Consider the following 224227-nt stretch of genomic DNA (forward strand, 5'->3'; position numbering starts at 1 on the left):
TCAATCCGGATTGCACCGTGCACGCGGTGGCGGATTTCGTCACCCGCGACACCATGGCCGAATACATCACGCCGAACATCGATTGCGTGATCGACTGCATCGACGCGGTCAACGCCAAGGCTGCACTGATCGCCTGGTGCAAGCGCCGCAAGATCCAGATCATTACCACCGGCGGTGCGGGTGGGCAGATCGATCCGACGCTGATTCAGGTCTGCGACCTCAACCGCACGTTCAACGATCCATTGGCCTCGAAAGTGCGTTCGACGTTGCGCCGCGACTATGGCTTCTCGCGTACCGTGACTCGCCATTACAGCGTGCCGTGTGTGTTCTCCACCGAACAACTGCGCTATCCGAAACCGGACGGCAGCATCTGTTTGCAGAAGAGTTTTGTCGGCGACGGGGTGAAGCTCGACTGCGCCGGCGGGTTTGGCGCGGTGATGATGGTCACGGCGACGTTCGGCATGGTCGCGGCGACCAAGGCTGTGGATAAGATTGTGGCGGGTGTGCGGCGGCCAGCGGATCGGGTGAAGCCTCAGGTTTGATTCTGGGGCTGAGGGCCTCATCGCGAGCAGGCTCACTCCTACAGGGGGACGCATTCCAATTGTAGGAGTGAGCCTGCTCGCGATGGCTGCGAAGCAGCCGCTTTATTTAGCCAACTCATTCATCCGCTGGAGCACGGCATTCAAGCCATTACTGCGCGAAGGCGACAACTGCCGCGAAAGTCCCAGCTGATTGAACCAATCGGGCAGATCCACCTGCTGCAACTCGGCAGCGCTCAAGCCGTTGACCCGCAACAGCAGCAACGCCACCAACCCACGAATCATCCGCGCATCGCTGGCAGCGCTGAACTGCCAGTGACCGTCCTGCAACTCCCCTACCAGCCACACCTGACTCTCGCAGCCATGCACGCGGTTGGTTTCGCATTTGTCCGCGTCATCCAGCGGCGGCAGACGATCGCCAAACTGCATCAGCAACCGCGCCCGTTGTTCCCAACCGGCGGCGTTCTGAAAAGTCTGCAAAGCTTCGGCGGCGGCGAGCGGCAGGCTCATCGCAGCAACTCCAGGGCCTGATCCAGCGCCTCGAAGAAACGCTCCAGATCCTCGGAGTCGTTGTACAGCGCCAGTGACACGCGAATAGCCCCGGCCAGTTCGAAGCTTTTCAGCAACGGCATGGCGCAGTGATGCCCGGCGCGCACGGCGATGCCTTGCTCGGTCAGCAGATGCGCCAGATCGGCGTTGTGCACACCCTCGACGACAAAACTCGCCAGCGCCAATTGCGGCTTGCCGAGTAGGCGTATGCCGTTGCGCGCGGCCAGGCCTTGCAGCAGGTAGGCGTGCAGCGCCGCTTCGTGGGCCGACACCGCGTCCTGATCCAGCCCTGCCAGATAATCGAGAGTTGCGCCGAGGCCGATTACGCTGGCAATCGGCGGCGTACCGGCCTCGAAACCCAACGGGGCAGGGCGGAAGCGCGCATCGTGATAATTGGCTTCCAGCACCATTTCGCCGCCGAACTGCCACGGCCGCAGTTGCTCAAGCGCCTTGTTGCGCCCGAACAGCACGCCGAGACCATCGGGGCCGTAAAGCTTGTGGCTGGAAAACACATAGAAGTCGCAACCCAGCGCCTGCACGTCGTGGCGACCATGCACCACACCTTGTGCGCCATCGACCACGGTCAGAGCGTTGTGCGCCTTGGCCATCGCCAGCAGCGCTGGCAGCGGTTGCCAGGCACCGAGCACGTTGGACAGCTGACTGACCGCCAGCAAGCGAGTGCGGGGGGTGATCAGACGCACGGCGGCGCCGAGGTCGATCACGCCGTCGGCGTCCAGCGGCAGGATCACCAGTTTTAGCTCGCGACGCTGTGCCAGTTGCTGCCACGGCAGCAGGTTGGCGTGATGCTCCAGGGCGCTGATGACAATTTCATCGCCCGGGTGGAAAAGATGTTCCAGGCCGTAGGCCAGGAGATTCAGCGCACTGGTGGCGCCATGGGTGAAGATGATCTGCCCGCTGTCACCGGCATTCAGCCACTGGGCAACCTTGAGCCGACTGTCTTCGAACGCCTGCGTCGCGTGCGCGCCGGGCAGATGCTGCGCACGGTGCACATTGGCTGCGCCGTTGGCGTAGTAGTGCGCTAGCGCGTCGAGCAGGGCCTGGGGTTTTTGCGTGGTGGCGGCGTTGTCCAGATAGGTCTGGTCTTGCCGTTGCAGGGCGGCGATGGCCGGAAAATCGGCGCGCCAGGGGGAGGGAATCATCACAGTTTTCAGCCCTGGTGAAGAGGGGCGGGATGTACGCCGAACCTTGTGGGAGCGGGCTTGCTCGCGAATGCGTCCTGTCAGTCAATAAGTTGCTGAATGACACTACGCCTTCGCGAGCAAGCCCGCTCCCACAGGGGGGATCATGTGGCTGCTTAGTTGTGAGCGTGCAGCGCTTCGTTCAGCTCGATAGCCGATTTGTGGGTCTTGCACTCCACGGCACCGGTTTCCGAGTTGCGACGGAACAGCAGGTCGGTCTGACCGGCCAGCTCGCGCGCCTTCACAACCTTGACCAGGTTGTTGTGCTCGTCCAGCAGCGCCACCTTGGTGCCGGCGGTCACGTACAGGCCCGACTCGACGGTGTTGCGGTCACCCAACGGAATACCGATACCGGCGTTGGCGCCGATCAGGCAGCCTTCGCCGACCTTGATCACGATGTTGCCGCCGCCCGACAGGGTGCCCATGGTCGAGCAGCCGCCGCCCAGGTCCGAGCCCTTGCCGACGAACACGCCAGCGGACACGCGGCCTTCGATCATGCCCGGGCCTTCGGTGCCGGCGTTGAAGTTGATGAAGCCTTCGTGCATCACGGTGGTGCCTTCGCCCACGTAAGCGCCCAGACGCAGACGTGCCGCGTCAGCGATACGCACGCCGGCCGGAACCACGTAGTCGGTCATTTTCGGGAACTTGTCCACCGAGAACACTTCCAGCAGCTCGCCGCGCAGACGGGCTTCGAGTTGCAGTTCGGCCAGTTCGCTCAGGTCGATTGCGCCCTGGCTGGTCCAGGCCACGTTCGGCAGCAGCGGGAAGATCCCGGCCAGGCTTACGCCGTGTGGTTTGACCAGACGATGCGACAGCAGGTGCAGCTTGAGGTACGCCTCAGGCGTCGAGGTCAGTTGTGTGTCTTCGGCCAGCAGGGTGGCGACCAGTGGCTTGTGGCTCTCGGCCAGACGGGTCAGCAGCTTGCCTTGAACGGCGTCGATGCCTTTGACCGCTTCAGCCAGTTGCGCAGCCTGTGCAGTGGTGAAGGTGATGGCCTGGTTGCCTTCGGTGTAACCGAGGATCGGCGCAACAGCGGCGACCAGTTCGGCCGACGGGTTGAGCAGTGGCTGAGCGTAGAACACTTCCAGCCAGGCGCCTTGACGGTTTTGCGTGCCGACACCAAAGGCGATGCTGAACAGAGAGTTGGACATGTGAATACCTCTAGCAATAAGTGACGGGCTGCTTACTTGAGTGCGGCCGCGTAGATGTCTGGCTTGAAGCCAATCAGGGTTCGGTCACCGAGATCGAGCACCGGGCGCTTGATCATCGAGGGTTGAGCGAGCATCAGTTCGATGGCTTTCGACTGGTCGAGATCGGCTTTACGTTCGTCGTCGAGTTTGCGAAAGGTCGTGCCTGCACGGTTCAACACCGTTTGCCAGCCGTGCTCGTCACACCATTGGGTCAGGTGCTCACGGTCGATACCGGCGGTTTTGTAGTCGTGGAAGTCGTAGCTGACAGCGTGTTCATCGAGCCAGGTGCGCGCCTTCTTCATGGTGTCGCAGGCTTTGATGCCGAAAAGGTGCAACGTTTTACTTGAAACGGTCAAGGAATCGCCCCCTTTACAGGTGCTGGAAAAAAATGGTGTCGGATTATGCCATGACCAAACGGTTTCGCGGCGCCCGGCTTCATTTGGCAATGCAAAACCCTGTGGGAGCGAGCTTGCTCGCGAAGGGGCCGTGTCAGTCAAAATCTCTGTTAATGACACACCGTATTCGCGAGCAAGCTCGCTCCCACATTGGAATGGCGTTGCGGGCGTGCGACATAGGTGCAACGGTCAGACGCATCCTAAGCGGCTAATATGGCAGTTCAACGCTGTCGATTGTCTGAGATTTCCGCTTTATGCAAACCGCTTATACCGTCCTGATCCTGCTGATGCTGGTCAGCGTCTCCCGGCTGGTCGGACGGGTCATCCCGCTGCCGCTGCCCCTCGTGCAAATCGCCGCCGGTGCCTTGCTGGCCTGGCCGACACTGGGCCTGCACGTCGCGCTGGACCCCGAATTGTTCCTGTTTCTGTTCCTGCCGCCGCTGCTGTTTTCCGACGGTTGGCGCATGCCCAAACGCGAGTTCTGGCATCTGCGCGGGCCGATCCTGACGCTGGCGGTCGGCCTGGTGCTGTTCACCGTGGTCGGCGCCGGGTACTTCATTCACTGGCTGTTGCCGAGCATTCCGCTGCCGGTGGCCTTCGCGCTGGCCGCCGTGCTCTCGCCGACCGACGCCGTGGCGGTCTCGGCGATCTCGCAGAACCGCTTGCCGACACCGCTGATGCACATCCTGCAAGGCGAGGCGCTGATGAATGATGCCTCGGGTCTGGTGACGTTCAAGTTTGCCTTGGTGGCGGCGGTGACCGGGGTGTTCTCGCTGGCCAATGCCAGCCTGACGTTCGTACTGGTGGCGGTCGGGGGCTTGGCCGTCGGCGTCGCGCTGAGCTGGCTGGTCGGGCGCTTGCGCGCGTGGATGATTGCCCGGGGCTGGGACGATCCGGCCACCCACGTGGTGTTCATGTTGCTGCTGCCGTTCGCCGCCTATGTATTGGCCGAGCGACTGGGCGCTTCGGGGATTCTTTCGGCTGTCGCGGCGGGGATGATGCAGAGCTGGCTTGATCTGTTGCCACGGCAGACCAGCACCCGGCTGCTCAATCGCAGCGTCTGGTCGCTGCTTGAATTTGCCTTCAACGGCCTGATCTTTCTGCTGCTGGGTCTGCAATTGCCGGACATCATCAAGGCCGTGGTCAGCCACGAACCGACGTTGTGGCCGACGCTGCTGTACCGTGGCCTCGACGTGGTGGCGATTTTTCTCGCGCTGGTGCTGTTGCGCTTTATCTGGGTACAGAGCATCTGGCGCCTGTCGGTACTGCTGCGACGGCTGCGCGGCAAGGGCGACCTGACGCAAGTGCCGACCGCGCGATCCTGCTGGTTGCTGACTGTCGGCGGAGTGCGCGGGGCGGTGACGCTGGCCGGTGTGATGTCAGTGCCGATGTTGATGGGGGCCGAGGCGTTCCCCGAGCGTGATCTGCTGATTTTCATCGCCGCCGGGGTGATTCTGTTGTCGCTGATTTGCGCCTGCATCGCCCTGCCGTTGCTGCTGCGTGGCATCGAGAAAAGCCCGGACGACAAACGTCGTCAGGAAGTGCGCGATGCCTGGCGCAAGACCGCCGAGGCGGCGATCCATGCGCTGGAAACCGAAGAGGTCGGCCCGCAGGATGCGGCGCAGGCCGCACTCTCGGCGGAACTCAAGGCGCGGATCATGTCCGAGTATCGTCATCAGCTCGACGTGTTCAATGATTCGGCCGAAGCCCAGGCGCTGGCGTTCCAGATGGATCTGCTGGAACGCCGCTTGCGCTTGAAGGCGTTGCGGGCGCAACGCCTGGAGCTGTATAGCCTCAGCCGTCAGCACCAGATCGGTGATGACGTGTTGCGCGAGGTATTGGGTGAGCTGGATTTGAGTGAGGCGAATCTGGGGCAGGTCAAATAGCCCGACACGGACCTGATGCGCTCATTCACTCGCGGGGCAGGGATAAGCGTTTGCCATGAAGATTTTGTCCTTTTCGCTGAGATCCAGATTAATGAAGAGCTGGAAGTCTCCGATGGTCCAGGACTGGCTGATCCGATAGTGCATGATCGACTTTGGATCGTATTCCGAATAAATGCTTTCGTCGGGATTGCCGCGGTCAAAGTACCAGTCGTGCAGGCGTTTGCGCGTCACGCTGGCCTGGGAGTCGTCTTCTTCCGGGTCGGCGGTGATTCCAAATTGTGCATAGATGGCTGGCTTGTCCCAGGGAATGTCTGCTGTGGGATTGGTCTGTTCATGCTCCGCGCCCAGCATATGACCGAACTCATGCATGACATTGGCTGCGAAGTAACGTGGCAGACCCGGATGCGGCCAGAGTGTCATGGTCGGCTCATCGGGATGTAGCAGAGCATCCGTACCTATCCGGGAGGAAAACGTTCCTTCCTGACTGAGTATGCGGATGTCGCCCACTTCACCTTCAACGAAATCGAATTTCAAGTTGATGTGCGGCAACCAGTTGCTGGCAGCGGCAATGGTCGCGTCCTTGAATTCCTGCGTGCCGTTGAGGAAGGCGATGCGAAGAGTGCTGCCGGGAGTCCAGAATTTTGCCGGATTGTTTTTAGCCCACATTTTACTGAACCTCCGAAGTGCATTTGATGTTGCGGGAGGTGCGTGTGGTTTCGGTTTTTTTGTTTGGCTGAAGCCGGGTTGAGTGCATAACTGAACATCCATGTTTTCGTTCGTCATATGTAACTTCTCGGGTTGCTTGTTGTTCCCGGAAAGTCGCTTTGAATGAAGGATGCTAGTTGCTGCGCCTGAGCAGGTAAATTGGATATGTGTACGATTTTATGACGGATTACCGTGCCAACAGAACTGGCACGGTAAAGATGTGATTCAACGTGGGTAAATCAACTGCATGAGCTGTTTGTCTTTATCACTGATTTCGCGATTGATCGGATTCGCCCAATTGCCAAGCGTCAAATTGTTGGGAACAGGATGGTGCATGATGGATTTTCGATCGTATGGCAAGTAAAGCGCGTCGGCATCGTCAAAAGGCGTAAATATATTGTCGTCAACTTCGCCTCGCGACAGTGGATTCATCGGTCTGTTCTGGTAGTAGTTGTAAACATTTTCTTTATTCCAGGGGATTTGCGCCTTGGGGTGCTGGTGTTCGTGCATTGCGCCGAGTGCGTGGCCAAACTCGTGGATGACGACCGTCTCGAAGTCTTCGTGTTCGGGGTCGATGCCAAGGTTCATGGTTGGCGTATCAGGAAACATATCCAGTGCATCGGTACCCAGAAATGAACTGTTCACCACACCCTCGGTGGCGATTCGGATCTCACCCTCTACGCCTTCAACGAACTCAAACTTCAAACTGATATAAGGAAGCCATTTTTCGGCGGCGGCAATGATTTTATCTTTGTGTTCCGGAGTTGGGTTATCCATGAAAGCTATTTTCAGAGTGTGTCGGCTTGGCCAAAGTTTGTCGTAGTGTACCAACGAGCGTTTTTTTCGGCTGTTGTTAAGGGCGCTGGATTTGAGTTCTTTAGCCGGTTTTTGCAGCGTGCAATATTGAAAGTTGTCCATGCTTTGTCTTGCTCCTTGATTTGTCTTTTTGGTTGTTTCGCGCATGCAAAAAACCACTGCGCGAGATTAAGCTTCGGGCAGTGTCTGGAGTAGTCGTAAAGTGGTTTTAAATGTAACTTGAGGGGTATGTCCGTGCCAGATGACTGGCACGGATATTAAAAACTCAGTGTTGGCGGGTGATGAAGTCGCGGATCCGTTCTGCAGCTTCAACACATTCAGCCAAAGGCGCAACCAGTGCCATGCGCACGCGCCCGGCGCCCGGATTCACGCCGTCGACCTCGCGCGACAGATACGAGCCTGGCACGACAGTCACATGTTCCTGCTCGAACAGGTCGCGGCAGAATGCGGCATCGTCACCGGCCACGTTCGGCCAGAGGTAGAAGCTGCCGTCCGGACGCTGTACGTCCATCACCGGGCTGAGAATTGCCAGCACTGCGTCGAACTTCTCGCGGTACAGCGCACGGTTGGCGCGTACATGCACTTCGTCATTCCACGCGGCAACGCTGGCCAGTTGGGTTTGCACCGGCATCGCGCAACCGTGGTAGGTGCGGTACAGCAGGAAACCCTTGAGGATATCCGCGTCACCGGCGACGAACCCGGAGCGCAGGCCCGGCAGGTTGGAGCGCTTGGACAGGCTGTGGAACACCACGCAACGCTTGAAGTCCTTGCGGCCCAGTTCGACGCAGGCGCTGAGCAGGCCCGGCGGCGGGGTCTGTTCGTCGAAGTACAGTTCGCTGTAGCACTCGTCGGCGGCGATCACGAAGTCGTATTCGTCGGCCAGGGCGATGAGTTTTTTCAGTACATCAACCGGGATCAGTGCGCCGGTCGGGTTGCCTGGCGAGCACAGAAACAGGATCTGGCAGCGTTTCCAGATGTCCGGTGACACGGCGTCGAAATCCGGGTTGAAGCGGTTTTCGTCCAGGCAAGGCAGGTAGTGCGGCTTGGCCCCGGCGAGGAACGCTGCGCCCTCGTAGATCTGATAGAACGGGTTCGGGCTGACCACCAGTGCATCGTCGCCACGGTTGACCACGGTCTGGGTGAAAGCGAACAGCGCTTCGCGGGTACCGTTGACCGGCAGCACATTGCGCGCCGGATCGATCCAGCCGCTCGGTACGCCAAAACGACGTTCGCACCAGCCGGCGATGGATTCGCGCAGGGCCGGGATGCCGAGGGTGGTCGGATACACCGCCATCTGATCCAGATTGTTCGCCAGCGCTTCGGCGACAAAGCTTGGCGAGCGATGTTTCGGCTCGCCGATCGACAGGGCGATCGGGCGTTTGTCCGGGTTCGGCGTGACCGTGCCAAGCAGCGTGCGGAGTTTTTCGAACGGGTAGGGCTGGAGCTGGTTCAGAGCGTTGTTCATGGGGGCCTCGTTCAATGTGGGAGCGGGCTTGCTCGCGAAAGCGGTGTGTCAGTGAATGATGTGTTGCCTGACACACCGCTATCGCGAGCAAGCCCGCTCCCACAGGGGGGAAGTTGCTGGATCAAATACTGATGCGCGAAAAGTTGATATCCGGTTCCTGATTGACGCTCAGTTGCTCGACGATTGCGTCCTGCAGGCGACTGCACAGCAGCGGGTCGGAGAGCGGCTGGTTGTGGGCGTCGGTGATGAAGAACACGTCTTCTACGCGTTCGCCCAGGGTCGCAATCTTGGCGTTCTGCAGCGACAGGTCGAACTCGAGGAAGATCCCGCCGATCCGTGCCAGCAGGCCCGGGCGATCCGGTGCCGTCAGTTCCAGCACTGTCACCGGACGCTGGGCGTCGTTGTGGATCGTCACCTGCGGCGCGAAGGCGAAGTGCTTGAGCTGGCGCGGCACCCGGCGCTGGATGATCGTCGGGTAGTCGTCGGGGTTACGCAGGGCTTCGGTCAGGCCGTCGCGTATCTGTTTGACCCGGGCCGGGTTGTCGCCGATCGAGTCACCGTCGGTATCGAGCACGATGTAGGTGTCGAGGGTGAACTGGCTGCTCGAAGTGATGACCCGGGCGTCGTGAATGTTCAGGTTGAGCTGGTCCATCGCGGCCACGGTCACGGCGAAGAAATCGTGCTGGTCGGGGGCGTAGATGAAGATCTGCGTGCCACCTTCGAACTCGCGCTGGGTGGTTTCCTTGATCAGCACCAGCGGACCGCCATCGGCCGGCTGCTGCAGGATCGCGTCACTGTGCCAGGCCACGTCGCCGGCGGTGTGACGCAGGAAATAGTCATCGCCCAACTGCGCCCACAACTGCTCGACGTCGTCCGGATCGGTGCCGCCGCGCACGAGGATGTCCAGCGCCGCACTCTGGGTCTGGCGGATCTGCTCTTCACGATCCACCGGATTTTCCAGGCCACGGCGCAGAGCGCGTTTGGTCTCGGTGTAGAGCTGGCGCAGCAGGCTGGCGCGCCACGAATTCCACAGGGTAGGGTTGGTCGCGTTGATGTCGGCCACGGTCAGCACGTACAGGTAATCCAGACGGGTTTCGTCGCCGACGATCTGGGCGAAATCGTGGATCACCTGCGGATCGGACAGATCCTTGCGCTGTGCGGTGGTCGACATCACCAGGTGGTTCTGCACCAGCCAGACGATCAGGCGGCTGTCCCACAGCGGCAACTGATGGCGCTGGCAGAACGCTTCGGCATCGACCGCGCCGATGTCCGAGTGATCGCCATGCCGGCCCTTGCCGATGTCGTGGTACAGACCGGCCATGTAGATCAGTTCAGGCTTGGGCAGTTTGGCCATGAGCTTGGCGGCCAACGGGAATTTTTCCGACACCTGGGTGTACTGCAGCTTACGCAGGTGTTTGATCAGGTTCAGGGTATGCGCATCGACCGTATAGATGTGGAACAGGTCGTGCTGCATCTGCCCGACGATGAAACCGAACTCCGGCAGGTAACGTCCGAGGATGCCGTAGCGGTTCATCCGGCGCAGGTTGCGGTGTACACCGATCTTGCACTTGAACAGCTCGATGAACAGGCTGGTGTTGCGGATATCGTTGCGGAAGTTGTCGTCGATCAGGTGCCGGTTCTCGCGCAGCAGACGAATGGTGTCAGCGCGTACGCCTTTGATTTCCGGCTGCTGGGCCATCAGCACGAAGATCTCGAGCATGGCGAACGGTGTGCGGCGGAACACGTTGTCGTTCCGTGCCTCGATGTAGCCGTCGTGCAACTGGAAGCGCGAGTTGATCGGCTGCGGCGGTGCTTCGTCTTCCGGGGCGAGGATGACTTCCTCGAAGTGCTGGATGATCAGGTCGCTGAGTTGGGCGATGCTCATGACCACGCGGAAGTACTGCTGCATGAAGTTTTCGACGGCCTGTTTGGCGTCGTCGCCTTCAAAGCCGAGCAGGCCGGCGATGGTCCGTTGATGATCGAACAACAGGCGGTCTTCCGAGCGCCCGGCGAGCATGTGCAGGGCGTAACGCACTTTCCAGAGGAATTCCTGGGACGACGCCAACAGGGCGTTTTCGCTCTCGACCAGGAAACCTTCACCGGCGAGGGCGCGCAGGTTCAGGGTGCCGTACTGACGCCGGGCCACCCACAGAATCGTCTGGATATCCCGCAGGCCACCGGGCGAGCCTTTGACGTTGGGTTCCAGGTTGTATTCGGTGTCGTTGTACTTGTGGTGACGGGCCTTTTGCTCGGCGCGTTTGGCCAGGAAAAACTCCTTGGCCGGCCACATGTGCGCGGTGCTGGTGACATCGAGCATGCGCTGGCGCAGGCGTTCGGGGCCGCAGATGGTGCGGCTTTCCATCAGGTTGGTGACCACCGTCAGGTCGGCGCGGGCCTCTTCGGCGCATTCGTCGACCGAGCGTACGCTCTGACCGACTTCCAGGCCGATGTCCCACAGCAGCGTCAGAAAACGCTCGATGGAATCGCGGAAGACTTCGTGATCGGCGCTGTCCAGCAGGATCAGCAGGTCGATGTCGGAATAGGGGTGCAACTCCCCCCGGCCGTAGCCGCCGACCGCGACCAGCGCGATATCGGCGTCTTCGCTCCAGTTGAACTGCTCCCAGGCTTTTTGCAGGATGTTGTCGACGAACCACGCACGGTCTTCGATCAATCGGCGGATGTCGCGGCCGCTACGAAAACGCGTGTCGAGGACCTCGCGCGCCTGGCGGATCGCCTTCTTGAACGCCGCGATGGGACTCGCTTTCAGGGCCAGTTCAGCCTGGAACTGGCCGCGGTCGAAGAGTTCGGGATCCACCTGCGGCATCGATTGGCTTTCCTTCTATAAGGCTGGGAGCGTTCTTGGGATCAGGCCGAGACGCGCGGGATGGTGTCATCGGCGCGCAGGGTGAAAATCTCGTAGCCAGTGTCGGTCACCAGCAGGGTGTGTTCCCACTGCGCCGAGAGTTTGCGGTCCTTGGTGATCGCGGTCCAGCCGTCGCCCAGTACCTTGGTGTCGGCCTTGCCCTGGTTGATCATCGGTTCGATGGTGAAGGTCATGCCGGCCTTCAGTTCCATGCCGGTGCCGGCGCGACCGTAATGCAGGATCTGCGGCTCTTCGTGGAACACCTTGCCGATGCCGTGGCCGCAGAACTCGCGAACCACCGAGAAACCGTTCTTTTCCGCGTGCTTCTGGATGATCTCACCGATGTCGCCGAGGCGGCAGCCAGGTTTGACGATTTCGATCGCCTTGTACATGCATTCCTGAGTGACCTGCGACAGGCGTTCGGCCCAGACCGGCACTTCGCCAACGTGGAACATGCGGCTGGTGTCGCCGTGGTAGCCGTCCTTGATCACGGTGACGTCGATGTTCAGGGTGTCGCCATTCTTCAGCGGCTTGTCATTCGGAATGCCGTGGCAGACCACGTGATTGATCGAGGTGCAGATCGACTTCGGGTAGCCTTTGTAGTTGAGCGGCGCAGGGATGGCCTGCTGCACGTTGACGATGTAGTCGTGGCAGATCTGGTTCAGTTGATCGGTGGTCACGCCCGGTTTGACGTGTTCGGCAATCATTTCCAGCACATCGGCGGCCAGTTTGCCGGCGACACGCATGCCAGCGATGTCCTCGGGGGTTTTGAGGTTGACGGTCATACAGGCTCTCTCTGCGCTCGGCGGCGCTTGCTGATACGGATAGGGTGGCAGGTGTGGGATTTGCGACCCTGAAAAACGCGATTCTACCAGACGAAAGGAGCAAATCCGCGCCTGCGTGCATCGCGTCTGTCTATACAATGGTGCGCTTGAAGGCGATTCCAAGGGGGCTGCGCCCATGTCCCTGGTGCGATTGCAGATTCCGGGTTCCGTTTCTGTGCACCCTGTGGTATAAAATGCGCCGCTTTCCGGGGATACCCCGAAAAGCTTAAATCCACACACGTGTCGACACGATGACCTGGGTGCTTTTGGCTTTATGCCACTGGTTGGTCATTGGGATACGTGGAGGCCAAACCCGACTTATTAAGGAACTATCATGTCCCAAGTCAACATGCGCGATATGCTGAAGGCCGGTGTGCACTTCGGTCACCAAACCCGTTACTGGAATCCGAAAATGGGCAAGTACATTTTCGGCGCGCGTAACAAGATTCACATCATCAACCTTGAAAAAACCCTGCCAATGTTCAACGAAGCTCTGACTTTCGTAGAGCGTCTGGCCCAGGGAAAAAACAAGATTCTGTTCGTCGGCACCAAGCGTTCCGCTGGCAAGATCGTTGCTGAAGAAGCAGCACGTTGCGGTTCGCCGTACGTCGATCACCGCTGGTTGGGCGGCATGCTGACCAACTTCAAAACCATTCGTGCTTCCATCAAGCGTCTGCGTGACCTTGAAGTTCAAGCCGAAGACGGTACTTTCGCCAAGCTGACCAAGAAAGAAGCGCTGATGCGCTCCCGTGACCTGGAAAAGCTGGATCGTTCGCTGGGCGGCATCAAGGACATGGGCGGTCTGCCAGACGCACTGTTCGTGATCGACGTTGACCACGAGCGCATCGCGATCACCGAAGCCAACAAGCTGGGCATCCCGGTCATCGGCGTTGTCGATACCAACAGCAGCCCGGAAGGCGTTGACTACATCATCCCAGGCAACGATGACGCAATCCGCGCTATCCAGCTGTACATGGGTTCGATGGCTGACGCAGTGATCCGTGGTCGCAACAATGTTGCTGGCGGCACTGTTGAATTCGCAGCTGAAGAAACTCAGGCTGCAGCTGAGTAATCGACGCCCTGGCGTTGACTCAGTAAGCAAAAAGGGGGCTTGGCCCCCTTTTTGCCACCTCGAAAACCGTTTGTTGGCGCCCACTTGTGGCAGCGCACCTCCTGCATTTGTAACGTGCAGCAGCTACAAGGTGTTTCGGGAAGAATTGAACGCCCGTTCGATCGGGTGGAATGGTTGAAAACCTATCCAAGAGGAATTTGAAAATGGCAGCAATTACTGCAGCGTTGGTTAAAGAACTGCGCGAGCGTACCGGCGAAGGCATGATGGACTGCAAGAAAGCCCTGGAAAAGGCTGACGGCGACATCGAAAAAGCCATTGATGACATGCGTGCTTCGGGCGCGATCAAGGCTGCGAAAAAGGCTGGCAACGTTGCCGCTGAAGGCGCAATCGCAATCAAGGACGACGGTAAAGCTGCCGTTATCCTGGAAGTGAACTCGCAGACCGACTTCCTGGCTCTGCAAGACGACTTCAAAAACTTCGTCGCTGCCAGCGTTGAAAAAGCTTTCGCTGACAAGCTGACCGACGCTGCTCCGCTGATCGCTTCGCAAGAAGCTGCTCGCGAAGCACTGGTTGCCAAAGTAGGCGAGAACGTCAACATCCGTCGTCTGGCCCGTATCGAAGGTGACGTTGTCGGTTCGTACCTGCACGGCAACAAGATCGGTGTCGTTGTAGCTCTGAAAGGCGGTGACGTCGAGCTGGCCAAAGACATCGCGATGCACGTAGCTGCCAGCAACCCTGAGTTCCTGCTGCCTTCGCAAGTTTCGGCTGAAGCGATCGAGCGTGAAAAAGCTGTGTTCCTGCAGCTGAACGAAGAGAAGATCAAAGGCAAGCCAGAAAACATTGTTGAGAACATGGTCAAAGGCCGTATCAGCAAGTTCCTGGCAGAAGCAAGCCTGGTTGAGCAGGCGTTCGTCAAGAACCCTGAAATCAAGGTTGGCGAGCTGGCCAAGAAAGGCGGCGCAGAAATCGTTTCCTTCACCTACTTCAAAGTAGGCGAAGGCATCGAGAAGCCGGTCGACAACTTCGCTGAAGAAGTTGCTGCCCAGCTGGCTGCCGCCAAGCAATAAGACGGTTTTTCAACTGTCGCCCGAAAGAGGCTGCCCGCTCACGCGCGCAGCCTCTTTTCAGATGGGGTTACCATTTTTTAATTGGTTTCCACTGGGAACTGACTTACAAAGCCAGGTTCCGATGGCGCTGAAGCAGCGCCAAGCTAGAGTGAACGGCAGCTGTAAAACAGCTTGCACAGAATTTTTTAAATACGCCGCAGGAGAGATTGGCAATGGCTCAGCAGGGCAGTGGTTATCAGGCTCGCTATAAACGCATTCTACTCAAGCTTAGCGGCGAGGCCCTGATGGGCTCGGAAGAGTTCGGGATCGATCCAAAAGTGCTGGATCGGATGGCGCTGGAAGTCGGCCAACTGGTCGGCATCGGCGTACAGGTCGGTCTGGTGATCGGCGGTGGCAACCTGTTCCGTGGCGAGGCCTTGAGCAAGGCTGGCATGGATCGGGTGACAGGCGACCACATGGGCATGCTGGCCACTGTGATGAACGCTCTGGCCATGCGCGATGCGCTGGAACGTGCCAATATCTCAGCCATCGTGATGTCGGCCATTTCCATGGTTGGCGTGACCGATCACTATGATCGCCGCAAAGCCATGCGCCACCTGAACTCCAAGGACGTGGTGATCTTCGCCGCCGGTACCGGTAATCCGTTCTTTACCACGGATTCGGCAGCCTGCCTGCGTGCCATCGAAATCGATGCCGACGTCGTGCTGAAAGCGACCAAGGTTGATGGCGTTTACACCGCTGACCCGTTCAAAGACCCGCATGCCGAGAAGTTCGATCATCTGACTTATGATGAAGTGCTGGATCGCAAGCTGGGCGTGATGGATCTGACTGCTATCTGCCTGTGCCGCGATCACAAGATGCCGCTGCGCGTATTCAACATGAACAAGCCCGGCGCCCTGCTGAACATTGTGCACGGCGGCGCTGAAGGGACTTTGATCGAGGAAGGCCAACAATGATCAACGAAATCAAGAAAGACGCCCAAGCGCGTATGCAGAAATCCCTGGAATCTCTGAACCACGCGTTCGGCCAGATTCGTACCGGCAAGGCTCACCCGAGCATCCTCGGCAGCGTCATGGTGCCTTACTACGGCACTGACACCCCGCTGAGCAGCGTGGCCAACGTCACCGTGAAAGATTCGCGTACCCTGCAAGTCGTGGCCTTCGAGCGCAACATGCTCGCTGCCGTCGACAAGGCGATCCAGAGCGCCGGTCTGAACCTCAATCCGACCAACCTGGGTGAGTTGCTTTTGATCCCGATGCCTGCCCTCACCGAGGAAACGCGCAAGGGCTTCACCAAGCAGGCTCGTAGCGCAGCGGAAGATGCGCGCGTTGCCGTGCGCAACATTCGTCGTGACGCATTGGGTGAGCTTAAAAAGCTGGTCAAGGACAAGGAAATCAGTGAAGACGAAGAGCGTCGTGCCATCGCTGATATCGATAAGCTGACCAAGGAATCCGAGGCCCAGATCACCAAGGCCACGGACGAGAAAGAAAAAGACCTGATGGCCGTATAAGGGTCGAGCTTTTAATGGACAAGACCAAGCAGTCTGCGCCGTCCGCGGTGCCGCGCCATGTCGCGATCATCATGGATGGCAATAATCGCTGGGCGAAAAAACGCTTTATGCCGGGTGTCGCCGGGCATAAGGCCGGCGTGGATGCTGTGCGGGCAGTGATCGAGGTGTGCGCTGAGGCCAAGGTCGAAGTGCTCACCCTGTTCGCCTTCTCCAGTGAAAACTGGCAGCGCCCGGCCGATGAAGTCAGCGCCTTGATGGATCTGTTCTTCAAGGCGCTGCGTCGTGAGGCCAAGCGTCTGAACGACAACAACATCAGCTTGCGCATCATTGGCGATCGCTCGCGTTTCCATCCTGAGCTTCAGGCAGCGATGCGCGAAGCGGAAGCCATGACCGCCGGTGCCAACCGCTTCATCCTGCAGATCGCCGCCAACTACGGCGGTCAGTGGGATATTGCCCAGGCGGCGCAGCGTCTGGCGCGTGAAGTTCAGGCCGGGCATCTGCGTCCGGAAGACATCACACCGGATCTGCTGCAAACCTGTCTGGCCACCGGCGACCTGCCGTTGCCGGACCTGTGCATCCGCACCGGTGGCGAGCACCGCATCAGCAACTTCCTGCTGTGGCAACTGGCGTATGCCGAGTTGTACTTCTCCGACCTGTTCTGGCCGGACTTCAAACACGAAGCCATGCGCACCGCGCTGGCCGATTTCGCTTCGCGCCAGCGTCGCTTCGGTAAAACGAGCGAACAGGTCGAAGCTGGAGCCCGGGTTTAATGCTTAAACAACGAATCATCACTGCGCTGATCCTGCTGCCGATCGCTTTGTGCGGGTTTTTCCTGCTCGAAGGCTCCGGTTTTGCGCTGTTCATCGGTCTGGTCGTGAGCCTGGGCGCCTGGGAATGGGCACGCCTGGCGGGCTTTACCGCGCAGTCGTTCCGTGTCGGCTTTGCCGCTGTCGTCGCGCTGATGCTGTTCGTGATGTACGTCCTGCCGGGCCTGGCCCCTTGGGTGTTGGGCGCTTCGGTGTTGTGGTGGGCTGTAGCGACGTACCTGGTGCTGACGTACCCGCGCTCGAGCGAGCACTGGTCCACGGCGGCCACCAAACTGGTGATCGGCTTGCTGATCCTGTTGCCGGCCTGGCAAGGGCTGGTGCAGATCAAACAGTACCCGCTGGGTAACTGGCTGATCATGGCGGTGATGGTGCTGGTCTGGGGGGCCGACATCGGTGCCTATTTCTCCGGCCGTGCTTTCGGCAAGCGCAAGCTGGCGCCGCAAGTCAGCCCAGGTAAGAGCTGGGAAGGCGTTTACGGTGGTCTGGCGCTGAGCCTGGTGATCACCGCGATCGTCGGCCTGGTGCGTGACTGGACCGTTGGCGAGCTGCTCAAGGGCCTGATCGGCGCTGCATTGATCGTATTCATTTCGGTGGTGGGCGACCTCACCGAAAGCATGTTCAAGCGCCAGTCCGGCATCAAGGACAGCAGCAACCTGCTGCCCGGTCATGGCGGTGTGCTTGATCGCATCGACAGCCTGACCGCTGCGATCCCGATTTTTGCCGTACTGCTGTGGATGGCTGCACCGTGAGCCGCCCGCAACAGATCACTGTTCTGGGGGCGACCGGTTCGATTGGCCTGAGCACCCTGGACGTCATCGCTCGGCATCCCGAGCGTTATCAGGTTTTCGCCCTGAGCGGCTTTACCCGCCTGAGCGAGTTGCTGGCCTTGTGCGTTCGGCATGTGCCGCAGTTTGCGGTGGTGCCTGAAGTGGCTGCGGCGCGCGGTTTGCAGGACGACTTGCGAGCTGCCGGTCTGTCCACTCGCGTATTGGTCGGGGAGGAGGGGCTGTGCCAGGTCGCCTCCGCCCCTGAAGTTGATGCTGTGATGGCGGCCATTGTCGGCGCCGCGGGCCTACGCCCGACGCTGGCGGCGGTGCAGGCAGGGAAGAAAATTCTCCTGGCCAACAAAGAGGCGCTGGTGATGTCCGGCGCGCTGTTCATGCAGGCCGTGCACAAGAGCGGTTCGGTGTTGCTGCCGATCGACAGCGAGCACAACGCGATCTTCCAGTGCATGCCGCAGGATTTTGCCCGTGGACTGGGTGCGGTCGGCGTGCGGCGGATTTTGCTGACGGCTTCGGGCGGTCCTTTCCGTCAGACGCCGATGAGCGAGCTGGCGCATGTTTCGCCTGATCAGGCGTGTGCGCACCCGAACTGGTCGATGGGTCGCAAGATCTCGGTGGACTCGGCCAGCATGATGAACAAGGGCCTGGAGTTGATCGAGGCCTGCTGGCTGTTCGACGCCAAGCCGTCGCAGGTGGAGGTGGTGATTCATCCGCAGAGTGTGATTCACTCGCTGGTCGACTATGTGGATGGCTCGGTATTGGCGCAGTTGGGCAACCCTGACATGCGCACGCCGATTGCCAACGCATTGGCCTGGCCTGAGCGAATCGACTCGGGTGTGGCGCCGCTGGATCTGTTTGCCGTTGCGCGCCTGGATTTCGAGGCGCCGGACGAACAGCGCTTCCCTTGTCTGCGCCTGGCGCGGCAGGCGGCGGAGGCCGGCAACAGTGCGCCGGCCATGCTCAATGCGGCCAACGAAGTGGCAGTCGCGGCGTTTCTCGACGGACGCGTTGGTTATCTGGAAATCGCGAGTATCATCGAGGACGTGCTGAACCTCGAGCCAGTGGTTGCGCTTGAGGATCTGGATGCGGTGTTTACCGCAGACGCGAAAGCGCGGATTCTGGCTGAACAATGGCTTGATCGTCACGGCCGATAGCCGTTGCAGAACCATGGCTTCACGCGGCACTGAACAGGATTGCGGAGAAAGTAGATGAGCGCGCTCTATATGATTGCCGGCACCCTGATCGCTTTGGGTGTACTGGTCACCTTTCACGAATTCGGCCACTTCTGGGTCGCGCGTCGCTGTGGCGTCAAGGTTCTGCGTTTTTCCGTTGGCTTCGGCATGCCGTTGTTGCGCTGGCACGACAAGCAGGGCACTGAATTTGTTGTCGCCGCGATTCCGCTGGGTGGCTACGTCAAAATGCTCGATGAGCGTGAAGGCGAGGTGCCAGCCGATCAGCTTCATCAATCCTTCAATCGCAAATCGGTTCGCCAGCGCATCGCCATTGTCGCGGCGGGACCGATCGCCAACTTCCTGCTGGCCCTGGTATTTTTCTGGGTGCTGGCGATGCTCGGCAGTGAGCAGATCCGTCCGGTCATCGGTGCCGTCGAGTCCGGCAGCATCGCGGCCAAGGCCGGTTTGAGTGCCGGTCAGGAGATCGTTGCCATCGATGGCGAGCCGACTTCCGGCTGGGCGGCCGTCAATTTGCAGTTGGTCCGTCGTCTTGGGGAAAGCGGTTCCCTGCAATTGCTCGTGCGCGAGCAGGGCTCTACCGCTGACACGCCGCGCGAACTGGCGCTGGATCACTGGCTCAAAGGCGCCGATGAGCCCGATCCGATTCGCTCGCTGGGCATTCGCCCATGGCGCCCGGCCTTGCCGCCGGTGCTGGCCGAGCTCGATCCAAAAGGTCCGGCGCAGGCCGCCGGTCTGAAAACCGGCGACCGCCTGTTGTCGCTCGATGGCCAGGCGCTGGGTGACTGGCAGCAAGTGGTCGATACCGTTCGTACGCGTCCTGATACCAAAATCTTGCTGCGCGTCGAGCGCGACGGTGCTCAAATCGACGTCCCGGTGACCTTGGCTGCGCGTGGCGAAAGCAAGGCACCGAGCGGTTATCTGGGTGCTGGCGTGAAAGCAGTGGACTGGCCGCCGGAAATGATCCGCGAGGTCAGTTATGGCCCGTTGGCCGCAATTGGCGAGGGTGCCCGGCGTACCTGGACCATGAGCATCCTGACGCTGGACTCACTGAAGAAAATGCTGTTTGGCGAGCTCTCGGTAAAAAACTTGAGTGGGCCGATAACCATTGCTAAAGTGGCGGGCGCTTCTGCCCAGTCGGGCGTTGCTGATTTCCTGAATTTCCTTGCTTATCTGAGTATTAGCCTGGGGGTTCTGAATTTGCTGCCCATTCCTGTACTGGATGGGGGGCATTTGTTGTTTTATCTGATTGAGTGGGTGCGTGGTCGCCCCTTGTCGGATCGGGTGCAAGGTTGGGGGGTGCAGATCGGTATCAGTTTGGTGGTCGGAGTGATGTTGCTTGCTCTGGTCAATGATCTGGGTCGACTGTAAAGCTTCGCTGAATTGCGAATCTGCCGCATTTTGCGGCAGTTTGTTTATTGCCAGTTGGAATAAGAAAGGACTTCATGAAACGTCTGCTGCTAACTGCGGTTCTCACCGTATTGATGATCGCCGAAGTTCACGCCGAGTCCTTCACTATCTCTGATATTCGCGTCAATGGCCTCCAGCGGGTCTCCGCGGGTAGCGTCTTTGGTGCCTTGCCGTTGAACGTCGGCGAGCAGGCGGATGATCGTCGCCTGGTGGAATCCACTCGTGCGTTGTTCAAAACCGGTTTCTTTCAAGATATCCAGCTGGGCCGCGAAGGCAACGTTCTGGTGATCACGGTCGTCGAACGTCCGTCGGTCGCGAGTATCGAGATCGAAGGCAACAAGGCGATCTCCACCGAAGACCTGATGAAAGGCCTCAAGCAGTCCGGTCTGTCCGAAGGTGAAATCTTCCAGCGCGCCACCCTCGAAGGTGTCCGTAACGAGCTGCAGCGTCAGTACGTTGCCCAGGGCCGTTACTCGGCGACCGTCGATACCGAAGTGGTTTCGCAGCCGCGTAACCGTGTGGCGCTGAAAGTGAAGATCAACGAAGGCACCGTGGCTGCCATCCAGCACATCAACGTGGTGGGTAACACGGTCTTCCCTGATGACGATCTGATCGACCTGTTCGAGCTGAAAACCACCAACTGGCTGTCGTTCTTCAAGAACGACGACAAGTACGCCCGTGAAAAACTCTCCGGTGACCTGGAGCGCCTGCGTTCCTACTACCTGGACCGTGGCTACATCAACATGGATATCGCTTCGACCCAGGTGTCCATCACCCCGGACAAGAAGCACGTCTACATCACCGTCAACATCACCGAAGGCGAAAAGTACACCGTTCGTGACGTCAAGCTCAGCGGTGACCTGAAAGTGCCTGAAGACCAGGTCAAGTCGCTGTTGCTGGTGCAAAAAGGCCAGGTTTTCTCGCGCAAGCTGATGACCACCACTTCCGAACTGATCACTCGCCGTCTGGGTAACGAGGGTTACACCTTCGCCAACGTCAACGGCGTACCTCAGCCGCATGACGACGATCACACTGTGGACATCCTGTTCGCCGTCGATCCGGGCAAGCGTGCCTACGTCAATCGCATCAACTTCCGCGGCAACACCAAGTCCGAGGACGAAGTGCTGCGTCGTGAAATGCGTCAGATGGAAGGTGGCTGGGCTTCGACCTACCTGATCGACCAGTCCAAGACCCGTCTTGAGCGTCTGGGCTTCTTCAAGGAAGTGAACGTCGAGACGCCGGCCGTTCCGGGTGTCGACGACCAGGTTGACGTGAACTACGCCGTTGAAGAGCAAGCTTCCGGTTCGATCACCGCCAGCGTCGGTTTCGCCCAGAGCGCCGGTCTGATCCTCGGTGGTTCGATCACCCAGAACAACTTCCTCGGTACCGGTAACCGTGTGAGCGTGGGCCTGACCCGCAGTGAATACCAGAGCCGTTACAACTTCGGCTACGTTGACCCCTACTGGACCGCCGATGGCGTGAGTCTGGGTTACAACGCGTTCTATCGCACCACCGACTACAAAGATCTCAACATCGACGTAGCCAGCTATGCGGTAGACAGCCTGGGTGCCGGCGTCAACGTTGGCTATCCGATCAGCGAGACTTCGCGTCTGACCTTCGGTCTGTCCGCACAGCAGGACAAGATCAAGACCGGTCAGTACACCGTTGACGAGATCTTCGACTTCGTTAACAAGGAAGGCGACCAGTACCTGAACTTCAAGGCATCGGCCGGTTGGTCCGAGTCGACCCTGAACAAGGGCGTACTGCCGACCCGTGGTCGTTCGCAGAGCCTGACGCTGGAAACCACGATTCCGGGCAGCGACCTGTCGTTCTACAAACTCGACTACCGTGGTCAGTTGTTCCAGCCGATCACCGAAAACTACACCCTGCGTCTGCACACCGAGCTGGGTTATGGCGACGGTTATGGTTCGACCGACGGCTTGCCGTTCTATGAAAACTACTATGCTGGTGGTTTCAACTCGGTACGTGGCTTCAAGGACAGTACTCTGGGGCCGCGCAGTACTCCGAGTCGTGGTACCAACCCGGGTACTTCGGTTGACCCGGATCAGGATCCGCTGCCGTTCGGTGGTAACGTCCTGATCCAGGGCGGTGCCGAGGTTCTGTTCCCGCTGCCGTTCGTCAAGGATCAACGCTCCTTGCGTACCTCGGTATTCTGGGACGTGGGTAACGTTTTCGATTCGCAGTGCAAGGACACCACCAACGCAAATGGCTCGACGTCCAACACCAAGTGTAACGACATCAGCCTGAGCAACATGGCCAGTTCCGTTGGTGTGGGTGTGACCTGGGTCACCGCACTGGGTCCTCTGAGTTTTGCTCTGGCGATGCCGGTCAAAAAACCGGATAACGCTGAAACTCAAGTGTTCCAATTCTCCCTCGGCCAGACGTTCTAAGCGTCTGACCCAAGATAACGACAATGGATTTTGTAGGAGTGCATCGTGCGTAAGTTGACTCAATTGGTTCTCCTGGCCTCCGTACTGGTGGCAGGCCCGGCGTTCGCCGACATGAAAATCGCCGTTCTGAACTATCAGATGGCATTGCTGGAATCCGACGCGGCCAAGAAATACGCCGTGGATGCCGAGAAGAAGTTCGGTCCGCAACTGACCAAACTCAAGACGCTGGAAAGCAGCGCCAAGGGCATTCAGGACCGTCTGATGGCCGGTGGCGACAAGATGCAGCAGGGCGAGCGTGAGCGTCTGGAGCTGGAATTCAAGCAAAAGGCCCGTGACTTCCAGTTCCAGTCCAAGGAGCTGAACGAAGCCAAGGCAGTTGCCGACCGCGAAATGCTCAAGCAACTGAAGCCGAAACTGGATAGCGCAGTGGAAGAAGTCATCAAAAAAGGTGGCTTTGACCTGGTGTTCGAGCGTGGCGCAGTGATCGATGTCAAACCACAGTACGACATCACGCGCCAGGTTATCGAGCGCATGAATCAGCTGAAGTAACCCATGACCGTGACTATCAAGCTCGGCCAGTTGGCCGAGTTCCTCGGCGCCACCCTGCGTGGCGACCCCGAGACGCAAATTACTGGGCTAGCCACCTTGCAGGAGGCTGGCCCAGCTCAGTTGAGCTTTCTGGCAAATCCTCAATATCGCAAATACCTGGCAAGTTCCCAGGCGGCTGCGCTGTTGCTCAAGGAAGCCGATGCCGAAGGTTTTGTCGGTAACGCGCTGGTGGTGCCGGATCCTTATCTGGCTTACGCCCGTATCTCCCATCTGTTCGATCCCAAACCGAAAGCCACTGCGGGTGTTCATCCCACGGCGGTGATTGCACCGGATGCGGTGGTTGATCCAAGCGCCAGCATCGGTCCGTTTGTGGTGATTGAGGCCGGTGCGCGCATCGGTGCGCAGGTCACCCTGGGCGCCCATTGCGTCATCGGTGCCCGCAGTGAAATCGGCGAGGGCGGCTGGCTCGCTCCGAGGGTGACGCTGTACCACGACGTGCGCATCGGCAAGCGTGTAGTGATCCAGTCCGGTGCCGTTCTCGGTGGTGAAGGCTTCGGTTTTGCCAACGAGAAAGGTATCTGGCAAAAGATCGCCCAGATCGGCGGCGTGACCATCGGCGACGATGTCGAGATCGGCGTGAACACTGCAATCGACCGTGGCGCGCTGGCGGATACCGTGATCGGCAACGGCGTGAAACTCGACAACCAGATCCAGATCGCGCACAACGTCCAGGTCGGTGATCACACCGCCATGGCGGCCTGTGTCGGTATCTCCGGCAGCACCAAAATCGGCAAGCACTGCATGCTCGCCGGTGGTGTCGGCCTGGTGGGGCACATCGATATTTGCGACAACGTTTTCCTGACCGGGATGACCATGGTGACCCACTCGATTACCGAGCCAGGCGCCTATTCTTCCGGCACAGCCATGCAACCGGCGGCCGAATGGCGCAAAAGCGCGGCCCGCATCCGTCAGCTCGATGACCTCGCGCGACGTTTGAAGCAGCTGGAAAAGCGCGTCGGGGAAGTGACCCCCGGCAGCAATGCTTCATCTGATGGCTGATACCATTTCCATATCAAGTGTGCACAGCCTCTAGACTGCCTCCTTGATTTGCTAGAGGAGTGCGCGTCAGTCGCGCTCCCAATCTTTACATAGGCTTCCCCCCGAAATGATGGACATCAACGAGATTCGCGAATACCTGCCTCACCGTTACCCGTTCCTGCTGGTGGACCGGGTGGTGGAACTGGACACTGAAGGCAAGCGCATTCGCGCCTACAAGAATGTCAGCATCAATGAGCCATTCTTCAACGGCCACTTCCCGGCGCACCCGATCATGCCGGGCGTACTGATCATCGAAGCGATGGCCCAGGCTGCCGGGATTCTCGGTTTCAAAATGCTCGACGTGAAACCGGCCGATGGCACCCTTTACTACTTCGTCGGTTCCGACAAGCTGCGTTTCCGTCAGCCGGTACTGCCGGGTGACCAGTTGATCCTGGAAGCCAAGTTCATCAGCTGCAAGCGCCAGATCTGGAAATTCGAATGCCAGGCTTCGGTCGACGGCAAGCCAGTCTGCTCGGCTGAAATCATCTGTGCGGAACGCAAGCTATGAGTTTGATTGACCCTCGCGCAATCATCGATCCGTCGGCCGTTCTGGCTGACGGCGTCGAGGTCGGCCCGTGGTCGATCGTCGGCGCAGGTGTGGAAATCGGCGAGGGTACCGTGATCGGGCCGCATGTGGTCCTCAAAGGCCCGACCCGCATCGGTAAGCACAACCGCATCTACCAGTTTTCCTCGGTAGGCGAAGACACGCCGGATCTGAAGTACAAAGGCGAAGAAACCCGTCTGGTGATCGGTGATCACAACGTCATTCGCGAAGGCGTGACGATTCACCGTGGCACCGTGCAGGACCGTTCGGAAACCACGCTGGGCGATCACAACCTGATCATGGCCTATGCCCACATCGGGCATGACAGCGTCATCGGCAACCACTGCATCCTGGTCAACAACACCGCGTTGGCCGGGCATGTCCATGTTGACGATTGGGCGATCCTTTCCGGTTTCACCCTGGTGCATCAGTACTGCCACATCGGCGCCCACAGTTTTTCCGGCATGGGCACTGCCATCGGCAAGGACGTTCCGGCGTTCGTCACCGTGTTCGGCAACCCGGCCGAAGCGCGCAGCATGAACTTCGAAGGCATGCGCCGTCGTGGTTTCAGCGAAGACGCGATTCACGCGCTGCGCCGCGCTTATAAGACCGTGTATCGTCAGGGCCTGACCGTGGAGCAAGCGTTGGCCGAATTGGCCGAACCTGCTGCGCAGTTCCCGGAAGTTGCGCTGTTTCGTGACTCGATCCAGTCGTCGACTCGCGGCATCACCCGCTGATCATGGCCAGTCTGCGTATTGCGCTGGTGGCGGGCGAAGCTTCCGGCGACATTCTGGGCGCCGGCCTCATGCGCGCCCTCAAGGCTCAACATCCGGCAGTCGAGTTCATCGGTGTCGGCGGTCCGTTGATGCAGGCCGAGGGCCTGACGTCTTATTTCCCCATGGAACGTCTGTCGGTCATGGGGTTGGTGGAAGTCCTCGGACGGCTGCGCGAGCTGCTCAAGCGCCGCAAGGACCTGATCGCCACGTTGATTGCCGAGAAGCCGGACGTGTTCATCGGCATCGACGCTCCCGATTTCAACCTCAACATCGAACTCAAGCTGCGTCAGGCCGGGATCAAGACCGTGCATTACGTCAGCCCTTCGGTGTGGGCGTGGCGCCAGAAGCGTGTGCTGAAGATTCGCGAAGGCTGCGATCTGATGCTCACCCTGTTGCCGTTCGAAGCAAAATTTTACGAAGAGCAGGGCGTGCCGGTGCGGTTCGTCGGTCATACGCTGGCCGATACCATTCCGTTGCAGGCCGATCGCGCCGCAGCGCGTGCCGAACTCGGTTTGCCCGACGGGCCGCTGGTCGCGTTGATGCCCGGCAGTCGCGGTGGCGAAGTCGGCCGTCTCGGTGCGCTGTTCCTGGATACTGCCGAACGTCTGCGGGCTATGCGCCCCGGGCTGCGCTTCGTCATCCCGTGCGCCAATGCCGAGCGTCGCGCTCAACTCGAAGAGTTGCTGGTTGGTCGCGACTTGCCGGTCACCCTGCTCGATGGCAAATCGCACCTGGCCCTGGCGGCGTGCAACGCGGTGCTGATCGCTTCGGGCACGGCGACGCTGGAAGCGTTGCTGTACAAGCGGCCAATGGTCGTCGCGTATCGCCTGGCACCGCTGACCTTCTGGATTCTCAAGCGCATGGTCAAGAGCCCGTACGTGTCGCTGCCGAACCTGCTGGCCCAACGGCTCTTGGTGCCGGAATTGTTGCAGGATGATGCGACAGTCGAGGCCCTGGCCCAGACGCTGTTGCCATTGATCGAAGGCGGCGAAGAGCAGACCCGAGGCTTCGACGAAATCCACCGCACCCTGCGGCTGGATGCTTCCAATCAGGCGGCGGATGCCGTCCTCAACCTGATCGGTCAGAAACAATGAGCAAGACGATGCAGATGGGCCTGGATTTCACCCTGGTCGCCGAAGTCGAAGAACTGGTGGCCGGTGTCGACGAAGTCGGTCGTGGCCCGTTGTGCGGCGCGGTGGTGACGGCGGCGGTGATCCTCGATCCGAACCGGCCGATCCTCGGCCTCAACGACTCGAAGAAACTCACCGAAGCCAAGCGCGAGAAACTCTACGACGAGATCATCGAGAAATCCCTGAGCTGGTGCATCGCTCGCGCCGAAGTCGAGGAAATCGACGAGCTGAACATTTTGCACGCGACCATGCTCGCCATGCAGCGCGCAGTGGCCGGGCTGCATATTCAGCCGAAACTGGCGATGATCGACGGCAACCGCTGCCCGAAACTGCCGATGCGCGCTGAAGCGGTGGTGCAGGGCGACGGCAAGGTGCCGGCCATCGCTGCCGCGTCGATTCTGGCCAAGGTCAGTCGCGACCGTGAAATGGCTGCATTCGAATTGATCTACCCGGGGTACGGCATCGGCGGCCATAAAGGCTATCCGACGCCCGTTCATCTGGAAGCGTTGGTGCGCCTTGGCCCGACCCCGATTCACCGGCGCTCCTTCGCCCCGGTGCGTCAGGCTTACGAGGCGCTGGAAGGTCTGACGCAGGTTTAGGCGCAAGGCTGATGTTTTGTTCGAGGCCCGGTACAATCCGGGCCTTGTTGTCTCTATGTAACTGGACAGGATCACTATGCCGGCTTCATTCGTTCATCTACGCCTGCACACTGAATACTCCCTGGTCGACGGGCTGGTGCGGATCAAGCCACTGGTCAAGGCGCTGACCGGCATGAACATGCCGGCCGTGGCGGTCACCGATCAGAACAACATGTGTTCCCTGGTCAAATTCTATAAAAACGCCATGGGCGCCGGCATCAAGCCGATCTGCGGTGCCGACCTGTGGCTGTCGAACAAGGATCCGGACGGGCCATTGAGCCGGATCAGCCTGTTGGTGATGAACGCCAAGGGTTATCGCAATCTCACCGAGCTGATCTCGCGCGGCTTCATCGACGGCCAGCGCAACGGCATGATCATCATCGAGCGTGAATGGGTCGCCGAGGCCAACGAAGGCTTGATCATGCTGTCCGCCGCCAAAGAAGGCGAGATCGGCATGGCCATGATCAGTGGCAACCCGGACGAAGCCGAAACGCTGGCGCGCGAATGGATGGCGGTGTTCCCGGATCGTTTCTATCTGGAGATCCAGCGCACCAATCGTCCCAACGACGAAGAGCAACTGCACGGTGCCGTGGCCCTGGCCGACAAGCTCGGCGCGCCGCTGGTGGCGACCAACGATGTGCGTTTCATCAAGCAGGAAGACTTCGCCGCTCACGAAACCCGCGTGTGCATCGGTGAGGGCCGTGCCCTCGACGATCCGCGGCGTTCGAAGAATTACAGCGACCAGCAATACCTCAAAAGCGCCCAGGAAATGGCCGAGCTGTTCAGCGACATTCCCGACGCGATCGAAAACACCGTCGAGATCGCCAAGCGCTGCAACATCGACGTGAAGCTGGGCAAGCACTTCCTGCCCGACTACCCGATTCCCGATGGCATGACCATCGACGAATATTTCCGCAAGGTGTCGTTCGACGGTCTGGAAGACCGCCTCAGCGTACTGCTGCCCAAGGACACTACCGAAGATTACGACGCCAAGCGTCAGGTCTATGTCGACCGGCTGAATTTCGAGCTGGATATCATCATCCAGATGGGCTTCCCCGGTTATTTCCTGATCGTGATGGACTTTATCCAGTGGGCCAAGAACAACGGTGTGCCGGTGGGCCCGGGCCGTGGGTCGGGTGCCGGCTCGCTGGTGGCCTATGTGCAGAAGATCACTGACCTCGATCCGCTGGAATACGACCTGCTGTTCGAACGGTTCCTCAACCCGGAACGGGTCTCGATGCCCGACTTCGACGTCGACTTCTGCATGGACGGTCGTGACCGGGTGATCGACTACGTGGCCGAGAAATACGGTCGCAACGCGGTAAGCCAGATCATCACCTTCGGTTCCATGGCCGCCAAGGCAGTGGTGCGCGACGTGGCGCGGGCCCAGGGCAAGTCATTCGGCCTGGCGGATCGTCTGTCGAAGATGATTCCGTTCGAAGTCGGCATGACCCTGGAAAAAGCCTACGAGCAGGAGGAGATCCTGCGCGACTTCATCAAGGTCGATGAGGAAGCGGCGGAAATCTGGGAGATGGCGCGCAAGCTCGAGGGTGTGGTGCGTAACGTCGGCAAGCACGCCGGTGGTGTGGTAATCGCCCCGACCAAGCTGACCGACTTCTCGCCGATCTATTGCGACGAGGCTGGCGATGGTCTGGTGACCCAATTCGACAAGGACGACGTCGAGGCGGCCGGTCTGGTGAAGTTCGACTTCCTCGGCCTGCGGACCCTGACGATCATCGACTGGGCGCTTAAAACCATCAACCGTGACCGCGCCAAGGTCAACGAGCCGCCGCTGGATATCGCGTTTATCCCGCTGGATGACAAACCGACTTATCAGCTGCTGCAAAAAGCTGAAACCACTGCGGTATTCCAGCTCGAATCCCGGGGCATGAAAGAGCTGATCAAAAAGCTCAAGCCTGACTGTCTCGAAGACTTGATCGCACTGGTGGCCCTGTTCCGTCCGGGCCCGCTGCAATCGGGCATGGTGGATGACTTCATCAACCGTAAGCACGGCCGCGCCGAATTGGCTTATCCGCATCCGGATTACCAGTATGAAGGCCTGCAGCCGGTACTGGCGCCGACTTACGGCATCATTCTGTATCAGGAACAGGTGATGCAGATCGCCCAGGTCATGGCCGGTTACACCCTCGGTGGTGCGGACATGCTGCGTCGGGCGATGGGTAAGAAAAAACCCGAGGAAATGGCCAAACAGCGCGGCGGCTTCATTGAGGGTTGTGCGTCGAACAATATCGACGCGGATCTTGCCGGTAACATTTTCGACCTGGTGGAAAAATTCGCCGGTTACGGCTTCAACAAGTCCCACTCCGCCGCTTACGGCCTGGTGTCTTACCAGACTGCCTGGCTGAAAGCCCACTACCCGGCGCCATTCATGGCGGCGGTGCTTTCGGCGGATATGCACAACACCGACAAGGTCGTGACCTTGATCGAGGAAGTGCGCACGATGAAGCTGCGCCTCGACGCGCCAGACGTGAACACTTCGGAGTTCAAGTTCACGGTGAACGACGAAGGCCGCATCGTGTACGGCCTGGGCGCGATCAAAGGTGTCGGTGAAGGTCCGGTGGAAGCGATTACCGAGGCTCGTCAGGCCGGTCCATTCAAGGATCTGTTCGACTTCTGCGCCAGGGTCGACCTCAAGCGCATCAACAAGCGCACGCTGGACGGTTTGATCCGCAGCGGCGCGCTGGATCGCCTCGGGCCGTACTTCCATGACGAGCAGAAGGCTTATCAGGCCAACATCGACCGCAACCGCGCGGTGCTGTTGGCGGCGATGGAGGAGGCGATCAAGTCGGCCGAACAGACCGCGCGCACCCGCGACAGCGGCCATGCCGACCTGTTCGGCGGGCTGTTTGTCGAGGAAGATGCGGACGTCTACGCGACGCACCGCAAGGCCAAGGAGCTGACCCTCAAGGAGCGGCTCAAGGGTGAGAAAGACACTCTGGGCCTGTACCTGACCGGTCACCCGATCGACGAGTACGAAGGCGAGATTCGCCGTTTCGCCCGGCAGCGCATCATCGACCTGAAACCGGCCCGCGACACGCAAACCGTGGCCGGGATGATCATTGCTCTGCGGGTGATGAAGAACAAGAAGGGCGACAAGATGGGCTTTATCACCCTCGACGACCGCTCAGGGCGGATCGAGGCGTCGCTGTTCGCCGATGCGTTCCACTCCGCGCAGTCACTGCTGCAGACCGACGCGATGGTGGTGGTTGAAGGCGAGGTCAGCAACGACGACTTCTCCGGCGGCCTGCGCCTGCGGGTCAAACGGGTGATGAGCATGGAAGATGCGCGGACCAATCTGGCCGAGAGCCTGCGCCTGAAGCTGCACACTCAGGACTTGAAAGGCGATCAGCTACGCTGGTTGGGTGAGCTGCTCAAGCGTCACCGCGGGGCGTGCCCGATCACCATGGAGTACACCAGCCCGGATGCGAAGACCTTGCTGCAGTTCGGCGAGACCTGGCGAATCGACCCGGCGGATGCGTTGATTCAAGCCCTGCGTGACCAGTTCGGGCGAGACAACGTCTTCCTCCAATACCGTTGACCGGCAAGTGCCATCATTGCGCTTGCCCACAACCTGAATTTTTAATCTCGACCTCAGCGCGCCTCTCCCTTAAGGTAGGGCGCGAATAGACAACCGGCCGGCCCAAGCTCATTTGGGACACGACCCAAGACGGACGCCTATGAACCCGAATTTTCTAGATTTCGAACAGCCGATCGCCGACCTGCAAGCCAAGATCGAAGAGTTGCGCTTGGTCGGTAATGACAATTCGCTGAATATCGGCGATGAGATCTCCCGCCTGCAGGACAAGAGCCGCACGCTGACCGAAGACATCTTCGGCAAGCTGACCAGCTGGCAGATCGCACGCCTGGCGCGTCACCCGAAACGCCCGTACACCCTCGACTACATCGAGCACATCTTCACCGAGTTCGACGAACTGCACGGTGACCGTCACTTCTCCGACGACGCCGCCATTGTGGGTGGCGTGGCACGTCTGGAAGACCAGCCGGTGATGATCATCGGTCACCAGAAGGGCCGTGAAGTGCGCGAGAAGGTACGCCGCAACTTCGGCATGCCGCGTCCGGAAGGCTACCGCAAGGCCTGCCGTCTGATGGAAATGGCCGAGCGTTTCAAGATGCCGATCCTGACCTTCATCGACACCCCGGGTGCTTACCCCGGGATTGACGCTGAAGAGCGCAACCAGAGCGAAGCGATTGCCTGGAACCTGCGCGTGATGTCGCGCCTGAAGACCCCGATCATCGCCACCGTTATCGGTGAAGGTGGTTCCGGCGGTGCACTGGCGATCGGTGTCTGCGATCAGCTGAACATGCTGCAATATTCGACCTACGCGGTGATCTCGCCGGAAGGTTGCGCTTCGATTCTGTGGAAAACCGCCGAAAAGGCACCGGACGCCGCAGAGGCGATGGGCATCACTGCCGAGCGCCTGAAAGGCCTGGGCATCGTCGACAAGGTGATCGGCGAGCCACTGGGCGGCGCCCACCGTGATCCGGCCGCTGCCGCTGCGTCGATCCGTGCCGAGCTGAGCTCGCAACTGGCGATGCTGAAAAAGTTCGACAACGAAGCGCTGCTCAAGCGTCGTTACGATCGTCTGATGAGCTACGGTCTCTGACAGATCTCGCAATACCCAATGTGGGAGCGGGCTTGCTCGCGAAAGCGGTATAACATTCGACAGATGTGTTGAATGTTGAAACGCCTTCGCGAGCAAGCCCGCTCCCACATTTGATTTGGGCCAAGAGAAAGATATGGGTCAGTCCGTGAGTGATCTGCCTTCCCGGCTTCTGCGCAATCTTACAGCTTGGCGCAACGCCAAGGCTTGGCGCGTGGCTTTCTCCGGCGGTCTGGATTCCACCGTCCTGCTGCATCTGCTTGCGCATCTCGCAAAACACCATTCCCTGCCGGCGCTCAGCGCCATCCATATCCACCATGGCCTCCAGGCTGCGGCTGATGCGTGGCCGGCGCATTGTCAGTCGGTCTGCGATGCGCTGGGTGTGCCGCTGCACGTGATGCGGGTGACGGTGCAACCCGGCGCCAGTCTTGAAAGAGCGGCGCGGGAGGCGCGGTATGCGGCGTTCGCATCGCTGACCGAGGCTGGGGATTTGTTTCTGACGGGTCAGCACCGTGACGATCAGGCCGAAACCCTGTTGTTTCGTTTAATGCGCGGTGCCGGTGTTCGCGGACTTTCGGCGATGCCGGCGCAGCGACCGTTGGGGCAGGGCACGCTGCTGCGGCCATTGCTCGATATCACGCGCGCCGAGCTTGAGGCTTACGCCCGCGCGCATCAGTTGAACTGGATCGAAGACCCGTCAAACCAGGATCGGCAGTTCTCGCGCAACTACCTGCGCCATCAGGTGCTGCCGTTGCTCACCGCGCGCTGGCCGCAGGCGCAGGCGAGCATGGCCCGCAGTGCGGCGCACCTGCGTGAGGCGCAAGGCCTGCTCGATGAGCTGGCGCAGCTCGATCTCGCGCAAGCCGCCACGCCGAGCGAGCTTTCATGGCTGGGCCTACCGTCGCTGGAGCTGGCGCCGCTGAAGAGTCTGTCCGCCGCTCGTCAGCGCAATGCACTCAGCCACTGGCTCGAACCGCTGACCCGGTTGCCCGACACTGACCATTGGTCGGGTTGGAACGACCTATGCGGTGCTGCCAGCGATGCATCCCCGGTCTGGCGTCTGGCCGACGGTGAGCTGCATCGCAGCGCCGGCCGGGTTTGGTGGTTGAGCGGAGGCTGGCTGCGGGCGCCAGCGGTCAGCGTCGAGTGGCCTGACCCGTCGACGCCGCTACGCTTGGCGAATAACGGGCGTGTCATGTTCAGCGGGCAGACTCCCGTCGGGCCGCTGCGCATTGGCTATCGGCAGGGCGGCGAGCTGATGCATCTGGCGGGGCGCGGCCACCGCGATCTCAAGCGCCTGCTCAATGAGCGCGCGGTGCCGGGCTTCGTCCGTGGCAGATTGCCGCTGCTGTTTCGCGGCGCAGAATTGCTCGCCGTGGCGAACCTGCCGGGGCTTGACGGGCAGGGGCCGGACGGCTGGAAATTGCATTGGCAGCCAACAGACGAAGATCAAGGTTTGAGATGAAAGGGGCATTCCGGTAGACTACGCTCCCTTCTTGATACAACTTCTGTGGATTCGCCTGAATTGCAGGAGTTGCCGATTACCAAGCAGTCTTTGCTGGGCGATTCCAAAAAATGTGTAGCGAGCAACGTACCGGTGTTTCATCTGCCGGTCTGTCCCAACGCGGCGGTTTTTTTGAAAGGTGCACTGTGATTAATGCAGGTGATCGGGGGCTTCGGCCTTCCTTCGCTTTCCCCGGCGGCTCGTACCGCTTTAACGCAGACTTCTAGGGTTTTTCATGACGCGCTACATATTCGTCACGGGCGGTGTTGTTTCTTCATTGGGGAAAGGCATTGCCTCGGCTTCATTGGCGGCCATCCTGGAGGCGCGGGGGCTTAAGGTCACCATGCTTAAGCTGGATCCGTACATCAACGTCGACCCGGGCACCATGAGCCCGTTCCAGCACGGTGAAGTGTTCGTCACCCACGACGGCGCCGAGACCGACCTGGACCTGGGCCACTATGAGCGGTTCATCCGCACGACCATGACCCAGAACAACAACTTCACCACCGGCCGTGTCTACGAGCACGTGCTGCGCAAAGAGCGCCGTGGTGACTACCTGGGTGCAACCATCCAGGTGATTCCGCACATCACCGACGAAATCAAGCGTCGCATCATCAAGGGTGCCGGCGATGCCGACGTGGCCCTGGTGGAAATCGGCGGTACCGTTGGCGACATCGAATCGCAACCGTTCCTCGAAGCCATCCGTCAACTGCGGGTGGAAGTCGGCTCCAAGCGCGCGATGCTGATGCACCTGACGCTGGTTCCGTACATCGCCACTGCCGGCGAAACCAAGACCAAGCCAACCCAGCACTCGGTCAAAGAGCTGCGTTCGATCGGCCTGCAGCCAGACGTGCTGATCTGCCGCTCCGACCATCCGGTGGATGTGTCGTCGCGTCGCAAGATCGCGCTGTTCACCAACGTTGAAGAGCGTGCGGTGATCTCCCTGGAAGACGTCGACACCATCTACAAGATTCCGGCCGTGCTGCACGCTCAGGGTCTGGACGATTTCGTCGTCGAGCGTTTCGGCCTGCAATGCAATGGCGCCGACCTGTCCGAGTGGGAAAAGGTCGTCGATGCCAAGCTCAATCCAGAGCACGAAGTGACCATCGCGATGGTCGGCAAGTACATGGAACTGCTGGACGCCTACAAGTCGCTGATCGAAGCGATGAGTCACGCCGGCATCACCAACCGTACCAAGGTCAACCTGCGTTACATCGATTCCGAAGACATCGAGAACCAGGGCACTGCGCTGCTCGAAGGTGTCGACGCGATCCTCGTTCCGGGCGGCTTCGGTCTGCGTGGCGTGGAAGGCAAGATCACTGCCGTTCAGTACGCTCGTGAAAACAAGGTGCCGTACCTGGGCATCTGCCTGGGCATGCAAGTGGCGGTTATCGAGTTCGCCCGTAACGTGCTGGGCTGGAAAGACGCCAACTCCACCGAATTCGATCGCGCCAGCGGCCATCCGGTCGTGGGTCTGATCACCGAGTGGGAAGACGCCACCGGCGCGGTTGAAGTGCGTACCGAAGCGTCCGATCTGGGCGGCACCATGCGCCTCGGCGCTCAGGAATGCCTGCTCGAAGCCGGCTCCAAGGTGCACGATTGCTACGGCAAGGACGTGATCGTTGAACGTCACCGTCACCGCTACGAAGTGAACAACAACCTGCTGCCACAAATCATCGAAGCCGGCCTGAAAATCTCCGGTCGCTCCGCTGATGCCGCGCTGGTTGAAGTGGTCGAAGCACCGGATCATCCATGGTTCGTCGCTTGCCAGTTCCACCCGGAGTTCACCTCGACGCCACGTGACGGTCACCCGCTGTTCAGCGGTTTCGTAAAAGCAGCGTTGGCTCAACACCAGAAGAAGGCGTAACCCGATGGCACAGAAGATCATTCGCGTTGGCAACATCGAAATCGCCAACGACAAACCCATGGTGCTGTTCGGCGGCATGAACGTGCTGGAAAGCCGTGACATGGCCATGCAGGTTTGCGAAGAGTACGTGAAGGTCACCGAGAAACTCGGTATCCCTTACGTGTTCAAGGCCAGCTTCGACAAGGCCAACCGGTCTTCTGTGACTTCATATCGTGGTCCTGGCCTGGAAGAAGGCATGCGCATCTTCCAGGACATCAAACAAGCCTTCGGCGTGCCGATCATCACCGACGTCCACGAGCCTGATCAGGCCGCGGTCGTCGCTGAAGTCTGCGACATCATTCAGCTGCCGGCCTTCCTGTCGCGCCAGACCGATCTGGTCGTGGCGATGGCCAAGACCAACGCTGTGATCAACATCAAGAAAGCCCAGTTCCTCGCGCCTCAGGAAATGAAACACATCCTGAACAAGTGCGTGGAAGCGGGTAACGATCAATTGATCCTCTGCGAGCGTGGTTCGAGCTTCGGCTACAACAACCTCGTGGTCGACATGCTCGGCTTCGGCATCATGAAGCAGTTCGAGTACCCGGTATTCTTCGACGTGACTCACTCGCTGCAAATGCCTGGCGGTCGTTCCGACTCCGCCGGCGGTCGCCGCGCCCAGGTCACCGATCTGGCCAAGGCCGGCATGAGCCAGTCGCTGGCCGGTCTGTTCCTCGAAGCGCATCCGGATCCGGACAACGCCAAATGCGACGGCCCTTGCGCCTTGCGTCTGGACAAACTGGAGCCATTTCTGGCCCAGCTCAAAGCCTTGGACGAACTGGTGAAGAGTTTTCCGACGGTAGAAACCGCGTAAAGCTCAATTCTCCGGTAAAGTACCGCACGATTTGTCGCACATGCCCTCGGGCATGTGCGTTGTCGTCTGCAAGCTGCCCGCTGCACACCACTTGCCGACGGTCAAAAGATTTCCTCTAGCTGCGTCGTTTTCGTCAACTTTGGAGTGTTTACAACAATGGCAAAAATCGTCGACATCAAAGGTCGTGAAGTTCTCGACTCCCGTGGCAATCCCACCGTGGAAGCGGACGTGCTTCTCGACAACGGCATCATCGGCAGCGCCTGCGCGCCTTCCGGTGCATCCACTGGCTCGCGTGAAGCGCTCGAGCTGCGTGATGGCGACAAGAGCCGTTACCTGGGCAAGGGCGTGCTCCAGGCAGTAAAAAATATCAACGGTCCGATCCGCGATCTGCTGCTGGGCACCGACCCAAGCGACCAGAAAGCCCTCGACCACGCGATGATCAAGCTCGACGGTACCGAAAACAAGGCAACCCTGGGCGCCAACGCCATCCTCGCCGTTTCCCTGGCTGCGGCCAAAGCGGCTGCACAGGATCAGGATCTGCCACTGTACGCACACATCGCCAACCTGAACGGTACCCCGGGTGTGTACTCGATGCCGGTGCCGATGATGAACATCATCAACGGTGGCGAGCACGCCGATAACAACGTCGACATCCAGGAATTCATGGTGCAGCCGGTTGGCGCCAAGACGTTCTCGGAAGGTCTGCGTATGGGCACCGAGATTTTCCATCACCTCAAAGCTGTGCTGAAGGCCCGTGGCCTGAGCACCGCCGTTGGCGACGAAGGCGGTTTCGCACCGAACCTGGCGTCCAACGAAGACGCGCTGAAAGTGATCTCCGAAGCCGTGGCCAACGCCGGTTACAAGTTGGGCACCGACGTGACCCTGGCGCTGGACTGCGCGGCCAGCGAATTCTACGAAGACGGCAAGTACAACCTGTCCGGTGAAGGCCAGGTGTTCACCGCTGAAGGTTTCGCCGATTATCTGAAAGGCCTGACCGAACGTTATCCGATCATCTCGATCGAAGACGGTCTGGACGAGTCCGACTGGGCTGGCTGGAAGATCCTCACCGACAAGATCGGCGAGAAGACCCAACTGGTCGGCGACGACCTGTTCGTGACCAACACCAAGATCCTGAAAGAAGGCATCGATAAAAAGATCGCCAACTCGATCCTGATCAAGTTCAACCAGATCGGCACCCTGACCGAAACCCTGGAAGCCATCCAGATGGCCAAGGCTGCCGGTTACACCGCGGTGATCTCGCACCGTTCGGGCGAAACCGAAGATTCGACCATTGCCGACCTGGCCGTGGGCACTTCGGCTGGTCAGATCAAGACCGGTTCGCTGTGCCGTTCCGACCGCGTTTCCAAGTACAACCAACTGCTGCGTATCGAAGAGCAGTTGAATGGCAAAGCCAAGTACAACGGTCGCTCCGAGTTCCGCGGTTAAGCAGTAGATGTTAAAAAGACACCGGATTGTGTCGGAAAAGTCGTGACAGCGATGGATTTGCCACTAATCTGATGCCTTACATGCACAAGCCTGGATCTTCCAGGCTTCGTGCTATCAGACGTTTCAAAGTTTTCGCGTGGCTGTCTTTTTTCACTGGATACCTGATATTCGATGCGCAGTCCTTACTGGTTGTTTCTCGTTTTGCTCTTGCTGCTGGCCGGTCTGCAGTACCGCCTGTGGGTGGGCAATGGCAGTCTGGCGCAGGTCGCCGAGCTGAAGCAGCAGATTGCTGATCAGCACGCCGAGAACGAAGGCTTGCTGGAGCGCAATCGGGTGATGGACGCTGAAGTCAGCGAGTTGAAAAAAGGCATGGAGACCGTTGAAGAGCGGGCTCGCCATGAGCTGGGCATGGTCAAGGACGGTGAAACCCTTTACCAGCTCGCGCAATGATCGATTCTCTGCCGGCCTTCTGGGCCGTGATTCCTGCCGCGGGCGTCGGTGCCCGAATGGCCGCAGACCGTCCCAAGCAATACCTGCAACTGGGCGGGCGCACAATTCTCGAACACAGCCTCGGCTGTTTCCTTGATCACCCGAGCCTCAAGGGGCTGGTGGTCAGTCTGGCTGTTGATGATCCTTATTGGCCAAACCTGGCTTGCGCCAGCGACTCGCGGATTCAGCGGGTCGAGGGCGGCACGGAGCGTTCCGGGTCGGTGCTGAACGCTTTGCTGCATTTGCATGCGCAGGGTGCCGATGACGATGACTGGGTGCTGGTGCACGATGCGGCACGGCCCAACCTGAGTCGCGACGATCTCGACAAGTTGCTGGTTGAACTGGCGGATGATGCCGTCGGCGGTCTGCTGGCCGTGCCGGCGCGCGATACCCTGAAGCGGGTCGACAAGCACGGTCGTGTGCTTGAAACCGTGGATCGCAGCGTGATCTGGCAAGCCTATACGCCGCAGATGTTCCGTCTCGGTGCCTTGCATCGGGCGTTGGCCGACAGTCTGGTGGCGGATGCGGTGATTACCGATGAAGCCTCGGCGATGGAGTGGGCCGGTCTGGCGCCGCGCCTGATCGAAGGGCGAGCGGACAACCTCAAGGTCACCCGGCCGGAAGACCTTGAGTGGTTGCGTCAACGCTGGGCCAATCGCCGCTAAGTGCTGTGGCGCTTGTTTGATCGCTTTCGCGAGCAAGCCCGCTCCCACCCTTGAATTGCGCCGAACACAAATTTTGCATTCACCGCCGATCCCCTGTGGGAGCGGGCTTGCTCGCGAAGGCGTCCGCACAGACAACCCATTCAATCAGCCCCGATACTCCGGCCGCTCGGCCAATCCTTCCTTCAAGTAATCCACCAGCTTGCGCACCTTCGGCGACAAATGCCGCTGCTGTGGATACAACGCCCACACCGCCGTATTCGGCGGCTGATGCGCCTCCAGCAGCGAAATCAGCGCACCACTGTGCAAATGCTCCAGCACGTAATAGTCCGGCAACTGACACAAGCCGACCCCTTGCAGCGCCGCATCCAGCACCGCTTGCCCACTGTTGCAGCGCCAGTTTCCCTGTACGCGCTGGGAAAACTCCCGGCCGTTCTGTTCCAGTTGCCACAGGTCCGAACTGCCGATCAGGCAATTGTGCCGGCTCAGTTCCGACAAGCTGTGTGGGCGGCCATACCGTTCCACGTAGGACGGAGACGCGCACAGGTACATCCGACGCGGCGCCAGGCGGGTGGCGACCAATCGAGAATCCTGCAGGCGACCCAGGCGGATCGCCAGATCCAACCCTTCATGCACCAGGTCGAGTTGGCGGTTACTCAGCTCGATATCAACGCGCAGTTGCGGGTATTGCCCCATGAACCGCGTCACCAACGGCACGATAAACCGCTCGCCATAGGCCACGGCGCAGGTCATGCGCAGCATGCCTTTCGGTTCGCTGGTCAGGTCGCCGACCGCGCGCAGAGCTTCTTCGCGACCGTCCTGCAGGCGCTGACAATGCTGCAGAAAGGTCTGACCGGCTTCGGTCAGGGTCACACGACGGGTGCTGCGGTAGAGCAGGCGCGTCTGTAATCGATCCTCCAGCCGTACGATTTGTCGACTGATGTGTGAGGAAGAAACCCCAAGGCGTTCGGCCGCAGCGGTGAATTGGCTGCATTCGGCGACGGCGACGAACTCGTCGATACCTTCCCAGCGGTTTTCGGACATTTGATTATCCCTGTACAGCAATAATATTTTGCATTTGTCCGGATTATTAATCAGTTGGCGCTGAACTACACTGCCGGTCTGGTTTTTTATTCATTGGATTCACTGGAGAGTCAGCATGATCAAGTCGCGCGCCGCCGTTGCCTTCGAGGCCAAGAAGCCGCTGGAAATCGTAGAAGTCGATGTGGCCATGCCCAAGGCCGGTGAAGTGTTGCTGCGCGTGGTGGCTTCCGGGGTTTGCCACACCGATGCCTACACCCTGTCTGGTGCGGATCCGGAAGGCATCTTCCCGTCGATCCTTGGCCACGAAGGTGGCGCGATCGTTGAAGCCATCGGCGAGGGCGTCACCTCGGTCGCCGTCGGTGACCACGTGATTCCGCTGTACACCCCGGAATGCGGCCAGTGCAAATTCTGCAAGTCGGGCAAGACCAACCTGTGCCAGGCGATTCGAGCCACTCAGGGCAAAGGCCTGATGCCGGACGGCACTTCGCGCTTTTCCTATAAGGGCCAAACGATTTTCCACTACATGGGTACTTCGACGTTCTCGGAATACACCGTACTGCCGGAAATCTCCGTGGCGAAAATCGCCAAGGATGCGCCGCTGGAAAAGGTCTGCCTGCTCGGTTGCGGCGTAACCACCGGTATCGGCGCGGTAATCAACACTGCGAAGGTCAAGCCAGGTGACACCGTGGCGATCTTCGGTCTCGGCGGCATCGGTCTGTCGGCAGTCATCGGTGCAGTGAAAGCCAAGGCTGCGCGGATCATCGCCATCGACATCAACCCGGCCAAGTTCGAGATCGCCAAGCAGTTGGGCGCCACCGATTGCGTCAACCCGAAAGACTTCGATCGTCCGATCCAGGAAGTGATCGTCGACATGACCGACGGCGGCGTCGACTTCTCCTTCGAGTGCATCGGCAACGTGCAACTGATGCGCGCGGCGCTGGAATGCTGCCACAAGGGCTGGGGCGAATCGGTGATCATCGGTGTTGCCGGTGCCGGTCAGGAAATTTCGACCCGTCCGTTCCAGCTGGTGACCGGTCGCGTCTGGCGTGGTTCGGCATTTGGCGGCGTGCGTGGTCGTACCGAGTTGCCAAGCTACGTTGACATGGCGCAGAGCGGCGAGATTCCGCTGGATACTTTCATTACCCACACCATGGGTCTGGAAGATATCAACAAGGCCTTCGACCTGATGCACGAAGGCAAGAGCATCCGTACCGTCATTCATTTCTGATCAATCGCGACGCCACGGCTACAGACCTTGAAGGTTTATAGCCGGGGCCGCGTAGGAGTCTTTACATGAGTCTGGAAAACATCTCCTGTCAGAAAAGTTTCGGCGGCTGGCACAAGCGCTATCGCCACCGTTCCGACGTGCTCGGCTGCGACATGGTGTTTGCCGTATACCTGCCGCCGCAAGCGGAGCAGGGTGGCAAGCTGCCGGTGCTGTACTGGCTGTCCGGTCTGACCTGCACCGACGAGAACTTCATGCAGAAGGCCGGGGCGATGCGCATGGCCGCCGAACTCGGTCTGATCATCGTCGCGCCGGACACCAGTCCGCGCGGCCCGGATGTGCCGGGTGATCCAGATGGCGCCTGGGATTTCGGCCTTGGCGCCGGGTTCTATCTGAATGCCACGCAGGAACCATGGTCGCGCCACTATCGGATGCATGACTATGTCGTGCAGGAATTGCCTTCATTGGTTGAAGCGCATTTCCCGGCGTCGGACAAACGCAGCATCAGCGGCCACTCCATGGGCGGTCACGGTGCGCTGGTCTGCGCGCTGCGCAATCCGGGGCGTTACCAGTCGGTGTCGGCGTTTTCGCCGATCAACAACCCGATGGATTGTCCGTGGGGGCAGAAAGCATTCTCCCGCTATCTGGGCGAAGACCGTTCCAAGTGGAAAGAATGGGATGCCTGCGCGCTGATTGCTGACGCCGACGAGAAACTGCCGTTGCTGGTCGATCAGGGGGATCGCGATGACTTCCTCGCCACGCAGCTCAAACCCGAAGCCCTGCAACAAGCTGCAAAACAAGCGGGTCATCCGCTGACGCTGCGCCTGCAACCGGGCTACGACCACAGCTATTTCTTCATCTCAAGCTTCATTGACGACCACTTGCAGCATCACGCACGCGCCCTGCGCGGTTAATGCAGGTAGAATCACGCCCTGACAAAAATCGGGGCGTTTTTTTATGCGTATTGGCCACGGCTACGATGTTCACCGTTTCGCTGAAGGCGATTTCATTACTCTGGGCGGCGTGCGTATTGCACACGGCTTCGGGCTGCTCGCTCATTCCGACGGTGACGTCCTGCTGCATGCCTTGAGCGATGCCTTGCTCGGCGCGGCCGCGCTGGGCGATATCGGCAAGCACTTTCCGGACACCGACCCGCAATTCAAGGGCGCCGACAGCCGTGTGCTGCTGCGGCATGTGGTCGCGCTGATCCACGCCAAGGGTTGGAAAGTCGGCAACGTCGACAACACCATCGTCGCTCAGGCGCCGAAAATGGCCCCGCATATCGAAGCGATGCGCGCGTTGATCGCCGCCGATCTGCAAGTTGAACTGGATCAAGTGAACGTGAAAGCTACCACCACCGAAAAGCTCGGCTTTATCGGTCGCGAAGAAGGCATCGCCGTGCATTCCGTTGCCTTGTTGCTGCGCGCATGAACGAACTGCAATTGCTTGGCCCGCGGGCCTATGGCGAACCACTCGGCACTGCGGTTCTGAAAGCCATCGCCGAAGATTTTCAGGTCGATGAAGTGCTCGACATCCCGTTCAGCGGCGATGGTGAGCACCTGTGGATCTGGGTCGAAAAACGTGGCCTGAATACCGAAGAAGCGGCGCGCCGAATTGCCAAGGCCGCCGGCGTGCCGTTGCGCACCGTCAGTTATGCCGGGCTCAAGGATCGTCAGGCGTTGACCCGTCAGTGGTTCAGCGTGCAACTGCCGGGCAAGGCTGATCCGGATCTGTCGGCGGCGGAAAACGACACGCTGAAGATCCTCAAGACCACGCGGCACAAACGCAAGCTGCAACGCGGCGCGCATTCGGCGAACGGCTTCACCTTGCGCCTGACCCAGTTTGCCGGCGACAAGGATGCGATCGAACAGCGTCTGCAACTGATCGCCAAGCAAGGCATTCCCAATTATTTCGGCGCCCAGCGTTTCGGCCATGACGGCGGCAACGTCGTTGATGCGCGTGCCTGGGCGGCGCGCAAGGCATTGCCCGAGCAGCGCAATGTGCGTTCGCGGCTGCTGTCGACGGCGCGCAGTTTTCTGTTTAATCAAGTGCTGGCGGCGCGGGTTGCCGACGGCACCTGGCAGCAGGCACAGGTCGGCGATCTGCTGGCGTTCACCGACAGCCGCAGTTTCTTCCCGGCGGGTGTTGCCGAATGCAGCGATCCGCGCCTGGCGATTCTCGACCTGCACCCGACCGGTCCGCAGTGGGGCGAAGGTGACTCACCCGCCGCTGGCGCTGTCCATGATCTGGAGCAGGGGATTGCCGAGCGTGAGGCGGATCTGCGCGATTGGTTGATCAATGCCGGAATGAACCACGAACGTCGCATCCTGCGGCTGCCCATTGGCGGGTTGTCGTGGCATTATCCCCAGCCTGACATTCTGCAACTGGAATTCGTCCTCCCGGCCGGATGCTTCGCCACCGTATTGGTGCGCGAACTCGTTGATCTGGTGCCGGTGGGGCAGACGGACAGCCCATGCGTATTCTGATTTCTAACGACGATGGGGTAACCGCACCCGGTCTCGCCGCGCTTTATGCTGCGCTGGCGGATTACACCGAGTGCGTGGTTATCGCCCCGGAGCAGGACAAAAGCGGCGCCAGCAGTTCGCTGACGCTCGACCGTCCGTTGCACCCGCAATACCTGGCAAACGGTTTCATCAGCCTCAACGGTACGCCGACCGACTGTGTGCACCTGGGCCTCAACGGCCTGCTGGAGCGCGAGCCGGACATGGTGGTTTCCGGGATCAATCTCGGTGCCAATCTGGGCGATGACGTGCTGTATTCCGGCACTGTGGCGGCAGCCCTCGAAGGACGCTTTCTCGAGCGCCCTTCGTTTGCGTTCTCGCTGTGTTCGCGACAGGTGGACAATCTGGCGACAGCCGCACATTTCGCGCGCAAACTGGTCGAAGCCCACGCCGGGCTGGACCTGCCGCCGCGTACGGTGCTGAACGTGAACATTCCCAATCTGCCGATCGATCATATTCGTGGCATTCAACTGACCCGTCTGGGCCATCGCGCCCGTGCTGCGGCGCCGATGAAAGTGGTCGACCCGCGTGGCAAGGCCGGCTACTGGATTGCTGCGGCCGGTGATGCCGAAGACGGCGGCCCGGGCACTGACTTTCATGCGGTGATGCAGGGGTATGTGTCGATCACGCCGTTGCAGCTCGATCGCACTTTCAATGATGCCTTCAGAAGTCTCGACGGCTGGCTGGAGGAACTGCGCTGATGGCTCGTGAACACGAAGACAGACTGCGCAGTGGCATCGGCATGACGTCGCAGCGCACCCGTGAACGTCTGATCCAGCGTCTATATGAAGAAGGCCTGTCCAACGCCAAGGTGCTGGAAGTGATCCGCCGTACGCCGCGTCATCTGTTTGTAGATGAAGCGCTGGCGCACCGCGCGTACGAAGACACCGCACTGCCGATCGGCCACAACCAGACCATCTCCCAGCCTTATATGGTGGCGCGCATGAGCGAGCTGCTGCTGGAGGCGGGGCCGCTGGACAAGGTGCTGGAGATCGGTACCGGTTCGGGTTACCAGACGGCCGTGCTGTCGCAACTGGTCGAGCGGGTATTTTCGGTCGAACGCATCAAGGTCCTGCAGGATCGGGCCAAGGAACGCCTAGTCGAACTCAACCTGCGCAACGTGGTGTTCCGCTGGGGCGATGGCTGGGAAGGCTGGCCGGCGCTGGCGCCGTACAACGGTATCATCGTCACCGCAGTCGCGACCGACGTGCCGCAGGCCTTGCTCGATCAACTGGCACCGGGTGGGCGGATGGTGATTCCGGTCGGCTCGGGGGAAGTGCAACAACTGATGTTGATCGTGCGTGAAGAACACGGCTTTTCCCGTCACGTATTGGGAGCTGTGCGCTTCGTGCCATTGCTCAATGGCCCGCTGGCCTGAGCATTTATTTGCGGGCGCTGAATTCCTTGCGCTGGCCTGTGTCTTACACCGGCAGTGATGGTTTAAACGCTACGAACTGTCCACGGGCAAACGTGTGCGTGAAGCGTTTTCGCATCTTTAACGGTAAAGCCGGTTCGGCCCGTTATACTTGCGACACTACTTGCCGCGATTCGGCATTCCACATATTTCAGCCACCACAAAGGGAGCGGCGGGTGAGTCTCACAGTCATTGCGCAGCGTATGGGTAACACGAGCTTTCAGCGCCTGGTGACTGGCCTTGTATTGAGCACCTTGCTGGTCGGTTGCTCCAGCACCAAATCGAGCAACGTGCGGGTGGTCGATCGCAACAGCGCGGCGGCCCAGCGTCCGGCCGTCACGACCGGGCAGTATGTAGTCCGTCCGGGCGATACGCTGTTTTCCATCGCTTTTCGCTATGGCTGGGACTACAAAGCCCTCGCGGCCCGCAACAATATTCCTACGCCGTATACGATCCACCCGGGTCAGACAATTCGCTTTGACGGCCGCACCGGTTCAACACCGACAGCGGTGGTGAGCAACGGCAGTTCCGCGCCATCATCGTCGAGCAAAACCACGGTAATCCGGCGCCAGGCGAATGGCACGACGACCACCACCGTGACCGGCTCCGGAGCCGCTGCTGCGGGGGCTGCACCGTCCGTCGCGAACAAATCGACTCCGGCTCCGATGCCTCCACCGGGCCCGGCCCCGACCGGCTGGGGATGGCCATCTAATGGCATTCTGATTGGAAAATTCTCTTCAAACGGTAGTTTGAATAAAGGAATTGATATCGCCGGAGATTTGGGACAGCCTGTTTTAGCTGCGTCTGATGGGACGGTGGTTTACGCCGGGAGTGGCTTAAGGGGCTACGGCGAATTAGTCATCATCAAACACAGCGAAACCTACGTCAGTGCCTACGGACATAACCGCAGGCTGTTGGTTCGGGAGGGGCAGCAGGTCAAGGTCGGACAGACAATTGCCGAAATGGGGTCCACGGGTACAGACCGGGTGAAACTGCATTTTGAGATTCGCCGCCAAGGTAAACCTGTAGATCCGCTGCAGTTCCTGCCCAAACGTTGATTTGAGGCCAGCCTGTTCCGTCGCGTAGAGGGGACAGGCTCCAGCGCTGCCAAGGATAAAGGCGTCGCTTGAGCTTGGGGTCGAACTCACCAAAGGACTATAACAATGGCTCTCAGTAAAGAAGTGCCGGAGTTTGACATCGACGATGAGGTTCTCCTTATGGAGGCCGGCATCGATTCGGAATCTTCGATGTCGAATGATGAAGGGGCTGCTCCACCTTCCGTTCGTTCCAAATCCAGACAATCCGCTTCACTTAAACAACACAAGTACATCGACTACACTCGGGCACTCGATGCCACGCAGCTGTATCTCAACGAAATCGGCTTTTCACCACTGCTCTCCCCGGAGGAAGAAGTTCATTTTGCGCGTCTGTCGCAAAGTGGCGACCCTGCCGGGCGCAAGCGCATGATTGAAAGTAACCTGCGGCTGGTCGTGAAGATCGCCCGGCGTTACGTCAATCGGGGGCTGTCGCTGCTGGATCTGATCGAAGAGGGTAATCTCGGCCTGATCCGCGCAGTGGAAAAGTTCGATCCCGAGCGTGGCTTCCGCTTCTCGACCTACGCGACCTGGTGGATCCGTCAGACCATCGAGCGCGCGATCATGAATCAGACCCGGACCATCCGGTTGCCGATCCATGTGGTCAAGGAGCTCAACGTGTACCTGCGGGCGGCACGGGAGCTGACGCAAAAACTCGATCACGAACCTTCACCCGAAGAAATCGCCAACCTGCTGGAAAAACCGGTGGGCGAGGTCAAGCGCATGCTCGGCCTGAACGAGCGGGTTTCTTCGGTCGACGTCTCGCTGGGTCCGGATTCGGATAAAACCCTGCTGGACACCCTGACGGATGACCGTCCGACCGATCCATGTGAACTGCTGCAGGATGACGACCTGTCGCAGAGCATCGATCAATGGCTCTCGGAACTGACCGACAAGCAGCGCGAGGTGGTCGTACGCCGCTTCGGCCTGCGCGGCCATGAGAGCAGCACGCTGGAAGACGTAGGCCTGGAGATCGGCCTGACCCGTGAACGGGTGCGGCAGATCCAGGTGGAAGGCCTCAAGCGCCTTCGCGAAATCCTCGAGAAGAATGGCCTGTCGAGCGAGTCGCTGTTTCAGTAAGCGCCTCACACGCCTGCCGCAAGAAGCCCCGACTGGTTCGGGGCTTTTTTATTGCCCGGATGCTGTCTGTGGCGAGGGAGCTTGCTCCCGCCGGGTTGCGGAGCAACCCCAAATATTCATGAGCGCCGCGCACTCAAGCGGGAGCAAGCTCCCTCGCCACAAAGTTCATTGCCGGACAAATGGTCAGCATTTCCATCGTTTGTAGTCTTGCGGTGTAAGCCTTGGCTTACTCTTTCGTAAGCGTTCCCCATTTTTGCAGGACGGTAGACGTCGACTACTGCCGAGAGTCGTATTTAACCAATTGATTTATATGCTTATTTTTTAATATGAAGTGCTTATTACAGCGATTTTCATCCCGCCGGGCCGATTGCTCTCGGCAGGGAACTCTCTAGTATCAGCACTGTGTCGACGGACAGACACGCCCTTCAGGGAAGAGGGGAACGGACATCGCAGGACGCGATTCATCAGGACGATGAAAAGGAATACAGGGAATAGGGAAAAAATGTGGGCGGGTCATACCGCCCCTTTTTTTGCCTGTAGAAAAGTAAAATCCGAAAAAGCAAAAAGGCCCGCAAGGGGCCTTTTGGTAACGCGCGACAGATCAGCGTTCGAGGTCTTTGATCTTGCCTTTGACGCCATCCCACTCTTCGGCATCCGGCAGCGATTCTTTCTTCTCGGTGATGTTCGGCCAGATTTCAGCCAATTCAACGTTCAGTTGAATGAACTCCTGCATATCCTCCGGAACTTCGTCCTCAGAGAAAATCGCGACAGCCGGGCATTCCGGTTCGCACAGGGCGCAGTCGATGCACTCGTCCGGGTGAATCACCAGGAAGTTCGGGCCTTCGTAAAAGCAGTCCACCGGACAGACTTCTACGCAGTCGGTGTACTTGCACTTGATGCAGTTGTCGGTGACGACGAAGGTCATTTCTAATTTTCTCCTCAGGCGGCGGCAGCGTAGCCCCTTCACGGTTGGGGTCGCCAGGTTCGGGAGCGATGTCTGCCAGCCAGGCTATTAGCCAGCAGCATCCCAAACCGCGCGAGATTCTAACAGCTTGAAGCCGTTTGCGTTATATCCGGTTCTTTGCTGCTTAGATCCGGTTCTTAAGTGCATATAACAATTCGAGCGCTCGACGCGGGGTCAGGTCATCGAGATCCACTTTCGCCAACTCATCGAGCACTGGATGCGGCAGGCTGGCAAACATGTCGCTCTGCTGCGGGACCGCCGGTTTGCCTTTGACGGCAGGCTTGGGCGCTTCATGCGGCAATGCGGTGTCTTCCAGTCGGCTCAGGTGCTCCCGGGCCCGCACGATCACTTCACTCGGCACGCCGGCCAGTTGCGCCACCGCCAGGCCGTAGCTCTGGCTGGCAGGCCCCGGCAACACATGGTGCAGGAACACGATGCGCTCGTTGTGCTCGGTGGCGTTGAGGTGCACGTTAGCCACCAAAGGTTCGGCTTCCGGCAGCACAGTCAGTTCGAAATAGTGCGTAGCGAATAGAGTATAGGCACGCAGATGCGCCAGACGCTCGGCGGCGGCCCATGCCAGGGACAGACCGTCGAAGGTGCTGGTGCCGCGACCGACTTCGTCCATCAGCACCAGGCTGCGCTCGGTGGCGTTGTGCAGAATGTTGGCGGTTTCGCTCATCTCGACCATGAAGGTCGAACGGCCGCCGGCCAGGTCGTCGCTGGAGCCGATCCGGGTGAAGATCCGGTCCACCAGCGACAACTCGCAACTGGCCGCCGGCACGAAGCTGCCGATATGCGCCAGCAGCACGATCAATGCGGTTTGGCGCATGTAGGTGGATTTACCACCCATGTTCGGGCCGGTGATCACCAGCATCCGGGTGTTGTCATCCAGGCTCAGGTCGTTGGCCACGAATGGTGTAGTCAGCACTTGCTCGACCACCGGGTGACGCCCTTGGGTGATGCGCATGCACGGCTCGCTGACGAAGCGCGGGCAGTTTAGATCAAGGTTCAGCGCACGCTCGGCAAGGTTGCTCAGCACGTCCAGCTCGGCCAATGCGCCGGCAGTATCCTGCAGCGGTGGCAGTTGGCTGATCAGATCTTCCAGCAGCGCCTCGTAGAGCATTTTCTCGCGGGCGAGGGCACGGCTCTTGGCCGACAGCGCCTTGTCTTCGAATTCTTTCAGCTCGGGCGTGATGAAACGCTCGGCGCCCTTGAGCGTCTGGCGACGGATGTAGTCTGCCGGAGCCGATTCCGCCTGCTTGCTCGGCAGTTCGATGAAGTAGCCGTGAATACGGTTATAGCCAACTTTCAGGTTGGCCAGACCGGTGCGGGCCTTTTCCCGGGCTTCCAGATCGATCAGGAACTGGCCGGCGTTTTCGCTCAGCGATTGCAACTCGTCGAGTTCGCTGTCGTAACCGGTTTTCAGCACGCCGCCGTCGCGGATCACCGCTGGCGGGTTGTCGATAATGGCTTTTTCCAGCAGCGCCGCCAGTTCCGGGTAGGTGCTGGTGGTGGTGGCCAGGCGTTGCAGGTGCGGTGCTTCGAGGTCGGTCATCGCCACTTGCAGTTGCGGCAGGGCACCGAGGGCATCGCGCAGGCGAGCGAGGTCACGGGGACGCGCATTGCGCAGGCCGATACGCGCGAGAATCCGCTCGATGTCGCCGATTTCCTTGAGCTGCGGCTGCAGCTTTTCGAAGCGGTAGCCGTCGAGCAGGCAAGTGATCGAGGTCTGCCGCGCCAAAAGCACGGTCAGATCGCGCAGCGGACGGTTCAGCCAACGGGTCAGCAAACGGCTGCCCATGGCGGTCTGGCAGCGATCAACCACCGATTGCAGGGTGTTGTCGCGACCACCAGCCAGGTTAGTGTCGAGTTCGAGGTTGCGGCGGCTCGCGCCGTCGAGCACCACGGTGTCATCCAGACGCTCATGACGCAGGCTGCGCAGATGGGGCAGGGCGGTGCGCTGGGTTTCCTTGGCATAGGCCAGCAGGCAACCGGCAGCGCCGATGGCCAGGGTCAGGGTTTCGCAACCGAAGCCTTTGAGATCTTGCGTGGAAAACTGCTGGCAGAGACTTTTCAGCGCCGAATCACGCTCGAAATCCCACGGCGCGCGACGACGCACACCACGGCGCTTTTCCGCCGGCAGGTCTTTCGGCCAATCGTCCGGGATCAGCAGTTCCACCGGGTTGACTCGCTCCAGCTCCGCCAGCAGGTTTTCCCAGCCCTTGATCTCGAGCACAGTAAAGTTGCCGCTGGTGATGTCCAGCACTGCCAGACCGAACAGGCGCTCGTCGCCTAGCACGGCGGCAATCAGGTTGTCGCGGCGTTCATCGAGCAGCGCTTCGTCGCTGACTGTGCCCGGGGTAATGATCCGTACCACCTGACGTTCTACCGGGCCCTTGCTGGTGGCCGGATCGCCGACCTGCTCGCAGATCACTACCGACTCGCCGAGCTTGACCAGTTTCGCCAGGTAACCTTCCGCCGCGTGGTAAGGAATCCCGCACATCGGGATCGCTTGCCCCGCCGACTGGCCGCGCGCGGTCAGAGTGATGTCGAGCAACTTGGCCGCCTTCTTCGCGTCTTCATAGAAGATCTCGTAGAAGTCGCCCATGCGATAGAACATCAGCTGATCCGGGTGCTGATTCTTCAGGCGCCAGTATTGCTGCATCATCGGGGTGTGGGAGGACAGGTCGGAGACGGCTTTATTCATCGGATTGTCAGGTAACTCGTTAAATGATGTAGGGCAAAAGCGAGGGCAACCGCCGGGCTTTTCCGCGATGGGCGCAAGGTTACCATGGGCGGTCGGCTCGACGCAGGCATGACGGCCGGCTGACACTTTCTGCGTTTAATTGTGATTTATGCACGATTTATGCAAATCAGCATTTGTCTTCGGAAAAAACTTCAAGCACTATGCGCGTTATGCAAAAACGCAACGTATCCTCCGTCTTAAGAGCACTGCTCGACCAGCACGGGATCTCCCCCACGGAGCTCCACCGTCGCACCGGCGTGCCTCAATCAACGCTCTCGCGGATTCTCAGCGGGAAGATCGTCGATCCTTCGGATAAACATATCTCGAAGATCGCCGAATACTTCAATGTGAGCACCGATCAATTGCGTGGCCGCGCCGATGTCGCGATCGCGACCGGTGGCGCGCGCGATGACGTGCATGCGGAACTCAAGGACATAAGCCTGTGGGACGACGATACCCCTGTCGATGACGACGAGGTGTCGGTGCCCTTTCTTCGTGAGGTTGAATTGGCTGCTGGATCAGGAAGATTCGTCATCGAAGAGAGCGAACGCTCTAGCCTGCGCTTCGGCAAGCGCAGCCTGCGCCACAACGGTGTGCAGTTCGACCAGGCCAAATGCGTGACGGTGCGCGGTAACAGCATGATGCCGGTGTTGCGTGACGGCGCCACGGTCGGAGTCAATGCCGGCAAGTGCGGCATCGGCGATATCATCGATGGCGATCTGTACGCGATCAACCACAACGGTCAGTTGCGCGTGAAGCAGCTCTATCGTCTGCCGACCGGCATCCGTCTGCGCAGCTTCAACCGCGATGAACATCCGGACGAGGACTACAGCTTCCAGGATATGCAGGACGAGCAGATCGTCATCCTTGGTCACGTCTTCTGGTGGGGCATGTACGCTCGATAAGTACTCCCCTTCGCATAAAACCCGCCTCATGGCGGGTTTTTTTTCGCCTGAACAAAACCCTCGGCGCCTTGATTTATGCGGTCTGCATGCGTCCGTGCATTTCTCGCGCATAAATAAATGCATTTATGCATTGACTGTATATGCATCCATGCATATTCTTGCCACCAAGCCGCTCGACAAAGCGGCTGGCAACAACAGCTCTTTAGTTCCACAAGAACAGGCAGCGATGAACCGGCCTCAACGGTTCAGAGGGTTGGCAACTGACCCGGGTGTGCAGCGTAAAGCACCAAGAGCAGTTATCCGGCGGGCAGGGACCGCGGTCGGAAAAACAATTTGAATGGACTCGTACCGCGCCAGTAGCGCCGAAAAGTCAGCTTCCTTCTCGGATACAGGATTTGAAGGAAGGCGAAGGAGCGCATTACTGAAAAGCCCGGTGCTCAGTGCCGGGCTTTTTGGAATGCCTACCTGAAGAGACATCGCTTGAACCCAACACACAACACTCATCAACTAGAACCAGGAGGCGTGACATGACAAACGAGCAACAAGCGTTGGCGGACATGCCGATCTGGCTGGTCATCCTCCTTGCCGTGGTGGGCGGGGTGTCCGGCGAAATGTGGCGCGCCGACAAGGAGGGCGCCCGTGGCTGGTCATTGCTGCGGCGTCTGGCCCTGCGCTCCGGGGCCTGCATGATCTGCGGCGTCTCGGCGATCATGCTGCTGTACGCCGCCGGACTATCCATCTGGGCCGCTGGTGCCTTCGGTTGCCTGACCGCCATGGCCGGTGCCGACGTGGCCATCGGTCTTTACGAACGCTGGGCCGCCAAGCGTATTGGCGTCTGCGAAGTTCCCCCGCCGCGCGATCCACAGTAACTCAACACTTTCTTGCCTCGCTGCACAACTCATGCGGCGGGGCTGCGCGTGGACAATTGAAAAGGAGGTCATGCATGCCCGCACCGATCCAGCAGCCTTCGCAGCTGTTCACGGCGATGGCGACTACCCTGCGCAACAGCGCCGGCCTTAATTTGCAAGTTGGCAATCACGACGACTTCACGGCACCCGGCGCTCAGGCCTGGGCATTGATCGACTTCGACCGTAATGCACCCGGTGCACGTGCCGCTGACGGGCGAATTGCCCATGTCATGACGGTATCGCTGCAAGTCATTCCGGCACTTTCTGCGAGCGCATTTGCCGCCTGCGATCTGATCGCCGTACTGAAAAACCTGATCACCGACAACCGTTGGAGCCTGCCCGGCGCTCAATGTGATCTGCCGATGAACATTGATGGTTTGCCGTCAGTGCTCACACGCGCCGAGCAGCAATACAAAGCCTGGACTCTGACGTTCAACCAGACCCTCTATCTCGGCCCGACCTTGCTCGACGACCCGCTCGGCACGCCGAAATTCGCCCTTACCTGGGAAGTCAGCAATATCGACGACCCGGACCAATACACCGCGCTGGAGGCCTGACCGATGTTCGACGCATTACTGCGCATGCAATTGGGCCCGATCATCGAGCGGCTGGCGGAGATGGAAGCGGAGATCGACGACCTGCACCGCCGCGCCGAGAGTTTCTGTCGCATCGGCGTCTGTCAGGCAGTCGATGCGGCGAGCAACACCTGCCAGGTCAACCACGGAGGATTGCTGACGCCAGCCATCAAATTCTTCAACCCCAGCGCCGGAGCGCAGAGCGAGTCACGAATCCCGAGCGTGGGCGAGCAGTGCCTGCTGCTCAACTACGGCAGCGGTGAAAGTGGCGCGCAAAGCGTGGCGTTGTTTGGTTTGAACAGTGACCGCTTTCCACCGACGGCAACGGTACCGACGCTGACGCGCCGGGTGCACGTTGATGGCAGTGAAAGCGGCTACGACGACGCCACACACATTCTGCACTGGCAGAACGGCCCGGCGGCTTTCACCGGTTCTCGCGAGTCGCTTGCACTGAGCATCGGCCCGGCGCAACTGACGATGACTCCACAGCTGATCAGCCTGCAACTTGGCGCCGTCGGCCTGAGCATCGACGCCTCGGGCGTGCACTTCAGCGGCCCGTTGGTGGATCACCAGGGCCGCGTCATCAGCCCCTGAATCAAGAGCTTCCCATGATCGGAATCGATAGAGACTCCGGGGCCACGGTCGACGACTGGCTGCAGTTTGTGCAGCGCGCGACCCGGGCCCTGACCACGCCGCTGGGCACCCGGCAAAAAAGGCCCCTTTATGGCTCGCTGATCCCCACGCTGCTGGGGCAGAACCTCGGTGACGACGTTCTGCTTCTGGCGCAGAGCCACGCGGCTCAGGCGTTCTACAACGCGCAGAACGGGATCAGCGATTTTCAGCCGAGCGTGATCGTCGCCAGCCGTCAGGGCGCCGGTCTGCTGCTGCGTTTCGCCGGCACCTGGAAAAACCGTCAACAGACCTTCGAGGTAGTGACATGAGCATGTTGATCCCCGGCCAGAACCAATTGGCCGAACCGGCGCTGATCACCGTCGACGCCTTCGAAGACCTGCTCGCCGAGTTCAAGACCTTCGTCGTCGAGTACGTCGGCGCCCGAGCGCCCGAAAGCGCGGCGAAACTCAAGACCAGCCTCGACAACGAGAGCGAACTGCTGACCCTGGCGCTTGAGGCTTTCTGCGTGCGCCTGCAAACCCACGAACGCAAATACAACGCCCGCATCAAGCAGATGCTGGCGTGGTGGGCGACCGGCAGCAACCTCGATGCACGGCTGGCGGACATGGGCCTGGAGCGACAGTTGCTCGATGCGGGTGACCCGGCAGCCTTCCCGCCAATACCACCGATTTATGAAAGTGATGACGACGCCCGGCTGCGCTATTACCTGGCGCCACACGCCCCGGCAGCGGGCTCGCGAATGCAGTATCGCCGCGAGGTGTTCACCCTCGGTGAACGGCCAACGGTGAAGGTCGAATCCAGCGATGGCGGTGTGGTGAACGTCACCTACACCTTCAACCCGGACGGCTTGGCGGCACAGGTCAAGGACGGCAATGGTCGGCGCACGGCGCCGGGCGAAGTGCAGGTCACGGTGTTGTCGCGAGACGGCGATGGCACTCCGTCTGCAGCGTTGCTGGATGGCGTTCGTCAGCACTTCGCCCGCCCTGATGTGCGACCGGAAACCGATTTGGTCACGGTCAAGGCAGCCGACATTCAGCGCTACAAGATTCGTGTCGTGGCCAAGATCAATTCCGGCCCCGACTCGGGCCTGACCAAAGTCGCCGCGCAGCAACAATTGCAGGCCTACGCCGACAGTTGCCATCGCCTGGAAGGGCGGGTCGATCCGAGCTGGATCGACTACACGCTGCACAGTGCTGGCGCCGTGCAACTGCAGATTCTTGAACCGCTGGCGCCGATCGTCACCACGGCGTTTCAGGCGCCGTACTGCACGGCGGTCGAGGTCGAGGTGCTGACGCTATGAGTGAGCCAACGCATAGCCCGACGTTGCTGCCGGCCAACAGCTCGGCACTCGAGCGCGGGCTGGATCTGGGCTTCGGCGCACTGCTTGATTGCATCGCGCCGCCGTTTCCCGAGCTGATGAATCCGAACGAAACGCCGGTGGCGTTTCTGCCGTATCTGGCAGCGGATCGCGGCGTCGCCGAATGGAGCACCAGCGCACCGGAAGCGGAAAAGCGCCTGACCGTCGAACTGGCCTGGCCCACCGCGCGCCAGGCCGGTACTCGCAAGGCGTTGGAAAACGCGGCCAAGGGTTTGCAACTTCGCCCCGAAGTACGCGCCTGGTACGAACAGACGCCGCCCGGTATGCCTTACAGCTTCAGCGTGCGCGCTTTCAGCGACCAACCTTACAGCGCAGAAATCGACGCCCGTCTCGACCGGCGTCTGGCGGATGCCAAGAGCGAACGGGACATCCTTTCGGTGACGGTTGGCTTGAGTGCGTTTGGCAGTCATTGCATCGCCGCTGCGACTTTCTGCGGTGAGTTGACGACGGTTTATCCGGTGTTCATCGAGGGACTCGAAACCTCTGGCGAGGCGTTCATTACCGCCGCGATGTACACCGTCGAAACATCCACTATTTATCCTCAGGGGGCCTGAATGGCTGACTATTACACCCTGCTCACCAACGCAGGGATTGCCTACGAAACGGCGTGCAAGGCCGCGGGCCTGCCGATCAAGTTGACGCAGATTTCCGTCGGCGACGGCGGCGGCTCGGTCTACAACCCGGCCGCGACCGCCACCGCGCTGAAGCGCGAAGTCTGGCGCGGGCCGCTCAATGCGCTGTTCCAGGACGAGAAGAATCCGAGCTGGCTGCTCGCCGAAGTCACCATCCCGCCGGACGTCGGTGGCTGGTACGTGCGTGAAGCCGGTCTGTGGACCGACACCGGCATTCTCTACGCGATCATCAAATACCCGGAGTCGTTCAAACCGGTGCTGGCCACGTCCGGCTCGGGCAAAGAGTTCTACATCCGCTCGATTTTCGAGACCAGCAATGCCTCGCTGGTGACGCTGCTGATCGACGACACCGTGGTCAAGGCCACTCGTGCGTGGGTCATGAGCTACCTCGCCGAAGAACTCGGCAAACTCGACGGCAAGCAATCGGTACGTGTCGCCGCCACCGCCAACGTGGTGTTGAACGGTGCGCAGCAGATCGACGGCGTGGCGGTGATTGCCGGCGACCGCGTGCTGCTGCCGAACCAGACCCTGGCCAAGGACAACGGTCTGTGGATCGTCGCCAACGGTGACTGGATTCGGGCCAACGATGCCAACGTCAGCGCCAAGGTCACACCGGGCCTGACGGTGATGGTGGAGGAGGGTACGCTCAACGGCGATTCGCTGTGGCACCTGACCACCAATGCGCCGATCACTCTTGGCACAACCGCGCTGACATTCAAGATGCTGGCAGGGCGCACCGGGATTGCCGCCGGCACCTACAAAAGTCTGAGCGTCGACGAATATGGCCGTGCGACGGCCGGCTCGAATCCCGACACGCTGGCCGGTTTCGGCATCAAGGACTCCTACACCAAGGCTGAAGTCGAAGCGCTGATTGCCAAGGCCTCCGCTTTGCCGGTGGGTTCGATTGTCGCGTTCCCTGTCGATACGCCGCCACCGGGTTTCCTGGAGCTGGACAACAGCGTCAAGAGCAGCGCGACCTACCCTGACTTGAGCGCCTATCTGGGTGGCAAGTTCAACAAGGGTGATGAGGGTGTCGGGAATTTTCGGGTGCCTGAGGCGCGTGGGGAGTTCTTGCGCGGTTGGGATCATGGACGTGGCATCGATGGCGGTCGGGCAATCGGCAGTTCTCAGACTGACACCCTGCAGAACCTCTACGGCATCTTTGATGGCTATCTCGATATCACCACCGCAAATGGTGTGTTCGGCTTGGGCAACATGAGCAAGTCTTTAACGCAGACCACCCAGAAAGACGCTTATCACAGTGTGATCTTTGATGCTTCAAAGGTGGCTCGTACTTCCACGGAAACCCGCCCCCGCAATATTGCCGTCATGTGGTGCATCAAGGCCTGGAACGCTCCGATCAATCAGGGAAACATTGACGTAGCGGCACTGGTCAAGGAAGTGTCCCGGCTCGGATCTGCCGTTCCGGTGGGCGCCGTCATGGCGTTCCCGACGGGGATCGTTCCACCTGGCTTTCTTGAGCTCAATGGCAGTGTGCAGAGCACTTCGGCCTATCCCGATCTCTCCGCGTACCTGGGCACTACGTTCAACAAGGGCGATGAGGGCACCGGCAATTTCCGCTTGCCGGAGTCTCGTGGAGAGTTTCTGCGTGGCTGGGACCATGGGCGAGGGGTGGATACAGGGCGAGCTGCCGGAAGCTATCAGACGGATACGCTCAAGGCGCATAGTCATTACCTTCCGACAGGATCCGGAGGTGGACAGGCAATAGATCCCAATGGAGAAACTCCTTCTGTTGTGCTGAAGGACACAGCAGCCGATTGGGCTCTAAGGTCGACATTCGGGGGCGATAACGCGGAGTTGTCTATAGGTAGCGTGAGAACCTATAACTACGGCAATGCGACGGAAACTCGCCCACGCAACCTGGCTGTCATGTGGTGCATCAAGGCCTGGAACGCGCCGATCAATCAGGGAAATATTGATATCGCAGCGCTTGCCGTGCTCGCACAGCAAGCTTCTGAAACCAATCAAGGCACAGCGAAAGTTGCCACCCAGGCACAAACCAACGCCGGTGCCGATGACAGCGTTATTGTCACGCCGAAAAAATTGACGTGGGGCTTTCAGTTTCAGAAAAGCGGCATCGGTTACTGCGTTTTTCCGTCCTGGCTGGGTGGATTCATTATTCAGTGGGGGGTGTACAGCATCGTTTCCAGTACGACTGACCAAACAATCGCTTTTCCTCTCACGTTTCCCTCTGCGGCGCTCTCAGCCGTCGCGCTCAGTGACTACACCCCCGGTTCCGGGGCAGTCGGATTCGTTGCGATGGGGGCTCTGAACAAGGCTGGTTTTACGGTTCGGTCTTCTATGGGTACGTCTACTCGATGGCTGGCAGTGGGTTGCTAAGGGGAAAATATGACTAACAAATACATGACATTCGATGCGTCCGGGCATATCAAGGAACGCCTGATTCAGGGCGTTTGCGACATTCCTGAAGGGGCGTTGCGCATCAGTGAAGAACTCTGGATTCAGTCCGCGACCGACACGACTGGACGTTGGTGCCTGATCGACGGAGTCCTTACCCGGGTTTCTGCTGAGGTCAAAGTTGATTTTGCACAGCGGATAGCCGCTGAGCGTTATCGTCGCGAAAGTTCTGGTGTGCTTTTTGAAGGCTATACAGCCGATACCACACGAGACGGCCAAGCGTTGATTGCCAGTGCAGTCATAGCGGCGTTACTCGACCCGGCCTACAAGTGCGCCTGGAAGTTTGCTCAGGGATTTGTCGAATTGGAGGCTGCGAGGCTCATTGCGCTGGCGACATTGGTTCGCACCCATGTTCAAGATTGTTTTGATCGCGAGCGAGTCCTTTTGTCAGCCGTTGAAGCTGGAGAGTGCACAGAGAAAATGATTCTGCAAGGCTGGCCGGATTCAAGCCCGACGCCATAACGTTCCTTTGAATTTCAATTGGCGCCCCGCACCGTCGGGGCGTTTTCTTACCGGTTAAACACCCGCCAAGCCCCTCCCTTTGAGGGGCTTTCCCGTTTATGGAGAAACGAAAAATGGCAACCCGCCAAACCTACACCGTGCTCGTTCCATTCCCCACCGGCGGTGGGCACTGGTCGAGCGTCGGTCAAGACCTTGATCTGCTCGACGTCGAGGCCAGTGCCCTGCACAGCGCCGGTCGACTGGAACTGAAAACACCTACCACCCAGGCCAAAAAGGCCACTGCCAAGAAGGCTGACTAACCATGGCTGAGGTTCTGAACTTCGAGCACAACGGCATTACCGTCAATGCCACCGAATCCCCCGAGGCCATGGGTGGCCTGGGTGACAACGTCATCGGTCTGGTCGGCACCGCGCCGAAAGCCGATCCGCTGATTCCGCGCAACGCACCGTTCCGCATCAACAGCTTCACCACCCACGCGCTGCTCGATCCGACCGGTGCTGAAGAAGGCACGCTGTATCACGCCGTCTACCAGATCCTCAAAGTGGTCAAGGTGCCGGTCTACGTAGTGATCGTCGAGGCGGGCGCGACCCCGGCCGACACCGTCAACGCGGTAATCGGCGGTGTCGATCCAACCACCGGCCGCAAGCTCGGTCTGGCGGCACTGGGCAGTGTCCCGGAAGACCTGACCATCATCGGCGCGCCAGGCTTCACCGGCACCAAAGCGGTGGCCAGCGAGTTCGCCTCGTTCGGCAAGCGCATCAAGGCCCGTGTGGTGCTGGACGGCAAGGATGCCTCGGTCGCAGATCAAGTGACTTACAGCCAGGAACTGGGCGGCGCCGACCTAGGCTTCGACCGTTGCCTGGTGGTGCACAACATGCCCGCCGTGTACTCGAAAGCCGCGAAGAAAAACGTGTTCCTCGCGCCGTCCAGCCTGGCGATTGCCGCGCTGGCCAAGGTCAAGCAGTGGGAGAGCCCGGGCAACCAGGTGACCTACGCCGAAGACGTGTCCCGCGTCGTTGAGTACAACATCCTCGACACCTCCACCGAAGGCGATCTGCTCAACCGCTACGGCGTGAGCTACTACGCCCGCACCGTGCTCGGTGGCTTCTCGCTGCTGGGTAACCGTTCGATTACCGGCAAGTTCATCAGCTACGTCGGCCTTGAAGATGCGATCAGCCGCAAGCTGGTCAAGGCCGGCCAGAAAGCCATGGCGAAGAACCTGACCAAGTCGTTCATGGATCAGGAGGTCAAGCGCATCAACGACTGGCTGCAGACCCTGGTCGCCGACGAAACCATTCCTGGCGGCAGCGTGTACCTGCACCCGGAACTCAACAGCGTCGAGAAGTACAAGAACGGCACCTGGTACGTGGTCATCGACTATGGCCGCTACGCGCCGAACGAACACATGGTTTATCAACTCAACGCCCGCGATGAAATCATCGAGCAGTTCCTGGAGGACGTTCTCTAATGTTTACCAACCGCGTAAGACAGGCCATCGCGGCCACCCTGCAAGGCCTGCCGCTGTCGGCGACCGTTGAGGAATTCACTCCGCCGAAGATCGATTTCGACATGGAGAACATGACGGGCGGGCGCTTCATCGTTGAGGAAATGGCCAAGAGCGCCAAGCCGCTGAATGCTCAGATCAAGCTGCAGGGCACGGGCGCCGAAGTGTTGCTCGCCATGGGTGTGAAATTGGGCGACGACATTCTGCTGAACGTGCGTGAAGCCGGTCAGGATCAGGACGGCAACACCTGGTTTACCTATCACACCATCGGCGGCAAGCTCAAAACCATGGGTGAAGACGCAATCAAAATGGGCGGCAAAGCCCTGACGACGCTGGACTTCTCCTGCCGCACCTACAACCGCCTGGAAAACGGCATCCCGGTGATCGACATCGACGTACGCACCCAGAAGTTCGTGCTCAACGGCGTCGACATCCTTGGTGATGCGCGCCGTGCGGTGCTGATGCCGTAACCCTCGATACACCCCAAACCCTGTAGGAGTGAGCCTGCTCGCGATGAGGCCAGCACATTCAACATCAATGTGCCTGAAAGACCGCCATCGCGAGCAGGCTCACTCCTACAAGGGGATTGCTACACCCCCTCAAGAATCACCAAGGAATTCATACATGTCGTGGATGCCACCCAAGCATGACCTGCTGTCGCCGATCACCGGTGACGACGGCGCGCAGATCGAGCAGATTCAGCTCAAGCCACTGTTATACGCCGCACAGAAAGAAGCGCTGGAACGCGCCGGCGATGATGAAGACGATCAGTTCTTCGAACTGGCGCTGCTCGCCACCGGCCTGTCGGTCAAGGAGCTCGACCAGCTGAAACGCCCGGACTACGTGAGCATCGCTCAGTACGTGCACGAGATGTCGACCCGTCCGGCGTCGTACTTTCTGGAGCAGGTCGAGGACGCGGAAAAGTCCGACGATCCTGACGAAGTGCAACTGCTGCAACCGCTCGCCGTGACCGGCCGCACCGTGACCTCGCTGTCGCTGGAAATGCCCGCACTGCGCGCCACCAAAGTGATGAAGAAACTGAAAACGGCCAAAGAACGCGCCGAGTTCATCACTGCCCATTGCACCGGCCTGATGATCCCCGATCTGGCCCAACTGAGCGTCCCTGACTGGACCCAATTGCAGGTGCGCATCGACGATTTTTTAAACCAGCCGGCGGCCTACTTTCGGAACGCGACATCGAAGTAATCCTCGATATCGTCCCGCTCATTTACCCGGTAAGTGAGGCGGAGATTCTGGAATGGGACGCCGAAAAGGCGTTGCGCCGCTACGACATAGCGATCACTCGCCTTGGCGTGAAACAGGAGTAGAGCGGCATGGCAGATGATAACTATGCGTTGACGTTCGCTGAGGTCAATCAAGAAACCCGGGCATTGAGCACGGCCAGCAAGACTGCCGCCTTGATGGCTCCGACGATGTCAGCAGGAGCCGCAACACCTGCTTCGAACTTTGACGGCAGTGTTGCCGGGCTAAGCCTGGCGCTGGCCGATGCCACCAGCGAATTGCGAAATCTGACCGCCGAGCAGGTTCAGCTCAGGGATGTGTTGGGATCGATACACGCTGTGCTGCTTTCACAGCGCTCGCTGCAACAGTCTCTCAATGACCGGCCAGCACTAGCGGGCAGCGCGGCCGTGGGAGCTGAGTCGAAACCGTCAGGCGTCAATGGCGCAACGCAACCTTTCAAATACCTGCAGCCAGCGATCAACCTTGATAGCGCGATGGCGCGACTGGGACGGGTTGCAGGCGTTGAGGGCGATCAACGCGATGCGTTGCGGGTGTCGTTGGAGAAAATGGCCGCCGAGCGCAAAGTGGCAGCCGGCGGTACCACGGTGCTGGATCTGGCAGGCGTGATGTATGCCGGTGTCAAGGGTGGAGTTGGCAGCGAACAGAAGAATGAAGCCGCTCGGCAAAAAGACCTCAGTGATTTCACCCGAGACACTGGCATCACGGCCACAGCCTTTGAGATGAAGGCGCCGGATGTTGCGGATCTGCTGATCGGCTGGCGCACCTCAATGGGGCTCGACCGAGCCAAGACCCTCGACCTCGCCGATGCCACCAGCGTGCTGGGAAGCCGATTGAGTGCCACGGTGGCTGACATTGGTTCGATCCTCAGCAACTACGGCGCTTCGGCAAAAGGTGCGGGGCTGAGTCCCGAACAGACTGCGGCTTTTGCTGCGGCAATGCTCAATGTCAACGTCAACAGGGCTGACGCCGGAGTGGCACTGGAGAGGATCACCACGACGCTGGCGTTGGGCGACAACGCATCAGTTAGTCAGAAAGCGGTGATCGCTCAACTTGACCTCGATCCAAAGGCCCTCGCTGCGCAGATGCAAGGGGACGCCCCCGGCGCGATTCTCAAGGTGCTTGAAGCGCTGAAGACAAAATCCCCCGAGCAGCAAGCCAGCCTGGCGATGACGCTTTTTTCGATCGACCAGCCGGTTGTGAAAATGCTCGAGCGCAGCGCTGATGTGCGAGGTGCATTTGATCTCGTCAAAGATAAACAGCAGTACGCATCCTCGGCGCGAGGCGAGGAGGGCGGAGCAGTCAATCAGGCTGCGCTGAAGCTGTCGGATACGTCGCAAACGGGCTGGAACATTTTCACCGCTCAGAAAGATCGTCTCCTTAGCTCCGCTGGCGCTGCTGTGCTGCCTGATTTTGACAGGCTCACGGGGGTGATGGCGTGGGCGACCGATGGCTTGAGCAGCATGGCTGAAGAGTCACCGGAGCTCGCGCGGACGTTGATTTTGAGTATTGCCGGTATCAAGGGCGTGCAGGTCGCTGGATCGATGCTGGCCAAGGGCATTAGAGGAACGACAACCACTATCGACAACCTCAAGTTCGTCGGCACAACTGCCATATCCTGGGGTTCCGCAGCGCTTAACGGTGCGAAGGCTTGGGGTTCCGTTGCGCTGAACAATGCCAAGACTTGGGGTTCCGCTGGGCTTAACAATGCCAAGACTCTGGGATCCGTTGCGCTTGACCGAGCTAAATACCTGACATCCGGTCCAGGCCGAAGTCTGGTCAGTCAAGGTGCCCGTATCGGTCGTGTAGCTGGCCCTCTGAGTATGCCGTTGATGATGCTCGACTCCGGTATGGACGTGGTCAACGGCTTGCTCGATGCCGATGGCAAACAAACAGCTAGAGGAGCGGGCGGCCTGGTGGGTGGGGTTGCTGGAAATTACCTGGGGGCGCGCGTTGGTGCCTTCCTGGGGGCTTTCGCCGGTCCTGCCGGGGCACTTGTCGGTGGAGGGGTTGGCGGAGCAGCTGGCACCTACTATGGCAATCAGTGGGGAAGCGCATTGGGTGAAAAACTCGCGACGCCTGCACCGAACCAACTCGCCCCGCCGGTAGAGGTTGCCAAAGAACTGCCGAGCGCGCAGACGCAAAACCAGCAAGTCACCTTCTCCCCACTGATCCAGGTCACCTGTCCGGCGCCAGATACTGCCGAGCAGATTCGTACGATCATCGGCCAACAACTGAGCGGGCAATTCCACGGGCAGTTCCTGCCGTTGCTGACAAACAACCCCCTCGCCACCCGCCGTGACGCAGCCCTGACCGATGGAGTCGACTGATGAAACAACAAATGGCTCTAGGCAGTTTCATCTTCGGCCTGTCGCGCAACTTTGCTTACAGCACGCTGGCGCGAAAGTCCGACGGTGGCTGGAGCGACATCCAGATCCTGACCAGCAAACCCAAGTCCAGTCAGACCGGGCAGAAAGCGGAATCGCTGACCATCAGCGGCACCTCGATGTATGCCGTGGCCATGGATCGACTCGATGAATTGCGCGCGCTTCAGGCACAGCGTGTGCCGTTGCCGTTGATTGACGGTATCGGGCGCAACTGGGGTCTGTGGCGGATCAACAGCATCGACGAGAACCAGAGCGAGGTCATCGATGACGGCACCGCGATGGTGATCAAGTGGGTGGTCGGATTAACGGAGTTCAACAATGCGTAAGGTACGAAGCGTGGCCGGTGATTCAGTGAATCTGCTGCTCTACCGCGAAACCGGGCGCAGTGATGACGCCGCCGAAGAAGCTCTGTGGAAACTCAACCCGACCCTGGCCGAACACGGCCCGATCCTGCCAGCAGGCGTCTGGGTCACGCTGCCGGAACTCGACGCGAAACCGGCCGCGATCAAACCGGTTACGGCGTGGGATTAAGGAGGTTGCATGGCACTGGGTTTCACCCCGGCGATACACATTTACGGGGCCCATTCGGCCCTGCTCAATCAACGTCTGATCAGTTGGGAACACATCGACGCTGCCGGTTTCGAGTCCGATCAACTGACGTTGACCATCGATCTTGAAGGCCTCGAAGGGCTGCCGGATCTGGGCGGGAAAATCGGCCTTGAGGTCGGTTATCTGGAGTCGGGAATGGTCGACAAGGGCCAGTTCAAAGTGACGCGCCTGACGCCGACGCTGTTTCCGTTCCGCCTGACGCTGGTGGCCACGGCGGCGCCGTTCAGCAAGGATGATGAGACGGGATTCAAGCAACGTCGCACGGCCAGTCATGGCCCGACCACCTTGGGTGCGCTGTTTCGCAAGCTGGTGTCGAGCCATGGCTTTTCACCGCGCGTCGCGCCCGAGGTGGCGATGATCAGGATCGATCACGTCGACCAGTCCAACGAAACCGATATGAGCTTTCTGACGCGCCTGGCGAAAAAGTACAACGCGGTGACCAAACCCTACAACGACGTGTACGTGCTGGCCCGTCCCGGCCAGACCAAATCGTTGTCGGGCCAGGTGCTGGCGGACGTGACCTTGTCGGTGACCAGCAACAACCGTCCCGGCGATCACGCGTTCGTCAGCGCCACGCTGGAGGAGTCTGCCCGCGAGCAGACCAAGGGTTGCAAGACCTGTTTTTGGGATGGCGCTGCAGGTGTGTTGCGCTGGGTTGAAACGGGACTTGCACCGTTCAAGACCCTCCGCCAGAAACAACCCAGCGAAGCCGATGCGATCGCCGTCGGCGAAGGCGAAGTGCGCAAGATGCTCCGGCAAAAATACAAGGTGAAAATCACCTGCCCCGGCAATCCACTGCTGGCCGCCGAAGGCCTTGTGCTGCTCGACGAGACCTGGCCGGACTTCATGCGTGGGCGCTGGTCGATCGAAAAAGTCACCGCCAGCGGCAATCGCGAGAACAGCTATCGCTGTGTGATCGATGCCGCGTGCCTCGACCCGAAAGCCGAAGCCAAGGACTGATCTCACACCCACGAGTCCCCTGTAGGAGTGAGCCTGCTCGCGATAGCGGTGTGTCAGGCACATTGATTGTGAATGTGGCACCGCCATCGCGAGCAGGCTCACTCCTACAGGGGATTCGCGGTGTTTTCTGCAACTCATTTCAACTCTGGAACACCACCATGAAGATCACCCCGATCCTCACGCAGCTGCGTGGGCAATGCCCTGGGCTTGCCAATCACATTGCGGTGGGTGTCGATCTGGCGTTGCTGCAAGGCAACGCCGATCTGCCGACACCCTCGGCCCATGTTCTGCCCCTGGCGGATCTCGCCAGTACCAGCACCGCACAAAACCTCACCGCACAACCGATCCGCGACCGCTTCGAAATCGTCCTGGCGCTCGACGCCAGCGACAGCACAAAAGCGCTGGATCTGTTGCACGACCTGCGCGCCGAACTGTGGCGCGCGCTGGTGGGATTCAAACCGGGCAATGACTACAGCGCCATCGTCTACGACGGCGGCGAGATGGTCTCGATCAACAGCAGCCGGGCCTTCTATCGGCTGCGCTTTTTTACCGAGTTCCAGCTCGGCCGCAATCTGCCGAGTCAGCCTGCGGAGAGTTGGCACGAACGTGAACTGGACGGTTTGTCGTCCTTTACCGGGGTCACCGTGCGGGTCGATGCGATCGACCCGGCAGACCCCAATCTGAAACACCCGGGCCCTGACGGGCGCGTGGAACTGACTTTCTCTGGAGACGTAACCCCATGAGCAATCGCATCACCGTACTGCCGGCCGCTGGCCGTGCCGTGCCTGACCCGGAAGCGGGCGATCTGCTGCCCAAAGAAGGCCGTGAAGTGCTGGACAGCGCCTGGTGGCGCCGACGTCTGGCCGACGGCGATATCACTCTCAAAACCGTAAAAGTCAAAGCACAGGGAGCCAAATAATGGCGATCGGATTCAGCAACATCCCCGCGGACATTCGTGTACCGCTGTTCTATGCCGAAATGGACAACTCGGCCGCCAATAGTGCGACTTCGGCCATGCGCCGTCTGATCGTCGCTCAGGTCAACGACAACATCGCCCCGACTGAAGTCGGCAAACTGGTGCTGGTCTCCAGCGTCGCGCTGGCAAAAAGCATCGGCGGTCAGGGCTCGATGCTCGCCTCGATGTATGAGACCTTCCGCAAGGCCGACCCGATCGGCGAGATCTGGTGCCTGCCGCTGCACAACGCTGAAGGCGCCATCGCCAAAGGCGTGCTGACCCTGACTGGCACTGCGACTCAGGCTGGCGTGCTCAACCTGTACGTCGCTGGTGTGCGTGTGCAGGCCACCGTGGTCAACGGTGCCACCGCTGCTCAAGCGGCTACCGCACTGGCACAGAAAATCAACGCCACCGCCGATCTGCCGGTCAGCGCGGCGGCTGCTGAAGGCGTGGTCACTCTGACCGCCAAATGGACCGGCGACAGCGGTAACGACATCAGCCTGCAGTTCAATCGCCTGGGCAAGAGCAACGGCGAAGAGACCCCGGCCGGCCTGACGACCGCGATCACTGCCATGACCGGCGGCGCCGGCGTGCCGGACCAGGTCGCAGCCGTGGCTGCACTGGGTGACGAGCCGTTCGAGTTCATCGCGCTGCCGTGGTCGGATCTGTCGACCCTCAACACCTGGCAAGCGGTGATGGATGACAGCACCGGTCGCTGGTCCTGGGCCAAGCAATTGTTCGGTCACGTTTACAGCGCCAAGCGCGGCACCGTCGGCACGCTGGTTGCTGCTGGCCAGGCACGTAACGATCAGCACATGACCATTCAGGCGCTGGAGCCGGGCGTACCGCAACCGTTCTGGGTACAAGCTGCCGCACTGGCTGCGCGCACCGCGGTGTTCATCTCTGCCGATGCCAGCCGTCCGACCCAAAGCGGCAGCCTGCCGGGCGTTGATCCGGCGCCGGCCAGCGAGCGTTTCACCCTGACCGAGCGTCAGTCGCTGCTCAACTACGGCATCGCCACCGCCTACTACGAAGGCGGCTACGTGCGCATTCAGCGTTCGATCACCACCTACCAGAAGAACGCTTACGGTCAGGCCGACAACTCCTACCTGGACAGCGAAACCATGCACCAGTCGGCGTTCATCGTGCGTCGTCTGCAAAGCGTGATCACCAGCAAGTACGGCCGGCACAAACTGGCTTCCGACGGCACCCGTTTCGGCGCCGGCCAGCCGATCGTCACTCCGGCGACCATTCGCGGCGAGCTGATCGCGCAGTACGCCAAGCTGGAACTGGAAGGCCACGTGGAGAACGCCGAGCTGTTCGCCGAGCACCTGATCGTCGAGCGCGACGTACAGGATCCGAGCCGCGTGAACGTGCTGTTCCCGCCGGATTACATCAACGGTCTGCGCGTGTTCGCACTGCTCAACCAGTTCCGTCTGCAATACGACGACGCGGCCTGATCGCCGCGTTTGGCCGTAAGCATTCAGCCCACCTCGGTGGGCTTTTTTATTTGAAGGGAGTAACACCATGGGTCAAGTGATTGCAGGCACCTGCTACGTCAAAGTCGACGGTGCACAACTGACTATCAACGGCGGCTGCGAAGCCTCGCTGATGGCCGTCAAACGCGAAACCGTCGTACCGGGTTTCTACAAGGAAACCGACATCGCGCCGTCGTTCAAAGTGACCGCGCTGCACACCGCCGACTTCCCGCTGAAGAAGCTGATCGAAGGCACCGACATCACCGTCACCTGCGAATTCAGCAACGGCAAAGTCTACGTGCTGGCCGGTGCCTATCTGGTTGAGGAGCCGGTTTCCAAGGGCGATGACGCCACCATCGAACTGAAATTCGAAGGCATCAAGGGGACCTGGCAATGAGCGGCGCCGTGAAGCTTCAGGTTGCGATCGAAGCTCACGGCGAGCCCCTGACCGAACTCGTCCTGCGCCGTCCGACGGTGCAGGAAGTGCGAGCGATCAAGGCGCTGCCGTACAAGATCGACAAGAGCGAAGAAGTCAGCCTCGACATGGACGTGGCGGCCAAATACATCGCCGTATGCGCCGGCATCCCGCCGTCGTCGGTCAACCAGCTCGATCTGGCTGACCTCAACGCGCTGAGCTGGGCCGTTGCGAGTTTTTTCATGAGTGCGGCGTCGGAGCCATCACCGACCTGATCGCAGTCGCCTATGACCTGGCCTGGTTCTGGAAGGTTGACCCCGAACAGATGATGGCCAGGCCACTGGATGTGCTCCGCGAATCGCTGGAGCACGCGCAACGGATCAATGCGATGCAGCAGGTGCAGTGATGGCAGACGAAGAAAAGAAAGTGCAAACACCGGTGCTGATCACGGGCATCGATGAACTGTCGCCCAAACTCGGCGCCCTGCGAGTAAAGGTCGAGAGCTTCAAGAAAAATCTCGAACAGACCGGCCTCGGCAAACTGGATATCAGCGGTCTGTTCAAGGGCGGCAGCGTGATCACGCCGTTCGTGGACGGGATCAAATCGGCGGCAGCGTTTCAGGGCAAATTGACTGAAGTCAGCGAGACGGCGAAAACCGTCGACCTGCCTGCGGCGCCGAAAGTCGCTGCACAAAACATGAACGTGTTCAGTGCGTCGATGGAAAAGGTTTCCGCTGCTGTTGACGCGGCGCTGGTGCCGGCAGTCGGTGCGTTGGTCGTCGGGCTTGAGCCAATGCTGACTCAGGTCGCCAGCCTGCTTGCCGAGAACCCGCAACTGGTGGAAGGCCTGGCTGCGGGGGCTATCGCCTTCTCGGCGATGCAGACCGCGGTCACCGGCGCCACGCAAGTGTTCGATGTCATGAGCATGGTGCTCAAGACCAATCCGATCATGCTCATCGCCATGGGCATCGCGGTGGCGGCCGGTTTGATCTATGCCAACTGGACGCCGATCAGTGCGTTCTTCAAAGGCATGTGGGAAGGCGTGAAAAACATCGGTGCGAGTGCGATGGCGACGTTGCGCTCGATTCTTGACTGGCGACCACTGGATGCACTGGCGGCGCTGTGGTCACCGGTCGTGGGATTCTTCTCGGGCATGTGGGACGAGGTCAAAGCCGTCACTGCGCCGGTCATCGACTTCTTCAAATCGGTGTTCTCGTGGACGCCCGCCGGCATGATCCTGGAAAACTGGGCGCCGCTGACGGGGCTGTTTTCGGCGATCTGGGAACTGCTCAAGGCCTTGAGTGTGCCGGTGATGGCGTTCCTCAGAAACCTGTTCGACTTCTCGCCGATGCAAATGATCAACAGTGCGTGGGGTGGCGTTGTCAGGTTCTTCGAGCCGATGTTCGATGGCCTGCGAAAAGTCGCGCAACCGGCTAAAGAGTTTCTGGTGTCGTTGTTCGATTTCTCGCCCATGCAGATGATCACCAGCGCCTGGGGCGGAGTTGTTGCGTACTTCCAGCCGCTGTGGACGACTCTGCAATCGGCGGTGCAAAGCACCCGGGATACATTGCGGGCACTGTTCGATTATTTCCCGATGGAAATGATCACCAGCGCCTGGGGTGGTGTCGTCGGGTACTTCGAACCGATCTGGACGGCACTGCAAACCTCAGTGCAGCGGGTCAAAGGCTTTTTCAGCAGCCTGTTCGAGTGGTCGCCGCTGGAGCAGATTGCGCAGTACTGGCAGCCGGTCGGCGAAGTCTTTTCGGCGCTGTGGGATGTTGTGCTGGCGGCGTCTGCACCGGTCGTGGACTTTCTGCACACCCTGTTCGAATGGAAACCTCTGGATCAGATCATCGAGAGCTGGGGGCCGATTGTCGGGTGGTTCGGCGAGTTGTGGCAAAAGCTGCAAACCGTCATCGCGCCGATCAAGGAGCTGTTCGACGGAGGTTTCGCCGGGTTGATCGCCAAGGTCACCGGCAAGGTCGAAACTCTGACCCAGGCGCAGCGCCAGACCAATGCCGAAGGCAAGGGTGAGCTGGCGCCGGCATTCTTTGGCGCGAGTAGCGCCCCTGCTGGAAACGGAACGCTGCAAGGCGGATCGCTGCCACAAACCTCCAGCGCCCTGATCCAGCAAAGCGCGGCCAACAACCGTACGCAACTCGAAGGCGGCCTGACCGTGCGCTTCGAAAATGCACCGGCGGGGCTGCGCACCGATCAACCACAAACCAATCAACCGGGCCTGGCGCTGTCTTCGCGCATCGGCTATCGCTCGCTGTCGGCAGGAGGTTCCAATGAACTGGCGTGACCGTTTGTTGCCGGCATCGTTTCGCGGTGTCGGATTCTGGATCGATCAGGCGAAAACCCCGGTCGGTCGCAAAGGTCAGTTGCACGAATACCCGCAACGCGACCTGCCGTATTTCGAGGATCTCGGCCAGCAGGCCAAGACCCACGACCTGACGGCGTTCATCATCGGCGCCGATTGTCTGGAGCAGCGCGACAAGCTGCTCAAGGCCTTGGAGGCGGGCAGTGGTGAATTGGTGCATCCGTGGCTCGGACGCCTGCAAGTCAAAGTCGGCGAATGCGACATGACCCACACCCGCCAGGACGGCGGGCTGGTGACGTTCAGCCTGAAGTTTTACCCGGACCGGCCGTTGCCGTTTCCGACCGCCACGGTCAGTACGCAAAAAGTTCTGTTGGCCAAGGCTGACACTTTGTTGGGTTCGGCGGTGGCGCGCTTCGAGCAGGCGATGACGTTGATCAAGGCTGCGCGGATCGGCATCGCCAATCTGCGCAACAGCCTGACCGGCGTGTATGAGGTGATCAAAGAGCAGCTCAAACCGCTGATCGAGCAGTATCGGCAGATCACCGAACTGGTCAAAGCGGTCAAGGAGTTGCCCAAGGAAGTGGCGGCGGAGTTCAAAGGCTTGCTCGGCGATATCAAGGAACTCAAGGCATTCGCGAAGGAGGGCTACCGTGGCGTGATTGCCGACGTGTCCCAACAACTCGAAGCCATCCGCAAGGCTGATGCGCCGAAGATCACCACCGGCAAGGACACCAACGCGGCGGCACAAGCCATGGCCGATCTGGTGCAGGACACGGTGCTGGTCAAAGTCGCGCAATGGGTGGCGTCGATGCCGGTGGCGACTCCGGCGGTGAAGCTGTCGTCGACACCTTCGGTGGCGCATCAGGCGGATCAACCGGTGACTCGTCAGGAAGTGCCGGTGACCGAAGAAATGAAAGCACTGCAGAAGGCGGTCGGGGTGGCAATCGACCCGATGCTGGACAAGGCCGATCCCAAACATCACCAGGCAATCAACGATGTGAAGGAAGCGCTGATTGCGCATCTCAAGGCAGTGGCGTCATCCGGTGTGCGCCAGGTCACCAAATCGTTTCAGGAAAGCCTGCCGGCGCTGGTGGTGGCCTACAAGCAATTTGCCGATGCCACACGGGTGACTCAAGTGACGCAGAGCAACGCGATGAACCATCCGGGCTTTTCTCCCAACGACGTAAAAGTGTCCAGGGAGTGAGCCATGAGCGAGATGGATAACCATGTCACGCTGACCGTCAACAACATGGAATACGGCGGCTGGAAAAGCGTGGAAATCACCGCCGATCTTGAGCGCCAGTTCCGCACCTTCAAACTCGACATCACCTGGCAGTGGCCGGGGCAGACGGTGGATCAACGGATCAAACCGGGTGACCCGTGCGAAGTGAAAATCGGCCAGGACCTGGTGCTCACTGGCTACGTGTTCAAGGCCCCGATCAGTTACGACGGACGCCAGATCAGCCTGAGCATCGAGGGTAGCTCCAAGACTCAGGATCTGGTCGATTGCGCAGCCACCAACCGGCCGAACCAATGGCAGGAGCAACCGCTGCTGAGCATCGTCCAGGCTCTGGCGGCGGAATACTCGCTGTACGTGGTCAACGAAATTCCCGAGACCGCGCGGCTCGCCAAACACACCATCGTGCCGGGCGAAACGGTGTTCCAGTCGATCGATCGTCTGCTCTCGCTGTTCCGGGTGTTTTCCACTGATGACGAGCAAGGCCGGCTGGTGCTGGCCAAGCCCGGTAGTGGTGGTCGGGCCAGTGACGCGCTGGAGTTGGGCAAGAACATTCTGTCGGCGAACGCGCCGATGGATCAGAGCCAGGTGTTTTCTGAATACCGAGTGATCGGTCAGCAGAAAGGCTCGGACAATAAGAGCGGGGCGGCCGTCAGCGAGGTTCAATCCAGCGCGGCTGATCTGAGCTTCAAGCGCCGCCGCACCACGATCATCAACGAGGGCACCGCGCTGACGTTCGAGTTGGCCCAGCAACGCGCCCAATGGGAAAGCGCCACCCGCATGGGCCGGGCGCAGACCACCACCTATCAGGTGCAGGGCTGGCGTCAGTCCAATGGCGATCTGTGGCGCCACAACACGCTGGTGAAGGTCACGGATCCGGTGCTCGGTTTCGACGGCGACATGTTGATTTCCAAAGTCACCTATTCGCTCTCGGCGCAAGGCTCGGTGACCACGCTGCAAGTGGCGCCACCGCATACCTTCGATCCTGATCCCACGCCTCCGAAAAAAACCTGAGCCTGACACCGAACCCCTGTGGGAGCGGGCTTGCTCGCGAAAGCGTCAGCAGCTCCAACATCCCATTGACTGACCCACCGCTTTCGCGAGCAAGCCCGCTCCCACATGTTGTCCGTGTCGGGTCTGCTCCCTGAGGACAATTCATGAGCCTACTGACACGCCTGCTGGCGCGCGGCACTGTCGTGCTCGCCCATTCGGCATCCAAGCTGCAATCGCTGCAAATGCGCCTCACCGCCGGCGAGGTGAACGACGACATGGAGCATTTCGAACCCTACGGTTTCACCAGCAACCCGCTGGCCGGCGCCGAAGGCATCGTCACGTTTCTCGGCGGTGACCGGTCTCACGCCATCGCCCTGGTGGTCGCCGACCGCCGCTATCGCTTGCAGTCGCTGGCCTCTGGCGAAGTGGCGATCTACACCGACGAGGGCGACAAAATTCACTTCAAGCGCGGGCGGATCATCGACATCGAAACCGCCACCCTGAACATCCGCGCCAGCAGCGCGGTGAACTTCGACACGCCGGTGATCAACCAGACCGGCAAGATCGTTTCCACCGGCGACCAACTCGCCGGCGGCATCAGCCAGATCAAACACGTGCACGTTGGCGTGCAGGCCGGTAGCGGCCAGACCGGTGCGCCGGCAGGAGGCAAATAATGCTTGTCAGCCAGAACCTCCACGCCGCACTGACCCGCGCCGTGCTCATCAGCCTGTTCACCTGGCGCCGCGCCGCCGATGACGACGCCCTCGACGACGAGGAGCGCTTCGGCTGGTGGGGCGACAGCTTTCCCACCGTCGCCGACGATCGCATCGGTTCGCGGCTGTGGCTTTTGCGTCGGGTCAAGCTGACTCGACAGACCCAGATGGACGCCGAGTTCTATGCCCGCGAAGCCTTGCAATGGCTGATCGACGACGGCCACTGCAGCGCCATCGACATCATCAGCGAACGCCTCGACGCCCAGCGCCTGAACCTGCGCACGGTCCTGACCCTGGCCGACGGCGAACGTCTGGACATCAACCCCGATAACAGTTGGCAGGTGATCTATGCCGTTTGAAACCCCTTCGCTGCCGGTGCTGATCAAGCGCACCCAAAGCGACCTGGCCGGCGATTCGCTGCGCCAGTCCGATGCGCAAGTGTTGGCCCGCACCCTCGGTGGCGCCGCGTATGGCCTGTACGGTTATCTCGACTGGATTGCCGAGCAGATTTTGCCGGACAAAGCCGACGAATCGACCCTGGAACGCATCGCCGCGCTGCGCCTGAACCAGCCACGCAAACCGGCGCAAGTCGCCACCGGCAGCGTCAGTTTTACCGCGACCGCCGGTGCGGTGCTGGATGTCGACACGCTGCTGCAAGCGAGCGATGGCCGTACCTACAAAGTCACCACCGCGCGCACCACCGTCAATGGCAGCAACACCACCACCATCGCGGCGCTGGATGCTGGCAGCCTGGGCAATGCCGACGCCGGTCTGGCGCTGAACCCGGTGCAGCCGATCGCCGGCGTGGTCGGCAACAGTTTTGTGGTGCTCGCGCCCGGCCTCAGTGGCGGCGTGGCGCGAGAAAGCCTGGAGTCGTTGCGCTCGCGGGTGATCCGTTCTTATCGAGTGATACCCCACGGCGGTTCGGCGAGCGACTACGAAACCTGGGCGCTGGAAGTGCCGGGTGTGACGCGGGCCTGGTGCCGTGGCGGCCTGCTCGGGCCAGGCACAGTGACGGTGTTCATCATGCGTGACGAAGACCCGCAACCGGTGCCCAACGATGAGCAATTGGCGGAGGTTCAGGAGTACATCGAACCGCTGCGTCCGGTGACGGCGGAAGTACACGTGCAGCGGCCGATTCAGGTGCCGGTGGTGTATCGCTTCAAGAGCGTCAACCCGGACACCACTGCTGTGCGCGCCGCCGTTGAAGCGCAACTGCGCGACCTGCACAACCGCGAGGCCGATCTGGGTGTGCCGCTGCTGATCAGCCATATCCGCGAAGCCATCAGCAGCGCCGGCGGTGAGTACGATCACACGCTGACCGCGCCGGCCGCTGACGTGCCTGCCGGGCAAAGCGAACTGCTGACCTTCGGAGGTTGCGTATGGGGGGCATAAGAACCGCCGCGCAATATCAGGCGCAGCTGCGCGCGTTGCTGCCGAGCGGCCCAGCGTGGGACCCGGAACGCGTCCCGGAACTTGAGGAAGTGCTGCAAGGCGTGGCCGTCGAACTGGCGCGCCTCGACGCCCGCGCCGCCGACCTGCTCAACGAGATGGACCCGGCGGGCGTCAGCGAACTGGTGCCGGACTGGGAACGGGTGATGGAGCTGCCCGACCCGTGCCTGGGCGCCACACCGCTGTTCGACGACCGCCGCCTCGCGGTACGCCGGCGCTTGCTTGCGGTCGGCAGCCAGGCCGTTGGTTACTACCTCGACATCGCCAAAAGCCAGGGCTACCCCAACGCCAGCATCACCGAGCACGAAGCCCCGCGTATGGGCCGCGCGCGTTTCGGCGCAGCGCACTGGGGCACCTGGGAAGCGCAATTCATGTGGACCCTCAACACCGGCGGCCGCCTGCTGCTCGGCCGGCGCTATGGTGCGAGCTACTGGGGCGAGCGCTTCGGCGTCAACCCGGGCTCGGCGCTGGAGTGCCTGATCCACCGCAGTGCCCCGGCGCATACCAAAGTGCACATCAATTATGACTAGGGAGGAATGACGGGATGGATTATCCGAAAAGTGTGCCCAGCGCCGGTCTGGTGAATGGGAAATTTGTCGATGAAAACCCGCTGACCGGGACGCCGGGGTCGCTGATTCCGGCGCGATGGGGCAACAGCGTTACCGATGAAATCATCAACACGATCACTGCCGCCGGACTTGTGCCTGACGAGGGTAACAGCACGCAACTGAGATTGGCGATTTCGGCGATTGTCGAGAAGAACAAAAATGATTCTTTGGCGAGCAAGGATGAGGCCGAAGCAGGTACCAGCAGCAGCCGTCTGATGACGCCGCAGCGCGTTTTCCAAGCGATCGAAAAGAAAGTGGTTCAAGCCACTGAAACGGTTTTGGGTTGGGCGCGGATCGCGACCCAAAGCCAAGTCAATGCGGGGACTGACGACACCGCCATCGTCACACCGAAAAAGCTCCGGTTTGGTGTTTCCTACAGCATTGGCGCGAACGGCTATATCGCCTTTCCGAGTTGGTTGGGGGGCTTCATGATCCAGTGGGTCCTGATCACCATTGCTGCAGATAAAACCTATGCTGCCCAACCTTGGCCGGTGGCTTTCAAGACCCAGTGTGCCGCTACTTGGGCGAGTTATTCGCACGGCGGAAACGCACCCTATTTCGATATCACCACTCCACCCTTGGTGACCTATTTTGATTCTAGCCAGGTGCAGGTTTTGAGTAATTCCGGTGGCACCGGTTTTGTCACTGTACTGGGAGTGGGGAACTGAAATGAAACGTTTCTATAGCCGCACCACTGGCAACACTTATTTGTCGGGCTATCACACGAGCCTCCCGGGCGATGCCGTTGAAATTGACGACGAGCGTTACGAGTCGGTTATTGCTAACCCTGCAGCCGGAACCGAGCGGTCCCATGACGAGCAAGGTCTGCCGATACTGATCGAGTCGACGCCCCTTTCAGGCGAGGAAGCGCTGATCGAAGCAAAGGCATGGCGCGACAAGGAATTTGATCGCGTGGTCTGGTTGCGTGATCGCCATCGGGACGAAGTGGAATTGATGAAAGCCACCACGCTATCCGACTCTGAATATCTGACCCTGCTGAATTACCTGCAGGCGCTACGCAAGTGGCCCCAGGCGAAGAAATTTCCCTCCAAACGCTCTCGACCGAAAAAGCCTGCCTGGATGACTGCCGAGTGAATGGATGCTGCATTGTCGGCATCGCCCATCAATGTTCCAGGTAAAGGAAAGTTAACTATGGATTATCCAAAAAGCGTCCCCAGCGTCGGCCTGGTCGATGGCCGCTTTGTCGATGAAAACCCTGTGGCAGGCACGCCGGGTTCGTTGATTCCGGCGGTGTGGGGCAACAGCGTGACTCAGGAGATCCTGAGTGTGATCAACGGCGGCGGATTGGTGGCTTCTGAAGCCGACACCGGTCAGTTGTACAAGGCGATTCAGTCGATCATCGGCAGAGCGAGCCCGATGCGTTCGGTCATCACCCGACTGGCCGCATCGAAAACCCTGACCGAGGCCGAGCTTGGCCTGGTGCTGATCGACGGCAGCCCGGGATCTGTGACTTTGCTGCTGCCACCGGCCAACGCCGCACTCGGTGTGCGCGACGTGATTGTTCGGCGGGTGGACAACAGCGGTAATCGCATGGTCATCCAGGCGTCCGGTACCGACGGGATTCGTTTTCACACCCATCTGTCGGCCAGCGGTTATCCGTTCTTCGTATTGATGGGCGGCGGTGACTGGTGGCATTTGCGCAGTGATGGGGCGGGGAGTTGGTGGCCGGTCGGTCGTTTCGACAATACGCCATTGGGGCGGCCGTTTTTCGAGACGACCCTGATGCTCAGTCCCGGTGGATACGGTGCATTGAATGGCACCGTGATGAAGCGTGCGGAATGGCCGTGGCTGTGGGATCACGCCCAGCAATCGGGAATGCTGGGGACTGAAGCCTTACGCGTGGGCTCCGAGGGGAAATGGACCACGGGTGACGGTGCGACGACCTTTCGTGGTCCCGAAGGGCGAGGGGAATTTCTGCGGGTTCTGGATGAAGGTCGTGGTGTGGATGGCGGGCGGGCGATGGGTACTTTTCAGACTGGATCGACGCATTCCTATGCGCAAGGTGCCAATGGCGCAGGCGCTGTGGGCGCGTACTGGTCAGATAGCCTGACCAGTTTTGGCGCGGATACCCGGGAAGAACCGCAATACGTTACAGGGCTGGTCAATGGCGGCCCGATCTTTCCGGTGAATACCACTTACCAGAGGGATACCGCAGGAGTTTTGCTCTACGCCTTCAAATCCCGCCCGCGCAACATCGCCTATCCCGGCCGCATCAAACTCATCTGAGGCACTTCATGTTCAATTATCTATTTGATGGCTCGGGCGCTCTGTCCGGGCCTGTCGAGTTCATTGTCACGCCGGGCATTGGCATCCAGTTACCCGGTAATGCTGTTGAGCTGGCGTACGAGTTGCCTGAGCCGGAAACCGGTCGTAGCTGGGCACTGATCAACGGCGTACCGCGTGAGGTGATCGACCGCCGTGGCATGGTTTATCGCAAGGACGGCGGCGCCCAACAGATCTGGACCGAGCTGGGTGAGTTGCCTGACACCCTGACCGCGCAACCATGGCCAGGCGAGTTCCACATCTGGCGCGACAACGCCTGGGTGCTGGATGAGCAGGCTCGTTTGGGGAGCGTCAGACAGCAATCTCTCGGCCAGCGCGACGCACTGCTGCGCGACGCCGTCCTGCGTATCGCGCCGCTGCAATACGCCGAGGACATTGGCGATGCCAGCCATGACGAACAACTGCTGCTGATCGAATGGAAGCTTTACAGCGTAGAGCTGAACCGGATCGAAAAACAGGCTGGTTTCCCCGATGAAATCACCTGGCCGGTTGCGCCCGGATCAGCAGTAAACACCTGACTCACACACAAGGAGAAGTACCGTGGACTACCCAAACAGTGTCCCGAGTGCCGGTCTGGTCAACGGCCGGTTTGTCGATGAAGACCCGCTGACCGGCAAGCCGGGGTCGTTGATTCCGGCGAAATGGGGCAACAGCGTTACCCAAGAGTTGTTGAATATCATCAATGCTGGCGGCACCGCTCCGACGGAAGCGAAAGATGATCAGGTGTTAACCGCATTACGCAGCAACAAGTTGTTTTTGACTTCACCGCAGTTCTCCAATGATCAGTCGATGGCCACCACTGAGTTTGTTACGCGGGCGGGATTACAGTTCTCCGGTTTTGCTTCTTACGCCGCCAGCACGGTATTGAACGCTGCGAATATTGGCGGTGTCGCGAGTTTCTCCAGTGCCAGCGCGCTGACTGCGACGCTGCCGTCTACCAATGGTGTGGCCCATGCGAGCACCATTCACGTAATCAACGCAGGTACCGGCGTGTTGACCGTCAATCCTTCCGGTAACGATGGGCTTCTCACCTGTAATGGCACATCCGGCCCGCTCAAGTTGGGTATTGGTGACACTGCCTACCTGATCAAACTCACGGGACAGTGGCGCCTCTATGGCGGCTCGGTGAGTGATCGATATGCGTCGGCGCACTCCGGTGTGTACGGCAACATTGGCTACCAGCGTTATGCCAGCGGCAATATCGATCAATGGGGTGTTGGCACGACGGATGCCAATGGCGATGTCAACGTCGTCTTTCCGATCTCTTTCCCTACCGCGTTTTCTTCGATCATCGCCATGCACGTAGGAGGCGATGGAGCGATGGTCGTCATGTACGCGAACTCTGCGTCGAAGCAGGGGTGCCGTCTGAAAGTTCGAAGCTACAGCGGCGAAGTGTCTGCAGGTTGGGGTATCAACTTCTTTGCAAAGGGTTATTAAATGAATCCGTTCAATGTCTTGTTCAGCGCCAGCACCCGTGGGGTTTATGTTCCCGCTATCAACTCATCGGATATTCCGGATGACGTCATTGAAATTCCCCAGGCCTATTGGATCTCACTGCTGCAGCAACTGGCTGTGAGTGCAAAAGTGGTCGGCGTGCACGCGGATAGCGGTTATCCGACTCTGGTTGATCCACCACCTTATTCGGCAGAAGAAGCGGCCGATGCTGAACGTCGCTGGCGTACAGCACAACTGGCTGCCACCGATGGTCTGGTTGCACGTGATCGTGATGAGCTTGAAGACGGCGGTGGCACGACGCTGACCAGCGAGCAATATGCCGAGCTGCAAACCTATCGCCGCGAATTGCGCGACTGGCCGCAGGGTTCTTTTTTTCCTTTCAGCGAGCATCGGCCTGTAGCGCCGCGTTGGTTGGCAAATGCGGTTTGAGCCGTAGAGGAAACATACATGGATTATCCAAAAAGCGTTCCCAGCGTCGGGCTGGTGAACGGCAAGTTCGTCAATGAAGACGCCATCGCCGGCCTGCCCGGATCGCTGATCCCGGCGAGCTGGGGCAACAGTGTTACTCAGGAAATACTCAACGCCATCACCGCAGCCGGTTTGAAACCTGATGAAGCACAAACCGATCAGTTGGCGCAGGCGATCCGCCAATTATCGAAGCCTGATCCACTGCAGCAATTTCCGGCGCAGGTGTATCGCCGGAATGTGCTGATCAATGGCGGCTTCGATATCTGGCAGCGCGGAACGACCAACCAAGGCCCCAATATTGGTGGGTATGTAGCCGATCGTTTTCGTTGCGACTGGAATGGCAATGCTGCCGTGGCCATCTCTCGCCAGGATTTTGCCCCTGGCCAGACAGACGTGGCGGGTGAGCCGAGCTATTTCTTGCGCTGGCAGCAAACCACGGCGGGCGTTGGCGCTACCGAGCACAAGATTTCCCAAAGCGTTGAATCCGTCAGGACTCTGGCTGGAAAAACCGCCACCGTAACATTTTGGGCGCGCTCCGACGCCGCGCGCCCGTTGAAGGTAACCATCGGTCAGTACTTCGGCAACGGTGGTTCGGAAGCCGTCGTCAAAGTGGTCGATGTCTTTGCATTGAGCACTGCATGGACCAAATTCAGCGCAACATTTCAGGTGCCAGTGATCGCTGGGAAAATGCTCGGTGCCAATGATTACTTGAGGTTGGCTTTTGATCTGCCACTTAACGTTTTGCAAACTGTGGATCTTGCGCGGGTTCAACTCGAGGAAGGACCGGTTTCCACGCCATTCGAATACCGCCCGGTTGGTGAAGAGCTGATGTTGTGTCAGCGCTACTTCGAGAAGTCCTTTGCCAGTCGTTTACAGATTCGTGCAAACAATGGTGTCGGAACCTGCATCGTTACGTTCACTCAGGCTGCGACCGGGAATACCGGTCAATACGGCATGGTCATAGACATGCAGGCTCAGAAGAGAGTGCAACCCACCGTTGTTCTGTATTGCCCTGGAAATGAAAGCAGTCAGGTCTGGAACTATTCGCAGGGAGTGGCTTGCACGGGGACCACTGTGCAAAGTGTGACACAGCGAAGTTTCGCTATCGGTACCGTGACGCCTGTGAGCAGTCAGCCCGGTAACGGGCTGCAGATTGAATGGACAGCGGACGCAGAAATCTAGGGGTAGCTCATGACATATCAACTGACCGCCTGTGGTGTATTGCGCGTTGAAGATGCCGCGTTTATTCCGCAGGACACGACCAATCGCGACTGGCTTGAGTATCAGCAATGGCTGTTAACCGGCGGGCAAGTACTGCCATTGAATGACGCACTCGAAGAATCTGTACCCAACAACACCCTGACAACTCTGGCAAAAAAATGGCTGGGGGCCGTTGTCCGTCAACCATGATTCAATCGGAGCATCCAGGGAGGATTACGCATCATGCAAATAACAGAAGACAACCTTAAAACCATCATGCCCAACGCCCGCTCCCAAGCGGGCGTTTTTGTTTCTGCACTGAATAACGCAATGAATCGCCGCCATATCGACACGCCCAAACGTATCGCTGCGTTTCTTGCGCAGATCGGTCACGAGTCGGGCCAGTTGCAATACGTGCGCGAGTTGGGCAACAACCAGTACCTGAGCAAATACGACACTGGCACGCTGGCGTTACGTCTGGGCAACACGCCCGAGGCCGACGGCGACGGGCAGAAGTACCGCGGTCGCGGGCTGATCCAGATCACCGGGCGCAGCAACTATCGGCAGTGCAGCCTCGGCCTGTTCGGCGACGAGCGCTTGCTGTCCTTGCCGGAATTGCTTGAGCAACCGCAATGGGCAGCGGAATCGGCGGCATGGTTCTGGGAACAGAACGGCCTGAACGATCTGGCCGACCGCGACCAGTTCAACAGCATCACTCGCCGAATCAACGGCGGGTTGAATGGGTTGCAGGATCGGCTGGATATCTGGGCGCGGGCGAGGGCGGTGCTATGTCCGTCTCCTGGCGTTTAACCGGCTTTTTGTTACTGACCTTGGGAGGCGCTGCGCTGGCCTGGCAGTTTCAGGACTGGCGTTACGGGCGACAACTCGCGGAGCAGGCGCGGTTAAACGCCGACACTCTCAATCAGCTGAATGTGGCCGCAGCCAGCGCGCAGCAGGTCGAGCAGGATAAACGTCTGGCCCTTGAGCAACGCCTCGCGGCCAGTGAACAAACCCACTATCGAGCACTCAGTGATGCCCAACGTGATCAGGATCGCCTGCGCGATCGTCTTGCCACTGCTGATTTGCGCCTGTCAGTCCTCATCGACGCCGGCGACGCTGCCCAAGGCTGCGGGGTGCCAGCCGCCACCGGCCCCGGCGGCGTGGATCATGCAGCCGTACGCGCCCGACTTGACCCGGCGCATGCTCAACGAATTATCGCCATCACCGACACCGGCGATCGCGGACTGATTGCCTTGCAGGCCTGTCAGGCCTATGTCAGAGCGCTGGCGCCCGAACATTTTGAATGAGTCTGTGTATTGAAAGCGCAACCGGGTCGTGTACGGTGGTAGTCATTCCATCCGATCCGGAGCGCACCGTGAAAGAGATCACTCAACTGGCTGCCGAGCTCGGCCGACGTTTGCAGTTGCTCAACGCCCACGTCACCACGGCCGAGTCGTGTACCGGTGGCGGGATTGCTGAAGCGATCACGCGGATTCCGGGGAGCTCGGCGTGGTTCGAGGCCGGTTACGTGACCTACTCCAACCGGCAGAAGACCCGGCAACTGAATGTCCCCACCGAATTGTTCGGCACGGTGGGTGCGGTCAGTCGCGAAGTCGTCGAGGCGATGGTGCGTGGTGCGCAGAAGCACAGTCTGGCGCGGTTTGCCGTGGCGGTCAGCGGCGTGGCGGGGCCCGATGGCGGTACACCGAACAAACCGGTGGGCACGGTGTGGCTGGCCTGGGGCGTGGGCGATGCGGTTTCCAGTGAGGTTCAGCACTTCCCCGGCAACCGCGATGAAGTCCGCCGACAAACGGTGAAGGCCGCGCTAGAGGGGCTGTTGCGACTAGCGGCACGAGAAATCGAAAATCAGGGGTAGGCGATCCGCGAACGCTGTGGAATAATACTGGCTACTTATACAGGTGTTGGCCGTCAGGCCTTATTGATTACGTGAGGACTTTAATGGACGACAACAAGAAGAAAGCCTTGGCTGCGGCCCTGGGTCAGATCGAACGTCAATTCGGCAAGGGTGCCGTGATGCGTATGGGCGATCAGGACCGTCAGGCGATCCCGGCTATCTCCACCGGCTCTCTGGGTCTGGACATCGCACTCGGCATCGGCGGTCTGCCAAAAGGCCGTATTGTTGAAATCTACGGTCCTGAATCTTCCGGTAAAACCACACTGACGCTGTCCGTGATCGCCCAGGCTCAAAAAGCCGGCGCGACCTGCGCCTTCGTCGACGCCGAACACGCCCTCGACCCTGAGTACGCCGGCAAGCTGGGCGTCAACGTCGACGACCTGCTGGTTTCCCAGCCGGACACCGGTGAACAGGCGCTGGAAATCACTGACATGCTGGTGCGCTCCAACGCAGTAGACGTGATCATCGTCGACTCCGTGGCTGCACTGGTACCGAAGGCTGAAATCGAAGGCGAAATGGGTGACATGCACGTGGGCCTGCAAGCCCGTCTGATGTCCCAGGCGCTGCGTAAAATCACCGGTAACATCAAGAACGCCAACTGCCTGGTGATCTTCATCAACCAGATCCGCATGAAGATCGGCGTGATGTTCGGCAGCCCGGAAACCACCACCGGTGGTAACGCGCTGAAGTTCTACGCTTCGGTCCGTCTCGACATCCGCCGTACCGGCGCGGTGAAGGAAGGCGACGAAGTGGTCGGCAGCGAAACCCGCGTCAAGGTTGTGAAGAACAAGGTGGCGTCGCCGTTCCGTCAGGCCGAGTTCCAGATCCTTTACGGCAAAGGCATCTACCTCAATGGCGAGATGATCGACCTGGGCGTGCTGCATGGTTTCGTCGAGAAATCCGGCGCCTGGTATGCCTATGAAGGCACCAAGATCGGTCAGGGCAAGGCCAACTCGGCCAAGTTCCTGGCAGACAACCCGGAAGTCGCTGCCAAGCTCGAGAAGCAGCTGCGTGACAAACTGCTGTCGCCAGCGGTGATCGCCGACTCCAAGGCTTCTGCGGTCAAAGAGACCGAAGACGACCTGGCTGACGCTGATATCTGATCGCAGCGATGACCACCGCTGTACTCGATACCCTCGTCGCGGTGCGGCGAACCGCCATGGACCTGCTCGCTCGACGCGAGCACGGTCGAGTCGAACTGACGCGTAAGCTGCGTCAGCGAGGCGCTGATGCGGAAATGATCGAAACAGCCCTCGACCGATTGACGGAAGAGGGGCTGCTTTCCGAAGCCCGTTACCTTGAAAGCTTTGTTTCCTACCGTGCCCGTTCCGGCTACGGCCCTTTGCGCATTCGCGAAGAGCTGGGCCAGCGAGGTTTGCAACGCGCCGATATCGAACTTGCCCTGCGTGAAAGCGGTATCGACTGGCAGGAGCAGCTTCGCGAGACGTGGCAACGCAAGTTCTCGGGACACTTGCCGATTGACGCCAAGGAGCGCGCCAAACAAGGCCGCTTCCTCGCCTATCGGGGTTTTTCGATGGAGATGATCAACCGCTTGTTCAGCGGCAGAAGCATGGACGATTAAGTCGGTTTAATAGAAACGGCCCGCTATGAAAATAGCGGGCCGTTTTTTTTTGCCTTCAAATTACCTTTGATGGCTCACGTGCACGTTGGGCGGTCTGCGGTTGGGTGTGAGCCCAGTTTTCGGGGAGGTTGATGTAATCCACCAGTTCCCTGAGACGGCCATGATTTCGGGCATTGAACGCGAAAGCCAACCGCACCAGGTGGCTGTACTGCGCTTCGTCATGTTCCTCGCCGCTGTAAGCGTGTTGATGGAACTGGTCACTCAGGCACAGATCGGCGAAAGCCTCCTGCATATGCGCCATCGCCACGTCACTGAGCTTGTGATGCATACGAATCACGAACTGACGCTTGAGCCAGCGACTGGAGTGGAAGTTGCTGTAGAACTGGTTGATCTGCTCCACCGCCTCATCGACGTTATAGACCAGACGCATCAGTTTCAGGTCGGTGGGCAGGATGTAGTGGTTTTCTTCGAGTTGCTGGCGAATGAAGTCCAGGGCGCCTTGCCAGAATGTTCCGCCCGGCGCATCCAGCAACACCACCGGCACCAACGGGCTTTTGCCGGTCTGGATCAGTGTCAGTACTTCCAGTGCCTCGTCCAGGGTGCCGAACCCGCCAGGGCACAGCACCAGCGCATCGGCTTCCTTGACGAAGAACAGTTTGCGGGTGAAGAAAAAATGGAACGGCAGCAGATTGCCGGTGCCGTCCACAGTCGGGTTGGCATGCTGCTCGAAGGGCAGGGTGATGTTGAACCCGAGGCTGTGGTCACGCCCGGCGCCTTCGTGCGCGGCGGCCATGATCCCGCCACCCGCACCGGTGATGACCATCATGTCTGATCGCGTCAGGGCCGCGCCGAGTTCACGCGCCATTGCATACAGGGGGTGCTCGACCGGCGTGCGCGCCGAGCCGAATACCGTGACTTTGCGTCGTCCCTTGAATTGTTCCAGCACCCGGAACGCCTGCTCCAGTTCACGCAGGGCCTGCAGGGTGATCTTGGCGTTCCAGCGGTTGTGATCCTCTTGGGCCATGCGCAGCACGGTCAGGATCATGTCGCGATAAATCGGCAGGTTCGGGCTGTCGGGGGAAATCTGCTTGAGCTGTTCTTCGACCTTGCTGATGAGGTCGGGGCCGCTTTCCTGAAAATGTCGGCTGAGCAGGTCATTCGGTTGGTAAGGCATTCAACGTCTCCTTCTGCACAGAGCGGGTGGCCCTGACGTGCGGCGTCAGTGCCGCGCTGCAAAAAACACACACTCGGCAGCTCCTTTTTCTGCCGTGAACAGGTGATCGGGAATACTTTGAATCTAGACCCTTGCGAGCCATTGCGCTGAGTTGATCTTTACGCCGCGCAGGCTTTCCTGGCAACCGTTGCGGGCTGGCTGGCAATGAATATTCACCACTCGTCCGAACGTACGCCGTAGAGCAATCACTCTGATTTACTAACCTACAGGCACTGTACGACAGCTTTGAGTCGGCAACCGTACGCAGGGTGCGCGCTTTTCAAGGATTCGCGGGTAGCAGGCATGGAGGCGGGAGAGATGGCCAGAGTGGTTCTGGAAATCGATACGCAGTTGTATCGGATGCTGAAAGCATCAGCCGAGACCAATCAAGTGAGTCTCGAAGAGGAGTGCTGCCGTCGGTTGGCAGGTGGAGAACGACGTTCTCGCTACTTGCAGGCCCTGGTGGCCGAATTGCGCGCCGAAGATGAACAACGGCGCGCCAATACCCGATGATTACTTCTTCTTCGCCGGGGCAGCTTTCGGGCAATCGGAATCCTGGTAGCTGGCCGAGCCGATGGCCTTGTTGGTTTTATATTCACTGAAGTCGTAACGCATGATCGCACCCTTGGCCATCAGCTTGCGGTACGACGGGTTATTGCACACCGAAGCACCCAGCTGGAAATACACGGCTTTTGGGTCAGCGCGCATCTTTTCGGCGTGGCTGGCCTGGACGCTCAGGTGGTTGATCAGGGTAACGCCCTCAACGGTGTAGCCCTGATCGAGAATGTCTTCATTGATCGCCCGTGGCGTGCCGACGCTGCTTTGTTCGGCGATGTTGCGCAGTTCTTTGTTCAGATTCTGCTCTTTCAAGGACGCCGCTTGTGCGCTGAAGGACAACGCCAGTGCGATGGCCGCGGTAGGAACGATAAGGCGCAGCATGAAACTCTCCTGATTCAGTGACTGGTGGTTCGACCAGCCCCGTGGCTGTGCGTTCAGTGGCGCCGGATTATAGGGGAGCCGGTCGGGACGGTACAGGTTTGCGCTCGTCGCTCTGGTAAACTGCCGCCCTTTATTGCCTTGCCGAGTGCTGTGTGTGTCGAGTTTTCCTGCCATAAGGCGTTGCCCGTGATCCATCATGCCCCCAACGCCGTAGCCCGCTTGCGTGACCAGCGCGAGGACGAAGGTATCAAGCCGATTCAGGCCCGTGGTTTTCGCTCCGAGCGTTGCCGCGACTGCCGGGTGATCATCAGCCACTGCCTGTGCGCCTGGCGGCCGACCGTCGAAACCCGTTCCGGTGTGTGTCTGATCATGACCGGCAAGGAAGTGTTCAAGCCGAGCAACACCGGTTGGTTGATCGCCGATGTGGTGCGCGACAACCACGCGTTCATCTGGTCGCGCACCGAACCCGACCCGCGGATGCTGGCGCTGCTCAACGACCCGCAATGGCAGCCGTACCTTGTATTTCCCGGCGAATATGTAGAACCGTCGCGGGTGACCAACACCGTCGTGCCCGATAGCAGCAAGCGTCCGTTGTTCATCCTGCTGGATGCGACCTGGACCGAGGCGCGCAAGATTTTCCGCAAGAGTCCGTACTTCGACCGTTTGCCGATTCTCAGCCTGCTGCCCGACAGACTCTCGCGTTATCGCCTGCGCCGCTCGACCCGCAGCGAGCACCTGTGCACCGCCGAAGTCGCGGCTTTGTGCCTGGAACTGGCCGGGGACAGCGATGCAGCGTCGGCGCTGGACGCTTACTTCGATGTGTTCAGCCAGCACTATCTGGGCGCCAAACAACAGTTGCCGCTCAACGAGTCGACTCCGGCCCACGCCGAGCTCTTGCCTTATATACGAAAGCCGCAAGCGGTGTTGGCCCCATAGTGGCCCATACTTCACCCAGCGGCGGCCGTGCTGCTTGACCACCCCGGCTACGCTGGGCATGCTTGGCGCCGATTGGGGTGCGGCCAAGGTTTGAAACGCCGTGTTTGCTCGTGATTGGCGTTGAACGTGCCCCTGTGGATAGCGCTGTGCGGCGGTATCTCGAGTTGCTTTGGCGAGGCCCGAATGCGTCGGGTCTGCCATCAAAAAACAGGATCATTTGAAAAATGGCCACATACGACATCCTGATTGCCGATGATCACCCTCTGTTTCGTAGCGCGCTGCATCAAGCGGTGACACTGGGCCTTGGCCCGGATGTGCGACTGGTGGAGGTGGCGAGCATCGCCGAGCTGGAAGCGCGCCTGACCGAAAAATCCGACTGGGATCTGGTCCTGCTGGACCTGAACATGCCCGGCGCGTTCGGGTTTTCCGGTCTGGTCATGCTGCGCGGGCAGTACCCGCAGATTCCGGTGGTGATGGTCTCGGCCCAGGAAGAAGCTTCGGTCATGGTCAAGTCCCGGGAGTTCGGCGCCAGTGGCTTTATTCCCAAGTCCAGCGACCTGAATGTGATTCAGCAAGCCGTGCGCAAGGTGCTCGATGGCGATGTGTTCTGGCCCCCGCAGGCGTTCGAAGCCGTCAGTGTCTCCGATGAAGCCAAAGCCGCCAGCGACGGCCTGGCCAGTCTCACCCCGCAGCAGTTCCGCGTACTGACCATGGTCTGTGAAGGCCTGCTGAACAAGCAGATTGCCTACGAGTTGAGCGTGTCCGAAGCGACCATCAAGGCCCACGTCACGGCGATCTTTCGCAAGTTGAATGTGCGCACCCGGACTCAGGCGGCATTACTTCTGCAACAACTTGAGTCAATTCCGAGCCAATAAAGGCTGGCGTCTTCACGCTTTTTTGACTTTTGTTGCTCTAGCTTTCCCACTCCTTTCTGGTTGGTTTTTACGTTATGTCACCTTTCAAGGGCCAGACCGGCCTGAAACGCATCCTCAACGCATCCGGTTACTCGCTGGACGGCCTGCGCGCGGCCTTCACCGGCGAAGCCGCATTTCGCCAACTGGTGCTGCTCAATGTGGTGCTGATTCCGCTGACGTTCTTCCTGAATGTCAGTCGCGTCGAACAGGCACTGCTGATCGCCGTGTGCCTGCTGGCGCTGATCGTCGAGTTGCTGAATTCGGCGGTGGAAGCGGCGATTGACCGCATTTCGCTGGAACTGCACCCGCTGTCGAAGAACGCCAAGGACATGGGCAGCGCCGCGCAATTCGTGGCCCTGAGCATGATTGCCCTGGTGTGGGCGGTGATTCTGCTTTAAGCGATACTCGGCAAGACGATCTCGTCGCTGCGCTGCACCCCGGCGGTGAAGGCGCGGCACAGATCGAGAAACTCGCGCATGGCCGACGTCTGGTATTTCTGCTTGTGCCAGATGAAGTAGAACTGCCGGGCCAGATCCAGATCCGGGGTTTCCACCGCCACCAGGCTGCCGCGTCGAAACGCATCACGCAGCGCCAGCCGTGAAATACAGCCAATCCCCAACCCTGATTCCACCGCGCGTTTGATCGCTTCGGTGTGCTCTAGCTCCAGGCGGATATTCAGCGCACTGCGATGGTGCCGCATGGCCTGATCAAAGGTCAGGCGCGTGCCGGAACCCTGTTCACGCAGAATCCACGCTTCGTGCGTCAACTCTTCCATGGTCGCGCTGCCACGTTTGGCCAGAGGGTGCTCCGGCGCGCAAAACACCACCAGTTCATCTTCCACCCAGCTCTGCACTTCGATGTCCGGATGGCTGCAGTCGCCTTCGATTAGACCCAGATCAATTTCGTAATGAGCGACTTGATGCACGATATTGGCAGTGTTCTGTACGTGCAGTTTTACCTGGCTTTCCGGGTGGCGCTGCATGAAGCCGCCGATCAACAGGGTCGCCAGATAATTGCCGATGGTCAGGGTGGCGCCCACCGAGAGTGAGCCGAAACCGGATTTGCCGTTGAGCAGGTCTTCGATTTCCTTGGACTGGTCGAGCAGTGCCACCGCTTGCGGCAACAGCTGTTTACCGAGGGCGTTCAGGCTCAGGCGTTTGCCGGCGCGGTCGAACAGCTGGCAGCTGGACTGGCGCTCCAGTTCGGTGATCGAGGTGCTCGCCGCCGATTGCGAGAGGTTGAGCAGACCCGCAGCACGGGATACGCTCTCCTGCTGGGCGACGGCGACGAAGACTTGCAGTTGACGAAGAGTAAATCGCATATCGATATAACCGATAACCCTTATCTTAATAATCCAGTTAACAGATATTGTCGTCGCTATTAGAATGCGATGCAATTGCGCACTGTTGGCCGCAAAGGCGAGCGCAGACCCAATATCCAGGAGTCCCACGTACATGAGCAACATGAACCACGAGCGTGTCCTCAGTGTTCATCACTGGAACGACACTCTGTTCAGCTTCAAGTGCACCCGTGATCCGGGCCTGCGCTTCGAGAACGGTCAGTTCGTGATGATCGGCCTGCAACAGCCCAACGGCCGCCCGCTTATGCGCGCTTACTCGATCGCCAGCCCGAACTGGGAAGAGCATCTCGAGTTCTTCAGCATCAAGGTGCAGGATGGTCCGCTGACCTCGCAGCTGCAGCACCTGAAGGAAGGCGACGAGATCATCATCTCGAAGAAGCCTACCGGCACCCTGGTGCTGGACGACCTGAACCCGGGCAAGCATCTGTATCTGCTGAGCACCGGCACCGGTCTGGCGCCGTTCATGAGCGTGATCCAGGACCCGGAAACCTACGAGCGCTTTGAAAAAGTGATCCTGGTGCACGGCGTACGCTACGTCAACGAAGTCGCCTACCGCGAATTCATCACCGAGCACCTGCCGCAGAACGAGTTCTTCGGTGAAGCGCTGCGTGACAAGCTGATCTACTACCCGACCGTGACCCGCGAGCCGTTCGAGAACCAGGGCCGTCTGACCGACCTGATGCGCAGCGGCAAGCTGTTCAGCGACATCGGTCTGCCACCGATCAACCCGCAGGACGACCGCGCAATGATCTGCGGCAGCCCGAGCATGCTCGACGAGACCAGCGAAGTGCTCGACAGCTTCGGGCTGAAGATCTCGGCGCGGATGCGCGAGCCGGGTGACTACCTGATCGAGCGTGCGTTCGTCGAGAAGTAACCCGCAATACCTGTGGGAGCGGGCTTGCTCGCGAAGGGCGGCTGTCAGTCGACGTCAATGTTGAATGGCGCACCGCTTTCGCGAGCAAGCCCGCTCCCACAATGGTTTCGTGCTACACAGAAAAGCCCGCGTTGCCTGAGAAGGCAGCGCGGGCTTTTTCGTTTCCGGGGTTTACGCCGAGGCCGGGATCACTTCCAACACGCAAATCTGCTCCGGCGTCGGATAATGCCAGCGCACGTCCAGATCCCAGAACTGCGCACCGTATTCGCGCTCTGGTGTCGGCGTCTGATACGCCGGACGCGGATCCTGGGCCAGACACTGCTCGATCAACTCGACCAAAGGCTCGCCGAGGCGCTGAGCATGGCCGTGCGCCTGTTGCAGTGCGGCGTCCGTCCACCGCACGTCAATCAGCTGTGGCGCGGCGCTGGCGATGCTGTTGGAGGCGTCAGCGATGATGTCGGCGTAAGGTACATAGGGTTTGATGTCGAGAATCGGCGTGCCGTCGAGCAAATCGATCCCCGAGATGAACAGCCGATGGGCCTCGACCTTGTCCAGCTTCACCACCGACTGCCCGATGCCATTGGGACGGTGGGTCGCACGGGTGGCGAACACGCCCATGGACTTGTTACCGCCCAGACGCGGTGGCCGCACCTTCAGACGCGGCTTTTCTTCCAGCGCCTGATGAAACAGGAACAGCAGCCAGACATGGCTGACCTGCTCCAGCCCTTGCACGGCGTCTCCCTGATCGAACGGCGCCACCAGCTCCAGCACGCCACGGGCGGCGGGGGCCAGTTGCGGCTGGCGCGGGATGGCGAACTTCTCCTTGAAACAGGAGCGCACGAAGCCGATGGGGGAGACGTTGTAAGTCATGGTCTGGAGTCGAGGTGGGAGCGGGGTGGGGATGATAACCCGAGGTGGCCGGGCCGACGCCTTCGCGAGCAAGCCCGCTCCCACAGGGATCTCGAGTGGAGTCCGGTTTTGTGTCAGCCACAAAACCTGTGGGAGCGGGCTTGCTCGCGAAGGTCGCGCCGCCGATTCAGAGCTTGTGGCGCAGATCAGCCGCGAACGCGCAGGGTCAAACCCTTGAGGAAGTTGCGCAGCAACTGGTCGCCGCACGCGCGGTAGTTGGTGTGGCCGACCTTGCGGAACAGTGCGCTCAGCTCAGGCTTGGACACCGGGAACTCGGCTGCCTTGAGGATCGCGTGCATGTCGTCTTCCTTGAGTTCGAAGGCCACGCGCAGCTTCTTCAGGATGATGTTGTTGGTTACCGGCACTTCGATCGGCTGCGGCGGACGGCTTTCGTCCTTGCCGCGCTTGAACACCACCAGACCGTCGAGGAAGTGCACCATGACTTCGTCCGGGCAGCGCACGAAGCCTTCTTCGTCTTCTTCTTTCTTGTCGAGGTACGCGACGACGTCTTTCAGCTCCACGTCCAGGCCGCCGAGCTTGATGATCTCGATGACTTTCTTGTCGCTGATGTCGAGCATGTAGCGCACGCTACGCAATACGTCGTTATGAATCATGTGGGTAATCCTGATAATCGTTGTGGGCAGCACGCAGGCGCGCTGCCGGAATGTGTGGCGGCAGTGGAAGCCTTAGAACTTCTCTTTGCCGGACAGGTAGCGCCATTGGCCCACCGGAACCTTGCCAATCGACACGCCGCCGATGCGGATGCGGCGGATGCCGACGACCTTCAGGCCAACCGCTTCACAGAACTGGGCGATGATCCCCGGCTGCGGGTTCTTCATGGCGAAACGCAGGCGGTTTTCGTTCTGCCAGCTGGCCTTCACCGGCGGCAGCTCCTTGCCCTTGTGGGTGAGACCGTGCTGCAGGCGATTGAGGCCGTGGGCAACCATGTCGCCTTCGACTTCAACCACGTATTCCTGCTCGATCTTGGCCGCGTCGGCAGTCAGTTTGCGCAGCACTTTCCAGTCCTGAGTGAACACCAGCAGGCCGCTGGCCTTGGGCTGCAGATCGGCGCTGGCGGTCAAGCGCAGGAAGTGCCCGCGCAGCGGGCGTTTGCCGTAGCGGTGCTCGTCGCTGAGGGTGTCGGCGCTGAGCGATTGCATGGCGGTGTCGACATCCATGCCGGCCGGCACGTTGAGCAGGATGGTCACCGGCTCCGGTGCGGTGGCTTGGGCGTCCTTGTCGAGCTCGACCTTCTGGTCGCCGACCTTGAATTGCGGTTCGTCGATCACTTCGCCGTCCACGGTGACCCAGCCGCCCTCGATGAACAGCTCGGCCTCCCGGCGGGAGCAACCGACCAGTTCGATGAGGCGTTTGGAGAGGCGAATCGGGTCAGTCATGACAGGGCCGTAACAAAAAAGGGGTGGGCATTGTACCTGCCTGGCGCCGGTTAAGCCCGGTTCCATTTCGGTAGGTGGTTTTTTGTAGGAGTGAGCCTGCTCGCGATTGCCGTCTGACATTCAGCATTGATGTCGGCTGGTCCGGCGCTATCGCGAGCAGGCTCACTCCTACAAGGGGACTTTGGTGTGTCAGGCGTGGCTTGAGCGCTGCTGGGTTTGCCGCAGGCGCATATGCAGCAACGGGTACGGCTGGCCCATGCCATCCACCTCCGAGCGGCCGATCACTTCAAAACCCTGCTTGAAATAAAATCCCAGTGCCTGCGGGTTCTGTTCGTTGACGTCGAGTTCATCGGCATTCAGATGTTGCATGGCGTAGTTGAGCAGTTTCTTGCCCAAGCCTTGGCCACGATACTCGGGATCGATGAACAGCATTTCGATCTTGCCCGCCGCCACCCCGGCGAATCCGGTGATGCGCTGGTTGGCGTCCTTGGTACAGATCAGCATCACTGCATCCAGGTAACGCGTGAGCACCAGATTACGCAGCAACTCGATGTAGCTGTCCGGCAGAAAATCATGGGTCGCGCGGACCGAGGCCTCCCAGACCCGGGTCAGTTCCTGATAATCGCTGAGTTTCGGCGTGTGAATGACCGAATGCTGACGCATGCCCGGCTGCCTCTTTTCAAATGGATGAGCGGGATTCCTTCCCACTGCAAACGATAGACGCAAAAAAGCCCCGCATCTCGTAAAAAGAGCGGGGCTTTTTGTATTTATTTCGGTGTCTGGCTGGCTGTTAATGTTGCCTGCAAGAGCTTCCCCCTCACCCCAACCCTCTCCTCCCAACGGGGGCGAGGGGGGAAGGGGGAAGGGAGCTGATCTTCATGCTGTTCAAAGTCTGAGGTCGACTCGATATTTCAAGTCGCCGTCATTCGAAAGAGCAACTCAATCAGTCCCCTCTCCCTCAGGGAGAGGGTTAGGGTGAGGGGCTTTTGATCTTCAGATCAGATCTGCTCAGCCCACAGGTCGTATTCGTCAGCGTCAGTCACCTTGCACCAGACCTTGTCGCCCGGCTTGAGGTTGCTGCCGTTGTCGATGAATACGTTACCGTCGATTTCCGGGGCATCGAAGAAGCAGCGGCCGACGGCGCCTTGCTCGTCGACTTCGTCCACCAGCACTTCGATCTCGCGGCCGATGCGCATTTGCAGGCGTGCCGAGCTGATCGCCTGCTGGTGCGCCATGAAGCGCTCCCAACGGTCCTGCTTGACGTCGTCCGGTACCACTTCCAGGTCCAGATCATTGGCAGGGGCGCCGTCTACCGGCGAGTACTGGAAGCAGCCGACGCGGTCGAGCTGGGCTTCGGTCAGCCAGTTCAGCAGGTACTGGAAGTCTTCTTCGGTTTCGCCCGGGAAGCCGACGATGAAGGTCGAACGGATGATCAGGTCCGGGCAGATCTCGCGCCAGTTCTTGATCCGCGCCAGAGTCTTGTCTTCGAACGCCGGGCGTTTCATCGCCTTCAGGACTTTCGGGCTGGCGTGCTGGAACGGGATGTCCAGGTACGGCAGGATCTTGCCGGCGGCCATCAGCGGGATCAACTCGTCGACGTGCGGGTACGGGTAAACGTAGTGCAGACGGACCCACACGCCCAAGGTGCTCAGCGCTTCGCAGAGTTCGGTCATGCGGGTTTTCACCGGCGCGCCGTTCCAGAAACCGGTGCGGTATTTCACGTCGACACCGTAGGCGCTGGTGTCTTGCGAGATCACCAGCAGCTCTTTGACGCCGGATTTGACCAGACGCTGGGCTTCGTCGAGTACATCACCCACCGGACGGCTGACCAGTTTGCCGCGCATCGACGGAATGATGCAGAAGCTGCAGCTGTGGTTGCAGCCTTCGGAAATCTTCAGGTAGGCGTAATGACGCGGAGTCAGCTTGATGCCTTGCGGCGGCACCAGGTCGATCAGCGGGTTGTGATCCTGACGCGGTGGCACGACTTCGTGCACGGCGTTGACCACTTGCTCGTATTGCTGCGGACCGGTCACGGCCAGCACACTCGGGTGTACGTCGCGGATATTGCCTTCTTCCACGCCCATGCAACCGGTGACGATCACCTTGCCGTTTTCCTTGATCGCTTCACCGATCACTTCCAGCGACTCAGCCTTTGCCGAGTCGATGAAGCCGCAGGTGTTGACCACCACCACGTCGGCGTCCTGATAGGTGGACACCACGTCATAGCCTTCCATACGCAGCTGGGTCAGGATGCGCTCGGAGTCGACCAGTGCTTTCGGGCAACCCAGAGATACGAAGCCAACCTTTGGATTGGCCGGCGCAGGAGTGGTGGACATGTCTAACCTCGGTGTTTTGTGACGTCGCTTGCCGTGTGGGAAAGCCGACGGATGGGCGCTTAGGGTGCGCCTCTGATCAAAAAGTGCGCAATTCTAGCGATGAGCAACGCACTTGACCAGCTTTATGCAGGGAAATACGACGAGTGCTGCGCTATGCTTCGCGCCGTTGAGCTTTACCAATTTTTTACAGTCAACAAAACGTCTGTAACAACAGGTAAAACAGCGCATGCTGCACCACAAAGCATAGTGCTTCATTCAAAGAAGCCGGTTCGAGAATCAGGAGTGTTGGATGGGTCAGGCAAGTAGTCAGGCGGCGGGCGCCGAGCATTCGGCTGCAAAACCGCTGAGCATGCTGGTCGCGGCAGTCGGGGTAGTTTACGGCGACATCGGCACGAGCCCGTTGTACACCCTCAAAGAGGTATTCGCCGGTCATTATGGGGTGCCGGTCAATCACGACGGCGTCTTCGGGATTCTGGCATTGATATTCTGGTCGCTGATCTGGGTCGTCACGATCAAGTACGTGTTGTTCGTCTTGCGGGCCGACAACCAGGGCGAAGGGGGGATCATGGCGCTGACCGCCCTGGCGCGACGCGCATCCAGCCGCTATCCCAAATTGCAGGCGGTGCTGGTGATCCTGGGATTGATCGGTGCCGCACTGTTTTACGGCGACAGCATGATCACCCCGGCGATTTCCGTATTGTCGGCGGTGGAAGGTCTGGAGCTGGCATTCGATGGCCTGGAGCGCTGGGTGGTGCCGATGGCGCTGGTGGTGCTGGTCGGACTGTTCCTGATCCAGAAACACGGCACCGATCGCATTGGCAAGCTGTTTGGTCCGGTGATGGTGGCGTGGTTCCTGGTGCTGGGCGGTCTGGGTGTCAGCGGGATCGTCAGACACCCTGAAGTATTGAGCGCGCTGAACCCGATCTGGGGCGTGCGTTTCTTCATGGTTCACCCGGGCATGGGGGTGGCGATTCTCGGTGCGGTGGTGCTGGCGCTGACCGGCGCTGAGGCCCTGTATGCCGACATGGGCCACTTCGGGCGCAAGCCGATTGCCCGCGCCTGGTTGGCGCTGGTACTGCCGGCACTGGTGCTGAATTACTTCGGTCAGGGCGCATTGCTGCTGGAAAACCCGGAAGCGGCACGTAACCCGTTTTACCTGCTGGCGCCGAACTGGGCACTGGTGCCTTTGGTGGTGCTGGCAACCCTGGCCACGGTGATCGCTTCGCAAGCGGTGATTTCCGGTGCGTTTTCGCTGACCCGTCAAGCAATTCAGCTTGGCTACATTCCGCGCATGCACATTCAGCACACATCCAGTGCCGAACAGGGGCAGATCTATATTGGTGCGGTGAACTGGGCGCTGATGGTCGGCGTAATTCTGCTGGTGATCGGTTTCGAGTCCTCCGGCGCATTGGCGTCTGCCTACGGCGTGGCAGTGACGGGCACCATGCTGATCACCAGTATTCTGGTGGCTGCGGTGATCCTGCTGCTATGGAAATGGCCACCGCTGCTGGCGGTGCCGATTCTGCTTGGTTTCCTGCTGGTCGATGGCATGTTCTTCGCGGCCAACGTGCCGAAGATCATTCAGGGCGGTGCCTTCCCGGTGCTGGCGGGGATCGTGCTGTTCATCCTGATGACCACCTGGAAACGCGGCAAGGAGCTGCTGGTCGATCGCCTCGACGAAGGCGCGCTGCCGCTGCCGATCTTCATCAGCAGCATCCGCGTGCAACCGCCGCACCGTGTGCAGGGTACTGCGGTGTTCCTCACCGCACGCTCCGACGCGGTGCCGCATGCGCTGTTGCACAACCTGCTGCACAACCAGGTACTGCATGAGCAAGTGGTGCTCCTGACCGTGGTCTACGAAGATATCCCGCGCGTGCCGCCATCGCGCCGCTTTGAGGTCGAGGCCCACGGCGAAGGCTTCTTCCGGGTGATCCTGCACTTCGGCTTCACCGACGAGCCGGACGTGCCGCAGGCGTTGAAGCTGTGCCATCTGGATGATCTGGACTTCAGCCCGATGCGCACCACCTACTTCCTCAGCCGCGAAACGGTGATCGCCTCGAAACTCGAAGGCATGGCCCGCTGGCGCGAGGCGCTGTTTGCGTTCATGTTGAAGAATGCCAACGGCAACCTGCGTTTCTTCAATCTGCCGCTGAACCGGGTGATTGAGTTGGGGACGCAGGTCGAGATGTAACCCCGCCTCAACTGAAAAGCCCCCGTCAGCTTCAAGGCTGGCGGGGGCTTTTTTGTGCCCGCACATAAACCTCTAACCCACTGCAAATCCCCTGTGGGAGCGAGCTTGCTCGCGAAGGCCGAGTGTCAGTCGAGACATGTGGTGGCTGATTCACCGCATTCGCGAGCAAGCTCGCTCCCACAAGGATTCTGTGGTGTCAGTGGCTTTCAGGCAATTCTTCTTCAGATTCGGTCTTCGTCCGCGCAGGTCGCGGCATCAGCGCTTGGATCACGTCATCAATCAAGGCTTTGCCCATCACCGTCAGGTAATGCGCAGCCCAGGCATGGCGGTCGGTGTATTTGATGAAGGCAGCGTCCTCGGCGAAGGATTTGGCGAGGGACAGCAGGTCGGAGGATTGGGACAGGGCATCGATGATCGGGATGCCGGCGCGGACGTTGAAGAACGCTTGATCCGAGTGGTAGAGGAAGGGGGTGAAGCCGATGGTTTTAATGTTTGCGGGTCCGTGCAGATCAGTTTCGGTCATCGTGTTACTCCTTGGTTCGAAGTGCCGCGACTTTCGTTACCACACGAAAGGGAGGCGACTGTACGCAGGGTGGTAAACCGGGAACCAAGGAAACCGGCACGCTCGAAAGCGTCCCACGCACAGCCGCCATTACTCGATGAGCGGGCTCTTGCGCTGGGTTCTCCGGGTTACCACACCCGATCGCTGAATGGGTCAGCGACGTCCGGAGAGTATCTCGTCAAAAAACAGCGCAATAGAGCCGCAAAGCGCCCGAACACGAGTTTCGGAGTTTGCCTACAAGGTCTGTGGGCGTCATCTGATATTGAGAAACTGGAAGTAAACGATACTAAACGTCTGACACGAACTGGCGTGTGCAAATGAGCGAGACGCGTATGACTGCATCATCGAAACAAGAAAAGCAGGATGATCTCGAGAACCTTCGGATTGAAGCGCAAGCTATGGAGCGATTGATCAACTTCGATCCGGCACAAGCGATCAGCCATGACTATATGCGGGCAAGATACGCTTGCAAGGATTGATGATTATTTGAATTCAGCGCAATTCCCTTGTAGGAGTGAGCCTGCTCGCGATAGCGGTGTGTCAGTTGGCAACTAGGTGGCTGACACTCCGCTATCGCGAGCAGGCTCACTCCTACAGGGGAATGGGTTAGTCGTCCGAGATGTAAAAAGCCCCCGCAAGCGTAAGGCAGCGGGGGCTTTTTGTTTGGCCGGCTCAGATCACTCTGCCGGCTGATCCTTGCTCTGACGTTTCTCGATCAGGTCCACCAGACGCTTGGCCAGCGCCGGGTAGTTCTCGTCGAAGTGGTGGCCGCCAGGCAGTTTCACCGCTTCGCCGACTGCCGTCTTGTCGGTGCAGCCGCTTTCGTCGGTTTCTTCGGCGCCGTAGATGCACACTACTTTGGCCGCTGGCAACTTGGCCATTTCCGGGCCGGTGGCGGCTTCTTTGCCGGCGTTGCCGAGCCAGCCTTCGACTTCGATTTCGAAGCTGCCGGTGCGGGCGAAAGCCAGCAGGATGATGGCGTCGACGCGTTGCTGCTCGGTGTCCGGCAGGCGGTTGTAGATCGCTGGCAGGACGTCGGCACCGAACGAGTAACCGGTCAGGATGAAGCGTTTAGTGCCCCATTTCTGCCGGTAGTGCTGCATCAGTTCGGTCAGGTCCAGGGCGCTTTGCTCAGGGCTCTTGTGCTGCCAGTAGTAGCGCAGGGTGTCGATGCCGACCACCGGGTAGCCAATCTTGGCCATCTCGCCCGCTACGTCGCGGTCGAGGTCGCGCCAGCCGCCGTCACCGGAGAGGAACAGCGTGACGGTGTCTTTGGCCTGACCGGCCGGCACTTCCACCACCGGGATTGCCAGACCGCCGTTGGCCTTGTCGCCGCCGACGAGGATCTTGCGCAGCTCGTTGTTCAGCACCTGCGGCAGGTTGATGTCGTAGTCGCTGATGCTGGTTTCGGCGTTCGGTTGATCGCGCACGAAACCGGCGCTGGTGTCGTCCGGGTTGTCGTTCCACGCCACCAGCCAGTGGCCATGAGCCGCGGATTTCGGCAGCAGGTGAGTGCAACCGGGTTTTTCCAGCGCCAGGTCAACCGAGATCGCCTGGGCCTTGTCGTCCTTCTGCTCGGACAACCAGCGCCAGGCCAGTACCGCGCCAGGGCCGATACCGCTGACCAGCGTGGCCGGGCCATTCAGTTCGCGCAGGCCGGTTTGCAGGGCGCGGCTCTGTTGCAGGCAGTCCTTGGGCAGAATCACCTGAACGATCTGCGCCGAGGCGCTGCGGCTCAAGGTGCTCAGTTGGTTGTCGGTCAGCTTCTGGTCGTCATTGACCGCGACCAGCACCTGCGCTTTGGGCTGAGTGCCGGGTATGACGCGGGTCATGACCGTGCCGTCGGCGGCCGTCAGTGGTTGCAGAGTCGGTTGCGGTGCCGGGCGTTTGAGGTACCAGTAACCACCGCCGGCAATCACGGCCAGCACGATCAGTGCGGCCAGGATGTACTTCAGGGAGCGTTGAATCATCAGCGTTTCACCAATCCAGTCAAGCCGCCCGCGATCAGGGCAGCAGTATCGGCCAGCGCCACCAGCGGATCGAGTCCGGCGGGCACTGCCATATAACGGGGTTCCCAGTCAGGCTGGAACTTGTCTTTGAAGCGGCGCAAGCCTTGGAAGTTGTACAGCTGCTCACCACGGCGGAAGACCATCGAGCCCAGGCGCTGGGTCAGCGGTGCACCACGCCGGGGTTGCAACCCCGACAACGGCACCATGCCCAGGCTGAAGCGCGCGTATCCGTGACTCTTATAGTGTTGAATCAGGCCGACCATCAGGAACTCCATGGTCAGCTTGGGGGCGTCCGGGTGCGAGCGCATCAGGTCGAGACTGGCCAGGTCATGGCTGAAAGTCTCGAGCAGGTTGGCGAACGCCACCGGGCGACCTTCGAAGCGAATCACCGCAATACGGAAATGCTTCAGGTAATCGTCGCTGAAACGACCGAGGGAGAAACCTTTCTCGCGCACATTCTTGCCGGTCAGCCACGCATCGGAAATCACTTTCAACTCGTCCATCGGCGCCTGGCCCGGCTCATGGATTTCCAGCGACAGACCATCGCGAGTGCCACGGTTCCAGGTGTAGCGCAGGTCCTTCATCTCTTTGCCCTTGGCTTCCAGGTCAAAGCGCAGCAGATCGACCCGGGCTTCTTCGCCAAGCTTGATCGCGGTCAGGCCGATGTCCATGTAGTACGGCAGGTTCTCCGCGCGCACTTGGTAGAACACAGGGCGGGCGTGATGGATGTCGCACAGGTCGCGGAACTGCCAGATCATCTCGGCGCGTTGCTGGCCGGGGCCGATCGGGTCGTACAGCGCCACCAGGCTGCGGCCACGGCGGGCGTACATCAGGAAGGCTTCGTCGTTCTGGTGAAACAGCAACGCTTTGTCACCGGTCAGCGCGAGGCCGCCATCGGGTTGCGACGAAGCCATCAGGATTTTCGCGGCGCGATCCAGTTCGTCCGGGGTCGGCAGGTGGATCACCGGGCGCGCGGTGCGCAGCAGCCAGGTCAGCGCGATCACCAGTAACAGCACGGCGGCGCCGAGCAACGAACGCAAGCCGCGCGGGGCGTCTGCGTCGAGGGTGAACTGCCACCACAGTTGATGGCTGTACGGCACGTCCTGATAGGCGAACAGCAGCAACCAGGTCGAAGCGCCGAGGACGCAGAGGCTGGCCACCAGATACAGCGGCGAGAACGGCAGTTCGGTCAGGCGGCTCGGGCGATAGAACGAACGGCGGAACACCCCCAGCAGCGCAGCGGTGAGGGTCATCAGCGTAGCTTCTTCCCAGTCGAAGCCTTTGAGCAGCGAGAGCAGGGCGCCGACCAGCAACAGAATGGTGGTCAGCATCCACGCCGCCGACAGGCGCCGGCGCAGGCCCTGCGCCAGCATCAGACACAGCACACCGATCAGGCTGGCGCCGAAGTGCGAGGCGTCAACCAGACGATGCGGAATCAGAAAACCGATGTGTTCGAGACGGGTGTCGATCTCCGGGGTGGCGCCGGAAAACAGCAGCACCACGCCGGACAGAAACACCAGCACCGCCAGAATCGGCGCGGCCAGACCGGATGCGGCGCGCATGGTCTGGGTCTGGAACAGGCGCTGGCCTTCGTTGATCAGCAAGAACAGGCAGGCCACCAGCAGCGGCAGCACGACGTAGATCAGACGGTAGAGCAGCAGGGCGGCGGCGAGTGGCGCGGCCCCGAGGGTGTCGGCAAACGCGGCCAGCAGGATTGCTTCGAAGACCCCGACACCCCCCGGCACATGGCTGAGGACGCCGGCGGCCAGGGCCAGCAGGTACACCAGCAGGAAGGCGCCGAACGGCGGGGCTTCCGGCAGCAGCAGATAAAGCACGGTGGCCGCTGCGGCGACGTCAAGGGCGGTGATGATCAGTTGCAGGAAGGTCAGGCGTCGGCCGGGCAGGCGCAGCGTCCGGCGACCGGCCCTGACCAGCAGGTTGTCGCGGTACGGTTGCTCCGGCAGACGGCGGCGATAGATGCCGATCGCCAGAATCGCGCCCAGACCCAGCACCACCATGGCGATCGTGCCGAGCAGGCCTTCTGACAGGCCCAGCGCGGCGGAGGCGGCGGGCAGGTCACTCAGGGTCGCGAGAGCCGCCAGCGGTGGCAGGGCGCAACCCAGCGACAGGCTGGCGAACAGCGTCATGTGCGCGACTTCGGAGGCGCCCAGCCCATGGCGTGCATATAAACGGTAGCGCACCGAGCCGCCGGACAGCAGCGACAGGCCGATGGCGTTGCCAATCGCAAATGCGGTAAAGCCGCCCAGCGCCAGAGTGCGCGGCGGCAGTGTCACGCCGGCATAGCGGCTGGCCGACCATTCATAGCCCAGCAATATGATGAAGCCGACCACCGTAGCAGCCACTGCGCCGAGCAGGGCCGGTTTCGGCACCGCCAGGATCGAGTCATGCAGGGCATACAGATCGAGTTCGCTCAGCAGATGGCGGCAGGCAATCAGCGCAATGGCAAACAGCAGCAACGTGACCGCCAGACCGATCGGCTGGCGATATTTGCTCAACCGATCCAGCAAGCGCAGGCGCTCGGGTTTGATCGGATGTTCTGCTGTGACGGTGTCTTGTGAATCAGACGAGTTGGCGCGCATCAATCACCTCTTGGATTGTGCGCGACAGGATGGAGGTATCCAGCCAAGTTACCAATCCCTGTAGAAAAAAATAATCACAAAATACTACGCCTCTCATCCGGGATCGGCGAGGGCGGGTCATGGATTGCAGACGTCTTGCCTGCGACTCAAGCATAGTCGCAACTCGGCGGGTCTGATGATCCTGAGCGTTTCACTGCAGCGTGACAGATCATTGTTGCGAAAGGACTTTTTCCACAGATACAAAAAAGGCCACTCTTTCGAGCAGCCTTTTTTGATGTTTGGTTGCGGGAGCCGGATTTGAACCGACGACCTTCGGGTTATGAGCCCGACGAGCTACCAGACTGCTCCATCCCGCGTCTGTGTGGCGGCATTCTACAGGCGAACGGCGAGGTGTCAACCGCTAATCCCGTAAAGGGTCAAATAAGTGTGAATTTGCGTCAAACGGTCGCAGCGGCGCGGTAAGTTTCGGAAATGCAACGAATTCCTGTTCGCCCCGATGTGCGTGATGCGGAGGGCGGTCTGAAAAACAGACAGGCACAAAAAAGGCCACTCTTTCGAGTAGCCTTTTTTGATGTTTGGTTGCGGGAGCCGGATTTGAACCGACGACCTTCGGGTTATGAGCCCGACGAGCTACCAGACTGCTCCATCCCGCGTCTGTGTGTCGGCATTCTACAGAGGATCGCCGGGGTGTCAACCTTGAATCTGGATAAATCTGTTCCTGTTCAATCGGTTAGCGCTATTTTCGGTGCGGATGAAGAGGGCGCAGGGCAGGCGGGGCAAGGCTTTCAGCTCTATCGGCAGGAGTTTTTCGATTGAAAAAATAAATTCATGGTTGTTTTCCTACAGCCTGAAAAGAACATTCAGACCACTGGTGCTATATACAGGTGTCAGTGAGATACTGCGGATCCGGCTCGCCATGTTTCCTTTCTGTCATGACCCAGCGAAAAATCATCCACGTCGACTGTGACTGTTTCTACGCCGCCATCGAGATGCGCGACGACCCGAACCTGGCCGGCAAACCGCTGGCGGTGGGCGGGTCGGCGGATCGGCGTGGGGTGATCGCCACCTGCAACTATGAAGCGCGGGCGTACGGCGTGCGTTCGGCAATGTCGTCCGGGCATGCCTTGAAGCTGTGTCCCGACCTGACCATCGTCAAGCCGCGCATGGAGGCCTATCGCGAAGCCTCGAAGGAAATCCACACGATCTTTCGCGATTACACCGACCTGATCGAGCCACTGTCGCTGGATGAGGCCTACCTCGACGTCTCCGACAGCGCGCATTTTGGCGGCAGTGCCACGCGCATCGCTCAGGATATCCGCCGCCGGGTCTCCAATCAGTTGCACATCACCGTGTCTGCGGGCGTGGCCCCGAACAAGTTTCTGGCCAAAATCGCCAGCGACTGGAAGAAGCCCAACGGGTTGTTCGTGATTACTCCGGACCAGGTCGAGGATTTCGTCAGTGGCTTGCCGGTGAGCAAGTTGCACGGCGTCGGCAAAGTCACTGCCGACAAGCTGGGCAAGCTAGGTATCGTCGATTGCCTGCAACTGCGCGAGTGGGACAAGTTGGCGCTGGTGCGTGAATTCGGCAGTTTCGGTGAGCGACTCTGGAGTCTGGCCCGTGGGATCGATGACCGGTTGGTGCACAACGACAGCCGCCGACAGTCAATCAGCGTGGAAAACACCTACGACGTCGATCTGCCGGATCTGCGCAGTTGCCTCGACAAGCTGCCGGAGTTGCTGGAAACCCTGAAAACCCGCATGGAGCGGATCGACAGCAGTTATCGACCGGGCAAGCCGTTCGTCAAAGTGAAGTTCCATGACTTTACCCAGACCACACTGGAGCAGGCCGGGGCAGGGCGCGATCTGGGCAGTTATCAGTTGATGTTGACCCAGGCGTTCAACCGTGGCGGGAAGCCGGTGCGGTTGTTGGGTGTGGGGGTGAGACTTGAGGATTTGCGCGGTGGGTTTGAGCAGATGGAGTTGTTTGAGCGCTAATTGCTGCGGTGTTGCTGATGCCGCTTTCGCGAGCAAGCCCGCTCCCACATTTGATCGAGTTCCTTCAGTGGAATGCAATCAACTGTGGGAGCGGGCTTGCTCGCGAAGCTTTTCAGGCTTAATTCGGTCCAGGATCAGCGACCAGACGCCCCGCATCCTTGGTCAGCGACTTGAGAAATTCCGCCTGCAACTCAGGATCGTTGCGCGTCAGTTCTATGAGGCTTTGTTCCAGCTCGCTGGCCTCTTCCTCCAGACCCAGTTCCGACAGACGTTTGACCCGGTGGACCCACTGGCTCACTTCGTCGTCTTCCAGATCGTCATAAATCAGCCCGTGCGCTTCGAGCAACTTGCTGCGCAAATGGCTGCTGATTGCCAGAGATGAATCGCTGTGCACGTCATCCTTGCCGTCTTCGACGCTGATCTGCAGTTTGCCGATATGATTCAGGTCATTTTCGGCGAACGGACTGTCCAGCAGGTTCAGGCGCAGCACGCCGTTGCGGTCGGTGGTCATGTCGAAGGTCTGCTTGCCGGCCTTGACCTGCACCGGACGCTCGCTCCACGGCAGGCTCGAATACTCCGTGCGCTTGTCGCGCTGGACTTCATCGATACCGGCCAGGTTCTGTTGCGCACGACCGTGGGACTGCACGTTCATGAACGGGTTGACCCCGGCAATGCCGTAGTTCAACCAGTCCTTGGTCACGCTGTCCGGCAGGTTGCCCAGAGCGAATACGTTGACCACATTGGCGCCAATACCGGCGACCACGGCCACTGCACCCAGCGGAATCTCGTAGATTTCGCGCCAGGGCTGATAAGGCGTGTAGCGATCGTAACGACGGGTGACCTCAAACTCGGTGACTTCGAAGGTCTTCTGTTCGTTGATTTTCACGCGACGCTGCGGCAGTTCGAGCACCTTAGGCTCACCGACATCGATCTGCAGGCTGTGATCGAGCAGTTTGCGCTCGACCCGCTCTTCGTGCTCGCTGCGCTGTGACATCTGATTGGCACAGCCGCTGACCAGCAGGGCGCCGCACAAGGCGGCGCCACCGAGGCCCAAGGTGTTTCGCTTGAACATGAGGTCTCTATCTGGATTCAGCGGCGGATACGGGCCTGAAGGAAGGACAGCACATCGGCAACCGGCAGCGCTTGCGCTTCGGCCTCGGTGCGGCTCTTGTATTCCAGGTTGCCTTCGGCGAGGCCGCGGTCACTGACCACGATCCGGTGAGGAATGCCGATCAGCTCCATGTCCGCGAACTTGATGCCCGGGCTGGTTTTCTTGTCGCGATCGTCCAGCAACACTTCGAAACCGGCCGCCGTCAGTTCTGCGTACAGCTTGTCAGTGGCTTCGCGCACCTGCTCGGTTTCATAACGCAGCGGTACCAGAGCGATCTGGAACGGCGCCAGGGTGTCGCTCCAGATGATGCCTTTGTCGTCGTTGTTCTGCTCGATGGCGGCAGCGACCACGCGGGATACGCCGATACCGTAGCAACCCATTTCCAGGGTAACCGGTTTGCCGTTCTCGCCCAGCACTTCGCACTTCATCGCCTTGCTGTACTTGTTGCCCAGCTGGAAGATGTGCCCGACTTCGATGCCGCGCTTGATTTCCAGGGTGCCTTTGCCGTCCGGGCTTGGGTCACCGGCCACGACGTTACGCAGGTCGGCAACGGTTGGAACCGGCAGATCGCGTTCCCAGTTCACGCCGAAGTAGTGCTTGTCGTCGATGTTCGCGCCGATACCGAAGTCGCTCATCAGCTCGACCGAGCGGTCGATGATGATTGGCAGTGGCAGGTTCAGCGGGCCGAGCGAACCGGCACCGGCGCCAATGGCGTCACGCAGCTCGGCATCGGAAGCCATGACCAGCGGGCTAGCCACGCCTGGCTGGTTGGCAGCCTTGATTTCGTTCAGCTCGTGGTCGCCACGGATGATCAGGGCAATCAGCTTGCCTGGCTCGTCGGCGTGGACGATCAGGGTCTTGATGGTCTTTTCAATCGGCAGATTGAATTTTTCCACCAGCGCGGCAATGGTCTTGGTGTCTGGAGTGTCGACCAGGCGCAGCTCTTCGGCCGGCGCTGGACGCGAGGTTTCCCGTGGCACGGCTTCGGCTTTCTCGATGTTCGCCGCGTAGTCGGAGCCGTTGCTGAAGACGATGTCGTCTTCGCCGGACTCGGCCAGTACGTGGAACTCGTGGGAGCCGGCGCCACCGATCGAGCCGTTGTCGGCTTCAACCGGGCGGAATTTCAGGCCCAGACGGGTGAATACGTTGCAGTACGCCTGATGCATGCGGTCGTAGGTGACCTGCAGCGACGCCTGATCGGCGTGAAACGAGTAGGCGTCCTTCATGATGAATTCGCGGCCGCGCATCAAACCGAAGCGTGGGCGGATTTCGTCACGGAATTTGGTCTGGATCTGGTACAGGTTGATCGGCAACTGCTTGTAGCTGCTCAACTCGTTGCGCATCAGATCGGTGATCACTTCTTCGTGGGTCGGGCCCGCGCAGAAGTCGCGACCGTGGCGGTCTTTGATGCGCAGCAGCTCAGGGCCGTATTCTTCCCAGCGCCCCGATTCCTGCCACAGCTCGGCCGGTTGGGTGCTCGGCATCAACACTTCAAGAGAACCGGCAGCGTTCATTTCTTCGCGAACGATGGCTTCAACCTTTCGCATTACCCGCAAGCCCATCGGCAGCCAGGTGTACAGGCCCGAAGCGAGTTTGCGGATCATGCCGGCGCGCAGCATCAACTGATGGCTGACGACGACCGCATCGGAAGGCGTTTCTTTCTGTGTGGCGAGCAAAAATTGACTGGTGCGCATGGTTGGCCGTTGTCGGTTGCTATGACTGGAAATGACGGAGCAGTGTACCGGCGAGATTTGCCGACGTACAGGATTGCGCTCGGCGGTGAGGCTCAACGGCGGGAATCCTCCCGCCGTATCTGAATTGTCCTACGACTCTTCGGCCACGGTGGTCGGCACAGGCTCGGGCGTTGGTGTCGGGCCTTCGCGGCGGTTTTCCTGAAACCAGTGCAGGGCGATCAGCACCAGGGTCGGCACGCCGAGCAGCGCCGTGATCATGAAGAAGTTGTGGTAGCCGAACTTCTCGACCATTACCCCGGAATAACCGCCGATCAGGCGCGGCAGCAACAGCATGATCGAGCTGAGCAGGGCGTACTGGGTGGCCGAGAACTTCAGGTTGGTCAGACTCGACAGGTAGGCGACGAAGGCTGAGGTCGCCATGCCCGAACTGAAGTTGTCGAGGGAGATGGTCACCACCAGCATCTGCAGGTTCGGGCCCATGTCAGCCAGCATCACGAACAGCAGGTTGGTTGCCGCCGAAGCTGCGCCGCCAATGAACAGGATCGGCAGGATGCCGAAGCGCACGATCAGCAGTCCGCCCATCCCGGCGCCGAGGAGGGTCATGATCAGGCCGAAGATCTTGCTGACGCTGGCGATCTGATCCTTGGTGAAGCCCTGATCGATATAGAACACGTTGGCCATCACGCCCATTACCGTGTCGGACATCCGGTAGGTGGCGATCAGTCCGAGCAACAGCAACGCCTGCCAGCGGTAGCGCAGGATGAAGTCGTTGACCGGGGTCAGTACCGGCGCCAGGCCGCGACGGCCCATGGTCGACAGGCACAGGCCGGTGAGCAGGGTGTAGAGGATGGCGCGCAGGAAGGCGCGGTCTTCGAGCAACAGGTCGAGCGGGCTCATATTGCCGAACAGCACGCCGGCGAAATCGGTGTTGTAGAGCTGGGTGAACATCGCCGGAACCGACACCAGCAACACGATCAGCACGAATACCGAGGCCAGTTGATGCCCGAAACTGTAGCGGCCGGCCTGCAGCTGCGTGCGCAGAGGCACTGGCGGTTCGCGCATCAGCAGCGAGGTCAGCAGGGCAGGGATCATCAATACCCCGAACAGGGCGTAGGTGCCGGTCCAGGCCGAGTGTTGATAGTTGAAACCGGTGGAGCCGAAGCCCTCGGCAAAGAACAGCGCGCCCGCCGTGGCGAGCAGGGCGGCGACGCGGTAGCCGGACATGTAACTGGCAGCCAGCGCGGCCTGGCGGCTGTCGTCAGCGATTTCCAGGCGATAGGCGTCGACCGCGATGTCTTGGGTGGCGGAGGCGAAGGCGACGATGACGGCAATGGCGATCAGCCAGGACAGGTGTTTCTGCGGATCACAGAAGCCCATGCCGATCAGCCCCAGAATCACCAGGGTCTGCGAGAGCACCAGCCACGAACGGCGGCGGCCAAGCTTGCCCAATAAAGGCAGGCGCCATTGGTCGAGCAGCGGTGACCACACCCATTTGAAGGCGTAGGCCAGGCCGATCAGGCTGGCGTAGCCGATGGTTTCACGGGCAACACCGGCTTCACGCAGCCAGACGGAAAGCGTCGAAAATACCAGCATGTACGGCAGGCCGGCAGCAAAACCGAGCAACAACAGCACGAGCGTCGAAGGACTGGCATAGGCGGCGAGCGCGGCGCGCCAGGTTTTACGGGGCATGGGCTGAAGTCTGCCTCAAGATTGCGAAAACAAAGCGCGCACTCTAACCGCTGTGCTCTATCGGACGCCAGCCATGGCGCTGAATATCCACACGATTGTTCAGGACGGTGACGCCTTCAGAACGCAATCGTGCCCGTTGTTCGTCCCCCGAGGGGCTGCCCAGTGGCAGACTGATCCGACCGCCGGCACCCAGTACCCGGTGCCACGGCAGTTTGGTATCGCCGGGTAATTGGCTCAGGGTCCGGCCGACCCAGCGGGCGGCGCGCCCCAACCCTGCGAGTTCCGCCAATTGACCATAGCTGACCACCTTGCCCTCAGGCACTTGGGCAAGGGTGGAATAAAGCGCCGTGCGTCGGATTTGCGCTTGGCTTTCCTCGGGATGATTCGGCTCTTTCACCAGCGCGGTTCCTGAACAATAGTCGTATCGATGGGCTCAAGCGTAATCGCTCGTTGGCCAGATGAGAAATGAACTCAATGGAAATCGCTCGGTCAGTCCTTGTCAGGGTCTTATTCCTACGGATAATGCCGACCTTTTTTCGCAAACTTGAGCCCTCGATCCGCTTATGTTGTCCAGAACCCTGCTGTGCCTTGCTGTCTTCAGTGCCTCCACGCCGCTGCTTGCCGATACCGTCTGGTTAAAGAACGGTGACAAGCTGAGCGGTAAGATCTCCGTTTTCGATGGCGGCAAATTGCTGATTCAGACCCAGTATGCGGGTGCGGTCAGCATCGACTGGAAAGAGGTCAAGACCCTGCAAAGCGATCAGGAACTGCTGGTCAAACAGGACGCCTACAACGGTGAAAAAGCCAAGTCGCTGACCGCTGCCGATGACGGCAAGGTCACCCTGGCCAACGGCGAGGCGCCGAAGACCGTCGAGCTGGCGAGCATTCAGCAGATTCTCAAGCCGAAACCGGTGGTCGAGGATCTGGTGTGGAAGGGTAACGTTGGCCTCGCGCTGGATTATCAGCGTGCGGAAAAGGACACCGACGACTACGACATCGACTTCAAGACCACCGCGCGTCATGGCCGCTGGCGGCACACCGCCGAGGGCGAATACAACCGCGAAGTGCAGGACGAGCAGGTCACCACCAATAACTGGCGCGCCGAATACGCACTCGACCGCTTCCTGACTGACAAATGGTTCTGGCAGGGCCGCCTGAACTACAAGCGTGACTATGTTGAAGAGTTGTCGCGTCAGCGTGTGGTCGGTACCGGTCCGGGTTACCAGTTCTGGGACGACGAGCTGGGCGCGTTCTCGCTCGGTTCGCTGCTCAACCGCACCGATTACGAGTACAGCGATGGCGGCAAGGACAACTTCTATTCGGTCGCCATGAAGTGGGATTACAACCGCTACCTGATCGGCAAGAAAGTCGAGTTCTTCACCAATGGTGAGCTGGGCAAGCCGCTATCTGACGTAGCCAATTACGCGCTCGATGCGGAGATGGGCTTGCGCTACAAGGTCACCGACTGGGCCTCGCTCAACCTCAAGGCCGAACGCGATATCATCAGTGGTACCAAGGACGCGGATTTGAACAAAACCCGCTACACCGCAGGGTTTGGCGTGGCCTGGTAAGGCAAGTCGAAAAAAAAGCAGCCGTGAGGGCTGCTTTTTTTGTGGCCGTTAAAAAACACACGCCCACAAAAAAGCCCCGCTTTGAGGGCGGGGCTCTTTTCTAAAGAAGCTACAAGTTAGATAACTTGTACTTCTTCAGCTTGCATGCCTTTCTGACCGCGGGTAGCGATGAAAGAAACCTGTTGGCCTTCTTTCAGGCTTTTGAAGCCGTCGGATTGGATAGCTTTGAAGTGAACGAACAGGTCGTCACCGGATTGTGGAGTGATGAAGCCGAAGCCTTTTTCATCGTTGAACCACTTAACGGTACCGGTTTGGCGATTAGACATGGTGTAACTCCTTGAACAAAGATAACTGCGACTCAGGAAGAACCCTGGCCGAGACTGAGTGCAAAGAGCAGGAAAAATTCTTGTAGATGGTTGGATCGAAATTCAACATATCGTGTAGAGATTCTCAGTGACACAAGCAACACAGTGGCGCCACCTTAACCCTTTTTCCGGAACGTGCCAATGTTTCTTGCGAAGGTTTCTCTGTTTTAGGGATCGGCGGTGTGACGGTTCGTCGCCAGAGCCTGTATTTCCAGGGTGTTCGGCGAGAATTTCAGCGCGGACTTTGAACCCGGCGGCGCGCCCGGTAAGATGCCGGACAGATTTTTTCCACCTCGCTATTCAGGACACCCGCCATGAGCATCAAATCGGACAAGTGGATTCGCCGCATGGCGCAGGAACACGGCATGATCGAGCCTTTCGTCGAGCGCCAGGTGCGCGGCAGCGACGACAGCCGTGTGATTTCCTACGGTGTGTCGAGCTACGGCTACGATGTGCGCTGCACCAACCATTTCAAGGTGTTCACCAACATCAATTCGGCGATCGTCGATCCGAAGAACTTCGATGCCGGCAGCTTTGTCGACATCCACAGCGACGTCTGCATCATCCCGCCGAACTCCTTCGCCCTGGCCAGCACCGTCGAATACTTCCGCATTCCGCGCAACGTATTGACCATCTGCCTGGGTAAAAGCACCTACGCGCGCTGCGGCATCATCGTTAACGTCACCCCGCTCGAGCCTGAGTGGGAAGGCCACGTGACCCTGGAATTCTCCAACACCACCAACCTGCCGGCGAAAATCTACGCCAACGAGGGCGTGGCGCAGATGCTGTTCCTCGAATCCGACGAGCAATGCGAAGTTTCGTACAAGGATCGCGGCGGCAAATATCAGGGCCAGCGTGGCGTGACCCTGCCGCGTACCTGATCCATCCGGCAGTTCGCGGGAATTCTTTGGCGGGCAGACACTCTATGGGGTGTACTGCCCGTTTTTGCTTCTGGCAAAGCGGGCCTTCGCCGAGGAGGTTGCATGAAGATCGATCCGCATATCACCGCCCAACTGGCAAGGCTTGAGCCCAATCAGGTTGGCGTTTTGGCCTGGTCATTGTTGGCACACCCGGCTTTCCATATGGCAGGCGGCATTCCCGGTCAGCCTGATCCCGACACCCCTAACGAACAACCGACCGAACCCGGCGAGCCGACGCTGCCGGACGAGCCGCCACCCGCGCCAGTGGCCTGAGTCGCTACTCCATGAATGGCCAGTCGGCTGAGGTTTGCCCAAGACCTCAACTGACGGGCCATATTTCGTTGTCGCCGATGACGAAAATCCTGCACTGAGCGTCTTTCTCGACCTGATAACCACCGGTAAAGGCACCAAAGGCCGGCAGCAGGCTCAATCGCTCACCCAGTCGAAAACATGCCAGCCGCAAACGCTGCCGCCCCTTGCCGTTGAGCCGATAGACCGGATGCACATGCCCGGCCAGCACGTGTCGTTCGGGATGCGGGTCGGGTTCGTGTTGCAGGGCAAACGGCCCGAGCAGCAGGGGCTCCGGAACCACGCGGATATTCAGCGCCGCCGGGGGATCCCCGGCACGTTTGTCGTGGTTGCCGCGAATCAGGGTCATCGGCAGATCGGCATGACGTGCGCGCCATTGGGCCAAGGCATTCAGCGTACCCGTCGCATGCGAACCGGGGCCGTGCAGAAAGTCACCGAGGAAAATCAGCTGCCGACAGGGCAGTCTGGCCAGCAAGCGGTCGAGCACTTCGATATTCGCCGTCGTGGTGCCCTGGGGTACCGGCTGGCCGAGGCTGCGATAGGCCGCGGCTTTGCCGAAATGCACATCGGCGATCAGCAGTGCTTGCTGCGCCGGCCAGTACAGGGCCTTTTCCGGCAGCAGCCAGAGTTCTTCACCGGCCAGGCGCACTGGATACGCTGCACTCATGAGGCTTGACCCTTGTCGGCGGACTTCTCCAGATCGCCGACCATGCGCCGGATGCGGTCAGCGAGTTTTTCCGAACTCATGCTTTCGCGCATGCGCTCCACCAGCAACGGAAAGCCTAGCGGTGTAGGACGTTTGATCAGGTGCATGTCCAGTTTCATCCGGTTGATCCGCTCCAATGTCTGTTCCAGACGACGAATATCCAGTTCTTCCCGTAAGACTTCTTCCCCGGCTTGAGCCAGCAGCAGGTTGTCAGCGTCGTATTGTTTGAACACTTCGAAGAACAATCCGCTGGAAGCCTGTACCTGGCGGGTACTTTTCGGCGCGCCGGGATAGCCGGCGAACACCAGCCCGGCGATCCGCGCGATCTCGCGAAAGCGCCGCAACGCCAGCTCCCCGGCATTGAGGCTGGCCAGCACGTCGCGCAGCAGATGCTCGGGGCTGAGCAGCGCCGCATCGAGTTGCTCGAACCAATCGACCGGCGTGGCGCTGAGCAACTCCAGCCCGTAATCATTCACCGCAATCGAGAACGTCAGTGGCTGGCGCTGACTGACGCGCCACGCCAACAGACTGGCGAGCCCCAGATGCACCTGGCGCCCGGCAAACGGATAAAGGAAAAGGTGCCAGCCTTCACGGGATTTCAGCGCTTCGGCCAACAGACTGTCGGAGGTGGGCAGACCCGACCAGTGCGCCTGGGTTTGCAGCAACGGTTGTAGCGCCTGCATTTCCGGGCCGACGAACTCGCCCCGTGCTGCCGCCGTGAAGCGGCTGACCACGGCGGCGGCCAGTTCGTTGGAAAGCGGCATCCGCCCGCCATTCCAGCGCGGCACGGCGGCTTTTTTCGCGGTGCTGCGTTTGACGTACGCGGTCATGTTTTCCACCCGCACTAACTCCAGCAAACGCCCGGCAAACAGAAAGCCATCGCCCGGTTTCAGCCGCGCGATAAAACCTTCCTCGACGCTGCCCAACTGCTTGCCACCGCCACCCTTGCTCCAGAATTTCAGATTAATGCTCGCGTCGCTGACGATGGTGCCGATGCTCATGCGATGACGGCGCGCCAATCGCGCATCGGGTACCCGCCAGACGCCGTGTTCATCCGGTTCGACCCGGCGGTAATCCGGATAGGCCGTCAGAGAAAGCCCGCCGTGACGTACGAAAGCCAGCGCCCAGGCCCAATCTGCCAGTGTCAGATCACGATAAGCCCAGGCACCACGGACTTCTTCGTACAGCTCTTCGGGAATAAAGCCACCGCCCAGCGCCATGCTGACCAGATGCTGCACCAGCACATCCAGCGGTTTGTGCGGCGACAGACGCGGTTCGATGAGTCGTTGCGCCACGGCATCGCCTGCGGCGGCGGCTTCGATCAGTTCCAGGCTGTGGGTCGGCACCAGCGTCACTCGCGAGGTGCGCCCCGGCGCGTGACCGGAGCGCCCGGCGCGTTGCATCAACCGCGCCACGCCTTTCGCCGAGCCGATCTGCAGCACCCGTTCCACCGGTAAAAAGTCCACGCCCAGATCCAGGCTCGAGGTGCAGACCACGGCTTTCAACTTGCCGTCCTTCAACGCTTGCTCGACCCAGTCGCGGGTCTCGCGGGACAGCGAGCTGTGGTGCAACGCGATCAGCCCGGCCCAGTCCGGCCGCGCTTCGAGCAATGCCTGATACCAGATTTCCGACTGTGCCCGGGTGTTAGTGAAGACCAGACTGCTGGCGCAGGCGTCCAGTTCGGCAACAACCTGCGGCAGCATCTTCAGACCGATGTGCCCGGCCCAGGGAAAACGCTCGATGGCCGGTGGGATCAAGGTGTCGACCTTGAGTGATTTTTCGCTCTGGCCCTGCACGCTGATCCCGCCGCCCTGTGGGATCAGCACCTGTTCGGCGTGGGCTTGATTACCGAGGGTGGCAGAAACGCCCCAGACGATCAGTTCGGGTTGCCAATGGCGCAGGCGGGCGAGGGCCAGTTGCAGCTGTGCGCCGCGTTTGTTGCCGAGCAGTTCGTGCCATTCATCGACGACGATCATCCGCAGGCTCGACAACGCAGTCCTGGCGTCGGCTCGGGCAAGCAGCAGGGTCAGGCTTTCCGGGGTGGTGATCAGCGTGGTCGGCAGGCGTCGGCCCTGTCGCGCGCGTTCGGCGCTGCTGGTGTCGCCGGTGCGCAGACCGATGCTCCACGGAATCTGCAAATCGCTGACCGGCGCTTGCAAGGCGCGCGCGGTGTCGGCGGCGAGGGCGCGCATCGGCGTGATCCACAGCACGGTCAGTGGTTCGGCTGGTGCTTTGCGTTTTTTGCTGTCTGCAACGCTGGGTTTGATGCGGGCGAAGCGGTTGAGCGCGGCGAACCACACCGCATAGGTTTTACCGGCGCCGGTGCTGGCGTGGAGCAGGCCAGACTGACCTTTTTTAACGGCGGCCCAGACGTTTTTCTGAAAGGCGAACGGCTTCCAGCCGCGTGCGCTGAACCAGAGTTTTGCGAAGTCGGTGGAGGTCGGCATACCGGCGGCGTGCGCTCTGAAGGTGTTCTTTCAGTGACCGCGCCGTTGCGGGACAAGTTTAATTTTGTGCGAGTACATACACCCTTGTGGGAGCGGGCTTGCTCGCGAAAGCGGTGTGCCAGTTAGAACAGTTTTGACTGACACACCGCTTTCGCGAGCAAGCCCGCTCCCACAGGGGAACTGTGGATGAGGTTACTTGAGGTTACCGCTGAGGAACTGCTTCAGCCGTTCGCTGCGCGGATTGCCCAGCACATCTTCCGGCGCGCCTTCTTCTTCCACCAGCCCTTGATGCAGAAACAACACCTGGCTGGAGACCTTGCGGGCGAAGCTCATTTCATGGGTCACCATGATCATCGTCCGACCTTCTTCAGCCAGACCCTGAATCACCCGCAACACCTCACCCACCAGCTCCGGGTCGAGTGCCGAGGTCGGTTCGTCGAACAGCATCACTTCCGGCTCCATCGCCAGCGCCCGGGCAATTGCCACCCGCTGTTGCTGGCCGCCGGAGAGAAACGCCGGGTACTGATCGGCAACCCGCGCCGGCAGGCCCACTTTATCCAAATAACGGCGGGCGCGGTCTTCGGCTTCCTGCTTGCTGCAACCCAGCACCCGGCGCGGGGCCATGGTGATGTTTTCCAGCACGGTCATGTGGCTCCACAGGTTGAAGTGCTGGAACACCATGGCCAGTCGCGTGCGCAGGCGTTGCAGTTCATTCGGGTCGGCGACGTGCATGCCGTGGCGGTCGGTGACCATGCGGATCGCCTGGCCATCGAGGCTCATGGCGCCGTCGTTGGGTTGTTCGAGGAAGTTGATGCAGCGCAAAAAGGTGCTTTTACCCGAGCCGCTGGCGCCGATCAGGCTGATCACGTCGCCGGTCTTGGCCTTGAGCGAAACGCCTTTGAGTACCTGATGGTCGCCATAGCTTTTGTGCAGACCTTCAACAGTCAATTTGTACATGGGGCAGACATCCTCAAGGCGAAAGTAGGTAGCCGCTGCGATAGGCTTCGGCGCCCGCCACGTGGGCGATCACCATGCCGGCAGTAGCCATGCGCCGCAGCGAGCGGGCGTACAGCAGGCCGGCGGCAGTGCAATGAATGGGGGTGACCCGGTCGTGGATCGGGTCGATGATTTCGGCAATCTGTTGCCCGGCTTGCAGGTATTGCCCGGCCGTAGCGGTGTACACCAGCAAGCCGCCCACCGGCGTGGTCACCGGTTCGACGCCGGCCAGCGGTGTGGCGGGGAACGGCAGGGGCGGCTGCGGCTTGGTCTCGCCGACGATCGCATCGAACTGGATCAGGTAATCGATCAAGGCCTGGCAGTCACGACTGGCCATTGGGTGATTGACGTCACCCTGGCCGCGCAATTCCACGGTCACCGAAAAACTGCCCAGCGGAATCTCGAAGTGTTCGCCAAAGCGCTCCTGCAGTTGCCACCACAACAGGGTGAAGCATTCGTCGAATGACTGGCCGCCGGAATCGGTGGCCAGCAGACTGGCCTGAGCTTCGATGTAACGCGCCAGCGGCTCGACCTGCGGCCACGCTTCGGGCGTGGTGTAGAGATGAACCACGGATTCGAAATCGCAGTGCAGATCCAGCACCATGTCGGCATCGCACGCTAGCCGTTGCAAGGTCAGGCGCTGGGATTGCAGTTGTGTGCCGGGCGTTTGACGGGCGAGGGCGTTGCGCAGGCTGGCGCGGATCAGCTCAAGGTTGCGCTGCGGGTCGTCGCCCAGTTTGCCCTCGATGTCGTTGCCGATTTCTTCGCTGAGGTCGACGAACCAGCGATTGAAATTCTGCCCGCTCTCCATCTCGTACCGGCCCAGCGGCACGTCCATCAGCACTTGTTCGAGGCCGACCGGGTTGGCCACCGGCACCAGCACAATCTGGCTGCGCAGGCGCCCGGCGGCTTCCAGCTCCGCCAGTCGCTGCTTGAGGTGCCAGGCCACGAGCATGCCGGGCAGTTCGTCGGCATGCAGCGAGGACTGGATGTAGATCTTGCCTTGGGCCTGCTCCGGGCCGAAGTGGAAGCTGTGGATCTGTCGTGCGGTCCCCGGCACCGGGGCCAACAGGTCATGGATCTGGTGTCGCATTACAGGTTTTCCTAGTGGGTCGGCCCGAGGAATGCCAGCCATCGGCGTTCGGCGAGGCGGAACAGGCCGACCAGCGCAAAGGTAATGGTCAGGTAGATCAGCGCGGCGATGCCGAACGACTGGAAGGTCAGGTAGGTCGCCGAGTTGGCGTCCCGCGCAACTTTCAGGATGTCGGGGATGGTCGCGGTGAAGGCCACGGTGGTCGAGTGCAGCATCAGGATCACTTCGTTGCTGTAATACGGCAACGAGCGACGCAGCGCCGACGGCATGATCACGTAGGCGTACAGCTTCCAGCCGGTCAGCCCGTAGGCCTTGGCCGCTTCGACTTCGCCATGGTTCATGCTGCGGATCGCCCCGGCGAAAATCTCCGTGGTGTAAGCGCAGGTGTTCAGGGCGAACGCGAGGATCGTGCAGTTCATCGCATCGCGAAAGAAACTGTCGAGCAACGGCTGCGCGCGCACGGCGGCCAGGCTGTAGATCCCGGTGTAGCAGATCAGCAACTGGATGTAGAGCGGCGTGCCCCGGAACAGGTAGGTGTAGAACTGCACCGGCCAGCGCACATAGAAGTGCGAGGACACCCGGGCAATCGACAACGGGATCGACACCAGAAAGCCAATGAAGATCGAGGCGCTGAGCAGCCACATCGTCATCGCCAGCCCGGTGATGTTGTTGCCGTCGGTATAAAGGAAGGGTTTCCAGTATTCCTGCAGGAGTTCGATCATCGTACGGCCTCCCGGGCACCGGCGGCGTAACGGCGCTCGAGCCAGCGCAGGATGACGTTGGATGCACTGGTGATCAGCAGATAGATCAAGGCGGCGAGTACCAGGAAGTAGAACAGTTGATAGGTGCTTTTACCGGCGTCCTGCGCGGCTTTGACCAGATCCGCCAGACCGATGATCGACACCAGCGCGGTGGCCTTGAGCATCACCATCCAGTTGTTGCCGATGCCCGGCAGGGCGAAGCGCATCATTTGCGGGAACACCACGAAGCGAAAGCGCTGGCCACGCTTGAGGCCGTAGGCGGTGGCCGCTTCGACCTGACCGCGTGGTACGGCGAGGATCGCCCCACGGAAAGTTTCGGTGAAATACGCGCCATAGATGAAGCCCAGGGTAATCACCCCGGCGGTAAAGGAGTCGATTTCGATGTAGTCCCACTCCATGACGTCGGTCAGGGCGGTCAGCCAGGTTTGCAGGCTGTAGAAAATCAACAGCATCAGCACCAGATCCGGCACCCCGCGAATCAGCGTGGTGTAGAGCTGGGCAGGCAGGCGCAGCAGTTTGGATTTCGACAGTTTGGCACTAGCGCCCAAGAGACCGAGCAACACGGCCACCAGCAGCGACAACGCGGACAATTTGATGGTCATCCAGGTGCCTTCCAACAGCAACGGACCAAAGCCCTTGAGGCTGAAGGCGGAGAGCCCCAGATTTTGTAAGAGGTTTTCGAACATAAATCAGCAACCTGAGCGGATGGAAAAGGCGCCCATCGACTGATGGGCGCCAGGGCATTATTTACCGCTGTACAGATTCAGATCGCCAAAGTGTTTCTTTTGAATCTCGGCGTATTTGCCGTCATCGTGTAACGCTTTGATACCTTTATCTAAAAGCGCCTTCAGCTCTTTGTTACCTTTCTTAATACCGACAGCGGTTTTGGCTGGCAGCAATTCGCTGTCGACCGGCTTGCTGACTTCGTAGTTGGCGCCATCCGGCGACTTCAAAAAGCCCAGTTCGGCTTGCAGCATGTCCTGGATCGAGGCGTCGAGGCGGCCGTTTTTCAGGTCGGCATAGACCTGATCCTGGTTGGCGTACGCCTGGATTTTTACCCCGGCCTTCTCCAATACGGCCTTGGCGTAGGCTTCCTGGATGGTGCCTTGCTCGTAACCGACGGACTTGCCCTTGAGGGAAGCGACGTCATCGCTAAGGCCGGAACCCTTCTTGAACACGTAGGAAGTCGGGCCGGAGAACAGCTCGCTGGAGAAGTCGATCGCCTTTTCACGGGCCGGGGTCACGGTCATCGACGAGATCACACCGTCGAATTTGTTGGCGTTGAGGCCCGGAATCATGCCGTCGAAGTCACTTTCAACCCATTTGCACTTGACCTTCAGCTCGGCGCAGATCGCGTTGCCCAGGTCGATGTCGAAGCCCACCAGGCTGCCGTCGGCCGCTTTCGACTCGAACGGTGCGTAGGAAGGATCAACGCCAAAACGCAGCTCTTTGTATTCCTTGGCCAGCGCGGAGCCGGCAGCCATGCACAACGCCAGTGCAGAAAGGGTCAGCAATGCTTTTTTCATTATTCAATCCCTAAGAACCAATATGAGCGCTTGTGGCGCAGAATTATTGTTACTGGAACGCGTACGACCTATAGAAAGTAGCAATTTCCGAACCAGAGTCCCGAACAAGTGTTTTAAAAGGTTGGGGGAGGGAGGAGGGAGAGGGAATGGTGCACGGGAATGGGCGTGGGGATTGAGCTGCACCAAGTTGGGTCGATGCAGGCATTTTTTAGTGATTCAGAATACTTGTAGCGAGGGGATTTATCCCCGAACGGCTGCGCAGCAGTCGCAAATCCGGTACACGCGGTTTACTGAAAGAATGATGGGGGGCCGCTTCGCGGCCCATCGGGGATAAATCCCCTCACCACAAGATCTCCTCACCAGAAAATCCACTCACTACAGGATGTTCATTCAGGACGATTGGAGGTTTGTCCCGGAAAACCGGGTCAGGCCAGCAAATCCTGCAACGTTGCCAGGCTATCGGCCTCATCCACCGTCTTGTCCTGCCGCCAGCGCAGCATCCTTGGAAAACGCACGGCGATCCCGCTCTTGTGCCGCCGCGATAGGGCGATGCCTTCGAAACCCAGTTCGAACACCAGACTCGGCTTGACGCTGCTGACCGGGCCGAATTTTTCCACGGTGGTCTTGCGCACGATGCTGTCGACCTGGCGCATTTCCTCGTCGGTCAGCCCCGAATAGGCCTTGGCGAACGGCACCAGCGCTCGTTGGCTGGACTCGGGCGGGCCGTCCCACACGGCGAAGGTGTAATCGCTGTACAGACTGGCGCGCCGGCCATGTCCGCGCTGGGCATAGATCAACACCGCATCGACGCTGAACGGATCGACCTTCCACTTCCACCACACGCCCATGTCCTTGGTCCGGCCTACGCCATACAGGGCGTCGCGGGCCTTGAGCATCATGCCCTCGACACCGAGGCGCCGTGAGGCTTCGCGCTGCTGGGCGAGGTCGAACCAGTCGCTGCCGGTCAGAATCGGCGAGGCCAGTAACACCGGGTTGTTACCGTGAGCGATGACCTGCTCCAGTTGCGTACGTCGTTCGGCCTGCGGACGGTTGCGCCAGTCTTCGCCCTGCCACTCCAGCAAGTCGTAGGCGAGCACCACCACCGGCACTTCTTCGAGGATTTTCTTGTCGAGGGTTTTGCGCCCGATGCGCTGCTGCAGCAGGGCGAACGGTTGCACCGCCGGCGGTGCGCTCGATTGCGGATCGAAGGCGTCTGCGGTGCTCGGATGGGTGCTTTTCCAGACCACGATTTCGCCGTCGATTACCGTGCCGTCGGGTAACGCGTGGACCAGTGTGTCGAACTCGGGGAAACGCTCGGTCACCAGTTCTTCACCCCGCGACCAGACCCACAGCCGACCCTCGCGCTTGACCACCTGCGCCCGGATGCCATCCCACTTCCATTCCACTTGCCAGTTGCTCGCCGGCCCCAGCAGCGCTTCAAACTCCTCCACCGGTTGTGACAAGCCATGCGCGAGGAAGAACGGGTAGGGTTGGCCGCCACGTTGCGCATGTTCATCGGCGGATTCCGGCGCGATCAGTTTCAGGTAGCTGGTCGCGTTCGGCCGGTTCGACAGGTCGGTGTAACCCACCAGGCGCTGCGCCACGCGTTTGCTGTCGAGGCCGGCCATCGACGCCAGAGCGCGGGTGACCAGCAGTTTCGACACGCCGACGCGGAAACTGCCGGTGATCAGCTTGATGCACAGCATCAGGCTCGGCCGATCCAGTTGCGCCCACAGCGCGGGCAGGTGGCGGGCGAGGTATTCCGGGGTTTCACCGCGCAGTGGCAGCAGCTTGTCTTCAATCCATTCGGCAAGGCCGGCCTCGGAGCTGTGCGAATTTTCCGGGAGCACCAGGGAAATGGTTTCCGCCAGATCGCCGACGGATTGATAACTTTCCTCGAACAGCCACGGTTGCAGTCCCGAGACTTCCACCGCCAGTTCGCGCAGGATGCGCACCGGCACCAGTTGCCGCGGGCGTCCACCGGACAGAAAGTACACCGCCCATGCCGCGTCCTGTGGTGCTGCTTGAGCGAAGTAGGTTTGCATCGCTGCCAGTTTGGCGTTGCTTGACGTGGTGGCGTCGAGTTCGGCGTACAGCTCGGCGAAAGCTTTCATGCTTGCACCTCGGCGATAACCGGCTCGGCGCCAATGTTCTCCTCTTCGTCGTCGCCGTATTCGGTGTTGAAACCCTGCGCGTCCAGGCCTTGTTCGCGCAGATGCCGGACCAGCACGCCGATCGAGCCGTGGGTGACCATCACCCGTTCGGCGCCGGTCTGTTCGATGGCCCAGAGCAGACCCGGCCAGTCGGCGTGATCCGAGAGCACGAAACCGCGATCCACGCCGCGCCGCCGACGGGTGCCGCGCAGGCGCATCCAGCCGCTGGCGAAGGCGTCGCTGTAGTCACCGAACCGGCGCATCCAGGTGCTGCCGCCCGCCGAGGGCGGGGCGATGACCAGCGCCTGACGCATGATCGGGTCGGATTTTTTGATGTCGCCGGCGTAGATCGTCGGCGGCAGGTACACGCCGGCCTCGCGGTAGACCCGGTTCAGCGGCTCGACCGCGCCGTGGCTGAGGATCGGGCCGAGGCTGGCGTCGATGCCGTGCAGGATCCGCTGAGCCTTGCCGAACGAATAACAGAACAGCACGCTGGCCTTGCCGGCGGCGATGTTCGCCTGCCACCACTGGTTGATCTCGCTGAACACCTGCGCCTGTGGTTGCCAGCGGTAGATCGGCAGGCCGAACGTCGATTCGGTGATGAAGGTGTGGCAGCGCACCGGTTCGAACGGCGCGCAGGTGCCATCGGGTTCGATTTTGTAATCCCCCGACGCGACCCAGACTTCGCCACCGTATTCCAGGCGTACCTGAGCCGAACCGAGCACATGCCCGGCGGGATGGAAACTCAAGGTCACGCCGTGATGGGTGAGCCGCTGGCCGTAGGCGAGGGTTTGCAGGTTGATGTCCTGACCCAGACGCGCGCGCAAAATCCCTTCGCTGGCGCTGCTGGCAAGGTAGTGCTGATTGCCGTTACGGGCGTGATCGCCGTGGGCATGGGTGATCACCGAGCGCTCGACCGGGCGCCACGGATCAATGTAGAAATCCCCGGCAGGGCAATACAAACCTTCGGGGCGGGCGATAACAAGGTCCATGTCGTTACCAGAATGGGGGGCTTGTTAGCTATGAGGTTGGCGCGTGTCTGGAAGTTCTATCGATTTTCAAAGCTCCCTCACCCCAGCCCTCTCCCGGAGGGAGAGGGAGCCGACCGAGGTGTCTGGCGAGCTACATCGACCTGAAAGTCCGCGTCGATTATGGATTCGGCGCGACGGTTCAGGTCGGTGTATTGCGAAAGAACAACTCCGTCGGTCCCCTCTCCCTTGGGAGAGGGTTAGGGTGAGGGGCTTTTGATCTGTGCCTTACTTGCCCGGTGTGAGGGTCAAACGCGTCTTGCCATACACCCGGTCAAAGTTCTGCGGCTGCATCGGCAAGCCGATGTACTGACCCTTGAGCCAAGCGTCGATGCCGTTGAGGTAGTTCGGGCTGGCCGGGTTGCCGGACTGGCCGGTGCCGTTCTGGCCCATCAGCGGCTCAGCCTGGCTGAAATCGACGATGAAACGCATCGACGGCGCCCGCGTGGTGTTGAAGTCCTTGCCCCAGGTAAACGCCGAGGTATTGAGCGTGGTGTGATCGCCACCGGCTGCCAGCGGGCCGCGAACGGTCTGGCCGTTGGCGTTTTTCCACGTGTAGCTGTGCAGTTTGCCCCACTGCCAGGCCTTGTGATCGCCACCCAACTGACTGTCGCCAGCGTTGATCGCGGCGGCCAGACTGCGCGCCAGAATCACGGCTTTGTCTTCTTTCTGCGGGGTACGCAAGTCATCCCAGAACGGGCTGTCTTCGCGCCCGAGCAGGTGATCGGCCTGCGCCGCGTAGGACAAGTCGCCATTGGCAACAAAGGCTTTCCACGCCGGACTCGACTCGGGGCCGAGCTCATCGAGGAAGATCTGCTTCATGCTTTCTTGCAGGAACAGTTCATAGATCGCCGCATCCGCCGAGGTCGGGCTGAGCTTGCCGTCAAACGCCATCAATCGGGTGAACGCCTCGCGCGCCTTGTTGCGATCGGCTTCCGGCAGGGCGTCGATCGCCTGTTTCAGCGGCTGCTTCATGCCCGGCGCTTCAAACATTTTCTTCAGCTTGGCAGCGAAGGTGGTGGTCTGGTCGTACTGCATGGCGATCACGCTGCGACCGTCCTGTTTGCCGCTGTTGGCCAGTTCCGCCAAGCGCTCACCGCGCTCCGGCGCCGCCCACGAGTTGGACAACTGCATGCCGTAGCCGTGAGGAATGACCCGCTGGTTGGCGGTGCCGAGCCAGCCCTGGGTCGGGTCCTGATCGTACGGGTGCAATATCGGGTCGGCGTAACCGTCCCAGTCATAACGACCTTCCCAGCCCGGCGATGGCAGCAGGCCTTCGCCTTCGCGCCGGTTGGGGAAACGTCCGGTGACTTGCCAGCCGATGTTGCTGGCGTCGGCGAATACCATGTTCAGGGCGATGGCGCGGATCTCGCGGCTGGCGTCTGAAGCGCGTTCAACGTTCTGTGCGCGGGTCAGGTCAAAAAACGCGTCCAGCGATTTGTCGTCGGTGAAGCTCGGGGTTTGCAGGGCCAGGCCAAAACCGTTGCCCTGTACGGCCTGAGCACTGTTGAGCAGCGCGCCGTGGCGGGTTTCGTACACCGCTTCGCGAATTGGTCGCTGGCCTTTGACGAAATAGGTTTCGTTGCGCACGCCCAGCGGCTGCCATTTGCCATTGACCTCATAGGTCAGGCTGTTGCCCTGACGGCGGATTTTTTCCAGGAACAGGTCCTGATTGTCGCCGAGCACGCTGGTGGCGCTCCACGCGACTTTGCCGTTGAAACCGCCGAGGATCATCGGCAGACCGGCAACGGTGACACCGGCAGCCTGATATTTCGGCGCGCGGATCTGCACGAAGCTCCACAGCGACGGTGCCGCCAGTGGGCCATGACTGTCGCTGGCGAGAATGCTCTTGCCGCTGCGGCTGCGTTGCGGGGCGATGGCCCAGTTGTTCGAGGTGCTGGCGCCGAGCAGATTTACCGCCGCCAGTTGATGGCTGGCGTTGCTCAGCTCGGTGAGGCCGGGAATCTGCCCGTTGAGCTTGAGGCCTTGCAGCTTGTCGGCTTCGGCCATTGGCAAGTTCTCGTCCGGTGCGGACGGGGTCAGCCAGGCGAGTTTGTCGCTGCTCACGGTTTGCGCCAGCACCAGCGAGGAAATTTCTTCCGGCAGGTTGGCCGACTGGCTGAAGTTCAACAGCGCAAAGATCAGCGCCGAATCCTCCGGTTTCCAGTATTCCGGCTTGTAGCCGCTGGCGGCGAGGTCGCCCGGCAGTTTGTCGGCGTAGCGGAACAGGTAGGCGTTGACGCCCCGCGCATAGACTTCGAAGAAGCGCTTGAGGCGTGGCGACGAGGCCTTGTACAGCTCGTCGGCGCTTTTCTTCAGGTTGACCGCGCGCATGTAGCGGTCGGCGTCGAGCATCGAGGCGCCGGACATTTCCGCCAGACGCCCCTGGGCCAACAGGCGCAGGGTGACCATCTGGTTAATGCGGTCGCTGGCATGCACGTAACCGAGGGCGAACAGTGCGTCGTGGAAGCTGTTGCTTTCGATCAACGGCATGCCCATGGCATTGCGTCGCACCGAAACGTTCTGCGCCAGACCCTTGAGCGGTTGCACGCCGGAGGTAGGCGGGAGGGTGTCCTGCGCGTTCCAGGTCTGGCAACCGGACAGGCTCAAGACACCGGTCACTGCTGCGGCAACGCCGAACCGGGGAAGAAAATGTGTGAGGGCTGGCGAGGCCATGGCAAAGCTCCTGCGGGGGGGTAGAGGCTGGGGGCGCAATAAAGCCGCTACGTTAGTGAGCAGGAGATGGCCGCGCAAGCGGGGGACAAACTTATTTGTGAGGTGTGACAGAACCTGTGGTGAGGGGATTTATCCCCGATGGGCAGCGCAGCAGCCCCAAACCTGCCATCTCGGTGGGTCAGCTCTGTCTCGGTTGCAGGAATTAGGGCCGCTTCGCTGCCCATCGGGGATAAATCCCCTCACCACAAAGCGCTTCAATCTGCCGTGTTCGATAGCTTGCTTAATAAGTGGCGGTGATGCTGAACTGCGGAGCTCACTGACCCCGCATGAGAAAAAAACGCCATGGAGCTCAAGGCCAACGCCGCACTGATCATCATCGACCAGCAACAAGGCATTCTGCAGCCGCGACTGGGTAGGCGGAATAATCCACAGGCCGAAGAACGCATGCTCGATTTACTGAGGGCGTGGCGCAGTAGCGGGCGGCCGGTGATTCATGTGCAGCATCTGTCGCGTGAACCGGATTCGGTGTTCTGGCCCGGGCAGTCAGGGGTGGAATTTCAGCAGCGATTCATGCCGCAGGACGGTGAATGGCTGATCCGGAAACAGGTACCGGATGCGTTTTGTGCCACGGGGCTGGAAGCGCAGCTGCATGAGGCGGGGATCGGGCAATTGATCATTGTTGGTGTAGCGACCAACAACTCGGTGGAATCCACAGCGCGCACGGCGGGCAATCTGGGGTTTGAGGCGTGGGTGGCGGAGGATGCGTGTTTCACCTTCGACAAGGCCGATTATTTCGGCACACCGCGTTCAGCCGAAGAAGTGCACGGGATGTCGCTGGGGAATGTGCACGGGGAGTATGCGACGGTGGTCAGCGCTGCGCAGATTCTGGCGGCTGTCTGAACATTTTGGGGTGAATGTACCGGCACATTCGCGAGCAAGCCCGCTCCCACAGTCGACTGCGTTCAGTCAGCGGGAACGCGGTCAACTGTGGGAGCGGGCTTGCTCGCGAAGGCGGCTTGTCAGGCGAAGAAAGACTTCACCTGAAGCATCAAGCGCCGTGGCACTTCTTGAATTTCTTGCCGTTGCCGCATGGGCAAGGGTCGTTGCGGCCGACGTCTTTCAGGGCGTTGCGCACCGGTTCCTGGTGGGCGTGGCCGCAGTTCGGGCCGTGGACATGGCCATGATCGTGATCGTGATGATGGTCATGATCGTGGTTGCAATCAGGGCCATGGACATGAGGTTGCTGAGTCATCGGTTGTGCTCCGGAATTAAATCGGCGGGGATTATCACGCCATTGCGCTCCAGGTGCACGTAGTGGGCGATGAATAAACCGGTTTCCATCTCACCCTGCAATCGATAGGGCACCTGCTGGTGCTGACTTTTCAGCATTTTCACCACGTCCTTGACCCGCGGCCACAGGTTGGTGCGGATCGGTATCCGATAGAACGCGCTGCTTTTCGGCCCTACCGTGATCCAGTGTTCATGCTCGCCTTCGGCAAGCAACAGGTCTGCCAGATGAATGCGATATTCCATGCCGCGCACCGTCAGGTCGCTGTCGTTTGGGTTGTCGATGCGAAAGTGCAGGATGAATTTCTGTTCGAGCAGCTTGGCCCGCACCACCTCGACTTTTACCAGGTGCACGGCGGGGTCGACGCTGTCGTCGCTGAACCATGAGGCGCAACCGCCGAGGTTCAGGATCAGCATCAATAACAAGCCATGCAGTGTGCGACAGTGACCGAGCATCGAAAAAACTCCCTTTGTGCCCCAGTCTAGTCGGCACTTCCCTTTATGCGCCGAAATACCCCGCACAGCACTTCTTGAACTTCTGCCCGCTGGCACACGGGCACGCGTCATTGCGCCCCAGCTTCAACTGCACGGTCGGGTCGATGAAGTACCAGCGCCCGGCGTTTTGCACGAACGAGGAGCGCTCGCGGTGGCTGTGTTCGCCCTGGCTGTCGTGCCAGCGCGCGGTAAAGGTGACGAAGGCATGCTCGGGTTGGCCGCCGAACACTTCCGAGCTTTCGACCTCAAGGCCGAGCCAGGTGCTCTGCGCGCTCCAGGCGCTGATCGACTGGCGATCCAGACCGGCCTGCTGGGCGGGCAGGGTGGTGGCCACCAGATAATCGATCAGCCCCAGCACGTAGGCGCTGTAGCGCGAACGCATCAGCGCTTCGGCGCAAGGCGCCGGGTGGCCTTCGTGATAGTGGCCGCAGCAGGCCTCCAGCAGGTTGCCGCTGCCGCACGGGCAAATGGCTGTACTCATTGCATTACCACCAGTATTTGCCGAAGTTTTCCGGATTGGCCCAGAATCGCGAGTTGAGCCAGTCGGGGACTTGTTTGTAGTCAAGCAGATCATAGGTGAACAGGGTCAGTACCTGATCGTCACGCTGGAAGCGTTCACTGGCCTGCAGCGCCAGCGAGTAGAAATCGGTTTCCTGCCAGCCGCTGGCCGGCAGATCCGCCAGCACTGCAATGCGACTGGCGTTGAGGTTGCGAATCCCGCCCAGCAGATTCAAGCCGTCACGCTTGGGCAGGTGCTCAAGGCAATCGACCACCAGCGCCAGGTCGAAGCGCCGCGCCGCGAGTTCGGCGGGCAACGCACCGGGTGCGGCGTGGGCCACGCAGGTGTCCGGGTGCGCCTGCTTGAACGCGGCGAGCGCCGGAAATTCGCTGGCGCCGATCAGCAGTAAACGCGCCGGGGCATAGCGATCCAGTAAAGCAGCCAGCGCCTGTTGCGGCGTGCGCGAAGAAATGGCGACGTTCATCGAAGCTCCTCAATCAGATCGCCAAGACTAGCGCGCCAGACGGATCCGGCCTAGACCCCGAATTGCCGCGCCTGGCAAAAGTGCCGAATCCCTGTGAACACGGTCCCAAATGCCAGTGGCCTATTGCTGGCGGAGATTAAAACTCCGGTCTTTACTCCGTGAATCGGTTCTAAGCCGATCCCTCAGGAGAAAACCAGATGAGCATAGTTCGGACAGCATTACCTTTGATTCTGCTAACCAGTGTGTTGACTGGTTGCGCAGGTTTGCAGAAAACCGACTGGCCGACCTGTGCGGCGGTCGGTGGTGTAGTCGGTGCCGGTCTCGGCGCGACGGAAAGTTCGGCGTGGGCCGGTTATGGCGCGCTGGTGGTCGGTGGTACGGCAGCCGCCTATTGCTGGGTGCACGGTGATGGCGACGAAGACGGCGATGGTGTGCCGGACAGTCGCGACAAGTGCCCGCACACGCCTAAAGGCGTGCAGGTCGATGCTGACGGCTGCCCACCACCTGCCCCTGCGCCAGTGGTAGAAGAGGCCGTTGTGGTCAAGGAAGAAACTATCGTCATTCGCGATGTGCACTTCCAGTTCGACAAAGCCACCCTGACCGGCTCCGACAAACAGGTGCTGGATAAAGTCGCCACGCGCCTGAAACAAGAGTCGTCCACGGCGCAACTGACCGTGACCGGCCACACCGACAGCGTCGGCAGCGATGCCTACAACAAAAAACTGTCGGATCGCCGTGCGCACTCGGTGGTGGAATACCTGATCCAGCAGGGTGTGCCGCGTGCCAGCTTCGTTTCGGTCTCGGGCATGGGTGAAAGCCAGCCAGTGGCGGATAACAAAACCGCAGACGGTCGCGCACAGAACCGTCGTACCGAAATCAAAATCGTCCGCTAGCCCCTCTCGCATCCGCGGCTTGTGCAGTCGCGGATGCGGGTCTTTACTCCTGTGTAACCGGTATGGGCCGGTGACACAGGAGCTTTCACAATGACTGTTTTCTCAAGGTCCGTCTTGCCGGTGCTGCTGCTGGGCAGCCTGCTCACCGGTTGCGCCACTCATAGCGATGGCGATGCCCCCCTCAATCAACGTACGTGGCCGATCTGCAGCCTGATCGGCGGGCTGGTCGGTGGCGGTCTTGGCGCCATTGAAAGTGGCGGCTGGGCCGGTGGCGGTGCGGCGTTGGGGATTCTGACTGGCGGGCTGATCTGTTATGCCCAGGATGGCGATGAAGACGGCGATGGCGTGTTCGACCGCCGCGACCGTTGCCCTGACACCCCGGCCAATACCCCGGTCGATCATCGCGGCTGTCCGCTGCCGCAATATCCGGTCACTGCAAAAGCTCCCGAACCTGCGCCGCAATCGGAAGTCATCACCCTCAGCGATGCCGGTAATGTGTTGTTCGATTTCGACAAGTCGGATCTGACCCCGGCCGCCAAGGCCCAGCTCGATACGCTGATGGACAAATTGCGCAACGCCGACGTGGTCAGCATCAAGGTTATCGGCCATACCGACAGCAAAGGTTCGGACGCCTACAACCAGGCACTGTCGGAACGACGCGCCAGCAGCGTGGCGGCGTACCTGCTGAGTCAGGGCCTGGCGCCGGAAAAACTGACCAGTGAAGGACGCGGCGAGAGCGAGCCGGTGGCTGACAACGCAACGGACGAGGGACGGGCAAAAAACCGTCGGGTGGAGTTGCATATCAATCGCTAGGACTTGTCTGTAGTCCGCAGGCTAGAGCTGCCGGTCGACGATCGTCGTCGAACCGGCAGCGATCCGACGACTGACAAATGTTTTTTCTTTTGCCCCTCTGGCTTATCCCCCGCGTAAGCCGTTACTGTGCGCCCAAAGAATAATTCCGACACGGGGGAGCGTATGAAGGTTTTCTGGGGGCTGGGGCGTTTGCTGACCCTGCTGTTCTGGTGCGTGGTGGTGGTCAATCTGCTGCTGCCGTTTGTGCATCCGCTGCATGCGCTGGTCAATCTGGCCGGTGCCTCGCTGCTGGCGCTGCATGTGCTTGAGTTGCTTTTCTCGCGCCTCAAAGGGCGTCCCAACCCGTGGCGCGACCGTCTGCGCATCCTGCTGTTCGGCGTTTTTCACCTGCAAACCATCCCGGCCCCGGCCGCTCCGGAGGCTTCTTCCCATGCGTAAACTTTGCCTGCTCGCTGCATTCATCAGTCCTCTGGCCTGCGCCCAGGTGGTCAGCGTCGAAACCAACTCCCTGATGCGTTTGCCCAACACCGCCAGCACCTTGCAGCTGGAACGGCTGGACGTGGCGGACTATGGCACCTTGCTGATTCCTGCCAATGTGACCGAGCTGACCGTCGGTGAATTGCGTCTGGGCCATGAAGCGCGCATTGCGATCGTCCCGAGTGAACAGGCGCTGGACATGAAAGTCATTCGTGCCGAACTGTCCGAAGGCAGCCTGATCACCGCACGTGGCGCGCCGGGCACCTATGAAAAAGCCGCCCGTGCCGGGCGTAATCTGAATTTGCAGTTCAAGGCACTGAACGCGCCAAAACTGTTTGTCGATGCCCGTGGCGGCACCGGCGCACCGGGTTTCGTCGGCCTGGATGGCGGCAACGGCGAAGATCCGGGCTGCACCTGGGGCGCGGCCGGTCATGGTTTTGACGGCAGCAATGGTAGTGACGGCCAGCCGGGCGCACCGGGTGCGTTGGTGCGTCTTGAAGTGCCGCGCGAGTTTCCGGCCGAGCTGATCAAGGTCAACGTTGCGGGCGGCGCCGGTGGTCCAGCGGGTGTTGGCGGCAAGGCGGGCAAGGGCGGCCAGTCCAAGGGCTGCCTGGTGTATCGCGCCGATGGCGGCAAGAACGGCAAGGCCGGGGCGGATGGTCAGCCTGGGCCGGTGGGTGCGGCGGGGGCGGTGACTGTGCAGCGCCTCTGAATAACAGCACTGTTCACAATTGAGGTGAGGGGATTTATCCCCGATGGGCTGCGAAGCAGCCCACTCCAGATACCGCGTTTCTTCAGATTGAACGCGTCAGCTGATTTGGGGCCGCTTCGCGCGCCATCGGGGATAAATCCCCTCACCACAAAAGTGTTCACAGCGCAAAAAATGGGGTGGGTCAGAACATCGGCCGCGCCGCGGCAATCGCCACCAGCACCAAACCGACAATCAAGTTGATCCCCACCACCCGGCGAATCCGCCCCAGCACTGCCGCGCCCGCCGGCCAGTCCTTGGCTTCCACCGCTTTACGCAATTCCGGCAGCATCAAACCCTGAATCCGGATGAACAGCGCCGTCATCACCACGTATAGCCCGATCATCACCTGGACGTACTTCGGCGCGGTCTCGAAACCGACCTGCTGTAAATGCAACATGCCCACGCCGCTGATCGGCAACAGGATCACCGCGACCCAGACCCAGCGGAAAAAACCTTGAAACACTTCCACCCACAAGGTCAGGCGGCCAGGGCCGTCGAGAGCCTTTACAGCCGCCGGGCGCAGGACCATCCAGGCGAAAAACATGCCGCCGACCCAGACCAGGGCGGACAGGACATGCAGCGGATAAACGAGGCTAAAAGGTGTCATTGGGGGCACTCCGTTCTGCGCGGGATTAATTAGCGGGGTATGATAGCCGCCATCCGAAACCACTGAAAATTTATCCAGCGTTTTTAGCGCCCGACAATCAATGATCAGCACTGAACTCAAAACCACGATCCAGGGCGCCTATTCGCGTTTTCTTGAAGCCAAGAGCCTCAAGCCGCGTTACGGCCAGCGCCTGATGATCGCTGAAATCGCCAAAGTCCTCGGGGATATCGACACCGACGACGAAGGCCGGCGCAGTGGCGACCCCGCGATTGTCGCGGTGGAAGCCGGCACCGGTACAGGCAAGACCGTGGCCTACAGCCTGGCGGCAATCCCCACGGCGAAACTGGCCGGCAAGCGCCTGGTGATCGCCACCGCGACCGTGGCCCTGCAAGAGCAGATCGTCTACAAGGACTTGCCCGACCTGATGCGCAACAGCGGGCTGAACTTCAGCTTTGCGCTGGCCAAGGGCCGTGGCCGCTACATGTGCCTGTCCAAGCTCGACATGTTGCTGCAGGAAGGCCACGCGCAAACCGCCACCGCCCAGTTGTTCGAAGAGGAAGGTTTCAAGATCGAGGTCGACGAGGCCAGTCAGAAGCTGTTCACCAGCATGATCGAGAAGCTCGCCGGCAATAAATGGGACGGCGACCGCGACAGCTGGCCCAACGCGCTGGAAGATGCCGACTGGGCGCGCCTGACCACCGATCACAGCCAGTGCACCAATCGCCACTGCCCGAACTTCGGCCAATGCGCTTTCTACAAGGCGCGCGAAGGCATGGGCAAGGTCGACGTGATCGTCACCAACCACGACATGGTGCTGGCTGACCTCGCTTTGGGCGGCGGCGCGGTACTACCGGATCCGCGTGACACCATTTACGTGTTCGACGAAGGCCATCACCTGCCGGACAAGGCCATCGGCCACTTCGCCCACTACACGCGCCTGCGTTCCACCGCCGACTGGCTGGAAACCACCGCGAAGAACCTCACCAAATTGTTGGCCCAGCATCCGTTGCCGGGCGATCTCGGCAAGCTGATCGAGCAAGTGCCCGAGCTGGCGCGCGAGATCAAGACCCAGCAGCAGTTCATGTTCACCGCGTGCGAGCAGATTGCCGATTTCAAACCCGGCGAAGACGTCGAAGGTCGCGAGCGGCCACGCCATCGTTTCGTCGGCGGGGTGATTCCCGAGCACATGCGCGAAATGGGCATCGAGCTGAAAAAGGGTTATTCGCGGCTCAACGATCTGTTCACCCGCCTGACCGACCTGCTCAAGGAAGGCATGGACGGCGAGGTCAACATCGGCATCGCCAGCAACCAGGCCGAAGAGTGGTATCCGCTGTTCGGCAGCCTGTTGTCCCGGGCTTCGGGCAACTGGGAATTGTGGACCGCGTTCACCGCCGAAGACCCGGAAGACAGCCCGCCTATGGCCCGCTGGCTGACGCTGGCGGAAAGCGGTTCGCTGTTCGACATCGAGGTTAACGCCAGCCCGATTCTCGCCGCCGAGACTCTGCGTCGCAGCTTGTGGAACGTGGCCTACGGCTGCCTGGTGACCTCGGCAACCTTGACGGCACTGGGCACTTTCGACCGTTTCCGCATGCGCGCCGGCCTGCCGAAAAAAGCGGTCACTGCCGTTGTGCCGAGCCCGTTTCATCATGCCGACGCCGGCGTGCTGCGGGTCCCGGATCTGAAGGCCGACCCACGCGACGCCGCTGCTCACACCGCGGCGATCATCCGCGAGTTGCCGGATCTGGTCGAAGGCTCGCGCGGCACGCTGGTGCTGTTCTCCTCGCGCAAACAGATGCAGGACGTGTTCGATGGCCTCGACCGCGACTGGCGCAAGCAAGTGTTCATTCAAGGCAACCTGTCGAAACAGGAAACCCTGAACAAGCACAAGGCGCGGGTCGATGGCGGCGATTCCAGCGTGCTGTTCGGTCTTGCCAGTTTCGCCGAAGGGGTGGACTTGCCGGGGGCGTACTGCGAGCACGTGGTGATCGCCAAGATCCCGTTCTCGGTGCCGGACGACCCGGTCGAGGCGGCGCTGTCGGAGTGGATCGAGGCCCGTGGCGGCAATCCGTTCATGGAAATCTCGGTGCCCGACGCTTCGCTGAAACTGGTCCAGGCCTGCGGGCGCCTGCTGCGTACCGAAGAGGACCGCGGCACCATCACCTTGCTCGATCGGCGCCTGGTCACCCAGCGCTACGGCAAGGCGATCCTCAATGCGTTGCCGCCATTCCGTCGTGAAATATCCTGAGACAACGGTGGGCAGTTTTGCCCGCCGCGCTGTCTATCTCTCTGCCATGCTTTTCCATTGGCCTTAGTTGGTCGTTAGGGAGAACTCCGTTCTTATGATTCGCCGTTCGTTGCCTGCCGTATTCGCCTTGATTTTCGCTGCCCCGTTACTGGCGGCGCCTGCGGGTCAGCAGACCCTGTTCAACTTCGTCCGTCCTGCCGACGTGGTGAAAGTCGTCACCGAAAACACTGACCTGCCACAAGCCAACGCCGAGCAAACCCCGGAAGGTGAAGTGCTGCGCCGGGTGACGTTCAACCCGGTGGCTCGACCGACCCTGCGTCTGACTCCGCAAACCGGCGCCTGGGACTGGTCGCAGTCGGGCATGATGAGCCTGCGTCTGCAGAGTGCAATGAACTGGGCCGTGACGGTCTATGTGCAAATCCAGAGCAATAACGGCCAGACCCTGACCAGCCGCGTCGACCTGCCGGCCGGCCCGGCGCAAACCCTTTTGGTGCCGCTGGTGGCGACCTCGCCGCTGAGCCAGGGCATGAAGGCCGGGCCGCCGATGCCGATGACTGTCGATGGCCAGCGAATTCTGCTGGCCAGCAGCAGCGGTGAACTGGATCGCAGCCAGGTGGTGTCGGTGAGTCTGTGGATGGATCAGCCGAAAGCCGCGCAGAGCCTGCTGCTCGAGCGATTCGGCGTGCAGGACGGCGATGCTGTGACCCAGGCCGTCTACGGCAATCTGGTGGATGCTTACGGTCAATCGACCCGCAGCAAATGGCCGGAAAAAATCACCAATGACGAACAACTGAAATCCGCCGCCGCCAAGGAACAGCAACAGCTGAAAACCTGGCTGGCCGAGCGCGAAAAGTCTTCGCTGGACAAGTTCGGTGGCTGGAACAGAGGTCCGGCGTTCAAGGCCAGCGGGTTTTTCCGCACCGAAAAGCGTGACGGGCGCTGGTATCTGGTGACCCCTGAAGGACATCCGTTCTATTCGCTGGGGGTCAACACCGTCAGCCCGCAGGTCAACCAGACCTACGTCGCCGGGCGTGAGTGGATGTTCGAATCGCTGCCAAAACCAGACGAGCCACTTGCCAGCCATTTCGGCGAGGGCGACAACCGTGGCGGCAACGGCGCCGATCAGGGCCGCGGCTATGGCAACGGGCGCTGGTACGATTTCTACGGCGCCAACCTGCAGCGGGTTTACGGCGAGTCCTGCAAACCGGACAGCGATACCAAGGCCGGAATTGCTGAAGCGGCCAAGGCTGGTGCGGTTGAAGAAACCGCAGTAAAAGCTGCCGAGCCTGTGCCAAAGTCAAACGAGGCGAAGGCCGGTGTCGCCGCAGCGGCGAAAACAGACGCCGTAGCGACGACTGCTGAAAAGGCTGCCGATCAACCCGTCGCTGCGCCGTGCAAGGCCACGGTCGATCAGCAGAAGTGGGCCACGCACACCCTCGATCGCCTGCAGGCCTGGGGTTTCAACACCGTCGGCAACTGGAGTGCCGACTCGCTTGCCGACGCCGAACGGGTGCCGTACACCTTGCCGCTGTCGATCGTAGGCGATTACACCAGCATCAGCACCGGCAGCGATTGGTGGGGCGGCATGCCTGACCCGTTCGACCCGCGTTTCGCCATGGCCACCGAGCGTGCCGTGGCCATTGCTGCCCGCGATCATCGTGATGATCCGTGGCTGATCGGCTACTACGCCGACAACGAACTGGCCTGGGCCGGCCCCGGCGACGACCCGCAGTCGCGCTACGCCCTGGCCTACGGCACATTGAAAATGACCACCGACGTGCCGGCCAAGCGCGCATTCCTCAAGCAACTGCGCGACAAGTACCGCAACCAGGCGGGGCTGTCGAAAGCGTGGGGCATTGATCTGCCGGCGTGGGAATTGATGGAAGACCCGGGTTTCGTGCCACCGATGCCGAATCCGGAGCACCCGGAAATCGAAAACGACTTCAAATACTTCCAGAAAGTGTTCGCCGACACCTATTTCAAGACCATCTCCGATTCGCTGAAGTGGCACGCGCCGAATCAGTTGCTGCTCGGTGGCCGTTTCGCCACCAGCACTCCGGAAGCGGTGGCGTCCTGCGCGCAGTATTGCGACGTGTTGAGTTTCAATATGTACACGTTGAAACCGCAGGACGGCTATGACTTCGCCGCTCTGCGCGCGCTCGACAAACCGGTACTGATCACCGAATTCAACTTCGGCTCCAGTGATCGTGGCCCGTTCTGGGGTGGCGTGACGCAACTGGCGCGGGAAGAAGATCGCGGCCCGGCGTATGCCAACTTCCTCAAACAGGCGTTGAGTGAGCCGTCGATTGTCGGCGTGCACTGGTTCCAGTATCTGGATCAACCGGTGACCGGGCGTCTGCTCGATGGCGAGAACGGGCACTTCGGCCTGGTGGGGATTACCGATCTGCCGTATCAGGGCTTTGTCGAGGCGGTACGCAAGAGCAATTTGCAGGCGATCGATCAGTTGGGCAAAGAGGCTGAGAAGGCCGCCGCTGTCGGTCATGAAGCGGAGGGCGGGCGCAAGGGTGAAGCTGGCAAAGGCCCGGGGGGCGGGCATGCCGGTGGGCATTCGGGCAATGGTCATTAAGGTTCAGACCGCGTTATCGTTTTTCGCGAGCAAGCTCGCTCCCACACTGGATCTCTGCCACACCAAAGAATCTCTGTGGGAGCGAGCTTGCTCGCGAAGGCGTCAGCCGCGTCACCGCATCATTCAACCGTCCGGCCCGCAGCTGTTCCCAAATCCCTCAAGGGCTGGAACAATGCGGGCCACTTTGTAGAGCGTTTTCGCGGGGGAGTTGCGGGTGCAGATTCAGGGACATTACGAGCTTCAATTCGAAGCGGTGCGCGAGGCTTTCGCGGCACTGTTCGACGATCCCCAGGAACGCGGCGCAGCCCTGTGCATCAAGGTCGGCGGAGAAACCGTCCTCGACCTCTGGTCCGGTACGGCCGACAAGGACGGAACCGAAGCCTGGCACAGCGACACCATCGCCAACCTGTTTTCCTGCACCAAGACGTTCACTGCGGTCACGGCGTTGCAACTGGTGGCCGAAGGCAAACTGCAACTGGATGCACCGGTTGCCCGCTACTGGCCGGAATTCGCGGCTGCCGGCAAAGAATCCGTCACTTTGCGCCAATTGCTCTGCCATCAGGCCGGTCTGCCGGCCCTGCGCGAGTTGCTGGCGCCCGCTGCCCTTTACGAATGGCAAACCATGGTTGATGCCCTCGCGGCCGAAGCGCCGTGGTGGACGCCGGGTACCGGCCACGGTTATGCCGCCATCACCTACGGCTGGCTGGTCGGCGAGTTGCTGCGTCGCGCTGACGGTCGCGGGCCGGGCGAGTCGATCGTCGCCCGTGTCGCCAAGCCGCTGGGGCTGGATTTCCATGTCGGCCTGGCTGACGAAGAGTTCCACCGCGTGGCGCATATTGCACGGGGCAAGGGCAACGTCGGCGATGCCGCGGCCCAGCGCCTGTTGCAAGTGACCATGCGCGAACCGACCGCCATGACCACTCGCGCCTTCACCAATCCGCCGTCGGTGCTCACCAGCACCAACAAACCGGAATGGCGCCGCATGCAGCAGCCGGCCGCCAACGGTCACGGCAACGCGCGCAGCCTGGCCGGTTTCTACGCCGGTTTGCTCGACGGCAGCCTGCTTGAAAGCGAAATGCTCGAAGAGCTGACCCGCGAACACAGCTACGGCGAGGACAAGACCCTGCTGACCCGCACCCGCTTCGGTCTGGGCTGCATGCTCGATCAACCGGACATGGCGAACGCCACCTACGGCCTCGGCCCGCGGGCGTTTGGTCATCCGGGGGCGGGCGGTTCAGTGGGTTTTGCTGATCCCGAGCACGATGTCGCGTTCGGTTTTGTGACAAATACCCTTGGGCCGTACGTCTTGATGGATCCGCGTGCGCAGCAACTGGCGCGGGTACTTGCCACTTGTCTGTAAAGCTTTACATGAGGTTCCAGGGTTGGAACCAGATCCGGTTTTTCGATTCAAAGCGTCAGTTTATCCGGGCAAAAGAGCTCTGATTTTTCATTACTTCACTTTGTGGATTTTCAATGTCATCCAAAAAAACTCTCGCCCTGGCCCTGTGTGTTGCGATCACCGGTTGTGCACAGACTCCTAAAAACGATGCGGACGGCGGTAGCTGGTGGCCGTTCGGTTCCTCCGACAAAGTGGCGGCCAAAGAGCCGGCCCCAGCCCCGGCTCCTGCCGCAGCCCCGGCGCCGCTCAAACCTGCCGCGACCGCACCTGTGGCCAAGACTGAAAGCAGCAGCCACTGGTACTGGCCGTTCGGCGGTTCCGATGATGCGGCGGCCAAAGCCGAGGTGAAACCCGAAGTCAAACCCGAAGCCAAACCGGCGGTAGTGGCCAAGGCCGATGCCGACACCGGCACGAAGTGGTGGTGGCCGTTCGGCGGCAAGGATCAATCGACTGCCAAAGTGGTGCCGATGCCTGACCCGAAAGTCACCCAGGCCTGGCTGGATGACTACGAGCCACGTCTGCGTGCAGCGATCAAGGACAGCAATCTGCAACTTGAGCGCCGTGACAACGTGCTGGTGGTGATCGCGCCGGTTGAAGGCTCGTTCAACCCGAAGCGTCCAGCGATGCTGCTGCCGGTGACCCTCAGCCCGTTCACCAATGTCGCGAAAATCCTCGAAGCTGACCCGAAAACCGCAGTCCTGGTGCTTGGTCACAGCGACAACACCGGTGCCGCGCCGGCCAACGTCAAACTCAGCCAGGAGCGCGCCCAGTCCGTAGCGGCGATCTTCCGCTTGAGCGGCTTGCAGCGTGATCGCCTGATGCTGCGTGGCATGGGTGGCGATGCCCCGCGTGCGGCCAACGACAGCGCCGAAGGCCGTGCCCTGAACCGTCGCGTCGAACTGCTGGTGACCCCGCAGAACACCATGGTTGCGCTGCTGAGCAAGTACAACATGCCGGCGCCGGCACCGACCACGATGCTTGCCGCACAGGACGTCAAGCCTGCAGCCAAACCGGTAACCCCGGCGCCGGCAGCGGCGAAAGCTGCGGTGCCTGCGAGCAAAAAGGCACCAGCGAAGAAAGCGGCGGCCAAGGCACCTGCGAAGAAGGCGGCAACCAAGGCTCCGGCGAAAGCTCCTGCCAAGAAAACCGCTCCAGCCAAAGCAGCAACGGCTGACAAGAAAGTCGCCGCCACCGATACTGCCAAGCAGTGATCCGCTAACGAAAAGGAATGCGCCATGACCCAGGCTCTGGCAGATATGCGTCGTGATTACACCCGGGACGGACTGACCGAGGCGCAAGCCCCGGGCGAGCCGTTTGCGCTGTTCCACCAATGGTTTGCCGACGCGGTAAAAACCGAACAGGCACCGGTGGAGGCCAACGCCATGACCCTGGCCACGGTCGATGCGGACGGTCGACCGCATTGCCGCATTCTGCTGCTCAAGGGCCTGGACGCGCAGGGCTTCACCTTTTTCACCAACTACGACAGCGCCAAGGGCCAGCATCTGGCGGCGAATCCTTTCGCGGCCATGACATTTTTCTGGCCAACCCTGGAGCGCCAGGTGCGCATCGAAGGGCGGGTGGTCAAGGTCACGCCGCAAGAGTCCGACGCGTATTATCAGGTGCGACCGCTGGGCAGCCGGCTCGGCGCCTGGGCCTCACCGCAGAGCCGGGTGATCAACGGGCGCGGCGAGCTGGAAGATCTGCTCAAGGCGACTGAACAGCGCTTCAGCGACACCCAGCCCGACTGCCCGGAACATTGGGGCGGTTACCGCCTGCTGCCTGAGCGCATCGAGTTCTGGCAGGGCCGTCCAAGTCGTCTGCACGATCGCCTGAACTACCGTCAGCAGGGCGCCAACTGGATTCTTGAACGTCTGGCGCCCTGAGCAGTCTACCGAGCGGGATAGCCTGCCGCAGCGGCCTCAAGCCACTTCGGCAGGTCCCGACGCTTGATCTTCTGCACGCGGGCATCGGCCAGTCGTTCCAGCATGAAGGCGCGTTTGTCTTCATCCTTGCCCGCCAGCGACAGGGCCAGATCACGATCCATCCAGCGTTTGATCCGCACGTACAGCCACCAATGGAAGTACAGACCGGCGACGGTGGTGACGAAAATGATCAGGTAATCCATGAAAATCCTTGGGTCGGCAGGGCGGATTGAGCGATTTGGCGCTACTGTTGGGTGAGTTTGCAGGTGCCTGTACCGGGCCTGAATAAAATCAAGTTTATCCGGGCTGCGTCGTGACAGGCGTCAAGCAGCGGGGTTTAATGAACACATGTTCTTTTGGAGTTGATGCTATGCGTAAGTCTGTTCTGCTGGTTGCTTCCTTTTCCACGATGGCGATGTTGCTGACCGGCTGCCAGTCGAGCCTGACCGGTGACTCCTACTCCCGTGACGAAGCGCGTCGTGTGCAGACGATTCGCATGGGCACCATCGAATCCCTGCGTCCGGTGAAAATCGAAGGCACCAAGACCCCGATCGGCGGCGCTGCAGGCGCAGTGGTCGGCGGTGTCGGCGGCAGCGCCATCGGTGGCGGCAAAGGCAGCATCGTCGCGGCGGTCATCGGTGCTGTGGCCGGTGGTCTGATCGGTTCCGCGACTGAAGAAGGCCTGACCCGCACCCAGGGCGTGGAAATCACCGTGCGCGAAGACGACGGCAGCATGCGCGCCTACGTGCAACAGGTTCAGGAAAACGAAGTGTTCCGTGTTGGTGAGCGCGTACGCATCTCCACCGTCGGTGGCACCAGCCGCGTTTCGCACTAAGCGACAACGAGCGGTAAAGAAAAACCCCGATCAGGTGACTGGTCGGGGTTTTTTATGATCTGAGGTGCCGCTTACCAGACGTCGCTGTAGTCGAACGAAATTTGATAGTCGTAAGTCGTTAGGGAAATATTATTTTGAAAGTAAGGTTGAAGGACAGGTTTCCAACTTTCGAGTACGTTGAAGCCGCCATTATTAATGTTGTTTTCCACCGGTATACCCAAGGCATTCAAAACGGTTTCATCGTCGCCTAAATCCTCGGAATATTCTTCGCCCTCGCATAGATGGGTTTGCTTGTCGTACCACTCCAGCCTTAGTTTTAATCCCATCATCACCCTCACAAGTATTTTTTTCTGATGCTTCTTTCATCTTTCGGGTCTTCTCGTCGCTCTCCTGTAAAAGGGTCAAAAGCGCCTAGGTGAGTTCCGTCACTTGCACGGTAAACTTCCAACTCGCCGTGCATCGAGTCCCACTCATAAATTCTCCTGCCTTTTGCATCCTTCCATCGCTCCCGAAGTCCGCCACCTCCTTGTACGGGATTCATTTTCTGTGCCTTTTTCAGGCCGGGAAACGCGGTAATTTCCTCTGCTTTCGGAGGTTTATGATAGCTGTGTCCTGCTGGTGGTAAGCCTTTGCGCGAGGTGTTGACCACGATGTATAGAGGCCGAACCCCCGAATCCGCCGGAAACACCAGAATGAAATCCCGATACTCCGGCGGATAAACCGGATTCACCAGAATCCCGTCCGCCGCTTTCGTTGGTGGGTACACCCAGATATGCGGTGCCTGCGGAGCGGCCTCCAGCGCGGGGATGCCGAGGATGTCGGAGCCGTCCACGGCGGGCGTCCAGATCAGTTCGATGCCTTCGCCGAGGTCTGCGACAAAGCGGTTATCACGTGCGGTGAACTGCGCGACATCGACCATTTCCCAGTCGCGATTCTTGCCGGTGTAGAAACCATAACCCTTGAGGCTGCCGTCGGCCTGTTGTTCGACATGTAGGCGCACGCGGGTTCGAGCCTGTCTGAGGGCGAGCAACTGGTCTTCGGTGTAGAGGGCGCTGTCGCCCAGGTTCGATGGCATGAGCAACGCCACCAGCCCGACCAAAGGGGTCACTACGGCGGCGGAAGCGATGGCGGGCAATGCCTTGAACGCCTCACCCGCAAGGGCGAAGGTGCCCAGGCCTGCCGGGATGGCAGTGCCGCTGATTTTCTTGAGTGGAACGCCGCCGCTGTCATCGGCTTCACGGCCGCCGAGCAGGGCCAGATCTCCGTAATCTTTCAGGCTGTCGGTGGGTACCATCCCCGAAGAATTCGAGTAATCGATGATCGCGTCCGGCAATTTGCAGGACTTGGCGAACACGCACCCGGCGCGTACGGGATCAGGCTTTTTCGCCGCAACCTCTCGACTGCGTTCGAAGGCCTCCTGCCGCGCCAGCATGGCGTCGTATGCATTTTGTCGGGCGTCGCGCTCGGCCAGTTCAGTGGCCGTCATGTAGCGCCAGGTGACGTGATGACCGTCGCCCGCCGGCGGGTTGGGGACCCGGGGAATGTCCTTGTTGCGAGCCACTGAGCGTCCTTTCGTTCATCCATCGACAACCCTTCTAAAGGGCTGTGCGACGTTAACGAAGCGGACAAATGCTGGCTGTAGGACGGATCTTTGATTAAGTGCGGATTGTTCGCTATTTGTCAGGCAGGGGGGCGAGCAGGCCGCTTCAGTTCAAAGAACGGGGGGATAGGTTCTGCGCAATTACAGCAAAAGCCTGATACCCATTTGCCCAGAACCTGGCAGTTGGTGGATGAATTGAGCCTCAGCTGTATCTGTGAGCCTTGCCGGTTTTTTCCTATGCTGGGGGACTGAGCCTGTGACAAGGCTACTCCTGCCCGACTCAACGAGAGCATGACCATGAGTGACAACCGCCAGTGGGCCCGCGAAGCCATCCGCATCATCGAAGCGGACTTCCAGCGCAGCGCCGACACCCATCTGATCCCCTTGCCGCTGCCAGGTTTTGCGGGAATTGAGCTGTACTTCAAGGACGAATCCAGCCATCCCACCGGCAGCCTCAAACATCGTCTGGCGCGGTCGTTGTTCCTGTATGCGTTGTGTAACGGGTGGCTCAAACCCGGCGCGCCGGTGATCGAGGCGTCCAGCGGTTCGACGGCGATTTCCGAGGCGTATTTCGCGCGCATGCTCGGTTTGCCGTTCATTGCGGTGATGCCGGCGACCACCTCGAAAGAGAAGATCGCGCAGATCGCCTTCTACGGTGGTCAGAGCCATCTGGTGAAAGATCCGACGCAGATTTACGCCGAATCCGAACGTCTGGCCCGCGAGCATGGCGGCCACTTCATCGACCAGTTCACCTACGCCGAGCGGGCCACCGACTGGCGGGCGAACAACAACATCGCCGAGTCGATCTTCCAGCAGATGCGTTTCGAGAAACACCCGGAACCGAGCTGGCTGATTTCCAGCCCCGGCACCGGCGGCACCACCGCGACCCTCGGTCGTTACGTGCGTTACCGCCAGCATTGCACCCGGGTGCTGTGCGCCGACGCCGAGCGCTCGGTGTTCTTCGATTATTACCAGACCGGAGACGCGAGCCTGCGTCTGGACTGCGGTTCGCGGATCGAAGGCATTGGCCGGCCTCGGGTGGAAGCGTCGTTCCTGCCCAAGGTTATCGATGCGATGGTCAAGGTGCCGGACGCCTTGTCGCTGGCGGCCATGCATTATCTGGCGCAGCGTCTGGGACGGCATGTCGGCGGGTCGAGCGGCACCAACCTGATCGGCGCGCTGATGGCGGCGCAGCAGATGAAAGCGGCGGGGGAGTCGGGGTCGATCGTGGCGATTCTGTGCGATGGCGGCGAGCGCTATGCCGACACCTATTACGATCAGGGCTGGCTGAAGGCGCAGGGCTATGAGCTGGAGGGATTGATTGCGGCGGTGGCGGCGAGTGCCGAACGGGGTGAGGCGCTGCCAACCACAGTGCTGCGCGCAAATATCTAAAGCCAGACTCGGAAACCAATGTGGGAGCGGGCTTGCTCGCGAAGGCGCTGTGTCAGTCAACATTGTCGTCGACTGACACAGCGCCTTCGCGAGCAAGCCCGCTCCCACAGGAGGTTGGTGTTACTTCAAGACAGATGTATCAGGCTTCCAGACCAAGAATGTCCCGCGCCACGGCCTCGGCAATCCGAATCCCGTCGACCCCCGCCGACAGAATCCCACCGGCATAACCCGCACCTTCACCCGCCGGGAACAGACCTTTGACGTTCATGCTCTGCAGCGACTCGTTACGCGTGATGCGCAGCGGCGACGAGGTGCGGGTTTCGATCCCGGTCAACACCGCATCGTGCAGCGAGTAGCCGCGAATCTGTTTCTCGAACGCCGGCAACGCTTCACGAATCGCTTCGATGGCAAAGTCCGGCAGCGCCAGGGCCAGGTCGCCCAGGGCCACGCCCGGTTTGTACGACGGCTCGACTTCGCCCAGTTCGGTGGACGGGGTGCCGTTGATGAAGTCGCCGACCAGTTGCGCCGGGGCCTTGTAGTCGCTGCCGCCGAGGATGAACGCGTGGGATTCCAGACGCTCCTGCAACTCGATCCCGGCCAGCGGGCCGCCCGGGTAATCGACTTCCGGGGTGATGCCGACGACGATCCCGGAGTTGGCGTTACGCTCGTTACGCGAGTACTGGCTCATGCCGTTGGTGACCACGCGGTTCGGCTCGGAGGTCGCTGCAACCACGGTGCCGCCCGGGCACATGCAGAAGCTGTAGACCGAACGGCCGTTCTTGGCGTGGTGCACCAGTTTGTAGTCGGCAGCGCCCAATTTGGGGTGGCCGGCGTACTTGCCCAACCGCGCACGGTCGATCAGCGACTGAGGGTGCTCGATGCGGAAACCCACCGAGAACGGCTTGGCTTCCATGAACACGCCACGGCTGTGGAGCATGCGGAAGGTGTCACGGGCACTGTGACCAAGGGCCAGAACCACGTGTTTCGAATGCAGGGTTTCGCCGCTCGCCAGTTCGACGCCGACCAGTTGGCCGTCTTCGATCAGCACATCGGTGACGCGCTCCTGGAAGCGTACTTCGCCGCCCAGGGCGCGGATCTCTTCACGCATGGTCTCGACCATGCCGGTCAGACGGAACGTACCGATGTGCGGTTTGCTAACGTAGAGGATTTCTTCCGGCGCACCGGCCTTGACGAATTCGTGCAGGACTTTGCGGCCGAGGAACTTCGGATCCTTGATCTGGCTGTACAGCTTGCCGTCGGAGAAGGTGCCCGCGCCGCCTTCGCCGAACTGCACGTTGGACTCGGGGTTGAGCACGCTTTTACGCCACAGGCCCCAGGTGTCCTTGGTGCGCTGACGAACTTCGGTGCCGCGCTCGAGGATGATCGGCTTGAAGCCCATCTGCGCCAGCAGCAGGCCGGCGAAAATCCCGCACGGGCCGAAACCGACCACGATCGGGCGCTGGCTCAGGTCGCTCGGCGCCTGACCGACGAATTTGTAGCTGACATCCGGCGCCACGTTGACGTTACGGTCGTCGGCGAACTTGCCCAGCACCTTGGCCTCGTCGCGCACGTTGAGGTCGATGGTGTAGATGAAGCACAGTTCGGAGGACTTTTTTCGCGCGTCGTAGCTGCGCTTGAACAAGGTGAAATCGAGCAAGTCATCGCTGGCGATGCCCAGGCGCTGCACGATGGCAGCACGCAGGTCTTCTTCGGGATGGTCGATTGGCAGCTTGAGTTCGGTGATTCGTAACATGGCGAGGATCCGGATTCGCGGGGCGCACAACTGCGCCAGGGCGTTTGAAGGCCGCGATTATAAGCCGCAAAGGCCGGATCCGGTGAGGCTAAAACGCTCAGTCGTTGCGCGATCCGCCGAAATACCCGCAACCACGCTCGACCTTGCCGTCGATGCGCAGCTCGGCGCTCATGTGCTGCACGCTGCCGGTGCTGCTGTCGACGCAGCGCTGCGGCGCGACCCACAACTCGATGCGCTGGTTGTTGGCTTCGCTGCTCAGGTTGAAGCGGCCGCCCCAGTTGCTCCTCGACATACGGCACGGCCAGTGCCGGCTGGCCTTCGCGGTCGATGACCATGCCCTTGCCGCTGACTTTGACGTTCCATTCGGGACCGTGGCCGGCGGCACGCAGGATCAACAGTTTGAAATTCGGGTCATCGCACGCGGTGCCGGAGCGCTCGACGCGATACAACTGGCCAAGGTCGAGGCGGTCGCCGGCGATCCTCCCGCGCACATCGGCAAACAGCTTGCCCTGCTGATCGGCGAGGGTCGCAGCCTCTTGCAGCACGCTGGTGCCGCCGATGTCGTTGACCACGTACTGACGCTGTTCGCCACACGGCTGGAACACCAGTTTGCCCTCGGCTGCCGTCAACTGCCCCTGCATCCGGGTCTGCCCGACGTGGGACGCGCTCTCACGCGGGCCATCGAGCAATTGGCAGGCGGCGAACAACGGCAGCAGGGCAACAACGATCAACGAACGGGCAACACGCATCTTCGGCTCTCCAGACAAGTGCCGCCACGTTACGCAGGCTGACCGTTGATCACAAGGGTTTAGCCTACGTGAAAGGTCTGACCGGTTTGCAGGCCTTCGACACTTTTCGCGTAGGCCAATGCCACATCGGCTGCCGGAACCGGCTTGTAGCCACGGAAGTAGGGGGCATAGCTGCCCATCGCTTCCAGCAGCACGGTCGGGCTGATCGAGTTGACGCGCAGGCCTCGCGGCAATTCGATGGCGGCCGCTTTGACGAAGCTGTCCAGGGCGCCATTGACCAGTGCCGCCGAGGCGCCGGTGCGGATCGGGTCGTGGCTGAGCACGCCGGTGGTGAAGGTGAACGAGGCACCGTCGTTGGCGTATTCGCGGCCGATCAGCAGCAGGTTGACCTGGCCCATCAGCTTGTCTTTCAGGCCCAAAGCGAAACTGTCAGCGTTCATCTCGCCGAGTGGGGCGAAGGTCACGTTACCGGCGGCACAGATCAGCGCGTCGAACTTGCCGGTCTGCTCGAACAGCTTGCGAATCGATGCGCTGTCGCTGATGTCCACCTGGAAATCGCCGCTGTTGCGACCGATACGGATGACTTCGTGACGCTGGCTCAGCTCTTTGTCCACGGCCGAACCGATGGTGCCGGCGGCACCGATCAACAGAATCTTCATGGGCTGTTCCTCAATGGGTTGAACGAGGTTTCAGTCTAGAGTGGTTTTTTCTGCGGATAAGCGCACTAATAGGCAACCTTTGGTTTTCAAATGGAAACAATCCATGAGCGAAATGGATGATCTGGCGGCGTTTGCGGTATTGATCGAGGCCGGCAGTTTTACCCTGGCGGCGCAGCAACTGGGTTGCAGCAAGGGCCAGTTGTCCAAACGCATCAGTCAGCTGGAAGCACAGTTTTCCGTGGTGTTGCTGCAACGCACGACGCGCCGTCTGAGCCTGACTGCCGCCGGCGCCGCTTTGCTGCCACAGGCGCAGGCGCTGGTCGTCCAGGTGGAGCGCGCGCGGCAGGCATTGGCGCGTTTGAAAGACGACATGGCCGGGCCGGTGCGGATGACGGTGCCGGTGTCGCTGGGGGAAACGTTTTTCGATGGCTTGCTGCTGGAGTTCTCGCAGCAATACCCCGAGGTGCAGATCGAGCTGGAGCTGAACAACCACTATCGCGACCTGTCTCGGGATGGCTTCGATCTGGCGATTCGCTCCGAGGTGGCCAATGACGAGCGGCTGGTGGCCAAGCCGCTGCTGGCGTGGCAGGAAATGACCTGCGCCAGCCCGGCGTATCTAGAACAGTTCGGCGAACCGCTGACCCCGCAGGAGCTGGCCGAACACCGCTGCCTGCTCAACAGCCACTACAGTGGTCGCGAGGAATGGCTGTATCACCAACAGCACGAATTGCTGCGGGTGCGGGTGTCGGGGCCGTTCGCCAGCAACCATTACAACCTGCTGAAGAAAGCCGCACTGGCCGGCGCCGGTATCGCACGATTGCCGTCGTACCTGCTGCAAACGGAGTTGGCTGATGGCCGGTTGCGCTGGCTGCTGCGCGATTTTCAGACGCGCCGGATGCCGATGTATCTGGTGCACCCATACCAGGGCGGTTTGCCCAAACGCACGCAAGTGCTGGCGGATTATCTGATTGGCTGGTTCAAACGCAGCGGCGAGGCGCTGGATCGCCTTCAGCGCTAACTCATTTCCTGTAGGAGTGAGCCTGCTCGCGATTGCGTAAGCAAATTCAACAGAAATGTTGGCTGGATTACCGCTATCGCGAGCAGGCTCACTCCTACAGTTTGTGGTCAGCTGGCAAAACGTCGTGCGATCAGGTGATCGATCGACAATTTCCCCGGTCCGGTCGCCATCAGGTACAGCAACACCGCCGCCCAAGTGCCGTGGGTCGGGTAGGCATCGGGATAGACGAACACCTCGATCACCAGCGTCATGCCCAGTAGCGCCAGCGCTGAAAACCTCGTGGCGAAGCCGATCAATATCAGCACCGGAAAGAAGTGTTCGGCAAACGCCGCCATGTGCGCGGCGATTTCCGGTGACAGCAGCGGTACGTGGTATTCGCTCTGGAACAACGGAATCGTCGAGTCCGCCAAGCGTGGCCAGCCGAGTTGAACGGTGCCGTCGATCAAGTCGATGGCCAGCCCCTCGACCTTGGTCTGCCCGGACTTCCAGAACACTGCGGCAATCGAGAACCGCGCGATGAAGGCGATCAGGCTGTGGGGGATTTTTTCCATGAGTCCGATGGCGCGAGTGATGAGGTTGTTCATGGCGATACCTTGGTGTTCAGGTCGGTGATGGCGTTGTGGCCGATCAGCAGGGCGAGCGTCTGCGGCAGATCGAAGGGCGGACTGTCTTGCGCCGCGTCCAGCAGCGCTCGATGATTGAGCAGATGGCGGATGAACACGCTGGCGCCGTGATCGAGAGCAAAGACCTCGACCTCCAGGCCGTTGCGCAGCACCAGTGCGTGTTGCCCTTGATGGATGTCGATGCCTGCCAGCGTCGCTTCTCCTTGATGCGCCGCCCAGATCGAAACCACCGCGTAAGCCGAATCGAGCAGGTGCAGCGAGGGATGCAGGGTGATGTCCAGTTCGGCGAGTGTTTGCGGATCGGCCAGTGCAGCGCTGATCTGTTGCGCACTGACCGTCGCGGCATCGGCGGCGTGATAAGCGCGGGTGCGCAAGCGTTCGAGCCGTGCGACATCGGCCAGATACGGCACCTCGGCCGCCGGTTCGAATGCGTCAATGAAGTCCGCCAGACCGTCGCCGTAACGGCTCATCAACGGACTGTGCGGTGGCTGTTGCTGGATGAAAATGCTCGCCATGGCGCGAAAGAATTCCTCGCCGACCAACTGCTGCACCACCGGATAACTGTCGGCCAGCGCGTTGATCAACGAACCTTGCACGTTATTGCGATACACCAGGAATCGGCTGGCAGGATCGGCACCGTTGGCGCTGCACAGGCCGGCGGGGCAGGGCAGGCGAGTGTCGAGCAGGGCGGCGCTGAAGTCGGCTTGCGTGCTCATGGCCGACTCCCAGCGTGCAGCAACAACGCTTCGGCCTGCTGCGCCTCGGCCAGCAGCACATTGAACGCCGGGACCTGATTGTCCCGCTCGATCAAGGTTGCCACCGGGCCAACGCGTTCGAGCGCCTGTCGGTATAGCGCCCAGACCGCGTCATCAATCGGCGCGCCGTGATCGTCGATCAGCAAACGGTCGCCGAGGCTGTCGGCATCTTCGGCGAACCCGGCCAGATGAATCTCGCCAACCGCGTGCAAGGGCAGTGCGTCGAGGTAGGTCAGTGGATCGCGTTGATGATTGACGCACGAGACGTAGACGTTGTTGACGTCGAGCAGCAGACCACAGCCGCTGCGGCGGATCACCTCGGTGATGAACGCCGGCTCGTCGATGGTCGAGCGCTGGAACGCCAGATAAGTGGCGGGATTCTCCAGCAGCATCGGCCGTTTGAGGCTGTTCTGCACTTGATCGATGTGTTCGCAGACGCGGTTCAGCGTCGGCGTGTCATACGCCAGCGGCAGCAGGTCATTGAGGAACACCGGGCCGTGGCTCGACCAGGCCAGGTGTTCGGAAAAGGATTGCGGTTGATAGCGCTCGATCAGCGTTTTCAGGCGTTGCAGGTGTTGAGCATCCAGCGACCCTTCGGCCCCGATGGACAGCCCGACACCGTGCAGCGACAGCGGATACTGCTCGCGGATCAACCCGAGAAAATGATGAAACGGACCGCCGTCGACCATGTAGTTTTCGGCGTGGACTTCAAAGAAACCGATGTCCGGTTGGGTGCCGAGCACTTCAATAAAGTGCCCGGTCTTGAGCCCCAGCCCCGCGCGGGGCGGGAGCCCGCAGAGGGCTGCCCGAGTGCGCGGTGGGACAGTTTCGCTGGTGGTCAACATGAGCGTCACTCGGGCAGGCAATGGTTCAGGATTTGGCTTTATAGGCTTCCATCTGACCGAAACCGGTCGGCGAGGTCTTGCTCTCGGTGGTGGTGCAGGTGCCTTTTGGCACGAACTTCCACGAGTTGGCCTGGTAGTCCATCTTCGCTGTGCCGGCACAGGTAGTGCCCGCGCCCGCGGCGCAATCGTTGTGACCCTTCATGGCCACACCGAAGCATTTTTCCATGTTGCTGTTGTCGGCGGCATTGGCGCTGGAAACGGCAGTCATGCTCAGGGCGGAACCAAGAGCCAGAACCAGTGCAGCGGCGGACAGGGTGCGAGTGGTAGCAGTCATGATGTTTCTCCAGATTTGAGCTTGGGTTTTACAAGCGAAGTGCGCTTGCTTACCCCACTAGAGAACGCTCATGGCGATGCGTTACAGCGCAGTGCAAAGTTTTTTCGAAAAGATTTTCGAACACTGCAATCCACTGTGGGAGCGGGCTTGCTCGCGAAGGCGGTGTGTCATCAAACATCAATGGCGTCTGACACTACACCTTCGCGAGCAAGCCCGCTCCCACAGGGGATCTGTGTTGGATTCAATCTATCTGCCAGGCACAAAAAAACGGCCCGAAGGCCGTTTTTTATTGGGCGAAATGACTCAACCGCCGAGGTACGCCTCGCGCACTTTCGGGTCGGTCAGCAGCGCTTCACCGGTGCCTTGCATGACCACGCGGCCGTTCTCCAGAACGTACGCACGGTCAGCGATTTTCAGCGCCTGGTTGGCGTTCTGCTCGACCAGGAACACCGTTACACCGTCCTTGCGCAGCTGTTCGATGATGTCGAAGATCTGCTGGATGATGATCGGTGCCAGGCCCAGCGACGGCTCGTCGAGCAGCAGCAGTTTTGGCTTGCTCATCAGCGCACGGCCGATGGCAAGCATCTGCTGTTCGCCACCGGACATGGTGCCGCCGCGCTGGTTGAAGCGTTCTTTCAGGCGCGGGAACAGGCCGAGGACCTTGTCCATTTGCTCCTGATAGTCGCCCTTGTCGGTGAAGAAGCCGCCCATGGACAGGTTCTCTTCGACGGTCAGCCGGGCGAACACCCGACGACCTTCCGGCACCACGGCGATGCTCTTGCGCATGATCTGCGACGAGTCCTGACCGACCAGCTCCTCACCCATGTAGCGGATGCTGCCGCTGTGCGCCTGCGGCGAACCGCAGAGCGTCATCAGCAGCGTGGACTTGCCGGCACCGTTGGCGCCGATCAGGGTCACGATCTCGCCCTGACGGACTTCGACGTTGACGCTGTGCAGGGCCTGGATCTTGCCGTAGAAGGTGGAAACGTTTTCGAACTGCAGCATTTACGCTTCCCCCAGGTAGGCTTTGATCACTTCAGGATTGTCGCGGATCTGATCCGGCGTGCCGTCGGCCAGAGGCGTGCCCTGGTTGATCACGACGATGTGGTCGGAAATGCTCATGACCAGTTTCATGTCGTGCTCGATCAGCAGCACGGTGACGTTGTGCTCTTCACGCAGCACGCTGATCAGCGCCTTGAGGTCTTCGGTCTCCTTCGGGTTCAGACCGGCGGCCGGTTCGTCGAGCATGAGGATCCGCGGACGGGTCATCATGCAGCGGGCGATTTCCAGACGGCGTTGCTGACCGTAGGCCAGGGTGCCGGCGGTACGGTTGGCGAACTCTTTCAGATTGACCTTTTCCAGCCAGTATTCGGCATATTCCATGGCCTCGCGTTCGCTCTTGCGGAACGCCGGGGTCTTGAACAGGCCGGACAGGAAGTTGGTGTTCAGGTGACGGTGCTGGGCGATCAACAGGTTCTCGACCGCCGTCATGTCCTTGAACAACCGCACGTTCTGGAAGGTGCGCACCACGCCCTTGAGGGCAATCTTGTGCCCCGGCAGGCCCTGGATCGGCTCGCCGTCCAGCAGGATGCTGCCGCCCGAGGGCTGGTAGAAACCGGTCAGGCAGTTGAACACGGTGGTCTTGCCCGCGCCGTTCGGCCCGATCAGCGCCACCACTTGTTTTTCCTTGACGGTCAGGGCCACGCCATTGACCGCCAGCAAGCCGCCGAAGCGCATGCTCAGATTTTCAACCTTAAGGATCGGGCGGCTCATTTTCGCATCTCCGCTCTTAGTTTAAGTTCTGGGCGTTGCATCGGCAGCAGACCTTGTGGACGCCAGATCATCATCAACACCATCAGCGCACCGAACATCAACATCCGGTATTCGCTGAACTCACGCATCATTTCCGGCAACAGGATCATCACCACGGCCGCGAGAATCACGCCCAGTTGCGAGCCCATGCCACCCAGCACGACGATGGCGAGGATGATCGCCGACTCGATGAAGGTGAACGATTCCGGCGTCACCAGACCCTGACGGGCAGCGAAGAAGCTACCGGCGAAACCGGCGAAGCTCGCCCCCAGGGTGAACGCCGACAGCTTGATGATCGTCGGATTCAGACCCAGCGCACGGCAGGCGATTTCATCTTCACGCAGCGCTTCCCACGCACGGCCGATCGGCATGCGCAGCAGGCGGTTGATGATGAACAGCGCTGCCAGCGCCAGCAACAGGGCAACCAGGTAGAGGAAGATCACCTTGTTGATCGAGTTGTATTCGAGGCCGAAATATTCGTGGAAGGTTTGCATGCCTTCCGCCGCTTTACGTTCGAAGGTCAGACCGAAGAACGTCGGTTTCTCGATGTTGCTGATGCCGTTCGGGCCACCAGTGATGTCGGTCAGGTTACGCAGGAACAGACGAATGATTTCGCCGAAACCGAGGGTCACGATCGCCAGATAGTCACCGCGCAGACGCAACACCGGGAAGCCCAGCAGGAAGCCGAACGTCGCCGCCATCAGGCCGGCAATCGGCAGGCAGATCCAGAAGCTCAGGCCGTAGTAGTGCGACAGCAGCGCGTAGCTGTAGGCGCCGACGGCGTAGAAACCGACGTAACCGAGGTCGAGCAGACCGGCCAGACCGACGACGATGTTCAGACCGAGGCCGAGCATCACGTAGATCAGGATCAGCGTGGCGATGTCCACCGCGCCACGGGAGCCGAAGAACGGCCACACCAGTGCACCGAGGATCAGCGCAATGATGATGTAGCGTTGGGTGGTCGGCAGGGTCAGGAAGTTGCTGGCCTTGGCCGGGATCAACGGCAGGCCCGGCGAGGATTTCCACGCCTTGCTGATCTGCTGGTTGAACAGCACGCGCAGGAACATCAGCACCGAGCACACGGCGATGGTCGCCAGAATGGCCGGGCTGGTGCCGTGCACTTCGAGGTTGATGCCGACGATGGTCAGTTTCAGACCGAGTACCGGGTAGGCCACGGCCCACACCAGCAAGGCACTGAACAGTGCCTGTTTAAGATTCCTAGTCATACTTTCTCAACCTCCGGACGGCCCAGAATGCCGGTCGGACGGAACAACAGCACCAGAACCAACAAGCCGAAAGCCACGACGTCCTTGTACTGGTCGCCGAAGATATCGGCGCCAAAGGCTTCCGCCACCCCGAGCACCAGCCCGCCGAGCATCGCGCCGGGGATGCTGCCGATCCCGCCGAGTACCGCAGCGGTGAAGGCCTTGAGGCCGACGAGGAAACCGGCGTTGGGGTTGATCACGCCGTACTGCATGCTCAGCAGCACAGCCGCAACGGCTGCCAGCGCGGCACCGATGACGAAGGTCAGGGCGATGATGTTGTTGGTGTTGATGCCCAGCAGGTTGGCCATCTTGATGTCTTCGGCGCAGGCGCGGCAGGCGCGACCCAGGCGAGAGCGGGAGATGAACAGCGTGAGGCCGAGCATGGCGACCAGGGTCACCACGAACACCACGATTTGCATGTAGGAAATCAGCACTTCATGTGCGCCACCTGGCCCGATGGAGAAGTTGCCGGGGATCAGGTTGGGGATGGATTTGTCCTTGGAGTCTTGCGCGAGCAGAACCGTGTTCTGCAGGAAGATCGACATACCGATTGCGGAAATCAGCGGGATCAGACGGTTGCTGCCGCGCAGGGGGCGGTAGGCGATCCGTTCGATGCTGTAACCGTAGGAACTGGTGACGACGATGCTCGCGATGAACGCGGCGGTCATCAACAGCGGGACGTTGTCGATTCCCATCATGGCCAGCCCGGCGATGGCGATGAACGCCACGTAGGAACCGATCATGTACACCTCGCCGTGGGCGAAGTTGATCATTCCAATGATGCCGTAAACCATCGTATAGCCGATGGCGATCAGGGCATACGTGCTGCCAATGGTCAGGCCATTAACCAGCTGTTGGAAGAAGTGATAGATGTCAGGCATTACAACGCTCCTAAAAACCTGATACGCATTTCACTGGTGGAGTCATTTTCCCGCCCGGCCCCGTGGATCTTTATCCACTTCGAATCCGGGTTTTGCCAGCGAACCGCTGATGACGGTTTTGAGATTTTCAGGTGGGGAGACTGGCGGATCACGCCAGCGCGGCCCATACATTCGTAAAACAAAGCCCACGGCACGCCGTGGGCTTTATTGGCAGTCAGTCAGGGCGCGCCTTACTGAGGCGAAACTTCAGTTTTCGGTTTGCCGAAGTGCCACTCGTAAACCACAAATTTGAAGTCCTTCAGGTCGCCCTTGGCGTCGAAGCTCAGGTCGCCGGTAGGGGTCTTGAAGGTGCCGGCGTGGATAGCTTCGGCCACTTTGGCAGGGTCTTCGGATTTGGCTGCGGTGATACCGCCGGCAATCACTTCAACCGCCGAGTAGGAAGGGAACACGAACGGGCCGCTCGGGTCTTCTTTCTTCGCCTTGAAGGCATCAGCCAGGGCAACGTTGGCCGGATCCTGGTCGAAGGATTTCGGCAGGGTCACCAGCAGGCCTTCGGAGGCGTCTTTGGCGATCTGCGAAATGGAGTCGTTACCCACGCCTTCCGGACCCATGAACTTGGCTTTCAGGCCTTTTTCCTGAGATTGACGCAGGATCAGACCCAGCTCCGGGTGGTAGCCGCCGTAGTAGACGAAGTCGACGTTGGCTTGCTTGAGCTTGGCGATCATCGAGGAGAAGTCCTTGTCGCCGGCGTTGACGCCTTCGAACACGGCGACTTTCACGCCTTTCTTCTCCAGGGTCGCTTTGACTGCGGTAGCGATGCCTTCACCGTATTGCTGCTTGTCGTGCAGTACGGCGACGATTTTCGGCTTCACGTGGTCGGCGATGTAGTTACCGGCGGCAGGGCCCTGGGCGCTGTCCAGACCGATGGTGCGGAAGACCATTTTGTAACCACGGGCGGTGATGTCCGGGCTGGTGGCAGCCGGGGTGATCATCACGACGCCTTCGTCTTCGTAGATGTCCGAAGCAGGCTGAGTGGAGCTGGAGCACAGGTGACCGACCACGAACTTGACGCCGTCGTTGACGACCTTGTTCGCCACCGCTACCGCTTGTTTCGGATCGCAAGCGTCATCGTATTCAACGGCTTCGAGTTTCTTGCCGTCGACGCCGCCCTTGGCATTGATCTGCTCGATGGCCATTTTCGCGCCACTGAACTGCATGTCGCCGTATTGGGCTACAGGACCGGTTTTAGGGCCGGCGATACCGATCTTGATGGTGTCAGCGGCGAACGAATGGCTGGCAACCCCGGCCAGAACCATAGCGGCAAACAGTTTGGAAATCTGCTTAGTAGCCTTAGTCATAGTGCTCCACTCTTACTGTTGTAATTTTTTTGAGTTCTGGCGCCGCAGCAGCAGAACCGGGTCAGATATCTTTGCGATACCCTCCGGAAATGCCCCCGGCAACTGTACCGGTACAGTGTAGAGCGCCGGTTGTTGGCCTGGGAAGCAGGCGCCGAGGGGCAAAACTTGGGGGTGTCGCATTTTTGAATGAAAAAGACAGAATTGCGGCGGGGCTTTCGCGGGCATATATCCCAAACACCAGCATTCCTTGGCGTTCCTGCTCTTTTCGTTCGGTGAAGCCATTTGCAACCGGGTTTTTCTGCCGGACCACCGACGTTATCATTCGCGTCGATTTCTTTTCCGGACAGTCCCATGAATCAAGAACCTAGCACCCTCTATGCCAAGCTGCTTGGTGAAACCGCATCTATTACCTGGAAAGAGCTGGAGCCGTTCTTCGCCAAGGGTGCCCTATTGTGGGTCGACCCGGCTCTGGATTTGATCGCCGCCGCCGAGGCCGTGGCCTCGGATGATGGCGAGAAAGTCGCCGCCTGGCTGGCCGAAGACAAGGTCGCCAAGCTGTCTGAAACGCGGGCGCTGGATATTTTCGAACGTGATCCAGCGCTGTGGGCGGTGGTGGTGAGTCCGTGGATTCTGATCCAGGAAAGGGCGGTCGCCTGAGCTCGCGCACCTTTGTAGTGCGTGAGACCATCAGCGAAAAGTGTGTAGCCGAGTAGCGTGATGGCACGTTGCCGTAGAGAAAGGCCACAAGCCTGGGTGGCCTCACGGTGACGTAAACGTAACGGGAACAGTTTATTGAGCAGCCTGAGGGCTGCTTAATTGTTTCTGGATATTGGAAGGGCTGAGATTTTCAGGGAATTTGAGGGCCCCATCGCGAGCAGGCTCACTCCTACAGGGGAACGCATTTCAACTGTAGGAGTGAGCCTGCTCGCGATAGGGGCAACTCGGATCTGGATCAGACCGAGTAAGTCTTCCCGGTATGGTTATTCAAGGAAATAACCTTGGTCTTGCCGATCCGGTGACGGTAGATCTCGCGCAGGTACTTGATCGACTTCTTCACGCAATCGCGCGACAGGCGAATGTCGTTGATCGAGACGAACTTGTCCTTGTCGTTGATCAGCTCGCGGTACTTCTTCTCGTACATCGGTTTGATCGCGTACCAGTTGGTGTCGAGGATCTTCGCCGGGTTCTCGAAGTCGTTGAGCAGATCGTCGATGCGGTCTTCGTCGAACTCTTCATTAATGATGAAGTCGAGGATCGAGTTGTCCAGAGTCTCGTCGAAACGGTACGGGGTCTTGGCGAAGCAGCGCTTGATGAACGCCACGATCAGGGTCAGGAAGTCGTCCGACAGGCACGGGCTCTTGGCGATCAGGGTGGTCAGCGACAGGTTGGCCGAGGCACCGATCACCAGCGCATAACGCTTGAGCGTGGTGTTGGGGAACAGGCTGTTGAGGTGGGTCTTCAACCGGTTCAGGTCCATGTACGACAGCTTGTAGTCTTTGGGCAACGAGACGATCGACACCACCGACGAGCAGTTCTTGAAGAAGTGCAGGTCGTGCAGCGCCGCGGCGTCGTAGCCGGAATTCTTGTACTGCTCGAGCGAGGCGCGATAGCGCTTGGATTCGATCGGCAGCAGGCTGATGCCTTCGATGGCCTGGGTGACTTTATTGAAGTGCGGCAGGTCGATCGAACGGAAGAACAGGTCGTCGATGTTCAGACGCTGTGGCTCTTTGTCGAAGACCTTGAACTTGTCGCTGCTCGGCGGCGGGGTTTCCGGCACCACCGATTCGGCGTAGGCAATCGCCACCGGGCCGGCCAGACTCATGAACAGGTCGTTGGCATCCAGGCGAATGGTTTCGCCGATGTCGATGCCGGCGCGGCGGAAGTAGTTCTGGTCGTAGTCGGTGGTCACCGCCTGCGCCGTCAGTATGTTGAAGATCTGCTGCGAGATGTACTGGTTGGCGTGCTTTTCCATCGCATTGACATCAATGTTCTGGATGTTGCCGTCATCGCTCTCTTCGGCGTAACGCATGATGTCGTTGGAGATCAGCATCATCGCGTTCCATGGGCGGATACGGCCCATGACGCTGGCTTCGCTGCTGTCTTCATTGGCGAAGTTGTAGGAGAAATCCCATTCCTCCGACAGGTATTTGCACAGCAGGCGTCCGGCGTTGATGTGCAGCGCCTCGGACATTTCACTGCGGTGGTCGGAAATGTTCGGCAGCACGCAGATGCCGCTGGTGAAGATCGGCTCGAACACGAACGAATGCCCGCTCTTGCCGTCGTGTTCGTCCATCGGCTTGGTGTCGAACGTCTTGTTCATGTACGAGTGCTGCTGGGCCAGGCCGAACTCCGAGGCCATGCCCGAACCGGTACCGCCGCCGGCACTGAAGATCGAGAAGTACAGGCGCGACTGGTTGGCCTTGATGCCGCAGCTGTCGATCAGGTACGAGTGGATCATTTTCCAGTCGGGGCTGGAGAAGCGCTGGGTGTCCTTGTTGAGGATGATCTTCGCCAGATACTGGCCGAGGATCGGCGCGTTACCGGCGCCACCGGCGTGGACTTCGGACAAGTCCATGATCTTCATTTTGCTGTAATCGCGCAGGAAGCCGCTTTTCTCGCCCTTGCGCGAGAAGCGGATGCGCCCGGCGATGTCCTTGTCGAGGTCGCCGAGCATCACCAGCGGTTCGACGAGGAACACCGGTTTGCTCGACTTGTTGGTGCCGATCCGCAGGTTGTTTTTGATCCACTGCGCCGGGCTGTAGCCCTTGTCGGCCAGACGGCGGTCAGCAGCGCGGTCTTCATTGTTGAATTCGTTGAGGTAGAACTTGCGCGCGTTGTACACCAGCTCCGCGACGTCGAGTGCGATGTTCGAGCCGCAGCGACCGAGGCCGATCAGGCACACCGACGGAAACTCCTGATCGTTGTGCTGTTCGTTGTCGCCTTCCAGGTGCGGTGGACGCGGGAACACCAGATCACGCAGGCCATCGAGGTTGTCGAGGATGCGGTCGGTGTTGGTTTCGGTGTAGTACAGATATTGCTGAGTGCCCAGCGGGCGCGAGGGAGGCAATGGCTTCGATGATGACGGGCTGTTTGCGGCAGGGCTCAGGGTCAGATCGGATACCGCAGTGGCGGGATTGTTTTTAGAAGTCATTGTGCGCCATATACCTGGACTGGTTGGTCCGCTGACCAGTGTCAGCGAGCCTCACGGAATAAGATCTCGCGTCTTTTATTGCGCGAATTTGGCCCGGGCGTCAGGGGCTTGGCCTGATCGTCGCACGGGGGAATCCTTTCCTGATCGCTCATGAATCGGCCATTATTCAGTGATCTTTAATCAAAAAGAGGCGAAATGATGTCAACGCTCCCTTCGTTGGGTTTTGCCGGAATCGGCCTGATGGGCCTGCCGATGTGCCGCCGTTTGCTGGCTGCCGGCTACCCGTTGACCGTGTGGAATCGCAACCCGGCCAAGTGCGCGCCACTGGTCGAAGCCGGCGCCCGGCAGGTGGCAAGCCCCGCTGAACTGTGCGAGCACGCGGACGTGGTGATGCTCTGTCTGGCCGACACGGCAGTGGTGCGCGAGGTGGTGTTTGGCGCCGGGGGTGTCGCTGAAGGTGCGAAAAGCGGCCAGTTGCTGGTGGACTTTTCCAGCCTCGAACCGACTGCTACCCGCGAGATGGCAACCGAGTTGGCCGGCAAGACCGGGATGAGCTGGCTCGACTCACCGGTGTCCGGCGGCGTGGTGGGGGCCGAGGCCGGCAGTCTGGCGATCATGGTCGGCGGCGCGGTGGCGGATCTGGATCGGGTGCGCCCGATGCTGCTCAGCCTTGGTCAACGGGTCACGCACATGGGTGGCATCGGCGCCGGGCAAGTGACCAAGGCCTGCAACCAGATGATCGTCGCCTGCAATGCGCTGGTGATCGCCGAAGTGGTGGCGCTGGCCGAACAGGCCGGGGTCGATGCGAGCCTGATTGCCGAAGCGCTGGCCGGTGGTTTTGCCGATTCGAAACCGTTGCAGATCCTCGCCCCGCAAATGGCCGAGAGCCGTTTTGAACCGGTGAAATGGCACGTGCGCACGCTGCTCAAGGACCTCGATACCGCAGTGAAATTCTCCCGCGAACAAGGCTCGGCCACGCCGATCAGCGGATTGGCCGCACAATTGATGCGCCTGCATGGGGCGCAGGGATTTTTGCAGAAGGATCCAGCGACACTGGTACAAATGTACCGCGCGCCAGACTCAACGGATTGACCGCGTGCGAGTGTTTGCGCTGATTGATTTCTTCCAGCACCGGGCGTAACTCGTCCAGCGGCACCGGGCGGCTGAGCAGGTAGCCCTGAATGAAATCGCAGCCTGAGCGCTCGAGGAATTCGTACTGTTCCAGGCTCTCCACGCCTTCGGTCACCACCTGCAAATGCAGGGTGTGGGCCATGACGATGATCGCCTGGACGATCTCCATGTCGGCGGTCGCCGTGGGAATGTCGAGGATGAACGAGCGGTCGATCTTCAATGTGTTGAGCGGCAGGCGCTTGAGGTAGGCCAGCGATGAATAGCCAGTGCCGAAGTCGTCGATCGACAGCGACACCCCGAGGGCGCGGATCTGCCGCAGCAGCACCAGGGTGTTGGCGATGTTGCCCATCAGCGCGTTTTCGGTGACTTCCAGTTCCAGCCGTTCCGGCGCAACGCCAGCGCTGCGCAGTGCGCTTTCGATCTCATCGGCCAGCTCTTCCCGGGCAAGGTTGAGCGGCGAGCAGTTCCAGGCGATTTTCAGGTCGTTGCAGCCATGCCGCGTCAGTTCGCCAAGGTCAGTGCAGGCCCGGCGCAACACCCAGTTATCCAGTTCGGCGATCAGGCCATTGGTTTCGGCAATCGCGATGAAGCGATCCGGGGCCAGCAAGCCATGCACCGGATGCTGCCAGCGGATCAGCGCTTCGAGTTTGGTCACTCGACCGGTTTTCAGTTCGAAGATCGGTTGGTAATACAGCGTCAGCCCGTTTTCTTCGCGCAGGGCCTGGCGCAGTTCTTCTTCCAGTTGCAGTTCGAGGCTGGCGCGGGTCTTCATGTTGGCACTGAAAAAATGCAGGCCGTTACGCCCGGCGCCCTTGGATTGATACAGCGCCAGATCCGCGTGCTTGAGCAGTTCTTCGCAGGTGGTGCCGTCGTCCGGGAACAGGCTGATGCCGATGCTGGTGGTCATCACCATACGGCGGCCGGCCAGTTCGATCGGCTCCTTCATTTTCAGCATGATCCGTTGCGCCATGTTGCGCGCTTCCTCACGTTCACGCAGGCTGATCAGGATGCAGAACTCGTCACCGCCGAAGCGGGCGACCACGTCTTCATGGCTGCGCACCGAGCCTTTGATGTGATTGGCGATGACTTTGAGCAGGGCGTCGCCGGCGTCATGGCCGAGGCTGTCGTTGATTCGCTTGAAGTGGTCGATGTCGAGAAACATCACCGCGAGCATGCCGCCCTCGCTGGTTTTCTGGCTGAGTTTCTCGGCGAAGATCTGGTTGAATCCACGGCGGTTGATCAGGTTGGTCAGCGCGTCGTAATTGGCCACTTGCTGCAATGACATCCGCGCCTGATCGAGCTGGCCGAGCAGGGCGTTGACCCGGCGCAGATCCTGCTCCTTGTTCTGCAGTTTCTTGTCGGCGAGTGCCGCGCTGATCGCGCTGCCGAGAATCAGCAGGATGATCAATGCGACGGTCAGGCCCAGTTGCAGGTAATTGGTTTCGCCACTCAGGGGCGGCACTGCGCCCTCGGGCACCACCAGATGCAACGCGGCCATGCCGGTGAAGTGCATGCTGATGATGCCGGCGCCGAGGATCACTGCGGCGGTGTATTTGAGCAACTGATGAAAACGGCCGCTGCCTTCACGCAGATAACCGGCGACCCACAGCGCGGCGAAGCTGGCGCCGATGGCAATCACGATCGACAGGCAGAACAGCAGCGGCTGGTAATACGCAGTGGCCACCGAGTGCATCGCCGCCATGCCGACGTAATGCATGCCGGCGATGCCCAGGCCAATGACGATGGCGGTTTTCAGGTATTGCATCAGCGAGGGTTGAGGCACGCTCAGGGTGTGCATCGCCAGCCATGAGGCGAGCAGGGCGATCACCAGGGAAAACAGAGTGGTGGCCAGTTCGTAATGGATTTCCAGCGGCGCCTGGAATGCCAGCATGGCGATGAAGTGCATGGCCCAAATGCCGCCAGCCAGGCAGGTGGCGCCGATCCAGCGCCAGACCCGTTGCGAACCCGGATCTTCGGCGTGGCCAACCCGCTCGGCCATGTCGAGGGTGGCAAAACTCGCGGCGCAGGCGACCAGATAGGCCACCAGCACCAGCAAGGGATTGTGTGTGCAATCGAGAATGACCTGCCCGCTCTGCGGCAGCTCGGTAACAAACTGCAAACCAAGCCACTCCATAGCATCCCCGTCTGTGAAGTCGTCCCTGCTGCGTCAGCAACGCAGGCGAATGAGAGGAGTATAGAGGCGGTTTTTGCCATGCAAGCGGTAGTGGCACATTGGCGCCAACCATTTCGGCATGAGCCTTATAGCGATTGGCGCTAAACCATCAGGCGCTTTGGTCGTAAGGGATCTGATTCCATTCCGGTTCGAGCGGCGGCAAGCCGAAGCGGGCGCGCGCCTTGTCGCAATCGACATTCTGTTCGCCGTATTCCCAGGAAGCATCGAATTCGCGGCAGGGACTGGAGCGTTGCTCGTAAATCGAGCACTGCACGTTACTGCCCACTTCACCGATCAACGCCGTACACCGCGGCGATTTGCAGTCGGTGCCGTTCATCGCTACCCGACTGGGACTGATCTGCGTCACCAGTTCATCGGGCACCGTACCGCCGGAGGAGGCGCATTCACCCCAGAAAAAAGACACGCGAAAATGGGAACAGCAGGCACCGCAATTCAGACACGGACTGACTTCGGACATGGGGAGGGTATCAAAGGGGTTGATCGGCGAATCCGGACGGATCCGGCGGCTATTCTAGGCTTCGCCATGAACTTGGGAAGGGGGGCGCGAAAGTATTTTTTTGTAGCCGGGTTTTGCCGCGAAACCCCCGGTTTATGGGGGATTGCAGTGTTATCAAGGGCTTACGTTTCGTTACAGTGCCATGGCCCGTTATCAGGCTGACGAATGATCACAGACAGCCCCGGCAGGCCTGTCTAGATTGCAGGTTCCGGGCTCGGATGCGTCGGCAGTGAAGCCCACATAACAATAAAGAGACGGACCCATGCAGAACTCGACCCAAGCGGCGAATGCCTGGCGCATTCTGTTCCTGTTGTTCCTTGCCAACCTGTTCAATTTCTTCGACCGCACCATTCCGGCGATCATCATCGAGCCGATCCGCATGGAATGGCACCTCAGCGATTTTCAACTGGGAATCGTCGGCACCGCGTTCACCCTGGTTTATGCGATCGCGGGCCTGCCGCTGGGGCGCATGGCCGATACTGGTTCGCGCAGCAAACTGATGGGCTGGGGCCTGGCAACCTGGAGCGCGCTGACGGCGGTCAACGGGCTGGTCGGCAGTTTCTGGAGTTTCCTGTTGGTGCGCATGGGCATCGGCATTGGCGAGGCCAGTTACGCGCCGGCCGCCAACTCGTTGATCGGTGACCTGTTCCCGGCGCACCGTCGGGCGCGGGCCATGGGTATTTTCATGCTCGGCCTGCCGTTGGGCCTGTTGCTGGCATTCTTCACCATCGGCGCGATGGTCAAGGCATTCGACAGCTGGCGCGCGCCGTTCTTTATCGCGGCGGTGCCGGGGCTGATCCTCGCGGTGTTCATGTTCTTCATCAAGGAACCCAAACGCGGCGCGGCGGAAACCGTGCAGGTGTCCCAAGAGAGAGTCGACAAGCCTATCCGCCGGGTGCTGGCGGTGCCGACATTCCTGTGGCTGGTGATGGCCGGTTTGTGCTTCAACTTCGCCACCTATGCCTGCAACTCGTTTCTGGTGCCGATGCTGCAGCGCTACTTCCTGATGCCGTTGCAGGAGGCGGCGGTGGCGACCGGCGTGATCGTCGGTGTCACCGGGTTGATCGGTCTGACCCTCGGCGGCTGGATCGCTGACAAGATTCATCAACGAGTCGCCAACGGCCGGCTGCTGTTTGCCGGCTTCAGCCTGATCATCTCGACCCTGTGCACCGCGTGGGCGCTGCACGCCGGACGGGTCGAGATCGGCGTGTTCGTCGCGGTGTTCAGCGTCGGCTGGCTGTTTGCCTATAACTTCTACACCTGCGTGTACACGGCGATTCAGGACGTGGTCGAACCACGCCTGCGGGCCACGGCGATGGCGCTGTTCTTTGCCGGGCTGTACCTGCTCGGCGGCGGTTTGGGGCCAGTGGTGGTGGGGGCCTTGTCCGATCATTTCGCCAAATCGGCGATGCTCTCGGCGGGGGCCGAGCAGATGACTGAGGCGTTCAAGGCTGTCGGGCTGCATGACGCGATGTACCTGATTCCGGTGGCGCTGTTCTTCACCATGGTGTTTCTGTTTCTGGCGGCGCGGTGTTTTGTGCGGGATGCGCAGCGGATGAAGGAGGGGTTGGTGGCAGTGGTTGAGCCTGATGTTTCTGTGGCGACTGCATAACCGCCTTCGCGAGCAAGCCCGCTCCCACATGGGAACGCATTCCAAACTGTGGGAGCGGGCTTGCTCGCGAAGGGGCCATCAGCATCAGCCGATAAATACCAGACAAACAAAAAGGCCCGCATCACTGCGGGCCTCTTCATTTATAGCGGTAGAGCAGGGGACTTAACCCGCCACCAACACCCGTATCGCTTCCAGACGCAATGCCGCTTTATCCAGCATCGCCAGACCCAGTTCACGCTGCTTGCGCAACGCATCCAGTTCGCTGTCGCGTACAGTCGGGTTGACTGCTTGCAACGCGGTCAGGCGCGCCAGTTCTTCCTCGGTGTCGGCTGCCAGACGACGACGGGCCTCGGCCACGCGCTCGGCGTGACGCGGGGTGATCTTGTCTTCACCGGCGTTGATCCGTGGTGTCAGCTGATCGCGCTGGGCCTGGATGAACTTGTTGGCGCTGGCGCGGGGCACGCTTTCCAGTTGATCGTTCAAGGTTTCGAACGAGACGCGGGCCGACAGATCGTTGCCGTTGGCGTCAAGCAGGCAGCGCAGGGCGGCCGGCGGCAGGTAGCGGCCCAGTTGCAGCGAACGCGGCGCAACCACTTCGCTGACGTAGAGCAGTTCCAGCAACACCGTGCCCGGTTTCAGTGCCTTGTTCTTGATCAGGGCGACGGCGGTGTTGCCCATCGAGCCGGACAGCACCAGATCCATGCCGCCCTGCACCATCGGGTGTTCCCAGGTGATGAACTGCATGTCTTCGCGCGACAGCGCCTGGTTGCGGTCGTAGGTGATGGTCACGCCTTCGTCATCGCCCAGCGGGAAGCTGGCGTCGAGCATCTTCTCGCTCGGCTTGAGGATCAGGGCGTTTTCCGAATGGTCTTCGCTGTCGATGCCGAACGCGTCGAACAGGGTTTCCATATAGATCGGCAGGGCGAACTGATCGTCTTGCTCAAGGATGTCCTCGACCAACTGATCGCCTTCGCCCGAACCGCCGGAGTTCAGCTCCAGCAGACGGTCGCGGCCGGTGTGCAGCTCGGCTTCCAGACGCTCACGCTCGGTGCGCGCTTCGTCGATCAGCGCTTGCCATTCGCCGTCATCGGCTTCTTCGAGCAGCGGCAGCAGGCGCGGGCCGAACTGGTGCTGCAAGGCGTTGCCGGTCGGGCAGGTGTTGAGGAACGCGTTCAGCGCTTCGTGGTACCACTGGAACAGACGCTCTTGCGGGCTGGTTTCCAGGTACGGCACGTGCAGTTCGATGATGTGCTTCTGGCCGATCCGGTCGAGACGCCCGATACGTTGCTCGAGCAGGTCCGGGTGCGACGGCAGATCGAACAGCACCAGGTGGTGAGCGAATTGGAAGTTGCGACCTTCACTGCCGATTTCCGAGCAGATCAGCACCTGCGCGCCGAACTCTTCATCGGCAAAGTAGGCGGCGGCGCGGTCACGCTCAAGGATGTTCATGCCTTCATGGAACACCGTGGCCGGGATGCCGGAACGCACGCGCAGCGCGTCTTCCAGGTCCATCGCGGTTTCGGCGTGGGCGCAGATCACCAGCACTTTGGTGCGCTTGAGCATTTTCAGCTGATCGATCAGCCACTCGACGCGCGGGTCGAATTTCCACCAGCGCTCTTCTTCGCTGGCGTCCGGCTGGGCCTGGAAGCTGACTTCCGGGTACAGCTCGGCGTGATCGCCCAGCGGCAGTTCGAGGTATTCGTCCGGGCATGGCAGCGGGTACGGGTGCAGTTTGCGCTCCGGGAAACCCTGCACCGCGGCGCGGGTGTTACGGAACAGCACGCGGCCGGTGCCGTGGCGGTCGAGCAACTCGCGCACCAGACGGGCGCTGGCTTCGCTATCGCCATCGTTGACCGCGGTCAGCAAGGCTTCGCCTTCGTTGCCGAGGAAACCGTGGATGGTCTTGTGCGCTTCCGGCGACAGGCGTCCCTTGTCGAGCAACTCCTGAACGGCTTCAGCCACCGGGCGATAGTTCTCGCTCTCGGCGCGGAACGCAGCCAGGTCATGGAAACGGTTCGGGTCGAGCAGGCGCAGACGGGCGAAGTGGCTATCCTGACCGAGTTGTTCCGGGGTGGCGGTGAGCAGCAGCACGCCGGGAATCACTTCAGCCAATTGTTCGACCAGCGAGTACTCGGGGCTGGCCTTGTCTTCGTGCCACACCAGGTGGTGGGCTTCGTCGACCACCATCAGATCCCAGCCGGCGGCGAACAAGGCGTCCTGCGCCTTCTCGTCTTCGACCAGCCACTCCAGGGCAACCAATGCCAGTTGGGTGTCTTCGAACGGGTTGGTGGCATCGCTTTCGATGAAGCGTTCTTCGTCGAACAGCGCGACCTGCAGGTTGAAGCGGCGGCGCATTTCCACCAGCCACTGGTGCTGCAGGTTTTCCGGCACCAGGATCAGCACTCGGTTGGCGCGGCCCGAGAGCAGTTGGCGATGGATCACCAGACCGGCTTCGATGGTTTTCCCCAGACCCACTTCGTCCGCCAGCAGAACCCGCGGCGCGATACGGTCGGCGACTTCACGGGCGATGTGCAACTGGTGCGCGATCGGTTGCGCACGCACGCCGCCCAGGCCCCAGAGCGAAGACTGCAACTGGCGGCTGGTGTGTTCCAGGGTGTTGTAGCGCAGGGAGAACCACGACAGCGGGTCGATCTGCCCGGCGAACAGACGGTCGCTGGCCAGACGGAACTGAATGAAGTTCGACAGCTGGGTTTCCGGCAGGGTGACGGCTTCGTTCTGCCCGTTGAGACCGTGATAGACCATCAGCCCGTCGACGTCGTCGACTTCGCGCACGGTCATCTTCCAGCCTTCGAAGTGAGTAATGGTGTCACCCGGCGAGAACCGTACGCGGGTGAGGGGCGCATTCCGTAGCGCGTACTGGCGGGTTTCGCCAGTGGCCGGGTAAAGCACGGTCAACAAGCGGCCGTCCTGTGCCAGAACGGTGCCTAAACCAAGCTCTGCTTCGCTGTCACTGATCCAGCGTTGCCCCGGTTGATACTGCTGCGCCATGCTGCCTGACTCCCACCTTGAAAAAGCGGGCTATCTTAACGGAATGCAGGCTTCAGGGCCAAAGATTACTGGGCAGAAGCTGCCGCAGGCTTCGATCTTTTGATCTACGGAAACACCTGAGTTCTACGTTGTCCCATGAAAAGATCGCAGCCTTCGGCAGCTCCTACAGTGCCAACCCGGTCACAAGTTTGCGACCAGTGGCTCAAGGCGCCTTTGCCGCAGCCGATAGCCTGCTGACAGGAGACCCTTTATATGCTGCCACCGATGCTCCCCCTGAGCGCTGTGCCGATCACTTCCCAGCAGGATCCGATTCGCCAGCGGCCGGACATTCCTCCGGTGGTGCCGGTGCAGGAAAGCTCCAACGAAAGCACGATCGATCTGCAAAAACGCGACCCGGAAGAGGATCGACTGCTGGCGCGCGAGGAACAGCGCCGTCAGCAGGAACGTGATCGTCGCCGCCGCGAAGCCGACGAAGACCCGGAAGAACATCTGGCCGTGCCGGGCACCGAGCTGAATGCCGACAACACCGTGCCGGTGGTGCCGCTGATGGAAGATCAGCCGCGTCAGGGCTTGTGGGTCGATATCGAGATCTGAGTCTGCTTATTTACATCAATTGTTGTCGAGCGCTGGCGTCAGGCTGCATGATTGGCGCAGTCCTGCCTCTGATGCGGCAGTTGTGTTTTCTTCAAGTGATGCGCTGAACGTCATGAGCCAAGATGAAAAACTGATCGACCTCGGCACCGAGCGCGCCAAGCGTGTGCATGATCTCAACGAAAAGCGGCTGAACGAAGTGCGCAAGGCCTTCGAGCAAGCCATGCCGTTGGGAAAAGCTCAGAAAAAGCCGAAAAAGAAACCGAAAAAGCGTTGATCTTCCCCTGCATCCTTTGATGCAGGTCAGTTATTTTCCCGCCTTTGCCTTCTGTGTTGTCCGGACTTGATCCTGGTCAATTTCTGCGCCTGCGCGATTGGTTAACTTAGCTCCATCGCAGCAAAGCAGGGGCCAGGAGGCCACAGTCATGTTTTTCGATAACGTGGTGTTTGCCGGGGTTCTGACCGTGGGGCTCATGGTTCTGTTTTTTGCAGGGTTTGGATTTTTTATCTGGAAGGATGCGAATAAGCGCAAGAAGTAGGTCTTTCCGGGTTTGATGAGCACGCAAGGCATTTTGGGCAACTTCGGTTGCCCTTTTTTTTTGTGTTTTTGGCGGCCGCTGGGCCGACCATGTTCTTGGGGTTTTGGGTGTATATCCGTTGCTGCGGGTGTTGCTTATTACGGTTCCGCCCTTACGGCGGGTCACCTTTTCCAAACGCCGAAAAGGTAACCCAAAAGGCTTTACCCTGACGTTCGGCCCTCGCTTAGGCTCGGGTTCCTTCGCTGCGGGATTCATCCGGGGGGCAGCGCCTACGGTTTGCTTCGCTGCACCTCCTCTCGCTGTGTTTGGCTGCGCCAAACGGTCGCTGCGCTCCCACCCCCGGACAAATCCCTCCACTCAGCCTGCCGACGGGCCCTCAGATCAAAAGCTTTACTCGAGCTAACGCTCATCGTGTTGAGTGGTGGAAAAGCGTGCGCTCGGCTTTTGCTTTTTTGTAGGAGCCAGCCTGCTGGCGATGGCGGCCTACGAGCCGACCGATCTCCAACTGAATACACCCACTCCAACTGTGGGAGCGGGCTTGCTCGCGAAGGCGTCCTGTCAGCCAACCAATCTCCAACTGAAAATACCCAATCTCAAGTAGGAGCTGCCGAAGGCTGCGATCTTTTGATCTGCTTTGGCTTTGGCTTTGGCTTTGGCTTTGGCTCTTGCTCTTGATGTGGCTTTTGATCTTCAGCCCCTTCGGCAGGCCGAGCGAAGGTGTCCATCAGGGGGTTAGGCGCGCAGCGCCATGCGGCGAAGCCGCATACATCGAGAGGAGGTGCAGCGAAGCAAACCGGAGGCGATGCCCCCTGATGGACACCGTAGCGAGGGAACACTGAGCCTAAGCGAAGTGCCGTACGCCGGGGGAAGCCTTTTTGGTTACTTTTTCGGCGTTTGGAAAAAGTGACCCGCCGTAAGGGCGGAACCATAGGAGGCCGTTACCGCAGCAACGGATATGCTCACAAAACCAAACCCAAAAAAAAAGGCGCGATCCTCAAGAATCGCGCCTTTCTCATGTGCTGCGGTCTATCAGCTACCCAACGCTTTGGACGCCAGCCAGAACAACCCAGCCGACAGCGCCACAGTCGCCGGCAAGGTCAGAACCCACGCCAGCAGGATAGTGCGAACAGTCCCACCCTGCAGGCCGCTCTTGTTGGCGACCATGGTGCCCGCCACGCCCGAGGACAGCACGTGAGTGGTGGACACTGGCAGGCTGAAGATGTTGGCCATACCGATCAAACTGGCGGTAGTGATCTGCGCCGACATGCCTTGGGAATAGGTCATGCCTTGCTTGCCGATCTTCTCGCCGATGGTCAGTACCACGCGTTTCCAGCCGACCATGGTACCCAGGCCGAGGGCCAGGGCCACCGCGAGAATCACCCAGAACGGGGCGTATTCGGTGGTGGTGGTCAGGTCTTTGCGCAGTTTGTCCAGGTCAGCCTTCTCACGCGCTTCCAGGCCTGGCAGCTTGCCGACTTTCTTCGCGGTGTCGTCCAGGCACAGCAAGTAGCGACGGACTTCGATGCGGCTTTCCGAGGACAGCGAATGGTAGTCCGCTACACCTTTAAGGGTGCCAAGCAGGGCGTTGATGGTCGGTTCGGTCTGCTGCGGGTTGCAGCGGAATTTCTCCGGCAGATCGCCTTCAACACTTTTGCCCAGGGCCAGGAATTCGCCCAGGGAATCGGCGTTGCGCTTGTAGAACTGGCTCAGGTGCAGGGTCGCGTCGCGGGTGCGCTCGATCTGGTAGGTGGTGCTGCTCAGGTCGAGGACGAACTGCGCAGGCACGATACCGATCAGTACCAGCATGATCAGGCCGATGCCTTTCTGGCCATCGTTGGAACCGTGCACGAAGCTCACGGCCATGGCCGAAATCACCAGAACCAGACGGTTCCAGAACGGCGGGTGCTTTTTGTCGTCGATCTTGCGGCGCTGTTCCGGGGTCTTGTGCATCTTCGACAGCGGGCGCCACCACTTCAGGCCGATCAGGATCAGCGCGGCAATCAGGAAGCCAGCCATTGGCGAAAACACCAGCGAGGCGCCGATGTCGATCGCTTTCTGCCAGTTCACGCCGTCGGCCAACGGGATGTTGTTGATCAGGGCATTGGCCAGACCGACACCGAGGATCGAGCCGATCAGGGTGTGGGAACTGGAGGCCGGGATACCGAAGTACCAGGTGCCCAGGTTCCAGGTGATCGCCGCGGCGAGCAACGAGAACACCATCGCCAGGCCATGGCCGGTATTCACATTGATCAGCAGTTCTACCGGCAGCAGGTGAACAATGGCATACGCCACGCCAACGCCGCCCAGCAACACGCCGAGGAAGTTGAACACACCGGAAAAGAACACCGCCAGGTGAGGCGGCATGGCTTTGGTGTAGATAACAGTGGCTACCGCGTTAGCGGTGTCATGAAATCCATTGATGAACTCGAAGGCGAGGACAAACGTCAGGGCGAGCAAGAGGCTCACAAGCACCCAAGCATCCAGTCCGCTGAATAAATCGATCATGAAGGTTTTCTGACCCGGTCATAAGGGGGCGCGATTATGCCAGAAAAGACTGGAAATCGATCCCCTACCTGCTCATCGGTAGCAATCAATGTCGAATTAAATTGTTGCAAGGTGCAATGCCCGAGCATGTTGCAGGGTTTTTCAAGTGTTTGATTAGCTTAAAAAAACCTTCGGGCAGCAGGCATTTCGTCGAGCGCGCGCGAGCCTCAAACGCCTGTGTGAAATATCTCTGAAACGAGTCAGACACGCTCCTTTCCCGTGCAGGCCGGGGGAGGTGGGCCGCTGCCCGCGGATAGCGGGCGCGCAAGGCATGGTCGGGTCACCGTGCTTTTAGCCGGTGGCGACGCAGACCCTCGAAAATCTCAGGATCGCCCGTTCAGGGCTCTTCGGTTTTGAGTTCTTCTTCCATCTTTTTCAGTTCTTGCTGGAAAACCTGATCCTGAACGGTGGGGCGTTTGCGCCATGCCTTGCGTTCCGGTTCGGGTTGCGCGGCGTAGGTGGTGACTTCCCCGCCGTAAACTTCCTTGTAACGTTGTTCCTGGCGCTCAAGTTCCGCGCGCAGTTCGTCTTTCGTCACAGTGCTACCTGTTTGAGTTGAGATAAATATCTGGTGAAACGCACGGCAACGAGTCGATTGAACACGTCCACCAAAGGGCCATGCCGGTTCAGGCATTGGCGTTATCGGCAGGGCGATCAAGACTTCCATGTTGCAGGCGGCTACGGCACCAGATTAAAACTGACGCAGCATCAGTTTCCTGTTTCAGCAAGCGCGCTGGCGGTGCATGAATAATGAGCGTCAGGCGCTGGCCGGGCTGACGGCAATAGGCATCGGGTCAGCGGGCGGCACCCTCGGCCAGTGAAAACGTGGCGCCACTGAGGTGCATTATAGCGGTCGATTCGGGAATGACTATCTTTGCCAAGTTAAAAACGGTTCGGGATGTGTGATCGTTTTGTTACTGACAAGTTTTATCGCTAGTTGAAATTCTCCGAAACCTTTTAAGCACTCGCGTTCAGTTTCTGGCGCCATTAAGTCGATCAACTAATGAGGCATGCGAAGTTGGATGAACAGGCAGGTGAACGAATGAAGAAGCCAAGAAGGACAGAGGCTGATGGATTGCGATAATCGGTCGGCGGTTCGATAATCGCCCGATGTTGGCGACTCGACTCTTGTACATCCGTCGGCGAGCCGCTTGTATAGCCATTGATCCGTGCCGGAAACAAGGACAAGAAATGAACGATCAAATGCGCAACTCCTTCAGCTCCGTGGCGCCGCCGATCGTCGCTTCGCCGGCCAAACGCATCCAGGCGCTGACCGGCGATCCGGATTTCATGACCTCGCTGGCCCGTGGCCTGGCGGTGGTGCAGGCGTTTCAGGAGCGCAAGCGGCACCTGACCATCGCCCAGATCAGCCATCGCACAGAAATTCCCCGCGCTGCTGTACGCCGTTGCCTGCACACTCTGATCAAACTGGGTTATGCCACCACCGATGGCCGCACGTACTCGTTGTTGCCCAAAGTGCTGACCCTCGGCCACGCGTATCTGTCGTCGACGCCGCTGGCGGTGTCGGCCCAGCCGTACCTCGACCGCATGAGCGAGCAACTGCACGAAGCCTGCAACATGGCCACGCTCGAAGGCGACGACATTCTGTACATCGCCCGCTCGGCGACCACGCAACGGCTGATCTCGGTGGACCTGTCGGTGGGCGGGCGTCTGCCGGCCTATTGCACATCGATGGGCCGCATCCTGCTGGCGGCGCTGGACGACACCTCGCTGCGCGAATACCTCGACCATGCCGAACTGGTGGCCAAGACCAGCCGCACGCTGCACACCCCCGAAAGTCTGCTCGAATGCCTGCAGGAAGTACGGCAGCAGGGATGGTGCATCGTCGATCAGGAACTCGAACAAGGCCTGCGTTCGATTGCCGTGCCGGTTTACGATGCGTCGGGCCAGGTGGTGGCGGCGCTCAATGTCAGCACCCACGCCGGCCGCGTCAGCCGTACCGAACTGGAACAACGCTTCCTGCCGGGCCTGCTCAGTGCCAGCCGCGACCTCAGCGCGCAGTTGTTCGCCTGATGAAGCTGTTCGATAAACGCACAGTGTTGCGTTTATCGAATTGACGCTAAAAGCCCCGGATCATTAATGTCGCGGCAGCGTCATCCGGCGCAGATTTGAATGAGCCTGCCGGATTGTCGACTCCCATAATAATGACAAGAGGCAACTCACCATGCGCATGCTCCCCGACTGTCTCAGCTCCATTCCCTGTTGCCGGATTCACCGCAACGCCTGATTTCGATCTTCTATTCTTGTGACCGTGCCGCTCTTTGGCCGGCCGCCGTTCGACTGCGTTTTTTGCGTGGAATAAAAATAATGAACCAGCCTCAGTCCGCTGTAGGTAGCTGCCTCGACGTGCAGACCTTCATCAATGCCCAACCGATCTCGCGCTATCAGTGGCGAGTGGTGATCCTGTGTTTCCTGATTGTATTTCTCGATGGCCTCGACACCGCGGCGATGGGTTTTATCGCGCCGGCGCTGTCCCAGGACTGGGGCATCGACCGCGCCAGCCTCGGCCCGGTAATGAGCGCCGCGTTGATCGGCATGGTCTTCGGTGCATTGGGTTCCGGCCCGCTGGCTGACCGCTTCGGACGCAAAGTGGTGCTGGTTGGCGCGGTGCTGCTGTTCGGCGCTTTCAGCCTGGCCTCGGCCTACAGCACCAACGTCGAGCAACTGCTGGTGTTGCGCTTCCTCACCGGCCTAGGTCTGGGCGCCGGCATGCCCAACGCCACCACGCTGCTCTCGGAATACACCCCGGAGCGCAAGAAATCCTTGCTGGTGACCAGCATGTTCTGCGGCTTCAACCTCGGCATGGCCGGTGGCGGTTTCATTTCGGCGAAGCTGATCCCTGCGTTCGGCTGGCACAGCCTGCTGCTGATCGGCGGGATCCTGCCGCTGATCCTCGCGGTGGTGCTGCTGTTCTGGCTGCCGGAGTCGGCGCGTTTTCTGGTGGTGCGCAATCGCGGCACCGACAAAGTACGCAAGACCTTGTCGCCAATCGATCCGGTCACCGTCGCGCAGGCCTCGAGTTTCAGCGTGCCGGAACAGAAAACCGTCAAGGCGCGCAATGTGTTCGCGGTGATTTTCTCCGGCACCTACAGCGTCGGCACCTTGCTGCTGTGGCTGACCTACTTCATGGGCCTGGTCATCGTTTATCTGCTGACCAGTTGGCTGCCGACCCTGATGCGTGACAGCGGCGCGAGCATGGAGCAGGCGGCGTTCATTGGCGCGTTGTTCCAGTTTGGCGGGGTGTTGAGTGCGGTCGCTGTGGGTTGGGCGATGGACCGCTTCAATCCGCACAAGGTCATCGGCACGTTCTACCTGCTGGCCGGGGTGTTTGCCTACGCGGTGGGGCAGAGCCTGGGCAACATCACGCTGCTCGCGACCTTGGTGTTGGTGGCGGGTATGTGCGTCAACGGCGCGCAATCGGCGATGCCTTCATTGGCGGCACGGTTTTATCCGACCCAGGGCCGGGCGACCGGGGTCTCGTGGATGCTCGGGATTGGCCGCTTTGGCGCGATTCTCGGGGCGTGGATGGGCGCGACGTTGCTGGGGTTGGGCTGGAATTTCGAGCAGGTGCTGACGGCGCTGGTGATTCCGGCGGCGTTGGCGACGACGGCGGTGGTGATCAAAGGCATGGTCAGTCATGCGGATGCGACTTGAGTCGAGTCATTTTGATTTGCGTTGAATGTTCCGACGCCTTCGCGAGCAAGCCCGCTCCCACAGGGAAAACACATTTCAAATGTGGGAGCGGGCTCGCTCGCGAAGCTTTTGCTTGTGATTGATAGGGTGATAACAATCCGTTCGATAAACGAACACTCAGTCGATTATCGGATTGTTTGGCGATTTTCAGCGGCTTAATCTTCAGTGACTCCGGCGCTGAACCTCGCGCCTTTTTATCACTGGCGATTCACTACAAAAACGGGAGCCTGCTCCATGGCTGAGATCCTTTCGCTGCACGACGCGGTGAAGCAATTCGTCAACGACGGCGACACCGTCGCGCTCGAAGGCTTCACTCACCTGATCCCTACGGCGGCAGGTCATGAAATCATTCGGCAGGGCAAGAAAGATCTGACCCTGGTGCGGATGACGCCTGACCTGATCTACGACCAACTGATCGGTGCCGGTTGTGCACGCAAGCTGATCTTTTCCTGGGGCGGCAATCCGGGTGTGGGTTCGCTGCACCGTCTGCGCGATGCGGTCGAGAAGCAGTGGCCGCATGCCCTGGAAATCGAAGAGCACAGCCACGCCGACCTGGCCAATGCCTACGTCGCCGGCGCTTCCGGCCTGCCGTTCGCCGTGCTGCGGGCCTACGCCGGTTCCGACCTGCCGAAGGTCAACCCGCTGATCAAATCCGTGACCTGCCCGTTCACCGGTGAAGTGCTGGCGGCCGTGCCGTCGGTGCGTCCAGACGTCACCGTGATCCACGCGCAGAAAGCCGACCGTCAGGGCAACGTGCTGCTGTGGGGCATTCTCGGGGTGCAGAAAGAAGCGGCACTGGCGGCCAAGCGCTGCATCGTCACCGTCGAGGAAATCGTCGACAACCTCAACGCCCCGATGAACGCTTGCGTGTTGCCGACCTGGGCCTTGAGCGCGGTTTGCCATGTACCCGGCGGCGCGCATCCGTCCTACGCCCACGGTTACACCGAGCGTGACAATCGCTTCTATCAGGCGTGGGATCCGATCGCCCGCGACCGTGAGACGTTTACCGCGTGGATCAACGAATACATCCATGGCTGCGCTGACTTCAGCGAGTTTCAGGCCAAGTTGGCCGCTGCTTCGGAGGCCAAGTAATGACTTACACCACCAATGAAATGATGACCGTCGCGGCGGCCCGTCGCCTGAAGAACGGCTCGGTGTGCTTCGTCGGTATCGGCCTGCCGTCGAAAGCCGCCAACCTCGCGCGCCTGACCTCATCGCCGGATGTGGTGCTGATCTACGAATCCGGCCCGATTGGCGCCAAGCCCAGCGTGTTGCCACTGTCGATCGGTGATGGTGAACTGGCGGAGACCGCCGACACCGTCGTGCCGACCGGTGAGATTTTTCGCTATTGGCTGCAAGGCGGGCGCATCGACGTCGGTTTTCTCGGCGCGGCGCAGGTCGACCGTTTCGGCAACATCAACACCACCGTGGTCGGCGATTACCACGCGCCGAAAGTGCGCCTGCCGGGTGCCGGTGGCGCGCCGGAAATCGCCGGTTCGGCGAAGAGCGTGTTGATTATCCTCAAGCAGTCGGCGCGTTCGTTCGTCGACAAGCTCGACTTCATTACCTCGGTCGGTCACGGCGAGGGCGGCGATTCGCGCAAGCGTCTGGGCCTGCCGGGTGCCGGCCCGGTCGGGATCATCACCGACCTGTGCATCATGGAACCGGAGCAGGGCACCCACGAATTCGTGGTCACCGCACTGCATCCGGGCGTGACCCGCGAGCAAGTGGTCGCCGCCACCGGTTGGGCGATCCGCTTTGCCGACAACGTTGAAACCACGGCGGCACCGACCGAGGTCGAACTGACTGCACTGCGCGATCTCGAAGCGCGCACCGCCGCCGCCCACGGCCAGGCACCGGGAGAAGCATGATGCGTGACGTTTATATCTGCGACGCGATTCGTACCCCCATCGGCCGGTTCGGCGGTGGTCTGTCCGCCGTGCGCGCCGACGATCTGGCCGCCGTGCCGATCAAGGCGCTGATGGAACGCAATCCCTCGGTGGACTGGAATGCAATCGATGAAGTGTTCCTCGGCTGCGCCAACCAGGCTGGTGAAGACAACCGCAACGTGGCGCGCATGGCGCTGCTGCTGGCGGGTCTGCCGGAGAGCGTGCCGGGCGTGACCCTCAACCGTCTCTGCGCTTCGGGCATGGACGCGATCGGCACTGCTTTCCGTGCGATTGCCAGCGGCGAGATGGAGCTGGCGATTGCCGGCGGCGTCGAGTCGATGTCCCGCGCGCCGTTCGTGATGGGCAAGGCGGACGCAGCGTTCTCGCGCAACATGAAACTGGAAGACACCACCATCGGCTGGCGTTTCATCAACCCGCTGATGAAAGCCCAGTACGGCGTCGACGCGATGCCGCAGACCGCCGACAACGTCGCTGACGACTATAAGGTTTCGCGTGCCGATCAGGACGCTTTCGCCCTGCGCAGTCAGCAACGCACGGCCGCTGCACAAGCGGCGGGCTACTTCGCCGAGGAAATCGTCGAAGTGCGAATCGCCCACAAGAAGGGCGAAACCGTGGTCAGCCAGGACGAGCATCCACGCGCCGACACCACGCTTGAAGCGTTGGCCAGATTGAAGCCGGTCAACGGCCCGGACAAGACGGTTACCGCTGGCAACGCGTCCGGCGTCAACGACGGTGCTGCTGCGCTGATTCTCGCGTCTGCCGAAGCGGTGAAGAAACACGGCCTGACCGCCCGCGCCAAAGTGCTCGGCATGGCCAGTGCCGGTGTCGCACCTCGGGTAATGGGCATCGGCCCGGTGCCAGCGGTGCGCAAACTGATCGAGCGTCTTGGTGTGGCGGTCAGCGATTTCGATGTGATCGAACTCAACGAAGCCTTCGCCAGCCAAGGCTTGGCGGTGCTGCGTGAATTGGGTCTGGCCGACGATGCGCCGCAGGTCAACCCGAACGGTGGCGCGATTGCCTTGGGCCACCCGTTGGGCATGAGCGGGGCGCGACTGGTGCTGACTGCGTTGCATCAGCTGGAAAGGACCGGCGGCAAGAAAGGTCTGGCGACCATGTGCGTCGGCGTCGGGCAGGGTCTGGCCCTGGCCATCGAACGCGTCTGACGCAGCGCGTCGACTGATAAGAACTGAGGAAAGCGAAATGACTGACAAGCCTGGCTACCGTCGTCCGCAGGAAGGCACCCAGCCTGAATACCTGCACCCGACGTATCAATCCACCAACCTGCGCTCGCCGTCCAAGCCGTTGGTGTTTCTGCCGCATTCGTTGTCGGAGATCACCGGCCCGACCATCGGTGCCGAACGCGTCGCCGAGAAGGACAACGACCTGACCGCCCAGCACGACGGCGAGCCGTTGGGCGAGCGCATCATCATTCACGGCCGTGTGCTCGACGAAAACGGTTTGCCGGTGCCGGGGATTCTGGTGGAGATCTGGCAGGCCAACGCCGCCGGCCGCTACAACCACAAGCGCGACCTGCACGACGCACCGCTGGACCCGAACTTCACCGGCACCGGCCGCACCGTGACCGACGCCGATGGCTGGTATCAGTTCCAGACCATCAAGCCCGGCGCCTATCCGTGGGGTAACCATCACAACGCGTGGCGCCCGGCGCACATCCATTTCTCGCTGTTCGGGCCGAGCATCCTCACCCGTCTGGTGACGCAGATGTATTTCCCCGGCGACCCGCTGCTGGCCTACGACCCGATCTACAACTGCGTGCCGGACACCTCCGCCAAGGAACGTCTGATCGCCGCTTTCGATCTGGAAAAAACCATTCCGTCCTACGCCCTCGGCTATCGCTGGGACATCGTCTTGCGCGGCCGCGACGCCACGCCGATGGAGAAATAAGATGACGCTGACTGCCACCACGTCCCATACCGTCGGGCCGTACTACCACATCGGCCTGACCTGGCTGAACCGCGAAAATCTCGCGGTCGAACAAACCCTCGGCGAGCGCGTGGCGATCACCGGCCAAGTCGTTGACGGCAACGGCGATGTGGTCAACGACGCGATGCTCGAAGTCTGGCAGGCCAACGCCGCCGGCAAATACGCGCACCCGGAAGACGAGCAGGACAAACCGCTGGATCCGCACTTCGAAGGTTTTGGCCGGGTGCCGGTGGACGCCGAAGGGCGCTTCCGTTTCACCACGATCAAACCGGGCACGGTCGAAGGCCTGAAGGGCTCGACCCAGGCCCCGCATCTGGTGGTGCTGGTGTTTGCCCGTGGTCTGGTCAAGCACTTGCTGACACGCATCTACTTCGAAGGCGATCCGGCGAACGTCAATGATCCGCTGCTGGAATGTGTGCCGGCGGAGCGCCGCGGGACGTTGCTGGCGAAGCCGGATGCGGCGGGTGTGTATCAGTGGAATGTGATTTTGCAGGGCACTGAGGCGGAGACGGTGTTCTTCGATTATTGATCGCACCTCGTTCCATTGGAGTGAGTTTGTGGTGAGGGGATTTATCCCCGATGGGCTGCGAAGCAGCCCCAAGACCGGAGTTCACGGTGAAACTGACACACCGCGTCTGCCAGATTTGCGAGTGCTGCGCACTCGATCGGGGATGAATCCCCTCGCCACAAGCCCTCTTTCAGAGGAGGGGTTGTGTAATGCCTCGTGGATGTATCTGTGGAACGGGACTGTTGCGAAGTGTGTCTAGACTCTCACCTGTCCCTTCAGAGTAAAAAACAATGACAACCACCACCGCTCATTACACCGGCGAGGAGCGCAGCAAGCGCATCTTCGCCATTGTCGGTGCCTCGTCCGGCAACCTGGTCGAATGGTTCGACTTCTACGTCTACGCCTTCTGCGCGATCTATTTCGCCCCGGCGTTTTTCCCCTCCGACAACCCCACGGTGCAACTGGTCAACACGGCCGGGGTGTTCGCTGCCGGGTTTCTGATGCGCCCGATTGGCGGCTGGATTTTCGGGCGGCTGGCGGACAAGAAGGGCCGCAAGACCTCGATGATGATTTCGGTGCTGATGATGTGCTTCGGCTCCCTGCTCATCGCCTGTCTGCCGACTTACGCCAGCATCGGCGTCTGGGCACCGCTGCTGTTGCTGTTCGCGCGGCTGTTGCAAGGCCTGTCGGTGGGTGGCGAGTACGGCACCACCGCGACCTACATGAGTGAAGTCGCGCTCAAGGGCCAGCGCGGCTTTTTTGCCTCGTTCCAGTACGTGACGCTGATTGGCGGGCAACTGCTGGCGGTGTCGCTGGTGGTGATCCTGCAACAGTTCCTCAGTGAAGATGAACTGCGTGCTTACGGCTGGCGCATTCCGTTTGTGGTCGGTGCGGTGGCGGCGGTGATTTCGCTGTTCCTGCGTCGCTCCCTGAAAGAAACCACCAGCAAGGAAATGCGCGAGAACAAGGACGCCGGCAGCATCCGCGCGCTGTTCCGTGATCACAAAGCCGCGTTCATCACCGTGCTCGGTTACACCGCCGGTGGCTCGTTGATTTTCTACACCTTCACCACGTACATGCAGAAGTACCTGGTGAACACCGCCGGCATGCACGCCAAGACCGCCAGCTACATCATGACCGGCGCGCTGTTCCTGTACATGTGCATGCAGCCGCTGTTCGGCATGCTCGCCGACAAGATCGGCCGACGTAATTCGATGCTCTGGTTCGGCGCGCTCGGCACGCTGTTCACTGTGCCGATCCTGTTGAGCCTGAAAAGCATCAGCAGCCCGATTCTGGCCTTTGCGCTGATCACCGTGGCGCTGGCAATCGTCAGTTTCTACACCTCGATCAGCGGCCTGGTGAAAGCCGAAATGTTCCCGCCGGAAGTCCGCGCCCTCGGCGTCGGTCTGGCCTATGCGGTGGCCAACGCGATCTTCGGCGGTTCGGCCGAATACGTGGCCCTGAGCCTGAAGGCCGGGGGCATGGAAAACGCGTTCTACTGGTACGTCACGGTGATGATGGCGGTGGCGTTCCTGTTCAGCCTGCGCCTGCCGAAACAGGCGGCGTACTTGCACCACGATCTGTAAACCGATGTGCGCGGGCCGCATTGGCCCGCGCCGGCAAGGACTGTTTATGACTCAGCGACCGGGCAATCAATTGTTCGATGCCTACTTCACGGCCCGCGACATGCGCGAGGTGTTCTGCGATCAGGGCCGGGTGCAGGCGATGCTCGATTTCGAAGCGGCGCTGGCCCGTGCCGAGGCGCGGGTCGGGGTGATTCCGGCGTCTGCCGTGGCGCCGATTGCCGCCGCTTGCAATGCCGGTCTGTATGACTTCGCGGCGCTGGGCGAGGCGATTGCCACGGCCGGCAACTCGGCGATTCCACTGGTCAAGGCATTGGGCAAGCAGATCGCCGCGAGCAGTGCCGAGGCCGAGCGCTATGTGCATTTGGGCGCTACCAGTCAGGACGTGATGGATTCCGGGCTGGTCCTGCAATTGCGGCAGGCGCTGGAGCTGATTGAAAGCGATCTGGCAGCGCTGGCCGATTCGCTCGCCACCCAAGCCCAACGGCATGCGGCGACGCCACTGGCCGGGCGCACTTGGCTGCAGCACGCCACGCCCGTGACCCTCGGGATGAAGATTGCCGGTTGGCTCGGCGCGGTAACCCGCAGCCGTCAGCGTCTGCGCGAACTCAAACCACGGCTGCTGGTGCTGCAATTCGGCGGTGCTTCCGGCACCCTCGCGGCGCTCGGCGAGCAAGCGCTGCCGATCGCGCAGGCGCTGGCCGAAGAGCTGCAACTGAGCTTGCCGGAACAACCGTGGCACACCCAGCGTGATCGCATCGTCGAGTTCGGCGCGGTACTCGGTTTGATCGCCGGCAGCCTCGGCAAGCTCGGGCGCGACGTCAGTCTGTTGATGCAGACCGAAGCGGCGGAAGTGTTCGAGCCGTCGGCACCGGGCAAGGGCGGTTCCTCGACCATGCCGCACAAGCGCAATCCGGTCGGCGCGGCGGTGTTGATCGGCGCGGCGACCCGGGTCCCGGGGCTGGTCTCGACGTTGTTCAGCGCCATGCCTCAGGAGCATGAACGCAGCCTCGGCCTGTGGCATGCCGAATGGGAAACCCTGCCGGAGATCTGCTGCCTGGTGTCCGGTGCGCTGCAACAGGCGCGCCTGCTGGCCGATGGTCTGGAAGTCGACGCCGAACGCATGGCGCGCAATCTCCAATTGACCCAAGGCCTGGTGCTGGCCGAGGCGGTGAGCATCGTCCTCGCGCAACGGGTCGGTCGCGACACCGCGCACCATTTGCTCGAACAATGCTGCAAACGCGCGGTGGCCGAACAGCGCCACCTGCGTGCGGTGCTCGGCGACGAGCCGCAAGTGACCGCCGAACTGAGCAGCACCGAACTCGATCATCTGCTCGACCCCGCGCATTACCTCGGCCAGGCGCAAGCCTGGGTCGAGCGCGCAGTGGCCGAACACAACGCATTGTCTGTCTGAAAGGAGAGGGCTGTGGCTTTCGTTCAACTCGCCGATGGCGAACTGCATTACGTTATTGAAGGCCCGGTCGACGCACCGGTGCTGGTGCTGTCCAACTCGCTGGGCACCGACCTGCACATGTGGGACGCGCAGATGCCGGCATTCACCGAGCATTTCCGGGTGCTGCGTTTCGACACCCGTGGTCACGGCCAGTCGCTGGTGACGCCGGGGCCTTACAGCATCGAGCAACTGGGCCGCGACGTGCTCGGCTTGCTGGATGCGCTGCACATCGAACGCGCGCATTTCTGCGGATTGTCGATGGGCGGGTTGATCGGCCAGTGGCTGGGGATCAATGCCGGTCATCGTCTGCACAAATTGATCGTGTGCAACACCGCCGCGAAGATCGGCGACCCGTCGGTGTGGAATCCGCGCATCGAAACCGTGTTGCGTGATGGCCCGGCAGCGATGGTCGCATTGCGTGATGCGTCGATTGCCCGTTGGTTCACGCCTGATTTTTCCGCTGCCAATCCGGCCGCGGCGAAGAAAATTACCGACATGCTCGCGGCGACTTCGCCTGAAGGTTATGCGGCCAATTGCGCGGCGGTGCGCGATGCCGATTTCCGTGAGCAACTGGCCTCGATCAACCTGCCGCTTCTGGTGATCGCGGGTACCGAAGATGCGGTGACGCCACCGTCCGGCGGGCATTTCATTCAGGAGCATGTGCGCGGCGCCGAGTACGCCGAGTTCTATGCTGCGCACCTGTCCAACGTGCAGGCCGGTGCCGCTTTCAGTGATCGTGTGTTGGCGTTTCTGAACGCTCAGTGAGGGGAAGTTTGTGGACGAGAAACAACGTTACGACGAAGGCCTGCAAGTACGCCGCGCGGTATTGGGCGATGCCCACGTTGATCGCAGCCTGAATGCGCTGACCGAGTTCAACTCGGAATTCCAGGAGATGATCACGCGTCACGCCTGGGGCGATATCTGGACCCGCCCGGGCCTGCCACGGCACACGCGCAGCCTGATCACCATCGCCATGCTGATCGGGATGAACCGCGAGGCTGAGCTGAAATTGCATCTGCGTGCGGCGGCCAACAACGGTGTGAGCCGGAGCGAGATCAAGGAAGTGATCATGCAGAGCGCGATTTATTGCGGGATCCCGGCGGCGAATGCCACGTTTCATCTGGCGGAGTCGGTGTGGGATGAGCTGGGAGTCGAATCCCGGGAGTGATGGTGCCTGAACTGACGCCTTCGCGAGCAAGCCCGCTCCCACATTTAGAATGCATTTCCCTGTGGGAGCGGGCTTGCTCGCGAAAGCGGCAGACGCCGTGATGCATCAATCAGCACAGACACTCAGACCTTGGCGACAATGAAAATCCGCTTGAACGGAAACAGAGTCTGCCCGTTTTTCTCGGGCGGGTAATGCTTATGCACCCGCATCAGGTAGTGGTAGATAAACCGCGCCTGTTCCTGTGACGTCAGCGTCTGCATCACCGGCCGCAGCGCCGAGACCTTCACCCAGTCGTACACCGGCGATTTGCCGCCAACCACCTGCAATTGCTCGGTTTCCCAGATCTCCAGCGACGTGGTCAGCGGCGCGAGCAAGCGATAGTAGTCCTCCAGTGTCAACAACGGCCGCGCCGCCATGCATCGGCGCAGTTGCGGTGTGCCGATGGGGGTGTGTCCCGGTCCGGCATGGTTGAGGGTGTCGAGCATCAGTCGATACCACAAGGCATCGCGCCAGTCCGGCATGTGCACCGCCAGACAGCCACCGGGGCGCAGATACCCCAGCAGGCGCGGCAGCAGGTGTTGATGATCGCCAATGAAATGCAGCACCGCCGCCGCGAGCAGCAGATCGGCCGGTTGTTCGGGTTGCCAGTCGAGCAGGTCGCACTCTTGCCATTGAGCGTTGATCGGCAGGCACCGGGCCTGATCAAGCATCTGCCGCGAGCTGTCGACACCCAGCAACTGCGCACGCGGCCAGCGCTCGGCCAGCAGTTGAGTGGCGATGCCGGTGCCGCAGCCCAGGTCACAAATTCTTCTGGGGTCGGGCAGATCGATACGGTCGAGCAATTCGTTGACCGGGCGTTGCCTGAGACGGGAAAACTGCTGGTACGCCTTGGCGTCCCAGTGGGTGCAGGCGTTCCCTGCCGTTTCGAGTTTGGCGCTCATGAGGAGGTCCTCTCTGGCGGATTTACAGTTGTCGTCCAATGACGTTGAGGGTTTTCAGGACAACGGCCACGCCTTTGCGTGTGTCCTCTTCATTCAGCAGTTTGAGCAACGCCAGAGTGCCCGGCGCCGCTGACTGTGCCGATACTTCGGCTTTGGCCACGCGCACTGCATTACTGACTGTCCAGGTGGCGGCTGTGCCGCTCTCGAACAATTGCGCGAGTTTTTCCACCATGGCCGCGTCGAGCAGATCGGCGATATCGGAAACCAGGGAAAGCAGGTCGACAATATTCTCCAGGCGTCCGCCATCGATTAACGGTTGCAGTTTTGCCATCAAGGCAGTGAACCCGGGCGTGCCTGACATTTCCTTGGGCATGTTCATGAGCAATCACTCCTCCCTGTGCAGGGTCAAAGCATTCCCCGGGCCACCGCCCAGTAAAGACCGCGATTGAAACCGTTTCTGAGCAGACCGCCCAATTTGGTCGGGGGTGTCGGCAACACATCGTGGGCGTAGTCGTACCACAGTGGCATCCCGGCATTCAGGCCCATTTGGGCTACCGCCTGTACCCGACCGTCGTATACCGAGTTGGGTGCGCCAAGACGGATCTGGGCGGTGATGTTGTTGGCGATCACCGGCGCCTGGTTATGACAGGCGCCGCCGGCCTTGCTGACCGGCAGGTCGACGGTGTCGCCGATCACGTAGACATTCTCCAGACCGTAGACCTGCAGCGTTTCGTGATTGGTCGGCAGCCATCCTTCATCATTGGCGGCGTGTGAGATGCCGCACTCACGCACCACCTCGACGGCCTGGATGGGTGGAGTAGCCATCAGAATAGTGAAGGGTTGCTCATCGCCCTCGGCTGAGTAGGCGATTTTTGCATCAGGATCCACATGGCTCAGGGTGAAGCCGCGCTGAAATTGAATGTTTTTCCGGGCAAAAATGCTCGGCAGAATTTCACCCGTGGGGCGCTGCAAGAACAGACAATTGCGCAATAGCTGGGCAACCGTCGGGTAGGTGTAGATGATTTCCACTTGCTCGCGAACGCCCCGGCGACGCAACAAGTCATCCAGCATCAATGTCGTTTCCACGGGCGCGATTCCGCATTGGTGCGGGACGTTCGGTGTCTGCGGGAAGGACACGGTAATGAAAATCCGGCCTTTTTCGATGGTGTTCAGGCGTTGCGCCAACTGCCGGGCAGCAAGGTATTGATAGAAGTGGTCGCCGGCTTCTTGCAGACCCTCGATGCGTTCCGGCGCCGGCACGCAGCCGGTGGCGATCACCAGAAAATCATAGTCGAAGCGCTTGCCGTTACGGGTGCGCAATTGCTGCCCGGGAAAGTCGAAACGGGTGACTTCTTCAACGTGGAAACTGATTTCCGGGCGCAACAAAGAGCGTTCCGGACGTTTGAGTTCCTCTTCGAAGAACTGACTGAACGCCACGTACATGAACGCAGGTTTGTAGTAATGATCGGGGGAACTGGACAGTAATGTGATCGAGACGTCGCCGCGTAGAACTTCGGGATACAGCTTGCCGACCAGTTGATTGGCCAGCATGGTTCCACCTACACCGCCACCGACGATAACTATTCGCTTGCTCATACCTGACCTCCGTGGCCAAGGCAGCTTCGCGTACAGCATCCGGAGATAACGGAAGAAAACTAAGGGCTCCTACAGCAGGCTGGAGAATTTACACACTCTGTTGACTGTATCTGCGCCTCGACAAATCGCCAGTCCGGCTGACCAGTGGTTGATGCCGGCGCCGCTCGTGCAGCGCCGGCGTGCGGGTTCAGAGCAGGCTGATCGGATAGCTGATGATCAGGCGGTTCTCGTCGAACTCGTTGTTGCTGAAATCGCGGCGCATGGTCGAGTTGCGCCAGCGCACGTTGAGGTCGCGCAGGGCGCCGCTCTGTACGGTGTAGCCCAGTTCCGATTCGCGGCCCCATTCCTTGCCATCGGTGATGGTTCCGGTGTGCACGTTGTCGCCGCTGATGTAGCGGTTCATCAGGGTCAGGCCGGGGATGCCCAGGGCGGCGAAGTTGTAGTCGTGGCGCACCTGCCAGGAGCGTTCCTGAGCGTTGTCGTAGCTGGCGTTGTAACTGTCGTTGGCGAGGGTGCCGCCGCTGGTGCCGTTGACGCGCATCCAGGCGCTGTCGCCGGTGAGTTTTTGCAGGCCGACGTAGAAGGTGTTGCCGCCGTAGCGGGCCGAGAACATCCCCGACCAGGTCTTGTTGTCGAGTTCGCCGGCGCGGGCGCTGCCGTCGTCCTTGCCGTAGAAGAAGCCGAGGTTGGCGCCCAGCGTCCAGTCGCCGAGTGGCTGGCTGTGAGTCAGGTTGAGGTATTGCTGGCTGTAGATGTCCTTGAGTTCGGCGTTCCACAGGCCGATCTGCGTGCGTTTTTCGTTGAAAACGTACTCGCCGCCCTGAAAGTTGAAGCGATCGGAGGTGAACGCCGCTTTGCCGAACATCGACATGTCGCTCATGCTGCTGTCATCGCGCGGACTGTTGGCGCGGAACTGCCCGCCATACAGGGTCAGGCCGTTGATTTCCTTTGAGGTGATCTGCCCGCCACGGAAGGTTTGCGGCAGCGAACGGCCGTCGTCCGAACGCAGGATCGGCAGCACCGGCATCCATTCGCCGACCTTGATTTCGGTCTGCGACAGTTTGGCCTTGAACGCGACGTTGGTGCGGCCGAAGTTGTCCGCCGGTCGCCCGTCGTGATCCAGCGGCAGCAGTTGCGTGCCACCGGTGCCTTTGCCACCATCGAGCTTCACCGAGTACAGGCCGAGCACGTCCATGCCGAAGCCAACGGTGCCTTGGGTGAAGCCGGATTTGGCGTCGAGGATGAAGTTCTGCGTCCACTCTTCAGCCTTGCCCTGAGCCTTGGTCGGGTTGGTGAAGTTGCGGTTGATGTAGAAGTTGCGCAGGTTGAGGTTGACCTTGGCACCTTCGACGAAACCGGCTTCTTCGGCTGCGGCGGGGAGGGCGACGCCGGTCAGGGCCAGGGCGATCAGGCCGGGGAGTGCGTACGGCGCAGTTGGATGAGTCATCGCAGGGTCTCTTGTTATTTTTTTTAGGTCGAACAGAGCCGTTGCCGCCATTTTCGGGGCGGGCACGAGCTTGCAGAATCAGGGATGAAGCGGCGGCGATCAGCCGGACGGGACAGGGCGCGGGAGCATGGTGTCGAACCTGTTGTTATTGGTTTTGTGGAGCGAATGGTGCGGGGGGCGATGGGCGGGATTCAATCGGGCAAAGCGGGTTTTGGGCGATTATCGAACGCAAGATTGAGCCGGGTTTTTTCTCGCGTCTATCAGGGCCTCTTCGCGAGCAAGCCCGCTCCCACAGGAAAATGCATTCCAAAAGTGGGAGCGGGCTTGCTCGCGAAGAGGCCGGCTCAGACGCCACAATATTTCTGACAGGCAACAAAAAGCCCGCCAAGTGGCGGGCTCCTTGTGTTCACCGGATGATCAGAACAGCTTCATCTTCGGTGCTTCTTCTTTCAGCGGTTCGTTCTGCGCGGTCTGCGCATTCCAGCCACCACCCAGGGCCTTGTACAGGTTGACCGCACTGGTCAGCTGCGCGAGGCGGTCGGTGATCAGTGCCTGTTGCGCACTGAACAACTGACGCTGGGCGTCGAGGAAGGTCAGGTTGCTGTCGACACCGATGCGGTAACGACGCTCGGCCAGGCGGTAGTAATCCTGGTTGGCCGCGACGAAGTCACGCTGCGCCTGCAACTGCTCGGTGTAGGTCTGGCGCGCGGCCAGGCCGTCGGCGACTTCCTGGAAGGCGGTTTGAATCGACTTCTCGTAGTTCGCCACGCCAATGTCCTTCTGGATCTTGGCATAGTCGAGGCTGGCGCGCAGGCTGCCGGCGTTGAAGATCGGCAGGTTGATCTGCGGCTGGAACAGCCAGGTACCCGAGCCGCCCTTGAACAGACCGGACAGGTCCGGGCTCAGGCTGCCCGCGTTGGCGGTCAGGCTGATGCTCGGGAAGAACGCTGCACGGGCGGCGCCGATGTTGGCGTTGGCCGCTTTCAGGTTGTACTCGGCCTGGAGGATGTCCGGACGACGCTGCAGCAGGTCCGAAGGCAGACCGGCCGGTACATCGCTGAGCAGGTCATCCGACAGCGGTTTGGCCGCTTGCAGATTGGCCGGGATGCCGGTGCCGAGCAGCAGGGTCAGGCTGTTTTCGTCCTGAGCCACCTGACGGGTGTACTTGGCCAGTTGCGCCCGGGCGTTTTCCACCGAGGTGCGCGACTGCGCCAGGTCCAGCGCCGAGGCCACACCGACTTCATTGCTGCGGCTGGTCAGCTTGTAGCTTTCTTCAAAGGCACCGAGGGTGTCTTGCGTCAGCTTGAGCAGTTCCTTGTCGGCCTGCCAGGTCATGTAGGCGTTGGCCACACTGGCCACCAGACTGATCTGCGTGCTGCGGCGCGCTTCTTCGGTGGCGAAATATTGTTGCAGCGCTTGTTCGCTCAGGCTGCGCACCCGACCGAACAGGTCGAGTTCGTAGGCGCTGATGCCGACGGTCGCGGTGTAGGAACTGCTGATGTTCGCTTCACCGGTCTGCGAGGCACGGGCCGGAACCCGCTGACGGCTGCCGCTGGCATTGGCCGAAACCGCCGGGAACAGGTCGGCACGCTGGATGCGGTATTGAGCCGCATAAGCGTCGATGTTCAGCGCCGCGACACGCAGGTCGCGGTTGTTTTCCAGGGATGTCTGGATCAGCTGCTGCAGGGCCGGGTCATGGAAAAACTGCTTCCAGCCCTGCTCGGCAGCGGCTTGCGCCGGAGCCTGGGCCGGCGAGTACGCCGGGCCCTGCGGGTACTGGCCCGCGACCGGTGCTTCAGGCTGCTGATAATCGGGGATCAGCGAGCAACCGCTCAGCACGAAGGCGGCGACTGCGATGGAGAGTAGCGACTTGCTCATTGGCCAGCCTCTTTAGGAGTTTCAGTCGTCTCGTCCGGGTCGGCGATTTTACGCTGGCCGATGGACGAAACCGTGACGAAGAACAGTGGGACCCAGAAGATCGCCAGGATCGTGGCCGTGAGCATACCGCCAATCACGCCAGTACCGATCGCGTGCTGGCTACCCGAACCGGCACCGGTGGAGATCGCCAACGGTACTACACCGAGGACGAACGCCAGCGAGGTCATGATGATCGGTCGCAGACGCATGCGGCACGCTTCGATCGCCGCATCGCGCAGACTGCGCCCTTGTTCATGCAGCTCCTTGGCGAACTCGACGATCAGAATGGCGTTTTTAGCCGCAAGACCGATGGTCGTCAACAGGCCCACCTGGAAGTACACGTCGTTGGACAGCCCGCGCAGGCTGGTGGCCATCAGCGCACCGATGATCCCCAGCGGTACCACGAGCATGACCGCGATCGGAATCGACCAGCTTTCATACAACGCCGCCAGACACAGGAACACCATCAGCAGCGACAGGGCGTACAGCGCTGGCGCTTGCGAGCCCGACAGACGTTCCTCGTAGGACAGACCGGTCCAGGAGATACCGACACCGGCCGGCAGCTTCTTGGCAATCGCTTCGACTTCGGCCATCGCTTCACCGGTGGAGTAACCCGGCGCCGGAGAACCGAGCACTTCCATCGCTTCGACGCCGTTGTAACGGGCCAGTTTCGGCGAACCGTAGATCCACTCGCCCTTGGCGAACGCGGAGAATGGCACCATGGTCCCGGCGCTGTTGCGCACGTACCACTTTTTCAGGTCTTCAGGGCTCATGCGCGCACCGGCCTGACCTTGCACGTAAACCTTCTTCACCCGACCACGGTCGATGAAGTCGTTGACGTAGCTACTACCGAAGGAGATCGACAGGGTGCTGTTGATGTCGGAGAGGCTCAGACCCAGGGCCTGGGCTTTCTCATCGTCGATTTCCAGATGGTATTGCGGCTCGTCGTTCAGACCGTTCGGACGTACCTGGTAGAGCACCTTGCTCTGCGCGGCCATGCCGAGGAACTGGTTACGGGCTTCCATCAGTTTTTCGTGACCGATGCCGGCGCGGTCCTGCAGGAACACGTCGAAACCGGTGGCGTTACCCAATTCCAGTACCGCAGGCGGGGCGAACGCAAACACCATCGCATCGCGGAAACTGAAGAAGTGTTGCTGCGCACGCTGTGCCAGGGCAAACACGCTGTTGCTCGAATCACGCTCGTGCCACGGCTTGAGCATGATGAACGCCAGACCCGAGCTCTGACCACGACCGGCAAAGTTGAAGCCGTTCACGGTAAACACCGAGGACACCGCGCCCGCCTCTTTATCCAGCAGGTAGGTACGCATCTCGTCGATCACGACTTGAGTACGTTCCGCACTGGAACCGGCCGGGGTTTGCACCTGGGCGAACAGTACGCCCTGGTCTTCTTCCGGCAGGAACGCGGTTGGAATGCGGGTGAACAGCCAGATCATGCCGACGACGATCAGCAGGTACGCCAGCAGGTACGGGGCTTTGCGCGACAACATGTTGCCGACACCGCGCTCGTAACTCCTGACACCGCGATCGAAATTGCGGTTGAACCAGCCGAAGAAACCTTTTTTCGGCGTGCCGTGGTCACCCTTGGCGATCGGCTTGAGCATGGTTGCGCAGAGCGCCGGGGTGAAGATCAGTGCAACCATTACCGACAGGGCCATGGCCGAGACGATGGTGATCGAGAACTGCTTGTAGATCACACCGGTGGAGCCGCTGAAGAACGCCATCGGCAACAGTACCGCCGACAGCACCAGGGCGATACCGACCAGGGCACCCTGGATCTGGCCCATGGATTTCTTGGTCGCTTCCTTCGGTGACAGGCCTTCTTCGGCCATCACCCGCTCGACGTTTTCCACCACGACGATGGCGTCGTCCACCAGCAAGCCGATGGCCAGCACCATACCGAACATGGTCAGGGTGTTGATGCTGAAACCGGCGGCGGCGAGGATGCCGAACGTACCAAGCAATACCACCGGCACGGTCATCGTGGTGATGACGGTGGCGCGGAAGTTCTGCAGGAACAGGAACATCACCAGGAACACCAGCACGATCGCTTCGACCAGGGTTTCAACCACACCCTTGATCGACTCGGTCACGACCGGAGTGGTGTCATACGGGAACACCACTTCCATGCCTTGCGGGAAGAACGGCTTGAGGTCGTCAATCGTCTTGCGCAGCGCTTTGGCTGTGTCGAGGGCGTTGGCGCCGTTGGCCAGTTTTACCGCCAGACCGGACGCCGGGCTGCCGTTGAACTGCGCAGAAATACTCGAGTTTTCACCGCCCAGACCGACGTCGGCCACGTCGCCGACACGGACCTGGGAGCCATCCTGATTGACCTTCAGCAGGATCGCCTTGAACTGCTCGGCAGTCTGCAGACGGGTCTTGCCGATGATCGTGGCGTTCAGTTGCTGACCTGGCAGCGCCGGCAAACCGCCGAGCTGACCGGAAGACACCTGGACGTTCTGCGCCGAGATCGCGGCGCTGACATCAGCTGGCGTCAGGTTGTACTTGTTCAGCTTGGCCGGATCGAGCCAGATGCGCATCGCGTACTGGGCACCGAAGACCTGGAAGTCACCGACACCGGCGGTCCGCGAGATCGGGTCCTGCATGTTCGACACGATGTAGTTGGACAGGTCGTCCTTGGTCATGCTGCCGTCACGCGACACCACGCCGATCACCAGCAGGAAGTTCTTCACTGCCTTGGTGACGCGGATACCCTGTTGCTGCACTTCCTGCGGCAGCAGCGGGGTGGCCAGGTTCAGCTTGTTCTGAACCTGAACCTGCGCGGTGTCGGAGTTGGTGCCTTGCTCGAAGGTCGCGGTGATGGTCATGCTGCCGTCGGAGTTACTTTCCGAGGACACATAACGCAGGTTGTCGATACCGTTGAGCTGCTGCTCGATCACCTGGACCACAGTGTCCTGCACGGTTTGCGCCGAAGCGCCCGGGTAGGTCACGGAGATCGCGATGGCCGGCGGTGCAATGCTCGGGTACTGGTTGATTGGCAATTTCAGGATCGATAATGCCCCGACCAACATGATCACCAGGGCAATTACCCAGGCGAAAATCGGACGGTCGATAAAAAATTTCGACATGAGTTACTCCCCTTTGCCGCCAGCGGCTTTGTCAGCTGCTTGAGCGGGGGCCGGGTTCTTGGCTACGTTGGTCGCTTCGGTCGGGTTGACCTGAGCACCTGGGCGAACATATTGCAGGCCTTCGGTGATCAGACGATCGCCGGCTTTCAGGCCATCTTCGATCAGCCACTGGCTGCCAACGGTACGGCTGGCCTTGAGCTGACGCAGTTCAACCTTGTTGTCCGGGCCGACGACCAGTGCGGTCGGAGTGCCCTTGAGGTCACGGGTCACGCCTTGTTGCGGCGCCAGAATGGCCGCGGCGTTGACCCCGGCCTGCAACTGGGCGCGGACGAACATGCCTGGCAACAGGGTGTGATCCGGGTTCGGGAACACGGCGCGCAGGGTCACGGAACCGGTAGTCGGATCAACCGATACTTCGGAGAATTCCAGCTTACCGTCGAGCTTGTACTGGCTGCCGTCCTCAAGGGTCAGCTTGACCGCTGCCGAGTTGTCGCCGGCCTTCTGCAGACGACCGCTTTCCAGCTCGCGACGCAGTTCCAGCAGCTCAACCGAGGACTGGGTAACGTCGACGTAGATCGGGTCCAGTTGCTGGATCGTCGCCATCGCGTCGGCCTGACCATTGCTGACCAGCGCGCCTTCGGTCACCGAAGAACGGCCGATACGGCCGGAGATCGGCGCGTAGACCTTGGTGTATTTCACGTTGATCTGCGCACTCTGCAACGACGCTTCCGATTCCATGCGATTGGCCACGGCGGTGTCGTATTCCTGGCGGCTCACGGCCTGCTCGTCGACCAGTTGCTTGTAGCGGTCGGAGATCGACTTGGTCGAGCGCAGGCTGGCTTCGGCGCTTTTCAGGGTCGCTTCATAGACTGCCGGATCGATCTGATATAGCTGCTGGCCGGCTTTGACGTCGCCGCCTTCCTTGAACAGACGTTTGAGAATGATGCCGTTGACCTGTGGTCGAACTTCAGCGATGCGGTACGCACTGGTGCGCCCCGGCAGTTCCGACGTGAGGGTGAACGCTTGTGGTTGCAGGGTGACGACGCCGACCTGAGGAGGCGGAGCGGCTGGGGCCGCTTCTTCCTTTTTACATCCGCTGAGCAGCGATGCCAGGGCGACGGCAGTGACCAGAGCGGTAACAGCTGGCTTGAATTGCATGAAGATCCTCGGGTCAGGCGCGCACATTGCGCACAAGAAGTGTGAAAGGGTAAAAAAATCGGGTCGAGTGGATAAGTAGCTTGCTAAGGAATATACTTACGTTCATGGTTGTTTGTAAATAGCTTGGCGTCGTACCCACCCTGTTACAAAATGCGTCGCAAGGTTTGAAATTGTAGGCCGGGGAGCCGATTCGTGAGAGATCAGCCCCCTCTTTATTCAGCGGATATTCAGCCATCCCTGAAACATCCTGTTTGAGGTTTTACTGCCATGGTCCGTCGTACCAAAGAGGAAGCTCAGGAAACGCGCAGCCAGATTCTCGAAGCGGCCGAGAAAGCGTTTTATGAAAGGGGTGTGGCCCGCACGACCCTGGCGGATATCGCGACGATGGCCGGCGTGACGCGCGGTGCCATCTATTGGCATTTCAGCAACAAGGCCGATCTGGTGCAGGCGATGCTCGACAGCCTGCATGAACCGCTGGATGAATTGGCCAAGGCCAGCGAGAGCGAGGACGAACTCGACCCGTTGGGGTGCATGCGCAAGCTGTTGATCCATCTGTTTCATCAGGTAGCCCTGGATCCGAAGACCCGTCGCATCAACGAGATTCTGTTTCATAAGTGCGAATTCACCGATGAAATGTGCGATCTGCGCCAGCAGCGCCGCACGGCCAGTCTCGATTGCAACCTGCGCATCGGTCTGACCCTGCGTAATGCGGTCAATCGCGGCCAGTTGCCGGAAGATCTCGACACTGCCCGGGCGGCCATCAGCATTCATGCGTATATCGATGGCCTCCTGTATGGATGGCTGTTGGCGCCGGACAGCTTTCAATTGCATGCCGAAGCCGAGCGCTGGGTCGATACAGGGCTTGATATGCTGCGCCTGAGCCCTAGCCTGCGCAAATGAAACAAAATGCGTAATTAAATCTGTCCGTGTCAAGACTTGAAGCGGGGAAATGTCCCTGCTTCAAGTCTTTTTGTAATGGAGTGCTTTTATATACGTACGATGGCCAGGTTGATAGGTAGCGAGCTACGTATTTTGTAGGGGTTTTGTGTCGACTGTGTGAATGAATGTTAACGACTCGGGCTAAAAGGGCGCCGAGCAGCCGATACGCACCAACCGATCCGTTTCGTTTTTGAGTTCCCTTTGCCCGATCCTCACCACCAGGCTGCGTTACTTCCGATGGGCTCGAGCCACGGCCTTTAGTTTGCTCGCGCCTCTATAATGTCAGCGTAGTCCGTACCGTTACTGCATGAGCAGGTAACTCTCTATCAGGCCGATGGCGTCATGAATGCGATCATCTTATAGCTGTAAGGGTAAACCGGGTTTTCATTTTCCAATGCTGCGCCGCAGGTGATGGGTTCGGCGCCAACAGAGAACGCGTTGGTATCCCAGAAAAGTTCGACTTTTGGAGCCCTGTGCCCCGCCATTTGTCGGTAGCAATAACTGAGCGTAGTGTCGAACCGTACTTTCTGCTTGTAGTTGGTGTAGCAGATGTAAGTGTTGAATACCTCTTTTTTGATATCGTAATCAATAACGATGTCCTGTTTCAGATGAGGATCTCCTTCAAACAGCATAAAGACGGTCTGGTAAGGGAGGATCTTGTCGATACGCGTCAAGGGTGGGTGCTTTGGAGAGGCATCGTCAAGCCAGAAAGTAGAGTCCGTGGCATTGGTGATTTGCAGAAGGAATGTAAGTTTGTTTGGATCTGTATCATTCATTTTTATATAACCTTGCTTGATTAAGTTGGTGGGTTGTAATTGATGAGTTGCTGGGCGGAGCTTAGATTTATATTGTTCTGATGGCGAATCTTTAAATGTATGAAAATAAAAAAAGCCCCGCCTCTTTCGAGACGGGGCTTACTTGTTAGTTGTTGTTGTTTACAGCGTTGGATAATCGATATAACCGACCGGGCCTTTCGCGTAGAACAACTCGGGACGTGCGTCGTTCAGCGGTGCGTCGGCCTTCAGGCGTGCCGGCAGATCCGGGTTGGCAATGAACGGTACGCCGAACGCTACCGCGTCAGCCTTGCCTTCAGCCAGCCACGCATTGGCGCTGTCCTTGGTGAAGCGTTCGTTGGCGATGTACGCGCCGCCGAAAGCTTCTTTCAGCTGTGGGCCGAGGCTGTCGGCGCCTTCTTTCTCGCGGGAGCAGATGAAGGCGATGCCGCGCTTGCCCAGCTCGCGAGCCACATAAGTGAAAGTCTCGGCCAGATTGTCGTCGCCCATGTCATGGGAATCGGCGCGGGGTGCCAAGTGCACGCCGACACGGCCGGCGCCCCAGACGTCGATCGCTGCGTCAGTCACTTCCAGCAGGAGACGCGCACGGTTTTCCAGGGAGCCACCGTAGTTATCGGTGCGCTGGTTGGTGCTGCTTTGCAGGAACTGGTCGAGCAGGTAGCCGTTGGCGCCGTGGATTTCCACGCCGTCGAAACCGGCGGCTTTGGCGTTTTCGGCACCGGTGCGGTAGGCCTCGACGATCTCGGCGATTTCAGCGGTTTCCAGAGCTCGCGGGGTCGGATAGTCGGCCAATGGACGCACCAGGCTGACGTGACCTTTAGGCTGGATGGCGCTCGGCGCGACCGGGGTTTCGCCGTTGAGGTACGACGGATGCGAGATGCGGCCGACGTGCCACAGTTGCAGGACGATCTTGCCGCCGGCAGCGTGCACGGCTTTGGTCACGTTGGTCCAGCCGCGCACCTGGTCGTTGGACCAGATGCCCGGGGTGTCCGGGTAGCCGACGCCCATCGGCGTCACCGAAGTGGCTTCGGACAGGATCAGACCAGCCGACGCGCGCTGTACGTAGTATTCAGCCATCAGCGCGTTCGGCACGCGGCCTTCTTCGGCGCGGCAGCGGGTCAGCGGAGCCATGATGATGCGGTTGGACAGCTCGAGGTCGCCCAGTTTGATCGGATCGAAAATAGTTGCCATGTGTACAACCCTCGTCAGTTAAGTGGTTAATCAGTGGGTAGCGGGGGCCAGACCGGCGTCGCCGTTCTGACGGAAAGTGATCAGGGTCACCAGCAGCGCGAGCACGGCCAGCGCGGCGGCGGCCAGGGGCACGCTGGTCAGGCCGAAACCGTGGGCGATGACGCTGCCACCGACCCAGGCGCCCAGGGCGTTGCCGATGTTGAAAGCGCCGATGTTCAGGGTCGACACCAGGTTCGGTGCGGCCTTGCCGAAGGTCACCACGTTGACTTGCAGCGCCGGGACGGCGGCAAACGAAGCGGTGGCCCAGAGGAACAGGGTGATCTCCGTCGGGATCAGCGCAACGCTGGTCCAGCTCAGCACGGTGGAAACCACCGCCATCGCCACGAACACGCCGATCAGGGTCGCGCCGAGACGCTTGTCCGCCAGTTTGCCGCCGATGATGTTGCCCACCGTCAGACCGAGGCCGATCAGCAGCAGGGTCCAGGTCACGCCTTTTGGCGAGACACCGGTGACATCACCGAGCAGCGGCGCGACATAGGTGAAGAGGGTGAACATCGACGCGGCGAACAGCGCGGTCATGCTCAGCGACAGCCAGATGCCGGCGCCTTTGAGGGCGGCGAGTTCGGCGCGCATGTCGAGTTTTTCCTCGTCACGCTTGGCCGGCAGGAAGCGGATCAGACCGATCAGCGCCACTACACCAATCACGGTCACCGCCCAGAAGGTCGAGCGCCAGCCGGCTTCCTGACCCAGCGCCGTGCCCAGCGGTACACCGAGGACGTTGGCCAGGGTCAGGCCGGTGAACATCAGCGCTACGGCGGATGCGCGCTTGTTCGGCGCCACCAGCCCGGCAGCTACCACAGAACCGATACCGAAGAACGCACCGTGGCACAGCGCCGTGACGACACGGGCAAACATCAGCACGTTGTAGTCACTGGCGATGGCACACAGCAGGTTACCGACGATAAAAATGCCCATCAGCGCTACCAGTGCGGCCTTGCGCGGCAGTCTGGCGGTGGCCAGTGCCATGAACGGCGCACCGATGGCCACGCCCAGGGCGTAACCGGTCACTAGCCAGCCAGCGCCGGGAATCGACACACCGAGGTCGGCCGCCACATCGGGCAGCAGGCCCATGATGACGAACTCGGTGGTGCCGATGGCGAAGGCGCTCAAGGCCAGAATGAGTAGCGAGAGGGGCATTTGAATCAATTCCTTGTGGGAGCGCTGAGCTCTTTGACGATGGCGTCGAGGAACGCCTGGATCACGTCCTCGTTGCGTTTGAAGAAGTGCCACTGGCCGGCTTTCTGGCTGCTGATCAGACCTGCGCGTTGCAGGGTCGCCAGGTGGGCGGAGACGGTCGACTGCGACAGGCCGCAGCGTTGATCGATCTGCCCGGCGCAGATGCCGTACTCGTGGTTGTGTATCTGCTCAGGAAACTGGGCTTTGGGGTCTTTCAGCCAGATGAGAATGTCTCGCCGTACTGGGTGTGCCAGGGCTTTTATTATTTCGTCGAGGTCGAGGTTCATGGCTTTATGCTCGTGATGTGTAGCGCTATATCGCGATGAGGCGAACTTTAAATCGGTATTTCGCGATATACCAATATGAATTTGATCTGACGACCGCATAAATCGGTATATCGGGTTATAACGATACGTGTGCTGTAACGATGAAAGCGCGCAGTGCTAAGCTGCGCCCATGAACTATCTCGCACATTTACACCTCGGAGGCCAGCACCCCGAGCAATTACTCGGCAGTCTGTATGGCGATTTCGTCAAAGGACGCCTGCAAGGGCAATTTGCACCGCAGATTGAAGCGGCGATTCAGTTGCATCGGCGCATTGATGTATTCACCGATCGCCACCCGTTGGTGGACATCGCCCTCGGGCGTTTCACCGAGACCCGGCGGCGTTACGCGGGGATTGTCCTCGATGTGTTTTTCGACCATTGCCTGGCCCGCGACTGGACGCTGTACGCCGATCAGCCGCTGGAACATTTCACCCGCGATGTTTACCGGGTGCTGTCGAATGAACGGCAATTGCCAGAACGCCTGGCGAAAATCGCGCCGCACATGGTTGCCAATGATTGGCTGGGTTCGTATCAGGAATTCGAAGTGCTGGACCAGGTGCTGCGCGGGATCTCGCGGCGTCTGACTCGGCCTGAGGAGCTGGCGGGGGCTATGCAGGAATTGCGGCGGTTGTACGAGCCGCTGAGTGAGGATTTCCGTTTGTTCTATCCGCAGCTTCAAGAATTTGCACAAACGTCGACAACGCAGTAACCCCCTGTGGGAGCGGGCTTGCTCGCGAATGCGGTAGGTCATTCAACATGTGCATTGGCTGAACCACCGCTTTCGCGAGCAAGCCCGCTCCCACAGGGGGGATCTGTGTTTCAGGCGGCGATCAATTCGCCGGCGCGACGCGGTTCGGCAGGTTTGGCCACCTCACCAAACAACGCCTTCTGCACCGCCTGCTGTGCTTCGAACGCCAGTGCTGCACGCTCGCGACCGACGCAGGCAATCGGCTTGAGCACGTGAATCTCGACATCGCCGCAGTCGTTGCTGAACAGACGCATCAGGTGCGACAGCAAGTCATCGTCACCAATGAACGGCGCCAACGCGTCGATTTCGCCATTGCGCAGATAACGGATCGCCACCGGTTGCAGCATCACCTCCGAATCGATTGCCGCCGACAGCAGGCGACCATGAAAGGTGCGCAGCGAGCGGCCATCGGTGGTGGTACCTTCCGGGAACATCAGCAACGGATGTTGCGTTTGCAGGTGACGGGTCATCTGTTTGCGGATCAACTGGCTGTCACCCGAACCGCGACGGATGAACAGACTGCCGGCCTTCGCCGCCAGCCAGCCGGCCACCGGCCAGGTGCGTACTTCGGCCTTGGACAGAAACGACAGCGGCGTGAGCATGCCCAGCAGCGGAATGTCAGTCCATGACACGTGGTTGCTGACCCACAGCATCGGTTGCTGCGGCAGCTCGCCGTGCACGGTCACGCGAAAGGGCAGGGCATTGCTCAAACGCGCCATGAAAAACCGCGACCAGCGCTGCCGACGTTGCATCGAGTGCGCCAGGCCCAGACGTTCGAACACGCCGAAGACGCTGGCCATGGTCAAGCCCAGCGCCACCACCAGCAGCACCCGCGTGATCCGCGCGTACACGCGCAACCGGCTCATCACACGGCCGCCTTGAAGTGCTTGGCGTAGCGCGGGCAGAGTTCGTCGCGCTTGAGCAGGATGAACACGTCGGCGACCTGGAAGTCTTCGTCCCAGCACGGCTCGCCGCAGATCTTCGCACCCAGACGCATGTAGGCCTTGAGCAACGGCGGCATCTCGGCGATCACGTTCGATGGAATGTCCAGCGACGGCAGGGGATTCTTCGGCTCGGCGCGCAGGTGTTCGGTGCACAGATAACGCTCGCGCAGACGCTGCATGATCGCGTGGGCCTGCACGCCGCCGTCCTGCATCGGGATGCTCGCGCAACCCATCAGGTAGCTGTAGCCGCCCTGATTCAACACTTCGGCCAGTTCACCCCAGAGCACGGCGATGGTGCCGCCGTTGCGGTAGGCCGGGTCGACGCAGGTGCGGCCGATTTCGAGGATCGGGCCTTGCAGATGGGCGAGGCCGTGCAGGCTGAATTCTTCTTCGCTGTAGAACTTGCCCAGGCTGCTGGCGGCGGTGTGATCGAGCAAACGGGTGGTGGCGACCAGACGCCCGGTGTTCAGGTCACGCACGCCGATGTGGCTGCAGTGAACATCATAGTCATCCATGTCCAGACCCAGCTCCGCGCCTTTCAGCTTGGCGTTGAACTCGCCGCTGAATACGCTGAAGCGCAAGGCCTGGGCTTGCTGCAAGGCCTCGGCGCCGATCAGGCGTTCGGCTTGCAGGCGGCGTTCATTGCCGGTGTCGCTGATGCGGGCGATCTGAGTCATTTGAATCTCCGTACGGGCCTTGAACCCGTCGTGGGTTGCAGCCGATCGACTTTCTTTATGCAGCCATGTTGTGCAAAGTCAGGCTATGTAGCCCCGGTGTCATCACCGTGAACGTTTGGTGATGCTTGTATGACAGCCCTCAAGGAGCCGCTTATGCCCTGGCCCAGCCTGCTCGAAAGCCATGAACGCCTGCCCGCCGTGACTGATCTGGCGGAAGGTTTCGCTACCTTGCTGCATCAATTGGGCAACGTGACGCCGTTCGAACTGGCGGTGGCCGGAGGGCGGCGGATGGCGACGCCGGGGCTGGCATTTCTGGTGGGGTATCAGGCGGCGTTGCGCATGCTCTGGCCGAGCGCGCCGCCGAGTCTTGGCGCGTTGTGTGCGACCGAACAGCGCAGCCTGCGTCCCGCGGACATGCAGACCCGTCTCAGCGATTTGCGCCTGAGCGGGCGCAAGGATTTCGTCACCGCCGGGGACGCGGCGGACTGGCTGCTCATCGCCGCGCGCAGTGAAGAATCCGGCGAAACGCCGCGCCTGAGTCTGGCGGTGGTCTATCCCGGCGAGCCCGGCGTGCGCGTGGAAAAACTCCCGGCGCTGCCGCTGATGCCGGACATCAGTCACGGTCGGCTGCATCTGGACGGCGCGTTGTGCGAATTGCTCGCGGGCGATGGCTGGGATGCTTATGTGAAGCCGTTTCGCAGCCTGGAAGATGTCTACGTGCTGAGCGCGATGACCGCGTGGCTGTACGGTGTCGGTCAGGACAGCGGCTGGTCGCAGCCGCTGCAACTGCGCTTGCTGGCGCTGTTGGCCGGGTGCGCGGAAGCGAGTCGCCAACCACCGAACAACCCGGCCGGGCATGTGCTGTTGGGCGGGTTGTTTGCGCAGTTTGATGCGCTGAAGGGCGAGATCGATCAGGCGTTGCGCGCGGGTAATCCGGAGTGGGCGCAGATGTGGCAGCGTGATCAGGGGGTGATGCAGTTGGCAGCGGGGGCGCGGGCCAAACGCTTGGCCAAGGCTTTGGCGGTGGGCTGACTGGCCTCTTCGCGAGCAAGCCCGCTCCCACCCTTGGAAAGCGTTTCAAATGTGGGAGCGGGCTTGCTCGCGAAGGCGGTGGCAAAAACACCACACATCTGTCATGTGGCAAGATTACCCTCAGCAGGTTCTCCCCAAGAGCCCTCACCATGTGCAAAAGCCTGTCCCTGTTTCTGCTGCTGATCAGCTTCACGGTCCAGGCCGAGCAATGGCCCGGTGAGCAATGGCCGACTGGCGCAAAAATCAGCGGCGCAGCGGTCGAGGCATTAGAGACCTACGCCTTCCCACCCCGCGACGACACTACCCGCCAGGGCATCCGCACGGACGCGCTGCTGATCATCCGCGACGGCCAGTTGATCTACGAACGCTACGCCGGCCCGACCCGTGCCGAGACCCCGCACCTGACCTGGTCGATCAGCAAAAGCCTGATGGCCACGGTACTCGGCGTGGCGTATGGCGAAGGCCTGTTCAAACTGGATGATCCGGTTTCGAAGTTTTATCCGGCGCTGGAAAAACATCCGGCGATCACCGTGGCGGATCTGCTGCACTGGGCTTCCGGGCTGGACTGGCAGGAAGACTACGAATACGCGCCGCTGAAATCCTCGGTGGTGGCGATGCTCTACACCCGTGGGCACCGCGACATGCCAGCGTTCACTGCCGATCACGATGCTTATGCGCCACCGGGGCAGACGTTCCGTTACTCCAGTGGCGACAGCAATCTGCTGGCGGCGGCGCTCAAGAACATGGTTGGCCCACAGCGTTATCCTGACTATCCATGGACCGCGTTGTTCGAGCCGCTGGGCATCCGCCACGCCGTGTGGGAAACCGATGCCGGCGGTACGTTTGTCGCGTCCTCTTATGCCTATCTCACGGCGCGGGATCTGGCGCGGGTCGGTTTGCTGATGGCCCGCGACGGACGTTGGCACGACCGGCAATTGCTGCCCAAGGATTGGGTCGCTTTCAACCGCACTGCCTTTGCCGGCTACAAGGCGCATCAGGACGAAGCGGTGCCCGGTGGTCAGTGGTGGCTCAATCGCCCGGCGGATGGCGCCGCCGCGCCGTGGCCCGACGCGCCGCCCGACACCTTCGCCGCCCTCGGCCACTGGGGCCAGGCGCTGTATGTGATCCCCAGCGAGAAACTGGTGATCGTGCGTTACGCCGATGACCGCGACGGCAGCTATCGCCACAACGAGCTGCTCAAACGCGTGCTCAAGGCGGTGCAGCCATGAAACTGTTGAAGCGGGTGTTGCTGTTGGCGCTGATCGTGCTGCTCGGCTGGATCTGGCTCGAACGGGCAAACCTCTGGGCGTTCCCCGACATCATCAGCGCCTACACGGCCAAGGAATATTGTTCGTGTCGTTACGTGATGAACAACGATGCCGAATATTGCCGGGGTTATGTGAAACAGTGGCTGCCAACCAGCGAATTCAGCGATGACAGCGCGAGCAAAACCATCACCGTCAGCGGCATGGGCCGCAGCAACCGCGCGCAGTGGCTGAGCGAACGGCAGGGCTGCCGCCTCAATCCTCAAGTCAATAGATAACCCTGTGGGAGCGGGCTTGCTCGCGAATGCGGTGTGCCATTCAGCATTTGTGTTGACTGATTCACCGCCTTCGCGAGCAAGCCCGCTCCCACAGGAGGTTTCACCAATCGATAGATTTGCGGCGATCAGTTTGCAATAACGGCGTGGGCGGTTAAGGTTCGTGCAGGTTTATCGCCCCCACGAGTATTCAATGTTCAACCGCTCCCTCTATACAGCCTTCGCCAGTCTGCTGCTGACTGCCGCCGCGCTGCCGGCGCAGGCCAACTGGTATCTGGATGGCGAGTCGTCGCGGCTGTCGTTCGTCAGCACGAAAAACGCCCACATTTCTGAAGTGCAGCGCTTTCTGGTGCTGCACGGCAAGGTCGATCCGGATGGCCGCGCTGAAGTCGAAGTCGAGCTGGACTCGATCAACAGCGGCATCCCGCTGCGCGACGAGCGCATGCGCAAGGAGCTGTTCCAGATCGAGCAATTCCCCGAAGCGACCATCAGCACCCGGATCGACCTGCGCCCGATCAACGATCTGGCCCCCGGTGCGCAGCTGGAATTGCGTCTGCCGCTGACCGTCAACCTGCACGGCAAGCAACATGAATACCCGGCAGAGTTGCTGGCCACCCGTCTCGACGACCGGCGTTTTCAAGTGGTGACCCTGGAGCCGGTGGTGATCAACGCCGAGGATTTCGATCTGGCGCCGGGGCTGGAAACCCTGCGCAACCTGGCCGGCCTGTCGGCCATCAGTCTGTCGGTACCGGTGGGTGCGGTGCTGATTTTCACGGCGCGCTGACATGCGCGGCGCGGTGTTCCCTTGGCGTGACGGCAACCGGTTCGAACTGTTGATTGACGGCCCGCAATTCTTCCCGCGCATGCTGGTGGAAATTGCCCGCGCCGAGGAGCAGGTCGAACTGGAGTTGTATCTGGTGGAGGCGGGCGCTTGTGCCGAGGCCGTGGTTCAGGCGCTGGTCCAGGCCGCCGAGCGCGGCGTGCGGGTACGCTGCCTGTTCGATGACTACGGCAGCCTCGCGTTTACCCTGCACCTGCGTCAGCGCCTGACCAAAGCCGGGGTCGAACTGCGTTTCTACAATCGCCTGAACTGGCGGCGCTGGGTCGGCAACTTCTATCGCGATCACCGCAAATTGCTGCTGGTCGATCAGCGTCTGGCGGTGGTCGGCGGCACCGGTGTTACCGATGAATTCTGGACACCGGGGCAGGACAGCAGCGAGTGGCACGAAGTGATGGTGGAAATCAACGGCCCGCTGGTGCTCGACTGGCAAGTGCTGTTCGACCGGCAATGGATCGCCAACCGCCATCGCCGGGCCTGGAAACCTTCGGCGCATGTCGGCCTGCCACGCTTGCCCAAGGTCCCGTACATGGGCGAGGGCATGGGCCGTGTGGCCTATGCCGATGCGCGTCAGCATCGCGACATTCTGCAGTCGCTGTTTCGTGCACTGAACAGCGGGCAGAAGCGCATCTGGATGGCCACCCCGTATTTCCTGCCGACCTGGAAAATCCGCCGCTCGCTGCGCAAGGCCGCTGCTCGCGGTGTCGACGTCCGGTTACTGCTGACCGGGCCGCGCACCGATCACCCGTCGGTGCGTTACGCCGGCCATCGCTACTACCCGCGCCTGCTCAAGGCCGGGGTGCAGATCTTCGAATACCAGCCGTGCTTCCTGCATCTGAAAATGGTGTTGGTGGACGAGTGGGTGAGTATCGGATCGTGCAACTTCGATCACTGGAACCTGCGCTTCAATCTGGAGGCGAATCTGGAGGCACTGGACCCGTCGTTGACGGCAGCGGTGGTGCAGAGTTTCGAGAAGGATTTCGGTCTGAGCCAGCAGGTCAGTCTGGAGGAGTGGCAGCGCCGGCCGTTGTGGCGGCGAGTGAAGCAGCGGATCTGGGGTTGGGTGGATCGGCTGGTGGTCAACATTCTCGATAGACGCGGTTAACGCCAATTCCGAACCCAGTGGATTCCAATGTGGGAGGGGGCTTGCTCCCGAAGGCGGCATGTCATTCAGCATTAATTTAGCTGATACACCGCATTCGGGAGCAAGCCCCCTCCCACAAAGGCCCCTTTCACACGGGCATTGGTTACTGAATAATTACAGCAACTCAAAGCTCTGCTGCGTCACATCCTGCGAATCCAGGCCGATCTGCACGTTGAACTTGCCAGGCTCGGCCGCGTACTTGAGCTGGGCGTTGTAGAACTTCAGGTCATCCTCGGTGATGGTGAAGTGCACGACTTTCTGTTCGCCGGCCTTGAGCATGACTTTCTGGAAGTTCTTCAGTTCTTTCACCGGGCGAATCATCGAACCGGCGACGTCCTGGATGTACAGCTGCACCACGGTTTCGCCGTCACGTTTGCCGGTGTTTTTCAGGGTGACACTGGCATCGAGCTTGCCGGTCTTGTTCAGCGTGGTTGACGACAGCGCCATGTCGCTCAGCGTGAACTGGGTGTAGCTCAGGCCGTAACCGAACGGGAACAGGGGACCGGTGGTGTCATCGAAATACTGCGAGGTGTAGTTGCCCGGCTTGCCCGGCGTGAACGGCCGGCCAATGCTCAGGTGGTTGTAGTAGGTCGGGATCTGGCCCACGGAACGCGGGAAGGTCACCGGCAGTTTGCCCGACGGGTTGTAGTCGCCGAACAGCACATCAGCGATGGCGTTACCGCCCTCGGTGCCGCTGAACCAGGTTTCCAGAATCGCATCAGCCGACTGGTTCTCTTCGAGGATGGTCAGCGGACGGCCGTTCATCAGCACCAGTACCAGCGGTTTGCCGGTGGCTTTCAGGGCACGGATCAGCTCGCGCTGGTTTTCCGGGATGTTCAGGTCGGTGCGGCTGGAGGATTCGTGGGACATGCCACGGGATTCGCCCACAGCGGCGACGATCACGTCGGCGTCCTTGGCCGCTTTCACCGCTTCGTCGATCAACACGTTGGCCGGGCGCGGATCATCGACCACTTCCGGGGCGTCGAAGTTGAGGAAGTTCAGGTAATCCAGCACCTTCTTGTCGCTGGTGATATTCGCGCCACGGGCGTAGATCAGGTTGGCCTTGTCGCCAATCACCGAGCTCATGCCGTCGAACAGCGTCACCGATTGCGCCGGCTTACCGGCCGCCGCCCAACTGCCCATCATGTCGATCGGCGCCTTGGCCAATGGACCGACCAGCATGACTTTCGCGTCTTTCTTCAGCGGCAGGGTTTCGTTCTGGTTCTTCAGCAGCACCAGGCTGCGGCGTGCCACGTCACGGGCCTCGGCGCGGTGCAGACGGCTTTCGGCGTAGGTGTCGGCCGGATCATCCTCGGCCTTGCCGATGCGCAGGTACGGGTCCTTGAACAGGCCCATGTCGTACTTGGCGGCGAGCACTTCGCGCACGGCGTTGTCGATGTCTTTCTGCTCGATCTCGCCGGACTTGAGCAGCCCCGGCAGCTCTTTGCCGTACAGGGTGTCGTTCATGCTCATGTCGATGCCGGCCTTGATCGCCAGCTTCGCCGCTTCACGACCGTCAGCGGCCACGCCGTGCTTGATCAGCTCGAAGATCGCCCCGTGGTCGCTGACGGCCAGGCCCTTGAAGCCCCAGTCCTTGCGCAGCAGGTCGTTCATCAGCCAGGTGTTGGCGGTGGCCGGAATGCCGTTGATCGAGTTCAACGCCACCATCACCCCGCCGGCACCGGCGTCGATCGCCGCGCGGTACGGTGGCAGGTAGTCCTGGTACATCTTCACCGGGCTCATGTCGACGACGTTGTAGTCGCGCCCGCCCTCGACCGCGCCATACAGGGCGAAGTGCTTGACGCTGGCCATGATGCTGTCAGCCGCGCTCGGCGTGTCGCCCTGATAGGCCTTGACCATCACTTTGGCAATGCGCGAGGTCAGGTAGGTGTCTTCACCGAACCCTTCGGAGCTGCGGCCCCAGCGCGGATCGCGGGAGATGTCGACCATCGGCGCGAAGGTGATGTCGAGGCTGTCGGCCGCGGCTTCCTTGGCGGCAACGCGCCCGGACTGACCGATGGCGTCCATGTCCCAGCTCGATGCCAGGGCCAGCGGAATCGGGAAAATCGTACGGTGACCGTGGATCACGTCGTACGCAAAAAACATCGGAATCTTCAGGCGACTGCGCATCGCCGCGTCCTGCATCGGACGGTTTTCCGGGCGGGTGATCGAGTTGAACGTACCGCCGATGTTGCCCGCAGCGATCTCTTTGCGGATCAACTCGCGGGGCATTTCCGGGCCGATGCTGATCAGGCGCAACTGGCCGATCTTTTCATCGAGGGTCATTTGTTTCATCAGATTGCTGATGAACGCGTCCTTGTTTTCCAGGGGTACCGGGGTCGTGGCGGCCAATACTTGATGACTGGCCAGGCTGACGAACAGGCCCAGCAAACACAGCTTCTTCATGAATATTTTTCTCAAGGGCCCAAGCGGCAATGCAATGCCGGCCAGCCAAAAGTTAGGGAGCGACTATTGTTGTTCGGGTGCAGGCTCAAAATGACCGAGCCAAAAACGCCCGCCGACACTCGGCTGCGTTTGCGCAGGGCCTCTTTTTAGCCCATCGGCCCGTTGCAATCCAGTGGCGCGGCCGATTATGCCCCAACCGCTGATGCAGAAAGTTTCACGGTCGGTTTTTTATGAAATATGCCAGGGAGCATCACTTTGATGAATGTCAGTCCAACCTACCGCTCGCGTCTGCAGGTCGCCACGTTACTGGTGCTTGCCACTTTGTTGACCGCGTGCGGCATCAACAATATCCCGACCCTCGATGAACAGGCCAAGGCGGCCTGGGGCCAGGTCCAGAACCAGTACCAACGCCGTGCCGACCTGATCCCCAACCTGGTGGAGACCGTCAGAGGCTACGCCAAGCATGAGGAGGCGACCCTGACCGCCGTGGTCGAGGCGCGGGCCAAGGCGACGTCGATCCAGGTCGATGCCAGCACCCTCGACAATCCGGAAAAACTCAAGCAGTTCCAGCAGGCTCAGGATCAGTTGAGTGGCGCGCTCAGCCGTTTGATGGTGGTCTCCGAGCGTTATCCGGACCTGAAGGCCAACCAGAATTTCCTTGTCCTGCAATCGCAGCTCGAAGGCACGGAAAACCGGATTGCCGTGGCGCGGCGCGATTTCATTCTGGCGGTGCAGAAATACAACACCGAGATCCGCACGTTTCCCGGGCGCCTCTGGCACAGCGTGATGTACAGCGACCTGCCGATTCGCGAAACCTTCGAAGCCACCACCCCCGGTGCGGAAAAGGCCCCGGAAGTGAAGTTCTGATTCGAGGTTGCCCATGCGTGTGTTGAAGATAGGCCTGGTGCTGATGCTCTGGCTGTTCGCCGTCAGCGCCCGGGCCGAGTTGACGTTCCCGGCGCTGAGCGGGCGGGTGGTGGACGAGGCGCAGATGCTCGAGCCGTCGGTGCGCGCCCAGTTGAGCCAGCAATTGCAGGCTCACGAGCAGGCCACCGGCGAGCAACTGGTGGTGGTCACGGTGCCTGATCTGCAGGGCACCACCATCGAGGATTACGGCGTGCAACTGGGCCGGCACTGGGGCATCGGCCAGAAGGACAAGAACAACGGCGCGCTGCTGATCGTTGCCCGGGACGAGCGCAAACTGCGCATCGAAGTCGGTTACGGTCTGGAGGATCGGCTGACCGATGCGCAGAGTTCGGTGATCATTCATCAAGTGATCACCCCGGCGTTCAAGGCCGGCAATTTCAGCAAGGGCATCAGCGACGGCGTGGCGGCGATGCTGGTGGTGCTCGGCGGCAATCCTCTGGACGAACCGTCGACGGTGTACGAGTCGAGCGGCGATCCGCAGAGCGATTTTGTCTCGCGTCATCCGCTGTTGTTCGTTTTTCTGGTGGTGTTGTTCATCCTGACCGTGTTTGTCTGCCAGATGCTCGGTATCCTTCCCGCCGGCCGTGGCGGCTCCGGAGGCGGGGGCGGTTTCGGCGGTGGCGGTGGAGGCGGGGGCTTCAGCGGCGGCGGGGGCAGTTTCGGTGGCGGCGGTTCGTCCGGCGGCTGGTGAACACACAACAATAATGATCAGGCACTTTTCGACATGGCATTACTGACTGAACACGAACAACGCAAAGTCGCCGAGGCGATCGCCCGGGTCGAGCGCGATACCGATGCCGAACTGGTCACCGTGCTGGCGGCCCGCGCCGATGACTACGCGTACATTCCGCTGTTGTGGGCCAGCCTGCTGGCGCTGCTGGTGCCGGGCATCGTCCATTACCTGACTGGCTGGCTGACCATGCACAGCCTGTTGCTGGTGCAATGGGGCCTGTTCATCGTCCTGTGCCTGCTGTTTCGCCTGCCGAAGATCACCACCCATCTGATCCCGCGCCGCGTGCGCCACTGGCGGGCATCTAATCTGGCGCGGCGGCAGTTCCTCGAACAGAACCTGCACCACACCGTCGGCAGCACCGGGATGCTGATCTTTGTCTGCGAGGCCGAGCGCTACGTGGAGATTCTGGTGGACGAGGGGATTTCCCGGCGGCTGGACAACAAGAGCTGGGACGCGATCGTCGCCGCGTTCACCGAGCAGGTGCGGCAGGGGCGCACGCTCGAGGGCTTTGTCACCTGCATCGAGGCCTGTGGGGAACTGCTCAAGGTGCACGTGCCGGTGACGCAGGTGAGGAATGAATTACCCAATCGGTTGGTGGTGCTGGCCTAGAAGCCCCTCACCCCAGCCCTCTCCCGGAGGGAGAGGGAGCCGACCGAGATGTCTTGCGCTCGACATCGGCCTGAGAAACCGAGTCGATTATGGATTCAAAGGCACTCTTTCAAGTCGGTGAACCTCTTCAATATCCCCCAATCAGTCCCCTCTCCCTCCGGGAGAGGGTTAGGGTGAGGGCGCTTTTAAAGCCGTTGGGTAAATAAGAACGTGTCCCCAACTCCCATCCCCCCTAAAATACCCGCCATTCCCGTTTCGCCCCGCCCGAGGCCGCTTGTTCATGTCCGTTACCGCCCCATCCGCGCCGTCTGCCAAACCCGCGCCCGATCATCACGCCCAGTTCATCGAGCTGCTGCAAACCAGCCTCGAACACAACGGCTTCATCAAACTGGTGCTGGCCAAGTACGTGGGTGAAGAGGCGGATCTGCAGCGGATCATCATCAAAGCGGTGACGGTCAAGGCGCAGCCACACCTGTCGTTTGTCTATCGCTACAAGACCCGCGACATCACCAAGAATCTGCCGCTGAGCGAAGGCGTGGCGGTGATTGCCGAGCTGTTGCCGGCCGCGTTCAAGAATGCGCATCTGCTGACCGTGACCGACGAAGCCCAGCTCGAATACAGCAAAAAGGGCAAGAGTTCACTGTTCAAGAGCAAACCTCAGCAATTGCGTGAAGCGCCGTCCGCCGAGCACAACCGTGAGAAAAACCGTTTTCTGGACTTGAGCCGACCGTTCCTCAAGGATCTGGGCGTGACCAACGCGCAGCATGAGCTGATCCCGGCGATGTCGCGCAAGTGGAAGCAGATCAACAAGTTCATCGAAGTCTTCAGCCACGCGCTGACCTCGTCACCGCTGGCGCTGGACAAACCGGTGCGGGTGGCGGACTTCGGCTCGGGCAAGGGTTACCTGACGTTCGCCATCCACGATTACCTGCGCAACACGCTCAAGTCCGAAGGCGAAGTCACCGGCGTCGAGCTGCGCGAAGAGATGGTCAACCTGTGCAACGCCGCCGCGGCGAAACTGGAGCACCCGGGGCTGGTGTTCAAGTGCGGTGACGTGCGCAGCGTGGCGCCGAGCGAACTGGACGTGATGATCGCCCTGCATGCCTGCGACATCGCCACCGACTACGCGATTCACACCGGCATCCGCTCGGGCGCGTCGATCATCATGTGCTCGCCGTGCTGCCACAAACAGATCCGCCTGCAGATCCAGAGTCCGGCGCTGCTCAAGCCGATGCTGCAATACGGTCTGCACCTGGGCCAACAGGCGGAAATGGTCACCGACAGCCTGCGTGCACTGTTCCTCGAAGCCTGCGGTTACGAGACCAAAGTGTTCGAATTCATCTCGCTGGAACACACCAACAAGAACAAGATGATTCTCGCGGTGAAACGCGCCGAGCCGGTGGACCCGGCTCAGTTGCTGGTGAAGATTGCCGAGTTGAAGGCGTTCTACAACATCAGCGAGCACTGTCTGGAAACGCTGCTGCGTTCGGATGGCTACCTCTGATCCTGTGGGAGCGGGCTTGCTCGCGAAAGCGGACTGACAGTCAACGATGATGTCGACTGTTACGGCCCCTTCGCGAGCAAGCTCGCTCCCACATTTGATTTTACTGCGGTCTTGCGCCCGAGCATCACCGTTGCGATCACCCCGCAGGCAAACACCCAGGTAATCGGCTCGACATGTTCACCAAAGAACAGCGCCGAAAACGCGATGGTGAAAAAGATCTGCAGCAACTGGATCTGACTGACCCGCGCGATCCCGCCCATCGCCAACCCGGCGTACCAGGCGAAGAAGCCGAGAAACTGTGAGAACAGTGCCACGTAGCCGAACGCCCACCAGGCCTTGGCCGACACCGCGCCCTGATGTTGCAGCGCCAGATACAACACTGGCCCGATCAGCAGCGGCGTCGACAGCACCAGCGCCCAGCAGATTACCTGCCAGCCGCCCATTTCCTTGGCCAACCGGCCACCTTCGGCATAGCCCAGACCACCGACGGCAATCGCGCCGAGCATCAGCAAGTCACCGGCCTGAATGCTCCCGGCTCCGGTGTACAACGCGTAGCCGAGCACCAGCGCACTGCCCAGCGCGGCGCAGGCCCAGAAGGCTTTCGACGGGCGTTCATGGGACAACCAGGCGGCATACAGCGCCACGCACAGCGGCTGCAAACCGTTGACCAGCGCGCCGTGGGACGCCGGCAAGGTCTGCATGGCCCACGCCGACAGCACCGGGAAGCCAAGAATCACCCCGGCGATCACCAGGCTCAGGCCTTTGATCTGCTGCCAGCTCGGCCACTTCTCGCGTCGCCATAACAACAACGCTGCCGCGGGAATCGCCGCGAACAGCGCGCGGCCGAGGCCGTTGAGCAGCGGATGCAGTTCCTGCACCACGATCCGGGTGAAGGGCAGGGTCAGGCTGAAAATCACAACCCCGAGCAGGCCGAGGGCCATGCCGGTGTTTTCGCGCGAGGACATGTGAGTGACCAGAATTGAAGGTGACAGGAAGGTGGCTTCATCTAGCCATAAACCGGGCGGGTCGGGCTGTTACAGCTAGGCACAGACTTAGGCGTACAGTTTGCGGACGCTATCGCGAGCAGGCTCACTCCTACAATTGGAATGCATTCCCCTGTAGGAGTGAGCCTGCTCGCGAAAAACGATAACGCGGTCTTCGAGGTAGTAGCCGGTTGTTACCCGCCCCAACGGATAAGGTCTACTTTGAATACTCCTGCAAGCCCATTCCCAGAGGAGTCCTCCCCATGGCCGCGAAAAAAATCCTGATGCTGGTCGGCGATTACGTCGAAGACTACGAAGTGATGGTGCCGTTCCAGGCCTTGCAAATGGTCGGTCACTCCGTGCACGCCGTGTGCCCGGACAAGCCATCCGGTAGCACCGTGCGCACCGCAATCCATGACTTCGAAGGCGACCAGACCTACAGTGAAAAACCGGGTCACCTGTTCGCCCTCAACTTCGACTTTGCCAAGGTCGCCGAGGCCGATTACGACGCGCTGCTGATTCCCGGGGGGCGTGCGCCGGAGTACCTGCGCCTGAATGAAAAGGTGCTGGCGCTGGTAAGAGCATTCGACAAGGCTGGCAAGCCGATTGCCGCTGTGTGCCACGGCGCGCAGTTGCTCGCGGCGGCGGGCGTTCTGGAAGGTCGCGAATGCAGCGCCTATCCGGCCTGTGCGCCGGAAGTACGCCTGGCCGGTGGCACGTTCATCGATATCACGGTGACCGACGGCCACGTTCAAGGCAATCTGGCGACTGCGCCAGCGTGGCCGGCGCATCCGAACTGGCTGGCCGGTTTCCTCGGCCTGCTCGGCACCAAGATCACCCTGTAACGAGGATCCGCCGATGTGCGAGCTCTACGTCAAGGCCGACCCGATTCTCTACGAATCCCGCTCGCGCTCGCTGCGCATCTGCGGCGTAGTGACGACGCTGCGCCTGGAAAACCAGTTCTGGGACATTCTCAGCGAAATCGCCGAAGTCGATGGCATGACCACCAATCAACTGATCGCCAAACTGTATGAAGAGGTGATGGATTATCGCGGCGAGGTGGTGAATTTTGCCTCGTTCCTGCGGGTGAGTTGTACACGCTATCTGAGTCAGCGGCGGGTGACGGAGCCGCAGTTGTCGGTGGTGCGGGCGGGGGTGAAATAGCCCCGACCGAGTTGACCACATCGCGGGCAAGCCCGCTCCCATAGGTTTCTCTGGTGCTCACAAGTTTTGTGGCCGCTGAAGAACCCTGTGGGAGCGAGCTTGCTCGCGAAGAGGCCATTACAGGCTACAGAAATCTTGGGCTGGTCTTTACTCATTGGCGCAAAACCTTTCAACCGCCAAGGAGAAACGAGCATGTCCGGATGGTACGAAGTGAGCAAAAGCAGCAACGGCCAGTTCAGGTTTGTGCTGAAGGCCGCCAACGCTGAAACCATTCTCACCAGCGAGCTCTACACCACCCGCGCGGCTGCCGACAGCGGCATTGCTTCGGTGCAGACCAATAGCCCGCTGGATGAACGCTACGAGAAGAAATCGACGAAGGATGGCCACCCATACTTCAACCTCAAGGCCGCCAACCATCAGATCATCGGCAGCAGCGAGTCGTACTCCACGGACGCCGCGTGCGCCAAAGGCATCGCCAGCGTCAAGGCCAACGGGCCGAGCAAAGTGATCAAGGACAAGACGTTGCCGGTGCTTTGAAATAACTCCACGACTCAGTCGCCAAAACAATGGCGACTGAATTCTGGCTATGTGCCACTACATCGCTTATCCTTCGCGACCAATCCATGGAAGGGGCGGCGTTCAATACTCTTTCGTGTGTTTTTCAATGTTTACGCGAGAGTTTTTCCTTTGATGATTCGCTTTTTCGCTGTTCTGACGGCGCTGCTCGGCCTGAGCGGTTGCTACAGCATGTCACCCACCCACATTGACGATGAACTCAAGCCAACCGCCGATTCCGGCGTGGCTTATGTGGTAGGTGTGGTCGGCATCTGGCCCAAGACGAGGTTTTCAGCGAAGGAACAAATGCTGATGATCCGTAAGCGTGGAAGCGATGATTTCGCCACTGCACGCCTGCACAACGAGTTTTACGCCCGAACCGAGCGAGATGTACGCGAGACCGATCACGGCATCGGCACGTTGTTTGTGATGCCGCTCAAACCCGGTCGTTACGAGATCTACAACGTGCGTTTCGATCATGGGCAGTCGGTGACGTGGAGCCGTGAAGACTTCACCATCGGCATGCAACTCGAGGCGGGCAAGGCTTATTACATCGGCGATTTTCGCGCCGGGTGCCTGATCGGTCTTCAGCTGTCATGCCTGTTCCTGCACAGCGATCATCTTGAACGTGATGCGGCGCTGGTTCGTGCCAAATACCCGCAAGTACCAGGATTGCAGCGTCTGGACATGCCGAATCTGGACACCGCCACGCCGTTCATTCGCGAAGAAAACGGCCCCAGCGCCTCTGTCTATAAAGCCATGTTGTCAGGAAAACTCTAATGCGCCTCAAGCTTCTGTTTCTGGGATTGCTCATGTTGCTGGGTGGTTGTCAGGCGACCCACAGCCTCAAGGCCCCCGACGTCGACTACAGCCAGCAACTGCCGGCGATCAACGTCAATGTGCTCGGTCTGCCGAGCTGGATGTTGCGAGACGAACTGCGTCGGCGCGGCACTTTCGACGAAGTTCGCGCCGGTCGAAGCGAGGATGGCTACAACGTTCTGGTAGTCGCCAACAGCGATGTCGGCGCGCTTCAGCCTCAGTTGTTCCTGAGTGCCTTCACGCTGTTCCTGGTGCCGGTACCGGTGAGCTTCGACAGCACAGTGGTGTTCAGTCTCAGCCATGGCAAGGAGATACTGGGTGTCTATGCCGTGCACAATCACACTGAATCCTGGCGGGGCGCCTTTAACGCCTCGGGCGGGCAGTTCGAACATGTGCGCTTGATCACTGACACGTTCATTGCGCAGGTCCTGAAGGATCAGCCCTTCCACCGCGAAGCGATGAAGCACGCCGCCAGTCTTTGACCGACAGGCAGGAAAAATCCCGCCCGGAGTGTTCCGGGCGGGATTTTTTTCATCAGCGCAAAACGTCGAGCAGCGCTTTGAGGTGATGTCTGCCGGTGTCACTCAACGGGAACACTGGCAAGCGCGGATCACCAACCTCCAGCCCCGTCTCGCGCAGTCCGGCCTTGATCGTCGCTGGCAAACCGCCTTTGAGAATGAAGTCCAGCAGCGGCAACTGGCGGTAGAACAACTCACGTGCCCGAACCAGATCACCGGCCAGCGACGCCGCATACAGATCCAGATTCAGTTGCGGGATCAGGTTCGGCGCGGCGGTGCACCAACCCTTGGCCCCTGCGGCAAACGCCTCCAGTGCCAGCGGATTGCAGCCGTTGTAGAACGGCACCTGGCCTTCACCGAGCAATTGCAGTTTGTGCATGCGCTGAATGTCGCCGGTGCTCTCCTTGACCATGGTCACGTTTTCCACGCCATTGACGATGCGCAGAATCAGCTCCACCGACATGTCGGTGCCGCTGGTGGCCGGGTTGTTGTAGAGCATGATCGGCACACCGACGCTGTCGCCGATGGCGCGGTAGTGCGCGAGGATTTCCGCTTCAGTGAGCTTCCAGTACGACGCCGGCAACACCATCACCACGTCAGCGCCGTGGGCTTCAGCGAAGCGCGCGCGGCGCACGGCTTTGGCGGTGGTCAGATCGGAGACGCTGACGATGGTCGGCACCCGTTTGCCCACGTGCTTGATGCTGAACTCGGCGACCTGATCCCACTCGGCGTCGCTGAGGTAAGCGCCTTCGCCGGTGCTGCCGAGCGGGGCGATGGCATGGACGCCGCTGTCGATCAGACGATCGATCGATTGGCCGAGGGCCGGCAGATCGAGGCCTTCGCCGTGGGTGCCGAACGGGGTGATGGTGTAGCCGATGATGCCGTGAATATTGGACATGATGAGTCTCCGGGAAAGGCTGAAATCAGTTCAGGCAATCGGCGTGTTGGCGCAGGTTCTGCCGGGCGTAGTAGTTGAAGGCGGCGGCGTGGCGTTTGGGTTTCGACACCCAGTCATGGGCCTCGCGCCCCAGCGCCGGAATGATCGGTTTGATCGTGCCGGCGGCCATTGCCAGCAGTTGCAGTTTGGCGGCGCGCTCGATCAGTTGGGCGATGACACAGGCTTCTTCGATCGTGCTGCCGGTCGACAGCTGGCCGTGGTGCGACAGTAGAATCGCGCGCTTGTCGCCCAGCGCACCGGCAATCAGTTCGCCCTCTTCGTTACCCACCGGCACGCCCGGCCAGCCTTCGAGAAACGCGCAGTCGTCGTACAGCGGGCACAGATCCATGTGGGAAATCTGCAGCGGCACCTCCAGCATCGACAGCGCGGCAATGTGCGTCGGGTGCGTGTGGATGATGCAGTTCACGTCCGGCCGGGCGCGATAGACCCAGCTGTGGAAACGGTTGGCCGGGTTGGCCATGCCGTGGCCTTCGAGCACTTCCAGATCTTCGTTGACCAGCAGCAGATTGCTCGCGGTGATTTCATCGAAACCCAGGCCCAGTTGTTGAGTGTAATAGGTCCCCGGTTGCGGGCCACGGGCGGTGATCTGTCCGGCCAGACCGGAGTCATGACCGCTCTCGAACAGGATCCGGCAGGTCAGCGCCAGCTTTTGCCGGTCAGTCCACGTATTATCCGCCAGGGTGTTTTGCATCTGGGTCAGCGCTTGCTTGACCAGTTGCGCTTTGGGTAGTGCTAATGTCTTGGCCATGTCGGTGTCCTTTGGGTGATTGCAAATGACACTAAAGAGCCTATATGACACAAAGTGTCATGAGCAAGCATCAATCGTCGTTTCCTTGATGGAATAACTGCTGCGCATGTCTATCCGTTTGAAATTGTTGAGAAAAAAACTTGGCGTGACACTTGAGGCGCTGGCGGAAAAATCCGGCATGACCAAGAGTTATCTGTCGAAGGTCGAGCGCGGGCTGAACACCCCGTCGATTGCGGCCGCGCTGAAACTGGCGAAGGCACTGAACGTGAAGGTCGAGGAATTGTTCTCCGAAGACAACGTCAGCCTCGACAGCTATAGCCTGGTACGCAGCCACGAACGCCAGTCACTGGCGGCCAACGATCAGAGCCCGGGGTATGCGGTGCTGGCGCATCAGGTCAGCGAACGCAACCTGCTGCCGTTCATCATCTACCCGCCGCGCGAGTTCACCGACAAGACCTTCAAGGAGCACTTGGGCGAGGAGTTTCTGTTCGTCCACGAAGGGCTGGTGGAAGTGGATTTCATGAACGAGCGGGTGCTGCTGGAGCGTGGCGATGCGCTGCACTTCAATGCGCAGAAGCCGCACCGGATCAGATCGGTGGGCGAGGTGCAGGCGCAGTTGCTGGTGGTGGTGCACAGCTCGGAAGAATGAGCCGCCAGAAAAATCTTCGCGAGCAAGCCCGCTCCCACATTTGGAATGCATTCCAAGGTGGGAGCGGGCTTGCTCGCGAAGGCGTCAGTACTGCTTACATCAAATCTCGACGGGAACCGAAAGCTTCGGACTCCCCAACGCATGCGTCTTCGCATCAAAAAACCGCAACGCAATCCCGGTGCCCTCGAACACCTTGGCGTAATGGCGTTTCTGATGCTGAATGAACGCCGCACTGCGCGGATAGATCGAGATCGCCACGCTCGCCGGTTTCGCCAGGCGCAGCGCCCTGACGATGTGAGCATCCTGCTCGCCCAACGCATGCCCGAAGATGCACAGGTTCTGCGCGTGGCCCAATAACTGCTCATAGCAGAACGACAGATAATCCGAGCTGCGAATGGTCTTGAGCTTGTCTGCGCTCGGCCCTTCGTTGACGAACAGCGGCACGTCGTCGAGGGTCTTGATTGTGTTGTTGATCGCGAAACTGCCGAGCAGGGTGCCCTCGGTCGAAGTCAGTTTGCGCGCGGTGCCGTCTTGATTGCGCACCAGGTGCAGACCGCCGTGCAGGTACAGCAGACGCGGTTTGGCGCTGGCGCTTGCGCTCAGATCGAAACTGGCGTCGGGGCCGTTGAACAGATCGTCGAGCGCCTCGCTGCGGTGCTGGATCGCCCAATAGTTGAGCAGGTCGTAATTGGTGGTGAACACCGTGCGATAACGCGCCAGTTCTTCATTGAGCGTGGCCAGGGTCGAGGCCTGTACCAGGCGCCAGGGAATGTGCACGGCGTGTACGGTGTTGATCAGCGCTTCCTTGATCGCGTAGTAGCGATTGCGCGGTGCGGCCGAACTGACGGCCAGGGCCTTGTTGACCCGGCTGGTGGTTTTCAGCGCACCGAGCACCTGCTCGAAGCTGCGCGTCTGCATCGCGTCGAACACGCTCAGTTCCGACGGGCTCAGCGGTTTCTCCTCCACGGTGCGCGCGTTTTCGAACAGCGAGTCGTAGCCGAAATCGTCCCACACCGCGCGACTGGCGCCATTGCCCACCAGCAGACCGTTGAAGTCGGCGGTGGCGCGCAGGGCGCTCCAGTCTTCGAGGGTGGCATCGACGTCCAGAAAATCGGTCATTGCGTGGGCAGTCTCAAAACAAAGGGCGGATGGACGGCGACTTTATCACGAGCGGGCATTGAGCCAGATCAACATCGGTGGTGACCGATCGGTCGATCCTGTGCACATCCGCCGTATCGGAGCAGTCGATTCGGCCCCAGTCAGGAGACGCGCATGAGCAGCACCTTTTTCATTCCGGCCGTAAACATCATGGGCAACGGATGCCTCGACGAGGCCATGGTTGCGATCCGCAACTATGGGTTTCGCAAGGCGCTGATCGTCACCGACGCGGGGCTGGCCAAGGCCGGCGTGGCGACCATGCTTGCCGAAAAACTGGCGATGCAGGACATCGATTCGGTGATCTTCGACGGCGCCAAACCGAATCCGAGCATTGCCAATGTCGAGGCCGGGTTGGCGCTGCTCAAGGACAGTCGCTGCGATTTCGTGGTGTCGCTGGGCGGCGGTTCGCCCCATGACTGCGCCAAGGGCATTGCTCTGTGTGCGACCAACGGCGGGCAGATCCGCGACTACGAAGGCGTCGATCAATCGAGCAAGCCGCAGTTGCCGCTGATCGCCATCAACACCACCGCCGGCACCGCCAGCGAGATGACCCGTTTCTGCATCATCACCGACGAATCGCGCCACGTGAAAATGGCCATCGTCGACCGCAACGTCACGCCGCTGCTGTCGGTCAACGACCCGGCGCTGATGGTCGCCATGCCGAAAAGCCTGACGGCCGCCACCGGCATGGACGCGCTGACCCACGCCATCGAGGCCTACGTCTCGACCGCGGCCAACCCGATCACCGACGCCTGTGCGCTGAAGGCCATGACCCTGATCAGCAACAACCTGCGCCTGGCCGTGCGTGACGGCAGCGATCTCGCAGCGCGGGAAAACATGGCTTACGCGCAGTTCCTCGCCGGCATGGCGTTCAACAACGCATCGCTCGGCTACGTGCATGCGATGGCCCACCAGCTGGGCGGTTTCTACGACTTGCCCCATGGCGTGTGCAACGCCGTGCTGCTGCCGCATGTGCAGACCTTCAACGCGTTGATCTGTGCCGAACGCCTGACTGACGTCGCCCACGCCATGGGTGCGGACATCCGTGGTTTCAGCCAGGAAGAGGGCGCTCAGGCGGCGATCAACGCGATCCGTTGTCTGGCCAAGGACGTCGAGATCCCGGGTGGCCTGCGTGAACTAGGCGCCAAGCTCAGCGACATTCCAGTGCTTGCCACCAATGCGTTGAAAGATGCATGCGGCCTGACCAACCCACGGGCGGCGGATCAGCGGCAGATCGAGGAGATTTTCCGTAATGCGTTTTAAGGGCTGACGCGCGTCGGCGTGAATGTCACACAGAGCATCGCGCCGACTGCAAGCAAACTGCATAACAGTGCCAGCGGCCACGCCGAAGGGCTAGCGACAAGACTGGCAATCGCGCCGATCATTGCCGCCATCAGTTGATGAATAAATCCGCTCAACGCCATTGCGTAAGCACCCGCAATCGGTGCGCCATCGTTGGCACGGGACAGGCTGATCGGGTAGTTCAGCGATTGTCCGAACACCGCTACGCAATAGGGCAGCCACAGCATCAGCGCGATGGAACTGGCTGTCAGACTGCCCAGCAGCATTACTCCGCACCCCGCCATCACCAGCACCACGCCCAACGTCATCAACCGGTGTTGACCCGTGCGCAGAACGAAGCGATTGACCACCAGTGCCCCGAGAAAGTATGCCGCACTGATCGGCCAGCCGAGCAGACCGTAATCCACCGTAGACCAATTGAACGGTCCTTGCAGGATCAGTGGCGCAGCCGTGTTGAAGGCGATGATCACCCCGTAGCCGAGGCCTCCGGCCAGTGCCGGCAACAGGAACGCGCGATGGATCAGGATGCGCCGGTAAATCAGCCATGCCGAAGCATTGGTTTGCGCCTCCTCCAATGTCGCAAAATTGACCCGGAATACGATCATGGCCATCAGCAGGCACGTGATGCCGAGCAAGTAGAAGATTGCCTGCCAGCCCAGCGTGACCTGAATGATCGAACCCAGGTACTGGCCGATGCCTAGAGCCACCACGAACGAAATCGAAATCCATGACAATGCTTTGGCCAGCAGGTCGCCGCGAAAACTGTCGCGAATCAGCACCCGTGCCATCACCGAAATCCCGCTGGCGCCGACGCCCTGAATCAGGCGCAGTAACAGGAACGACTCCAGCGTCGAACCCAGCGGCAACGCCAGGTTCGCCGCGCCATACAGCCCCAATGCTGCGAGTAACACAGGTTTGCGCCCGATACGCTGGGCCAGTGATCCCCAAAGCAGCATTGGCAGCGCCATGCCGACCAGATAAATCGATAAACCCCACGCCACTTGCGCAGGCCCTGCATGCAGATGGCCGGCAATCTCCGGCAGCGCTGGCAGGTAAATACTCATGCCCAACTGTGCGAGGAACACAGTGCAGCAGGTGATAAGAAGGGTGGCGCTGGCGTTCATCGATCGTCCCTGGCTCAGATGTCGAAATCGACGCGGTGTGTGCGCAACAATTCGCTGACTACATCGCAGAAACGTCGGATCAGCGACGGCTCCATATCAGCACGCAAGGTTACCCGAATGGCCGCTTTACCTTGGGCAACTACCGGGAAAAATACTGCGCTGGTGAAAAAGCCTTGCTCGGCCAGCTCGCTGGCGATGCGATTGGCCAGATCCGCCTGGCCGCAGTCGATCAAGCGGATTGCCATCGCGCTGTGGCATTGCTCTGTACTGATCAAACTGTCGAAGAGGCGGATATTAGCCTGGAGGCAGGCCTGTAGAGCGGCGAATTCGGCGGTGTAATGTAGACGAATTGACGCTCGTCCGGCGCCGATTGCCGCACAGTTGAGACTTTGTGACCAATTGCTCGGGCCGCCATAACGCTGGATGATTTTTTTCTGGCGCTGGTTGCCAAGCATCACCAGTCCACCACTGGCGCCAAATGACTTGGCCAGCGACGCGACGATCACGCAGTCATCTTCCAGCGTCTGGATTCTCGGGCGTATCAGACCGACGCCGTTATGGCCCACGGCTGACAACGCGTGTGAATCATCCAGATAAAGAAACAGCCCGTAACGATCCTTGAGGTACAGCAGGCCTTCCATGTTGGACACACCGCCCATGCTGTAGGCGCCATCGCCAATATAGGCCACACGACCATATTGCTGGCAGATCTTTTCTAGAAAATTCATATCGTTGTGCGGACAGGTCATCACACGGGTTTCGTCGGCGCATGCAGCTTTCAAGTGATTCATCGAGTAATGCGCCTGACGGTCAAAGACCATCACTGGCGGGCGATTCTCGGTCAATACACCGCTGGCCAGCAGCGGCAAGATCCCCGCACTTGCAGCGCTGCAGGACAGGGTCGTCAGGCACACTGCATCGAACAACTGCGAAAGCTCGGTTTCGTATTTTTCGAGAATCCCCAGCTTGCAGCGATTTTTCGAGTTGGCGACGCGCAGGGTGCCAGTTTCCTGCAGTGCGGCGATTGCACCTTGGAGCAGGGCTGGGTGGTGATCAAGGCCAAGGTAGGACGTGGTACAGAAGTGTTGTAACTCCCGTCCGTATTGATCGAGCAGGTGGTTGGAACCCATGACCTCGACATTGAGCCCGGCGACTTTGCCGAGCTCGGCGTTTTCCCAGTCCTGGTTCGCCAGGGCGATGACTTTTCGATAATTGGAATAAAGGTTTGGTGCTTGCTGTATATGGTTCATCAGGGCATCCCTTAAGCGTGGCAATCCGTGGGTCGTTGCAATTTGTGTGTATTGCCAGACTTTACGGAACACGACTTCGGGCCTGAATCAGACACTTCCTGCAATACTGAGCGGAATTGGATATTTGCTTGTAGGGCGATGTTCTGATGCGGTGTCGGGCGCCTCCGAATCCTACCCGGCAGGTGCCAGATTCCTGCTCGCCGCCCCACCAAACTGAATCAACACCACCCCGCCAATCAGCAACAACGCGCCCAACACCCGCGACATCGACAGCTGTTTTTCCACCAGCCCGAACAACCCGAAGTGATCGAGCAGCATCGACGCAATCACCTGGCCGGCCAACGCCAGCGCAACAAACCCCGACGCGCCGAGCTTCGGCAGCAACATCACCGCCAGCGCCACAAAGCACACGCCGAACGCACCGCCAGCCCACATCCACAACGGCGCCTTGCTGATAAAACCCAGCGACGGCAGCGGCAGGCGCAACGCCAGAATCACCGGCAACAGCACCAAAACACTCACCAGCAATGAGGCCAACGTTGCCCATAGCGGATGGCCGAGGCCCCGCGCCAGGTTGCTGTTGATCGCACTCTGAAACGGCACCACCGCGCCGGCAAACGCGGCCAGCAGCAATAAACCGACCCACTGCAACGTACTCATGATCACTCTCCAACAGGTTTTTCTGGACTCTAGAGTATTCGTCGCGCAGATTTAAATTCCGTTTTGTCATCCAGAACATGCACGAGATGAATGATCTACGCCGTATTGATTTGAACCTGCTGGTGGTCCTCGATGCCTTGCTCAGCGAGCAACACGTCACCCGCGCTGCTGAGCGGCTGCACCTGAGTCAACCGGCGGTCAGCCATGCGCTGGCGCGTCTGCGCGATTTGCTCGGCGATCCGCTGTTGGTGCGCGCCGGTTCGACGCTGGTGCCCACGGCGCGGGCGCTGGAACTGGTTGCGCCACTGGCCGAAGCGTTGGCCCAGGTGCAATCGCTGTTGGCGCCGAACACTTTCGATCCGGGCACTGCGCGGCGAACCTTTCGTGTGGCGATGTCCGACTACGGCGCGGCCATCATCCTGCCCGATCTGATCCGCACCTTGCGCCGCGAGGCCCCGGGCATCGACCTGCAAATCAGCCATGCCAGCCGCGAGGGCATGCTGGAGGGTGTGCTCAACGGTGACATCGACGTGGCCGCCGGGGTGTTCCCGGAAATGCCCAACGAATTGCGCAGCACTTTGCTGTTTGAAGAACGCTACGTCTGCCTGCTGGATCGCCGCAGCTTGCCGGCCGACGGCGTACTGGATTTGCCGACCTACCTGTCGCGCCCGCATGTTCTGCTGGAAA

At 60.4% G+C, this 224227-nt stretch carries 219 protein-coding genes, 2 tRNA genes and 1 pseudogene (2 of these 222 cut by a window edge); 135 read left to right on the forward strand and 87 right to left on the reverse strand.

Annotated elements, in window-relative coordinates; genetic code table 11:
- On the forward strand, positions 1 to 542 hold the 3' portion of the coding sequence (tcdA, locus tag E4T63_RS05650) for a tRNA cyclic N6-threonylcarbamoyladenosine(37) synthase TcdA (RefSeq protein ID WP_135295052.1). 277 nt of this gene lie to the left of the window's left edge; only the last 542 of its 819 coding nucleotides appear in the window; its start codon lies off the left edge, out of view; its stop codon occupies positions 540 to 542.
- 102 nt (positions 543 to 644) lie between these two features.
- Here tcdA and E4T63_RS05655 read toward each other — a convergent pair whose 3' ends face one another.
- The 4 genes from E4T63_RS05655 to E4T63_RS05670 form a co-directional block, all read right to left on the reverse strand.
- The gene (locus E4T63_RS05655; protein WP_134785539.1) at positions 645 to 1049 is read right to left on the reverse strand and encodes a SufE family protein; all 405 of its coding nucleotides are present in this window, start codon (positions 1047 to 1049) and stop codon (positions 645 to 647) included.
- The gene (locus E4T63_RS05660) at positions 1046 to 2251 is read right to left on the reverse strand and encodes an aminotransferase class V-fold PLP-dependent enzyme (RefSeq protein ID WP_135295053.1); all 1206 of its coding nucleotides are present in this window, start codon (positions 2249 to 2251) and stop codon (positions 1046 to 1048) included. The genes E4T63_RS05655 and E4T63_RS05660 overlap by 4 nt, the downstream gene beginning before the upstream one ends.
- Positions 2252 to 2403: 152 nt before the next feature.
- Positions 2404 to 3438 (reverse strand): 2,3,4,5-tetrahydropyridine-2,6-dicarboxylate N-succinyltransferase, encoded by a 1035-nt coding sequence (dapD, locus tag E4T63_RS05665; protein WP_085697324.1) that lies wholly within the window; start codon positions 3436 to 3438, stop codon positions 2404 to 2406.
- A gap of 32 nt (positions 3439 to 3470) precedes the next feature.
- Entirely contained in the window at positions 3471 to 3779 is a 309-nt protein-coding gene (locus E4T63_RS05670) for an arsenate reductase (RefSeq protein ID WP_042607053.1), read from the reverse strand.
- A 347-nt stretch (positions 3780 to 4126) separates the two neighbouring features.
- Here E4T63_RS05670 and E4T63_RS05675 point away from each other — a divergent pair, with 347 nt between their 5' ends.
- Entirely contained in the window at positions 4127 to 5758 is a 1632-nt protein-coding gene (locus E4T63_RS05675) for a Na+/H+ antiporter (RefSeq protein ID WP_098967456.1), read from the forward strand.
- Positions 5759 to 5779: 21 nt separating this feature from the next.
- Here the strand turns inward: E4T63_RS05675 and E4T63_RS05680 are convergent, their stop codons facing one another.
- From E4T63_RS05680 to map, 5 genes are all read right to left on the reverse strand, one after another.
- Positions 5780 to 6541, reverse strand: coding sequence for a hypothetical protein (locus tag E4T63_RS05680; protein WP_227698862.1), 762 nt, complete (start codon positions 6539 to 6541; stop codon positions 5780 to 5782).
- 147 nt (positions 6542 to 6688) lie between these two features.
- On the reverse strand, positions 6689 to 7381 hold the full coding sequence (locus E4T63_RS05685; RefSeq protein WP_098967459.1) for a M12 family metallopeptidase: 693 nt from the start codon (positions 7379 to 7381) through the stop codon (positions 6689 to 6691).
- Between the two features lie 163 nt (positions 7382 to 7544).
- The gene (dapC, locus tag E4T63_RS05690; protein WP_098967460.1) at positions 7545 to 8744 is read right to left on the reverse strand and encodes a succinyldiaminopimelate transaminase; all 1200 of its coding nucleotides are present in this window, start codon (positions 8742 to 8744) and stop codon (positions 7545 to 7547) included.
- A gap of 121 nt (positions 8745 to 8865) precedes the next feature.
- On the reverse strand, positions 8866 to 11568 hold the full coding sequence (locus tag E4T63_RS05695; protein WP_135295054.1) for a [protein-PII] uridylyltransferase: 2703 nt from the start codon (positions 11566 to 11568) through the stop codon (positions 8866 to 8868).
- Positions 11569 to 11609: 41 nt separating this feature from the next.
- Positions 11610 to 12392 (reverse strand): type I methionyl aminopeptidase, encoded by a 783-nt coding sequence (gene map, locus E4T63_RS05700; protein ID WP_007964271.1) that lies wholly within the window; start codon positions 12390 to 12392, stop codon positions 11610 to 11612.
- 373 nt (positions 12393 to 12765) lie between these two features.
- Between map and rpsB the strand changes: the two genes are divergently transcribed.
- From rpsB to ispD, 23 genes are all read left to right on the forward strand, one after another.
- A complete protein-coding gene (rpsB, locus tag E4T63_RS05705) occupies positions 12766 to 13503 on the forward strand; it encodes a 30S ribosomal protein S2 (RefSeq protein ID WP_003222119.1) in 738 nt (245 codons plus the stop codon).
- Positions 13504 to 13706: 203 nt separating this feature from the next.
- Entirely contained in the window at positions 13707 to 14570 is an 864-nt protein-coding gene (gene tsf, locus E4T63_RS05710; RefSeq protein ID WP_027611027.1) for a translation elongation factor Ts, read from the forward strand.
- 212 nt (positions 14571 to 14782) lie between these two features.
- A complete protein-coding gene (gene pyrH / locus E4T63_RS05715; RefSeq protein WP_003222124.1) occupies positions 14783 to 15526 on the forward strand; it encodes a UMP kinase in 744 nt (247 codons plus the stop codon).
- Positions 15523 to 16080, forward strand: a complete 558-nt coding sequence (gene frr, locus E4T63_RS05720; protein ID WP_047291868.1) for a ribosome recycling factor — start codon at positions 15523 to 15525, stop codon at positions 16078 to 16080. Before pyrH ends, frr begins: the two co-directional genes overlap by 4 nt.
- A gap of 14 nt (positions 16081 to 16094) precedes the next feature.
- A complete protein-coding gene (uppS, locus tag E4T63_RS05725) occupies positions 16095 to 16850 on the forward strand; it encodes a polyprenyl diphosphate synthase (RefSeq protein WP_003222128.1) in 756 nt (251 codons plus the stop codon).
- A complete protein-coding gene (locus E4T63_RS05730) occupies positions 16850 to 17656 on the forward strand; it encodes a phosphatidate cytidylyltransferase (RefSeq protein ID WP_003222130.1) in 807 nt (268 codons plus the stop codon). Before uppS ends, E4T63_RS05730 begins: the two co-directional genes overlap by 1 nt.
- Positions 17653 to 18843: a 1-deoxy-D-xylulose-5-phosphate reductoisomerase gene (ispC, locus tag E4T63_RS05735; protein WP_135295055.1), complete on the forward strand. Its 1191-nt coding sequence runs from the start codon at positions 17653 to 17655 to the stop codon at positions 18841 to 18843. The genes E4T63_RS05730 and ispC overlap by 4 nt, the downstream gene beginning before the upstream one ends.
- 54 nt (positions 18844 to 18897) lie before the next feature.
- The gene (gene rseP, locus E4T63_RS05740) at positions 18898 to 20250 is read left to right on the forward strand and encodes a sigma E protease regulator RseP (RefSeq protein ID WP_096795833.1); all 1353 of its coding nucleotides are present in this window, start codon (positions 18898 to 18900) and stop codon (positions 20248 to 20250) included.
- A gap of 74 nt (positions 20251 to 20324) precedes the next feature.
- On the forward strand, positions 20325 to 22700 hold the full coding sequence (gene bamA / locus E4T63_RS05745) for an outer membrane protein assembly factor BamA (protein WP_098967465.1): 2376 nt from the start codon (positions 20325 to 20327) through the stop codon (positions 22698 to 22700).
- 45 nt (positions 22701 to 22745) lie between these two features.
- Complete coding sequence (locus tag E4T63_RS05750; protein ID WP_003222140.1) at positions 22746 to 23249, forward strand: OmpH family outer membrane protein; 504 nt, start codon at positions 22746 to 22748, stop codon at positions 23247 to 23249.
- A 3-nt stretch (positions 23250 to 23252) separates the two neighbouring features.
- Positions 23253 to 24308: a UDP-3-O-(3-hydroxymyristoyl)glucosamine N-acyltransferase gene (gene lpxD / locus E4T63_RS05755; protein WP_135295056.1), complete on the forward strand. Its 1056-nt coding sequence runs from the start codon at positions 23253 to 23255 to the stop codon at positions 24306 to 24308.
- A gap of 106 nt (positions 24309 to 24414) precedes the next feature.
- Positions 24415 to 24855: a 3-hydroxyacyl-ACP dehydratase FabZ gene (gene fabZ, locus E4T63_RS05760; protein WP_003222142.1), complete on the forward strand. Its 441-nt coding sequence runs from the start codon at positions 24415 to 24417 to the stop codon at positions 24853 to 24855.
- Entirely contained in the window at positions 24852 to 25628 is a 777-nt protein-coding gene (lpxA, locus tag E4T63_RS05765; protein ID WP_007964278.1) for an acyl-ACP--UDP-N-acetylglucosamine O-acyltransferase, read from the forward strand. The genes fabZ and lpxA overlap by 4 nt, the downstream gene beginning before the upstream one ends.
- 2 nt (positions 25629 to 25630) lie before the next feature.
- Positions 25631 to 26761, forward strand: coding sequence for a lipid-A-disaccharide synthase (gene lpxB, locus E4T63_RS05770; protein ID WP_135295057.1), 1131 nt, complete (start codon positions 25631 to 25633; stop codon positions 26759 to 26761).
- An 8-nt stretch (positions 26762 to 26769) separates the two neighbouring features.
- Positions 26770 to 27396, forward strand: a complete 627-nt coding sequence (rnhB, locus tag E4T63_RS05775) for a ribonuclease HII (RefSeq protein WP_027611036.1) — start codon at positions 26770 to 26772, stop codon at positions 27394 to 27396.
- Between the two features lie 76 nt (positions 27397 to 27472).
- On the forward strand, positions 27473 to 30994 hold the full coding sequence (gene dnaE / locus E4T63_RS05780; RefSeq protein ID WP_135295058.1) for a DNA polymerase III subunit alpha: 3522 nt from the start codon (positions 27473 to 27475) through the stop codon (positions 30992 to 30994).
- Between the two features lie 139 nt (positions 30995 to 31133).
- Positions 31134 to 32081 carry an acetyl-CoA carboxylase carboxyltransferase subunit alpha gene (locus E4T63_RS05785; protein WP_064586192.1) on the forward strand — a complete coding sequence of 316 codons (948 nt, stop codon included), beginning with the start codon at positions 31134 to 31136 and terminating at the stop codon, positions 32079 to 32081.
- A gap of 133 nt (positions 32082 to 32214) precedes the next feature.
- Entirely contained in the window at positions 32215 to 33543 is a 1329-nt protein-coding gene (gene tilS / locus E4T63_RS05790; RefSeq protein WP_098967468.1) for a tRNA lysidine(34) synthetase TilS, read from the forward strand.
- Between the two features lie 274 nt (positions 33544 to 33817).
- Positions 33818 to 35449: a CTP synthase gene (locus E4T63_RS05795; RefSeq protein WP_003222153.1), complete on the forward strand. Its 1632-nt coding sequence runs from the start codon at positions 33818 to 33820 to the stop codon at positions 35447 to 35449.
- 4 nt (positions 35450 to 35453) lie between these two features.
- On the forward strand, positions 35454 to 36299 hold the full coding sequence (gene kdsA / locus E4T63_RS05800; RefSeq protein ID WP_098967470.1) for a 3-deoxy-8-phosphooctulonate synthase: 846 nt from the start codon (positions 35454 to 35456) through the stop codon (positions 36297 to 36299).
- 156 nt (positions 36300 to 36455) lie between these two features.
- Positions 36456 to 37745, forward strand: a complete 1290-nt coding sequence (gene eno, locus E4T63_RS05805) for a phosphopyruvate hydratase (protein ID WP_098967472.1) — start codon at positions 36456 to 36458, stop codon at positions 37743 to 37745.
- A gap of 171 nt (positions 37746 to 37916) precedes the next feature.
- Positions 37917 to 38195, forward strand: a complete 279-nt coding sequence (gene ftsB, locus E4T63_RS05810) for a cell division protein FtsB (RefSeq protein ID WP_007964293.1) — start codon at positions 37917 to 37919, stop codon at positions 38193 to 38195.
- Entirely contained in the window at positions 38192 to 38899 is a 708-nt protein-coding gene (ispD, locus tag E4T63_RS05815; RefSeq protein ID WP_027611041.1) for a 2-C-methyl-D-erythritol 4-phosphate cytidylyltransferase, read from the forward strand. The genes ftsB and ispD overlap by 4 nt, the downstream gene beginning before the upstream one ends.
- Positions 38900 to 39043: 144 nt before the next feature.
- On the opposite strand, the gene E4T63_RS05820 is transcribed toward ispD, so the two are convergent.
- A complete protein-coding gene (locus E4T63_RS05820; RefSeq protein WP_134785547.1) occupies positions 39044 to 39940 on the reverse strand; it encodes a LysR substrate-binding domain-containing protein in 897 nt (298 codons plus the stop codon).
- A 115-nt stretch (positions 39941 to 40055) separates the two neighbouring features.
- Here E4T63_RS05820 and E4T63_RS05825 point away from each other — a divergent pair, with 115 nt between their 5' ends.
- The 8 genes from E4T63_RS05825 (at position 40056) to rpoS (ending at position 47275) form a co-directional block, all read left to right on the forward strand.
- Positions 40056 to 41168, forward strand: a complete 1113-nt coding sequence (locus E4T63_RS05825) for an S-(hydroxymethyl)glutathione dehydrogenase/class III alcohol dehydrogenase (RefSeq protein ID WP_027611042.1) — start codon at positions 40056 to 40058, stop codon at positions 41166 to 41168.
- Between the two features lie 65 nt (positions 41169 to 41233).
- Complete coding sequence (gene fghA / locus E4T63_RS05830; protein WP_135295059.1) at positions 41234 to 42079, forward strand: S-formylglutathione hydrolase; 846 nt, start codon at positions 41234 to 41236, stop codon at positions 42077 to 42079.
- Between the two features lie 43 nt (positions 42080 to 42122).
- A complete protein-coding gene (gene ispF, locus E4T63_RS05835) occupies positions 42123 to 42596 on the forward strand; it encodes a 2-C-methyl-D-erythritol 2,4-cyclodiphosphate synthase (RefSeq protein WP_135295060.1) in 474 nt (157 codons plus the stop codon).
- Positions 42593 to 43651, forward strand: coding sequence for a tRNA pseudouridine(13) synthase TruD (truD, locus tag E4T63_RS05840; protein ID WP_135295061.1), 1059 nt, complete (start codon positions 42593 to 42595; stop codon positions 43649 to 43651). Before ispF ends, truD begins: the two co-directional genes overlap by 4 nt.
- Positions 43639 to 44388, forward strand: a complete 750-nt coding sequence (gene surE / locus E4T63_RS05845; RefSeq protein WP_047601272.1) for a 5'/3'-nucleotidase SurE — start codon at positions 43639 to 43641, stop codon at positions 44386 to 44388. Before truD ends, surE begins: the two co-directional genes overlap by 13 nt.
- A gap of 41 nt (positions 44389 to 44429) precedes the next feature.
- Complete coding sequence (locus E4T63_RS05850) at positions 44430 to 45065, forward strand: protein-L-isoaspartate(D-aspartate) O-methyltransferase (RefSeq protein ID WP_169841266.1); 636 nt, start codon at positions 44430 to 44432, stop codon at positions 45063 to 45065.
- A 212-nt stretch (positions 45066 to 45277) separates the two neighbouring features.
- Complete coding sequence (locus E4T63_RS05855; protein WP_098967475.1) at positions 45278 to 46159, forward strand: peptidoglycan DD-metalloendopeptidase family protein; 882 nt, start codon at positions 45278 to 45280, stop codon at positions 46157 to 46159.
- A gap of 105 nt (positions 46160 to 46264) precedes the next feature.
- Positions 46265 to 47275, forward strand: coding sequence for an RNA polymerase sigma factor RpoS (rpoS, locus tag E4T63_RS05860; RefSeq protein ID WP_007964304.1), 1011 nt, complete (start codon positions 46265 to 46267; stop codon positions 47273 to 47275).
- Between the two features lie 601 nt (positions 47276 to 47876).
- Here rpoS and fdxA read toward each other — a convergent pair.
- Together fdxA and mutS are read right to left on the reverse strand one after the other, a co-directional pair.
- On the reverse strand, positions 47877 to 48200 hold the full coding sequence (gene fdxA / locus E4T63_RS05865) for a ferredoxin FdxA (RefSeq protein ID WP_003222178.1): 324 nt from the start codon (positions 48198 to 48200) through the stop codon (positions 47877 to 47879).
- 163 nt (positions 48201 to 48363) lie between these two features.
- Positions 48364 to 50946 carry a DNA mismatch repair protein MutS gene (gene mutS, locus E4T63_RS05870; RefSeq protein ID WP_027611048.1) on the reverse strand — a complete coding sequence of 861 codons (2583 nt, stop codon included), beginning with the start codon at positions 50944 to 50946 and terminating at the stop codon, positions 48364 to 48366.
- 209 nt (positions 50947 to 51155) lie between these two features.
- On the opposite strand from mutS, the gene E4T63_RS05875 reads away from it, so the two are divergent.
- The 42 genes from E4T63_RS05875 to recX all read left to right on the forward strand — a co-directional run bounded on the left by E4T63_RS05875 (position 51156) and on the right by recX (position 84734).
- A complete protein-coding gene (locus E4T63_RS05875; RefSeq protein ID WP_027611049.1) occupies positions 51156 to 51890 on the forward strand; it encodes a LexA family transcriptional regulator in 735 nt (244 codons plus the stop codon).
- 527 nt (positions 51891 to 52417) lie between these two features.
- Positions 52418 to 52759 carry a phage holin family protein gene (locus E4T63_RS05880; RefSeq protein WP_003222183.1) on the forward strand — a complete coding sequence of 114 codons (342 nt, stop codon included), beginning with the start codon at positions 52418 to 52420 and terminating at the stop codon, positions 52757 to 52759.
- 74 nt (positions 52760 to 52833) lie between these two features.
- Positions 52834 to 53355: a hypothetical protein gene (locus tag E4T63_RS05885; RefSeq protein ID WP_135295062.1), complete on the forward strand. Its 522-nt coding sequence runs from the start codon at positions 52834 to 52836 to the stop codon at positions 53353 to 53355.
- 3 nt (positions 53356 to 53358) lie between these two features.
- Positions 53359 to 53967: a phage baseplate assembly protein V gene (locus E4T63_RS05890; RefSeq protein WP_135295063.1), complete on the forward strand. Its 609-nt coding sequence runs from the start codon at positions 53359 to 53361 to the stop codon at positions 53965 to 53967.
- Positions 53968 to 53981: 14 nt separating this feature from the next.
- Positions 53982 to 54314, forward strand: a complete 333-nt coding sequence (locus E4T63_RS05895) for a phage baseplate protein (RefSeq protein ID WP_003222189.1) — start codon at positions 53982 to 53984, stop codon at positions 54312 to 54314.
- Complete coding sequence (locus E4T63_RS05900; RefSeq protein ID WP_135295064.1) at positions 54311 to 55306, forward strand: baseplate J/gp47 family protein; 996 nt, start codon at positions 54311 to 54313, stop codon at positions 55304 to 55306. The genes E4T63_RS05895 and E4T63_RS05900 overlap by 4 nt, the downstream gene beginning before the upstream one ends.
- Positions 55303 to 55938: a phage tail protein I gene (locus E4T63_RS05905; protein ID WP_135295065.1), complete on the forward strand. Its 636-nt coding sequence runs from the start codon at positions 55303 to 55305 to the stop codon at positions 55936 to 55938. The genes E4T63_RS05900 and E4T63_RS05905 overlap by 4 nt, the downstream gene beginning before the upstream one ends.
- On the forward strand, positions 55939 to 58377 hold the full coding sequence (locus E4T63_RS05910) for a phage tail protein (RefSeq protein WP_135295066.1): 2439 nt from the start codon (positions 55939 to 55941) through the stop codon (positions 58375 to 58377).
- Positions 58378 to 58386: 9 nt separating this feature from the next.
- Positions 58387 to 58917: a DUF4376 domain-containing protein gene (locus E4T63_RS05915; protein ID WP_135295067.1), complete on the forward strand. Its 531-nt coding sequence runs from the start codon at positions 58387 to 58389 to the stop codon at positions 58915 to 58917.
- Between the two features lie 113 nt (positions 58918 to 59030).
- On the forward strand, positions 59031 to 59216 hold the full coding sequence (locus E4T63_RS05920) for a hypothetical protein (RefSeq protein ID WP_135295068.1): 186 nt from the start codon (positions 59031 to 59033) through the stop codon (positions 59214 to 59216).
- Positions 59217 to 59218: 2 nt separating this feature from the next.
- A complete protein-coding gene (locus E4T63_RS05925) occupies positions 59219 to 60385 on the forward strand; it encodes a tail protein (protein WP_047291938.1) in 1167 nt (388 codons plus the stop codon).
- Positions 60385 to 60891: a phage major tail tube protein gene (locus tag E4T63_RS05930; RefSeq protein WP_007908799.1), complete on the forward strand. Its 507-nt coding sequence runs from the start codon at positions 60385 to 60387 to the stop codon at positions 60889 to 60891. Before E4T63_RS05925 ends, E4T63_RS05930 begins: the two co-directional genes overlap by 1 nt.
- 154 nt (positions 60892 to 61045) lie before the next feature.
- Entirely contained in the window at positions 61046 to 61627 is a 582-nt protein-coding gene (locus tag E4T63_RS05935; protein WP_135295069.1) for a phage tail assembly protein, read from the forward strand.
- A gap of 128 nt (positions 61628 to 61755) precedes the next feature.
- Positions 61756 to 64011, forward strand: a complete 2256-nt coding sequence (locus E4T63_RS05940; RefSeq protein WP_135295070.1) for a phage tail tape measure protein — start codon at positions 61756 to 61758, stop codon at positions 64009 to 64011.
- Positions 64011 to 64394 carry a phage tail protein gene (locus E4T63_RS05945; protein ID WP_047601251.1) on the forward strand — a complete coding sequence of 128 codons (384 nt, stop codon included), beginning with the start codon at positions 64011 to 64013 and terminating at the stop codon, positions 64392 to 64394. Before E4T63_RS05940 ends, E4T63_RS05945 begins: the two co-directional genes overlap by 1 nt.
- The gene (locus tag E4T63_RS05950) at positions 64387 to 64599 is read left to right on the forward strand and encodes a tail protein X (protein WP_108589829.1); all 213 of its coding nucleotides are present in this window, start codon (positions 64387 to 64389) and stop codon (positions 64597 to 64599) included. The genes E4T63_RS05945 and E4T63_RS05950 overlap by 8 nt, the downstream gene beginning before the upstream one ends.
- A 9-nt stretch (positions 64600 to 64608) precedes the next feature.
- Entirely contained in the window at positions 64609 to 65637 is a 1029-nt protein-coding gene (locus E4T63_RS05955) for a phage late control D family protein (protein WP_135295071.1), read from the forward strand.
- Between the two features lie 158 nt (positions 65638 to 65795).
- Entirely contained in the window at positions 65796 to 66380 is a 585-nt protein-coding gene (locus E4T63_RS05965) for a phage tail terminator protein (RefSeq protein WP_135295072.1), read from the forward strand.
- On the forward strand, positions 66377 to 66556 hold the full coding sequence (locus E4T63_RS05970; RefSeq protein ID WP_027611066.1) for a DUF2635 domain-containing protein: 180 nt from the start codon (positions 66377 to 66379) through the stop codon (positions 66554 to 66556). Before E4T63_RS05965 ends, E4T63_RS05970 begins: the two co-directional genes overlap by 4 nt.
- Positions 66556 to 68052 (forward strand): phage tail sheath subtilisin-like domain-containing protein, encoded by a 1497-nt coding sequence (locus tag E4T63_RS05975; RefSeq protein WP_135295073.1) that lies wholly within the window; start codon positions 66556 to 66558, stop codon positions 68050 to 68052. The genes E4T63_RS05970 and E4T63_RS05975 overlap by 1 nt, the downstream gene beginning before the upstream one ends.
- A 67-nt stretch (positions 68053 to 68119) precedes the next feature.
- The gene (locus E4T63_RS05980) at positions 68120 to 68467 is read left to right on the forward strand and encodes a phage tail tube protein (RefSeq protein ID WP_095138392.1); all 348 of its coding nucleotides are present in this window, start codon (positions 68120 to 68122) and stop codon (positions 68465 to 68467) included.
- Positions 68464 to 68760, forward strand: coding sequence for a phage tail assembly protein (locus tag E4T63_RS05985; RefSeq protein ID WP_003222226.1), 297 nt, complete (start codon positions 68464 to 68466; stop codon positions 68758 to 68760). Before E4T63_RS05980 ends, E4T63_RS05985 begins: the two co-directional genes overlap by 4 nt.
- 130 nt (positions 68761 to 68890) lie before the next feature.
- Positions 68891 to 70789: a phage tail protein gene (locus tag E4T63_RS05990; RefSeq protein ID WP_135295074.1), complete on the forward strand. Its 1899-nt coding sequence runs from the start codon at positions 68891 to 68893 to the stop codon at positions 70787 to 70789.
- A complete protein-coding gene (locus E4T63_RS05995) occupies positions 70776 to 72011 on the forward strand; it encodes a DNA circularization protein (RefSeq protein WP_135295075.1) in 1236 nt (411 codons plus the stop codon). The genes E4T63_RS05990 and E4T63_RS05995 overlap by 14 nt, the downstream gene beginning before the upstream one ends.
- 3 nt (positions 72012 to 72014) lie before the next feature.
- Positions 72015 to 73058: a phage baseplate assembly protein gene (locus tag E4T63_RS06000; protein ID WP_134785560.1), complete on the forward strand. Its 1044-nt coding sequence runs from the start codon at positions 72015 to 72017 to the stop codon at positions 73056 to 73058.
- A 143-nt stretch (positions 73059 to 73201) separates the two neighbouring features.
- Positions 73202 to 73711: a phage baseplate assembly protein V gene (locus E4T63_RS06005; RefSeq protein WP_027611071.1), complete on the forward strand. Its 510-nt coding sequence runs from the start codon at positions 73202 to 73204 to the stop codon at positions 73709 to 73711.
- Positions 73711 to 74109 carry a phage GP46 family protein gene (locus tag E4T63_RS06010; RefSeq protein ID WP_007964342.1) on the forward strand — a complete coding sequence of 133 codons (399 nt, stop codon included), beginning with the start codon at positions 73711 to 73713 and terminating at the stop codon, positions 74107 to 74109. Before E4T63_RS06005 ends, E4T63_RS06010 begins: the two co-directional genes overlap by 1 nt.
- A complete protein-coding gene (locus tag E4T63_RS06015) occupies positions 74099 to 75145 on the forward strand; it encodes a baseplate J/gp47 family protein (protein ID WP_135295076.1) in 1047 nt (348 codons plus the stop codon). The genes E4T63_RS06010 and E4T63_RS06015 overlap by 11 nt, the downstream gene beginning before the upstream one ends.
- On the forward strand, positions 75133 to 75732 hold the full coding sequence (locus tag E4T63_RS06020) for a YmfQ family protein (RefSeq protein ID WP_003222238.1): 600 nt from the start codon (positions 75133 to 75135) through the stop codon (positions 75730 to 75732). The genes E4T63_RS06015 and E4T63_RS06020 overlap by 13 nt, the downstream gene beginning before the upstream one ends.
- Positions 75733 to 75746: 14 nt before the next feature.
- Entirely contained in the window at positions 75747 to 76478 is a 732-nt protein-coding gene (locus E4T63_RS06025) for a hypothetical protein (protein WP_135295077.1), read from the forward strand.
- 1 nt (position 76479) lies between these two features.
- Entirely contained in the window at positions 76480 to 76905 is a 426-nt protein-coding gene (locus tag E4T63_RS06030) for a phage tail assembly chaperone (RefSeq protein WP_134785562.1), read from the forward strand.
- 57 nt (positions 76906 to 76962) lie between these two features.
- Positions 76963 to 78057 (forward strand): phage tail protein, encoded by a 1095-nt coding sequence (locus E4T63_RS06035; protein ID WP_135295078.1) that lies wholly within the window; start codon positions 76963 to 76965, stop codon positions 78055 to 78057.
- An 8-nt stretch (positions 78058 to 78065) separates the two neighbouring features.
- Entirely contained in the window at positions 78066 to 78632 is a 567-nt protein-coding gene (locus E4T63_RS06040; RefSeq protein ID WP_135295079.1) for a tail fiber assembly protein, read from the forward strand.
- A 22-nt stretch (positions 78633 to 78654) separates the two neighbouring features.
- A complete protein-coding gene (locus tag E4T63_RS06045) occupies positions 78655 to 79551 on the forward strand; it encodes a gp53-like domain-containing protein (protein ID WP_097086502.1) in 897 nt (298 codons plus the stop codon).
- Positions 79552 to 79998: a phage tail assembly chaperone gene (locus tag E4T63_RS06050; RefSeq protein ID WP_134785564.1), complete on the forward strand. Its 447-nt coding sequence runs from the start codon at positions 79552 to 79554 to the stop codon at positions 79996 to 79998.
- An 18-nt stretch (positions 79999 to 80016) separates the two neighbouring features.
- Complete coding sequence (locus tag E4T63_RS06055; protein ID WP_135295080.1) at positions 80017 to 81219, forward strand: carbohydrate binding domain-containing protein; 1203 nt, start codon at positions 80017 to 80019, stop codon at positions 81217 to 81219.
- A gap of 9 nt (positions 81220 to 81228) precedes the next feature.
- Positions 81229 to 81447, forward strand: a complete 219-nt coding sequence (locus tag E4T63_RS06060; protein ID WP_098967518.1) for a hypothetical protein — start codon at positions 81229 to 81231, stop codon at positions 81445 to 81447.
- 33 nt (positions 81448 to 81480) lie between these two features.
- Entirely contained in the window at positions 81481 to 82047 is a 567-nt protein-coding gene (locus tag E4T63_RS06065) for a glycoside hydrolase family 19 protein (protein ID WP_135295081.1), read from the forward strand.
- The gene (locus tag E4T63_RS06070) at positions 82026 to 82544 is read left to right on the forward strand and encodes a lysis system i-spanin subunit Rz (protein ID WP_123587008.1); all 519 of its coding nucleotides are present in this window, start codon (positions 82026 to 82028) and stop codon (positions 82542 to 82544) included. The genes E4T63_RS06065 and E4T63_RS06070 overlap by 22 nt, the downstream gene beginning before the upstream one ends.
- Positions 82545 to 82612: 68 nt before the next feature.
- Positions 82613 to 83113 (forward strand): CinA family protein, encoded by a 501-nt coding sequence (locus E4T63_RS06075; protein ID WP_096795871.1) that lies wholly within the window; start codon positions 82613 to 82615, stop codon positions 83111 to 83113.
- 83 nt (positions 83114 to 83196) lie between these two features.
- On the forward strand, positions 83197 to 84255 hold the full coding sequence (gene recA, locus E4T63_RS06080) for a recombinase RecA (protein WP_003222269.1): 1059 nt from the start codon (positions 83197 to 83199) through the stop codon (positions 84253 to 84255).
- Between the two features lie 8 nt (positions 84256 to 84263).
- Complete coding sequence (gene recX, locus E4T63_RS06085) at positions 84264 to 84734, forward strand: recombination regulator RecX (RefSeq protein WP_135295082.1); 471 nt, start codon at positions 84264 to 84266, stop codon at positions 84732 to 84734.
- 55 nt (positions 84735 to 84789) lie between these two features.
- Here the strand turns inward: recX and E4T63_RS06090 are convergent, their stop codons facing one another.
- Positions 84790 to 85908, reverse strand: coding sequence for a TIGR00730 family Rossman fold protein (locus E4T63_RS06090; protein ID WP_098967521.1), 1119 nt, complete (start codon positions 85906 to 85908; stop codon positions 84790 to 84792).
- 357 nt (positions 85909 to 86265) lie between these two features.
- Here E4T63_RS06090 and E4T63_RS06095 point away from each other — a divergent pair, with 357 nt between their 5' ends.
- On the forward strand, positions 86266 to 86460 hold the full coding sequence (locus E4T63_RS06095) for a hypothetical protein (RefSeq protein WP_027611087.1): 195 nt from the start codon (positions 86266 to 86268) through the stop codon (positions 86458 to 86460).
- Here the strand turns inward: E4T63_RS06095 and E4T63_RS06100 are convergent, their stop codons facing one another.
- Positions 86461 to 86886, reverse strand: a complete 426-nt coding sequence (locus E4T63_RS06100) for a PA3611 family quorum-sensing-regulated virulence factor (RefSeq protein ID WP_027611088.1) — start codon at positions 86884 to 86886, stop codon at positions 86461 to 86463. It lies immediately after the preceding gene.
- A 189-nt stretch (positions 86887 to 87075) separates the two neighbouring features.
- Between E4T63_RS06100 and E4T63_RS06105 the strand changes: the two genes are divergently transcribed.
- The 3 genes from E4T63_RS06105 to E4T63_RS06115 all read left to right on the forward strand — a co-directional run bounded on the left by E4T63_RS06105 (position 87076) and on the right by E4T63_RS06115 (position 89134).
- Complete coding sequence (locus tag E4T63_RS06105) at positions 87076 to 87822, forward strand: tRNA-uridine aminocarboxypropyltransferase (protein ID WP_177408950.1); 747 nt, start codon at positions 87076 to 87078, stop codon at positions 87820 to 87822.
- A 224-nt stretch (positions 87823 to 88046) separates the two neighbouring features.
- A complete protein-coding gene (erdR, locus tag E4T63_RS06110) occupies positions 88047 to 88697 on the forward strand; it encodes a response regulator transcription factor ErdR (RefSeq protein WP_027611090.1) in 651 nt (216 codons plus the stop codon).
- A gap of 74 nt (positions 88698 to 88771) precedes the next feature.
- Entirely contained in the window at positions 88772 to 89134 is a 363-nt protein-coding gene (locus E4T63_RS06115) for a diacylglycerol kinase (RefSeq protein ID WP_003222276.1), read from the forward strand.
- On the opposite strand, the gene E4T63_RS06120 is transcribed toward E4T63_RS06115, so the two are convergent.
- The gene (locus tag E4T63_RS06120; protein WP_135295083.1) at positions 89131 to 90057 is read right to left on the reverse strand and encodes a LysR family transcriptional regulator; all 927 of its coding nucleotides are present in this window, start codon (positions 90055 to 90057) and stop codon (positions 89131 to 89133) included. The two genes, E4T63_RS06115 and E4T63_RS06120, sit on opposite strands and share 4 nt — an antisense overlap.
- Before the next feature lie 133 nt (positions 90058 to 90190).
- Here E4T63_RS06120 and fpr point away from each other — a divergent pair, with 133 nt between their 5' ends.
- The gene (gene fpr, locus E4T63_RS06125) at positions 90191 to 90970 is read left to right on the forward strand and encodes a ferredoxin-NADP reductase (RefSeq protein WP_007908723.1); all 780 of its coding nucleotides are present in this window, start codon (positions 90191 to 90193) and stop codon (positions 90968 to 90970) included.
- A gap of 171 nt (positions 90971 to 91141) precedes the next feature.
- On the opposite strand, the gene tsaA is transcribed toward fpr, so the two are convergent.
- The 5 genes from tsaA to rimO all read right to left on the reverse strand — a co-directional run bounded on the left by tsaA (position 91142) and on the right by rimO (position 95612).
- Positions 91142 to 91840, reverse strand: coding sequence for a tRNA (N6-threonylcarbamoyladenosine(37)-N6)-methyltransferase TrmO (tsaA, locus tag E4T63_RS06135; protein ID WP_135295084.1), 699 nt, complete (start codon positions 91838 to 91840; stop codon positions 91142 to 91144).
- Positions 91841 to 92025: 185 nt separating this feature from the next.
- On the reverse strand, positions 92026 to 92493 hold the full coding sequence (locus tag E4T63_RS06140) for a DUF1456 family protein (RefSeq protein ID WP_135295085.1): 468 nt from the start codon (positions 92491 to 92493) through the stop codon (positions 92026 to 92028).
- Positions 92494 to 92565: 72 nt separating this feature from the next.
- Positions 92566 to 93276, reverse strand: coding sequence for an rRNA pseudouridine synthase (locus E4T63_RS06145; protein WP_123587001.1), 711 nt, complete (start codon positions 93274 to 93276; stop codon positions 92566 to 92568).
- A 189-nt stretch (positions 93277 to 93465) separates the two neighbouring features.
- Positions 93466 to 93939 carry a GNAT family N-acetyltransferase gene (locus E4T63_RS06155; protein ID WP_134785569.1) on the reverse strand — a complete coding sequence of 158 codons (474 nt, stop codon included), beginning with the start codon at positions 93937 to 93939 and terminating at the stop codon, positions 93466 to 93468.
- A 335-nt stretch (positions 93940 to 94274) separates the two neighbouring features.
- Positions 94275 to 95612 carry a 30S ribosomal protein S12 methylthiotransferase RimO gene (gene rimO / locus E4T63_RS06160; RefSeq protein ID WP_003222282.1) on the reverse strand — a complete coding sequence of 446 codons (1338 nt, stop codon included), beginning with the start codon at positions 95610 to 95612 and terminating at the stop codon, positions 94275 to 94277.
- Positions 95613 to 95961: 349 nt separating this feature from the next.
- Between rimO and E4T63_RS06165 the strand changes: the two genes are divergently transcribed.
- Positions 95962 to 97803 carry a potassium transporter Kup gene (locus tag E4T63_RS06165; RefSeq protein ID WP_410477715.1) on the forward strand — a complete coding sequence of 614 codons (1842 nt, stop codon included), beginning with the start codon at positions 95962 to 95964 and terminating at the stop codon, positions 97801 to 97803.
- Between the two features lie 196 nt (positions 97804 to 97999).
- On the opposite strand, the gene E4T63_RS06170 is transcribed toward E4T63_RS06165, so the two are convergent.
- The gene (locus E4T63_RS06170; RefSeq protein ID WP_134785571.1) at positions 98000 to 98326 is read right to left on the reverse strand and encodes a DUF3077 domain-containing protein; all 327 of its coding nucleotides are present in this window, start codon (positions 98324 to 98326) and stop codon (positions 98000 to 98002) included.
- A 356-nt stretch (positions 98327 to 98682) separates the two neighbouring features.
- Here E4T63_RS06170 and E4T63_RS28460 point away from each other — a divergent pair, with 356 nt between their 5' ends.
- Positions 98683 to 98844 carry a hypothetical protein gene (locus E4T63_RS28460; RefSeq protein WP_167797063.1) on the forward strand — a complete coding sequence of 54 codons (162 nt, stop codon included), beginning with the start codon at positions 98683 to 98685 and terminating at the stop codon, positions 98842 to 98844.
- Between the two features lie 198 nt (positions 98845 to 99042).
- Here the strand turns inward: E4T63_RS28460 and E4T63_RS06180 are convergent, their stop codons facing one another.
- From E4T63_RS06180 to E4T63_RS06195, 4 genes are all read right to left on the reverse strand, one after another.
- Positions 99043 to 100335 (reverse strand): virulence factor family protein, encoded by a 1293-nt coding sequence (locus E4T63_RS06180; RefSeq protein WP_007964390.1) that lies wholly within the window; start codon positions 100333 to 100335, stop codon positions 99043 to 99045.
- On the reverse strand, positions 100335 to 102974 hold the full coding sequence (gene mprF, locus E4T63_RS06185; protein WP_134785572.1) for a bifunctional lysylphosphatidylglycerol flippase/synthetase MprF: 2640 nt from the start codon (positions 102972 to 102974) through the stop codon (positions 100335 to 100337). The genes E4T63_RS06180 and mprF overlap by 1 nt, the downstream gene beginning before the upstream one ends.
- A 279-nt stretch (positions 102975 to 103253) precedes the next feature.
- Positions 103254 to 103330 (reverse strand) — tRNA-Met (locus E4T63_RS06190).
- Positions 103331 to 103550: 220 nt separating this feature from the next.
- A tRNA-Met gene (locus E4T63_RS06195) sits at positions 103551 to 103627 on the reverse strand.
- Between the two features lie 279 nt (positions 103628 to 103906).
- Here E4T63_RS06195 and dinB point away from each other — a divergent pair.
- The gene (dinB, locus tag E4T63_RS06200; RefSeq protein ID WP_098967529.1) at positions 103907 to 104968 is read left to right on the forward strand and encodes a DNA polymerase IV; all 1062 of its coding nucleotides are present in this window, start codon (positions 103907 to 103909) and stop codon (positions 104966 to 104968) included.
- A gap of 118 nt (positions 104969 to 105086) precedes the next feature.
- Here dinB and E4T63_RS06205 read toward each other — a convergent pair whose 3' ends face one another.
- The 4 genes from E4T63_RS06205 to E4T63_RS06220 all read right to left on the reverse strand — a co-directional run bounded on the left by E4T63_RS06205 (position 105087) and on the right by E4T63_RS06220 (position 109859).
- Positions 105087 to 106040 carry a hypothetical protein gene (locus E4T63_RS06205; RefSeq protein ID WP_027614341.1) on the reverse strand — a complete coding sequence of 318 codons (954 nt, stop codon included), beginning with the start codon at positions 106038 to 106040 and terminating at the stop codon, positions 105087 to 105089.
- A 17-nt stretch (positions 106041 to 106057) separates the two neighbouring features.
- A complete protein-coding gene (locus tag E4T63_RS06210; RefSeq protein ID WP_135295088.1) occupies positions 106058 to 107773 on the reverse strand; it encodes a proline--tRNA ligase in 1716 nt (571 codons plus the stop codon).
- Positions 107774 to 107902: 129 nt separating this feature from the next.
- Complete coding sequence (locus E4T63_RS06215) at positions 107903 to 109462, reverse strand: AmpG family muropeptide MFS transporter (RefSeq protein ID WP_135295089.1); 1560 nt, start codon at positions 109460 to 109462, stop codon at positions 107903 to 107905.
- A 43-nt stretch (positions 109463 to 109505) separates the two neighbouring features.
- Positions 109506 to 109859: an MGMT family protein gene (locus tag E4T63_RS06220; protein ID WP_135295090.1), complete on the reverse strand. Its 354-nt coding sequence runs from the start codon at positions 109857 to 109859 to the stop codon at positions 109506 to 109508.
- Positions 109860 to 110025: 166 nt separating this feature from the next.
- On the opposite strand from E4T63_RS06220, the gene E4T63_RS06225 reads away from it, so the two are divergent.
- Positions 110026 to 111033 (forward strand): DUF481 domain-containing protein, encoded by a 1008-nt coding sequence (locus tag E4T63_RS06225; RefSeq protein WP_007961919.1) that lies wholly within the window; start codon positions 110026 to 110028, stop codon positions 111031 to 111033.
- A 116-nt stretch (positions 111034 to 111149) separates the two neighbouring features.
- On the opposite strand, the gene E4T63_RS06230 is transcribed toward E4T63_RS06225, so the two are convergent.
- Positions 111150 to 111359: a cold-shock protein gene (locus tag E4T63_RS06230; RefSeq protein ID WP_002554837.1), complete on the reverse strand. Its 210-nt coding sequence runs from the start codon at positions 111357 to 111359 to the stop codon at positions 111150 to 111152.
- A gap of 353 nt (positions 111360 to 111712) precedes the next feature.
- Between E4T63_RS06230 and dcd the strand changes: the two genes are divergently transcribed.
- Complete coding sequence (dcd, locus tag E4T63_RS06235; protein WP_003222308.1) at positions 111713 to 112279, forward strand: dCTP deaminase; 567 nt, start codon at positions 111713 to 111715, stop codon at positions 112277 to 112279.
- A gap of 102 nt (positions 112280 to 112381) precedes the next feature.
- Positions 112382 to 112591, forward strand: a complete 210-nt coding sequence (locus E4T63_RS06240; protein ID WP_027614346.1) for a hypothetical protein — start codon at positions 112382 to 112384, stop codon at positions 112589 to 112591.
- Positions 112592 to 112637: 46 nt separating this feature from the next.
- On the opposite strand, the gene pdeM is transcribed toward E4T63_RS06240, so the two are convergent.
- The 10 genes from pdeM to E4T63_RS06290 all read right to left on the reverse strand — a co-directional run bounded on the left by pdeM (position 112638) and on the right by E4T63_RS06290 (position 126013).
- Positions 112638 to 113294 carry a ligase-associated DNA damage response endonuclease PdeM gene (pdeM, locus tag E4T63_RS06245; protein WP_135295091.1) on the reverse strand — a complete coding sequence of 219 codons (657 nt, stop codon included), beginning with the start codon at positions 113292 to 113294 and terminating at the stop codon, positions 112638 to 112640.
- A complete protein-coding gene (locus E4T63_RS06250; RefSeq protein WP_135295092.1) occupies positions 113291 to 115780 on the reverse strand; it encodes a ligase-associated DNA damage response DEXH box helicase in 2490 nt (829 codons plus the stop codon). The genes pdeM and E4T63_RS06250 overlap by 4 nt, the downstream gene beginning before the upstream one ends.
- A gap of 192 nt (positions 115781 to 115972) precedes the next feature.
- Positions 115973 to 116737 (reverse strand): ABC transporter ATP-binding protein, encoded by a 765-nt coding sequence (locus E4T63_RS06255; RefSeq protein WP_123586990.1) that lies wholly within the window; start codon positions 116735 to 116737, stop codon positions 115973 to 115975.
- A gap of 13 nt (positions 116738 to 116750) precedes the next feature.
- The gene (locus E4T63_RS06260; RefSeq protein WP_135295093.1) at positions 116751 to 117869 is read right to left on the reverse strand and encodes a succinylglutamate desuccinylase/aspartoacylase family protein; all 1119 of its coding nucleotides are present in this window, start codon (positions 117867 to 117869) and stop codon (positions 116751 to 116753) included.
- Positions 117870 to 117880: 11 nt separating this feature from the next.
- Positions 117881 to 118591, reverse strand: a complete 711-nt coding sequence (locus tag E4T63_RS06265; protein WP_003222318.1) for an ABC transporter permease — start codon at positions 118589 to 118591, stop codon at positions 117881 to 117883.
- Complete coding sequence (locus E4T63_RS06270; protein ID WP_003222319.1) at positions 118588 to 119316, reverse strand: ABC transporter permease; 729 nt, start codon at positions 119314 to 119316, stop codon at positions 118588 to 118590. The genes E4T63_RS06265 and E4T63_RS06270 overlap by 4 nt, the downstream gene beginning before the upstream one ends.
- A gap of 57 nt (positions 119317 to 119373) precedes the next feature.
- Entirely contained in the window at positions 119374 to 120156 is a 783-nt protein-coding gene (locus E4T63_RS06275) for a transporter substrate-binding domain-containing protein (RefSeq protein WP_003222321.1), read from the reverse strand.
- A gap of 425 nt (positions 120157 to 120581) precedes the next feature.
- Positions 120582 to 122270, reverse strand: coding sequence for an ATP-dependent DNA ligase (locus E4T63_RS06280; protein ID WP_135295094.1), 1689 nt, complete (start codon positions 122268 to 122270; stop codon positions 120582 to 120584).
- Positions 122267 to 123301, reverse strand: coding sequence for a ligase-associated DNA damage response exonuclease (locus tag E4T63_RS06285; protein WP_097086545.1), 1035 nt, complete (start codon positions 123299 to 123301; stop codon positions 122267 to 122269). The genes E4T63_RS06280 and E4T63_RS06285 overlap by 4 nt, the downstream gene beginning before the upstream one ends.
- A gap of 264 nt (positions 123302 to 123565) precedes the next feature.
- The gene (locus E4T63_RS06290; protein ID WP_135295095.1) at positions 123566 to 126013 is read right to left on the reverse strand and encodes a penicillin acylase family protein; all 2448 of its coding nucleotides are present in this window, start codon (positions 126011 to 126013) and stop codon (positions 123566 to 123568) included.
- A gap of 342 nt (positions 126014 to 126355) precedes the next feature.
- Between E4T63_RS06290 and E4T63_RS06295 the strand changes: the two genes are divergently transcribed.
- A complete protein-coding gene (locus E4T63_RS06295) occupies positions 126356 to 126913 on the forward strand; it encodes a cysteine hydrolase family protein (protein WP_098967545.1) in 558 nt (185 codons plus the stop codon).
- A 148-nt stretch (positions 126914 to 127061) separates the two neighbouring features.
- On the opposite strand, the gene E4T63_RS06300 is transcribed toward E4T63_RS06295, so the two are convergent.
- From E4T63_RS06300 to E4T63_RS06315, 4 genes are read right to left on the reverse strand one after another with little or no spacing between them, the layout of a single operon-like run.
- Entirely contained in the window at positions 127062 to 127265 is a 204-nt protein-coding gene (locus E4T63_RS06300; protein WP_003198420.1) for an SEC-C metal-binding domain-containing protein, read from the reverse strand.
- Positions 127262 to 127756 (reverse strand): LEA type 2 family protein, encoded by a 495-nt coding sequence (locus E4T63_RS06305; RefSeq protein WP_027614355.1) that lies wholly within the window; start codon positions 127754 to 127756, stop codon positions 127262 to 127264. Before E4T63_RS06305 ends, E4T63_RS06300 begins: the two co-directional genes overlap by 4 nt.
- Before the next feature lie 43 nt (positions 127757 to 127799).
- Entirely contained in the window at positions 127800 to 128276 is a 477-nt protein-coding gene (locus E4T63_RS06310; RefSeq protein WP_027614356.1) for a YchJ family protein, read from the reverse strand.
- A 4-nt stretch (positions 128277 to 128280) separates the two neighbouring features.
- Positions 128281 to 128778 (reverse strand): DUF6231 family protein, encoded by a 498-nt coding sequence (locus tag E4T63_RS06315; RefSeq protein WP_027614357.1) that lies wholly within the window; start codon positions 128776 to 128778, stop codon positions 128281 to 128283.
- Positions 128779 to 128975: 197 nt separating this feature from the next.
- Between E4T63_RS06315 and E4T63_RS06320 the strand changes: the two genes are divergently transcribed.
- The 4 genes from E4T63_RS06320 to E4T63_RS06335 all read left to right on the forward strand — a co-directional run bounded on the left by E4T63_RS06320 (position 128976) and on the right by E4T63_RS06335 (position 131673).
- The gene (locus E4T63_RS06320; protein ID WP_098967546.1) at positions 128976 to 129671 is read left to right on the forward strand and encodes an OmpA family protein; all 696 of its coding nucleotides are present in this window, start codon (positions 128976 to 128978) and stop codon (positions 129669 to 129671) included.
- Between the two features lie 90 nt (positions 129672 to 129761).
- Positions 129762 to 130484: an OmpA family protein gene (locus E4T63_RS06325; RefSeq protein ID WP_098967548.1), complete on the forward strand. Its 723-nt coding sequence runs from the start codon at positions 129762 to 129764 to the stop codon at positions 130482 to 130484.
- A 162-nt stretch (positions 130485 to 130646) separates the two neighbouring features.
- Entirely contained in the window at positions 130647 to 130922 is a 276-nt protein-coding gene (locus E4T63_RS06330) for a DUF1145 domain-containing protein (RefSeq protein ID WP_027614360.1), read from the forward strand.
- Positions 130915 to 131673, forward strand: a complete 759-nt coding sequence (locus E4T63_RS06335) for a collagen-like protein (protein WP_135295096.1) — start codon at positions 130915 to 130917, stop codon at positions 131671 to 131673. The genes E4T63_RS06330 and E4T63_RS06335 overlap by 8 nt, the downstream gene beginning before the upstream one ends.
- A 181-nt stretch (positions 131674 to 131854) precedes the next feature.
- Here the strand turns inward: E4T63_RS06335 and E4T63_RS06340 are convergent, their stop codons facing one another.
- On the reverse strand, positions 131855 to 132319 hold the full coding sequence (locus E4T63_RS06340; protein WP_096797516.1) for a CopD family protein: 465 nt from the start codon (positions 132317 to 132319) through the stop codon (positions 131855 to 131857).
- Positions 132320 to 132419: 100 nt separating this feature from the next.
- Between E4T63_RS06340 and dinG the strand changes: the two genes are divergently transcribed.
- The 5 genes from dinG to pdxH all read left to right on the forward strand — a co-directional run bounded on the left by dinG (position 132420) and on the right by pdxH (position 140433).
- Positions 132420 to 134564, forward strand: coding sequence for an ATP-dependent DNA helicase DinG (gene dinG, locus E4T63_RS06345; protein WP_003222341.1), 2145 nt, complete (start codon positions 132420 to 132422; stop codon positions 134562 to 134564).
- A gap of 94 nt (positions 134565 to 134658) precedes the next feature.
- On the forward strand, positions 134659 to 137151 hold the full coding sequence (locus tag E4T63_RS06350) for a beta-galactosidase (protein ID WP_135295097.1): 2493 nt from the start codon (positions 134659 to 134661) through the stop codon (positions 137149 to 137151).
- 214 nt (positions 137152 to 137365) lie between these two features.
- A complete protein-coding gene (locus E4T63_RS06355; protein WP_098967554.1) occupies positions 137366 to 138511 on the forward strand; it encodes a serine hydrolase domain-containing protein in 1146 nt (381 codons plus the stop codon).
- A gap of 113 nt (positions 138512 to 138624) precedes the next feature.
- A complete protein-coding gene (locus E4T63_RS06360) occupies positions 138625 to 139761 on the forward strand; it encodes an OmpA family protein (RefSeq protein ID WP_135295098.1) in 1137 nt (378 codons plus the stop codon).
- A 24-nt stretch (positions 139762 to 139785) separates the two neighbouring features.
- Positions 139786 to 140433, forward strand: a complete 648-nt coding sequence (gene pdxH / locus E4T63_RS06365; RefSeq protein WP_098967557.1) for a pyridoxamine 5'-phosphate oxidase — start codon at positions 139786 to 139788, stop codon at positions 140431 to 140433.
- Positions 140434 to 140438: 5 nt separating this feature from the next.
- Here pdxH and E4T63_RS06370 read toward each other — a convergent pair whose 3' ends face one another.
- Positions 140439 to 140675, reverse strand: a complete 237-nt coding sequence (locus E4T63_RS06370) for a hypothetical protein (RefSeq protein WP_096797521.1) — start codon at positions 140673 to 140675, stop codon at positions 140439 to 140441.
- 167 nt (positions 140676 to 140842) lie between these two features.
- On the opposite strand from E4T63_RS06370, the gene E4T63_RS06375 reads away from it, so the two are divergent.
- The gene (locus tag E4T63_RS06375) at positions 140843 to 141307 is read left to right on the forward strand and encodes a glycine zipper 2TM domain-containing protein (RefSeq protein WP_007969461.1); all 465 of its coding nucleotides are present in this window, start codon (positions 140843 to 140845) and stop codon (positions 141305 to 141307) included.
- Between the two features lie 71 nt (positions 141308 to 141378).
- Here the strand turns inward: E4T63_RS06375 and E4T63_RS06380 are convergent, their stop codons facing one another.
- The gene (locus E4T63_RS06380) at positions 141379 to 141636 is read right to left on the reverse strand and encodes a colicin E3-like toxin immunity protein (RefSeq protein ID WP_371917799.1); all 258 of its coding nucleotides are present in this window, start codon (positions 141634 to 141636) and stop codon (positions 141379 to 141381) included.
- Between the two features lie 5 nt (positions 141637 to 141641).
- A complete protein-coding gene (locus E4T63_RS06385) occupies positions 141642 to 142868 on the reverse strand; it encodes an S-type pyocin domain-containing protein (RefSeq protein WP_098967559.1) in 1227 nt (408 codons plus the stop codon).
- 336 nt (positions 142869 to 143204) lie between these two features.
- On the opposite strand from E4T63_RS06385, the gene E4T63_RS06390 reads away from it, so the two are divergent.
- Entirely contained in the window at positions 143205 to 144299 is a 1095-nt protein-coding gene (locus E4T63_RS06390; protein WP_098967560.1) for a PLP-dependent cysteine synthase family protein, read from the forward strand.
- A gap of 139 nt (positions 144300 to 144438) precedes the next feature.
- Here the strand turns inward: E4T63_RS06390 and E4T63_RS06395 are convergent, their stop codons facing one another.
- The 3 genes and pseudogenes from E4T63_RS06395 to E4T63_RS06405 form a co-directional block, all read right to left on the reverse strand.
- On the reverse strand, positions 144439 to 146052 hold the full coding sequence (locus E4T63_RS06395; protein WP_135295099.1) for an NAD(P)/FAD-dependent oxidoreductase: 1614 nt from the start codon (positions 146050 to 146052) through the stop codon (positions 144439 to 144441).
- A gap of 97 nt (positions 146053 to 146149) precedes the next feature.
- Positions 146150 to 146801, reverse strand: a pseudogene (locus E4T63_RS06400) (COG3650 family protein).
- 59 nt (positions 146802 to 146860) lie between these two features.
- Positions 146861 to 147460, reverse strand: a complete 600-nt coding sequence (locus tag E4T63_RS06405; RefSeq protein ID WP_135295100.1) for a short chain dehydrogenase — start codon at positions 147458 to 147460, stop codon at positions 146861 to 146863.
- Positions 147461 to 147563: 103 nt separating this feature from the next.
- Between E4T63_RS06405 and E4T63_RS06410 the strand changes: the two genes are divergently transcribed.
- Positions 147564 to 148478 carry a LysR family transcriptional regulator gene (locus tag E4T63_RS06410; RefSeq protein ID WP_135295101.1) on the forward strand — a complete coding sequence of 305 codons (915 nt, stop codon included), beginning with the start codon at positions 147564 to 147566 and terminating at the stop codon, positions 148476 to 148478.
- 107 nt (positions 148479 to 148585) lie between these two features.
- Here the strand turns inward: E4T63_RS06410 and E4T63_RS06415 are convergent, their stop codons facing one another.
- The 9 genes from E4T63_RS06415 to E4T63_RS06455 all read right to left on the reverse strand — a co-directional run bounded on the left by E4T63_RS06415 (position 148586) and on the right by E4T63_RS06455 (position 156351).
- Positions 148586 to 149062 (reverse strand): DoxX family protein, encoded by a 477-nt coding sequence (locus E4T63_RS06415; RefSeq protein WP_135295102.1) that lies wholly within the window; start codon positions 149060 to 149062, stop codon positions 148586 to 148588.
- On the reverse strand, positions 149059 to 149817 hold the full coding sequence (locus E4T63_RS06420; protein WP_135295103.1) for an HvfC/BufC N-terminal domain-containing protein: 759 nt from the start codon (positions 149815 to 149817) through the stop codon (positions 149059 to 149061). The genes E4T63_RS06415 and E4T63_RS06420 overlap by 4 nt, the downstream gene beginning before the upstream one ends.
- Positions 149814 to 150701: an MNIO family bufferin maturase gene (bufB, locus tag E4T63_RS06425; protein ID WP_135295104.1), complete on the reverse strand. Its 888-nt coding sequence runs from the start codon at positions 150699 to 150701 to the stop codon at positions 149814 to 149816. Before bufB ends, E4T63_RS06420 begins: the two co-directional genes overlap by 4 nt.
- A 25-nt stretch (positions 150702 to 150726) precedes the next feature.
- Positions 150727 to 151035, reverse strand: coding sequence for a BufA1 family periplasmic bufferin-type metallophore (locus E4T63_RS06430; RefSeq protein ID WP_027614378.1), 309 nt, complete (start codon positions 151033 to 151035; stop codon positions 150727 to 150729).
- Positions 151036 to 151338: 303 nt separating this feature from the next.
- The gene (locus E4T63_RS06435) at positions 151339 to 152040 is read right to left on the reverse strand and encodes an ABC transporter ATP-binding protein (RefSeq protein WP_003222380.1); all 702 of its coding nucleotides are present in this window, start codon (positions 152038 to 152040) and stop codon (positions 151339 to 151341) included.
- Complete coding sequence (gene livG, locus E4T63_RS06440; RefSeq protein WP_135295105.1) at positions 152041 to 152808, reverse strand: high-affinity branched-chain amino acid ABC transporter ATP-binding protein LivG; 768 nt, start codon at positions 152806 to 152808, stop codon at positions 152041 to 152043.
- Complete coding sequence (locus E4T63_RS06445) at positions 152805 to 154073, reverse strand: high-affinity branched-chain amino acid ABC transporter permease LivM (RefSeq protein ID WP_135295106.1); 1269 nt, start codon at positions 154071 to 154073, stop codon at positions 152805 to 152807. The genes livG and E4T63_RS06445 overlap by 4 nt, the downstream gene beginning before the upstream one ends.
- Positions 154070 to 154993, reverse strand: coding sequence for a high-affinity branched-chain amino acid ABC transporter permease LivH (gene livH, locus E4T63_RS06450; protein ID WP_027614381.1), 924 nt, complete (start codon positions 154991 to 154993; stop codon positions 154070 to 154072). The genes E4T63_RS06445 and livH overlap by 4 nt, the downstream gene beginning before the upstream one ends.
- A 230-nt stretch (positions 154994 to 155223) precedes the next feature.
- Positions 155224 to 156351 carry a branched-chain amino acid ABC transporter substrate-binding protein gene (locus E4T63_RS06455; protein ID WP_098967574.1) on the reverse strand — a complete coding sequence of 376 codons (1128 nt, stop codon included), beginning with the start codon at positions 156349 to 156351 and terminating at the stop codon, positions 155224 to 155226.
- A 351-nt stretch (positions 156352 to 156702) separates the two neighbouring features.
- On the opposite strand from E4T63_RS06455, the gene E4T63_RS06460 reads away from it, so the two are divergent.
- Positions 156703 to 157008, forward strand: coding sequence for a DUF2288 domain-containing protein (locus E4T63_RS06460; protein ID WP_047292130.1), 306 nt, complete (start codon positions 156703 to 156705; stop codon positions 157006 to 157008).
- Positions 157009 to 157303: 295 nt separating this feature from the next.
- Here the strand turns inward: E4T63_RS06460 and E4T63_RS06465 are convergent, their stop codons facing one another.
- Positions 157304 to 159502, reverse strand: a complete 2199-nt coding sequence (locus E4T63_RS06465; RefSeq protein WP_135295107.1) for a hypothetical protein — start codon at positions 159500 to 159502, stop codon at positions 157304 to 157306.
- Positions 159503 to 159697: 195 nt separating this feature from the next.
- Between E4T63_RS06465 and E4T63_RS06470 the strand changes: the two genes are divergently transcribed.
- On the forward strand, positions 159698 to 160594 hold the full coding sequence (locus tag E4T63_RS06470) for an NAD(P)-dependent oxidoreductase (RefSeq protein WP_167797065.1): 897 nt from the start codon (positions 159698 to 159700) through the stop codon (positions 160592 to 160594).
- Here the strand turns inward: E4T63_RS06470 and E4T63_RS06475 are convergent.
- Positions 160485 to 162767: a putative bifunctional diguanylate cyclase/phosphodiesterase gene (locus tag E4T63_RS06475; RefSeq protein ID WP_135295109.1), complete on the reverse strand. Its 2283-nt coding sequence runs from the start codon at positions 162765 to 162767 to the stop codon at positions 160485 to 160487. The genes E4T63_RS06470 and E4T63_RS06475 overlap by 110 nt on opposite strands.
- Positions 162768 to 162915: 148 nt before the next feature.
- Positions 162916 to 163284: a YkgJ family cysteine cluster protein gene (locus E4T63_RS06480; RefSeq protein WP_098967577.1), complete on the reverse strand. Its 369-nt coding sequence runs from the start codon at positions 163282 to 163284 to the stop codon at positions 162916 to 162918.
- A 301-nt stretch (positions 163285 to 163585) separates the two neighbouring features.
- Between E4T63_RS06480 and E4T63_RS06485 the strand changes: the two genes are divergently transcribed.
- The gene (locus tag E4T63_RS06485) at positions 163586 to 164935 is read left to right on the forward strand and encodes a spinster family MFS transporter (protein ID WP_027614388.1); all 1350 of its coding nucleotides are present in this window, start codon (positions 163586 to 163588) and stop codon (positions 164933 to 164935) included.
- Between the two features lie 162 nt (positions 164936 to 165097).
- On the opposite strand, the gene rapA is transcribed toward E4T63_RS06485, so the two are convergent.
- A complete protein-coding gene (gene rapA, locus E4T63_RS06490; RefSeq protein WP_103369032.1) occupies positions 165098 to 167944 on the reverse strand; it encodes an RNA polymerase-associated protein RapA in 2847 nt (948 codons plus the stop codon).
- Positions 167945 to 168196: 252 nt separating this feature from the next.
- Here rapA and E4T63_RS06495 point away from each other — a divergent pair, with 252 nt between their 5' ends.
- The 3 genes from E4T63_RS06495 (at position 168197) to ccoM (ending at position 169074) form a co-directional block, all read left to right on the forward strand.
- Positions 168197 to 168538 carry a hypothetical protein gene (locus E4T63_RS06495; protein WP_003222394.1) on the forward strand — a complete coding sequence of 114 codons (342 nt, stop codon included), beginning with the start codon at positions 168197 to 168199 and terminating at the stop codon, positions 168536 to 168538.
- Positions 168539 to 168650: 112 nt separating this feature from the next.
- Positions 168651 to 168812: a hypothetical protein gene (locus tag E4T63_RS28465; RefSeq protein ID WP_096797040.1), complete on the forward strand. Its 162-nt coding sequence runs from the start codon at positions 168651 to 168653 to the stop codon at positions 168810 to 168812.
- A gap of 148 nt (positions 168813 to 168960) precedes the next feature.
- Positions 168961 to 169074, forward strand: coding sequence for a cytochrome c oxidase subunit CcoM (gene ccoM / locus E4T63_RS28795; RefSeq protein ID WP_003222396.1), 114 nt, complete (start codon positions 168961 to 168963; stop codon positions 169072 to 169074).
- Positions 169075 to 170103: 1029 nt separating this feature from the next.
- Here ccoM and E4T63_RS06500 read toward each other — a convergent pair.
- Positions 170104 to 171579, reverse strand: a complete 1476-nt coding sequence (locus E4T63_RS06500) for an inorganic phosphate transporter (RefSeq protein WP_003222397.1) — start codon at positions 171577 to 171579, stop codon at positions 170104 to 170106.
- Between the two features lie 376 nt (positions 171580 to 171955).
- Positions 171956 to 172156, reverse strand: coding sequence for a hypothetical protein (locus E4T63_RS06505; RefSeq protein ID WP_003222398.1), 201 nt, complete (start codon positions 172154 to 172156; stop codon positions 171956 to 171958).
- A 653-nt stretch (positions 172157 to 172809) separates the two neighbouring features.
- Between E4T63_RS06505 and pcaR the strand changes: the two genes are divergently transcribed.
- From pcaR to pcaC, 11 genes are all read left to right on the forward strand, one after another.
- Positions 172810 to 173652 (forward strand): pca regulon transcriptional regulator PcaR, encoded by an 843-nt coding sequence (pcaR, locus tag E4T63_RS06510; protein WP_098967581.1) that lies wholly within the window; start codon positions 172810 to 172812, stop codon positions 173650 to 173652.
- 294 nt (positions 173653 to 173946) lie between these two features.
- Positions 173947 to 175293: an MFS transporter gene (locus tag E4T63_RS06515; RefSeq protein ID WP_135295110.1), complete on the forward strand. Its 1347-nt coding sequence runs from the start codon at positions 173947 to 173949 to the stop codon at positions 175291 to 175293.
- Positions 175294 to 175566: 273 nt separating this feature from the next.
- A complete protein-coding gene (locus E4T63_RS06520) occupies positions 175567 to 176424 on the forward strand; it encodes a CoA transferase subunit A (protein ID WP_003222404.1) in 858 nt (285 codons plus the stop codon).
- Complete coding sequence (locus E4T63_RS06525; RefSeq protein ID WP_027614392.1) at positions 176424 to 177203, forward strand: CoA-transferase subunit beta; 780 nt, start codon at positions 176424 to 176426, stop codon at positions 177201 to 177203. The genes E4T63_RS06520 and E4T63_RS06525 overlap by 1 nt, the downstream gene beginning before the upstream one ends.
- On the forward strand, positions 177200 to 178405 hold the full coding sequence (gene pcaF / locus E4T63_RS06530) for a 3-oxoadipyl-CoA thiolase (protein WP_209318226.1): 1206 nt from the start codon (positions 177200 to 177202) through the stop codon (positions 178403 to 178405). Before E4T63_RS06525 ends, pcaF begins: the two co-directional genes overlap by 4 nt.
- A gap of 37 nt (positions 178406 to 178442) precedes the next feature.
- Complete coding sequence (gene pcaH, locus E4T63_RS06535) at positions 178443 to 179147, forward strand: protocatechuate 3,4-dioxygenase subunit beta (RefSeq protein ID WP_027614394.1); 705 nt, start codon at positions 178443 to 178445, stop codon at positions 179145 to 179147.
- A gap of 1 nt (position 179148) precedes the next feature.
- A complete protein-coding gene (gene pcaG, locus E4T63_RS06540; RefSeq protein WP_003222412.1) occupies positions 179149 to 179715 on the forward strand; it encodes a protocatechuate 3,4-dioxygenase subunit alpha in 567 nt (188 codons plus the stop codon).
- Positions 179716 to 179984: 269 nt separating this feature from the next.
- On the forward strand, positions 179985 to 181280 hold the full coding sequence (locus E4T63_RS06545; protein ID WP_134785599.1) for an MFS family transporter: 1296 nt from the start codon (positions 179985 to 179987) through the stop codon (positions 181278 to 181280).
- A 46-nt stretch (positions 181281 to 181326) separates the two neighbouring features.
- Entirely contained in the window at positions 181327 to 182691 is a 1365-nt protein-coding gene (locus E4T63_RS06550; protein WP_134785600.1) for a 3-carboxy-cis,cis-muconate cycloisomerase, read from the forward strand.
- A gap of 12 nt (positions 182692 to 182703) precedes the next feature.
- Complete coding sequence (gene pcaD, locus E4T63_RS06555; protein WP_135295112.1) at positions 182704 to 183495, forward strand: 3-oxoadipate enol-lactonase; 792 nt, start codon at positions 182704 to 182706, stop codon at positions 183493 to 183495.
- 10 nt (positions 183496 to 183505) lie between these two features.
- Positions 183506 to 183898: a 4-carboxymuconolactone decarboxylase gene (gene pcaC, locus E4T63_RS06560; RefSeq protein ID WP_027614399.1), complete on the forward strand. Its 393-nt coding sequence runs from the start codon at positions 183506 to 183508 to the stop codon at positions 183896 to 183898.
- A gap of 122 nt (positions 183899 to 184020) precedes the next feature.
- Here the strand turns inward: pcaC and E4T63_RS06565 are convergent, their stop codons facing one another.
- The 7 genes from E4T63_RS06565 to emhA all read right to left on the reverse strand — a co-directional run bounded on the left by E4T63_RS06565 (position 184021) and on the right by emhA (position 194064).
- Positions 184021 to 184839, reverse strand: coding sequence for a methyltransferase domain-containing protein (locus tag E4T63_RS06565; protein WP_134785601.1), 819 nt, complete (start codon positions 184837 to 184839; stop codon positions 184021 to 184023).
- Between the two features lie 22 nt (positions 184840 to 184861).
- Complete coding sequence (locus E4T63_RS06570) at positions 184862 to 185218, reverse strand: DUF1641 domain-containing protein (RefSeq protein WP_098967591.1); 357 nt, start codon at positions 185216 to 185218, stop codon at positions 184862 to 184864.
- A 26-nt stretch (positions 185219 to 185244) separates the two neighbouring features.
- Entirely contained in the window at positions 185245 to 186435 is a 1191-nt protein-coding gene (locus tag E4T63_RS06575) for an NAD(P)/FAD-dependent oxidoreductase (protein WP_135295113.1), read from the reverse strand.
- A gap of 187 nt (positions 186436 to 186622) precedes the next feature.
- Positions 186623 to 187882 (reverse strand): OprD family porin, encoded by a 1260-nt coding sequence (locus E4T63_RS06580; RefSeq protein WP_135295114.1) that lies wholly within the window; start codon positions 187880 to 187882, stop codon positions 186623 to 186625.
- Positions 187883 to 188299: 417 nt separating this feature from the next.
- Positions 188300 to 189760, reverse strand: coding sequence for an efflux RND transporter outer membrane subunit EmhC (gene emhC / locus E4T63_RS06585; protein ID WP_098967597.1), 1461 nt, complete (start codon positions 189758 to 189760; stop codon positions 188300 to 188302).
- The gene (emhB, locus tag E4T63_RS06590) at positions 189757 to 192906 is read right to left on the reverse strand and encodes an efflux RND transporter permease subunit EmhB (protein ID WP_098967599.1); all 3150 of its coding nucleotides are present in this window, start codon (positions 192904 to 192906) and stop codon (positions 189757 to 189759) included. The genes emhC and emhB overlap by 4 nt, the downstream gene beginning before the upstream one ends.
- Before the next feature lie 3 nt (positions 192907 to 192909).
- Positions 192910 to 194064 (reverse strand): efflux RND transporter periplasmic adaptor subunit EmhA, encoded by a 1155-nt coding sequence (emhA, locus tag E4T63_RS06595; protein WP_115988058.1) that lies wholly within the window; start codon positions 194062 to 194064, stop codon positions 192910 to 192912.
- 267 nt (positions 194065 to 194331) lie between these two features.
- On the opposite strand from emhA, the gene emhR reads away from it, so the two are divergent.
- Positions 194332 to 194964 carry an efflux system transcriptional repressor EmhR gene (gene emhR, locus E4T63_RS06600; RefSeq protein WP_027614407.1) on the forward strand — a complete coding sequence of 211 codons (633 nt, stop codon included), beginning with the start codon at positions 194332 to 194334 and terminating at the stop codon, positions 194962 to 194964.
- A gap of 365 nt (positions 194965 to 195329) precedes the next feature.
- Here the strand turns inward: emhR and E4T63_RS06605 are convergent, their stop codons facing one another.
- The 4 genes from E4T63_RS06605 to E4T63_RS06620 all read right to left on the reverse strand — a co-directional run bounded on the left by E4T63_RS06605 (position 195330) and on the right by E4T63_RS06620 (position 198511).
- Positions 195330 to 195779, reverse strand: a complete 450-nt coding sequence (locus E4T63_RS06605) for a hypothetical protein (RefSeq protein ID WP_134785604.1) — start codon at positions 195777 to 195779, stop codon at positions 195330 to 195332.
- 159 nt (positions 195780 to 195938) lie between these two features.
- Positions 195939 to 196988, reverse strand: coding sequence for an alkene reductase (locus E4T63_RS06610; protein ID WP_135295115.1), 1050 nt, complete (start codon positions 196986 to 196988; stop codon positions 195939 to 195941).
- A gap of 30 nt (positions 196989 to 197018) precedes the next feature.
- On the reverse strand, positions 197019 to 198185 hold the full coding sequence (locus tag E4T63_RS06615) for an MFS transporter (protein WP_003222434.1): 1167 nt from the start codon (positions 198183 to 198185) through the stop codon (positions 197019 to 197021).
- A gap of 5 nt (positions 198186 to 198190) precedes the next feature.
- Positions 198191 to 198511: an ArsR/SmtB family transcription factor gene (locus tag E4T63_RS06620; protein ID WP_003222436.1), complete on the reverse strand. Its 321-nt coding sequence runs from the start codon at positions 198509 to 198511 to the stop codon at positions 198191 to 198193.
- Positions 198512 to 198680: 169 nt separating this feature from the next.
- Between E4T63_RS06620 and E4T63_RS06625 the strand changes: the two genes are divergently transcribed.
- Complete coding sequence (locus E4T63_RS06625; protein ID WP_134785605.1) at positions 198681 to 199259, forward strand: ACP phosphodiesterase; 579 nt, start codon at positions 198681 to 198683, stop codon at positions 199257 to 199259.
- Between the two features lie 110 nt (positions 199260 to 199369).
- On the opposite strand, the gene E4T63_RS06635 is transcribed toward E4T63_RS06625, so the two are convergent.
- Together E4T63_RS06635 and olsB are read right to left on the reverse strand one after the other, a co-directional pair.
- Positions 199370 to 200164 carry a lysophospholipid acyltransferase family protein gene (locus E4T63_RS06635; protein ID WP_134785606.1) on the reverse strand — a complete coding sequence of 265 codons (795 nt, stop codon included), beginning with the start codon at positions 200162 to 200164 and terminating at the stop codon, positions 199370 to 199372.
- Positions 200164 to 200919, reverse strand: a complete 756-nt coding sequence (gene olsB / locus E4T63_RS06640; RefSeq protein WP_007963187.1) for an L-ornithine N(alpha)-acyltransferase — start codon at positions 200917 to 200919, stop codon at positions 200164 to 200166. Before olsB ends, E4T63_RS06635 begins: the two co-directional genes overlap by 1 nt.
- 153 nt (positions 200920 to 201072) lie before the next feature.
- On the opposite strand from olsB, the gene E4T63_RS06645 reads away from it, so the two are divergent.
- From E4T63_RS06645 to E4T63_RS06665, 5 genes are all read left to right on the forward strand, one after another.
- Positions 201073 to 201951: an acyl-CoA dehydrogenase family protein gene (locus E4T63_RS06645; protein ID WP_135295116.1), complete on the forward strand. Its 879-nt coding sequence runs from the start codon at positions 201073 to 201075 to the stop codon at positions 201949 to 201951.
- A gap of 149 nt (positions 201952 to 202100) precedes the next feature.
- A complete protein-coding gene (locus E4T63_RS06650; RefSeq protein WP_098967606.1) occupies positions 202101 to 203180 on the forward strand; it encodes a serine hydrolase domain-containing protein in 1080 nt (359 codons plus the stop codon).
- Positions 203177 to 203494: an amidase gene (locus E4T63_RS06655; RefSeq protein WP_098967607.1), complete on the forward strand. Its 318-nt coding sequence runs from the start codon at positions 203177 to 203179 to the stop codon at positions 203492 to 203494. Before E4T63_RS06650 ends, E4T63_RS06655 begins: the two co-directional genes overlap by 4 nt.
- 190 nt (positions 203495 to 203684) lie before the next feature.
- Positions 203685 to 204275: a YceI family protein gene (locus E4T63_RS06660; RefSeq protein ID WP_134785607.1), complete on the forward strand. Its 591-nt coding sequence runs from the start codon at positions 203685 to 203687 to the stop codon at positions 204273 to 204275.
- Between the two features lies 1 nt (position 204276).
- Entirely contained in the window at positions 204277 to 205434 is a 1158-nt protein-coding gene (locus tag E4T63_RS06665) for a phospholipase D-like domain-containing protein (RefSeq protein ID WP_135295117.1), read from the forward strand.
- Between the two features lie 153 nt (positions 205435 to 205587).
- Here the strand turns inward: E4T63_RS06665 and bglX are convergent, their stop codons facing one another.
- Entirely contained in the window at positions 205588 to 207879 is a 2292-nt protein-coding gene (gene bglX, locus E4T63_RS06670) for a beta-glucosidase BglX (RefSeq protein WP_098967613.1), read from the reverse strand.
- 258 nt (positions 207880 to 208137) lie between these two features.
- Here bglX and E4T63_RS06675 point away from each other — a divergent pair, with 258 nt between their 5' ends.
- The 4 genes from E4T63_RS06675 (at position 208138) to E4T63_RS06690 (ending at position 211652) form a co-directional block, all read left to right on the forward strand.
- Positions 208138 to 208746, forward strand: a complete 609-nt coding sequence (locus E4T63_RS06675) for a LemA family protein (RefSeq protein WP_135295118.1) — start codon at positions 208138 to 208140, stop codon at positions 208744 to 208746.
- Between the two features lie 13 nt (positions 208747 to 208759).
- The gene (locus E4T63_RS06680) at positions 208760 to 209497 is read left to right on the forward strand and encodes a TPM domain-containing protein (protein WP_135295119.1); all 738 of its coding nucleotides are present in this window, start codon (positions 208760 to 208762) and stop codon (positions 209495 to 209497) included.
- Between the two features lie 33 nt (positions 209498 to 209530).
- A complete protein-coding gene (locus tag E4T63_RS06685; protein WP_095138499.1) occupies positions 209531 to 210148 on the forward strand; it encodes a TPM domain-containing protein in 618 nt (205 codons plus the stop codon).
- A 280-nt stretch (positions 210149 to 210428) separates the two neighbouring features.
- Positions 210429 to 211652 (forward strand): class I SAM-dependent methyltransferase, encoded by a 1224-nt coding sequence (locus tag E4T63_RS06690; protein ID WP_135295120.1) that lies wholly within the window; start codon positions 210429 to 210431, stop codon positions 211650 to 211652.
- A gap of 59 nt (positions 211653 to 211711) precedes the next feature.
- Here E4T63_RS06690 and E4T63_RS06700 read toward each other — a convergent pair whose 3' ends face one another.
- Positions 211712 to 212617 carry a DMT family transporter gene (locus E4T63_RS06700; RefSeq protein WP_135295121.1) on the reverse strand — a complete coding sequence of 302 codons (906 nt, stop codon included), beginning with the start codon at positions 212615 to 212617 and terminating at the stop codon, positions 211712 to 211714.
- A gap of 281 nt (positions 212618 to 212898) precedes the next feature.
- Here E4T63_RS06700 and E4T63_RS06705 point away from each other — a divergent pair, with 281 nt between their 5' ends.
- From E4T63_RS06705 to E4T63_RS06725, 5 genes are all read left to right on the forward strand, one after another.
- Entirely contained in the window at positions 212899 to 213480 is a 582-nt protein-coding gene (locus tag E4T63_RS06705; protein ID WP_135295122.1) for a DJ-1/PfpI family protein, read from the forward strand.
- A gap of 13 nt (positions 213481 to 213493) precedes the next feature.
- Positions 213494 to 213799, forward strand: a complete 306-nt coding sequence (locus tag E4T63_RS06710; RefSeq protein WP_098967621.1) for a ribbon-helix-helix domain-containing protein — start codon at positions 213494 to 213496, stop codon at positions 213797 to 213799.
- Positions 213800 to 213991: 192 nt separating this feature from the next.
- Positions 213992 to 214336, forward strand: a complete 345-nt coding sequence (locus E4T63_RS06715; RefSeq protein WP_098967622.1) for a YegP family protein — start codon at positions 213992 to 213994, stop codon at positions 214334 to 214336.
- A gap of 153 nt (positions 214337 to 214489) precedes the next feature.
- A complete protein-coding gene (locus E4T63_RS06720; RefSeq protein WP_098967624.1) occupies positions 214490 to 215134 on the forward strand; it encodes a hypothetical protein in 645 nt (214 codons plus the stop codon).
- Positions 215134 to 215655, forward strand: coding sequence for a hypothetical protein (locus E4T63_RS06725; protein ID WP_098967625.1), 522 nt, complete (start codon positions 215134 to 215136; stop codon positions 215653 to 215655). The genes E4T63_RS06720 and E4T63_RS06725 overlap by 1 nt, the downstream gene beginning before the upstream one ends.
- A 52-nt stretch (positions 215656 to 215707) precedes the next feature.
- Here the strand turns inward: E4T63_RS06725 and E4T63_RS06730 are convergent, their stop codons facing one another.
- Both E4T63_RS06730 and E4T63_RS06735 read right to left on the reverse strand, forming a co-directional pair.
- Positions 215708 to 216592 (reverse strand): dihydrodipicolinate synthase family protein, encoded by an 885-nt coding sequence (locus E4T63_RS06730; protein ID WP_167797090.1) that lies wholly within the window; start codon positions 216590 to 216592, stop codon positions 215708 to 215710.
- Positions 216593 to 216614: 22 nt separating this feature from the next.
- Positions 216615 to 217397: an aldolase gene (locus E4T63_RS06735; protein WP_135295124.1), complete on the reverse strand. Its 783-nt coding sequence runs from the start codon at positions 217395 to 217397 to the stop codon at positions 216615 to 216617.
- 106 nt (positions 217398 to 217503) lie between these two features.
- Here E4T63_RS06735 and E4T63_RS06740 point away from each other — a divergent pair, with 106 nt between their 5' ends.
- Positions 217504 to 218046 (forward strand): helix-turn-helix domain-containing protein, encoded by a 543-nt coding sequence (locus E4T63_RS06740; RefSeq protein WP_135295125.1) that lies wholly within the window; start codon positions 217504 to 217506, stop codon positions 218044 to 218046.
- 99 nt (positions 218047 to 218145) lie between these two features.
- Here the strand turns inward: E4T63_RS06740 and E4T63_RS06745 are convergent, their stop codons facing one another.
- Entirely contained in the window at positions 218146 to 219165 is a 1020-nt protein-coding gene (locus E4T63_RS06745; protein WP_135295126.1) for a DUF4917 family protein, read from the reverse strand.
- 153 nt (positions 219166 to 219318) lie between these two features.
- On the opposite strand from E4T63_RS06745, the gene yiaY reads away from it, so the two are divergent.
- Positions 219319 to 220467, forward strand: coding sequence for an L-threonine dehydrogenase (yiaY, locus tag E4T63_RS06750; RefSeq protein WP_098967632.1), 1149 nt, complete (start codon positions 219319 to 219321; stop codon positions 220465 to 220467).
- Here yiaY and E4T63_RS06755 read toward each other — a convergent pair.
- The 3 genes from E4T63_RS06755 to E4T63_RS06765 all read right to left on the reverse strand — a co-directional run bounded on the left by E4T63_RS06755 (position 220464) and on the right by E4T63_RS06765 (position 223540).
- Entirely contained in the window at positions 220464 to 221630 is a 1167-nt protein-coding gene (locus E4T63_RS06755) for an MFS transporter (RefSeq protein WP_098967633.1), read from the reverse strand. The two genes, yiaY and E4T63_RS06755, sit on opposite strands and share 4 nt — an antisense overlap.
- A 14-nt stretch (positions 221631 to 221644) precedes the next feature.
- Entirely contained in the window at positions 221645 to 222880 is a 1236-nt protein-coding gene (locus tag E4T63_RS06760; protein ID WP_098967635.1) for an aminotransferase class I/II-fold pyridoxal phosphate-dependent enzyme, read from the reverse strand.
- 171 nt (positions 222881 to 223051) lie between these two features.
- Positions 223052 to 223540, reverse strand: coding sequence for a DMT family transporter (locus tag E4T63_RS06765; protein ID WP_098967636.1), 489 nt, complete (start codon positions 223538 to 223540; stop codon positions 223052 to 223054).
- Positions 223541 to 223617: 77 nt separating this feature from the next.
- Between E4T63_RS06765 and E4T63_RS06770 the strand changes: the two genes are divergently transcribed.
- Positions 223618 to 224227, forward strand: the 5' portion of a protein-coding gene (locus tag E4T63_RS06770; RefSeq protein ID WP_209318227.1) for a LysR family transcriptional regulator. 302 nt of this gene lie beyond the right edge of the window; the window shows 610 of its 912 coding nt (coding positions 1–610); its start codon is at positions 223618 to 223620; its stop codon lies off the right edge, out of view.

The sequence above is a fragment of the Pseudomonas fluorescens genome (assembly GCF_004683905.1).
In the GTDB taxonomy this organism is placed as follows: domain Bacteria; phylum Pseudomonadota; class Gammaproteobacteria; order Pseudomonadales; family Pseudomonadaceae; genus Aquipseudomonas; species Aquipseudomonas putida_A.

What these genes read in the sequence shown, in the direction of transcription:
- E4T63_RS05655 (WP_134785539.1), bottom strand. Translation starts at nt 1,049, where the DNA reads ATGAGCCTGCCGCTCGCCGCCGCCGAAGCTTTGCAGACTTTTCAGAAC.
- dapD (WP_085697324.1), bottom strand. Translation starts at nt 3,438, where the DNA reads ATGTCCAACTCTCTGTTCAGCATCGCCTTTGGTGTCGGCACGCAAAAC.
- E4T63_RS05670 (WP_042607053.1), bottom strand. Translation starts at nt 3,779, where the DNA reads ATGAAGAAGGCGCGCACCTGGCTCGATGAACACGCTGTCAGCTACGAC.
- E4T63_RS05675 (WP_098967456.1), top strand. Translation starts at nt 4,127, where the DNA reads ATGCAAACCGCTTATACCGTCCTGATCCTGCTGATGCTGGTCAGCGTC.
- E4T63_RS05680 (WP_227698862.1), bottom strand. Translation starts at nt 6,541, where the DNA reads ATGACGAACGAAAACATGGATGTTCAGTTATGCACTCAACCCGGCTTC.
- E4T63_RS05685 (WP_098967459.1), bottom strand. Translation starts at nt 7,381, where the DNA reads ATGGACAACTTTCAATATTGCACGCTGCAAAAACCGGCTAAAGAACTC.
- dapC (WP_098967460.1), bottom strand. Translation starts at nt 8,744, where the DNA reads ATGAACAACGCTCTGAACCAGCTCCAGCCCTACCCGTTCGAAAAACTC.
- E4T63_RS05695 (WP_135295054.1), bottom strand. Translation starts at nt 11,568, where the DNA reads ATGCCGCAGGTGGATCCCGAACTCTTCGACCGCGGCCAGTTCCAGGCT.
- map (WP_007964271.1), bottom strand. Translation starts at nt 12,392, where the DNA reads ATGACCGTCAACCTCAAAACCCCCGAGGACATCGCTGGCATGCGTGTC.
- rpsB (WP_003222119.1), top strand. Translation starts at nt 12,766, where the DNA reads ATGTCCCAAGTCAACATGCGCGATATGCTGAAGGCCGGTGTGCACTTC.
- tsf (WP_027611027.1), top strand. Translation starts at nt 13,707, where the DNA reads ATGGCAGCAATTACTGCAGCGTTGGTTAAAGAACTGCGCGAGCGTACC.
- pyrH (WP_003222124.1), top strand. Translation starts at nt 14,783, where the DNA reads ATGGCTCAGCAGGGCAGTGGTTATCAGGCTCGCTATAAACGCATTCTA.
- frr (WP_047291868.1), top strand. Translation starts at nt 15,523, where the DNA reads ATGATCAACGAAATCAAGAAAGACGCCCAAGCGCGTATGCAGAAATCC.
- uppS (WP_003222128.1), top strand. Translation starts at nt 16,095, where the DNA reads ATGGACAAGACCAAGCAGTCTGCGCCGTCCGCGGTGCCGCGCCATGTC.
- E4T63_RS05730 (WP_003222130.1), top strand. Translation starts at nt 16,850, where the DNA reads ATGCTTAAACAACGAATCATCACTGCGCTGATCCTGCTGCCGATCGCT.
- rseP (WP_096795833.1), top strand. Translation starts at nt 18,898, where the DNA reads ATGAGCGCGCTCTATATGATTGCCGGCACCCTGATCGCTTTGGGTGTA.
- bamA (WP_098967465.1), top strand. Translation starts at nt 20,325, where the DNA reads ATGAAACGTCTGCTGCTAACTGCGGTTCTCACCGTATTGATGATCGCC.
- lpxD (WP_135295056.1), top strand. Translation starts at nt 23,253, where the DNA reads ATGACCGTGACTATCAAGCTCGGCCAGTTGGCCGAGTTCCTCGGCGCC.
- fabZ (WP_003222142.1), top strand. Translation starts at nt 24,415, where the DNA reads ATGATGGACATCAACGAGATTCGCGAATACCTGCCTCACCGTTACCCG.
- lpxA (WP_007964278.1), top strand. Translation starts at nt 24,852, where the DNA reads ATGAGTTTGATTGACCCTCGCGCAATCATCGATCCGTCGGCCGTTCTG.
- lpxB (WP_135295057.1), top strand. Translation starts at nt 25,631, where the DNA reads ATGGCCAGTCTGCGTATTGCGCTGGTGGCGGGCGAAGCTTCCGGCGAC.
- rnhB (WP_027611036.1), top strand. Translation starts at nt 26,770, where the DNA reads ATGCAGATGGGCCTGGATTTCACCCTGGTCGCCGAAGTCGAAGAACTG.
- dnaE (WP_135295058.1), top strand. Translation starts at nt 27,473, where the DNA reads ATGCCGGCTTCATTCGTTCATCTACGCCTGCACACTGAATACTCCCTG.
- E4T63_RS05785 (WP_064586192.1), top strand. Translation starts at nt 31,134, where the DNA reads ATGAACCCGAATTTTCTAGATTTCGAACAGCCGATCGCCGACCTGCAA.
- tilS (WP_098967468.1), top strand. Translation starts at nt 32,215, where the DNA reads ATGGGTCAGTCCGTGAGTGATCTGCCTTCCCGGCTTCTGCGCAATCTT.
- E4T63_RS05795 (WP_003222153.1), top strand. Translation starts at nt 33,818, where the DNA reads ATGACGCGCTACATATTCGTCACGGGCGGTGTTGTTTCTTCATTGGGG.
- kdsA (WP_098967470.1), top strand. Translation starts at nt 35,454, where the DNA reads ATGGCACAGAAGATCATTCGCGTTGGCAACATCGAAATCGCCAACGAC.
- eno (WP_098967472.1), top strand. Translation starts at nt 36,456, where the DNA reads ATGGCAAAAATCGTCGACATCAAAGGTCGTGAAGTTCTCGACTCCCGT.
- ftsB (WP_007964293.1), top strand. Translation starts at nt 37,917, where the DNA reads ATGCGCAGTCCTTACTGGTTGTTTCTCGTTTTGCTCTTGCTGCTGGCC.
- ispD (WP_027611041.1), top strand. Translation starts at nt 38,192, where the DNA reads ATGATCGATTCTCTGCCGGCCTTCTGGGCCGTGATTCCTGCCGCGGGC.
- E4T63_RS05820 (WP_134785547.1), bottom strand. Translation starts at nt 39,940, where the DNA reads ATGTCCGAAAACCGCTGGGAAGGTATCGACGAGTTCGTCGCCGTCGCC.
- E4T63_RS05825 (WP_027611042.1), top strand. Translation starts at nt 40,056, where the DNA reads ATGATCAAGTCGCGCGCCGCCGTTGCCTTCGAGGCCAAGAAGCCGCTG.
- fghA (WP_135295059.1), top strand. Translation starts at nt 41,234, where the DNA reads ATGAGTCTGGAAAACATCTCCTGTCAGAAAAGTTTCGGCGGCTGGCAC.
- ispF (WP_135295060.1), top strand. Translation starts at nt 42,123, where the DNA reads ATGCGTATTGGCCACGGCTACGATGTTCACCGTTTCGCTGAAGGCGAT.
- truD (WP_135295061.1), top strand. Translation starts at nt 42,593, where the DNA reads ATGAACGAACTGCAATTGCTTGGCCCGCGGGCCTATGGCGAACCACTC.
- surE (WP_047601272.1), top strand. Translation starts at nt 43,639, where the DNA reads ATGCGTATTCTGATTTCTAACGACGATGGGGTAACCGCACCCGGTCTC.
- E4T63_RS05850 (WP_169841266.1), top strand. Translation starts at nt 44,430, where the DNA reads ATGACGTCGCAGCGCACCCGTGAACGTCTGATCCAGCGTCTATATGAA.
- rpoS (WP_007964304.1), top strand. Translation starts at nt 46,265, where the DNA reads ATGGCTCTCAGTAAAGAAGTGCCGGAGTTTGACATCGACGATGAGGTT.
- fdxA (WP_003222178.1), bottom strand. Translation starts at nt 48,200, where the DNA reads ATGACCTTCGTCGTCACCGACAACTGCATCAAGTGCAAGTACACCGAC.
- mutS (WP_027611048.1), bottom strand. Translation starts at nt 50,946, where the DNA reads ATGAATAAAGCCGTCTCCGACCTGTCCTCCCACACCCCGATGATGCAG.
- E4T63_RS05875 (WP_027611049.1), top strand. Translation starts at nt 51,156, where the DNA reads ATGCAAAAACGCAACGTATCCTCCGTCTTAAGAGCACTGCTCGACCAG.
- E4T63_RS05880 (WP_003222183.1), top strand. Translation starts at nt 52,418, where the DNA reads ATGACAAACGAGCAACAAGCGTTGGCGGACATGCCGATCTGGCTGGTC.
- E4T63_RS05885 (WP_135295062.1), top strand. Translation starts at nt 52,834, where the DNA reads ATGCCCGCACCGATCCAGCAGCCTTCGCAGCTGTTCACGGCGATGGCG.
- E4T63_RS05890 (WP_135295063.1), top strand. Translation starts at nt 53,359, where the DNA reads ATGTTCGACGCATTACTGCGCATGCAATTGGGCCCGATCATCGAGCGG.
- E4T63_RS05895 (WP_003222189.1), top strand. Translation starts at nt 53,982, where the DNA reads ATGATCGGAATCGATAGAGACTCCGGGGCCACGGTCGACGACTGGCTG.
- E4T63_RS05900 (WP_135295064.1), top strand. Translation starts at nt 54,311, where the DNA reads ATGAGCATGTTGATCCCCGGCCAGAACCAATTGGCCGAACCGGCGCTG.
- E4T63_RS05905 (WP_135295065.1), top strand. Translation starts at nt 55,303, where the DNA reads ATGAGTGAGCCAACGCATAGCCCGACGTTGCTGCCGGCCAACAGCTCG.
- E4T63_RS05910 (WP_135295066.1), top strand. Translation starts at nt 55,939, where the DNA reads ATGGCTGACTATTACACCCTGCTCACCAACGCAGGGATTGCCTACGAA.
- E4T63_RS05915 (WP_135295067.1), top strand. Translation starts at nt 58,387, where the DNA reads ATGACTAACAAATACATGACATTCGATGCGTCCGGGCATATCAAGGAA.
- E4T63_RS05920 (WP_135295068.1), top strand. Translation starts at nt 59,031, where the DNA reads ATGGCAACCCGCCAAACCTACACCGTGCTCGTTCCATTCCCCACCGGC.
- E4T63_RS05925 (WP_047291938.1), top strand. Translation starts at nt 59,219, where the DNA reads ATGGCTGAGGTTCTGAACTTCGAGCACAACGGCATTACCGTCAATGCC.
- E4T63_RS05930 (WP_007908799.1), top strand. Translation starts at nt 60,385, where the DNA reads ATGTTTACCAACCGCGTAAGACAGGCCATCGCGGCCACCCTGCAAGGC.
- E4T63_RS05935 (WP_135295069.1), top strand. Translation starts at nt 61,046, where the DNA reads ATGTCGTGGATGCCACCCAAGCATGACCTGCTGTCGCCGATCACCGGT.
- E4T63_RS05940 (WP_135295070.1), top strand. Translation starts at nt 61,756, where the DNA reads ATGGCAGATGATAACTATGCGTTGACGTTCGCTGAGGTCAATCAAGAA.
- E4T63_RS05945 (WP_047601251.1), top strand. Translation starts at nt 64,011, where the DNA reads ATGAAACAACAAATGGCTCTAGGCAGTTTCATCTTCGGCCTGTCGCGC.
- E4T63_RS05950 (WP_108589829.1), top strand. Translation starts at nt 64,387, where the DNA reads ATGCGTAAGGTACGAAGCGTGGCCGGTGATTCAGTGAATCTGCTGCTC.
- E4T63_RS05955 (WP_135295071.1), top strand. Translation starts at nt 64,609, where the DNA reads ATGGCACTGGGTTTCACCCCGGCGATACACATTTACGGGGCCCATTCG.
- E4T63_RS05965 (WP_135295072.1), top strand. Translation starts at nt 65,796, where the DNA reads ATGAAGATCACCCCGATCCTCACGCAGCTGCGTGGGCAATGCCCTGGG.
- E4T63_RS05970 (WP_027611066.1), top strand. Translation starts at nt 66,377, where the DNA reads ATGAGCAATCGCATCACCGTACTGCCGGCCGCTGGCCGTGCCGTGCCT.
- E4T63_RS05975 (WP_135295073.1), top strand. Translation starts at nt 66,556, where the DNA reads ATGGCGATCGGATTCAGCAACATCCCCGCGGACATTCGTGTACCGCTG.
- E4T63_RS05980 (WP_095138392.1), top strand. Translation starts at nt 68,120, where the DNA reads ATGGGTCAAGTGATTGCAGGCACCTGCTACGTCAAAGTCGACGGTGCA.
- E4T63_RS05985 (WP_003222226.1), top strand. Translation starts at nt 68,464, where the DNA reads ATGAGCGGCGCCGTGAAGCTTCAGGTTGCGATCGAAGCTCACGGCGAG.
- E4T63_RS05990 (WP_135295074.1), top strand. Translation starts at nt 68,891, where the DNA reads ATGGCAGACGAAGAAAAGAAAGTGCAAACACCGGTGCTGATCACGGGC.
- E4T63_RS05995 (WP_135295075.1), top strand. Translation starts at nt 70,776, where the DNA reads ATGAACTGGCGTGACCGTTTGTTGCCGGCATCGTTTCGCGGTGTCGGA.
- E4T63_RS06000 (WP_134785560.1), top strand. Translation starts at nt 72,015, where the DNA reads ATGAGCGAGATGGATAACCATGTCACGCTGACCGTCAACAACATGGAA.
- E4T63_RS06005 (WP_027611071.1), top strand. Translation starts at nt 73,202, where the DNA reads ATGAGCCTACTGACACGCCTGCTGGCGCGCGGCACTGTCGTGCTCGCC.
- E4T63_RS06010 (WP_007964342.1), top strand. Translation starts at nt 73,711, where the DNA reads ATGCTTGTCAGCCAGAACCTCCACGCCGCACTGACCCGCGCCGTGCTC.
- E4T63_RS06015 (WP_135295076.1), top strand. Translation starts at nt 74,099, where the DNA reads ATGCCGTTTGAAACCCCTTCGCTGCCGGTGCTGATCAAGCGCACCCAA.
- E4T63_RS06020 (WP_003222238.1), top strand. Translation starts at nt 75,133, where the DNA reads ATGGGGGGCATAAGAACCGCCGCGCAATATCAGGCGCAGCTGCGCGCG.
- E4T63_RS06025 (WP_135295077.1), top strand. Translation starts at nt 75,747, where the DNA reads ATGGATTATCCGAAAAGTGTGCCCAGCGCCGGTCTGGTGAATGGGAAA.
- E4T63_RS06030 (WP_134785562.1), top strand. Translation starts at nt 76,480, where the DNA reads ATGAAACGTTTCTATAGCCGCACCACTGGCAACACTTATTTGTCGGGC.
- E4T63_RS06035 (WP_135295078.1), top strand. Translation starts at nt 76,963, where the DNA reads ATGGATTATCCAAAAAGCGTCCCCAGCGTCGGCCTGGTCGATGGCCGC.
- E4T63_RS06040 (WP_135295079.1), top strand. Translation starts at nt 78,066, where the DNA reads ATGTTCAATTATCTATTTGATGGCTCGGGCGCTCTGTCCGGGCCTGTC.
- E4T63_RS06050 (WP_134785564.1), top strand. Translation starts at nt 79,552, where the DNA reads ATGAATCCGTTCAATGTCTTGTTCAGCGCCAGCACCCGTGGGGTTTAT.
- E4T63_RS06055 (WP_135295080.1), top strand. Translation starts at nt 80,017, where the DNA reads ATGGATTATCCAAAAAGCGTTCCCAGCGTCGGGCTGGTGAACGGCAAG.
- E4T63_RS06060 (WP_098967518.1), top strand. Translation starts at nt 81,229, where the DNA reads ATGACATATCAACTGACCGCCTGTGGTGTATTGCGCGTTGAAGATGCC.
- E4T63_RS06065 (WP_135295081.1), top strand. Translation starts at nt 81,481, where the DNA reads ATGCAAATAACAGAAGACAACCTTAAAACCATCATGCCCAACGCCCGC.
- E4T63_RS06070 (WP_123587008.1), top strand. Translation starts at nt 82,026, where the DNA reads ATGTCCGTCTCCTGGCGTTTAACCGGCTTTTTGTTACTGACCTTGGGA.
- recA (WP_003222269.1), top strand. Translation starts at nt 83,197, where the DNA reads ATGGACGACAACAAGAAGAAAGCCTTGGCTGCGGCCCTGGGTCAGATC.
- recX (WP_135295082.1), top strand. Translation starts at nt 84,264, where the DNA reads ATGACCACCGCTGTACTCGATACCCTCGTCGCGGTGCGGCGAACCGCC.
- E4T63_RS06090 (WP_098967521.1), bottom strand. Translation starts at nt 85,908, where the DNA reads ATGCCTTACCAACCGAATGACCTGCTCAGCCGACATTTTCAGGAAAGC.
- E4T63_RS06095 (WP_027611087.1), top strand. Translation starts at nt 86,266, where the DNA reads ATGGCCAGAGTGGTTCTGGAAATCGATACGCAGTTGTATCGGATGCTG.
- E4T63_RS06100 (WP_027611088.1), bottom strand. Translation starts at nt 86,886, where the DNA reads ATGCTGCGCCTTATCGTTCCTACCGCGGCCATCGCACTGGCGTTGTCC.
- erdR (WP_027611090.1), top strand. Translation starts at nt 88,047, where the DNA reads ATGGCCACATACGACATCCTGATTGCCGATGATCACCCTCTGTTTCGT.
- E4T63_RS06115 (WP_003222276.1), top strand. Translation starts at nt 88,772, where the DNA reads ATGTCACCTTTCAAGGGCCAGACCGGCCTGAAACGCATCCTCAACGCA.
- E4T63_RS06120 (WP_135295083.1), bottom strand. Translation starts at nt 90,057, where the DNA reads ATGCGATTTACTCTTCGTCAACTGCAAGTCTTCGTCGCCGTCGCCCAG.
- fpr (WP_007908723.1), top strand. Translation starts at nt 90,191, where the DNA reads ATGAGCAACATGAACCACGAGCGTGTCCTCAGTGTTCATCACTGGAAC.
- tsaA (WP_135295084.1), bottom strand. Translation starts at nt 91,840, where the DNA reads ATGACTTACAACGTCTCCCCCATCGGCTTCGTGCGCTCCTGTTTCAAG.
- E4T63_RS06140 (WP_135295085.1), bottom strand. Translation starts at nt 92,493, where the DNA reads ATGATTCATAACGACGTATTGCGTAGCGTGCGCTACATGCTCGACATC.
- E4T63_RS06145 (WP_123587001.1), bottom strand. Translation starts at nt 93,276, where the DNA reads ATGACTGACCCGATTCGCCTCTCCAAACGCCTCATCGAACTGGTCGGT.
- E4T63_RS06155 (WP_134785569.1), bottom strand. Translation starts at nt 93,939, where the DNA reads ATGCGTCAGCATTCGGTCATTCACACGCCGAAACTCAGCGATTATCAG.
- rimO (WP_003222282.1), bottom strand. Translation starts at nt 95,612, where the DNA reads ATGTCCACCACTCCTGCGCCGGCCAATCCAAAGGTTGGCTTCGTATCT.
- E4T63_RS06165 (WP_410477715.1), top strand. Translation starts at nt 95,962, where the DNA reads ATGCTGGTCGCGGCAGTCGGGGTAGTTTACGGCGACATCGGCACGAGC.
- E4T63_RS06170 (WP_134785571.1), bottom strand. Translation starts at nt 98,326, where the DNA reads ATGACCGAAACTGATCTGCACGGACCCGCAAACATTAAAACCATCGGC.
- E4T63_RS28460 (WP_167797063.1), top strand. Translation starts at nt 98,683, where the DNA reads ATGAGCGAGACGCGTATGACTGCATCATCGAAACAAGAAAAGCAGGAT.
- E4T63_RS06180 (WP_007964390.1), bottom strand. Translation starts at nt 100,335, where the DNA reads ATGATTCAACGCTCCCTGAAGTACATCCTGGCCGCACTGATCGTGCTG.
- mprF (WP_134785572.1), bottom strand. Translation starts at nt 102,974, where the DNA reads ATGCGCGCCAACTCGTCTGATTCACAAGACACCGTCACAGCAGAACAT.
- dinB (WP_098967529.1), top strand. Translation starts at nt 103,907, where the DNA reads ATGACCCAGCGAAAAATCATCCACGTCGACTGTGACTGTTTCTACGCC.
- E4T63_RS06205 (WP_027614341.1), bottom strand. Translation starts at nt 106,040, where the DNA reads ATGTTCAAGCGAAACACCTTGGGCCTCGGTGGCGCCGCCTTGTGCGGC.
- E4T63_RS06210 (WP_135295088.1), bottom strand. Translation starts at nt 107,773, where the DNA reads ATGCGCACCAGTCAATTTTTGCTCGCCACACAGAAAGAAACGCCTTCC.
- E4T63_RS06215 (WP_135295089.1), bottom strand. Translation starts at nt 109,462, where the DNA reads ATGCCCCGTAAAACCTGGCGCGCCGCGCTCGCCGCCTATGCCAGTCCT.
- E4T63_RS06225 (WP_007961919.1), top strand. Translation starts at nt 110,026, where the DNA reads ATGTTGTCCAGAACCCTGCTGTGCCTTGCTGTCTTCAGTGCCTCCACG.
- E4T63_RS06230 (WP_002554837.1), bottom strand. Translation starts at nt 111,359, where the DNA reads ATGTCTAATCGCCAAACCGGTACCGTTAAGTGGTTCAACGATGAAAAA.
- dcd (WP_003222308.1), top strand. Translation starts at nt 111,713, where the DNA reads ATGAGCATCAAATCGGACAAGTGGATTCGCCGCATGGCGCAGGAACAC.
- E4T63_RS06240 (WP_027614346.1), top strand. Translation starts at nt 112,382, where the DNA reads ATGAAGATCGATCCGCATATCACCGCCCAACTGGCAAGGCTTGAGCCC.
- pdeM (WP_135295091.1), bottom strand. Translation starts at nt 113,294, where the DNA reads ATGAGTGCAGCGTATCCAGTGCGCCTGGCCGGTGAAGAACTCTGGCTG.
- E4T63_RS06250 (WP_135295092.1), bottom strand. Translation starts at nt 115,780, where the DNA reads ATGCCGACCTCCACCGACTTCGCAAAACTCTGGTTCAGCGCACGCGGC.
- E4T63_RS06255 (WP_123586990.1), bottom strand. Translation starts at nt 116,737, where the DNA reads ATGTACAAATTGACTGTTGAAGGTCTGCACAAAAGCTATGGCGACCAT.
- E4T63_RS06260 (WP_135295093.1), bottom strand. Translation starts at nt 117,869, where the DNA reads ATGCGACACCAGATCCATGACCTGTTGGCCCCGGTGCCGGGGACCGCA.
- E4T63_RS06265 (WP_003222318.1), bottom strand. Translation starts at nt 118,591, where the DNA reads ATGATCGAACTCCTGCAGGAATACTGGAAACCCTTCCTTTATACCGAC.
- E4T63_RS06270 (WP_003222319.1), bottom strand. Translation starts at nt 119,316, where the DNA reads ATGTTCGAAAACCTCTTACAAAATCTGGGGCTCTCCGCCTTCAGCCTC.
- E4T63_RS06275 (WP_003222321.1), bottom strand. Translation starts at nt 120,156, where the DNA reads ATGAAAAAAGCATTGCTGACCCTTTCTGCACTGGCGTTGTGCATGGCT.
- E4T63_RS06280 (WP_135295094.1), bottom strand. Translation starts at nt 122,270, where the DNA reads ATGAAAGCTTTCGCCGAGCTGTACGCCGAACTCGACGCCACCACGTCA.
- E4T63_RS06285 (WP_097086545.1), bottom strand. Translation starts at nt 123,301, where the DNA reads ATGGACCTTGTTATCGCCCGCCCCGAAGGTTTGTATTGCCCTGCCGGG.
- E4T63_RS06290 (WP_135295095.1), bottom strand. Translation starts at nt 126,013, where the DNA reads ATGGCCTCGCCAGCCCTCACACATTTTCTTCCCCGGTTCGGCGTTGCC.
- E4T63_RS06295 (WP_098967545.1), top strand. Translation starts at nt 126,356, where the DNA reads ATGGAGCTCAAGGCCAACGCCGCACTGATCATCATCGACCAGCAACAA.
- E4T63_RS06300 (WP_003198420.1), bottom strand. Translation starts at nt 127,265, where the DNA reads ATGACTCAGCAACCTCATGTCCATGGCCCTGATTGCAACCACGATCAT.
- E4T63_RS06305 (WP_027614355.1), bottom strand. Translation starts at nt 127,756, where the DNA reads ATGCTCGGTCACTGTCGCACACTGCATGGCTTGTTATTGATGCTGATC.
- E4T63_RS06310 (WP_027614356.1), bottom strand. Translation starts at nt 128,276, where the DNA reads ATGAGTACAGCCATTTGCCCGTGCGGCAGCGGCAACCTGCTGGAGGCC.
- E4T63_RS06315 (WP_027614357.1), bottom strand. Translation starts at nt 128,778, where the DNA reads ATGAACGTCGCCATTTCTTCGCGCACGCCGCAACAGGCGCTGGCTGCT.
- E4T63_RS06320 (WP_098967546.1), top strand. Translation starts at nt 128,976, where the DNA reads ATGAGCATAGTTCGGACAGCATTACCTTTGATTCTGCTAACCAGTGTG.
- E4T63_RS06325 (WP_098967548.1), top strand. Translation starts at nt 129,762, where the DNA reads ATGACTGTTTTCTCAAGGTCCGTCTTGCCGGTGCTGCTGCTGGGCAGC.
- E4T63_RS06330 (WP_027614360.1), top strand. Translation starts at nt 130,647, where the DNA reads ATGAAGGTTTTCTGGGGGCTGGGGCGTTTGCTGACCCTGCTGTTCTGG.
- E4T63_RS06335 (WP_135295096.1), top strand. Translation starts at nt 130,915, where the DNA reads ATGCGTAAACTTTGCCTGCTCGCTGCATTCATCAGTCCTCTGGCCTGC.
- E4T63_RS06340 (WP_096797516.1), bottom strand. Translation starts at nt 132,319, where the DNA reads ATGACACCTTTTAGCCTCGTTTATCCGCTGCATGTCCTGTCCGCCCTG.
- dinG (WP_003222341.1), top strand. Translation starts at nt 132,420, where the DNA reads ATGATCAGCACTGAACTCAAAACCACGATCCAGGGCGCCTATTCGCGT.
- E4T63_RS06350 (WP_135295097.1), top strand. Translation starts at nt 134,659, where the DNA reads ATGATTCGCCGTTCGTTGCCTGCCGTATTCGCCTTGATTTTCGCTGCC.
- E4T63_RS06360 (WP_135295098.1), top strand. Translation starts at nt 138,625, where the DNA reads ATGTCATCCAAAAAAACTCTCGCCCTGGCCCTGTGTGTTGCGATCACC.
- pdxH (WP_098967557.1), top strand. Translation starts at nt 139,786, where the DNA reads ATGACCCAGGCTCTGGCAGATATGCGTCGTGATTACACCCGGGACGGA.
- E4T63_RS06370 (WP_096797521.1), bottom strand. Translation starts at nt 140,675, where the DNA reads ATGGATTACCTGATCATTTTCGTCACCACCGTCGCCGGTCTGTACTTC.
- E4T63_RS06375 (WP_007969461.1), top strand. Translation starts at nt 140,843, where the DNA reads ATGCGTAAGTCTGTTCTGCTGGTTGCTTCCTTTTCCACGATGGCGATG.
- E4T63_RS06380 (WP_371917799.1), bottom strand. Translation starts at nt 141,636, where the DNA reads ATGATGGGATTAAAACTAAGGCTGGAGTGGTACGACAAGCAAACCCAT.
- E4T63_RS06390 (WP_098967560.1), top strand. Translation starts at nt 143,205, where the DNA reads ATGAGTGACAACCGCCAGTGGGCCCGCGAAGCCATCCGCATCATCGAA.
- E4T63_RS06395 (WP_135295099.1), bottom strand. Translation starts at nt 146,052, where the DNA reads ATGTTACGAATCACCGAACTCAAGCTGCCAATCGACCATCCCGAAGAA.
- E4T63_RS06405 (WP_135295100.1), bottom strand. Translation starts at nt 147,460, where the DNA reads ATGAAGATTCTGTTGATCGGTGCCGCCGGCACCATCGGTTCGGCCGTG.
- E4T63_RS06410 (WP_135295101.1), top strand. Translation starts at nt 147,564, where the DNA reads ATGAGCGAAATGGATGATCTGGCGGCGTTTGCGGTATTGATCGAGGCC.
- E4T63_RS06415 (WP_135295102.1), bottom strand. Translation starts at nt 149,062, where the DNA reads ATGAACAACCTCATCACTCGCGCCATCGGACTCATGGAAAAAATCCCC.
- E4T63_RS06420 (WP_135295103.1), bottom strand. Translation starts at nt 149,817, where the DNA reads ATGAGCACGCAAGCCGACTTCAGCGCCGCCCTGCTCGACACTCGCCTG.
- bufB (WP_135295104.1), bottom strand. Translation starts at nt 150,701, where the DNA reads ATGTTGACCACCAGCGAAACTGTCCCACCGCGCACTCGGGCAGCCCTC.
- E4T63_RS06430 (WP_027614378.1), bottom strand. Translation starts at nt 151,035, where the DNA reads ATGACTGCTACCACTCGCACCCTGTCCGCCGCTGCACTGGTTCTGGCT.
- E4T63_RS06435 (WP_003222380.1), bottom strand. Translation starts at nt 152,040, where the DNA reads ATGCTGCAGTTCGAAAACGTTTCCACCTTCTACGGCAAGATCCAGGCC.
- livG (WP_135295105.1), bottom strand. Translation starts at nt 152,808, where the DNA reads ATGAGCCGCCCGATCCTTAAGGTTGAAAATCTGAGCATGCGCTTCGGC.
- E4T63_RS06445 (WP_135295106.1), bottom strand. Translation starts at nt 154,073, where the DNA reads ATGACTAGGAATCTTAAACAGGCACTGTTCAGTGCCTTGCTGGTGTGG.
- livH (WP_027614381.1), bottom strand. Translation starts at nt 154,993, where the DNA reads ATGCCTGACATCTATCACTTCTTCCAACAGCTGGTTAATGGCCTGACC.
- E4T63_RS06455 (WP_098967574.1), bottom strand. Translation starts at nt 156,351, where the DNA reads ATGACTAAGGCTACTAAGCAGATTTCCAAACTGTTTGCCGCTATGGTT.
- E4T63_RS06460 (WP_047292130.1), top strand. Translation starts at nt 156,703, where the DNA reads ATGAATCAAGAACCTAGCACCCTCTATGCCAAGCTGCTTGGTGAAACC.
- E4T63_RS06465 (WP_135295107.1), bottom strand. Translation starts at nt 159,502, where the DNA reads ATGACTTCTAAAAACAATCCCGCCACTGCGGTATCCGATCTGACCCTG.
- E4T63_RS06470 (WP_167797065.1), top strand. Translation starts at nt 159,698, where the DNA reads ATGATGTCAACGCTCCCTTCGTTGGGTTTTGCCGGAATCGGCCTGATG.
- E4T63_RS06475 (WP_135295109.1), bottom strand. Translation starts at nt 162,767, where the DNA reads ATGGAGTGGCTTGGTTTGCAGTTTGTTACCGAGCTGCCGCAGAGCGGG.
- E4T63_RS06480 (WP_098967577.1), bottom strand. Translation starts at nt 163,284, where the DNA reads ATGTCCGAAGTCAGTCCGTGTCTGAATTGCGGTGCCTGCTGTTCCCAT.
- E4T63_RS06485 (WP_027614388.1), top strand. Translation starts at nt 163,586, where the DNA reads ATGCAGAACTCGACCCAAGCGGCGAATGCCTGGCGCATTCTGTTCCTG.
- rapA (WP_103369032.1), bottom strand. Translation starts at nt 167,944, where the DNA reads ATGGCGCAGCAGTATCAACCGGGGCAACGCTGGATCAGTGACAGCGAA.
- E4T63_RS06495 (WP_003222394.1), top strand. Translation starts at nt 168,197, where the DNA reads ATGCTGCCACCGATGCTCCCCCTGAGCGCTGTGCCGATCACTTCCCAG.
- E4T63_RS28465 (WP_096797040.1), top strand. Translation starts at nt 168,651, where the DNA reads ATGAGCCAAGATGAAAAACTGATCGACCTCGGCACCGAGCGCGCCAAG.
- ccoM (WP_003222396.1), top strand. Translation starts at nt 168,961, where the DNA reads ATGTTTTTCGATAACGTGGTGTTTGCCGGGGTTCTGACCGTGGGGCTC.
- E4T63_RS06500 (WP_003222397.1), bottom strand. Translation starts at nt 171,579, where the DNA reads ATGATCGATTTATTCAGCGGACTGGATGCTTGGGTGCTTGTGAGCCTC.
- pcaR (WP_098967581.1), top strand. Translation starts at nt 172,810, where the DNA reads ATGAACGATCAAATGCGCAACTCCTTCAGCTCCGTGGCGCCGCCGATC.
- E4T63_RS06515 (WP_135295110.1), top strand. Translation starts at nt 173,947, where the DNA reads ATGAACCAGCCTCAGTCCGCTGTAGGTAGCTGCCTCGACGTGCAGACC.
- E4T63_RS06520 (WP_003222404.1), top strand. Translation starts at nt 175,567, where the DNA reads ATGGCTGAGATCCTTTCGCTGCACGACGCGGTGAAGCAATTCGTCAAC.
- E4T63_RS06525 (WP_027614392.1), top strand. Translation starts at nt 176,424, where the DNA reads ATGACTTACACCACCAATGAAATGATGACCGTCGCGGCGGCCCGTCGC.
- pcaF (WP_209318226.1), top strand. Translation starts at nt 177,200, where the DNA reads ATGATGCGTGACGTTTATATCTGCGACGCGATTCGTACCCCCATCGGC.
- pcaH (WP_027614394.1), top strand. Translation starts at nt 178,443, where the DNA reads ATGACTGACAAGCCTGGCTACCGTCGTCCGCAGGAAGGCACCCAGCCT.
- pcaG (WP_003222412.1), top strand. Translation starts at nt 179,149, where the DNA reads ATGACGCTGACTGCCACCACGTCCCATACCGTCGGGCCGTACTACCAC.
- E4T63_RS06545 (WP_134785599.1), top strand. Translation starts at nt 179,985, where the DNA reads ATGACAACCACCACCGCTCATTACACCGGCGAGGAGCGCAGCAAGCGC.
- E4T63_RS06550 (WP_134785600.1), top strand. Translation starts at nt 181,327, where the DNA reads ATGACTCAGCGACCGGGCAATCAATTGTTCGATGCCTACTTCACGGCC.
- E4T63_RS06565 (WP_134785601.1), bottom strand. Translation starts at nt 184,839, where the DNA reads ATGAGCGCCAAACTCGAAACGGCAGGGAACGCCTGCACCCACTGGGAC.
- E4T63_RS06570 (WP_098967591.1), bottom strand. Translation starts at nt 185,218, where the DNA reads ATGAACATGCCCAAGGAAATGTCAGGCACGCCCGGGTTCACTGCCTTG.
- E4T63_RS06575 (WP_135295113.1), bottom strand. Translation starts at nt 186,435, where the DNA reads ATGAGCAAGCGAATAGTTATCGTCGGTGGCGGTGTAGGTGGAACCATG.
- E4T63_RS06580 (WP_135295114.1), bottom strand. Translation starts at nt 187,882, where the DNA reads ATGACTCATCCAACTGCGCCGTACGCACTCCCCGGCCTGATCGCCCTG.
- emhC (WP_098967597.1), bottom strand. Translation starts at nt 189,760, where the DNA reads ATGAGCAAGTCGCTACTCTCCATCGCAGTCGCCGCCTTCGTGCTGAGC.
- emhB (WP_098967599.1), bottom strand. Translation starts at nt 192,906, where the DNA reads ATGTCGAAATTTTTTATCGACCGTCCGATTTTCGCCTGGGTAATTGCC.
- emhA (WP_115988058.1), bottom strand. Translation starts at nt 194,064, where the DNA reads ATGCAATTCAAGCCAGCTGTTACCGCTCTGGTCACTGCCGTCGCCCTG.
- emhR (WP_027614407.1), top strand. Translation starts at nt 194,332, where the DNA reads ATGGTCCGTCGTACCAAAGAGGAAGCTCAGGAAACGCGCAGCCAGATT.
- E4T63_RS06605 (WP_134785604.1), bottom strand. Translation starts at nt 195,779, where the DNA reads ATGAATGATACAGATCCAAACAAACTTACATTCCTTCTGCAAATCACC.
- E4T63_RS06610 (WP_135295115.1), bottom strand. Translation starts at nt 196,988, where the DNA reads ATGGCAACTATTTTCGATCCGATCAAACTGGGCGACCTCGAGCTGTCC.
- E4T63_RS06615 (WP_003222434.1), bottom strand. Translation starts at nt 198,185, where the DNA reads ATGCCCCTCTCGCTACTCATTCTGGCCTTGAGCGCCTTCGCCATCGGC.
- E4T63_RS06620 (WP_003222436.1), bottom strand. Translation starts at nt 198,511, where the DNA reads ATGAACCTCGACCTCGACGAAATAATAAAAGCCCTGGCACACCCAGTA.
- E4T63_RS06625 (WP_134785605.1), top strand. Translation starts at nt 198,681, where the DNA reads ATGAACTATCTCGCACATTTACACCTCGGAGGCCAGCACCCCGAGCAA.
- E4T63_RS06635 (WP_134785606.1), bottom strand. Translation starts at nt 200,164, where the DNA reads ATGAGCCGGTTGCGCGTGTACGCGCGGATCACGCGGGTGCTGCTGGTG.
- olsB (WP_007963187.1), bottom strand. Translation starts at nt 200,919, where the DNA reads ATGACTCAGATCGCCCGCATCAGCGACACCGGCAATGAACGCCGCCTG.
- E4T63_RS06645 (WP_135295116.1), top strand. Translation starts at nt 201,073, where the DNA reads ATGCCCTGGCCCAGCCTGCTCGAAAGCCATGAACGCCTGCCCGCCGTG.
- E4T63_RS06650 (WP_098967606.1), top strand. Translation starts at nt 202,101, where the DNA reads ATGTGCAAAAGCCTGTCCCTGTTTCTGCTGCTGATCAGCTTCACGGTC.
- E4T63_RS06655 (WP_098967607.1), top strand. Translation starts at nt 203,177, where the DNA reads ATGAAACTGTTGAAGCGGGTGTTGCTGTTGGCGCTGATCGTGCTGCTC.
- E4T63_RS06660 (WP_134785607.1), top strand. Translation starts at nt 203,685, where the DNA reads ATGTTCAACCGCTCCCTCTATACAGCCTTCGCCAGTCTGCTGCTGACT.
- E4T63_RS06665 (WP_135295117.1), top strand. Translation starts at nt 204,277, where the DNA reads ATGCGCGGCGCGGTGTTCCCTTGGCGTGACGGCAACCGGTTCGAACTG.
- bglX (WP_098967613.1), bottom strand. Translation starts at nt 207,879, where the DNA reads ATGAAGAAGCTGTGTTTGCTGGGCCTGTTCGTCAGCCTGGCCAGTCAT.
- E4T63_RS06675 (WP_135295118.1), top strand. Translation starts at nt 208,138, where the DNA reads ATGAATGTCAGTCCAACCTACCGCTCGCGTCTGCAGGTCGCCACGTTA.
- E4T63_RS06680 (WP_135295119.1), top strand. Translation starts at nt 208,760, where the DNA reads ATGCGTGTGTTGAAGATAGGCCTGGTGCTGATGCTCTGGCTGTTCGCC.
- E4T63_RS06685 (WP_095138499.1), top strand. Translation starts at nt 209,531, where the DNA reads ATGGCATTACTGACTGAACACGAACAACGCAAAGTCGCCGAGGCGATC.
- E4T63_RS06690 (WP_135295120.1), top strand. Translation starts at nt 210,429, where the DNA reads ATGTCCGTTACCGCCCCATCCGCGCCGTCTGCCAAACCCGCGCCCGAT.
- E4T63_RS06700 (WP_135295121.1), bottom strand. Translation starts at nt 212,617, where the DNA reads ATGTCCTCGCGCGAAAACACCGGCATGGCCCTCGGCCTGCTCGGGGTT.
- E4T63_RS06705 (WP_135295122.1), top strand. Translation starts at nt 212,899, where the DNA reads ATGGCCGCGAAAAAAATCCTGATGCTGGTCGGCGATTACGTCGAAGAC.
- E4T63_RS06710 (WP_098967621.1), top strand. Translation starts at nt 213,494, where the DNA reads ATGTGCGAGCTCTACGTCAAGGCCGACCCGATTCTCTACGAATCCCGC.
- E4T63_RS06715 (WP_098967622.1), top strand. Translation starts at nt 213,992, where the DNA reads ATGTCCGGATGGTACGAAGTGAGCAAAAGCAGCAACGGCCAGTTCAGG.
- E4T63_RS06720 (WP_098967624.1), top strand. Translation starts at nt 214,490, where the DNA reads ATGATTCGCTTTTTCGCTGTTCTGACGGCGCTGCTCGGCCTGAGCGGT.
- E4T63_RS06725 (WP_098967625.1), top strand. Translation starts at nt 215,134, where the DNA reads ATGCGCCTCAAGCTTCTGTTTCTGGGATTGCTCATGTTGCTGGGTGGT.
- E4T63_RS06735 (WP_135295124.1), bottom strand. Translation starts at nt 217,397, where the DNA reads ATGGCCAAGACATTAGCACTACCCAAAGCGCAACTGGTCAAGCAAGCG.
- E4T63_RS06740 (WP_135295125.1), top strand. Translation starts at nt 217,504, where the DNA reads ATGTCTATCCGTTTGAAATTGTTGAGAAAAAAACTTGGCGTGACACTT.
- E4T63_RS06745 (WP_135295126.1), bottom strand. Translation starts at nt 219,165, where the DNA reads ATGACCGATTTTCTGGACGTCGATGCCACCCTCGAAGACTGGAGCGCC.
- yiaY (WP_098967632.1), top strand. Translation starts at nt 219,319, where the DNA reads ATGAGCAGCACCTTTTTCATTCCGGCCGTAAACATCATGGGCAACGGA.
- E4T63_RS06755 (WP_098967633.1), bottom strand. Translation starts at nt 221,630, where the DNA reads ATGAACGCCAGCGCCACCCTTCTTATCACCTGCTGCACTGTGTTCCTC.
- E4T63_RS06760 (WP_098967635.1), bottom strand. Translation starts at nt 222,880, where the DNA reads ATGAACCATATACAGCAAGCACCAAACCTTTATTCCAATTATCGAAAA.
- E4T63_RS06765 (WP_098967636.1), bottom strand. Translation starts at nt 223,540, where the DNA reads ATGAGTACGTTGCAGTGGGTCGGTTTATTGCTGCTGGCCGCGTTTGCC.